Consider the following 199,657-nt stretch of genomic DNA (forward strand, 5'->3'; position numbering starts at 1 on the left):
AATCGAACTTCTTAATTAAGAAGTAGAATACTATGAAATAAATTGCTGCGTAAATTAAACCGATACCTGCTAGTAAGACTGGTTTTGTTGCAATACCGAAGTTTAAAGCATAATCGATTGCACCGGCACTAAATGAGAAACCATCATGAATGCCAAGTGATGTTGTAATGAATAAAGAAAGACCTGTTAGTACAGCATGAATACCATATAATACTGGTGATAAGAACATGAATGAGAATTCAATAGGCTCTGTAATACCAGTTAAGAATGAAGTTAATGCTAGACCAGCTAACATACCAGTAACTGCTTTACGCTTTTCTGGTTTAGCAGCTGCAATCATTGCGAAACATGCTGCTGGTAAACCGAACATCATAACTGGGAAGAAACCAGTCATAAACATACCTGCTGTTTTGTCACCTGCAAGGAAACGAGCAATATCACCATTAACAACATTACCTGCTGCATTTGTAAAGTCCCCAAATACAAACCAGAAGTATGTGTTCATTACGTGGTGTAAACCAATTGGGATTAATAAACGGTTTAATAAACCAAATAATCCTGAACCAATTGCACCTAAATTAACAATTCCATGAGCTAATGCATCAATACCATTTTGAATTGTTGGCCAAATTTGTGCAAATAGAATTCCTAATATCAGCATCACAACTGATGTAACAATTGGAACGAAACGTTTTCCAGCAAAGAAACCTAACCATTCTGGAAGTTTAATCTTATGGAATTTATTATAAAGAAGTCCTGCTATAACACCAACAATAATACCACCTAAAACTTTCATATCTACTTTAGTCGATAATTCAGCAGCCTTAGATACTTGTGTCATTGTATCCGCAAGCTTAGATGGATCTACATTTGCGCTATTACCTATTAAATCTTGGACTTTACCTAATTTACCTTGTAATTCAGCAGTTGAATACCCTTTGCTAAGTGCATCAATACTATTTTTCATAACAAGATAACCAATTGCACCTGCAAGACCTGCTGCACCACTACCATCCACTGAAAGACCGATTGCAATACCAATTGCAAAAATAAGTGCTAAGTTATCAAAAACTGCTGCGCCGGCCTGTGCCATAACAGGAATATCAAATACATCTGGTTGCCCTAAACGAAGCAATAATCCTGCTGCTGGTAGTACTGCGATCGGAAGCATTAAAGCTTTACCAATACGTTGTAAAAACTGCAACATTTTAATTCCCCCTAATTTAATTTATGAAATCGTTATCATTATAAGTGCGCTTTAGAAAACGCTTTCTATTACATAACCATAATAACATATAGTTGTATAGATGTGTAGTTTTTATTTCCGAACTTTTTATGGATAAATCTCCTATTTCCAAACTGTTATATAAAAGGAAAATTCTCCTTTTTAAAATACAGAATACTCGAAACGAAAGACCTATTATAGCACATTGAACTTTCGTTTTATCATTCCACTTTTTCATGTTATTATTTATTTCCGAGCATATCGGGAAAAGTAAACTTAGTTAATTCAAAATAGGAGCGTTGGTACTATGCAGTGCATTGAAACAAACAACTTACAACAGTTGTTAGAACAAGTAAAACCATATACAAAAAAAGGAAAACTTGCTACTTATATCCCCGAACTAGGAAATGCAAATCCAGACGATTTAGGGATTGCCATTTTCCATAAAGAAACAGAATATATCCATGCAGGCAACTCACAAACACTATTTACTCTTCAAAGTATTTCCAAAGTAATTACACTTGCCCTTGCCCTTTTAGACCGTGGTGAAGAATATGTATTTTCTAAAGTTGGAATGGAACCAACGGGTGACCCATTTAATTCTATTATTAAGTTAGAAACGACAAGTCCGTCCAAACCCCTTAATCCAATGATAAATGCAGGAGCATTAGCTATTACAAGCATGTTAGAAGGAAAAGATAACGAGGAAAAAATGGAACGTATTCTTCATTTTGTACGTGAAATAACAGATAATCCTACTATTAATTATTCCTCTAAAGTTGCCGATTCAGAACTAGAGACAGCTTACCTAAACCGTTCACTTTGTTATTATATGAAACAAAACGGAATTATCGATTGTGATATTGAAGAACTTATGGATTTATATACTCGTCAATGCGCAGTTGAAGTAAACTGCATCGATTTAGCACGTATCGGCTTAATTTTTGCAATGGATGGATATGATCCATATAAAAAGAAACAAATCATCCCTAAACATATTACAAAAATTTGCAAAACATTTATGGTCACATGTGGTATGTATAACGAATCTGGTGAATTTGCAATTCGTGTTGGTATTCCTGCAAAAAGCGGTGTAGCCGGTGGTATTTTTGGCTGCGTAAAAGGAGACATGGGAATCGGTATTTTCGGACCAGCTTTAGATGCAAACGGAAATAGTATTGCTGGTTTTAAAATTCTTGAACTTCTTTCTGCTCAAGAAGGTTGGAGCATTTTTTAATCGCGAGTTATCCTGCTATACTAGCAGGATTTTTTATTTCGCCAAAACCTCAATTTTGCGAGTTATCAATCTTCTTATAAAAACAGTGCTGAAAGTTTCTCTATATCATGCATATTTGTTCCCCCCTCCTGAATAATATAGTACAACCTAGCGCTATATGTGGAGGTGTGAAAGATGAAACTAATATTTCAAATGGGAAAACAACCTGTTCTTGAAAAAACAATCCTTCTTTTTATATTGAGTATTGTAGAAAGCTTGAAGTTAAAAGTTGTTTCACTAGACGAAGCTCACCGATACATATTCAATTTAGAAGTACTTGAATTATTAATGGATCGGAACATCGATGATCAAGTACTTGAACTTATTCATTTCGGGATGGGACTTGAAGACATTTATCACGTGCTTCCTGAAGAACTTGAGCATACGATTGAGGAATTAAAATGGCTTTGCATTCAAGTATTAAGTGAGTACAGTATGCATGAAGAATCGGAACAATTAATTGAAGATATACGGTAAAAAAGCACCTATGTAGGTGCTTTTAATGTTTTTTTAAACTATTTTTATACGCCTCAATATTTACTGGTAGCTCTTCCTCTTCCAAAGTATGTTCATTTACATCTTTATGAATGAACGCACCTTTAGGTGGTTGATGATCATGCCCTTTTTTCTTATGATCAAATGCTTTCCCGCGTCCCATACAAATCCCCCTTTCTTAAAAGAAATCCGTATTAGTATGGAGAAAAGTACGTCGATATATGCAATCCCTTGCTGTATTTCCAAGGAAATACTCGAACCTTGTTTTCTACTCTCCTTACAACAACTGATCGATCCCAATAAGAATTAATAATACTCCTGCGATAATTGTCGCCCATTTCCCTAAGTATTCTGCTAAAAATCGTTTTCCTACATACGCAAAACCACTAATACAAATAAAACTAAACACCCCAGAAATAGTCGCTGTAAGCCAAAGATTTAAATTTGTTATCCCAGCATCAAATCCACCTGCAATATTATTAATAGACAACGCAATCCCTAATACAATTGCTTCTGAAAAACTAATTGTTTTAGAACCATCAAAATCTGCTTTTTCTGGATCACGTAAAATTCCCATAAGTACATTACCATCTTTAGAGCCTACGGTATTTCTTTGCCCCAAGAAAGGCTGGCACAAAATAAACACCCCGATTATCCCTAAAACTATCGCTCCAATCAGGTTTGCTGTAAACTCTGAAATAAATAACGCAATCCAGTTCCCAAAAAATCCAGCTAATAAAGTAAATAAAAACCCAAAAAATGCGATGATAAAATTGTTGAACCACGAAATTCTAATTTTACGAATGCCATATGCAATCCCAACACCTGCATTATCTAAATTAGAAGCAATCCCGATTAAAAAAATTGAAAATAGACCTGCCGTACTCATAAATAGCCACCCCTTTTCCTCACTTTTCCATGCATCTTATGAAAATGTTGAGCAACTGTGCCTGTCTGTTTCATATACATGTAATAAATGCTCAACATTTTTTCAACAATAAAAAGGAGTGCCTTCGCTATGCCTAAAGAAAATCCAAATGAGCGGCTTAGTAGATTAATAAAAAAACTTTTAAAAGAACGTGCCTTATCTATGCGCCAACTCGGAATGCTTACAAATATTGATCCCGCAACAATCTCAAGAATTATGAATGGTAAACAACCGCCAAAACAAAAACACCTACAAAAATTCGCAGAATGTCTACAAGTTCCACCCCAATTGTTATTTGATGAAATGTATCCTGATTCTCCTCACATTAATAAAGAAAAGACGGATATGTACACATCTCTTGATACCATTCAGCAAACTCTGCAATCCTCTAACTTATTCGATTTCGATTACACTACAACTCGCGTAAAACAAGAACTCGAAAATTACGAACGCTATGCCCAGACAACAGAAGGCGAAAAACGTATTCATGACAGTTTTGCAAGCAAATTAGAGCAAATTGATAGTGCTGGTCCTTTTATTGAACAATTAACAGATATGTATCAACAATTTTGTAATGAAACCATTTCAAAAGAAGAACGTGCAGTTCTTGGGAGCGCATTACTTTATTTCATATTATCGACAGATATTATTCCCGACTATCTCTTTCCAATTGGCTATTTAGATGATGCGATTGCCGTTGAATTAGCGAAAGAGAAATTAATTGAACTAAAACGAAAGACATAGAAAAATAAAGAACTATTTCAGTTGTTTATATTCAACACTGAAATAGTTCAATAAAAAATCGTACAAGTATACATACTCGTACGATTTTACTGTACAAATCTATTTTTCCGTGTGGCACCATTCATATATAAATGCTGTTATCACTTTTGTAAATTCAATTAACTGTTCAACTTCAACTTTCTCATTTACAGAATGTGCTTCTTCTAATGTACCTGGTCCATATATAATCGCTGGAATATGAAATTCACTAAACCAACCACCATCCGTTACCGTTGCAGACATATCTAAAATTGCATTTTTAGAAAGAATTGATTCATGTACTGAGCTAAGCGTTTTTACAGCTGTATGTTCACTATCTATTTCTAAAGAAGGGAAAATTTCGCCACGATCCACAATCATTGATTCTCCGCCCCACTTAAATTGTGGTGGATTTTCACTTAGCCATGGATCGGCAGCTGCTACTTTACCGATATACTCTTCAATTTCTTTTATTATTTGTTCATGTGTTTCATTCGGATAAAAGTGCACTGTTATCCATAACCGGCACTCATCCGCAATAAAAGCTGCATGTCTTCCACCCTCAATAACAGCTGGATTAATTGTTGTTGTTCCAGACGGATAGCCTTCATATGTTTTCATAACTGCCCAATGACGCTCTAATTCTTGCAAACTTTGCACAATTTTCATCATTTTTTCAATTGCACTCGCTCCAAATAAACGTCCTCCAGCATGAATCATTTGCCTACGCGTTGCATCATGAAACGTTTGAGGGCTTTTCACAGTAATCCAGCCAGTAATTACGCCGCCCTGTCCTTGCATATGTAAATTACTCGTATCCACTACGACTGCAAAATCAGCATCATAACCTCTTTTGCAGCATTGAAGTGTACCAGCTTCTCCAACTTCTTCTCCAATTACGGATTGAAAGATTAAATCTCCAGGTAATTCAATACCAGCTTCTTGTAATAGCTGAATAGCAAATAGCGCTCCAGCTAGTCCCCCTTTCATATCAGCTGCACCACGTCCAACTAACCAACCATCTTTTATAAATGGCTCAAACGGATTTGTTTCCCACGCCTCATCTGCCGATACTTCAGCTACATCCATATGTCCATTAATAATAAGACTTTTATATGAGTCACTTTTTGCCCCTTTTTTCACGCCAACAACGTTCGGATCATTAGGATATACATCCCATTTATCAATACTAAAATTTCGTTTTCTTAAAAAATCTGCAACAAATTCTTGCGCTTCATTTGTATTTCTCGCTGGTGGTGCTAGTGTTTCAAAACGAATTAATGTTTTTGTAAGTTCTAACAATTCCTCTTTCCTTGAATCTATTTGTTTTAACAACTGCGAAACTTCTGGATTCATCGCTAATTCCCCTTTGCATACATAGTATGTTTCCAGCTTTATTTTCACAAAAAAAGAGACTGTTTACAAATCTTACAGTCTCCAAATTAATTCATATTATAAGCTCTCTACTTCCGTCGTATTTGTCTTTTCAATATGTTCTACTTTACGTGCCTTATTTCTTGTCGCACGGTAAAACAGTAAACAAACAATCATAAATGGAATACCACAATACAATGCCATTCTTTGTTCTGGAATAAAGGCCATTCCAACGATTACTGTTAAATTTAATACTAATGCAAGAAGTGGTACAAATGGATACAATGGTGTTTTAAATTTCAATTCTTTCACATCCCCGCCCTGCTTTATGTATGACCTTCTAGCTAATAAGTTAGATAGAGCAATAGATGCCCAAACTAATATCGCCCCGAACCCGGCAATAGAAAGTAGCCATAAATAAACTGTATCTTCCGCATAAATACCTGATAGTAATGAAAGGCAGCCTACAATTGTACTTACAATCAATGCATAAATAGGAACACCGTTTTTAGATAACTTACCAAAAATCGGACTAATCATTCCTTGATTAGACATAGACCATAGCATACGAGAAGTTGCATATAACCCTGAATTCGCAACGGATAGCACTGCTGTAATGATAACAAAATTTATAATATCTGCTGCATAAGGAATACCAATTTTATCAAATACAACTACAAATGGACTTTCAATTACTCCCGCTTGTTGCCAAGGGAATAGTCCAGCAAGAATAAAAATAGATAGTACAAAGAAAACAAGTATACGCCAAACTGTATTGTTAATTGCCTTCGGGATTGTTTTCTCTGGATTTTCACTCTCACCTGCTGCAATACCAACTAATTCTGTTCCTTGGAAAGAAAAATTAACTGCAATCATCGTAATTAAAATGGCTGATAATCCATTGGGGAACAATCCACCATAATCAGTAAAACTAGAGAACATCGGTGCTGGTTCATTTCCTTTCATATCTAGAAAACCAAACATTGCTGCCCCACCTAAAATAATAAATGCAATAATCGTAATTACTTTAATACTTGCAAACCAAAATTCAACTTCCGCAAAACTTCTTGAAGATAACGCATTAATAGCAAAGAGGAGTACCGCAAACACTACGCACCAAATCCATGAAGGTACATCAGGAAACCATCGTTTCATTAAAATACTAACTGCAATTAGTTCAATCCCTATCGTAGCTGACCAGTTTAACCATGACATCCATCCAACTACATAACCCGCTGCAGGGGAAATATGCTTCGTAGCATACGTTTGATAAGATCCTGCGTCAGGCATTGCAACAGCTAACTCTCCAAGACAGAGCATCGTTAAATACATAACAAATCCTCCAACAAGATATGCTACAATCGCTCCTCCAGGCCCAGCTTCATGAATTGTATACCCAGATCCTAAAAAAAGACCGGTACCAATAACGCCTCCAAGTGCAATCATAAATATGTGCCTGCTTTTCAATTCTCTTTTTAATCCTTGATTTTGATTCATCATATAAATCCCCCCTTTTCACTTTGTAAACCCATTTAATGTAAGCGTTTTTAAAATTATTCACCGTAAAAATAATGATTTAAAAGAGCAAAAATACACGTCACTTACATTAATCACTGCCTGTTACTAAAAGGTCATCCCTTACTGTTATTAATAACTTTTGATCAGCAATAGCTTGTCCTTCTACTACTTCTAATGATTCAATATAACCACTGATCCCTATCTTAATTTCTACTTTCTGTTTATCTATTGTTTCAATTAATGCTAATTTCTCCCACTCGTATACGTAAGAACTTTCCGTAACAAATAACTTCTCTACTTTCCCGTAACAAGGACTATACACGCATTCTATAACCGTCTTCACTTTATACACTCCTCCTTCTTATTAGTTGGTACTGAAACGTTGCATATCCCTCCTTTAGATATATCAATTATTATTTATGCAAAATGCGTACCAATCTCCAATTCCTATTTAAAATGAAGGTTTCTCAAAAAAAAAACTTCATAACCGCAAAATTTTTCTATCATTTCAGAGATTTTAAAAGGAAAATAGCAAAAAATTTTTGCGATTTTATAAGAATTTTAATAAAATTATAAAAAGTCAGTCTTCATAGGGTGGAATGAGGAGAAGATAATCTATGCGTACAGAAGAAATTAATTTAAAACAGATCATTGAAATGAATATGCTATATGAAACTTTACTCAATGAACTCGACATCGGAATTCATATTATTAACGAGGAAAGTAAGACGATTATCTATAACCGCAAAATGATGGAAATTGAATCAATGGAGCGCTCAGATGTGCTATATAAAAGTCCTTTAGAAGTATTCGCATTTGAGGAAAATAAAAATAGTACTCTTATAGAGGCATTAAAATTTGGAAAAACAAAGAAAAATATAAAACAAACGTATTTTAACAATAAAGGACAAGAAATTACAACGATTAACGATACTTTCCCTATAATAGAAAATGGAAAAATTAAAGGCGCTATTGAAATATCAAAAGAAATTAGTAACTTAAAGCAAACGATAAAAATAGGTCCTTCTCGAAAACAAAGTACTAAATTTACCTTTGATCACATAATTGGTGATTCTGAAGCCATTCAATCAATCATTACAGAAGGAAAAAGAGTAATTCGTACATCTTCCTCCATACTTCTAGTAGGAGAAACAGGCACTGGTAAAGAACTATTTGCACAAAGCATCCATAATGAAAGTCAGCGTTCAACAAAACCCTTTATTTCACAAAACTGTGCCGCTATACCTGATACCTTAATGGAAAGCCTACTATTTGGCACAAATCGAGGTGCCTTTACAGGAGCAATAGATAAATCAGGCTTATTCGAAGAAGCAAACGGAGGAACTTTGTTATTAGATGAAATCAATTCATTAAGCCCAATACTTCAAGCTAAGTTGCTGCGGGCTATACAAGAAAAAACAATACGAAGAATCGGAGGTACACACGAAAAAGAAATTGATGTTCGCATTATAGCAACTATCAATGAAGATCCCTTTGAAGCCATCGCACATAATCGATTAAGAGAAGACTTATATTACCGATTAAGCGTCGTTACTTTATGTCTTCCGCCTTTACGTGAAAGAAAAGAAGATATTCCAGCTCTTGTTCAGCACTTTATTGAAAAATATAATACTCAATTCGGGCTCAACGTAACCGATGTAGATGTAAATGTAAGAGAATTTTTCTATGCCTACGATTGGCCTGGAAACGTACGGGAGTTGGAACATATAATTGAAGGTTCCATGAACTTGATAGAAGATGAAACCATCATTACAGCGTTTCATCTTCCTACTCGCTTTCGCGAACGAATAAAAACAGAATTCAATATGCAACATGCACTAACTACTCACAATACTGATGCACCTAAAACTTTAAAACACACAATAGAAAAAATGGAAAAGAACTACATTAACCAAATTCTTAAAGAGAATCATGGCAACATCTCACAAGCTGCAAAATTTTTAGGATTAAGTAGGCAAAACTTACAATATCGAATTAAAAAACTGCATTTACACATATGAAATAAACATGTCTCCAAGTGTAAAAATAACTTGGTAAAATATATTATAATAAATATATAACATGCTAGAAAGGGGCTATATATATGAGTAATGATAAAAAATTAAAGTTATTACAATACTTATACTTTTTCCCTGCCATGCTCTGTATGATGTTATTCATTAATGCCGATGTAAGCAGCTCTCCTTATGCAAAGCTATTAGGAACAATTTTTGGCTCCTTTGCAGCTATTATGCTTGCTGCTTTTTGGAATTTGAAGATACGTATAAAAAACGAAAAATCTTCTTAATACTAAAAAAATCGAGCTACTTAGCCCGATTTTTTTATTTGCCATTAAAACTCAACATTCTCTAAATACAACCCACTTGCCTCAGCAAGACAATTAATTTGATTGCGCTGCTTTTCCTCTAAAATGTTTGGAATTGCTTCAGCATCTAATTGTCCTAATCCAACTTCAATTAATGCCCCGACAATTTTTCTTACCATATTATGAAGGAAGCCGTTACCACTTACTCTAATTTGTACAAACCCTGCCTCTTCCATCACATCAAGTGTATATACTTCTCGAACCATAGATTTTTTCTTTGATTTCGCATTTGAAAAAGCAGTAAAGTCATGTGAACCAACTAAATGTTTTGCAGCTGCTTTCATGCTTTTCACATTTAATTTTTTATTCACATGCATGCTGTATTTACGCATAAATGGATTTGTATGCTCTTCATTCCAAATTTTATACAGATATGTTTTTGCTTTAGAATTGTAACGAGCATGGAAACGATCATGTACTTCTTCCACATTCGTAATGCTAATATCGTTAGGTAAATATTGATTTAAATATTTTTTCACTTTATGTTCCACTAACTTCTCATCACTTTGAAAGTTAGCAACTTGATTCAAAGCATGTACACCAGCGTCTGTTCTACTACAACCGATAATTTCAGTTTCTTTTCCGACCATTTCAGAAATGACACTTTCGATTTTTCCTTGAATCGTATTATCGTTATTTCCGAGACGTTGCCATCCTTTAAAACGTGCACCATCGTACTGAATCGTTAATTTATAATTGTTCATTTCATTCTCCTTCATAGAAAATATTCCCTCATACCATGAGGGAATATTAATAAACTTTACTTTCTAACAAGCTTCACTACATTTTCTACATGAGCTGTATGCGGGAACATATCAACTGGTTGTACATATTCCACTTCATAGCTCTTCATTAACGCTTGTACATCACGCGCTAATGAAGAAGGGTTACAAGATACGTAAACAACTTGTTTCGGTTTCACTTTTAAAATTGTTTCCAGTAATTTATCATCGCAACCTGTACGAGGTGGATCGACAACAATTACATCTGGACGCCATCCTTCTTTTACCCATTTCGGTAACCATTGTTCAGCTTTACCTGCTTCATATTTCGTATTTGTAAATCCGTGACGCTTCGCATTTTTTCTTGCGTCTGCAATCGCTTCTGGAATTACATCCATACCACGTACTTCCGCTGCATCATTTGCAAGCCAAAGTCCGATTGTACCAACACCACAATACGCATCTACAATTTTCTCATTTCCTGTTAAAGCAGCCGCTTTTTTCGCTTCATTATATAAAACAACCGTTTGTTCTGGATTCAACTGGAAGAATGCACGTGCTGACAGTTCAAATGATAAATCACCAAGTGTTTCTTGAATGACTTCTTTTCCAGCTAATTTAAATGTTTTATCACCGAAAATAACAGATGTTTTACGCCAGTTTACATTTTGCATAATCGATTTAACAGCTGGCATCTGTTTTTGTACTTCGGCAATAAATTGTTCTTTATTTGGCAACTCTTCTTTTGTTGTAATCAGTGTAACTTGTACTTCCCCTGTTTGAACTGCAGTACGTGTCACAATTGTACGTACTAAACCTTTTTGTTTTTTCTCATTGTAAATAGAAACATTTAATTTTTCTAAAATACGTCTTACAACTTTTGTCGCTTCATTCGTTGCTTTATGTTGAATCATACAATGAGCAATATCAATTAACTGATGTGAGTTTTGTTTATACAGCCCTGTAATAACCTTTTCGTCTTTACGCCCCACTTGTAATTGACTCTTATTACGATAATGCCATGGATTTTCCATGCCAAGCGTTGGGCGAATTTTCTCTTCCATACTATTTTTCATGTACTTCTCAAATGCTTGTACAACGATATCACGCTTTTGATTCAATTGTTCTTTATAATCTAAATGTTGCAGCTGACAACCGCCACACTCCTCATATACTGGACACGGTGCTTTCACACGATGCGGTGAAGCTTTACGAACTTTTTTCACTTTCGCTTCAGCGAAGCCACGCTGAATTTTCGTTGTTTCTGCAACAACTTCTTCTCCTGGTAATGCCCCTGGAATAAAAACAACTTGTCTCTTAAAATAACCAACGCCTTCTCCGTTAATCCCAAGACGTTTAATTGTCACAGGAAACGTTTGACCAACTTCCAACTTACTCTCATGTTGCTTTTGTATCATTATTACACCTGTTATGAAGTGACCTTTGTCAATAGTTTTTCACCCATAATATTTTTCTTGATGGCATACAAAAGCTTCAGAAATAAGATCTATCGACAGTTAACCACTCTGTTATTCGTGGATTGGTTACCTCAGGTTAATGGTTCGTCGTTAGGCTCTTATAATCTCACTGCGTGGATCACACCTTTTCAAATTCTAATAAATAGCTTGTTTATCAGAATTTCAGCCATGCCAGAAGAGGTGAGTCATAGATAGCCAGACCTGTAATTCACTATCTCTGAAGCTCATCTATGCCATCAATTGATACCTTTGGTTTCTAACTATGAATGAATCAATCAACTTCATATCCTTCCCTCTTTATTTTCGGTGAATTTTACCTGTTTCTAATCCCCATATAAAACACCCCAGTTCTCTTGCGATAGCTGTAACGGCAACATTTCTAGGTTTCCCTTGATATATCATGCGATAATATTTTCTTTGTAACCTTTCTACAGCCTGATCCGCATAAGCAATCACTTCGCTTCGTTGCCCTTTTTGTCTTGCTTTCACTCGCTTCGATTTTAATCCGATTGTTCCTTTTACCAACGCATTTGCACATTCTACAAGAGTAGACCTAACGGTCGAATTTCCTTGTTTTGTAATCGAACGTCGACTGATTTTTTCTCCACTTGAGCTTTCGCTTGGTGTCAATCCTACATAAGCCATAAATGCTTTAGCCGTGGGAAAACGAGTGAAGTCTGCAATTTCCACATGAACAGTCATTGCCGATGTTGTATCTATACCTTTTAAGCATCTTAAATTTGCGATTGGTTCTTCGTACCTTTCACGATGAGATAATTCTTCTAATCTCAGACTGAACCGCTCAATTTTATCGACTAGAACATCATACTGTAATAGGTATTCGCCTAACGTTTCTTTGAATAATCCTTGTAGATCAAGATTCTTTAACCATTTCATATAAGCGATTGTCCAGCTTGATTTCCCTTCATACACATAGCCATGCCTTAAAAGGAATGCTTTTATCTGTTGTTTTATTTTTTTCAAAGATGTTTTAAAATCACCTAACATGCGGATATACTCTTTCACGGCAACATCCTCTTCTTCTGGAACATATACTTCTTTATAGGTGCCATTTGCTAAATTAAGAGCAATCATTTTGGCATCGAATTTATCATTTTTAACCATTTTATTTTTTGATGAACTGTACATTGTTGTGGGAGCTAAAATATCACAATCAATTCCATTTTGTTCAAGAAGATTATGAAGTGAATACCCTAAACAACCAGCCTCATATCCAGCTTTAATTTTTATATCTTCACCATATTTTGTTTTCAGTTTCTCAACGAATTTTTTTACGAGAGATACATTTGAAGCACATCGTGCTTCTCTTACAATTTCCCCAGTTGTTCCGTGTAGTGCACATAAGCTAAAACTTTCCTTGTGGACATCCATCCCAATATAGATTATATTTTCCATAGTGGCCTCCTATTATCATAGGGTATAACCCCATTCATAATGTTTTCATTCATTATTATGGGTTAAAATCCCTGACTTGATAATCTAGGAGGTCGCTTCATATTATCTCTACTCTATACTTTTCCATAAATATAACGCTGCATAACTGCAGTATGGTTCACACTCTTGTTTCACTTTTTCTAAAAATGCATCATCAGGTTTATCATCTAATTGAAATATACCTTGCACTGCACGCTGAATCCCAATGTCCGCTTTCGGGAACATATTTTTCCGTCCAAGCCCAAACATTAAAAAGTTTTGCACTGTCCATGCACCAATTCCCCTAATTGGCAACAATTGTGCTGAAATGTCTTCTTCCGTCCCATTTTCTATACTCGCTAAATTTAATGTACCACTGACAATACTTCGACCTAATCCTACTATATATTCAGCCTTTCGCTGACTAAACTTCTGCTCTCTCAATTCTTCTATTGAAATATTTGCTACTATTTCCGGAGTGGGGAAAAAGAATACACCGTTCTTCTCTGTTCCATACCGTTTCACAAATTGTTCTGTTAACACAGTAGCAAATTTCAAATTTATTTGTTGGTGAATGATACAGCGAAGCAGACAAGCAAAATAATCAAATTCTAAAATAATTGGAGTATAAGCATATGTTTCAAATAGTGGACGTAATGATGTGTTTAAAAAATGATTTTGTATATCTTGAAACGGTTCATTCCAATGAAAAATGGCCCTCATTCGTTTCATGACTTTCTCTGGATCTCCTGTCTGACTAGAAATCCAAAACTGTGGATTTTGAACAGTACCAATCCCTTGTAAGCGAACAACAACCTGTTCCTCGTCTATACAAAGCGGGATATAAATAACTTTCTCATCTAATTGAATGACGTTAAGAGGATCAAAAGATAAACGTTTTAATACTTCTTCAAAATGATACGGATACTCTAACGTAACATGTTCGCTCCACATACGTTTCCCCATCCTTTTTACACATCATTATAGCATGAGAAAACCGTAAGCATACCTGCTTACGGTTGATTGCCTTTTACTAAGTCATCTAGACTTTTAAAATGATACCCTTTCTCGCGCAAATCATCAATGATTTTCGCAAGTGCTTCTGCATTATCTTTTGATATTGCATGAAGTAATAAAATAGATCCTGGATGAATCATCGTCATAACATTATTATGCGCATATTGCCATCCTCTTTGCTGATCCACTTTCCAATCCAAAAATGCAAGTGACCAAAATACATTATAATAGCCCATTTCTTTCGTAAGAGCTAACGTTCTTTCACTAAATACACCGCGCGGAGGACGTACATATTTCACTTCTTTTTGCCCAGTTACTTTTTTAATTTCTTCCGTTACACTTGTTAATTCTTCACGAAGTTTCTCATCATTTACCGCTGTAAAATCAGGATGACTCCAAGAATGGTTTCCAATAATATGTCCTTCATCCTTCATTCTTAACAATAAATCTTTTTGTGTTTTAATGTAATGCCCCGTTACAAAGAAAGTTGCTGGTACTTTTTTCTCTTTTAATACATCTAATATTTTCCCTGTGTATCCATTCTCATATCCATTATCAAATGTTAAATAAATATCTTTTTTCTTCGTATCTCCTAAATAAAACCCGCCATTTTTTTGTAGTAAATCTGTATATAACTTTCCTGCATCTGGTACTGTTTCATTTTTAGGACGCGGGATTCCCCAGTTATGTGGAGTATTTGTATAAGCCAGTGCTGAAACTGGAACAAGTGCCATCATAATTGAAAAAATGAGACCGATATATAACCATTTATATTTCATAAATAGTCTCCTTTCCATATATAATCGTACTTGTAGTTTCTGTTGCTACACATTCTTTCATGCTGAACATGTTTTTCTATATATACCAAAAAAATGCATCTCGAATCATTCGAGATGCATTTTTTATTTACTTAAATACTGGCTCTTTAAAGCTAGCTAATTTTTCAAGTGATGTTTTATCAACATCTGCATGTAAGCTATTACCATGAGAGTCCATCGTTACAACTGCTTTAAACCCGTCGATACGTAAATGCCACATTGCTTCCGGAATACCAAATTGTAAGAAATCAACATCTTTCACTTCTTTAATACATTCAGCATAATATTGCGCTGCACCACCGATTGCGTTTAAATATACACCGCCGTGTTCTTCTAAAGCCGCTAATGTTTTCGCACCCATACCGCCTTTTCCAATGACAGCGCGAATACCGAATTTCTTCATAATATCGCCTTGGTACGGTTCTTCACGAATACTTGTCGTTGGACCTGCCGCTTTAATTTGCCAATTGTCATTTTCATCTTTCACAACAACTGGACCACAGTGGTAAATAATTTGTCCATTTAAATCTACTGGACAATCATTATCCATTAAATGCTTATGGATTGCGTCACGACCTGTATACATCATGCCATTAATTGTTACAACATCACCAACGCGAAGTTCACGAATTTGCTCTTCTGTAATTGGTGCTTGTAATACAATCTCACGTTGCTCTGTTTTTTCTTGTACTTCATGCTGAAGTGTATCTTCACCTTCTTGATATAGCCAATCCATAATGTCTCCTGTTTCAGGATGGATTTTCACACCAAGGCGACGATATGCCCAGCAATTATACGCAACAGATACATAGAAACTAGCTGGCAAACGATTATAGACGCCAATTTTACAACCAAGTAAAGTTGTTTCTCCGCCAAATCCCATCGTACCAATGCCAAGCTTATTCGCATTTTCTAATACGTACTCTTCAAGATGTTGTAACTCTGGTACTGGATTGACATCATCTAATGTACGGAATAATTGATTTTTTGCCAATTCATAACCTGATGTGCGGTCTCCCCCGATACCAACACCAATTACACCAGCGCTACATCCTTGCCCTTGTGCTTGATATACTGCATGAAGAAGGCATTTACGAATCCCTTCTAAATCACGGCCAGCTCGTCCAAGTCCTTCTAGTTCACACGGTAAGCTATATTGAATATTTTTATTCTCACAGCCACCACCTTTTAGGATTAAACGTGCATCAATATAATCTTTTTCCCATTGTTCAAACTTAATCACCGGTGTACCTGGTCCTAAATTATTTCCACTATTATCTCCAAAAAGAGAATCAACAGAATTGGGACGAAGTTTACCATCTTTTGTCGCCCGCTCAAGCGCATTATAGATAGCTTCCTTCAACTTTAATTGATTCACACCAACTGGTGTATAAATTTTAAACGTTGGCATCCCTGTATCTTGGCAAATCGGCGAGATGTTATCATCAGCCATTTTAATATTATTTGTAATTGTGCCAAGTGCCATCGCAGAACGAGTCCCTGCATTTTCTCGCTCTTTCGCTTGTTGAATCGCACGACGAACATCTTTCGGTAAGTTCGTTGACGTTTCAACAATTAGTTGATACATGCTTTCTTGAAGCTTTTCCATTGTTACTTCCCCCTCAATTGTGAACGCTACCAAAACGTTATGAGCTGAAAATTCAATTGTTATGCTCTTTAGCTATTTATTTGTTTCACGCTATTAGAGCATAAATGAAATTTTTCACAACTTGATTATACCTCTTTTTCTATCGTCCTTCTATTACCCGAACAGAAAAAGGCTACCAAATTGGAATTGGTAGCCTTTTTAATATATTATTCGTCTTTTTTAAATTGCTCACATTTTAATTCTAATTCATCTAACATTGCAAGAAGACGATCTACATCTTCTAATTCTACTTCTTCAGGTTCAATTGTATCAATTACTTCAATGAACATATTTAAACGTTCTTTTAAATATACTAATTGTGTATCTTTATCTTGAATTGCTTTTCCCATGAAGGCACTCTCCTTTTAATTCGAGTTGCTTTTATTATACCGCAAAAACGATTGCTATGGGCATGAAATTTCATCAATTTTGTCACAGTCATCCACTATAATGTAAGCCCTCTCTCTTTCCATGCTAAAAAGTTTCACTTTATAAAAAGCACATATTCTTCTATTATAGAGAATGGACAAATTGTTATTTCAATAGTCAAAGGAGTATTTCATATGACGATATCACAAAAAATGAAGCCGATTACTCCTTCTTACGATCCATGGGAAGCGTATATGGACCTTGAAGAGTACGGCAAACTACTATTAACAAATGTTGAATTTACAACGACGACGTTATGCAACATGCGCTGTGAGCATTGCGCTGTTGGTTACACGTTACAGCCGAAAGACCCAAATCCGCTTCCGATGGATCTTTTATTAAAACGATTAGATGAGATTCCTCATTTACGTTCTTTAAGTATTACTGGCGGCGAACCTATGCTTTCAAAAAAATCCGTCGACAACTATGTAACACCACTCTTAAAATATGCCCATGAACGAGGCGTTCGCACTCAAATCAACTCTAACTTAACTATAGATTTAGCACGTTACGAACAGATTATTCCTTATTTAGACGTATTGCATATATCTCATAACTGGGGAACAATTGATGACTTCGTTGAAGGCGGATTTGCAATGATGGAGCGTAAGCCTACTTACGAACAACGTGCAAAATTATTTGAAAGAATGATTACAAATAGTAAGGCTCTATCAGATGCAGGTGTACTTGTATCGGCCGAAACAATGCTAAACAAAAGAACTCTACCACATATTGAACATATTCACCGCCAAATCGTCGAAGAGATGGGCTGTAAACGTCATGAAGTTCATCCAATGTATCCAAGTGACTTCGCGAGTAATCTAGAGATTTTAACAAAAGCTGAAATTCGTGATGCGATTGAACATTTACTAGAAATTCGCGATGAAAATGTATGGATGCTATTTGGAACTTTACCTTTCTATGCTTGTAGCGATGACGAAAAAGACATAGCTACATTTAAAAAATTGCAAGAGAGCAAAAATGTAACTGTTCGTAATGATCCAGATGGCCGTTCTCGTTTAAATGTAAATATTTTCGATGGAAATATTATTGTGACGGACTTTGGTGATGTTCCACTTCTAGGAAACATACAAACAAACACATTACAAGAAGCGTATGAAAAATGGAGCACTTCAAAAACAGCAAAATCATTAAGCTGCCACTGTCCTGCAGTAAAATGTCTTGGACCAAATGTTCTTGTAAAAAACAGCTACTATCCGACAGAAGATTTCTTATCAAAAACAGCAAACATTACATTATAAAAAAACGTCAGCTTATAAGCTGACGTTTTTTATGTTATTGCGAGTGAGAAGAAGAAATAAATTTAAAAAACAAATGATCATGAATTGGAATTGCCGCTCCAATTCCTTGAGAAGTAATATTTTTCACAACAAGTCTTTTTTGATTTCCCTTTAATACAAGATACACTTCTCCAAATGTTACTTTTCCCTTTTCATTTACTGCTGGTGTATAAGCGTATAAATATCCAAGTTGACTCGGACTAATATTATACACACGCTCATGTCCAGTACCATAACCAATAGTTGTCTTAAACGAAAGAGGTAATTGTACTTTTTCAAGTGCTTTGAGAAGCATCATTTTTTTCACATCTGCAGCATCTTTCATATCTGCTGTTAAATCGCCTTCAACCGTCTTTTGTGTTTCTTGCTTATAGCGAAGTGGATATAAACGGTCTCCTCCGCGATTATCATACACATTTCGATTCACTTGTTTATATTCCCAATTAATCGATGTATCAATCGATTCATAATGTAAAGCCCATTGACCTAAATAAATCTTCGCTCGGTACCCTACCGCAAGCGGCGCATTCGAAATTGTCGTTTCATTAAACATTCGAATTAAGTCTGGGTTTTCAATTTTAATATTTGCTGTTTTCAATAGTTCTTGAGCAAACTTACTCGGTTGCAAACGCGGTAAATCTTGCGCATCGTTTGGAAACGTATTGTCTTTAGAAATATTTAAAACAGATGAAGGCATTTTTGTTTCTACCGTTGTCTTTGCAAAACTCATGTTAGGAAATAATAGAATAAACGAGACCATAGTTGAAAGACATATGCTGTATACTCGTTTCACCTGTCTGGCTCCTTCCTACGTAAAGGTATATATACTACTTCGTTTATTGTTTTCTCTGGGCACAATTGTTATGCCTATTTTTCATAATAAATAAAAACCAATTCCCATAATGACATACGCTGCTAATAAAGTACCGCCTTCAAACCAGTTTGTATCTCCATCATTTGAAATCGCAATCGTTAAGAAAACAGCTGTAATCATAGAAACAAGTTCTGGTATTGTAAATACTAAAGGCATCCTTTGCGCGAAGAACATAGAAAGCAGTACCAATACAGGAGCAACAAACATGGCAATTTGTAATGTAGAACCAACTGCAATCTCAACTGCAATATTTACTTTATTTTTATATGCCATAATAATTGCAGATGCATGTTCCGCTGCATTCCCAACAATTGCGACGATAATAACCCCTATAAATAGTTCTGACCAACCAAATGATTTTGCAACTGTCTCAAATGTATGCACGAGCGCCTCTGACACATAAGCTACCGCAATTGTTGCTATCGCTAAAATGAGTAATGCTTTCCCTTTCGACCACTCTGGTTCTTCCTCATGAGCGACTTCATCACTTTTATGCTGATATACACCACGGTGCGTAACTAACTTAAATAGCAATGCAGCAAGGTACATAATAATCATAATAATTGAGACACCAATACTTAATTGATACGTCTTTCCAGCATCCATCTTCATTGAAAAAATCTCTGGAATAACAAATGCTACTACTACAGCAAAGATTAATAAAGCTGAATTATGCCTTGCATCATACACATTAAAACTTTGTCTTTTGTATTTAAGCCCTCCTACAAAAAAGGATAGCCCTCCTACTAATAATAAATTTCCAAGTACAGAACCCGTTAAAGAGGCTAACACCACCTCAATTAATCCTGCCTGAAGTGCAAAAATTGAAATGATTAGTTCAACGGCATTACCGAAAGTAGCATTTAATAATCCACCTATTCTAGGACCAGATACAATTGCCAAACTTTCTGTCGCTCTCCCCATAAAACCCGCTAATGCGATAATCGTAATACAATACACAGCAAACATAATTGTTTGAGGCCAATGAAGTGTTTTCCCAAGTACAGACAGTGGTACACCTATAAGAGCCACGATAAGAAATATTTTATTAAACATGCTTTTCATCCTTCCATCGTATGTATTTCTCCTCGATATTATTATTATTCTTCTCCTAACTTGTCCGATTTCATCACAATTGCGTTTAAAAAATTGAATTGAAGAAAACAGTATGAAAGATGTTTAAATCATCTTGTTTAAATAAAGAAAATGTAAATTAAGAAAAGAGGTAAAAAATATGCACTTAAAAGAAAAAATCGCAACTATTATTCAAGGTCAACGTACTGGTGTATTATCTACAGTACGAAACGAGAAACCTCATAGCGCCTTTATGATGTTTTTCCATGAAGATTTTGTACTGTATGTTGCAACAGATCGACAATCAAAAAAGATAACAGATATTGAACAAAATCCTAATGTCCATGTACTACTCGGACGAGAAGGGAAAAAATTAGATGAAGATTATATTGAAGTTGAAGGATTGGCTTCAATTGAGGAAGACTCGACATTAAAAAACAAGTTTTGGAATAATAGCTTAAAACGTTGGTTACTCGGCCCTGAAGACCCTAATTACGTATTGATAAAAATCAACCCCGACACAATTTATTACATCGATGGTGCCGGTACGACGGAGCCTGAGTTTTTACGACTATAAAATAAAACAAGCCCCCCTTAGGTGGGCTTGTTTTGTCGAAAAGTTCTTTTGAAAAAAACAATAAAATAGGTGGAACTTTCTAAAGATCCTGTTATATAATAGTATTAACTTAAATAAACTGTATTAAAACAGATTGAGAGGAGAAATAAAATTGATGAAGAGAGAAGAACGCAAAAACATGATTGAGTTTATTGAAAAGAAAAAAGGGATTGAGCGTGACGAATTACTGTTTATGACAGACGATGAAGTAGAACATATTTATAATGTAACGTACTTTTTATATGAGGAAATTGCAGAGTAGTATAATAATCCCCACCTTATTAAAAATATAAGGTGGGGATTATTTCGCTATTTAGCCCACTATTTACAGGCAGTAAAACTCCCACCTTAAAATTCAGGTGGAGCAAGAAGTTAAGTTGAAGTCGTGCTTCCTATAAGCTCAATTGCTTCAACTTTATACATGAGAATCATTTTCATGTATAATACTGTAAGATTGGAGGAATTTTACTATGAGTTCGTGGCTCTTATTTGCACTATTATCAGCAATTGCTGCTGCCCTTGTATCGATTTTTGGAAAGTTTGGTTTAGACGGCATCGATGCAAACGTTGCAACAACAATTCGATCTATTATTATGGCATTATTTATGATAGGCGTTATTATCATACAAGGTAAATTTCAAAATATCGGCGACGTACTGCTAAATAAAAAAGCACTGCTATTTATCACATTAAGTGGGATTGCAGGTGCTTCTTCATGGCTATTTTATTTTCTTGCCCTCAAAACAGGAAAGGTTTCACAAGTAGCTCCTGTCGATAAATTAAGCGTCGTATTTTCTATCATTCTCGCTATGATTATCCTCGGTGAAAAGTTAAACTTTATGACCGGCGTTGGTGTAGTCTTTATTACAGCTGGTGTATTATTTATTGCTTTCAGCTAAAAAAACCGCTATTAGCGGTTTTTCTTTTTCTTTATGTACAACCATACAAAACATGTAACAACTGCTGAAATTAATAAAATCCATATTCCATAATGATGTAAACTATACTCAACGAAGCGCCACTTCTCGCCTAACTTCCAGCCAAGCCCAATAAAAACACTTATCCAAATGAGCGCACCACCGTAAGCGTACAAACAAAAACGCCAAAGTGTCAAATTTGATACCCCAGCAAAATATGCTGTTAAATGACGTACGCCCGGTATAAAATAACCAATCATTAAAAGAAATGGCCCATATTTTTCAAATAAAATATGTGTTTTTTCAATATGATGTTCTTTAATTCTAATTTTCGGCCCATATTTCTTTAAAACAGGGAGCCCAAGTTTTAAACCTAATATGTAGCTTAACGTGATCCCTAACATCGCACCAGCCAGCCCACTTAAAAAAGCAGCAGTTCCTGACATAACTCCTTTTGAAACATTATAACCAACAAAGGTCAATAAAAACTCGTCTGGTATCGGTAATCCAACAATCCCACCAGCCAAAGCTATAACAATTCCAAAATAGCCATAATGCGCGATTAACTCGCCAATATGTTGTTCCATTCGGAAGACACATCCTATGCACGGTCGTTATTCCACATTGTACCCTTTCTATCTTTAAGGCAAACATGGTATACATATTCACTATACATTGTTTTTATAATGAACTCTACTTCTATTCTTTCCTTTAACAGAGATAAAGAAAAACTTTACTCAGTGGGAGTTTTGTTCATCCTCTACTAATTATTAACCTATGCCAATCTTGCTTTTACAGAAATCCCGACTCCACATAACTCACTTACATTCACCAATTTTGAGATTAGATTCTTATTGCCCGCAAATAACCCGATAAAAAATAAAAATTCATATGCGTGTTTTTTTGTTACAATAAAGGAAAGTTACTTTTCGCAACGGTTTAACTCTCAAGAAAAATGATATATCTAGCAAAAACATAGTTTGGTCTATATAATGCAACTTCTACCTATTAAAAGAACATACACCCTTTTACATACAACATCATTTTTCTAAATTATACAGGGGGGAACGAACATGACCATTGAAAATCAATTTATTCAAAAAGTTTACTATAAAACATTTTTAACAGAAGAAACTTCTACTCCTGCATCGGAAGTACTCGGTGAAGCATATATAAATGAATCTAAAAATGAATTCTCCAACATTTCTAATATTCGATTTGCTCAAGGTGAATTTTATTATCAAAATAAAGATTTTGAAGCAGCTATATTTAAATGGGAAAAAGTAAATAATGCTCTTGCACTTTGGGCGACAAAAAATATTGCAGATGCTTATTTTGAACTAGGATTCTTACCAAAGGCAGAAGAAATTTATCAATCTATCCAAACGGAAGATACGACTCTTACGATGGAGGTTTCCTTACAACTTCTTTCTCTTTATATCGAACAAGATCGTTTAGGACTCGCTTTTAAGACGATTAGTGAAGCTGTTGCATTCCAACCGGATTACCCAAATATTACTGCAATTGCACGTTCTTTCTATGAAAAACAAGAAGATTGGAACAACGCTATCGAACTAGCTGTTCAAGAAGGTATCCGAACACAATCTTTACACTGGTTTGATACGTTAATAACTTACATAAACAAAGGATTTACAAAAAATATTAAGCCTGAATATTTCTATGAGTCTTTAAAAGCTCTATATGCTGTTGATCAAGCTCAATTTAAAGAACTTGTTATTGCTCTTTGGAATAGCTATCAACATGAATCCTTATACCTTCCTTGGATTCAAAGTATTAATCATTTATTCTTGCATATTGAAACAGACAATAATGACGATTGGAATGAAATCTCTACTCGCTACCAAGAAACATACTTTGCATTAATTACCGGAAATCATTTTATGCATGAATTAAACGGACTTGTACCAAATTTATTAACAAATTGGTTCAGTTTAACGAAAGCAAAAGATTCTCTAGTTGTCTCTGCAGCAGTGTTAGCATGGAATGAAGTCTCACCTACAACTTTAGAATCATTACTCGTAAAAAGTGCTGGATCCTTACTTTCTAATACATCAGCTGAAGCAGATGTAAATATGGAAACAGTTTCTCATTTATTCGAAACAATCGCTGTATGGGCTGAGAAAAATGATGTAGATTTAAGTCATCAATTTACGCTACTCGTCCATGAACTATGTGATTTAAATGTCACACCAATACTAATAGCTGGAACTAGTGACCATGATAAAACATCATTTGTTAATTCAATATTGGGAGAGAACATCTTAACTGAAACTTTAACAACTCCTATTCTATTTAAAGACGCTAGTCAAACTGAAATAACAGAATTTACCGAGTTAGATATAAGAAATATCCCTAACCTTGATGAATTCCATCAAATAACGGCTACATCTGCTCAGTCAGAACTTGAGAAAAAATGTATAGAAATTAAGCTACCAAGTAGGTTTTTAAGAAAAAATAAGTTTACATTTCTTATTACACCATCTATTCAAGGACAATTGGATAAAAACAATGCATACTTTGAATACTTACAAGCAGCAGATAGCCTTGTATACGTATTAAATTCTTCTTCACCATTGCATAGTCAAGAAATTGATACGTTAATTTATTTACGTGAACAAGTACCAAACTTACAAATTCACTTCGTATCACACACAAATAATACGACTACTGATGAAAAACTAATTAGTAAACTTAAAGTACATTTTCCAGATGCACAATTCTTCCCATACTCTCCTTCGCAAGAGAGTAGCCAGCAACTTGGAGATGTAACAGAATCTATTCTTTCTAATCTTGCAAAACGTGATATAGAAAAAGAACGTATAGAAAAGCTAATATGGTTTACGCAAAAGACAATTGCTTATCTCATAAATGAACGTGTGGAATTAGAAAATACATTAGTAAAATCCGTACGCTGGAATAAACACATCTCAGTGAAACTTACTGGATTTATTAATAACCTTACTGCTCTTGAAAAAGATAAAATTCGTTCTATTACCGAATCCTATCTTTTAACGAAAGAAGAAATTACACGAGATATACATTCTCAAATTCCTGAATTATTACAGAGCTGCTCTGATCTTGTTCAAGAAGATAGTGATTTCAAATTAGTTCATGAAGAATTAAATGCTGCAATGAATGAACGAGTTCAAAAGCATGTACAACAGGTACTTCTTCCTAAATTTACTGGGTCTATTCAAGAATGGATTGAAACAGCACATAATGAATTTATTCAAGCTCAAGCTTATTTAGATGAAATGAGTGAAACGTTTAATAAATTATATAAAGAAGAACGTATGAAACTTCCTTGCGATTTCAAATTATTAGATGATTGGAATCGAGATGTTGTACGAATGACAAATCGAATTACAGTAACGAACATCAATATTTTATTACGCTTTACACCGACACAGTTTTTCTTAAAAAGTGCCGGAAAATTATTTGGTAATATGCAAAAAAACCAATCTATGCTCGCCAACAAATATAAACAATATATTGAAACAGAAGACTATACAGAAATTGCTCACACAATTTCAAAACAATTCTTCCTTCAATTTGAAGTATTTGAAGGTGCATTAGAACGTGATATCATGATGTTCTTCAAAGATCCACTTAATATATTGAAACAAAATGTAGATGCAGCTCAACTTGAGATAAAGGAAGACGAGCAAACATTAGCAACGCTAAGAAGCAATCCAGAAACATATCATGATCCTTTGGCGTTATTTAAACTACAATTGCTACAACATAAATTCGTTTTAAGTACTACAAAGAAACATGAAGATATTTTTGTATCAAACGAATCTCCTACTGTTTAACAAAAAAAACCAAGCAAACTAAAATTTGCTTGGTTTTTTACTTTATTATTTTCATATGTTCAAACGGATAATAAATGCCTGCTAACTTTCCTAACACATCTTCTCTATCAATAAAACCTAAACCATTTCTACTATCTTTACTTATTAAGCGATTATCTCCCATAACAAAAATCTTATTTTCGGGAACTGTAATTGGTCCAAAGTCCTCTGTTAAATTCATAAGTTTTTTTTCTGCTTGTTTTTTATTACTATCCAAATACTCTTCATCTTTCACTTCAGAATTTACATATAATTGATCATTTCTCATCTCAATTATATCTCCAGGTAATCCAATCACTCTTTTGACATAAAAATTATCTGTTTTCATAACAATAATATCTTCTCTCCCATAGCTTTCAAATTGTTTTGCTAGCTTATTAACAATCACCTTATCTCCATCTTGCAACGTCGGCCTCATGGATGCTCCTTTTACATTCGTCGGAAAAAACACAAAAATTTTCGCCAAAAACACCAATAAACATGCAATTGCAATAGTTCCAAAGAATTCACGCCAACGTTTTTTCTTTTGCATCATTTCACCAACTCATCATCTTTTTACTTTCATTATAAATAATACGACCGATGATTTTCTACAAAATTCTGAATTATAAAATTATAATATTAGAAATTTCAAAATGGTAATACTGATCAAATTAAACAAGCAAAAAAGATACTCTCAAAATAGTCTATTCACTATTTTGAGAGTATCTTTTTATAATCCCACATATACAATACACATTTGAGCAGCTACATATGTAAACCAAATCCAAAGTGGCTCATACTTCAATTTACGTCCTCCGATATCTGTCACGCCAATAATAAAATCAGAAATCACAAACAGTAAACCACCAAACGCTGGTATCCACCATATTCCTGTATTTTCATAATATAAGGCGAATGCAAAGCAAGCCATTCCTCCAACCCACAATCCGTAAATTAGAGCTCCTATCGTAAACAATTTATCCTGTTTATCATTTCGGATAAAGAAGAACCATCCTACAATTAGAAAGAGCCCATATACGAGTAAGCCAATCCAAAAACCATTCCACGAAATTCCTGTTTGCAAAAATGCTTTTACATAAAAACAATGAGCAAGAGCGAAAGTAACCATCCCACCAATTAACCTGTGACCAATTGGAATCAGCCCAGCCATAAACAAATCTCCTACAGTCGATAAAGTCATACCAAGTGCAACCCACGTACTATACTCTACAGATGGATCTTGTAACCATATCCAAATTGCACTACCTGTTAAAGAAAAACTAAGAATAAGACGGATTGCTAAAGGTAACGGCATATTATCTTTCGTTCTTTTTGTCTGCCGCATTGCATAAATTGCACCAATTAAAAAAAGAAGTATTTGCCCAATTAACACCACGTAAAGTAGATTCATAATATGTTCTCCTCAATAAATGCTTTTTGTATCTTTTTTCGTTATACTTAGTCTATTATCCTTTTTCTATAAAAAAAGAAGAACAGTACTGTTCTTCCATTGTAATCGCTTTTCTGCTTTCTATGCTACTTGTTTTTCTTTCTCTATTTTTTGCTTAGCTGGCGTCCGATTTACCACAATAATTCCCGCGGCTACACATGCTAAACCGAGTAACACAAATGAATGAATTGCTTCACCTAAAATCATGCTCGATAATAACACACCAAATACGGGTATAAAGAACATATACATAGATACTTTTCCAACCTTATTGTACTTCATAATTGTATTCCAAATGCAAAAACCAGCTGCAGATAAGAAAGATAAATAAATCAGCATAATTAGTGCATGTAGACTAAATGTAAATGGCATTAATCCAATTTGTAAAGCCCCTATACATAATAATCCTATAGAACCAAACATCATTTGGTATGCTGTCATATAGCCAACATCTAACGTTTTACTACCTTCTTTCGCTAATATGTTTCCATATGAATACAGCATTGCTGCACTAAGAAGTAATAAGCTTCCAATTCCAAAATGAAATGATAAGCTACCATCACTCGGCATATTTACTAAAACGACGCCACAAAAGCCAATCGATACGCCAATTATTTTTCTCATATTGAGGGCATCATCTTTATATAAAAAATGGGCGAGTAAAATTTGAAAGAATGATGATGTCCCTGAAATGATAGCTCCTTCAATTCCCGAACTATAACTCATTCCAATATAAAAACAGATATATTGAAGAAACGTTTGGAATAAACCAATTTGTATTAACTGTTTCCCCGTTCCTTTTTTGAAGCTCATATCTTTTCCTAACACTTTAAAGAATAATAAGAGCATGAATCCAGATAAAAAGAAACGATAACCGGCAAATAATATTTGCTCTCCAACTTCTTGTGGTTGAATTCCAAGTTCAACATAACTTAATTTAATAAAAGGAAATGCGCTTCCCCATAAAAAAGTTGCTACTATTGCAGCAATAAATACGCCAATCGGATGGGTAAAAAATTTCTCTGTCTTCACTTGTTGTCTTCCTTTCCGACCTTTTTATGAACAATATTCATATATACCAAAGGAATTGCGAAAACACAAGTTTTCCGTTTATACTTGAAACAAAACCGTACCATCTCATAAAAACATATGATATACTATAGAATAATTACAACATAAGAACGATTAAAAACAGATTCAACAGAAATGCTGCTATCCATTATGGATGGCAGCTTTCGTCGTTTTATAGGGGTTTCGATTTTGATTATTTTTCTCAATAAGAATTCGGAAGGAGCGAGTAGTAATGAACTCAGAAGTAAAAACGTTACACGCAAAAGAAACAATTTCTCATCCCTCTTTATGGGACACATTAAAAAAACATTATGAACTTGTATTTGCAGTAGCATCTGGTATTTTTATTTTAGTTGGTTGGTTATTTACAAAGAACGATGCAATGAATGTAGGTATTACTTGCTATATCCTTGCTTATATAGTTGGTGGATATGCAAAAGCAAAAGAAGGAATTGAAGATACGATTGAAGAAAAAGAGCTAAATGTTGAAATGCTAATGCTCTTTGCAGCTATCGGTGCTGCAATTATTGGCTACTGGGCAGAAGGGGCTATTTTAATCTTCATCTTTGCGCTCAGCGGTGCTATGGAATCTTATACATTAAGTAAGAGCCAAAAAGAAATTTCCGCTCTTCTTGACTTACAACCCGAAGAAGCATTACGCATTTCCAACGGAACAGAGGAACGTATTCCTGTTGGAGAGTTACAAATTAACGACATTATTTTAATTAAACCAGGTGAACGTGTTCCTGCTGACGGTACGATTCATAACGGTGAAACAAATATCGATGAAGCAGCAATCACGGGAGAACCTATTCCAAATGAGAAAAGATATGGCGATGAAGTATTTGCAGGTACTGTAAATTTACGTGGTGCTATCGAAGTTAAAATTACGAAGCCGAGCGATCAAACATTATTCCAAAAGATTATCCGTCTCGTACAAAGTGCACAAAGTGAAAAATCACCATCACAACTATTCATCGAAAAATTTGAAGGAACATACGTAAAAGGTGTACTACTCGTTGTTGCGCTTATGATGTTCGTTCCTCATTTCTTACTTGACTGGAGCTGGAATGAAACGTTTTATCGCGCTATGATCTTACTTGTAGTCGCATCTCCTTGTGCACTCGTTGCTGCCATTACACCAGCAACGTTATCAGCCATTTCTAACGGAGCAAGAAATGGGATTCTCTTTAAAGGTGGCATACATTTAGAACGTCTCGCTTCAGTAAAAGCAATCGCCTTTGATAAAACAGGAACATTAACAGAAGGAAAACCTACCGTAACAGATATATATGTTCGAGAAAATATGACAGAAAAAGAAGTACTTTCTATTACAGCATCAATTGAAAGTCACTCTACACATCCTTTGGCTGAATCTATTGTTAAATATGCACAACATGCGTACGACATTACATTAAAAAAACCAGAAAAGGTTGAAGATGTAACTGGTTTTGGGCTAAAAGGAATATTCGAAAACAACGCTTATAAAATAGGTAAAGCTGATTTTATCGGTGAAGAAACAAAAACATTTCATAATGGTATTTCTGCCTCACTTGAAAAGGAAGGTAAAACTGTCGTTTATATTAGTGATGAGGGAGGCATTCTTGGACTTATCGCTTTAAAAGATACGCTTCGCCAAGAAACAATAGCTGCTATTCGTGATTTACAAAGCATTGGTGTCGAAGCAATTATGATTACTGGAGATAATGAAGAAACGGCAAAAGCAATTGCCTCTGAAAGTAATATAAAGGAATATTACGCATCATGCTTACCAGAAACAAAAGTTGAAACGATTAAAAAGTTAAAAGAAAAATACGGTACAGTAGCAATGGTCGGAGACGGTATAAATGATGCACCTGCACTAGCTACTGCTAGCATTGGTGTCGCAATGGGAGAAGGAACAGATGTAGCTTTAGAAACTGCGGATGTTGTACTGATGAAGAACGAACTATCTCGTCTTTCTCAAGCGATCCGTCTATCAAAACGAATGAATCGTATTGTGAAGCAAAACGTAATCTTTTCGCTAGCCGTTATTGCCATGCTAATTTGTTCAAACTTCTTGCAATTTTTAGCTCTTCCGTTCGGTGTTATTGGCCATGAAGGAAGTACGATTCTTGTCATTTTGAATGGCTTACGATTATTAAAAGGAAGCAAATAAAACGGGTCCCTCATAGAGGACCCGTTTTTTTTAATGATAGCTATTATGACCGTTCGCACTGCTACTCGTTTTATGCTTTGGATGCGAACTGCTCTTTTGTTTATTATTACTTTTATTATTATGGTTCTTTTTATTATTACTCATGAAATATCCCCCCTGTTCCTTTTTATTATGGAACAAGAGCTCATTATTCATTACGGGAATTATTGTCACCGGTTCTATAATGGTGGAGTAAACCATTAATTTCACCGCCAAGTAAAATTACCCATCCAGTTAAGTAAAACCATAACATTAAAATAATGATACCACCGAGACCACCATATGTATTGGCGTAATTCGCAAACTTATCTACATAATAAGCAAATGAGTACGATACCACAATCCATCCTACAGTAGCAAATAACGCCCCTGAAATAACTTCTCTTCTTTTTAACTTTCGATCTGGTGCAAATGTATATAAGAAACTAAATAAAGCAAATAGCACGAAGAAACTCGCTACTAATCGTGTAATGCTCCATACGAAAGAAAAACTATCTGATAAACCGAGTGCTTTAAACACTGCTGCTCCAATAACTTGTCCGAATACCGGAACAATTAACGCAAAGACAATCATAAAAATAATAGCTAATGTAAACACAATTGATAACGCTCTTGTTGTAATAAAAGAACGTGTTTCCTTCACGTCATAAGCGCGGTTAAAAGCATTCATAACCGCATTAACACCATTTGAGGCAAACCATAACATGGATAATAAACCAAATGATAATAAACCACCATTTTGCTGGTTTACAACTTTATCTACATTTACCTCAATTAAGTTCATTGCATCATCTGGTACATAAACCTCTAATAAACTAAGCACATCCTCTGTTTGAATGGGAATAAATCCAAGAAGCGTAATTAAGAAAACGAGCCCAGGAAAAATTGCAAGCAAGAAGAAATAAGCGAGCTGTGCTGCCAAGCCCGCTACATCATCGCGCATCGTCCGGTCATATAAATCTTTACCAAACGAATAAGTACGATTTCTTCTCACCTTTTCTAAAATTTTTCTCATATATGTTTAAACGCTTTTCTTCTCTTCTTTATCTTGCTTTAACTCAATGTACGCTTCAGTTTTTTTTTCCACTGCATTTGAGTCTTTCATAAATAATTCACGCGCTTCTTTCATACCACCATCTTCAGCAACTATTGGCTCTTCTTCTACTTTCAACTCATCTACCTTTGGAGATACAGCTTGAATTTCAATCGTTTCTGGCTTTTCTTCTGGCTCAACTTTTTTCTTACTAAAAATTTCTTTCGTTTCTTTTAACGTCTCTACAACAGATGGCGTTAATTTTTTAATTTCTGCTACTTTCGCTTTTACCACATTGAAATCTGCAAGTTCGCGTCCTTTATCTGTAACAGTTTGCACTTTTTCTTTGATCTTTGCATTTTCACCAATTTCAATCATCTTTGTTTTTGCTTTTTCTGCTGTATTTTTTACTTTTTCGCGGTTTTCTTTCTTTAACATGGATACAGCTACACCTGCAGCTACACCAATCGCAATGTTTCGAGCAATATTATTTTTCTTTGCCATATTCCTTCACCCTTTCATTTCTTATGTTAGAAAGTATTTCTTTCTAAGCTTCCTCATATTCCTTGTTCATTTCGAATGAAAGCTAATAGCTTTGCACACCCTTCTGTTACAAGGTCATATACTTCTTGGAAATTCCCTGTATAGTAAGGGTCAGGAACGTCTGTCCAGCCACCGTCTGGAACAAAGTCGGACAGCCTACCAATATAGCCTCCAGTTTTACCTAAACTTTTTAAATCTGCTATATTCTTGTTGTCCATGGCAATAATATAATCAAACTTTGTTAAGTCTTCTTTTTCTACTTGCCTTGCTTTAATTCCTTCAAAAGTGACTGCATTTTCTTTTAAAATTTTTTGTGTTCCTTTATGTGGCGGATGGCCAACGTGCCAATCTCCAGTTCCTGCAGAATCAATGACAATTTTCTCTTCAAGTCCCTCTTTTACGACAAGATTTCGAAAAATCGCTTCTGCCATCGGAGAACGGCAAATGTTCCCAAGACAAACAAACAATACTTGAACCATATTTTTGTTTCTTCCCTTCTTGGTGCATTTCTTAATATATACTTATAGTATAAACAACCAATTATTAAATATAAAGGAAATCCCTACTAATTTAATGGGATTGAAAAGATTCATTAACGAAAATGATAAAAAATGTTAAGATAGCCTTATGTTATTTTAAAGGGGGACACTTCGGTGGATTTATCCGTAAAGTCAGAAGAAAACGTTGAATATATGGTCGAAGCTATTAAAGAAAAATTACGTATGGTTAATGCTGGAGCGATGAGAGCTGCTAGTTTTAACGAAGAAATGTACGAAGATTTACGTGACATTTATGATCATGTTATGAAACGTGAAACATTCAGCATTAGTGAAATGCAAGCCATTACAGAAGAATTAGGTACATTAATTAAAAAGTAAAAAAGCCTCTCTTATATGAGGCTCTTTTTTACTTCCAACAAATTCATGACAACTCATCTCTTTCCCTCAACCAACTGTAAAATATTGTACAATAGAAGTAGAACCTCATCTTAGATTTTTTCTCCATACATACTACTCACAAATAATAGCAACACTACCATTGCTAACTGTTTTTACTGGAGGTGCTTACTTATGAGCAATTGGTACAGTAAGACGAAAGATCAAATATTAATTGACCTAGAAACAAACGAACAACACGGTTTAACAGATGAAATTGTAAGTGAACGTTTAAAGCAATACGGTTCTAATGAGTTAGCTACAAAACAAAAACGCACTTTATGGCAGCGTATTTTCGCCCAAATTAATGACGTCCTCGTATATGTCCTTATTATTGCTGCCCTTATTTCTGCCTTTGTAGGTGAATGGGCGGATGCCAGTATTATCGCGCTCGTTGTAGTTTTAAATGCTGTTATTGGTGTTGTCCAAGAATCGAAAGCAGAACAAGCTTTAGAGGCATTAAAAAAGATGGCAACACCTAAAGCTATCGTCAAGAGAAATGGTGAACTAAAAGAAATTCCATCTGAGCACGTCGTTCCAGGGGATATCGTTATGCTCGACGCCGGACGATATATCCCATGCGATTTACGCCTTATCGAAACCGCAAATTTAAAAGTTGAAGAATCTGCTCTAACTGGTGAATCTGTCCCTGTTGATAAAGATGCAATCTATCACCCTTCTATGCAACGTGATGAGCAAGTACCACTCGGCGATCAAAAAAACATGGCTTTTATGTCTACTCTTGTAACATACGGAAGAGGCGTCGGTGTTGCTGTTGAAACTGGAATGAACTCACAAATTGGTAAGATTGCTACCCTTTTACATGAAGCAGACGATGATATGACACCACTTCAAAAAAGCTTAGCACAAGTCGGAAAATATTTAGGCTTTGTCGCTGTAGCTATTTGTATCGTTATGTTCCTCATCGGTTTTTTACAAGGCCGGGATACGTTAGAAATGTTTATGACTGCTATTAGTTTAGCCGTTGCAGCTATTCCAGAAGGCTTGCCAGCTATCGTTTCCATCGTTCTTGCAATTGGTGTGCAACGTATGATTAAACAAAACGTTATCATTCGCAAACTACCAGCTGTTGAAGCCCTCGGTTCTGTCACAATTATTTGTTCAGATAAAACAGGTACGTTAACGCAAAATAAAATGACCGTTACTCACTTTTATAGTGATAACACATACGATCGCTTAGAAAGTTTAAATGTAAATAATGATGCGCAACGTCTATTGTTAGAAAATATGGTGCTATGTAATGATGCGTCTTACAATAACGAATCACAAACGGGAGACCCGACTGAAATTGCACTTCTCGTTGCTGGAACCACTTTTAACATGCAAAAAGATCATTTAGAAAAAATACATGAACGTGTTAACGAAGTACCTTTCGATTCAGATCGTAAAATGATGTCAACTGTACATACATACGATGAAAGCTACTATAGCATGACGAAAGGCGCTATTGATAAGCTCTTACCCCGATGTACCCATATTTTTAAAAACGGCAAAATCGAGATTTTAACTGATTCTGATAAAAATCAAATATTAAAAGCTGCCGGAGCAATGTCTCAAGAAGCTTTAAGAGTACTTTCATTCGCATTTAAACAATACGATTCAAACGATGTGGATATAAATCATCTTGAAAAAAGTCTTATCTTTATTGGTCTTGTCGGTATGATTGATCCACCACGAACTGAAGTGAAAGATTCAATTAAAGAATGTAAAAAAGCCGGTATTCGCACAGTTATGATTACTGGTGACCATAAAGATACCGCCTTTGCAATTGCCAAAGAACTTGGCATTGCTGAAGAAATATCGGAAATTATGATTGGAACTGAATTAGATAACATTTCTGATACAGAACTAGCTAGCAAAATTAATCATTTAAATGTATTCGCTAGAGTCTCTCCAGAGCATAAAGTGAAAATTGTAAAAGCATTACGCGCGAAAGGAAATATCGTTTCTATGACTGGTGATGGTGTCAATGACGCTCCATCTTTAAAGCAAGCTGATGTTGGCGTAGCGATGGGCATTACAGGAACAGACGTTGCAAAAGGGGCAGCAGATGTCGTGTTAACAGATGATAATTTCTCATCTATTGTGAAAGCCGTTGAAGAAGGTAGAAATATTTATCGTAACATAAAAAAATCAATTCTCTTCCTACTCTCTTGTAACTTCGGAGAAATTATCGCTTTATTTTTAGCGATTTTACTCGGCTGGGCAACACCACTACGACCTATTCATATTTTGTGGGTGAATTTAATTACAGATACACTGCCTGCATTATCACTTGGGGTTGATCCTGAAGATCCAGATGTGATGAAGGAAAAACCACGACATGCGAAAGAAAGCTTATTTAGTGGCAGCGTTCCTTTCCTGATTTTCAATGGAGTTATCATTGGACTTTTAACGCTAATAGCTTTTATCGCCGGAGCAAAATTCTATACTGGAGATACAAATTTATTCCCTCTTTTCCCAGAGCGAATTGATGACGATGCTCTATTACATGCTCAAACGATGGCATTTGTCGTTCTTAGTTTTTCTCAGCTCGTTCATTCATTTAACTTGCGTTCAAGAACGAAATCAATTTTTTCAATTGGGATCTTTACAAATAAATATTTAGTTTTCTCCCTTCTTATCGGTGTTCTTATGCAAGTTTGTATCATCTCCATCCCGCCCCTTGCAAATATATTCGGTGTACATGCATTAACGATGCGAGATTGGGGATTTGTTCTCTTATTAAGTATCATTCCACTTATTGTGAATGAGATTATTAAATTAGTGAAGAGAAACTAAAAGGCAATGAGGAATAGTCCTCATTGCCTTTTCATTTATCCTACTATTTTCCGTGCAGTAAAACTCCCACCTCAAAATTCAGTTTGAGCAAAGAAGTTAGGTGGTGGATTAACTGCCCATAAATGTCCAATTGGTGAAGGCTAATAATCGGTGGGGATGAACAAAACCCCACTGATTAAAGTTTCACTTTATCCTTGTAATTCTTTTTTGATGTTCTCTGTTAATGTAGCCATACGTTTGCGGCTTTCTTCACGCTCACGTTTATTTTGCTCTTCAATTTGTTGTGTTTCTTGCATACCTCTTGAAATAATGTTCCAAGTTTCCTCAAGTGTTTCCATCTTAATACTAGAAGAACCTGATAATCTCGCTACTTCTACACTTTGCGTTGCGATATTTTGTGCATTTTTCTTAAGTAATTCATTTGTACGGCGATCCAGTTCAGCCATAGAATCTGCAACAAGCTTTTGGCGCTTGGCATTTACCGCTTGAATGATACCATTTTTAAAGATAGGAATCGTTGTAATAAATGCTGTATTGATTTTACCAATTAATTTATTATTACCACGTTGAATCATACGAATTTGTGGTGCTGTAAGTAACGCAACCATACGTGCTTTTTCTAAATCGTCAATACGCTGTTCTAAAATTTCAACAGAGTTTTTAAGCGACTCTAATTCAATGCCTGCTAATTGATCATTATTACGTACACGCTCTTCATACATCGGAACTAACTCTGTATTTAAACGCTCTAATAACATTTCTCCTGCTACTACGTACTTCTCTAAGTCTAAATAATATTTTAAGTTTTGCTCATACAAGCCATCTAACGTACCAATTGATTTTTTCATCTCATCTTGGTACTTCGTAATTTCCACATAAACTTTATCAATTTCGCGGCCCATCGTTTGATATTTACTAAAGATGTGTTCTATCATTTTATCCGCTTTTTTGAACATACGTGAGAAGAAACCACTTTTTTCTTCCGCAAAGTCTTTACTGTCAAATCGGTCCATAATTTTACCAAGCTGTTTTAATAATTCACCAGAATCTTCTATCTTTGATAATGACATTGTATGTAAAATTTGATCAGCAAAACGTGAAATTTCCATAGAAGGTTCTTTTCCAAGTTCAATTAATTCTAATTGATCTTTAATATCTACCGCATTATAAATACGTTGTACATCCGCATCTTGTCTAAGTTGTAAGCGAACATCTTGTGCTGTTTGTTCATTTAATTCTGTTTTCGGATCTAGTACGACTGGGTTATTCATATGGTATTCTCCCTTTCCTTATAAAAATGGACGAAATAGTCCTTTTATTGTTTGTGATAAATTTTTATAGGCTGATGAACCATGAAACTCAAGATCGAAATTAACCTCTTCAAGCCAATGTGAATCAAATGCCCCCGCTTCAATATACGGTTCAATATCGTTTCTTCCCGTTGGATTGAAATGGAATACATCTACTCCAATTTGATTCAAAAATAGTAATAAAACAGCGTCAGAACGAGTTAATTCTCCGCTCTTCTCATTATTAAATATAACAATTTTCGGTACATCTTGTGAATAATCAAATTTCTCAAGCTGTTCTAAAATATTCGGTGGTATTTGAGAAAGTTGTGCGAAAACATATAGCGCTACATCTTGTTTCGTCTCTTTCGCAATTGGTTTGCACATTTCACTTTCGCACGTATGGATAATCGCCTCTGCAATCCCATGCTGTAAACCTTCCGGTAAACGCTTATGCGGCCACCAATGGCTATTCATAATTAGATCAGGATGCAATTTTCCAGCTCGGTCCAATGCATCTCGATAATGATATTGGAAGTTTGCTTTTTGCTCTTTCGTAAACGGGAATGTATTAATTAATAAACTGTTATCAAATGATGTAACAGCCTTTAATCGTTGAAAATATTCTTTATCATTCTTTGAAACGCCTGATATTTTCGCAAATAAAGAAGGAATATAAATATGTTTATTTTCAACAAAGAATGTTGGGCGTACAAATGCCTTTTCTTTCGTAATTAAAAAGAGTTCATCATATGTCGTTTTTAACGTACGAGCTACAGGCGTATAGGAACGGAATTGCCACGGCTTGTACAGCAGTGAATTATCGTGGTGAAGTACTTGTTCAATTTCTTTCGAAGCTTGATACGCTACTGTTGCAACACGCTCACGGCGACGATCAGGGAATGGTTCAAGCGAAATGCGACTTGAATGAGATACAACAAAAGTTCTTCCCTCTTCATCAATATTTTCAAATCCATCTTTTCCTTCTGGGTGATAATAAAGCACATCACAACCGAGCATAATAAGAAAGTATAAGAAATATATACGGCTTTCCTGTGCATCACCGTACCAAATGATACGCGGCATTTGTTTCTTATAATTAATCGTAGAGAACCACTTCGCTACGTAATTTTCGCTTAGTTTAATTATGTCGATTAAGAAACGACGGAAGCCTTCTGTCTTTAACGACTGATTATGTTGCTTCTCATATAATTTCAATAGTGAAATAAACGTCGTATGTATGTAATGCTGTAAATCAGGATTGTCTACTTTCGGTAAAAGTTGTTTCCCAGATAAGTGTGCAACTAGCCTATTTACTGTCAGACCATTTGGTGCTTCTTGATGTAATCCGAACACTTCTTGAATATGACGAAGCTTTTCCGAATCAATCACTTTGTTTAAATTTTGTTCGTGTAAAACTTCGATTCCTTTCGCTTCACTATAATCAAACAGTTCATTAAAATATTCATCTACATCATTAGGAACGCCAAGGATTCGACATGCTATATAACTAAATTTCATCTCATTCTCTGTCAGCTCATATTGTGGGCGTTTTTCTAAAAGCGTTTCAAATTGCTTTAAATCTGATTCATCTTTTAATGCATATGGTTGAAGTGTAAAACGTGAAAACACAACAGTTCACCTCCAAAAACATTTACGTTTTTTCTAAGTCCTTCTTCTATTATAAACTATTTTTGGTTATAAAAAATGGGCGCTCGCAAAACGAGCAAACCCATTTCAATTATTTATTGTCTTCTTTAGTAGCTGCAACTTCTTCTCTAGCTTGTCCAGAATTCTTCATGTAGTGAAGTATAAATGTTGCTCCAAATGCTACAACTAAAATAATAAAGAATAGTGTATGACTAATCTCAATCTCGATTAAAGACAGTAACATTTTTGCTGCAATAATTAAGATTAAAATGTATGCTGTCGTTTCAAGCTCTGGAATACGCTCTAACAATTTTAAGAATACACCAGCAATACCACGCATCATTAAAATACCTAGCATTCCGCCTAATAGTAAAATCCAAACTTCATTAGATACACCAAATGCAGCAAGTACGCTATCTACAGAGAATGCGATATCCATTAATTCAACCATTGCAACTGTTCCCCAGAAGACACCAAACATTCTAAAGAGAATACTATTTTGATTCATACCGTGAGCTTCGTCTTCTTCACTTGCACCTTTACGCTTATCAATAAAGTATTTTACTGATAACCAAGCAAGGTAAAGTGCACCAAGAAGTTTTACCCACCATAATTTAATTAAGAACATTCCGATTCCAATCGCAATAAAGCGGAACACATAAGCTCCAATAAGTCCATAGAATAATGCTTTTTTACGTTTTTCTTCCGGAAGATGTTTTACCATTACCGCTAACACAAGTGCGTTATCAGCAGATAATAATCCTTCAAGTACAACAAGTGTACCAATTAATCCCCAAGATACTGGATCCTGCAACACTTTAATCCACATGTCCAAGTCGAAAAACTGAGCATACGTATCAAGGATTCCTTGCAAAATACTCATCTTACCTTTATCCCCTATTCTTTGCTAGATTTATAGAAAGGTCAAAAAAAGGAAACGAATATCGTTTCCTTTCTATGCATCCAAGCCATACGCTCTTACAAGCGCACCTAAACCACCTTGGAATCCACTTCCTACTGCATTAAACTTCCACTGTCCATTATGACGGTATAATTCACAAAAGACAACTGCTGTTTCGATGGAGAAATCTTCCCCTAAATCAAAACGAAGAACTTCTTCACTCGTTTCTTCATTCGCTAAACGAACAAACGCATTTCCTACTTGCCCAAAGTTTTGACTACGGCCTTCTGCATCATAAATCGTAACTGTAATAGCAATTCTGTGCACATCTGCTGGAACTTTCTTCAAATCCACAACAAGTTGCTCATCGTCACCTTCACCTTCACCTGTACGGTTATCTCCTGTATGTAAAACAGATCCACAAGGAGACTGTAAATTATTATAGAAGATAAAATCAGTTTCCTTCGTACATTTTCCGTTTGCATCTAATAAAAAGGCAGATGCATCTAAATCGAAATCGGCTCCGCCGTCATAAGATTTAATATCCCATCCAAGACCAATTACTGCTTTTGTTAAACCAGGGCTTGTCTTACCTAAATCGATTTTCTGGCCTTTTTGTAATTGAATAACCATCTATATTCACCTCTATATTTTTATCTTTAAAAATATATCCATCAGTAAACATACATTTCACCGATGGATATATAAATCAAATCTATTACTCTACATCTAAACCAAAGTTATTACATAGAGACGCTAATCCACCTTGGAATCCACTTCCGATTGCATTGAATTTCCAATCACCTGCATGACGATATAATTCACCTACTACTACGGCTGTTTCAATAGAGAAATCTTCTCCTAAATCGTAACGAATTAATTCTGCATTCTTTTCTTCATCAAGAATACGTACGAAAGAATTAGAAACTTGTCCGAAGTTTTGGCTACGGCCTTCTCCATCATAAATTGTAATTGTGAAACAAATACGTTCGATGTGAGCAGGAACATTTTTCAAATCTACTTTAATCGCTTCGTCATCGCCTTCACCTTCACCAGTGCGGTTATCTCCTAAATGCTCTACAGCACCATTCGCACCTTTTGGATTATTATAGAAAACGAAATCTTCAGCTCCTGAAACTTTACCATTCGCGCCTACTAAGAAAATACTAACATCTAAGTCAAAATCGTTTTGTCCGTCATAACGATTCGTGTCCCAACCAAGTCCTACAAGAACTTTCGAAAGACCTGGATTCGTTTTTGTTAAGTCTACCTTTTGTCCCTTTTTCAATGAAATTGATGCCATATACAATTCCTCCTCGGTTATTTTATTGATAACGTGATACAATCTCACTTAAGTTTTTATCTTGCGTGCCTTCTCCAACTGCTGAAAACTTCCATTCACTTCCGTGACGATACATTTCACCTGCAATTAGAGTTGTTTTGCCAGCATAATTATCCGATAAATTATAGCGTGCTAATTCTTCACCAGTTTGCGGGTTTTGAATACGAATATATGCATTACGAATCATCCCGAAATCTTGACGACGATTTACACAGTCATAAATATTTACAACGAATACTAAACGATTAATACGGCTTGGAACTTTATGTAATTCTACGAAAATTGTTTCGTCATCACCAGCGCCTTCACCTGTTAAATTATCTCCTGAATGAATAATACTACCACAAGTAGAAAGTTTATTTCCGAAGTAAACTAAATCATTTTTGTTTAAAAAACGATCTCCTTCTAACATAACAACAGATGCATCACAATCTACATTTGGTTTACTTCCAAATAATGAAGACAGAAATCCACCTGATTGCCCAATTGGATCCCAGCCTAAGCCAACCTGTAGTTTTGCTACTTTTGGTTGTCCTTTCGTTAAATCGATCTTTTGACCTTTTTCTAAAATAATAGGCATGAAGTTTCTCCCTTTCTACAAAGCATTTTCCGAATCGGAAAATATTGTATTCTTCTCTTATATTGTAGCATTATTTACCTAGCGATAAAAAGGATAAATTCTCAGTTATATGAAAACATTCATATAATTTACTTATGATGATGTAAGAAGTGGTAAATAGCACCAATCATTCCTGCACAATTACCGTTTTGCGCAAGTTCAATCTCACAATTATTATAAATCTCTTGATTTAAGTATTTACTGACCTCTTCTTTTACTTCTTTTAAAAACTCATTTCCTCTATCGGTAATTCCTCCACCAATAATAATCGTTTCTGGATTAAAAATATAAGCAAGATTACTAATTCCGATTGCCAAATGTTTAAAGAAAATCCCAACTGCTTGAGCAACTTCCCTATCTCCTTTATCATACAACTCGAAAATTCTTTTCCCATTCCACTTGCCTTTGCCTTTATATTTGCTTACAAGTCGAATTAATCCTGAAATCGAAGCAACCTCTTCAAACGTTTTTTCTTCTATTAACATATTCCCCCATTCACCAGCACTAAATGAATGTCCTCGGTACAATTTTCCATCTATAAAAATTGCTCCCCCAATCCCTGTTCCAAGGGTGAGCATAATAAAGTTATCTTTCTCTCTTCCACTACCATTCCACTTTTCTCCAAACGCTGCACAATTCACATCATTGTCAATCGATACTGGAACTTTTAATATCTCTTGCAATCTATCAATAATAGGAATAGTACTATATCCCGGAATATGATCCGCACCTCCCGTCACAATTCCTTTATTAATATCAACAATTCCCGCAGTGCTAATACCGATTCCGGCAATAGTATGTTCATTCATTATTTTTTTGGATACATATATAAGTTTTTGAATAATTTGTTCTCCGCCTAAATGAATTTCTGTTGCAACTGTTTGACGCTTTAATACTCTCCCTATTTCTGAAACAATACCATACTTAATTTGCGTACCGCCAATATCAAACGCTATATACTCTTTCATCTGCTGCCACTTCCTCTACCGTTATGAATGTAAACTCTCCCCCTCTACTATTTGTAGGAAATCTACATTAACTCTTTTCTGCTTTGACAAATACACCACCTTTTTCTATATATAGTTTTTTTTGCATAAAACTCTTTTTCCTAAGAAATATTACAAAGGGATGTATTTTAGATGGAACATTAATCTCTTAGGAGGAAAACCATGACGAAAATCTTCATTTTAGCATCAACACTCTCTTTATCTTTTTTTAGCGGTTTAAATATCGGTAATGCTGCAACTGAAAACTTCCAACCATTAACAAACGCTATTGTACAAAATAGCGATCATTTTGCAGAAGGAAACTCAAAGGATAATAATATACCTCCAGGAAATAACGGTTCTCAGGACGATACTGGTTCTGGTGACAATGGTTCTGGCGGTAACGGTTCTGGTGGCAGTGGCTCTGGTGGCAATGGTTCCGGCGGTAACGGTTCTGGTGGTAGTGGCTCTGACGGCAGCGGTTCCGGTGGCAATGGTTCTGGTGGCAACGGCTCTGGCGGTAACGGTTCTGGTGACAACGGTTCTGGCGGTAATGGTTCTGGCGGCAATGGCTCTGGTGGCAATGGTTCCGGTGACAACGGTTCTGGCGGCAATGGCTCTAGTGGCAATGGTTCTGGCGGCAATGGCTCTAGTGGCAATGGTTCTGGCGGTAACGGTTCTGGCGGCAGCGGTTCCGGTGGCAATGGTTCTGGTGGCAACGGTTCTGGCGGCAGTGGCTCTGGTGACAACGGTTCTGGCGGTAATGGTTCCGGCGGTAACGGTTCTGGTGGCAATGGTTCTGGCGGTAACGGTTCTGGCGGCAATGGCTCTAGTGGCAATGGTTCTGGCGGTAACGGTTCTGGCGGCAATGGCTCTGGTGGCAATGGTTCTGGCGGTAACGGTTCTGGTGGTAACGGTTCTGGCGGCAATGGCTCTCAAGGCGGCAATCGTGTTAAAGGTGATAGCAGTTCTCAAGGGGGTAATGGCTCTCAAGGTGGCAATCGTGTTAAAGGCGATAGCAATTCTCAGGAGGGCAACGGTTCTCAAGGGGGTAATGTAAAAGATAATACGAAAAAACAAGGTGATAAATTACCTAATACTGCAACGCATTACCCTATATCTATTTTAATGGGGCTTTCAACATTCCTAATTGGTATGTTACTGTTTATTCGTCGTAAAAACGTAAAATAAAAACAACATCCTTCCATCTAAAAAGTACATGAAATACTGTATAAAACTAAAAAGGACTTTGGATTACATTTTATTATGCAGCCCAAAGTCCTTTTATCACCTATCAGAAAAAGTATTAATACGCTTTTCCCCAATACACCATTTGTTTAGCTTCTTTACCACAACAAATACATTCTTCAGCTAAATGCTCTTGCTCAAAAGGCATACAACGTGAAGATACGCCAACTTCTTCTTTTAGTTTTTCTTCACAAGCTAATTCCCCGCACCACATTGCCTTAATAAAGCCTTGCTTTTCATCAGCTATTTTTTTCATCTCTTCGAAATTTGTCGCAACATACGTATTCTCATCGCGAAATGCTTTTGCTTTATTAAATAAAGCAATATGAATTTCTTCAAGTAATGCTGGAATACGTTCTTCTAATTGATCCATTGGTACAAACTCTTTTTCCTTCGTATCTCTTCTTACAAGTACAACTTGATTCTTTTCAATATCTTTAGGGCCAACTTCTAATCGAATTGGAATCCCCTTCATTTCATACTCATTAAATTTCCAGCCTGGTGTTTTATTACTAGCATCTATTTTTACTCGTGCAACCTTTTGAATATGTGCTTGTAACTCTGTTGCTTTTGCTAAAACTCCTTCTTTATGCTGAGCAATTGGTACAATAACAACTTGCACTGGAGCGACTTTTGGTGGCATTACAAGTCCATTATTATCACTATGAACCATTATTAGCCCGCCTATCATTCTTGTTGATACACCCCAAGATGTTTGGTGCACATATTGCCACTTACCGTTACGATCTAAAAACTTAATATCAAATGCTTCTGAGAAATTCGTCCCAAAGTTATGAGAGGTTCCTGTTTGAAGTGCTTTTCCATCATGCATTAAACTTTCAATTGTATAAGTTGCCTTTGCTCCAGCAAACTTCTCTTTTTCTGTTTTTTGTCCTTTAATAACTGGTATTGCTAAATAATCCTCACAGAAAGAAGCATATAAGTTTAAAATATTTAATGTTTCAGCCTGCGATTCTTCTGCCGTTTCATGGATTGTATGACCCTCTTGCCATAAAAATTCAGTCGTACGAAGGAACGGCCTAGTTGTCTTCTCCCAACGAACTACTGAACCCCACTGATTATATAACTTTGGCAAATCATTATAGGATTGCACAATTTTTGAAAAGTGCTCACAGAATAAAGTTTCAGATGTAGGACGTACACAAAGTCTTTCCGCTAACTTTTCATCTCCACCATGCGTAACCCATGCTACTTCAGGAGCAAATCCTTCAACATGATCCTTCTCTTTTTGCAATAAACTCTCTGGGATAAACATTGGCATATATACATTTTCATGGCCAGTTTCTTTTAACTTCTCATCCATCACCTTCTGCATATTCTCCCATAAGGCATAACCATACGGACGTAAAATCATGCATCCTTTTACACTTGAATAATCAACAAGTTCGGCTTTTTTTACAATATCGGTATACCACTGCGCAAAGTCCTCTTCCATCTTCGTAATGGCTTGCACTTGTTCTTTTGCCATAGTCAGTCTTCCTCCTTCTAGAAAATACAAAAAAGCCCGCGTCCCTAAATAGGGACCGAGCTTTGTCGGCGTTACCACCCTGATTCATGCACAAAAATTGCGCATGCTCTCTTTTTGATAACGGGAAATTCCCGCTGCATATGCAGAACTCAAAGGCAGGTTCCATATTGCCTTTTTAAGAATCTTTCAGCCTGACGGATTCTCTCTCTGCTAAAAAGGTTGAACATGTACTAGTCCTTTTTCATCGTTATAACGAAATAAATTTGTTGATTATCATAATACAAATTCTTTTTTAAAACAATAGCTAATTTTCTTATTTTTATATATTCTTTTCATTTTTTGCAGTTTTATACGTAGCTTTTCCGCGTAATTTTCACAAGTTGATGTGCAATCATACCGATAAGTGTACCAAGTAGAACGAAGAAACCAATAAATCCATATCCCATTCCTTCCCACCCACCAATAACAATCATTGTAACGGGAAAGGACGCTAAGCAAAGAAGTATTAAACTAAGTGCAAATATAATATCGAACTGTTTGTCTGGAAACCGTTTCTTTAGTAAATATGAAATAGCAAATACAAGGATAATCGTGATTCCGCCAATGATGTAAAAGATACCAAATCCATCTAACCAATCCATAGTGTTTCCTCCTTCCATAGATTCCCTTATACTTAATTATATGTTTAATTTTTCTGAAAATAAATAATAAATTTTCACATAAAAATATATTGTAACTACTCAGCTTCTTCAAATAAAAAAACAGGCCAAATACATGTTTCCGATTCGAAAACATGAAAAGAAAATACTCCAATCAGAGAAAGAATCTATGCCAAATAGAGAAATTCTCTTATGAAGTCGTGTTATTCCAAGGAACCGTTCTAGTTTCTATGACTTGGTTTATCGCTTGTAAGACCGATTGTTTTTGTTTTTTCATGGTACTCATAAAGCTTCGTATCTGACAAAAAGATTCTGCGCCTTTCTTACTTCGGAAAGTCCCAGACACTTTCTGTTTTACTTTCGTCATCCGAATATCCCGTTCTGCTTGATTGTTATCAAATGGAATGGCTGGATGTTCTAAAAACGCTAGAATTCTGTCAGAATACTTGACGAAGCGATTCCATAAATTTTGAGAAGGCGTCTGCTTTCCTTTCTTCTTTTGTTTCGTGGAAAGAATCTGTTGTTCTTTCAATATGGATTGATACATAATAAACAGATTCTTTTGCGTCGCTTTTGGCATGGTACCTTCGGATTGCTTTTTCATCGTCAACGCTTGCGTTAGAAATTTCTGCATCTGTTGTGCCCATTGTTCTCCAGTACTATCTATAATTCCTTGTAAATCTCGTAAGAGATGGGCATTACATAAAACGTGACGACAATCTGTATACGCATCATACGATTTCCAACCATCATGCATCGCAATTCCAGAAAAAGATGGCAAGATTTCTCCAGCATCCATTGCTTCTTTTCCACGTTTTTGATGAATATGTTGCAATGTCACCTCCGGTGTACTGGCAGTATGTAACCATTGTGTTTTGTTTTCTACACGCATACCAGTTTCATCAAAATGGACAACAGGAGACTGCAGAATCTTTTCCTTTACTTCTTTTATGAATGGCTGCAATTGAGAAGCGAAAGCCTGTGTATGATTTACCAGGGTTCCTTCGCTTATAGAATGTCCAAAACAATCCTGAAAGAATTCTTTTGTTCGCTTCAAAGAAATGCATTGATAATGCGTTAAATAGGGAATCAGTCTTTTTATATTTGGACCATATTGAACAGGACGAGATACTGTCGAAGGAAATTGGGCTTCTTGGATAGAATGGCAATGTGGGCATTCTTTCTGTTCTACTTTATGTTCTGTCACTTCGATCTGAATAGGTGGTAAGTCATACACTTGGCGAATGCGATACCCTTTTACAGGCTCGTGGTTCAAGGAAGTATGACAACAAGTACAATATGTAGGAGAATGTGTAATCGTATGATCTGGAGTCGCTGTCAAACCAAGAGTATGTCCCTTGTGGCCCAACTGGCCACCCGTTTGACGATGAGACGGTTTGCGCAAACTTTTTGTAACGGGCTTACCCAAACCATCTGTAGAAGGTGGCTTATGACTATTTTTGGAGTTTTTTTTTGAAGCATTTTCTAGTTCTTGTATACGTTTTTCTAACTTAGAAAATGTTTCTTCAAATAAAGAAATAACAGCTTCAGGTCCTTTTTTATATGTATCTAAAATAATTTTTCGATCGACCATAAGATTCACCTCCCCTGTTTGATATACTCAGTATTTACAAATGGGAGGCATATGAAACTAGTAAAATTTAAAAAAGACACCGAAAGGTGGCTGAGTAGTTACAATATATTTTTATTACTAGGTATTAATAGTAATATATAAGAATAGGTTTTATATAATCAGGAGGGAACTTTATGGATAAAGCATTAACAAACCATGTCATTATTTTATCATTCGACTGTTTATCAGCTTTAGATTTTCCTATACTACAAAAACTACCTCATTTCGAATCTCTAATAAAAAAGGGCACGGTTGTCGAAAAAGTAGAACCAATTTATCCTTCTGTAACATATCCAAGCCACTCAACAATCGTAACCGGTAATTACCCAAACAAGCACGGTGTTGTTAGCAATACGTTACTTCAACCAGGGCGTGAATCACCTGATTGGCATTGGTACCGAAAATCAATAAAAGGAACAACATTGTATGATGAAGCGCGCAAAGCAAATTTAACGACAGCTGCCCTTCTATGGCCTGTTACTGGAAGAGCGAACATCGATTACAATTTACCAGAAATTTTTCCAAATAGACCTTGGCAAAATCAAGTGTTAGTTTCCTTATTTAGCGGTAGCCCACTATACCAATTAGATTTAAATCGTCGTTTCGGCCATATAAGAAATGGTTTATCACAACCAGAGCTGGATGATTTCGTCCTCGCCTCTGCTGTGCATACAATCCAGACGAAAAAGCCTAATATCATGTTCGTACATTTCACCGATCTAGACACACAAAGACACTATCACGGCTTTGAATCTAACGAAACAATAGCTGCTATCCAGAGACACGACGAACGTCTAGGGAAAATTATTCAAGCACTAAAAGAAAGTGACTTATACGAAGAAAGTACAATTATTGCCCTTGGTGATCATAGCGCTTTAAGTGAAAACAAATCCATACAATTAAATGTGCTATTCCATCAAAGAGGACTTATATCTTTTAATAAAAAAAGAAAATTAGTAGACTGGAAAGCCTATTGCCAAAGTTGCGACGGCTCTGCCTATGTATATGTAAAGGACAAAAATGATACGGATACAATTCGGGAGGTACAACTACTCCTTGAAGAGCTACTTCAAAATAAACAAAACGGAATTGAATTTATACTTCATGACGAAGCTGCGAAAGACTGCGGTGCAGACGGTAATTGTTTATTCATGTTAGAAGCACGAGAAGGGTATTATTTCACTGAAAACTATACAGGAGATTTTATAAAAGAAATTACCGAAAAAGATGTTACGCCTAGTAAAAAATATACATTTGGTACGCATGGATACTCTCCAACAAAACCTAACTATGAAACAATTTTTATCGCTGCTGGGAAAGGAATAAAAAGTGGCGTTACCGTCCCGTATATGAGACTTATTGATGAAGGTCCAACTATCGCTAGACTACTCGGTTTACACTTAGGTGAAACAGACGGAGCAATTGTAGAGGATTTACTCCAATTGTAAAGAACAGTGTATATATGTAAAAGTTATGTAAAATTCATCACTGTTTCTCTTTTTATAATTTTTATTTTTGTACACTGTTAGTAAAACAAATTTAAGGGGGAACATTATATGAAAAAAATGTCCAGACAAGAAAAAAGCTGGATATTATACGATTGGGCGAACTCTGTATACTCGCTCGTCATTACAACTGCATTATTTCCAATTTACTTTAAAGCAGCTGCAAAAGAAGCTGGACTATCTGGGGCAACTTCAACAGCATATTGGGGATATGCAAACTCATTCGCAACACTTTTAATTTCTATACTTGCTCCTATTCTTGGCACAGTTGCTGATTATAAAGGATTTAAAAAACGTTTTTTCACATTCTTCTTTGGACTCGGTATCGTATTTACAAGTATGTTAGCAGTCGTTCCAACCTCTCAGTGGTACTTATTGCTAGGGTGCTATATGCTCGCCTTAATCGGCTTTGCTGGAGCAAACATTTTCTATGATGCATTTTTAGTAGACGTCACTTCTGAAGATAGAATGGACCGAATTTCTACAAGAGGATTTGCATTAGGTTATATCGGGAGTACAATTCCTTTTATCGGTTGTATCGCTCTTATTATTCTTTCCCAAAAAGGAACTATTCCCTTATCGGTCGGCATTGCTAGTCAAATTTCCTTTGCAATAACAGCTCTTTGGTGGGGATTATTTACAATTCCAATGCTAAAAAACGTAGAGCAAACACACTATATTGAGCGTCATCCAAGACCTATTAGAATGAGCTTCAAACGTCTTGCTGATACTTTTAAAAATATTAAAGAATATAAAACTGTATTTATGTTTCTAATCGCTTACTTTTTCTATATTGACGGAGTCGACACAATTATTACTATGTCTACCGCTTACGGAACCGATCTCGGTATTAGTGCAACGAATCTATTAATCATATTATTTGTAACACAAATTGTCGCTTGTCCATTTGCTTTACTATACGGAAAATTATCTGAAACATTTACTGGTAAAAAAATGTTATATGTCGGTATCATTATTTATATCATTATTTGCACATATGCTTATTTTTTAAAAACGACACTTGATTTTTGGATTTTAGCAATGTTAGTTGCTACATCTCAAGGTGGTATTCAAGCACTAAGTCGTTCATACTTTGCAAAACTAGTACCTAAAGAATCTGCTAATGAATTCTTCGGATTTTATAATATATTTGGCAAGTTTGCCGCAATTATGGGTCCGGTATTAGTCGGTGTTACAACCCAATTAACAGGAAAAACAAACGCTGGTGTTCTTAGTATTATTGTTCTGTTTATTATCGGAGGATTTTTACTAACTAGAGTTCCAGAAAATAATACATCCGTTACACCACCTAGTCCAAAGACTAAAACGCTATAAGAAAAGATCCTCTTCTCATAAGAAGAGGATCTTTTTTATTTTTAAAGGTCCGACTTATAATGAACGACTCTACTGCTTGTACAAAAATAATTTATCAACAGTTGTTCCTAATACTTCAGCTAAACGGAATGCTAACGCTAAACTTGGATCATATTTATTATTCTCAATTGCATTTATCGTTTGTCTAGAAACCTTACATTTATCAGCTAATGCGCCTTGTGAAATATTATTTTCAGTGCGTAATTCATAGATTTGATTTTTCACACCATTGCTCCTAACCTGTAAAATCGTTTTTACAACATCAGTATATAATTGGCTCATATAGTTGTCAAAAGTTCCTCAAAGAAAAAGGGAGCAATATTGCTCCCTTACAATAGTTATTTCGAAGCTAACGAATTTGTTAGTGCCTCTTTATTAGCAACATCTTCTTTTTTTATTTGCATACGTAGAACTGGCCCTATCGCTAATAAAATAAGTGCCATTGCTATACAAAACACAGTAACTAGTGAAGTTAGTTCCTTTAATCCTCCAGCTAGTGAAGTTCCAATTAGCATTGCCCCCATAAACAGTGGTAAAATCGTCCCATTTACTCTTCCAACCATATTTTCTGGTACAAGTTGAATCATAAGCGTACCGACAACAATATTAACACAAGCTAAACAAATACCTGTTCCAAACCTCATGAAACTAGTAATCCAAAATGATGTAGATAGCCCTTCTACTAAAAATGACATTGCTAATATGCCCATACCGAATACAAACATTTTTTTCGGATTCACTTTTGAAGCGAAAATTGCAGCAACAATACCACCAATTAACATACCTATTCCATCAGCTGCAGCTAAATATTGAACTGCTTCCTTTTCCATTCCAAGGCGTTCTATTACAAGAAACACCTCTAATGGAGTTGTTAATCCAACAGCTAAGCCTATAATGGTGAAAGTGATCGTAATCATACGTAAATTTTTCGTATGAAGAACATACTTCCAACCTTCTATTATATCATTTTTTAATGAATCTCTCGCCACTTGCTCTTTTTCAACCCATTTTGGTAAAAATGAAAGGGCGATAGCAGATAACAAAAATAAAATGATTAAGCTATATAGTGACGTAAATAAACCAAGTTGTGTATACACAAGCGATCCTACCACTGGTCCAAAAATCAGAAATAATGACTGTAATGTTTGGTTAAATGCAATCGCATTTGCTATCTCTTCTTCTTTTACATAGCGCTTAAATATACGCGAAGATGAGGGCTGAGAAAACTGACCTACAATCGCGGAAATGAGTGTCGCAAAAAATATAGCCTGCCAATAATCCAGCTTTAACAACAGGACAATTCCTATAATAGACAGTACACTCAACACATCTCCAGCGACCATTGTTCTTTTCGGATTCCAGCGATCAGCTAGCGCACCACCGATAAACGAGAAAATAAAAATAGGTGCATACTCCATGACAGATAATAGAGACACTGAAACTGGATCATTATTTGTCCGCTCCATTATGAAATATAAAAGAGCCATATTTCTGATCCAAATTGCAAATTGTTGTAAAATATCAGATGCCATAACGAGCATAAATGCTCGGTTTTTAAATAAAGCGTTCATTTTCATTCCCCTTTCACAAACCGACCGTTCAGTCTAATTTATTTTGTAAGAAAAGCAACTGACCTATTATTCAGCTGCCATTCCTTTTAACAATACATCTATTGCCTTTTTATAAATACGCTTCAACTCTTTATAATCTAGCTCGTAGTAAAGTACTCCAAGCCCTGATAATAATCCATTCACAATATACATAAGATCACGAGTATTATCTTCACGGAACTCTCCAGACTGTATACCTGCTTCAATTAATTTCTCAAACATAACATATGATTCTCTAGTTAAAGCTAATAGTTCCTCCAAAATCTCTTTACTTACAACTTGACTCATAGAGAATTCCTCTATGGCATTTGAAATTGGTTGCTGTATGTCCTCTACATGATATTCCGCGAGACCATATAGTTTTTCAGTACTAGTGCTATACAACTTCTCTTTTTCATTCCATTTTTCAAGCCAATCATACGTATGCTGTTTCACTACAAATAAAAATAATTCTTCTTTACTTTTAAAGTGATAATAAATACTTCCTTTACTTCGCTCTGTAATTTCACAAATCTCTTCCATAGATGTAGCTGCATAGCCCTTCTGTGAAAATAGACTTTCTGCTTTGTATGCAATTTCTTTCTTTATCTCTTCTGCGCTTCTTCTCATATTCACACCTCTTTAAACCGACCGTTCAGTCTAATAATAACAAATCAAAAACCTCTATCGCAAGAGGCTATATTCCTTGTTTAAGAAAACGTACTTTCAAACCAAGTTCGAATCATATGTATTGTTCCAAATTTAAATGCTAATTTAACAAGAAATACGCCTCCCGCAGCTAATAAAAATAACACTACTTTCCCCTTATTTTTCACTTTCGGTTCCCTTTTCATTTCCATTCCCCTTAGTATGTTAAAAATATTAATCAAACGTTTGTTTAACTGTGTTTATGTATATGTAAGCCGACTAATCAAACGTTTGTTTAAAAAGAAATACGCCTATATAAGGCGCATTTTCATCGTAACTACTCAGCCACCTTTCGGTGTCTTTTTTAAATTTTACTAGTTTCATATGCCTCCCATTTGTAAATACTGAGTATATCAAACAGGGGAGGTGAATCTTATGGTCGATCGAAAAATTATTTTAGATACATATAAAAAAGGACCTGAAGCTGTTATTTCTTTATTTGAAGAAACATTTTCTAAGTTAGAAAAACGTATACAAGAACTAGAAAATGCTTCAAAAAAAAACTCCAAAAATAGTCATAAGCCACCTTCTACAGATGGTTTGGGTAAGCCCGTTACAAAAAGTTTGCGCAAACCGTCTCATCGTCAAACGGGTGGCCAGTTGGGCCACAAGGGACATACTCTTGGTTTGACAGCGACTCCAGATCATACGATTACACATTCTCCTACATATTGTACTTGTTGTCATACTTCCTTGAACCACGAGCCTGTAAAAGGGTATCGCATTCGCCAAGTGTATGACTTACCACCTATTCAGATCGAAGTGACAGAACATAAAGTAGAACAGAAAGAATGCCCACATTGCCATTCTATCCAAGAAGCCCAATTTCCTTCGACAGTATCTCGTCCTGTTCAATATGGTCCAAATATAAAAAGACTGATTCCCTATTTAACGCATTATCAATGCATTTCTTTGAAGCGAACAAAAGAATTCTTTCAGGATTGTTTTGGACATTCTATAAGCGAAGGAACCCTGGTAAATCATACACAGGCTTTCGCTTCTCAATTGCAGCCATTCATAAAAGAAGTAAAGGAAAAGATTCTGCAGTCTCCTGTTGTCCATTTTGATGAAACTGGTATGCGTGTAGAAAACAAAACACAATGGTTACATACTGCCAGTACACCGGAGGTGACATTGCAACATATTCATCAAAAACGTGGAAAAGAAGCAATGGATGCTGGAGAAATCTTGCCATCTTTTTCTGGAATTGCGATGCATGATGGTTGGAAATCGTATGATGCGTATACAGATTGTCGTCACGTTTTATGTAATGCCCATCTCTTACGAGATTTACAAGGAATTATAGATAGTACTGGAGAACAATGGGCACAACAGATGCAGAAATTTCTAACGCAAGCGTTGACGATGAAAAAGCAATCCGAAGGTACCATGCCAAAAGCGACGCAAAAGAATCTGTTTATTATGTATCAATCCATATTGAAAGAACAACAGATTCTTTCCACGAAACAAAAGAAGAAAGGAAAGCAGACGCCTTCTCAAAATTTATGGAATCGCTTCGTCAAGTATTCTGACAGAATTCTAGCGTTTTTAGAACATCCAGCCATTCCATTTGATAACAATCAAGCAGAACGGGATATTCGGATGACGAAAGTAAAACAGAAAGTGTCTGGGACTTTCCGAAGTAAGAAAGGCGCAGAATCTTTTTGTCAGATACGAAGCTTTATGAGTACCATGAAAAAACAAAAACAATCGGTCTTACAAGCGATAAACCAAGTCATAGAAACTAGAACGGTTCCTTGGAATAACACGACTTCATAAGAGAATTTCTCTATTTGGCATAGATTCTTTCTCTGATTGGAGTATTTTCTTTTCATGTTTTCGAATCGGAAACATGTATTTGGCCTGTTTTTTTATTTGAAGAAGCTGAGTAGTTACCAATCGTACAAGAACTTGAAGTTCTCGTTTCTCATTTCAAAACAAACGCTTAAAGTGAAAATGACACGAACTCAAAGGTATAGGAAAGCAAGTTTTACAGTCTCTCTTTTTTCACTTTAAAATATCTCTTTCTATCTCTCATTCCGTCTGCTATAATTCCTAAAGGAAATAAGAAAGCTTTATTCCAACTGGAGTAAAGCTTTCTTTCAATTTTTTACATTTATTAATTCTAATACTAAGATTTCACAAAGGAGGCTTTTTATCATATGAATTTTGTAAGTATCAGAAAAAAACTTATGTTCATGATGGGAACGATTTGCGCTTTATTTGGTATCGCCTTAGCATTTATTTTATTTTTTGCTATCGACCAATCTCGTAAAGCTGAAACATTACAAAAAGAAATTTCTCCACTGGCAACAGAATTGAAAGAGCGTGGAGACGCTTATCAAGTACAGCTCTCTGCTTTAAGAGGTTATTTACTACAACATGATCAAGTCGAATTAGACAAGTTTAATGAGATGAGTAAACGTCTTGAGGATTCAAAAGATAAACTTCTTTCTAATCCAAATGTTTCTTCGTCCGTGAAAAGCACAATGGAATTAGGGTCTACTTGGAGAAAGTTCGTTGAAGAAAAAGTATTTACTCTTGCAAAAGAACAAAAATGGGAAGAAGCTTTACAAGTAGCTTCTTCAGAAAATGGCACTGTCTATAAAGTAATTGGTGATTTCACAAATTACAGTAATGAACAAGCTAAATTACGTGAACAATCTATTGAAAAAATTGATCAATCTTCACTAGGAATTGAATATGCAGTATTTCTATCACTTGTTATTTGTATTGTCGTTGCAATTATTCTTGCATGGTGGTTCTCTGGTAAACTTGTGAAACCAATTCAACAAATTGACACGAAACTAAAAGAATTAGCCTCTCAAGAAGGTGACTTAACAGCACGTCTACAAGTAAATAGCAACGATGAAATCGGTGCCATCGCAGCATCATTTAATAAAATGTTAGAAAACCTACAACATATTATTAATCGTGTTCAAAAAACATCAGTGGAAGTACAAACCGCTTCTGAAAATATGCTAGAAAAAACGAATACATCACGTGAGGCGACATTAAGAGTCCAAAGCTCGATGTCCAACTTAAATGCAAGTATTCAATCACAAACTTCTAGTATGGAAGAAAGTTCAACTGCAATGGATGATATGGCAGTAAGTGTTCAGCGCATTGCTGAATCTGCTTCATCTGTAGCGGAACTTGCTGTTGCCACATCTGAACATGCTAGCGATGGAAGTACCGTTATCCAAAAATCTGTTTCACAAATGACAACGATACACGAAGCTGTAAATGCTACGTCAGAAGTGGTTGAACGTCTAATCACTCATACGAAATATATTGATACTGCTGTACAATCTATTTCTAATATTGCTGAGCAAACAAACTTACTTGCTTTAAATGCTTCTATTGAGGCAGCTCGTGCTGGCGAGCAAGGAAAAGGATTTGCTGTCGTAGCTGACGAAGTTCGAAAACTTGCTGAACAATCTAAAACAGCTGCAACAGACATTAATCAATTACTACATCAAATTCAAAATGATACAGAAACTGCTAGCTCTATGATGTCTCAAGGCCGTTCTGAAGCATTTGAAGGCATTAATGTTATTCGTGAAGCTGGTACTTCTTTCTCAACAATTGTAGAACAAGTAAATAAAGTATCTACTCAAATGCAAGATATATCAGCAACTGCTGAAGAAATGGCTGCAAGTGCTGAAGAAATGAACGCTTCACTTAATAACATCGCTTCTATCTCTACTGAAGTATCGAGCGAAACTGCCGCAACGGCACAATCTGCTGAAAAAAAAGTTATCGTTATGAATGAAATGGCAGTAACTGCTGGAAAAATGAAACAAACAGTTGAAGAGTTAGATCAACTCGTATCTCATTTTAAAACAGAATAGATGTTCAAAAAATATCCCTTCTTTGAAAGAGGGATATTTTTTTGAGCTCATTTCCTGCACATTATGCTCATTTCCGTTATAATGAGAATCGATATCATTAAAGTGTAGGAGGGGCTGCTTATGTCACAAGAAGCATTTGAAAATAAATTACTTGCCAATTTAGAGGCTGTTATTGACCCTGAACTAGGTGTTGATATCGTTAATCTTGGATTAGTTTATGATGTTACAGCAGATGAAAATAATAATGCTGTCATTACGATGACTATGACTTCTATCGGTTGTCCAATGGCTGGGCAAATCGTATCAGACGTTAAAAAAGTATTATCAACAAACGTACCTGAAGTTAATGAAATAGAAGTAAATGTCGTTTGGAATCCACCGTGGTCGAAAGAACGTATGTCACGTATGGCGAAAATCGCATTAGGCATTCGCGACTAAATAAAGTGGAAATTTCATCATTTGCGGATAGCGGGATAAAGAAAAGACCTGACTAGGATGTCAGGTCTTTTCTCTTATTATTTTACACCTACTGCATCATAAGCTTTCGTTACAGCTTGTACAGCTTTAGAGTTTTTACCATATAAATCTTCAGCTGACTGAAGAGCAGCTTGACGCATCATTTTGAAGTCAGAGTTTGCAGTTAAATATTTCGTAAGAGCACGGTAGTAAATTTTTTCTGTCGCTTCACGGCCCACTCCAGTTACTTTCACGCCGTAATGATCTCCGCCTTCAGATACTAAATATGCAGCTTTATTGTTAATACTGCTGTTAATATGAACACCGCCATTATCAGCTGTTCCAGTATAACGTTTACTATAGTGATCTGGGTAACCTTCACTTGGTTTTAATGGATTTGGAATAGACGCTGGGTCTTTAAGAGAGCGAAGTGCATCACCAGGTTTATCAGGTGTATAAATATCAGCACCTAAATCCCAGCTCTTCTTCTCAACCATAACACCCATAATATCAGATAACGATTCATTTAACGCCCCTGACTCATTTTTGTAAACAAGGTTTGCTGTATGTTCAGTTACAGCATGCGTTAATTCGTGACCGATAACATCAAGTCCAGCAGATAATGGAATGAATGTTTTTCCATCGCCATCACCATACATCATTTGCACACCATTCCAAGCTGCGTTATTCCAGCTCTCCCCTACGTGAACAGTTGAAATAAGCTTCGCACCTTTATCATCGAAAGAGTTACGATTAAATGTCTTTTTGTAGTAATCATATACTTTTCCTGCATTTACATGCGCATCAACTGCAGCTTTATCTTCGAAGAACTTAGATTTACTTTCAACTTCTTCTCCTGTATATCCAAGCCATTGTGAGAATAAATTAAACCAGTTCTCGTCCATATTTTCTGCATCAAATGTATGAACACCTTGTCCTCGTTTACCATCAAACAAGTTGAATTGTCCTGTTTTCGTATCTTGAGCAATTTCAAATGATTGTCTAGCACCTAATACTCCGTAACCAAATCCAGTAATGTTATCTACAGCGTTATATTTCTCAATAACATTTCCATTCGTTGCATCAACAAAATAATGCCAATACCCTGGAGCTGGTTTTGAAATCGATGCCTTAACTAAGTATGCAAGGTAGTAATTACCGTTTTTTTCATATACAAATAAATCTTTTTTCACACCATCATAACTCTTTACTTTACCAATTTCTTTCTCAATATCTGCCTTTGCAATTGTTTCTGCTTGTTCCGCAGTAATGCTTGCAGCTGCAGGAATATTTTTATCATCTAAATTCGGAATAACTTGTCCGAAGAATGCTTTTACATTATTCTCTTTATCAAGTGTAACAGTTTGATCAGAACCGTACACAGGAATGTTATTATGTTTCTCAACTAGCTTCACATGTGTCGTATCAGATTCAGCGTCTTTTTCTTCCCCAACGATATTAAAATGCTTTTCAATATTTCCTGCTAATTTAAACATATCTTTCTTACTCTCTAAGTATTGAAAGACTGTCTCTTTTTTATCTAGTCCTTCCGGTGCTTTCCATTCTTCACCTATGTATGCAGGTGTTTTAAATTCTTGATGATATTGAATTTTTTGTTCTTCCGCTTTCGTTGTCGTTGCCCCAAACGCTCCAAATCCCCCGGCGATAACAGTTAACGCTAATGCTGATGAAATGACTTGCTTTTTCACTATAACATTCCCCATTCCCATAAAGATTTTTGACACTTTTATACAATTCTTATTTTCCCAGCCGATACCTCTACCAAAAATTTGAGAAACATTTTTCAGACAATTCCAATCAAAAAAAGAGGACATCTATCGGATGTCCTCTTTTCTATAAACCTTTTATTGTTTTTTCAATTCAATTGCTAAATAGTGTGATTGCTCTTTCGCTTGAATGTGAATATCTTCTTCTACAGATTCTGCTGCATCCCGCATAACAAACGTTTCACCATTTATTACACTGCTTCCTTCAATTTGTACAAGGTACAATTGACGGCCTTCTTTCACTGGAAAATGAATTTCTTTTCCAGCCTCTAATGATAAAGAATATAAATTCGCATCTTGGTGAATTTGAATTGGTGCATTTCCTTCTACTGAAGATACCATATGGAACCATTCATCTTCACGCTTGCTCCAATCAAATTTAAACTCACCATAGTTTGGTTTATGATCTGCGCGGTCTGGTAAAATCCAAATTTGTAATAAACGCAGCGTTTCATCGCCTAAATTATGCTCGCTATGAAATACACCCGTGCCAGCACTCATATATTGAACATGTCCACGCTCAATTGTTCCGCGATTTCCCATGCTGTCTTCATGTGTTAAAGCACCATCTACAACGTAAGAAATAATCTCCATATCACGGTGCGGATGCATATCAAAACCAGTTTGCGCCGCTACTAGATCATCATTAATAACACGTAACGCTCCGAAGTTCATGTTATTTGGATTGTAGTAATTGGCAAAAGAAAAATGAAAATGTGTATTTAACCAACCATGATTTGCTCTGCCCATATTTTTATGATCAACTTTTCTAAACATATCCTTCACCTCATACTATCTCGAATTCGAGATTTATTTTAAAATTTTTTCTTACTGTAACTTTTTTAATAGTGTTAATAACTGCTTTTGTTCCTCTATATTTAAATTATGAAACTTCTCTGCTTGGAACGTTTCTTGAGGTGGGACGATTTCCTCATATAAAGCTCTTCCCTTTTCTGTTAAAGAAATATATTTCGTAGTACCCTCTTGTTCACGCAAAATCCACTCAAGCTGCTCCATTTTATGTAACTACTCAGCTTCTTCAAATAAAAAAACAGGCCAAATACATGTTTCCGATTCGAAAACATGAAAAGAAAATACTCCAATCAGAGAAAGAATCTATGCCAAATAGAGAAATTCTCTTATGAAGTCGTGTTATTCCAAGGAACCGTTCTAGTTTCTATGACTTGGTTTATCGCTTGTAAGACCGATTGTTTTTGTTTTTTCATGGTACTCATAAAGCTTCGTATCTGACAAAAAGATTCTGCGCCTTTCTTACTTCGGAAAGTCCCAGACACTTTCTGTTTTACTTTCGTCATCCGAATATCCCGTTCTGCTTGATTGTTATCAAATGGAATGGCTGGATGTTCTAAAAACGCTAGAATTCTGTCAGAATACTTGACGAAGCGATTCCATAAATTTTGAGAAGGCGTCTGCTTTCCTTTCTTCTTTTGTTTCGTGGAAAGAATCTGTTGTTCTTTCAATATGGATTGATACATAATAAACAGATTCTTTTGCGTCGCTTTTGGCATGGTACCTTCGGATTGCTTTTTCATCGTCAACGCTTGCGTTAGAAATTTCTGCATCTGTTGTGCCCATTGTTCTCCAGTACTATCTATAATTCCTTGTAAATCTCGTAAGAGATGGGCATTACATAAAACGTGACGACAATCTGTATACGCATCATACGATTTCCAACCATCATGCATCGCAATTCCAGAAAAAGATGGCAAGATTTCTCCAGCATCCATTGCTTCTTTTCCACGTTTTTGATGAATATGTTGCAATGTCACCTCCGGTGTACTGGCAGTATGTAACCATTGTGTTTTGTTTTCTACACGCATACCAGTTTCATCAAAATGGACAACAGGAGACTGCAGAATCTTTTCCTTTACTTCTTTTATGAATGGCTGCAATTGAGAAGCGAAAGCCTGTGTATGATTTACCAGGGTTCCTTCGCTTATAGAATGTCCAAAACAATCCTGAAAGAATTCTTTTGTTCGCTTCAAAGAAATGCATTGATAATGCGTTAAATAGGGAATCAGTCTTTTTATATTTGGACCATATTGAACAGGACGAGATACTGTCGAAGGAAATTGGGCTTCTTGGATAGAATGGCAATGTGGGCATTCTTTCTGTTCTACTTTATGTTCTGTCACTTCGATCTGAATAGGTGGTAAGTCATACACTTGGCGAATGCGATACCCTTTTACAGGCTCGTGGTTCAAGGAAGTATGACAACAAGTACAATATGTAGGAGAATGTGTAATCGTATGATCTGGAGTCGCTGTCAAACCAAGAGTATGTCCCTTGTGGCCCAACTGGCCACCCGTTTGACGATGAGACGGTTTGCGCAAACTTTTTGTAACGGGCTTACCCAAACCATCTGTAGAAGGTGGCTTATGACTATTTTTGGAGTTTTTTTTTGAAGCATTTTCTAGTTCTTGTATACGTTTTTCTAACTTAGAAAATGTTTCTTCAAATAAAGAAATAACAGCTTCAGGTCCTTTTTTATATGTATCTAAAATAATTTTTCGATCGACCATAAGATTCACCTCCCCTGTTTGATATACTCAGTATTTACAAATGGGAGGCATATGAAACTAGTAAAATTTAAAAAAGACACCGAAAGGTGGCTGAGTAGTTACCATTTTATTTAAAAGCTGCGTTACATTTCCTTTCGTAACAAATAGCTTATTTCCAAGTTCTTGCTGCGTTAAACGATTATGTCCTCCAACTTGAGCTAACACATCAAACTGGGCGGCAGATATATTCCATTTTTTCAAATGCTGATTCGTCTCACGAATACTCTTATTATAAAAGCGTGACAAACGAAACCATAATAGTAGCCCTAGTCTATCTTCTGTTTTCATTTCATCACCTGTTATGAAGTGACCTTTGTCAATAGTTTTTCACCCATAATATTTTTCTTGATGGCATACAAAAGCTTCAGAAATAAGATCTATCGACAGTTAACCACTCTGTTATTCGTGGATTGGTTACCTCAGGTTAATGGTTCGTCGTTAGGCTCTTATAATCTCACTGCGTGGATCACACCTTTTCAAATTCTAATAAATAGCTTGTTTATCAGAATTTCAGCCATGCCAGAAGAGGTGAGTCATAGATAGCCAGACCTGTAATTCACTATCTCTGAAGCTCATCTATGCCATCAATTGATACCTTTGGTTTCTAACTATGAATGAATCAATCAACTTCATATCCTTCCCTCTTTATTTTCGGTGAATTTTACCTGTTTCTAATCCCCATATAAAACACCCCAGTTCTCTTGCGATAGCTGTAACGGCAACATTTCTAGGTTTCCCTTGATATATCATGCGATAATATTTTCTTTGTAACCTTTCTACAGCCTGATCCGCATAAGCAATCACTTCGCTTCGTTGCCCTTTTTGTCTTGCTTTCACTCGCTTCGATTTTAATCCGATTGTTCCTTTTACCAACGCATTTGCACATTCTACAAGAGTAGACCTAACGGTCGAATTTCCTTGTTTTGTAATCGAACGTCGACTGATTTTTTCTCCACTTGAGCTTTCGCTTGGTGTCAATCCTACATAAGCCATAAATGCTTTAGCCGTGGGAAAACGAGTGAAGTCTGCAATTTCCACATGAACAGTCATTGCCGATGTTGTATCTATACCTTTTAAGCATCTTAAATTTGCGATTGGTTCTTCGTACCTTTCACGATGAGATAATTCTTCTAATCTCAGACTGAACCGCTCAATTTTATCGACTAGAACATCATACTGTAATAGGTATTCGCCTAACGTTTCTTTGAATAATCCTTGTAGATCAAGATTCTTTAACCATTTCATATAAGCGATTGTCCAGCTTGATTTCCCTTCATACACATAGCCATGCCTTAAAAGGAATGCTTTTATCTGTTGTTTTATTTTTTTCAAAGATGTTTTAAAATCACCTAACATGCGGATATACTCTTTCACGGCAACATCCTCTTCTTCTGGAACATATACTTCTTTATAGGTGCCATTTGCTAAATTAAGAGCAATCATTTTGGCATCGAATTTATCATTTTTAACCATTTTATTTTTTGATGAACTGTACATTGTTGTGGGAGCTAAAATATCACAATCAATTCCATTTTGTTCAAGAAGATTATGAAGTGAATACCCTAAACAACCAGCCTCATATCCAGCTTTAATTTTTATATCTTCACCATATTTTGTTTTCAGTTTCTCAACGAATTTTTTTACGAGAGATACATTTGAAGCACATCGTGCTTCTCTTACAATTTCCCCAGTTGTTCCGTGTAGTGCACATAAGCTAAAACTTTCCTTGTGGACATCCATCCCAATATAGATTATATTTTCCATAGTGGCCTCCTATTATCATAGGGTATAACCCCATTCATAATGTTTTCATTCATTATTATGGGTTAAAATCCCTGACTTGATAATCTAGGAGGTCGCTTCATATTATCTCGCTTGTTTCATATCATTAGTTTAGAACTAAACTTAATAAAAGTCAAATACTTATTTTTAATAAGTACAAAAAGCACAGCGCTATTTCTCCACTATGCTTTACATTAACTTTCTACTCTTATATTCATCCAATTTCCTCTCCGCGAACTTCCTCGCATCTTTTTCAATCCACCGCTCTTCGTACCGTTCACTTCCCACATATAATATATCTCTCTTATGCTGCATCGCATGGCGGAATTCATGCAGTAGCGTTTTGAGAACTTGATCATACTCTTCCCACATACAAACGAAAATTAATTGCTTTTCTTTATGATAAAAACCACCTACTGGGAATAGGAACTCTTCTTCCTCTTCCCCTAATGATAGAAGCACATCATTTGCATCACACGTATCACAAAAAATAACGGGCGTTTTACATACTCCAATAAGAGAAAACAAATCCTCTCTCAACTTTTTGACATCCCAAGGAAGCTCCCAATCCAACACATACCAATTCTCTACCTGTTGATATACATTTTGAAACTGGAGTTCCATTTCTCTTTATTCCCCTTTCCAAGCACCCTTTTTCTATATGTATGCCACAATATGGTAAATATTAAACGTATTCTTTCATCCTTGAAAAAATGCCAATAAAAAAGGAATCTACGTCGACATAAATTCCTTTTCTGTAATCACTTTTTTTTCATCATTTTTTTTAATACAAAATAACCAATTGCACAAACAATAGCAGCAAGTGCAAAGTATTTCACATATGGCCCCGCAACTTTATTAATACTTTCCCACTCTGTTCCTAATTTAAAACCTAAATATACAAACACAATTGACCACGGAATAACAGCTAATGTAGTTAGCGTAATAAACTTAGCATGTGACATTTTCGCAATACCCGCTGGTATCGAAATAGCATGACGCACAACCGGAATAAAACGTGCGGTAAAGATAACGCCAGTTCCATAACGATTAAACCAATCTTCAGCATAATCAATATGTTTCTTCTGAATTAAAATATATTTTCCATATCGCTCAAGAACAGGTCTTCCTCCATATCGACCAATCCAATAAATGAATAGTTGTGCAATTACACCACCAATTGTACCGAACGCGACAGCGCCCCAAAATGTAATGCTTCCTGTTGATACTAAATAACCTGCATAAGACAATACGATTTCACTTGGAATAACCTCTAGCATTAATCCAAGCATAATTCCCCAATAACCAAGTCCTTCTAAAAAAACTAAAACCGAATGGATCAACTCTCCTAACATCATGTACCTCTCTTTACTGTTTTCATTACAAAAATGAAAGTACAAGCAGGAAATATCTTGTACTTTTATTTTTTAAAATTTAGTTTAGTTAGTCTTCGTATCCCACTTAAAGATTTTATTTAAGAATTTATATACATTCTTCGACTCTTTTGTCAAAAGTGGGCCTAAAATGGATAGTATAAGCACGTATAGTGCTGAGAATGGTTTCAGTACTGACATTAAACCACCAGCGATACCGATATTAGCCATAATGATGGAGAACTCTCCTCTTGAAACGATTGTTAATCCGATATTTGTTGATGCTTTATGAGATAATCCAGCTTGTCTTCCTGCAATCATTCCTGCTACAAAGTTACCGATTATCGTAAGAAGGACAGCACCTAACGTTAACCATATCGCTCCGCCTAATGAGAACGGATCAATACTTAACCCGAAGCTGAAGAAGAAAATAGCTCCGAAAAAGTCTCTAAATGGAACAACAAGATGTTCAATTCGGTCACTATGCTCTGTCTCAGAGAAAACTAATCCTAGAAGAAGTGCTCCAATTGCTTCTGCAACGTGAATTGTTTCTGAAAAACCAGCAATGAAGAATAATGAAGCAAATACTACAATAATAAAGATTTCATCTGAGCTAATATTGAGCAATTTATTTAATAACGGCGTAGCCTTTCTAGCTACTATAAAGAATAGAAGCATATATCCTAAAGCAATTCCAATTGAAGTAAGAGCACCTAAGAAGGAAGCGTGATCTCCAAGTACTAAACCAGAAACAACTGATAAATATACAGCAAGGAATATATCTTCAAACATAATAATTCCTAAAATTAATTCGGTTTCATTATTACCAGTTCTTCTTAAGTCCACTAACACTTTAGCAACGATAGCGCTAGAAGAAATCGTAATAATACCCGCAATAATTAAGATTTCTAGTAATGGGAATCCCATTATAAATCCGTATAACAAACCAAGTGAAAAGTTAATTAAAATATAAATCGTTCCGCCAATCGCAATAGAGCGTCCAGATTTAATTAGTTTTTTCATTGAAAATTCTAATCCTAGATAGAATAGAAGGAATAGAACCCCAATCCGTCCAAGGAAGGAAATTACACTTGCACTTTCAATAAATTTGAGATCGATAACACCTATTGTCGGTGCATGCGGTCCTACTAACATTCCAAGAACGATTAGAAAAGGAATTACTGAGAATTTAAATTTTCCAGCAATTACTGCTGCAATTGCCACTAAAACTAAAGCTGTACCAACTTCAAAAATTAACGTATCCATCTAATCAGTCCCCCCTATTTGAAAGTAATTCATTAATGATTTTTTTAATTTCTTCTCTCTCACCTGAAACTACAAGCATATCTCCTTCTTCAATTACTGTTTCTGGTCCTGGATTAAATAGCTTCTTCATGTTCTTCTTCATAACCGCGATTATTGTTACGCTATATGTTTTTCTTATTTCAAGATCGCCAATTGTTTTTCCGATTGCTGGAGCTGTATTCTCCACTTTGAACCACTCAATCGCTAAACCTTCAAAAACCATCTCAACATTTTCTAACGCCCTAGGCTTATATACCATTCCACCTAATATTGCAGCGATTTGTCTCGCCTCTGAGTCACGTAGTGAAATACTTGAGATGCTTTCTTCATGATCTGAATCAAAATGATACATTTCTCTACGACCATCATCATGAATGACAATTACCATCTTTTCGTTACCTTTCGTAACGATTTGAAACTTATAACCAATACCTGGAAGTTCACTTTCTCTAATATTCATTTTTAGCTCCTCCATAACTTGTTTATTTTAATTTTCTGTTTTTCTGTCTTTTATTCATCCAATCAACTTTAGAAATTCTAACCACTCAGGATATTTGTGATTTGGAAATCTTTTATTGTAATAATAAGTGGACCCTAAAAAGATACTTAAAGATGTAATGATAAAAAATATATTACTTCTCATTTTCAAACTCTCAAGACTTACTTTCCATAAAGAATCTTCTTTCAAATTATCCCCACCTTCTCGCTTTAAATTTAGTTTTTTAAAATGTAAATAATTCTAAAAATATTACGATGTAACATAATCATAACACAAAAATGATTTAAGTAACATAATTTTTTAGAAAAATTGATTCTCGTATATTTTTTGCATATAATTTTCTTATTACGAAAAAAAGGAAGTGTATTATATGGTTGATATCTTTAGCAGATTCCTTGAGGTAACGAATAATATTTTATGGTCATATATTCTTATTGCAATGCTAATCGGCTTCGGTCTTTACTTCTCTTTTAAATTAAAATTTGTCCAAATTACTCATTTCAGTGAGATGGTCAGCTTAATTAGTAAAGGGTTTAATCGAAAAGAAAAAAAGAAAGATAGCATCTCACCATTCCAAGCATTTTGCTTAAGTGCAGCAGCACGTATCGGTATCGGAAACTTAGCTGGTGTAGCATTAGCAATTTCAATGGGTGGACCTGGCGCAATATTTTGGATGTGGTTTATCGCAATTATCGGAGCAGCTACTAGTTTTGTAGAATGTACACTTGCGCAAATTTATAAAGTAAAAGATGGAAGTAGGTTCCGTGGTGGACCAGCATATTACATGGAAAAAGGGTTAAACAAACGCTGGATGGGCGTCTGGTTTTCACTTCTTATTACAGTTGCGTACGGATTAATTTTCAATTCAGTGCAAGCAAATACAGTAACAATAGCGTTTGAAAATGCTTTTGGACTAGAGCGAACAATCGTAGGAGCTCTATTAGCCTTATTAGTTGCAGTTATTATTTTTGGTGGCATTAAGAGCATTTCACGTATTACAGAAATGATTGTTCCGCCAATGGCAATCGTTTATATCGGCGTGGCTATTTTTGTCGTTATTAACAACTTCAGTATGTTACCAAGCATTTTCATGGAAATCTTTAACGGTGCATTCGGTTTAGACCAAGCCATCGCTGGTGGTATTGGAGCAGCAATCAAGTTCGGAATTCAGCGCGGTTTATTCGCTACGGAAGCAGGAATGGGTAGCTCTCCTAATGCAGCCGCAACATCTGATGTATCTCACCCTGTAAAACAAGGGCTTGTTCAAGCATTAGGCGTTTTCGTAGATACATTCTTAGTATGTACATCAACAGCATTTATCGTATTATGTTCTGGACTTTACAAAGGATCAAATTTAGAAGGTATCGAATTAACACAAAACGCATTAAGTTCACAAATTGGACCGTGGGCAAGCACTTTCTTAGCGATTATTATTTTCCTATTCGCTTTCAGTTCACTTCTAGGAAACTACTATTATGGTGAAACAAATATCGCATTCATTAAAGAAAGTAAAACATGGTTAATGATTTATCGTGTTGCAGTTGTCGGAATGGTATTCTTCGGATCAATCGCTGCTCTTAAAACAGTTTGGAGTTTAGCTGATTTATTCATGGGACTAATGGTATTCACAAACTTAATTGCCATCTCATTCCTTAGCAAATTTGCTTACGCTGCATTAGTAGACTATTTGAAGCAAAAGAAACAAGGAAAAGATCCTGTCTTCGTTTCCCTGGCTTAAAAAATACAGAGTGCTGGGATGGGCAGGATGTAGAAGAAAAACAAAAGGCCGTTTAACAAATAAAAGCGGAAGTGGCTCGTTCAGAACAGGAGGGTGTTGGAACTCCTGATTACGAGGCGCTTTTTGCCTCGAATGAAGGAGTGAAACAACCGACTGTTCTAGCCGCTGGAGCTGGATATCATTTAAAGCGGAAGTGGCTCATTCAGAATCGCAGGACACTTCAAGCTCTCGACCTTGAAGCGCTTTTTGCTTCGAGCGAGAGAGCGAAATGACCGGAGATTCTAGCCGCTGGAGCTGGATATCACTAAAAGCACAAGCGGCTCGTTTAGAACAAGAGCCATATCTCAAACAAAGGCCCTATTACTTCACCGTAATAGGGCCTTTTATTTACAACAGTTCATAATTTGTTCAAATTAATTCCAGCAAAAGGGTTGATTTATAGAGATTACTAGATTATAATGATTATAAATTAGTAATTGATATCACATAACAACTCAAAAGGAGATTGATCATAATGAACAAACAAGTAATCGAAGTATTAAACAAACAAGTAGCAGACTGGAGCGTTTTATTCACAAAACTTCACAACTTCCATTGGTACGTAAAAGGACCTCAATTCTTCACATTACACGAGAAATTCGAAGAACTTTACACAGAATCAGCTACTCACATCGATGAAATTGCAGAACGTATTTTAGCAATTGGCGGCAAACCAGTAGCAACAATGAAAGAATACTTAGAACTATCTTCTATTCAAGAAGCAGCATACGGAGAAACTGCAGAAGGGATGGTCGAAGCAATCATGAAAGACTACGAAATGATGCTAGTCGAACTGAAAAAAGGCATGGAAATCGCTCAAGACTCTGACGATGAAATGACATCTGACCTACTACTAGGCATCTACACAGAATTAGAAAAACACGCTTGGATGCTACGTGCGTTCTTGAATCAATAATAATTAAAAGCGGAAGCGGCTCGCTCAGAACAGGAGGGTGTTGGAACTCCTGATTACGAGGCGCTTTTTGCCTCGAATGAAGGAGTGAAACAACCGACTGTTCTAGCCGCTGGAGCTGGATATTACTTTAAAGCGGAAGCGGCTCGCTCAGAATCGCAGGGCATTGGAGCTCTCGACCTTGAAGCGCTTTTTGCTTCGAGCGAGAGAGCGAAATGACCGGAGATTCTAGCCGCTGAAGCTGGATATCATTTAAAAGCGGAAGCGGCTCGTTTAGAGTCGCTTTTTTATGTAATGGTCGCACTTAACGGTACACGAAATTATATCAACGATTTTTCAAATATATCGATCATAACTCGCAATATATCAACGATTTTTTCATTATATCGATCATTACCCGCAATATATCAACGATTTGACAAAGGATATCAATTTGCCGACAAATCACGACAATATCAGCGCCCCTCTCCCCTACTTTTATCAATATATTACAATCTCATCTATGTTAAAATATAGGAAACACCCTTTAGCTTTTCCAAATTCATCATTTACTACTTAAATGACGGGAGTGGTTCAGTTGAAAGACTACTTAATTAGAGCATTTTTTGCGTTAATAACAGTTGGTATTCTCTTACTTATGGCTAATATTTTCAATATACGTGTCGAGGTTAAGGACTATGCTTTCCTCGTTGTCGTAGCAATTGGTGGCGGCTGGGGTGGCTGGTACCTGTATAAAAAACAAAGCAATCAAAATGATAAAGGCATTCCAAAGTAATATGGAATGCCTCTTTTATTGCCTTCTGTAATAAATAATGAAATTCAGACCACTAATACAACCAATCGCAATAAACATACAAAACGATTGTGGATCTCCACCTAGATTATACTCATCAACGATAAATCCGGACATAAACAACGTTATCGCTGAAACACCGATACACAATACCGAGATAAACCAAAGCGAAAATTCATTAATCAACTCTTTCTTCTGTCTCAAAACAATTAGCATAACAAGAATAGACGCTGCTAAAATACTTTTAAAAACCGGACGTAAATATACGAACTCCTCCATCTATTTCTCCTTTCCCCAAAACATTACATCTAAACATTAACATATTTAACTAAATTAAAAACACATGCCATCTTAAATTAAAACGACATGTGTTTCCGTGTTTCCGTATTTGCTATGATAGTTGCTTCCACTTCGTTCCCAAAACAGGACGCTCATAATTTTGGATTGCATGAATTAGTTTATCTGCTGTCTCAGCTGAAACGATCAATTCTTTATTTGATGGATTCATAAATCCTTCTTCTGCTGCACGTTCAACCATTTGCAAAATTGGTCCGTAAAAACCTTTTATGTTTAATAAACCAATCGGCTTATTATGTATACCAATTTGTGACCAACATACAACTTCAAATAGTTCTTCAAACGTTCCGTATCCGCCTGGAAGCGCGATAAAAGCATCCGCAAGCTCTGCCATTTTCGCTTTACGTTCATGCATCGTCTCTACTTCAATTAATTCTGTTAATCCTGTATGCACAATTTCTCCTCGAAATAGACCGCGCGGCATAACACCTGTTACACGTCCACCTAAACGAAGAACTTCGTTTGCTACTTCTCCCATTAATCCAACGCATGAACCACCGTATACAAGCTCATACTCGTTCTCAACAAACATTTTACCTAACTGAATTGCCTGCTCTTTGAATTCTGGTCTCTCCCCTAAATTAGAACCTGCAAACACACAAATCTTTCTCATTCCTACACCCCGAAACTATATATTGTTATGATACAATTGACATTGTACAACATATTGAGGAGATGAGGAAGAAATGGATATCGTTGCATTTCAAAGATGGGTTGAGGAATTTTACGAAAAACGAAGCTGGTCACAGTATAATGCCTTTATTCGCTTAAATTTCTTAACCGAGGAAGTTGGGGAAGTTTCACGAGTCGTTCGTGCTATTGAAATTGGCCGCGATCGCCCTGATGAAGATGCGAAAACAGAAGAAGAGCTAAAACAAGAACTAAAAGAAGAACTTGGCGATGTACTATCTAACCTTATTATTCTTTCGCAAAAATATGATTTAGACTTACAAGACATTATGGACGCACACGTCGCAAAGCTTTCAAAAAGGTTCGAAGTATCTAAATGAGAATATTATCAATTATGGTATAATATTCTTGTCACAATACTAAGGGGGATTTTATGTTATCAAAAAAATTGCACGACGCATTAAATGAACAAATGAACTTTGAATTTTACTCTGCCCATGCTTATATGGCAATGGCTGCTTACTGTACAGCTGAGAGCTATGATGGATTCGCTAACTTTTTCCTTGTACAAGCTGAAGAAGAACGTTTCCACGCAATGAAGCTTTACAACTATATTAATGACCGCGGAGAGCGCGCTATTATTACTGGATTTGATAATCCGAATAACGAATACGAATCTGTATTAAATGCTTTTGAAGTCGCACTTGAGCACGAGCGTGAAGTAACGAAACGTATTTACAACTTATCTGATATCGCTTGGGACGAGCGTGAACATGCAACAATTACATTCTTAAAATGGTTCGTTGACGAACAAGTTGAAGAAGAAGCTTCATTCGATAGCATCATTCAAAAATTAAAACGTATTACAAGCGATTCAAACGCACTGTTTATGCTAGATGCTGAATTAGAGAAACGTACATTTACGCCTCCAGCTGAGTAATATTTCAATCACCTTAATACATGTATTAAGGTGATTTTTTTGTTTGCTCTCTATCTTAAAATCACCTTAAATTTCCTCATATTTGACATAGTGCCAGATATAAAATGGTATTATTTTCAATATAAAAACGAATATACGAGGAGAGGAAAAATGAATCAACGTGTAGAAGCTGTTGATGCAATTCGTGGTTTCGCTTTGTTTGGCATTTTACTAGTCAATATGACATTAATTCAATTTGGGTTCTTCACCAGTGAAAAACCAACTTATCTATTTGGCGATCTTGATAAAGGTGCTAATTGGTTTATTCAATTTTTCGGCACACATAACTTTATATCCCTATTTTCTTTTCTATTTGGGCTTAGCATTATTTTGTTACAAAAAAGTATTATCGCAAAAGGAAAAAAATTCTTCCCCACATACATAAGACGTATTATCATTCTTTTACTACTCGGCTACATTCACGGCACTTTTGTTTGGGAGGGAGATATTTTATTTGCATACGGAATAATCGGGATTTTTTTAATGATATTCATCAATCGAAAACCGAAAACTTTGCTTATTTGGGCGATTATTCTACTCGCACTTATTACACTTATGTCTTATCAAACTGATCCATCTACAAATATAAATGATTTCGCACCTTATACTGAAAAAGAACATAAAGTCCATCAAACTGGAAGCTATATGGATCACGTCAACTTTAGATTGACTGAAAATCCTTTTGATTACATGGGAATTGACGGTGCGTTCGGATTATTTTTCATATCAGTTTTCGCAATAATTTTTATGTCTCCACTGTTCCTACTCGGAATGTATGTAGGGAAAAAAGGCTGGCTATTTGAGGTCAGTAAACATATACCTGCTGTCAAAAAAATATGGTTTGCCACCGGTCTCTTCTCTTTTACAATTAAAATCTTAGCTATGTTCATAAAACACCCGGTTTTAATTATGTTACAAGATGGTCTTACACCAGTAACTATGACCTTCTTTTACGGAAGCACAATCATTTTATTATTCCATTACAAAAAAGCAACCCGTCTACTAACATACATGGCGAGCATGGGGAAAATGTCCGTTAGTAATTACTTAGCGCAATCTATTATCGCAACAACCATTTTTTACGCATATGGATTTGGCTTATACGGGAAAATCGGCTATTTCTTCGGTATTCTTTTAACCATCGGAATTTATACAATTCAATTATTCGTTAGCACCTATTGGCTCCAGAAATACCGAATGGGGCCAGTGGAATATGTGTGGAGACTGGGAACTTATTTAGAGAAACCACGTTTTAAAAGAGACTTGGATAAAGCAAGTTAAACAAAAAAAGCAATGAGCCTACGCTCATTGCTTTTCTTAATTTATTAAAGCATAACCCCAACGATAATCGCTGATAATATACTTACTAATGTTGCACCGTATACAAGTTTTAAACCGAATGATGATACAACGTTTGCTTGTTTGCCATCGATACTCTTCGTTGCACCTGCGATAATTCCGATAGATGAGAAGTTCGCAAATGATACAAGGAAGATAGATAAAATACCTACTGTACGAGCTGATAAATCACCAGCTACTTTACCAAGATCAAGCATTGCAACGAATTCGTTCGTTACTAATTTTGTTGCCATAATTTGTCCTGCTTGTAACATCTCTGATGTTGGAATGCCCATTACGAATGCTAATGGTGAGAAGATGTATCCTAAAATGCTTTGGAATGTGATTCCGAAAATTGAATCGAATACACCATTAATTGCTGTAATTAATGCCACGAAACCGATTAACATCGCCGCTACTGTTACAGCGATTGAGAAACCAAGCATAATATATTCGCCTAACATTTCAAAGAATGTTTGTTTCTTGTCTTCTTGTAATTCTAAAATATCGTCTTCTTCTTTTACTTCATATGGATTAATGATATGAACGATAATGAATCCACTGAATAAGTTTAATACAAGTGCTGTTACTACATATTTTGGATCAATCATTTTCATATAAGAACCGACAATTGACATCGATACTGTAGACATTGAAGATGCACAAAGTGTGTATAAACGATTTTTCGGTAATTTGCTTAGTTGATCTTTTACTGTAATGAATACTTCCCCTTGACCAACGATTGCAGCTGCTACCGCATTATATGATTCTAGTTTTCCTAAACCGTTAACTTTACTTAATAGGAAACCGACTGCACGAATGATAATCGGTAAAACTTTAATATGTTGCAGAATCCCGATTAATACTGCTAAGAAAATAATCGGTAATAATACTGTTAAGAAGAATGGTGCTTGTCCATCGTTTGCTAGACCACCAAATACGAAATTAACCCCAGCTTCCGCAAATTTTAAAATAGCGCCAAATCCATCTGCGATCCCTTTTACTAATACAAATCCGACCTTTGTATTTAGTAAGAAATACGCAAGTACCAATTGAATGACAAGCATAAGTGCAATTGGTTTATATTTAATTTTCTTACGATCTGAACTAATAAGGAAACCTAGTACAAACACTACAAGTAAACCGACTAGAAACATTACGAACTTCATATGTGAATCCTCCACTTCTCCCACAAGTTATTGGTCGTATAACGTATAACGAATGACGTCTGACCATTGTTGTTAAAAAAATTTAAAACCCCTAAAACTATTCAACTGTCATCTAAAATCAGTAAGCGTTTACATAAATTGCAATTTATAAAAGGTAGCTTCTTCTCTCCTACCATACTTGAAAGTCTGAAATTGATACCACCTACAAATCAAATTGTAAGCGTTATCTAGATGAAATGCAATATAAATTTTAAAAGATTTTTATATGTTAATATATTCCTAATTAATTGGTTTTTTCATGCAAATTTACCATAAAAATAGCCCTAGCTATGAGCTAGGACCATCCTTTTTTACCCCGATTGGTGAGGGCTAATAATGAGGGGGAATAAAGCCCCCACTGATTAAAATTTCACTTTATAACATAACACCAACGATAATCGCTGATAGAATACTTACTAATGTCGCACCGTACACAAGGCGTAGACCGAATGATGATACAACATTTGATTGATTTTCATCGATACCTTTTGTTGCACCTGCAATAATTCCGATAGATGAGAAGTTCGCAAATGATACAAGGAATACAGAAAGAATACCAACTGTACGAGCCGATAAATCACCAGCTACTTTTCCAAGATCAAGCATCGCAACAAACTCGTTTGATACTAATTTTGTTGCCATAATTTGTCCCGCTGTTACCATTTCTGCTTGCGGGATGCCCATTACGAATGCTAATGGTGAGAAAATATATCCTAAAATAGCTTGGAATGTAATACCGAACATTGTATCAAACAAGCTATTGATTGCTGTAATTAATGCTACGAAACCGAGTAACATAGCTGCTACTGTAATCGCAATCGTGAAACCAAGCATAATGTACTCGCTTAGCATTTCAAAGAATGATTGTTTTTTCTTATTTTCTAATTTCAGTGTATCTTCTTCTTCTGTAATATCGTACGGGTTAATAATATGAATGATAATGAAACCACTAAATAAATTTAATACAAGTGCTGTTACTACATATTTCGGTTCGATCATTTTCATATAAGAACCAACGATTGACATCGACACTGTCGACATAGAAGATGCACATAATGTATATAAACGATGTTTTGGGATTTTACTTAATTGATCTTTTACTGTAATAAATACTTCTGCTTGTCCAACAATGGCAGCTGCTACTGCGTTATATGATTCTAGTTTTCCTAGACCATTTACTTTACTTAACAACGTACCAATAGCACGAATAAATATCGGTAAAATTTTAAAGTGTTGCAGAATTCCGATTAAAACCGCAAAGAATACGATTGGTAATAACGCTGTTAAGAAGAATGAAACCTCTCCTTTATTAACAAGACCACCAAATACGAAAACGATTCCAGCTTCCGCATATCCAAGAAGTGCGCCAAATCCATCTGAAATTCCTTTTACTAAAATATAACCAACTTGCGTATTTAATAAGAAATAAGATAATGCTAGCTGAATAATAAGCATAATTGCGATTGGTTTATACTTAATCTTCTTTCGATCGGCACTTATAAGAAAACCGAGTACAAATACAACGAGTAATCCTACAAGGAACATAACAAACTTCATTAATAAAATCCTCCATTTAACTCTTCATTAACGTTGAACGTCTGACCATTCAAAACAAGAAATAATCCGAACTTTCCATTTCTCCTCCAAAATCTTCAATTGGATAGGAAAGATCATAAAACCTCTTATTTCAAAGGCATTTTCCATTCTAACATAAATCACAACTCATATCCGCACTTTTCTTTAAAAAATTACATTTTATTATAAAACGTCTATGAATGTTCGTCTTTTACTATCTGCAAATAGTTGAATAAAACAAAAAAGAGCATCAAGTTTCACTTGATGCCCTTTTCATTATACCGCTTTTTCTTTATCAGCTACCGCTGACTCATCCCAACACTCTGTATTGTTCAAACCTGGAATAGACTCCGCATAAAAGACTGGATCTTTCCCTTGTTTCTTTTGCTTAATATAATCTGATAACGCTGCGAAAGCATACTTAGAAAGGAATACAATTGCTACTAAGTTAATAACAGCCATAATTCCCATAAATAAATCTGCTAAATCCCAAACGATTTGAATTGTCGCTACAGATCCTAGCATAACCATACCAAGTACAGCAATGCGGTACGCTGTTAATAACACTTTACTTCCATTTAAGAATTCAATATTTGTTTCACCATAGTAGTAGTTACCTACTAATGAACTGAACGCAAACAAGAAGATTGCCACTGCTACAAATATAGAAGCCCATGGACCGATATGTTGACTTAACGCCTGCTGCGTTAATTGAATTCCGTTTAAATCAGCTGCATTATGCACATCTGATAAAAGAATAATAAATGCTGTACAACTACAAATTAATAATGTATCAGTAAATACCCCTAAAGTTTGAATGAAACCTTGTTTAACTGGGTGCGTTACGTTTGCAGTCGCTGCTGCGTTCGGCGCACTACCCATACCTGCTTCATTTGAGAATAACCCACGTTTTACCCCTAATAAAATCGCAGCTCCTAATCCTCCGCCTACTACTTCTTTAATTCCGAAAGCATGTAAGAAAATTTCTTTAAATACATATGGAATTGCCGTAATGTTTGTTACAACAACGAATAATGCCACTGCTACATAAATAATTGCCATTACTGGAACAATCATTTCAACCGCGCGAGCAATTCGTTTTACTCCACCGAAAATAATAACTGCAAGTAAACCAGCCATAACAAGACCTACTAATCTACTATCTGTTTTGAACGCCCCATCAAAGGCAGCCGCTACAGTATTAGACTGTACAGCGTTAAAAATCAATCCGAAACTTACTGTTATTAGAACAGAGAACACAACACCTAACCAGCGTTTCTTTAAACCCTTTTCCATATAATACGCTGGGCCCCCACGGAATGCATTCCCATCTTTTACTTTATAAATTTGCGCTAATGTGCTCTCTACAAATGCAGAAGCACCCCCAATTACCGCGATTAACCACATCCAAAATACTGCTCCTGGACCACCTGCTGAGATCGCAATAGCTACACCAGCTAAGTTACCAGTACCTACACGAGAAGCTGTACTCATACAAAACGCTTGGAATGATGATACGCCGCTCTTCTCTTTTTGCGCTTTCCTCGTTTTCGAGCTTGCTCCATCCCCAAGCAAACGAATCATTTCACCGAAGTAACGAACTTGGACAAATTTCACACGAAATGAAAAATAGAGCCCTAACCCAATTAACATCGCAATAATGATATATGACCAAAGGATATTATTTATATCCCCAATTACCTTAGCTAAAAAATCCATAATTGCATTGCCCCCTCTTCCTAACAATAAGAAAATTATATTCTAAAAACTTTTAGTAATCAAGAACTTTATGTTAGGTTTTATAACATGAGTACGTTAACTCTTTTAACATACGTGTTTTTTTACATGAAAATATAGCCATTACATGCATTTATCCAATACTTAATAACTTATCCTATTCGACCAGCCATACTTTTAAAACAGTACGTTCCCCACAAATAACGAGAGAAACAAACAAAAAAGTTATATTAATAATTACCCCTCACCCTTTTCATCATTTACTACAACAAAAAAGGCGAGCATCGAATTTACCTCGATGCTCGCCTTTTCAATTACACTGCTTTTTCTTTATCTGTTACCACTGGCTTATCCCAGCACTCTGTATTCGTTAAACCAGGAATAGAATCTGCACTGAAGACTGGATCTTTCCCTTGTTTCTTTTGCCTTACATAGTCTGTTAATGCCGCGTACGCAAATCGGCCAAGAAGTGTAATCGCAATTAAGTTCGTGATTACCATTAGACCCATAAATAAGTCTGCCATATTCCATACAACTTGAAGCGTCGCAACAGAACCGAATAATACCATTCCAACTACCGCAATACGGTAAATTGTTAACCACGTTTTGCTTTGCTTAATAAATTCAATATTTGTTTCACCATAATAGTAGTTTCCTAAAAGAGAACTAAATGCAAATAAGAAAATAATAATCGCTAAGAAGCTACTTGCCCATGGGCCGATTTGTGAGCTTAATGCATTTTGCGTTAATTCAATACCTTCTAAATTCGTTGCTTTATATGCACCAGAACATAGTACGATAAATGCTGTTGATGTACATACTAAGAATGTATCTACTAAAACGCCGATCGTTTGAATAAAACCTTGTTTTGCTGGATGCGTTACATCAGCTGTTGCTGCCGCGTTCGGCGCACTACCCATACCTGCTTCGTTCGCAAATAATCCGCGCTGAATACCATATTTCATCGCAGCGCCGATACCGCCACCTACAGCTGAATCTAAACCGAATGCACCTTTAAAGATTTCCGTAAACACATCTGGTATTAAATAGAAGTTTTTAATGACAACAAAAATAGCTACCGCAATATAAACAAGCGCCATTGGCGGAACAATCATTTCCGACATACGTGCAATACTTTTTACACCACCAAAAATAATAACCGCAACTAATGCAGCTAATACAATACCAACAATATAACGCTCTAAACCAAATGCATTTTCAAACGCTAATGTTACTGTATTCGCTTGTACTGAGTTAAAAATTAAACCGTAACTAACTGTAATAAGGATAGAAAACCAAATTCCCATCCAACGTTTATTTAAACCTTTTTCCATATAATAAGCAGGACCACCACGGAAGCCACTGCCATCTTTTACTTTATAAATTTGGGCAAGCGTACTTTCTACGAAACTTGAAGAAGCCCCGATAATCGCAATAACCCACATCCAAAATACAGCTCCAGGTCCTCCCATAGATATAGCTAATGCTACACCAGCTAAGTTACCGATACCAATACGAGCTGCTGAACTCATACAAAACGCTTGGAAAGAAGATACACTACCTTTTTTACGCGTCTTTCCAGTTAATCCATCACTCATTAGTCGAACCATTTCCCCTAAATGAGTAATTTGTACGAATTTCAATTTAATAGAAAAATAAAGACCTAAACCAATTAACATCGCAATAAGAATATATGACCAAAGAATTGTATTTGTTGATGAAATAAATTGCTCTAAAATATTCATACAATTAACCCCTCCTTTTCTCCATAAAACGAATTATATTTAAAAAACATTCAAAAATCAACATTTTTCGACAATTTGCAATTTCCAAATATTAGCCAGGTTCACAGTAACAATGTCCTTATGACTGACTACCCTCCCTCTAACTGTGCATACTAAAACAAAAAATAAAGTAACTACTCAGCCACCTTTCGGTGTCTTTTTTAAATTTTACTAGTTTCATATGCCTCCCATTTGTAAATACTGAGTATATCAAACAGGGGAGGTGAATCTTATGGTCGATCGAAAAATTATTTTAGATACATATAAAAAAGGACCTGAAGCTGTTATTTCTTTATTTGAAGAAACATTTTCTAAGTTAGAAAAACGTATACAAGAACTAGAAAATGCTTCAAAAAAAAACTCCAAAAATAGTCATAAGCCACCTTCTACAGATGGTTTGGGTAAGCCCGTTACAAAAAGTTTGCGCAAACCGTCTCATCGTCAAACGGGTGGCCAGTTGGGCCACAAGGGACATACTCTTGGTTTGACAGCGACTCCAGATCATACGATTACACATTCTCCTACATATTGTACTTGTTGTCATACTTCCTTGAACCACGAGCCTGTAAAAGGGTATCGCATTCGCCAAGTGTATGACTTACCACCTATTCAGATCGAAGTGACAGAACATAAAGTAGAACAGAAAGAATGCCCACATTGCCATTCTATCCAAGAAGCCCAATTTCCTTCGACAGTATCTCGTCCTGTTCAATATGGTCCAAATATAAAAAGACTGATTCCCTATTTAACGCATTATCAATGCATTTCTTTGAAGCGAACAAAAGAATTCTTTCAGGATTGTTTTGGACATTCTATAAGCGAAGGAACCCTGGTAAATCATACACAGGCTTTCGCTTCTCAATTGCAGCCATTCATAAAAGAAGTAAAGGAAAAGATTCTGCAGTCTCCTGTTGTCCATTTTGATGAAACTGGTATGCGTGTAGAAAACAAAACACAATGGTTACATACTGCCAGTACACCGGAGGTGACATTGCAACATATTCATCAAAAACGTGGAAAAGAAGCAATGGATGCTGGAGAAATCTTGCCATCTTTTTCTGGAATTGCGATGCATGATGGTTGGAAATCGTATGATGCGTATACAGATTGTCGTCACGTTTTATGTAATGCCCATCTCTTACGAGATTTACAAGGAATTATAGATAGTACTGGAGAACAATGGGCACAACAGATGCAGAAATTTCTAACGCAAGCGTTGACGATGAAAAAGCAATCCGAAGGTACCATGCCAAAAGCGACGCAAAAGAATCTGTTTATTATGTATCAATCCATATTGAAAGAACAACAGATTCTTTCCACGAAACAAAAGAAGAAAGGAAAGCAGACGCCTTCTCAAAATTTATGGAATCGCTTCGTCAAGTATTCTGACAGAATTCTAGCGTTTTTAGAACATCCAGCCATTCCATTTGATAACAATCAAGCAGAACGGGATATTCGGATGACGAAAGTAAAACAGAAAGTGTCTGGGACTTTCCGAAGTAAGAAAGGCGCAGAATCTTTTTGTCAGATACGAAGCTTTATGAGTACCATGAAAAAACAAAAACAATCGGTCTTACAAGCGATAAACCAAGTCATAGAAACTAGAACGGTTCCTTGGAATAACACGACTTCATAAGAGAATTTCTCTATTTGGCATAGATTCTTTCTCTGATTGGAGTATTTTCTTTTCATGTTTTCGAATCGGAAACATGTATTTGGCCTGTTTTTTTATTTGAAGAAGCTGAGTAGTTACAGCGGAAAGTTTCCAAGTAACTCTTAAACGATTATTTTCTTCTTCTACGCTACCTTTCCCCGGCAACTGAAATACTCTCTGCTCAAACTTATTCTCTTTTACCTCTTCTAATTTCCCACCTTTATTCTCTTCCAAAGGCGCCGCATATCCTTTCGATGCTTCGAAAGCTACTGGCGATAATAATGTAGATATGCATATACCAGCAACTAATACCCTACTCTTTTTTTGCTTTGACATAATCTGTGTCCCCTGTCCTTTTTTTAGACAAACCATCCTATATATTCGTTTAATGAAAAATCCTATTATCTTTATAAAAACATTTAATGAATAGACTAACACCTCGCGCACCTGTATCTATTACTACCGCATTTCCCTCCATGTATTCGCTTTCTTACATTATAAAATTTTTATGTAATATCCCCTCCTCACTTCTCTCTATTTGTGATGAGTTCTCTTGCTACATAAAAAAGAGAATAGTAAAAGATATTTTTCAGTATTGTCATCTATACATCTAAAAATGTGAACAACAATAGATTTTTACATTTTCTTCATATATGACCATCTATAGGTAGTTTTTCCAACTGAATTGTACACGCTTTACACTTTGTTTGATAGCCTCTCTAATTAGAATAATGTTACAATTTCGTGAATAAAATCCATTTATTGTAACGTTTAGATTTCTCCATATTTTATTATTTTTAAATACTTCTTCAAACGTTAAAATAGTGTTTCACTCGATTAATTATTATCTTGATATACCTTTAAAGAATTCATATGAAAAAGCATTGGCATATACCAATGCTTTTTCATTATCTCTTTTGATTCGGTTTATGCGGTTCATTTGGAGTATATGGCTTATTTGGTTTATTTGGAGCCTCAGCCTTTTTCCAACTTACCGCTAACTCTGGACTTGTTTTTTCTTCACTACGCTCAAGTAATACTACTGCATTTTGAATAGTCGGTGTACCTTTATGCGCAATCCCTTGTAATTTCGTTAAATTTCCTGATACTTTAAAGCTAAATCCACCAGCTGGTGTTTGTTTCGGAATTAAAATGCGGAACTTTTCTCCTACATTAAATTCTGTTTTTGTTTCGCCTTTTTCATTTGCAAATTTCACGCCCGCTGGTGCACCTGTTGCTTGCACTTTATACGTTCCGCTTTTTGCATTTGTTTCTACTGTATATAAGCCTGTTTCAAAGAAATCATTTTTTAAGACTGCTTCTTGTTCTTCTGTAGGAGTTACACTCATCGTAATTTCTTGTAGCTCTTCGCTAGCGTTTGCTTTTGCAACGATATCTTTTGTTACTTTCTCTACATTTTTATTTCGGAAATCTAAATCATTAACATCAATTTGTTTTAACGCATTCCATACTGCAAGCTGCGTTGCGTAATGCGCCTCTCTCCAATCAGATACTCCTAATTCTTGTGGGCTCTTTTGTGGATATCCATTCAACAGTACACGGTACACATTAATATCCACTTTACCCATTTCTGGTAAATCTTGACCACTCGGAGATTTTAAATCTACATTTAAGCAAAATGCAATTTTTCCATCTGCCGTTTTAATAAGTTCTGTTCGAATTGGTTTCTTCTTTGACTTACTATAACTCCAATTCATTTCATACTTTGTATGATCCATAACTTCTGCGAATGCTTTTTGAAGTGGGAATAATACAAATAAGACACTTAAAAACATAGCTAAAAGTTTGAACGATTGCTTTATATTCATGTTTACAGCCCCTTAATAACAAACTTAATACTAAGTAGTATTTATTTAGAAACTATTTTTATGCAAAAAAAAAGAGTGCTTTTAAGCACTCTTTTTTCTTACCTTAATCTTAGAAATCGAAGTTATCAGGATCTGGACCAACGCGATGATTTTGATTTAACGCATCGATTTTTTCCATATCTTCTTTCGTTAATTCAAAGTTAAATACATCTGCGTTTGCAATAATGCGGTGTTCTTTCGTTGATTTTGGAATTGTGATTACTCCATTTTGAAGATCCCAACGTAAAATAACTTGCGCTGTTGTTTTACCGTGTTTCTCAGCAATCTCTTGTAATGTTTCGTTATCTAATAATTGACCTTGCATTAGTGGTGACCATGCTTCCATTTGAATACCTTGTTCTTTACAGAAAGCTTGTAGTTCTTTTTGTGTTAAACGAGGGTGGTATTCTACTTGGTTAATCATTGGTTTAATTTCTGCATCTTTCATTACATCTTGTAAGTGATGGATTTGGAAGTTACTTACACCAATTGCACGTACGCGCTTTTCTTTATAAAGTGTTTCTAGCGCTCTCCATGTATCTTTATATTTTCCTTCTGAAGGCCAGTGAACAAGATATAAATCTAAATAATCTAGTCCTAATTTTTTTAGACTCTCTTCGTATGCAGCAATTGTTGTTTCATACCCTTGATCTGCGTTCCATACTTTTGAAGTAATAAATAATTCTTCTCTTGCAATACCAGTCGCTTCAATACCTGCACGAATTCCTTCACCTACAGCTTTTTCATTTCCGTAAATTGCAGCTGTATCGATGCTGCGGTATCCTGCTTTAATTGCTGATTTTACAGCTTCTACAAGTTCTGGTCCTTCTTCTACTTTAAATACACCTAAACCGAACCAAGGCATTTCTACACCGTTATTTAATACTGCTTTACTTTGTAAGTTTTTCATTTTATTTTCTCTCCTTTTATTTTACTTGATCTCTTTTTTCTAATGTCATGCTCCACGCTGTTAAAATAACAGCGGCTACTACCATAAGGCCACCTACCCAAGCAGTATGGATTAATCCTAATGAATTCGTTACAAGGCCACCTATATAAGAACCTAAAGCGATCCCTCCGTTAAATGCGGCAATATTAATTGCTGAAGCAACATCAACCGCACTCGGAACAAAGCGCTCTGCCAATATAACTACATATACTTGTAGCCCCGGAACATTCATAAATGCGAATAGTCCCATGAAAATAATTGTGATTAATCCAGCTACTTTAAATGGCGCTGTAAATGTTAAAACAAATAATATAATCGCTTGAATCAAAAACATGTAAAATAGCGCTCGAATCGGATTATGATTCGATAATTTTCCGCCGACCATATTCCCTATCGCAATTGCGATTCCATACACTAATAAAATGATAGTAACAGTACTTGCTTCAAATCCTGTTACTTCTTGTAATAACGGAGATAAATACGTAAATGTTACGAATGTACCGCCGTATCCAAGTGCAGTAATAATGAAAACAAGTAATAGTCTTCCATTTTTAATTAATTTAAATTGATCACGAAACGATACAGGTACACCATTTTTTAAATTAGATGGGACGAGTATACTGTTTGCGATGAAAGCAATAATTCCAATTACAACAATCGCCATAAATGACGCTCTCCAGCCAAATTGTTGACCGATAAATGTTCCAATTGGCACACCAGTAATAGTCGCAACTGTTAATCCAGTAAACATAATCGCAATTGCGCTAGCACGTTTATTCTCTGGTACGATTGCAGCTGCAATTGTAGATCCAATTGACATAAACACACCATGTGCAAACGCAGATACAATTCTTGCAATAATTAATACAGTGAAGCTTGTTGCTACCGCCGCAATGCCATTACCAATAATGAAAATAACCATAATCCACATTAATAATGTCTTTCGCGACATACTAGCCGTTAACGCTGTTAAAACAGGAGCTCCTACCGCTGCTCCTAACGCATATAAGGAAACCGTTAAACCGGCTGTTGTAACCGAAACATTTAAATCTTTTGAAATAGATGGTAGTAAACCGACACTAATAAACTCGGTCGTACCAATCCCAAACGCACTAATTGCTAGCGCTAATAAAGCAAACATACTTCTTCGGCTCGTCTGAGCTTCCGAAGATGGTACTGTATATGAACTCAATTGAATTCCTCCTTATTACAAGAAATCCAATCATAATAGTATGATAAAAAGGCCCTTTTATCTTCTAAAAAATATATTTCATACTTACAAATGCTATTATGAATGGTTTCATTCCTTTTTTGAAGAACGCACTTTAAAGTACGATAGGCACTAAAAAGTAACATAGTCACTTTTTGGTACCGTACTACTCATTTGCCTCTTACATGTGCTATTATGAAACATATTTAACATGATAAAAAGTACGTACTTTAAAGTGCTATAGGTACTAAAAAGTAACATTTGTATGATTTAACTTATTTTACTCACAAAGGGAGGATTTCATATGAAGAAATACAATATTCCTGTAGAGGCGACTTTAGAAGTTATCGGCGGCAAATGGAAAGTTGTTATTCTTTGTCACTTAACGAAAGGTACAAAGAGAACGAGTGAATTAAAACGCTCAATGCCTGGTATTACACAAAAAATGTTAACGCAGCAATTACGTGAATTAGAAGACGACGGCGTTATTCAAAGAAAAGTATACAATCAAGTCCCGCCAAAAGTAGAATATTCTCTTACCGATTACGGTTGGTCTTTAGAATCCATTCTTGATTCTCTTTGTTCTTGGGGCGAATGCCATCTTGAAAAAGAAGGTAACACATCGATGCTAATTGCGGAAGGTGAATAATAGGAAAAAGGAAAAAACGAACATGAATTTGTTCATTTTTTCCTTTTTTTCTTTATATATATGTACATTTCTAACTGGAACAAAATATTTTATACGCTTTCATACCTTGTCAGCACTACGTTATACACTCAATATCAAATAATTAGGAATCATTTTTATGTTAACATAGGTGTATATAGTATATAATATAGGATATATATTATATACACTTTCCGGTAACGGAGCTTTTCCATTATGCGGACAAGCCATGTATCGGACAGTTCATAAATAATAAGTAAGACGTTATGGTTTTAGATTTATGTTTGCAGCTTACTTGCTGTCATAAATTTAAAGGCATTTTATTGTGTTTTGTGAAACTTTGTATAAAGTTTCGTAACCGTTTACTATCTTACTTATCAAAAATAAGAGTATTGCTATCGTAAAGGAGAATTGGAGATGCCAGAAACTATGACTCAAACAAAGCCAGAACAAGAAACTGTACAAATTTCTGCTAGCCAAGGACAACTTGATGTACTTGATCAGTTGTTAAAACCTGAGGTACAAGAATCATTAACAACACTAGTAGAACAGCTTCCAAAATTAACTGAGCTTGTTAACATTTTAACTAAGTCTTATGACTTCGCTCAAACTGTTGCTACTGATGAAGTATTAAAAAGCGACACTGTTGGTGCAATTACAGAGCTTGTAGAACCTGTAAAAGATACAGTGAAAAGCATGGCTGCAACTGCAATCGAAGCGAAAGATCGTGCTGACGAAAGCAACGAAGTTATCGGCCTATTCGGTCTGTTAAAATTACTAAAAGATCCACAAGCACAAAAAATGTTCCGCTTTGTGAACGCATATCTTCAAATTAGTGCAGAACGTAACAATAAATAATTTAACTTATAACAACAATTAGTAAAGACGGGGGATATCATACTATGTCAAAACAAATTGTCATCTTAGGCGCTGGTTATGGCGGTCTTCTTGCCGCTTTAAACGTACGTAAATATTACAGCAAATCAGAAGCACAAGTTACAGTGATTAACCAATACCCAACACACCAAATCATCACTGAATTACACCGCCTTGCAGCTGGTAACGTGTCTGAGCAAGCAATTGCAATGCCACTTACAAAGCTTTTCAAAGGTAAAGATATCGATCTTAAAATCGCAACAGTTGAGTCATTCTCAGTTGATAGCAAAGAAATCAAACTAGCTGGCGGCACTACTTTATCTTACGATGCACTTGTAGTTGCTTTAGGAAGTAAAACTGCTTACTTCGGTATTCCAGGACTAGAAGAAAACAGCATGGTATTAAAATCTGCTGCTGATGCAAACAAAATCTACAAACACGTTGAAGACCGTATTCGTGAATACGCGAAAACGAAAAACGAAGCTGATGCTACAATCGTAATCGGTGGTGGCGGATTAACTGGCGTTGAGCTAGTTGGTGAGCTTGCTGACATTATGCCTAAACTTGCAAAAAGCCACGGCGTAAATCCAAAAGAAGTGAAACTTCTTCTTGTTGAAGCAGGTCCAAAAATCCTTCCAGTATTACCAGACCACTTAATCGAACGTGCAACTACTAGCCTAGAAGCGCGCGGCGTTACATTCTTAACTGGTCTTCCTGTAACAAACGTTGCTGGCAACGAAATCGACTTAAAAGACGGTCAAAAACTTGTTGCTAACACATTCGTTTGGACGGGCGGCGTACAAGGTAACCCATTAATCGGTGAATCAGGTCTTGAAGTTAACCGTGGACGTGCAACAGTTGATGCATACCTACAATCTACTTCTCACAAAGACGTATTCGTTGCTGGAGACAGCGCTGTTGTCTTCGCTCCAGACGGACGTCCATACCCACCAACTGCACAAATCGCTTGGCAAATGGGTGAGTTAATTGGATACAACTTATACGCAGCACTAGAAGGCAAAGCATTCGAAGAGTTCGCACCTGTAAACTCTGGAACACTTGCTAGTCTAGGACGTAAAGATGCGGTTGCTACAATTGGAGCAAGCAATACTCCACTTAAAGGCTTACCAGCATCATTAATGAAAGAAGCAAGTAACGTTCGTTACTTATCACACATTAAAGGTCTATTCAGCTTAGCTTACTAATCTGAATATAAGCCCGAATCATGCCCTGCATGGTTCGGGCTATTTTTATCCGTAATTTTCTCTAACTTATTTATTCGGCAGAAGAATCGTATAACCCTTTTAATTATCTAAATTTACTGATTATTTTATGTCCAAATTGTGTATACGAAAAGATGGAAGTATTCTTCCTACTCCCATCCTTTCACACAAACTATTTGCCTAACTTCACAAGGCTGTAATTCTTCTTCCCTTTACGGATAATAATAAATCGTCCATCAAATGAATTTTCTACAGTAACATCTGTACCCACATCTGTTACTTTCTCACCATTCATAGAAATCGCTCCGTTATTAATATCTTCACGCGCTTGTCGTCTAGATGGTTCAATTCCTAAATCAACTAGCCATTCTACGATGTTTTTCGTCTCTTTTGAAGACTGAAATGTTGGCATTTCTTTAAAGCCTTGTTCAATTTCATCAGCTGTTAACGATTTAATATCTCCGCTAAATAACGCTGCTGTAATTTTCTCAGCTTGCAGGAACGCCTCTTCTCCATGAACAAATTTCGTCATTTCTTCCGCTAATACTTTTTGCGCTTCACGTTTATGAGGTTCCGCTTCTACCTTCGTTGCTAATTCATCAATACGCTCTTTCGTTAAGAACGTAAAGTATTTCAAGTATTTAATTACGTCACGGTCATCTGTATTTACCCAGAACTGGTAAAATTCAAACGGTGTCGTTTTTTCAGGATCAAGCCAAACCGCACCACCCGCTGATTTACCAAACTTCGTACCGTCCGATTTTAATAATAACGGAATCGTTAATCCGAATACTTTCGCCTCATGACCTTCTAACTTACGAATTAAATCTAAACCACTCGTAATATTTCCCCATTGGTCACTACCACCAATTTGCAGTTGAACATCCTCTTTCGTGTATAAATGATGGAAGTCCATCGCTTGCAAAATTTGGTACGTGAATTCCGTGAAAGAAATACCTGTATCCAAACGGCTTGCTACAATATCCTTCGCTAACATGCTATTGATGCTAAAGTTTTTCCCGTAATCACGTAAAAACTCAATAATATTTATTTCATGTGTCCAATCATAGTTATTTACCATCTTCACTTCGCTATTTCCACCAAAATCAAATAGCTTTTTCATTTGTGCTGTTAACGCATCTACATTATGCTGAACCACTTCTAACGTTTGAAGTTGACGCTCTGATTGTCGTCCACTCGGATCACCAATTGTTCCTGTTGCCCCGCCAATTAAAATAACAGGATGATGACCAGCTAATTGGAATCTCTTCATCATCATAAACGGAATCAAATGTCCGATATGCATACTATCACCAGTCGGATCAACTCCGCAGTATAGTGAAATCTTTTTCTCTTCTACTAGCTTACGTAAGCCTTCTTCGTCAGTCTGTTGATTAACGGCGCCGCGCCATTCTAATTCATCAATAATATTCATCTTTTGTCATCCCCTTTATTTTTTAAAAACAAAAAAGCCCCTATGTCTACGATAGACATAGGGACGATTATTCACCGTGTTACCACCCAGTTTGTATAAATAGCATAGCTACTCATACCACTCTTAGCAATAATATCGATTGCCAGTCCGCTTAGCATTACCTAAGATACTCCAGAGTGTAATTCACAAGTTTGTTTGTGCTAGGTTCCAGCAACCCCTAGCTCTCTCGTTAACAGTGACAAACTGCTACTGGGCTCTTTCAACGTATGTTATTTGTTAAATTATTAGCCATTATATTGAATTGAAAACAAATTGTCAACAATACCCAAATATTATTTTAAAATAATTCATATCTTCATACGTATTTCTTTATTCCTTATCTTCTCCAATAATCCTTACTTCTCGCTCCAACTTCACGCCAAATTTCTCTTCAACTGTCTTTTGTACGAAGTGAATTAAATCGATGTAATCTTGTGCTGTTCCGTTATCAACATTCACCATAAACCCAGCGTGTTTTAAAGAAACTTCTACTCCACCAATTCGCTTACCTTGTAGTCCTGAGTCTTGAATTAACTTACCAGCAAAGTTATTTGGTGGGCGCTTAAATACGCTACCACATGAAGGATATTCTAGAGGCTGTTTTGACTCACGTTTAAACGTTAAATCATCCATTTTTGCTTTAATTTCTTCATGTACACCTTCTTCAAGTTCAAATCTCGCTTCAAGAATAATGTAATGGTTGTTCGCAAATACACTCTTACGATATCCAAATTCAAATGCTTCTTTCGTCAAAGTACGTAGCTCTCCATCACCTGTCATTACGACAGCTTCTGTTAATACAAACGAAATTTCACCGCCGTATGCACCAGCATTCATATATAATGCTCCGCCAACTGAACCTGGAATACCACAAGCAAACTCAAGACCCGTTAAGTTATGGTCTAAGGCAATACGTGATACGTCAATAATTGCTGCACCACACTGTGCTACAATCGTCGTTCCTGTTACAGTAACACCTGTAATATGAATTAAACTTACTGTAATCCCGCGAATTCCACCATCTTTAATAATGACATTCGATCCATTTCCTAAAAACGTAACTGGAATATTATATTCGTTCGCATATTTGATAACTTCTTGAATTTCATCATAATTTGTAGGCGCAACAAAAACATCTGCTTTTCCGCCAACTTTAATATGCGTATGATTCTTTAACATTTCATCTTGTTTAACATGTCCTTCAGGCAATACCGTACTTAAATATTTATAAACCTCTTGCATATTCATTTTACGATTCCTCTATTTCTATATTCATTTTATCCCGTTATACGGGCCCATAATATCCCCACGTACATGAAAGAACCTAAAGTGGTGGATACAGTGTACCCAAAATCAATTCGAGACACCTATAAACCTCTTAATTTATAAGAGGTGCCACTCATATTAAAATATATATTGCATAATAAAGCAACCCAAATGGACTACTAAACTTGACATGTCATCAGAAAGACAACAATTTGTAAAATATGTGACTTTTTCAAAACACTATCCCTCAGTATCTTACTATACCACACAAAAAGAAAGTGGTATTTTTTTGTACTTTTTACTTTATTTACATCAATAAAAAAAAGAGCACATCCGACAGAATGTGCTCTTTCTATACTCTCTATATTACTTTTCGTTCTCTTCTTTTTCTTTATCAAACCATAACAGCTCATCGTTATCAACTTCACCATTATAATTGATTAAAATTTCTTCTCCTGCTTTTATATCCTTATAAGCATAGAAGTTAAACGTATGGTTCTCGAAGACAATATCATACGTTGCATTCGGTGTATATGAATGATTAAATAACATACCGTATCCTAAAAGGATTGCCGTATGATTGATTCCATACTCAAATGCGTAGTCAGCAAGTAATGTTTTCTCAATATGTTCATGCTGTTCATTCGGATAAGAGATAACTGGTGCTGCGTGTATCAACTCACCTTTTTTAATATCACGAGTTGCAAATACACCTCTATTAAATTCTCCATCACTAAGTTCAGAAGTCTTAACTTCGATCATATGCGTCACCTATTTAATTCTTTCTTTGAAGTATTTTAATTCCGCTATTAGCTGAATTTTATCTCCTTAAGCTTGGCAGAAAACGCGCAGAAAAGCAATTAAATTCCTATCAAGTATTCGTTTCAATGAAAAAAGAGCACATCATTTGTGCTCTTTCCAAGCAATATTACTTTTCTAAAATATCTTCTAACAACTTCACTTGCTCGCTAACAGTTTGTAACGTCTTCACTGACGTATCATTTCGATGTTTTTCTTCTTCCACACTCGCTAGCACTTCTTCTGTAGCTGTAGAAGTTTGCTGAATTACGTTAGAAGCATGCGTAACATCCTTTACGATATTCGTCGTTTTAACTTGGAAACTTTCTTGATGAACAACAACCTCTCGCATTACTTCATTAATCGCATCAATAAACTTCCCTAAATCAGTTACATTTGTTAAAACGCTTGCTAACATCTCGTTACATTCTTCTTGTACTCTTTCTGACTTTTCTACTTGTACTTCTACCTTACTTGCTTGATTACTAAACTCCTTCAAAATCCCTTGAATTCTTCCCGCAGAACGATTTGATTCTTCAGCAAGCTTTAACACTTCACTCGCTACAATAGCAAAACCTTTTCCATGCTCGCCTGCCCTCGCAGCTTCAATATTTGCATTTAAAGCTAGCAAACTCGTCTGACTTGAAATATTCGTTATTACATCTACAATTTCATTAATTTGTTTCGATTGCATCATTAAATCTCTAAATATAATTCCAGACTGTGAAACAACATCATTTAAACTTCTCATGTTAGTTTCAAAATTTCTTAGAGTATGTACACTACCTTTTGAAATTTCTAAGCTTTCATCCACACGAGCCGATGCAGTTCTTACTTGAGAGATGATTTGTTCAATATTTCTCTCCATATCATTCAATACTTCTACCGAACGATACATCATCTCTGATTGTGATTGCGTACCAACTGCCACCTCTTCAAAGGCAAAATTAATTTCACTCATCGATTCCATCGACGTGTTCATATTTTGTCTTAAATGATTGAAATTACTATCTAGTTTCACAACTGTTTCTTCAATAAGTCTTTGCGTCTCTTCTAACTCCTGAGCTTTTCTCATTACTTCTTGCTTCTCATCACTTAAACGAAGGAGCAAATTAGAACCGATTTTCGTGACGCCCCACATAGCGATTGTTACAATCGCTAACAAACTTGCGAAATTAGCAGCTTCAGACGAGGCTGTATAAGCAAAAAATTGCTCCGGCCAATAGCTACAAAGGATAAATGTGATCACAACAGCTACCCCGCCAAGAATTAAAATGAGACGCTCACTTAAGTAAATAAGTGAAACAGCTAATGTAAAATAGACCATTTGAAATACAGCCGGGCTTTCATTAAAAGCTTGTACCATAATGTAAGACATTGTAAGCAACATAAATGTCATGATATATTTATACGCTGATTCCATACTTTTTATAAAAGTAAACAGCGTTCCAAATGCAACGACAGAAATACCACAAATCCAAAACGCTATTGCTCTCTCTGTAAAAATATATCCATAATACCCAATTGCGATTATCCCAAGAAAGAAACTACAAATCGTTATAAACAGTAATAAATGATTTTTCTGTGATTCTTTCTCAAGGTTAGAAAAACAAGTCCTCTTTAACCACTCCATATGAAGCCCCACCTTCTACTTATACATATCAATTACTTCAGTTTAAATACCGCACTTACTGGGTTATGATCGCTATTTTCAAACTTTAAATCTTTCCCTTGTACATTTACAATCTCTACATTCGGTGAAACGATAAAGCCATCAATAATAGTGACGAAATTTTCACCTTCTACATATTTCTTTACATCATCTCTCACAGTCATAACAGACGGATCTACAGCCCACTTAAAGCCACCGTCCGTAAAGTCCTTCGGTAACTCTACTAACCACTCAGGGCGCTCTTTCACGAACTTCGGATCACTTAATTGAGCGTTTGAAACTAATTGATTCCAATCTCCGCCCATTATTACGTAATCACCATTTTCATAATGCTTGTTCATATATTCTTTTAAGTACTCTACTTGCTGTTTTCTAATTTTCCCGCCTTCATCATAAGCAGACAAATGTAAATTTACGAGTCTAACATGTTTCCCATTATTAACAGGAATTTTATATTCCACAATTGCTCGATCTAAATCAAACAAACGCTTTGGCCAAGGCTCCATTCCAGGAAGCTGGAACCTCTTCGCTTCTTGAACAGTGTATTTAGAAAACGTACTTAATCCAGCCTCCGCATATCCCATTGGATTTGTTATTGGCACTGGAACCCATTTCGTATCGTAGTTCTTGCCAAATGACGAAACATAATCAGGTAATCCTTTTTTCAAAAATTCATGTTCATTTACATCAAATGAACGAAGTGACTTTATATCAACTTCTTGTAATAGTGCAAAATCACTATTCTCATTTTGTAAAAACGAAAGCATATTCTTTAAATTAGTTTCCGTTTGCTCTTTACTACTTGAACCAGATCCCTTTCCACCATCCATAAAGAAATCTTGATCCTTATCTAACCCAGCATATCCAATATTAAATGTTGTAACTTTAAACTCATTTCCAGTCGCTAATACGCGCTCCTTATTATTCTCCACCTTCAAGCTTATAACATCAGCAGGCTGTTCTTTAGTAAGTGTCATATACGCTAGAAATCCTCCTACAATGCCCGCTACTACTAAAACACATGTAAATACGATTTTTAAAAATTTCTTCAAATAAATGACTCTTTTTCACGCGAATTTATTTTTCTTTATTTTCAGTCAAATAAAACAAAACGACACACATAAGAAACATTTTATCATAATTAAAACCGTATATCACTATATTTAGTTGATAAGTAATCGATCCCATTTTAATTACTTGAAAAACCTTCAGACATCAAAAAAAGAAACGTTACACCCACCTCCTCACTGGAATTTAAACGGTATATTTAGTACACTATATGTAATAATCCTAGGCGATGGAGTTCGCCATAAACGCTGCTTAGCTAATGACTCCTACCAGTATACATACTGGTAGGAGTCTATTTTTTTGAGCAATCTATTTAAAGAGGTGAGAAAATTGATTTATATTATCGTCGGCATTGCCGGTATATTAGGAGCTCTTTCTCGTTATTATTTAGGTCTTAATATCACCACATTTTGGCATCATTCATTTCCATTAGCAACATTACTCATTAACTTAATCGGTTGCTTCTTCTTAGCGTGGCTAACTACTTATATCGCCCGGCTAAACATCTTACCTTCAGAGGTCATCACAGGCATCGGAACTGGATTCATCGGTTCCTTTACGACTTTTTCAACATTTAGTGTAGAAACTGTGCAATTGATCAATCATTCTGAGTGGAGCATAGCCTTCTTATATGTATCATGTAGCATACTTGGTGGCCTCATTATGTCTGGCCTTGGCTATACACTTGGGGATTTCTTAATTAAGAAATCTCTTACGGAAGGTGATTACTCATGATAGAAGCCTTATTAGTCGCAACAGGAGGATTTTTCGGTGCGATTACACGATTTGCAATTAGCAATTGGTTTAAGAAAAGAAATAAAACACAATTTCCACTTGCTACATTCCTTATTAATATAACAGGGGCGTTTTTACTTGGATATATAATCGGCAACGGAGTTACTACAGGCTGGCAGCTATTATTAGGTACTGGATTTATGGGCGCATTCACTACATTTTCTACGTTTAAATTAGAAGCCGTTCAACTTCTCAATCGAAAAAATATTAGCACTTTCCTTTTATACTTAAGCGCTACGTACATAATTGGTATCCTCTTCGCATTCCTTGGAATGAAGCTAGGCGGAATATGAAAAAAAGCGACTCTATTGAGTCGCTTTCTTTCATAAGAAATATGTCCCGCCATATGGAATAGAAAATAAACCAGCTGGATGTACATCGTAATGTACAATTTGCATCGGAAGCTGTGAATACGGCATATACTGACTTTGCATCATTTGTGCAAAATATGCTTGTTGTTGCATTTGAATAGCTTGATTCATAGCATGAATTGTTCCCTGTGCCCCAGCCAGCGTAATAGCTGCTCCTACTTGTCTTCCATTATAAAAATGATGGTTCATCATGATTCATCTCACTTATTCTTTTTCTTCCATATGGTATGTTTCTATTTCATAGTGAGTATTTTGTCCCTATTGGTAACCCCTATTTATTGCCCTTTTTCAGCTTTGAAGTAATAAATCCAAATAATAATACGCCAATACCACTAAGGAACAATACATAACTTATCGGTACTAGGACAAAGAAAGGTTCTTCAAGGAATCCATCCGCTCCTACTTTACTGTTTGAAGCATGTATAGTTAAAGAAATAATCGCTAAAATCATGAAAGAAATAGCTACTACGTATTTATTTTTCATTTCACATTCTCCTCTACTCATGTAATTCTCCTTAGATTCTTAACATCATATTATCCAAAAAACCATTAACAGTCAATAATTATTTATCGTTTAACAATAAATAATTATTGACTAGAATAATAACAAAAAGGTTTACGAAGCATATTAAATCACTTCGCAAACCCTCTGTATTATAAATATTTACACTTCAAACCTCTTGCTTAATACAATATACATTGCGCAAAATAGCACGAATATCCCAGCATAAATTAACAAAATCTCTACACTAAACATATCCGACAATGGCCCAAATATTATCATTCCTAGAGGAAGCGCGCATGAATTCGCAATTTGTACAAGACTGAACATCCGTCCGTGCATTGATGGTTCTACTTTTTCCTGCAATAACACAGTAACTGGTGTATTGAAGCACGGCATCGTTATACCAATTAAAAAATTAAATACTAAATACATAATAAATATCGGTGCTATTCCGAGTCCAATCATAAGCAGTCCATATAATGCACAAGCTAGCGCTGTTGTATACATACGATTACGAAAACCACCCCACGCCGCAATTAATACGCCACCAGCTGCCGCACCCGCACTAAAGGTCATCTCACTAGCAGTAAGTCTCCACATTTCGGCCCCGAAAGAACGAGTTACCATTAAAGGTGTTAAAAAAGCAGCTGGACTTATTAAAATCATGATGATAATTAATAAAACGATTAGCCTTTTAATAAATACATTTTCTTTTAAATAAGAGAATCCTTCTTTAATTCCTTGTAGATTAGATTTTTGCTTACTCTCTACATTCACATGTCCTTCCACCTGAATGATAAACATAATACTAATTCCAATCATAGCCGTAATAACATCAATAAAAAATGTTGTTTCAATGCTGGCAATAGAAAGAATCATCGCACTTGCTGCTGGAGAAAGAAACATAATTAAAGATGTAATACTGCTATTTATTCCATTTACTTTCATAAGATACTCTTTCGGAACGATTTGCGGAATTAATGCATTCACAGCTGGCGTTTGTACTCCTGTTCCAGCTGAACGAATGAGTAACACAATAAAAAGTAACCAAATACTTTTATATCCTGTTAAAAATAAAATTGCTAAAACTAACGTCGCAATCGCTATAATTCCATCCGATAACATAATCATCTTTTTACGGTCATAACGATCAATCCAAACACCTGCAAACAAAGATATCGCAATTTGTGGTAGAAAACCGCAAACAGTTGAAATAGTCAACATCACTCCTGATGATGTTGTAAGGGTGATATACCATATAATCGCGTATTGCACGAGAGAGGAACCGAACAACGAAATAGTTTGAGCGGTCAAAAATAATATAATTTTCGTTTTCCAATTGTTTTCACTCATATGTTTCACACCCCCTTAACTAATCCCGTCTCTATATGAAAGATACTATCTGCCCAATCAAGATAAAAACTCGCTTCGTGAGATACGAGTATAATGCTGCCCTTAAACTTAATTAACGCCTTTTGCAAAGCTTCCTTCGCTTCTGCATCTAAATGATTTGTCGGCTCATCTAAAATTAATAAGTTACAAGGTGATAATAATAATCCGCACAGTTTCACCTTCGATTGTTCACCACCACTTAACGTACGAATTTCTTGCGAAACGTGCGTATCCTTCACTCCACACGCAGCTAAATGATGGCGTATTTCCTTCATATTCAGTTTAGGAAACTGTTCTGAAATAATTTGAAGCGGCGTTAAAGAATCATTGCTCCAATTTAAATCTTGCTCATAATATCCAATCTTTATTTGCTCTGAAAAGTGAAACTCTCCAGAAATACTATCAATATTTCCAACGATTGTTTTTAATAAAGTAGATTTTCCTACTCCATTGAAACCTGTAATAACAAGTTTTTGCCTACCCATTACTGAAAAATTCAACTTTGGTAAGAGAGCGAAGTCGTAACCAACTTCAAGAACTGTCTGAACTGAAATGGGAAGTTCCTGAAAATGAATAGACGGTTTATGAGTAAAACTTGGTGGCGCAATTCTTTCCATACGCTGTAATTGTTTTCGACGACCTTGCGCTATTTTTGAATTCACCCCAGCAATATTTCTACGAATATACTCTTCCGTTTTTTCAATTTTCTTTTGCTGTGCATAATATTGGCGAATATAATCTTTTCGCAAATGCTCCTTCTGCCTTACAAAATCTGAGTATTTTCCGTAATACTTCTTAACTGTCCCGAACTCTACATCACATATGCAAGAAGTTACCTTTTCCAGAAAATCAAAATCATGTGATATGACAATAAACGCTCCTTCAAAATTCATTAAATAATTAGCAAGCCACTCCACATGCTCCTTATCAAGAAAATTCGTCGGTTCATCTAGTAATAAAATATTAGGCTCTTCTAATAAGAGCTTCGCTAAAATTACCTTTGCACGCTGCCCTCCGCTTAATTCACCAATAACACGATCCATCCCAATCACATCAATACCTAAGCCGGATGCCACCTTATTCGTAATACTATCTACTGAATAAAAATCATGAGCCTCGAGCAGTCCTTGAATTTCTGCCGCTTTCAATAGTTGATTTTCATCTCCAGTCATCGCACTTTCTTCATATAACTTGTTCATTCTCTTTTCCATTTCATACAAATCATAAAAGGCTCTCTTTAAATATTGAGAAATGGTATAACCCTCATCAATTTCTGCGTATTGATCAAGATGTCCAATTTGAATATTTGGTTGCCACTTTATGTCTCCCTTATCAGAAATAATTTCCCCCACCAATATTTTCATTAATGTGCTTTTTCCTGCACCATTCTGCCCAACAATTCCCATATGCTCCCCTTTATGCAAATCAAAAGAAGCATTTTCGTATAATACTTTATCTATAAAACTATGTGATAAACTTTCAACTTTAAGTAAACTCATTTTTATTCCTCTTTTCCTGAAATTAAAAAAAGCAGAGAGATAGCGTCATTCGACACTAGCCCTCTGCTTCATGGTTTTTCCTATACTACTCCAATTTATAGTAAAGACTCATCGGAATAATATACACAAAGGGCCATAGACAAAGCATTGTCTATGGCCCCTTAATCTATTTTATACACCAGCTGAAAAACCATAACGAAATAAGCATAGATAAACTATACTTTTTTAGAAAAGTTATTCAGCCGATGAATATAGGGGATTTATACCCCTTGATTAAGCTCCGTACAACGCTTCACCGTATACATTTGTGCGGAGCAAAGTTTTCTAATGAGTTTTACAAATTTTATATAAAGCATATTCTGCACCTTCCTTAATACTTAAAAGGGATTTTAGCATACGTTTTTACGAAGCGTCAACATTACTTCCGAATCTTTCAACTACTTGTTTTCAAAATATTGCTTCTGAAACATACACATTCTTATCGCATTATGATAGTTACCATCAACGAAAAACTCATCGATAAGCTCACCTTCTACCATAAACCCAACCTTTTTATAAACATGTACTGCTTTTTCATTTTCCTTATCCACAACTAAATATATCTTATGCATATTTAATACAGCGAAAGCATAATCCATTGCTAAACGCGTCGCATCCACTGCATAACCATATCCTTGATAATTCGGATCAATAATAATTTGGAATTCTGTTCTACGGTGAATATAATCGATTTCTACTAACTCAACTAATCCAACCATTTCATTGTCTTTCTCAACGATAAATCGGCGTTCGCTTTGATCATGTATATGTTTATCGTATAAGTCTTGCAGCTCCACAAATGCCTCATACGGCTCTTCAAACCAATACGACATAATATGCGCATTATTATTCAGTTCGTGTACAAACTTTAAATCTTCTCGTTCTAATGGACGTAACTTCAATTCCTGATTCATTCCTATAACCTCCAAGTAAAAGAAACCTCTTCACTTAATTTCTCAATTTTTTTCGATTTCAAACGCCCTAATTTCATTGTAAACTTTCAAGCAACTTGAAGGTCAAGATGTAAAAAAGTAGTGCAAACTTATGTCTGCACTACTACTCTTTTCTCAAATCTCTCATATTCGATATGTATAAAGCAATAACTAAAACAAGAATTGCTCCTGCGTATAATAACGTCTCCATCGGTTCCTCATGAGACACAATAATCAATCGAATTAAGGCCGTAATTCCGATATAAATAAAATAACGTAACGGGAAATGATAGTTCGATTTAAAATACTTAATAATTAATGCAATGAACTCGAAGTATAAGAAATAAACGATGATACTTTCAACCAATTTATAAGACGTATACTCTTTTGCCGAAAAAATATACTGCACAAACGTAATTGTCTCATTCACTAAGAAAATCGATAACACAATGGATAATATAATTAAAGCTATATTTAATATCCATTGCAAAACACTAGCTATAACATGATCGATATTAAATGACTTCATTTTCTCTTTAGACTCCCCTTCGTATAAGTACTTATTTATTATAGCAAAATTACGATTGGAAAGAAGTTAAATCATATATTCGTCCTTTGTTGTTGCCAGTGTAGGGGAGATTTAGTGTGTGGAGAATTCTGTTTACAACCATACCCGACGAAACATGGAGAAACTCTTTCAAATTACCGTTCGTACATGTCGTACTAATGAGCAATGCATAATCTCGTATAGCATCCTCATGTGCCACTTTTGAAAAATCTTTACAACTTGTACAACGCCAGCCCTTCTTCACTTTAACCATTGGAATAACTAAGCATTTCTCACATTGTACTCCATTTAACAACTCCTCTTTTTCTATTTTATATTGCTCAAGTATATTTTGTTGAAGTGGAGAATGCTCCGTTATTATTTGATGAATGAGCCTATCTACATTATCTATAACTTTTCTCTTATATTTACTTTCAAACCACTTTATTTTATGAAGTAAATTTGCACTATGAATAATTGTATGAAGAAGATTGTCATCTGAAGATTTTATAATGGTACGAGGCGAGCTAATAACAACGAGGGACTCGATTGGAAGACTAGAGGAAAATCCATGTAAGCTTAACCACTTCTTTAATTGTATTTCTTGCCTTTTTATTTGTAAAACCGGATCTGGAAATCCCTCTGAATTTCCTTCTGTTATTCGGATAAGTTGATTAAACTTTGCATCAAACATTAATGTACCTGCTATATTTTTTATCTCAAGAAAAAGAAGAAACTTTGTGGAAATGATAATAGTATCAATTTGAAAGTATTGATCATGATTAGATAAGCGAACATCATGTAAAACACTATACTCTTTCTCAGAAATAAAACTAAGTGGATAATCAATTGCTTGCTCCCCTTTATACCCCGCCATGTGTTTTGCCAAGTTTTCTCCAATTAAATTTCGTTTTGGATGATGTACAGGTAACCTTCTAAGCAGTGCTTCTAACTGTCTTATATAAATCGGCATTTTTCTTTCTTTCACAATCACCTCAAACACCCCTTTACAAATATATCAACGATTTTTTCAATATATCTATCATAACTCACAATATATCAACGATTTTTCCAATATATCTATCACAACTCACAATATATCAACGATTTTTCCAATATATCGATTGGTCGACAATATCTGACACTACCTCACTCCAATCACTCACAGCATATCCTAGAAAAACACCTTCAGCAAAAACTTAAAATCGTATTTTCTCATAAAAAAACCATAACCCGCTCCTCCAGCAAAGTTATGGTTTTTAACCCTGCAATGCCACTCTATCTATAACTTTGCCGTGAAGTCCACAAAATCCATTTGTACTTATAGCAACTTTCACTTTTTTCACACTGAAACTATATACCCCCAAATCGTTTCACAACGTTATTACTTCCGCATAGCTACAATTTATATAATAACGGTACAGTACAAATAACGTGCTGAATCACTAAGTATGGGGGCATAACGATGAACGAAGCGTTGCTATTAGTAGACATACAAAATGATTACTTTGAAGGTGGCAATATGGAATTACATCAACCTGAAAAAGCCGCACAAAAAGCGAAAGAAGTTTTGAAAGCATTTCGTGAAAAACATAAAACAGTTATTCATGTACAACATATTGCGAACAATGAAGGGGCTACTTTCTTCTTACCTGATACATTAGGTGTTCAAATTTATGATGATGTACAACCGATTGCTAACGAAAGAGTCTTACAAAAACACCACCCCTACAGTTTTTCTCAAAAGTTTTGCACTACAATCGATTAGCTCTATTAGCAATTACATTATTATTAGCGGCTTTCCTTCTTCTTTACAATGTATTTTTTGGATTACTCGTAGGCACTACAGCAAGCTAGCGACTTTTTATAAATATGAACATTTTTTAGGAATTAGTTTATCTTTTTTTAATGTTTTATTTAGAGGCAGTTTATAGTCGGGGATTAACATAAGAAACGTAGCAACTAAGTTCATATATGACGCACTGCTACTATAATCGCTAACCGTACTACTTGAAATCATAAAATAAGGAGACGATAAAACATGAACAAAAAAGCAAAAGCACTATCATCCGTACTGCTCGGATTCACATTAGCATTAACAGGGTGTGCTGGTACTAAAGCTGAAGAAAATCATGGGAAACAAAAACAAGAACAAGTTGCTAAAGAAACAAAAAAGGAAAATAAATTAACTAAAGGGCAAAAAATGGCTAATATTCTTAGCGAGACAAATTGGCAAGGTACACGAGTGTATGACAAAGATAAGAATGACTTAACAAAAGAGAATGCAAACTTCATTGGTCTTGCAAAATATGATGCGAAGTCCGGCAGATATGAATTTTTTGATGCTAAAACAGGTGCAAGTCGTGGTGATAAAGGCACTTTCTTTGTCACAAATGATGGGAAGAAGAGAATATTAATTTCAGAATCAATGAAGTATCAAGCTGTCGTTGACATGACAAAACTAAATAAAAATGTATTTACTTATAAACGAATGGGGAAAGACGCTAACGGTAAAGATGTAGAAGTTTTCGTTGAACATGTCCCATATAAAGAAAAAGAACTTTCTTTCACTGATCCGGACAAGCAGCTGAACACGACTACAGGAGATATTGTTAAAAACGTTGATGGAGATAAAATTTTAGGCAGTACCCTTTGGCATGGAACAAAGGTATTAGATGAAGCTGGTAACGATGTAACACAGTTTAATTCGAATTTTATAAGTTTAGCAAAATTTGATGACAAATCTAATAAATATGAGTTTTTCAATAGCGAAACAGGTCAAAGCCGCGGTGATTATGGCTACTTCGATGTTGTACACGAAAATAAAATAAGAGCCCATGTTTCAATTGGAAATAACAAATACGGTGCTGCTCTTGAACTTACTGAACTAAATAAGAATAAATTTACGTATAAAAGAACTGGTAAAGACCAAGCTGGTAAGGATATAACTATATTCGTTGAACATGAACCTTATAAAGGTGATATGAAGCCACAATTTAGTTTTTAAATACGTTTGATTAAAGATCCTGTACTGAGTTGCAGGATCTTTCTTATTAAGCAAGAGAACGAAAAGACGAAAAACATGTAGCTTTTCGTCTTCACAATATTTCCACCTTATAGTTGATGATTTACAAAACCTAAAAACATACCGATACAAAATAAAATAAATCCAATTAGAATTAAGGGAAGAGTGAAGCCACCCCAAGCTGGTTTATTAGCAAACGCCCTTATTTTAAAATTAATCCTCGCTAAAGACATGATAACGATACCCGCTATTGATAAAATTGTAGTTACATAAGTCATCTAGAATAATACTCCTCTTCTATATTGATTTTATATCTCTGCAAACCATCTACATAAGTGTTACAGTCCACTATTCATACATGTCATCCCAATTGTAGCAATCCAGCTTTGTGCACATCATTTGTAAAATTCATTCTTCATTCCTAAAAAAAGACAGAACCAGACGGTTCGGTCTTTTTTGTTTTATAATAATCTCTTTTATTTTTGCTACAATACCTTTTTCTTATAAATCTTACGCCAACACAGCTTTTGATTAACTTATCCTGAAATATTATGAATTTGCGTTCAACTTATCTAAAATACCTTTATCTATTTTTGCTTGATTCACTTTAGCTATTTTAGAAACAATCCCACGGCGATCTTCCCAATCAATCAAATAATATTGATTTTTTTCCAATTCATTTTGCAAGGAAATTTTCAGTTCTCTTTCTTCCCCTTTTTTATCGTACACCTTCTCATCGTAAACATGATACGTAAGAACTTCTCCATTACTCAATTTTTCGTTTTCTACTTTAGAATCAGTCGTTACTTTTACATAATATTGTTTAGTCAAATAGTATCCATTCCCTGACTTCATATAGTAGAAAGCACCTCCTACTATAGCTAATAACACAAAAATTCTCATGATCCATTTCATATGATAATACCTAACCTTTCTATTCTACTTGTAAGATTTATACCCGTTAAAATATAAATCTTCCTTACCTTAAGTATGCTTTAACCATACAGATGGTACAATCCAGTTTCCTTACACCCACATTACATTTTTGTAATCCTATCATTTTACAAAAGTTTCTTAAGTTGGCCCAAAACAAAGGAACATAAAGTTTTATTCCTCCAATTGCCACACTTTTAGCAACACTTGTCCAAGTAATAGGAATTTCATTTCAATCCATTTTACGTGAAGAAGTAAATCAACGCCGATTAACTATATTAGGAATTACATTATTAATCAGCCCTCATCAATCGGGCTGCCCGGCAAATAGAGGAATAAAATTTGTGACTAAGTAAAAAAGCGCCCTACTTATAGGGCGCTTTTTTTATACTTAATGACTAATACTAGCTGTTGGATATAATGTTGTTCCTCCAATTGAAACTTTTATTTCATTTGTTAATGGAACGTTTTGTTCATTAATAATTGTTCTCCACCATTCCCATGCAAGACCTGTACATTCTCTTGCTACAATTTTTATATTTTTTGAGTTCGGTGGAAGAGGGATAACTGTAGAGTAATGAGCCGTTTTGTCTTTTCCACTACCATCCCATGTTTTATGTGTTAGTACTTCGTTACCCTTTTGATCAAATGTGAATTCATCCCAAGATACATCAAATTGAGCAACGTAAGCACCGTAATGATCAAGTGTCATTTTAGCACTTGAATATTCTGTAGTTGTCGTCTCAATATAATCTGTATTGTTATGAACAGCAGCAGTTGCATTATCTTTTAAGAAAGTACTTGTATATGAAATTGGGTATGCTGGATTTTTAAGACTTAATTCAGCATTATCTTTAATAATATTTCGGATTTCATTGAAATCTTTAGTAACAACCTTGTTATGCTCTTTCGCATCTCCGCCTAATACTACAGCAGTAAAGGTACTTTCTTCAAAAATATCTTTATACTGTCCACTTGTTTCAACACTGTTATCCTTAAGTAAAGCTTTAAAAGCAGCTTGTACATCTTTGCTCTTAGATGTTGTTTCTAATTTTACATAAATCGTTCTACCATAAGCTACATTTGAAACCATAACAGGTGGAGCCGAATTACTTACGCCTTTTCGAGTTAACTCATCAAAAGTAACGCTATTATCAAAAAGGTCGGATGGATTGTTAGGTAGTTCAGCACTTACCGTATAAAATATTTGCTTATACGCCGCTACCATCACTTTTTTCTCTCCATTTGCAACCGCATTAAAATCAATGTTTAGACTGTTATCAAGATATTTAGCGTTAACATTAAGAGCGCTTGCGATTTGCGATTTACTATAAACCATGGATTCCGTATACTGCATTCTTGCAGGCAACGTATGTGTTGTAGAATACTTTTCATTCCAAGTAGATACTAAATCGTCTACTGCTCCAGCTACATTACCATATGTCGGATTTTGGACAGTGATTGTATTTTCTTTTCTCATGCCCGGTAAGTCTATACTAATATTCAAAGGCTTTCTCTTAGCCACTAATAAACTCGGTTGATTGTCTGCAAAAGCTTTATTTGCAAGTTGTACAGCTCCTGGATACGTGCGATTCACTACAGAATCAATAATTGAAATATCGACTGGTGACGTTGTAAGTGATTTTTTTTCGCGTTCTACTACTACAAATTTACCATTTGAATTGATACTTTCTTTCGGAACAAAACTCTCTACTTTATCACCATTTACAGCTAAAACCTCTTGATTATTATATTTAAGATTTGCTATACCAGTATCAATGCCACTAGCATTTTTGGTTACATCAGTTGCATTACTTGCTTGTGTTTCTGCGAAGGAAATAGATGAATAATTAATAGTGCATAGACTAACTAATAAACATGCAAGGAACTTTCTTCTTTTAGTGTTTTTCTTAATATTCAGAAAAATCACCCCGTTCTTTTTTTAGTAAAATATGATAATGATTGATAAATGATTGCTAACTAATAAATTTACATAAATGCTTTTAAAAGTTCTTGAATTAACGGGATTACGCCACCTACAAATTTTAAAACTGCCATTGCGATTTCCATATTATTTCCTCCTTTTTATTGCTACGAAAATATGATTTATCTTTATGCCCTCATTATAGTGACCCCTTACACTTTTATCAATACACTCTGATATGCAATATTACATATAAAAAAACAAGCTGAATTCTTTTAAAAAATTATACAGAGATATTTTTTCCACTTGGTACATACTTGAAAAGGTGAAGCATTCTTTTGCATTTTATGAGTAATCACATAAAAAAGCTACTGCCTATAAAATACAGACAGCAACTTCAACTAGAGTGTCTTGCATAATCTACGCAAGACATTTTATAACTAATAAACTGCTATTGGCCCATAAGGACCATTAATAATTTCTATTTTTGTTTCAAAAATATCTGTCAAAAGTGTTGAGTCCATAACCTCTTCTACTGTTCCAAAAGCAGCAATTTGTCCATCTTTCATAGCACAAATTTTATCCGAGTATTTAGCTGCAAAATTTATGTCATGCATAACCGTCAAAATTGTTCTTCCAAATTCATTAGCTGCACGTCTTAAATGCTCCATCATTTGAACAGAACGAGCAACATCAAGGTTGTTCAAAGGTTCGTCCAAAAGTACATATTCCGTCTCTTGGCACAGTACCATCGCTACATATGCCCTTTGTCTTTGACCACCAGAAAGCTCATCTAAATATCTATTCTCTAAACTAGTTAAATCTAAGAAATCGATATATTTAGAAATGATAACCTCATCTTCTTTAGTCAACCTTCCCTTTGAATAAGGAAAGCGCCCAAATCCAACTAATTGTCTAACTGTAAGCCTAGTTACAAAATGATTTTCTTGTCGCAATATAGTCAAAACTTTTGCTAAGTCTTTTGATTTGGATTCAGAAACATCCATATTTGCTACCTGAATTTGGCCTTCATCCATATCTAAAAGTCTGCCAATCATCAAAAGTGTCGTTGACTTTCCAGCACCATTTGGTCCAATTAAAGAAGTAAAGCCTGCTTTTGGTATTTCAATATCCAAAGGTCCTATTTTTACCTTATCAGTATAGAACTTTTTAACATTATCAATTTTTATCATAAAGCCCTCTTCCTTAAAACTATAGTTAAGAATATGATTCCACCAAATAATTCAATAATAACTGAAACTACACCTTGAGCATGGAATACATGATACATTAAAAAGTATGCGCTCGTCATTATTAAAAATCCTATAGCAAAAGCCATCGGAAAAATATATCTATGATCATAAGTTGACGCTGCCTGATAACTCAAAGTTGCCACTAAAAAGCCGTAGAAAGTAAGTGGCCCAATTAGAGCTGTTGAAATGGACATTAAAATAGCTACTAATACAAGCGTATAAATTACACTAGGTTGGTATTTAACTCCAAAAGAAGTAGCAACATCTTTTCCTAGTGATAAAACATTCAAATTCTTAGAATGAGCAAAAATTAATACCGCTACAATTATGATCATAGGAATTACAATAGGAAAATATGCAGGATCTGCATGATTAACAGAACCAAATAATCTTGCTTGTAAAATATCAAATTCTGAAGGCGCAAGTAGTTTTCTCATGAAAGTTGACACTGAATTTAGCCCGGTACCAATAATAATTCCAACTAAAAGCATAAGTTGTAAATTCCCGTATTTACCGGAAAGTAACCATCCATAAAGTATCAAACTCATGAAGACCATAACAACAACTTGGAATAAAAATGATCCAATTCCATTAAAATTTATTAACGCACTAGCACCAAAGAAGAATACTGTACTCGTTTGAATTGCTGAATAAAGTGATTCGAAACCTAAAAGCGATGGAGTAATAATTTTATTATTCGTAATAGATTGGAAAGCAACTGTCGACAAGCTATGGCAAACCGCAGCAATAATCATTGCAACAATAGCTACTATCCTTCTCTTAACGACTGGGATAAAAGAAGGTGAATCTATCGGAACTGGATTGTTATAAACTAAAAGTCCATATGAAGAAAGAAGACCTAAAGCAATCAATGTTATCAGTAAAATCCAATAACGTCTTGCTTCCTTCTTAGACCGAAAAGCGCTAGCTGATCTACTTTCATTATGAAGGCTAGAATCGATTTCGACATTTTCTTTTTTTCTATATTCTAATGTGATCATCGTAGCCTCCTTGGTTTTCTTTGTCTCAATAAAATAGTAATAAACACGACTGCTCCCACTGTTGCAAGTATTAAAGAAACAGGTAATTCAAAAGGCTGTATAATTGTTCGAGAAATGATGTCACAGGCAGTTATTGATCCCATTCCGATCACACAAACCCAAGGTAAATTACTCCTAAGATCATCACCTCTAAACATTGAAACGATATTTGGCACAATTAATCCTAAGAAAGGTAAGTGTCCGATAACAGCTGCAACAATTCCAACTGCAACAGAGATAAGAGCAGTCCCAAAAAGAACAATTCTATTGTAATTAACTCCAAGACTTGTTGCGACATCTTCTCCTAGTCCAGCTAAAGTCAATCTATTAGCATACATAAAAATAAGAAAAGTAATGATAACAATCAGCCATAAATATTCATATCTTCCCACCTGAATGTTAGCAAATGAACCTACAAACCAAGTTTCAATACTTTGCGTCTTTTGAAAAAGGAGTCCTAAAAAAGTAGACACTGCAGAAATTACTGCTCCAAGCATCAATCCAATAATCGGAACAATTAAAGACGAACGAAGCTTAACTCTTCTTAAAAATAGAAAGAAAATCATAGTTCCTATAAAAGAAAAAATGATTGCACCAGTCATTCTTTGAACTAAAGTCGGGGCAGGAAATAATAAATACACAAAAAGCAGGCCTAAGCCTGACCATTCAATAGTCCCCGTTGTAGTAGGTTCAACAAAGCGATTCTGTGTAATGAGTTGCATTACGAGCCCTGCCATCGCCATCGCAGCTCCAGTAAGCATTAATGCAGCTGTTCTCGGAACACGAGTTATGAAAAACATCTCTGTCCCGTCCTCTTGTCCACGTATATCATAAACTCCAGTAAACAGTGATATAATCCCTAAAATTATAACAACTATAACTGCTATTATAAAAGGTTTTGTCCATATTTTATTTTGATTATAAAACTGGGGTTGAGAAATATTCTCAACCCTAGAAATCATATTTTTTGACACTGTTTCGTACCCCTTTACACTACTTAGCTAAAGTTTTTGCCATATTTCCAAATAACTCTATATAAGTTTGAATTGATTCATTTGTGTAAGTATCTTCTGGTGCATAAATAACTTGTTTTTTAGAAACAGCAGTTGTGTTTTGAAGAGCAGGTGATTTAGAAATAACATCCTTAGCAGGTGTTGACTTAGCTGCATCAGATGTTGCAGCATCACGATCTAATACGAAAATCCAATCAGGATTTGTTTGTGCAATAGCTTCAACAGAAACGTCATCACCTTTATGACCTGCAGTAGAATTTGAAACTTCTAACGCTGGAGTCCAACCGAAAATTTCATACATTGGTCCCCAAACACGACCAGAATGTGGAGCAGCAAAACCAATATTACCACCAGTAACGATAACACTCATAACTTTATCTTTTCCGTTATAAGCAGATTTTGCTTTTTCAATAGATTTATCAAAATCAGCTACTAATTGTTTAGCTTCTTTATCTTTATTAAAGATTTTTCCTAAAGTAATTGTAGAATCTTTAAGTCCTTTTACTAAGTTTTCGCCAGGCTTAGTAGCTTTCTCAGAAACATCAAAATTAAGATCAATAACTGCTGCATTTGGTACTAATTTTTTGATTTCTTCGTAATGGTCAGCAAATCTTTGACCAACAATTACAAGTTCAGGATTTGCCGCTGCAATAATTTCTAGATTTGGTTCACGGTGATTCCCAATATTTTGAACTTTTTCATCCTTTTTATATGCTGAATCAGCAGGCATGATATCCTTTGGAGCAGCCGCTAATTTAATTCCCCAATCAGATAAAGTTTCAAACGTTCTGTTATCCAAAGCAACTACATTCTTTGGGTTTACAGGGACTTTAACAGTTCCATGAGCATCAGTGATTTCAACCGTTTTTGGCTTATCACTACCATTATCTTTATTATTAGCCTTCGAAGTTTCTTTACTTGAATCTGAGCAAGCTACTAACATTAAAGTGAAAACTGCTAGAATACTCACTAATTTTAAAAGCATAGATTTTTTCATATGTATACTCCTTATAGTGTGATTTATTTCGAAAATGATGACATCCATAGATTGAATTAGAAAGTAACTTTTATTCAATTGAATCGCTATTGATAATCATTTTCATTTGAATATCCTGTTAATTAGTATAGTCATTAATTCTGTGAAAATCTTGTGAATGGTGTGAATTCATAAAATCAGGCAAACAAAGTAATATATGAAGTCGGGCGTGTTGATTAACCTTTATTCTTCAGAGCATGTCGATTTTTTTCGAGTAGACACTTTCAGTAGATCTGGTCTCAACTCGTCCCCTCCACACTACCTAAAAGATGCTCATTAATAGCTAATGTTTTCATAATCCATTGCCTGATAGAAATATTCTTTTTACAGTTTTCATCTATTAATATTTCTCAGAAACTATTTGATTATCACATTTAACAAAAAAAAGAGTAAAACTGAATGAAATAGTTTTACTCTTTTTCTATTACCTTATTTTATCATTCAATCATTGAATAGCCTCTACCATGTATCGTTTGAATATATCTGTCTTTCTTCTCGCACTTTAACTTTTTTCTTACATACCCAATATATAAGTCTACTACATTTGGATTTACTACTACATTATATCCCCATACTTGATTCAAAAGCATTTCACGGCTCAATATTGTGTTTTTATTCTTGATTAAAAATACAAGTAAATCGTACTCCCGCTTAGTAAGCGAGAGTTTTTCGCCACCTTTTTTCACAATATTGCTAGATGCATCAACAAAGAGATCTTTAAACTGAAAAAAGTTTATCTCCTTTTGCTGGTTACAATCACTTCTCCTTAAAATCGCTTGAACCCTTGCTACTAATTCTTCTTTCGCAAATGGTTTTCTTATATAATCATCTGCTCCTGCTTGTAACCCTGCTACGCAATCCTTACTAGAAATATTGTCGGTCACAATAATAATCGGTGTCGTTTTAACAAGTCGTATTTGTCTACAAATTTCTGGTCCCGGTATACTTAATGAATCCCAATCCAATATGATAATATCCCAATCTTGTTCATATATTATATTTAAACCTTCGTTTTCATTGTGAAGTTTTAAAATGAAATCGCCTTCTTGCGTTAGACCGCTTACGATTTTCTTTGCTGAAGACCGTTCATTTTTAATCACCAACACCTGCTTCACCGATGGTTCACCTCTACTTCAATATAACTTATTTAGATAAAAAATTATCCCGAAAAAACAATTTAAGATTTATAAATTTAAAACCCCTAAATAATCCATTAAAACAGCTTATTAGGAGAACTCTATATAATCTTACAATAGGTATGGATAAAAAGACAAAATATATAAACATTTGAATAAAGTATAATAAAAATAAATAATCACCAATCGCTCGTTTACGAGTATCTATAGTATCTACTTGCTTATCATCAATACCCATTTCTTCATTTTCTATTTCAGGGGTAACGCTCCATCAACTTAAACATTTTATAAAATTACAAAACAAAAAGAACCATAACCTCACCAAACCGGAAAATTATGTTTCATATCATACAATGTCACTTTACCTATAAGTTGACCAGAAAACACTTATTTTTGTAGATGGTTATCTAATTATTCAACAGAATTGGAAGCATAAATTGGCCGTAAATTAATTATTAACCCATAAGCTGACAGCAAAATTCACAAAACAGCAAATTAAAGTTTCAGCTTGATGGGCATGGAAGGACAACAAATCAAGCTTTAAAAATAAGTTTATAATACTAAAGCTGCTTTATGAAATTAAGCTCATACAAACTTATATTGATGGCTAGGTGTTATTGCCCCATATCTAATAAGTTGATAACTTCTGTGACGATATACGACCATTCTTCCACATTGGGATCGATCACTTTAGAGTGCTCTGCGGATGGTATTTCCACCATTTTCACTTGATCCCCAGAAGCATCTGCTACACGCTTGTAGTTATAACTAATTCCGATTGGCACATTAATATCGAGTGATCCGTGAATAAGAACTTGTGGAACCTGAAGGGGCAATAATTGAATTGGAGAAGCCTCCTCATAACGCTCTGGAACCTCTTTCGGTGTCCCGCCTAACAAATCAGTTACAGGATGGTTATTTTCTTTACCGAATTCTGATAGACGTAAATGATGGACATCATCCATTAGTGCAAGATCGTTAACTCCTGCTAAACTTATTGCTCCCTTAAGAGAAAGCGGTTGATCAGTAATTCTTAAAACACTATTTTCCGGTAGTTTCTTACGACCCGCTAACCATAAAGCCAAATGACCTCCTGCAGAATGCCCAATAGCAATAACCCGGCCTAAATCAAGATGATTCTCTTCCGCTATTTGTTGTAAATAGTCGGTCGCATTTGCAGCATCAATTAAAGTGCCTGGCCATCCTCCACCTTCATCGCCAACACGACGAAATTCAATGTTCCAAGTCGCTATACCCCTTGACGCCAAATCTTTTGCTACAGGTTCCATCATATCTAAGCCCCAAATATTTTTCCAAAATCCACCGTGCAGAACAATTGCAACGGGATAAGGCCCCTTTCCTTCTGGGAGACGCAGATCCCCAAACTGCAACTGATTTTTTCCATAAGCGAATCGTTTATTTCGTATACTCATAAGAGCACCTCCGTGTTTTTCTTTATAATTTTTCATCTAGAACCTAAACGTAGTTAGGTTATTCTACAAAGTTAGCTTAATTTTCTGCTTCAACTTGTCTACTGTGCAAAAAAATGTTTTTCTTTTTTACCAGATAACATTCCTGTTGCAATGAGTAATGCAATAATAACAGGGTTTTTCTTTGTTTCATGATTTATTTTCATTCGCTCCAAAGTTATACAAATTAATAAACAGTAAAAGCCCAATTCAAACAGTGATGTTCAAATTGGGCTTTTTAAAATGCCTGCGACATTCGTCGGGGTGTCTATTCATTATGACTAGCGTTTATTTTTATCTGTACCTTTTGTCTTTATTTAAACCCGTATTTAAACCATTATTTAAAGCGTGGGAAGAGTTTAAGAGCATTATTTCTTGAAATGTCTTCGATAGTTTTATCATCGAAGTTTGGATAATTAGAAATTCTTTCAATCATTTCTTTTGTCCAGTCTTCAGGAGCATAGTGTGCATCACTACCAAATAAAATATGTGATGAATCAGTTGTATCTTTTAAAGCTTCAAAAGTTGCTGGTTGAGTAGAAATTGCTGTTTCAAAATAGAAATTGCTGATATATTCTTCAGGGTCTTTTGTTAGTGTTGTCCATCTTTCAGATACTAATGGATCATTCATCCAAACTTTAGCTGAACGGTAAGATTGTCCGATTCTCCATTTTAAATATGGAAGTGTACCACCTGCATGAGCAAGGATAAATTTAATATTTGGACAACGTTCGATTGTACCACTTAACACAAGGTTAGCAGCCGCACGAGTTGTATTGAATGTAAACTCTGCCATGAAGTCCGCTGTTAAGAATCTTGCGCGTGGGCTTGCTTCAACTGGTGCACTAGGGTGAATAAATACTACTGCATTACGTTTGTTTAATTCATCCATTAATTCGTCAAAGATTGGGTCACCTAGAAAATGACCATTATAGTTAGATAATAAACCAACGCCGTCTAGTTTAAGTTCATCTAAGGCATATTTTAACTCTTCAATTGATTCTTCAACGTGTGGAAGTGGTAAAAATGCGAAGCCTCCAAAACGTTTTGGATATTTAGCAATCATTTCTGCTTGGAATTCATTAATACTGCGAGCAAGTTTTTTTGCTAAATCAGGATTTGCAACAGGAATTAGACCAGGTTCGGAAATAGAACCGATACCAACTTCAATTCCTAAACGGTCCATCATTGCAATGCTATCTTCAGGAGTCCATTTTTTGATAGGCATGCCTCCTGATTTTGCAACTCCAAAATATTCAAGAGTTGAACTGTATTCCTCTGGAATAATGTGATGGTGAACATCAATAAGACGTGATGCTTTCATAATAAATCGTTCCCTTCATGTTGTATTTTATACAATATGTTCATTAGTTTACTTATTGTCAATTAATGAACGCTTTGTATATAATAATTTTATCAAGTTATGGATTTTGGTCAATGTGCAAAAAACTCTATAATGTCTTATAAAAGACAATTCGATACATATCGTCCAAAAGATTTGAAATTATAGACAAGGAGAAGGAACTATGTCTAAAAATAAAAAAATTGATCCTCGTGTAAAGAGAACTACTAGGTATTTAAGGGATGCTCTTATTGAGCTTCTGGAAGAAAGAGATTTGAATACGATTTCTGTTCAAAATATTACAGATAAAGCGGAGCTTACTCGTGGCACGTTTTATTTACATTACCAAGATAAGCAGGATTTTCTTTTGAAAAGTATGGATGAGACGTTAGAAGAATTAATAGAACGAGTAAAACCTAAAGAAATAAATGGAACAATCCAAGAAGTTAATGAACATAATCCACCACTTTCTTTTTTAAGGCTTTTTGAATATATAGCCGAAAATCATGATTTTTTTAAAGTGATGTTAGGGGATGGAGGGTTACCAGAATTCCGACGTCGTATGTTACAAATTGTTCAAGAAAAAGTATATGGTGATTTATTATCTTCTATTGTAGAATCTGATGAAGAATTAGGTATTCCAAAGGAGATTTTTACTAGCTATATTACTTCAGCACATATAGGTGTCATTAGTACTTGGCTAGAAAATGGTATGAAATATAGTCCTGCTTTTATGGCCGCTTTGTTAACTAAACTAACCTTACAAGGACCAATGCGGGTTATAGGATTAGAGAATAAAATCAGGCTTCCAAAATAAATTTTTCATACTTAGGGGTAGCACCACATCGCTATCAAGTTAACAAAATAAAATACCCCAAAAAATGAAAAAATACGCTATTCTTTCTGTAGAATCACAGGAAAGGATGGCGTTTTTTGTATGTCATTTGGTTGGCGGGACCCTTATATGAACTAAAGAGCTGACTTATTAACCCATTTTTTTATATTGGAAGCATAAGTTGGCCGTAAACTAAAAGAAGCATAAGTTGGCCAAAACGGCCGCCTTATGCTTCTTGTTATATATAAAATAAAAAAACCACCAAATATGTATTGGTGGAGACGGTGGGAGTCGAACACCTACTAAATTATAAGTTGTAAAAACCGCTTAAAACACTTATATATTAACGGTTTGTATATTTTAAAATTTGATGAATAAATGCAAAATTTTATTCATTTGATACCAAATTGTGACCACTAAAAACAAAAGAGCACAGCGTGTATATAAGGTGTTAGCGCACCTTATATACCGTCCGCCTACACCAACTAGGCAAACACTTGCTGAAACTCTTTATGTACCCCATTTTATCGTACATAAGGGTCTCCTCGCAACAGTTTGCTTACATTTTGCGGCATTCTGTTGCTTTTTTGTTTCGACAAAGGAGCCTAATAGTATGAGAAAAAAGTGTATTGATGTCATAGCTCAAGAAGAGTCCTATCACAATTTATCCACATTTACTGATGTCGAAGAACTAAACAAAGTAGTTAGAACATATAGAGACGTCATTCGAACGTCTGTTACACGTTCCGATGTACAAGCTACACTCCTTACATTACTTGAAATTTTAAAGCGCCATAGTTGCAAATATGTAGGCGTTAGTTTCCTTTGCAAAAATTCAATTGCTGACATGATAGGAGTTTCCTATAAAACCGTGCAACGTTTAATGAAAAAACTTGTGGATTTAGGTATAGTGAAACAAGTTTCTATGAAACGTAAAAAAGATATGTTGCAAACCTCGAATGCGATTATCATTCAACCCATTGTGGAAGAAGTGTCCGGCAAGGAGTATACAAAATGTTCTGCAAAGTGTCCTATCAATAAAACAACTACTACAACCTTAAAACAAAAGAGTAAACATATACATAAACGTAAAGAGGACGTTTCACAACCTATTCAACATGATGTAGATTTCATCGATTACCGTGTACCACCATCTATGCGTGGGAAATTAGGACATGCTTTTGATTCAAAAGTGATTAATGAGTCTTTCAAAAATGCGAAAAACATCGCACAGAAAGCTACCAAAAAGTGTAGCTTACTAGCGGATACGGATATCTTCCACAACCTTCTTGCGAATGCTTCTTCTGTCTTGTTCTCGAAAATGCATACATACGAGCATAACGGTACATTGATGAAAAATCCAGTTGGTTACTTTACACGCACGTTTAAAAACATGGTCTATCACTATATCGACAGTTTTAGGGATATTCATACCCTTTCACAACGTAAGGCGCGTGTTCATGCGAGTAATCTAGCTATTTTCCAGCGATTCCTGGAAGGATAACTGTGCCCATTATTGCCATGCTGTAGGATTCACGTGAAACAGTCATGATTATTTTGGTTGAACGGTGGTCGATGCTGAAGTTGTAGCTGTTACCCATCTAGAAAGCACCATTCTGAGAAAAAAGAATCACAACTTATCGTCATCATTTGAACAAAAATGAGGTAGATGTACATGAAATATGGCTATGCACGCGTAAGTACATGACAGCAGGACCTGGGGTCCCAAATTCAAACATTGCAAAAGGAAGGCTGTGAAGAAATGTATGCTGAAAAGTTTACGGGAACAAAAACAGATCGTCCAAAGTTTCAGGAATTAGTATCTATCTTACAAACAGGGGATACGCTTGTTGTGACAAAACTAGATCGTTTTGCCCGTTCCACAGTTGACGCGATACAAATCATTCAAACCCTATTTGAAAAAGGGATAAAGGTCCCTATACTCAATATGGGATTAATTGCAGATACACCAACAGGTAGGCTTGTATTTCATGTAATGAGCGCATTTGCTGCATTCGAAAGAGATATGATTGTAGAACGTACACAAGAAGGCAAAGCAATTGCAAAGCTACATCCTAATTTTAGAGAAGGGCGACCTAAAAAATGTAACCAAAAGCAAATAGAACATGCTTTATTCCTTTTCCATCCTCATTCTTACAAAGAAGTGGAAGAAAAAACAGGTATTTCGAAACGTACACTTGTGAGAGCAAAAAGGAAACAAATGAAAACGAGGAATCCACAACCATGACCCCAAAACAGTCAAACCCTTGTGACCGTTTTGGGTCACAAACATACGAAAAATCGTGACCATTTTCAAGCTATACAGCGCATCTTACAGTCACATGCGTAAGGCCTTACGCATCACTGTAAGGCCGGGAGCCCTTGGGAGAGTAAGCGTGAGGGATATCCTTACGACCCTTACAGTGAAACGTAGTTTCTTATTTAAAATAATACATAGTATATTTTTACTCTATATAAAGAAATATAGGGGAAAATGCGTAAGGATTATACCTACCAGGGTATACAAACCCATTCATAACAAGGGTTCATGGCCCTTACGCAATTTTAAACATGCGTAAGGATTTTTTGGTGATAAAAAAAGAAGGAGGCATACACCTCCCTTTGATTCCCTTATAAGCTTGGCGGGTTAATTGCCACACCGTAAGGATTCGTGCCCACCGCGATGGTCGTTACCTTCGCGTACGACGATGCGTCTATCACCGATACGCTGTTACTATTATAGTTCGTCACCCACACCTGGTTATTCGCTGCGTCCACTGCCACATCCCAAGGACTCGAACCTACCGCGATGGTCGTTACCTTCGCGTACGACGATGCGTCTATCACCGATACGCTGTTACTAACCTGATTCGTCACCCACACCTGGTTATTCGCCGCGTCCACCGCCACATCTTCAGGATTCGAACCCACCGCGATGGTCGTTACCTTCGCGTACGTGGATCCCTCTATCACCGATACATTGTTACTACTGTAGTTCGTCACCCACACTTGGTTATTCGCCGCGTCCACCGCCGCATAGCGAGGACTCGAACCTACCGCGATGGTCGTTACCTTCGCGTACGACGATGCGTCTATCACTGATACATTATTACTGCTGCGGTTCGTCACCCACACCTGGTTATTCGCCGCGTCCACCGCCACATAGCGAGGACTCGATCCCACGACAATTGTCGTTACCTTCGCGTACGACGATGCGTCTATCACCGATACGCTGTTACTAACCTGATTCGTCACCCACACCTGGTTATTCGCCGCGTCCACCGCCACACCTTCAGGATTCGAACCCACCGCGATGGTCGTTACCTTCGCGTACGACGATCCCTCTATCACCGATACATTGTTACTACTGTTGTTCGCCACCCACACTTGGTTATTCGCCGCGTCCACCGCCGCATAGCGAGGACTCGCGCCCACGGCAATCGTCGTTACCTTCTCAAACGAAGTCCCATCTATCACCGATACATCGCTACTTCCGCTGTTCGTCACAAACACATTCCCCACCGGCAAAGGAGGCGTAGGCCCAGTATGTCCCGTTGCCCCTGTCGGCCCAGTTGGCCCCTGTGGTCCAGTATCCCCATTGTCTCCTTCTGGCCCAGGAATACCTGTTGGTCCAGCTGGCCCTTGTGCCCCTTGTGGCCCCTGCGTTCCTGGGTCACCTTTGATCCCCGGTGATCCCGCTGCTCCTTGCACGCCTTGCGGTCCTGTGTGTCCGGCTGCTCCTTGGGCACCCACTGGCCCCTGTGATCCTGGTGGTCCTTGCGCCCCCGCAGGACCTGTTGGTCCAGTAGAGCCAGACGGCACATGAGAGGTAATGGTAACCGTAAACGTGAGCGTGTTAAACAATTGATTTTTCACCGCTACACTCGATGTCAACAGTTCCGCTACAAAAATGGAAAGTGCGTTATATAAAGATTGCATCATATTGGAAATTTTCCCGATTTGCGCGACACCATTTAATTGATTACTCGTACCCAGTAAGAGAAACAAACTAAATCGCGTGGCATTTCGGCCATCTGCTGTGGGGAATTCATCCAGTAAGAAGTTGTAGAGGAGGTCCAGTTCTGTTTTCAGTTGCGCTTGCGTAGCTGGCGTAGGATTGTTCACATAATTCGTAACCGCCGCTTGTAAATTCGCAAATAAGTTCAGCAGCGCGGCTTCTTGCGCAGGGGTAATCGGAACAGTCGGGGTAATCATGGGCACGATGTTGGATGCATCCAGCTTTTCATTTTTTTCATGATTCTGCTCATTTGTCATCGCTGTTTCCTCCTTGCTTGTTGTGCGGATTCCTAGGTTGCACCAAAAAGGAAGTGCCTCCATGTTCCTTCCCGAACAATGTATCTGCTGCGCCAAGTGGTCCCGTCGGTCCGGTAGGTCCTGGAGGCCCAGTTGGTCCCGTAGGCCCTGTCGGCCCGGTCACGCCATTGTCGCCCTCTGCCCCTTGTATCCCTTGCGGCCCAGTTGGTCCTGGTGGTCCTGACGGTCCCTCTGGTCCTTGGTCCCCTTCTTGCCCCTGTAGTCCAGTGACGCCTGGTGGTCCCTGTAATCCTGGCGCTCCTGGTACCCCTGCTGGTCCAGCTGGCCCTAATGCCCCTGGTGCGCCTGGTGGTCCCGGTGGTCCCGTTTCCCCTTGTACGCTGTTCAGTTCTGTCGATGTCACCGCCATTACATTCGTCAAAATCGTAAACAATTGATTCGTAATGGCAGGCGAAGATGTCACTAAAGACGCCACAAATACAGACAATGCGTTATAGAGTGCCTGTAACAGCTCCGCAATTTGTCCAACCGGTGCGGTCAAACTGGCTAACGCACCCTTCGTGCCAAGCAGCAGAAACATACTATACCGCGTCGCATTGCGCCCATCGGCCGTGGGAAACGTGTTTAGTAAAAACGTGTATAACTGATCACAGGCTTGCTGCAGGGCTTGATTCGGCAATATCGTCGGATTATTAAAATAATTGACAACCGCTGTTTGTAACTGTTGAAACAGCGCGATTAGCTGCGCCTCTTCCGCCGGTGTAATCGGAATAATCGGTACCAATAGGGGTCCCACATTCCCATTCTCTTGTTTCATGCCAACATTCCTCCTTTTTTGAGCGTTTGCACACACTGTATCCACGGCTTATGCCCGCCCATTGCTTCTTCCATCCAAAGCAAACGTTGCCGATCACTTGTAAAATAGTACACCTGCGGTACAGGCTTCCCCCTTTTTTCTGCATGTTTCACAAGCCCCTCATACCGGCGCATATTGCAAAGTGTGTAATGCAAATTTTCTCCAGTATCGATCTCCACAATATACAGTTTCTTCCGGTCATACCAATACGCTGCCGGCACCAGCGGGTCCCGTTTCGAAGAAGATAACAACTCTTCTTGCCACTGCCACGCCGGATACCCACACCAAGCCCAGATTTCATTTCGGTATAAGACATCGTAGATGTCTTGCAACCCACTAAGCATCGTGACATGAGATGTCCCCAGTAACGCACCGCCCTTGCGATTGAGTCCAAAAATATGACGAGATGGCTCTTGAATGTTGTGCAAATACGGACGCAAATGCTCGAGTTTACGCAGGATACTCCGCCGACTATACGCGCCCATATAGGCAGCTAATTGCCCCGTCGTGGTCCACTCTAGCTGCTGAATGATCGCCAGCATTTCTAAATCGGTCACGATGGATTCGGCCATTCCCTTTTTTGTCATCCTACACCCTCCTTTTGTACAAAATAGAGACAACGTAACAAGAAAAGAAACCCCCTATCTAGAAGGATCACACCACAAAAAACTTCCCAATAGGGTGTACCCAAAGGAGAAGAATTCAAAATGCTCCTAATCCCCAGTTATCAGAAATATCTAACAGATATAGGAATCTCTTTTGTTCGTTGCTCCCGCAACAGAGAAAAGAAAGAAAAGCCGAATATTCTCCACAACTATCCAAACATACATCTCTCTTTCTCTTTTGTTGCTTATTGTATTCTATACAACAACGTAGCACTTCGTGCATACTTTTTTGTTATTTACACCAAAAAAAAGGAGGTAACAAAAGGAAAAGAAAGAGTAACACCCAAAAGAAATGGTGAAACTCACCAATATATGGAATCCACTATTCCTGTAAAAAAAACAACTTTTACATTTGATTATAAAGATATAATTTTACAAAAAGAACCTTTTTCCCCTCTTTTTCAGGTAACAAGAGGCATACGACATGACCCATACGTACCATTTTTCATCCTTCCTATTAGGGTACACCCTATTGGGAAGTTTTACCCAATAACGCATGATAGATTCCTATTTTCCTAGCTTTCAAATCCACACAAACTCGCACTCTTCTAATCCCTCATTCCCATATCCCACCCACCAAAACAGACACAACCTGCTCCTTACACCCGTACATAGCCACTCCCCTCTCACCCATTCTTCTTACATCGTCCAACGCTTGCCCCGCCTACATTTTTCGTCCGGCCTATTTCTTGTACTACGATAAAAATAACGACAAATTTTCTCCACTACGCCATGATTTTTACTCCATTTCCTGCAAAGAGAAATTCTTCTTTTTCAAGCTATCTATTCCTAGTTTCCTATCTTACAAGATTTCCGAACAGTGATAGCGGCCACTGTGGAAATTTTTTATGTGATAGCATATGTTACTTTTATCTGACATAAAGTACTCCTGCTTTATGATAGTTCTACCACAAAACAGCGTACTCTAGTCCAGAATACGCTGTTTTTTTATTTTTATCGTTCCTATTCCTTTCTACTGTTACATATAATACTATTGGTAAACCAACAATGAAAGATCATATATCACTCGCCAGAGGAATGCTCTTTTTTTGCTTACCCCACATACATATAGGCTTTGTTACCTTTCAAATTTCACATATCCACCTGAAACCCACTGATTTCCCCCAACGTTATACCATCCATCTTGATATCCCCACGACTGATACCGTTCTCCTTGGTACACATTTTTTACGACACCATAGTTCGTTCCTGGACCAGTACGAACGCGTAATACATCAGCTGTAATTGTCACGACACCTACACCATTGGTAGATGATTGTGTAGATGTACCCGCACCATTATGATTAGAACCGCCCGTAACAATTTGTCCAGTCAAAGCGTATACGATTGAATTCGCAACCTTATCCACATTCCATTTCTCCATATCCGCATCGTTATCGATAAATCCTAATTCAATTAAGATAGCTGGCGCTTTTGTTCCTCGAAGTACAGCCAGGTCTTTACGCTCTTTCGCACCACGATTAGACCAACCGATATCTTTCGATAATTGAGCTGAAACCTTAGCAGCTAGCGCTTGTTGGTCGTAGTATAAGACCTCGACGCCATTCGCAACACGATTGAATGCGTTCAAGTGGAACGAAATGACCAAGCTAACATCATGCGAGTTACATTTCGCTACAATATGATTCAAATTCTGCGCTTGCGTAGAGCCAGTTTCATCCGTATCGTCATACACTGTATGACCTAGTGCCCGTAACCTGTCTGCAACCGCATCTTTCACCTGTCGATCCATGATGTGTTCTTTTCTATTCCCCCAGTTTGCACCTTGTACAATACGATTGTGACCACCATGTAAACTATATGTAGCCATTACTCCACATCCCCTTTCTCATTTCCTTCATGATCTGACCAAATTCCTAATGCAATTCCTACCGTTAACAAATACGGCGCCAATTCATCTAAAAAAGTCTTCGCCTCTGGTAAACCAAATTTCGCACATAAAAAACCAAGTAATGAAAAAACCGCAACCCATGTTTTCCAGTTGCGGAATCGTTTTTTCATATTTTCTTTTGACAAATTCATGTTTAGTCATTCTCCTTTTCGATGGTATCCAAGCGTTTATGCGCTTGTTTGGTACTTTCTTCTACTCTTGTCACACGTTCCCCAAGTGCTACCATTTGTTTTTCACTTGCCTTTAAATCAATCCGGATATCATCCACTCCTTTTCGAATATAACCCAGTTCTGCTTTTACTTCCGCACTTTGTTGTCCATCCGCTTTCAGGGATTTTGACCTGTTGAGTGCATAACCAAAATAGCTGATGGCGAGTGATAAGATTGCAATCAGTGCACCAATTTCCATGCTCATACGTTTCAACTCCTATCTATATAAAATAAAGAGTTACAGCGATCCCTGGTATCGAGGCTATATGTGGTTCAAACGGAAAAACTCACCGCAATATGCACGGTATTGCCGCTTTGCACGCCATTTACAAATATGCCACCATCACTTTTTACGGTTACTTCGCAAATGGCTGGCAGATTCCCATAAGCCAGTGCTGGAAAAGCAATAACTTGTACAGGTCTACATCCTGCTGGAAGTGTGGTAAATACCTGCACGTTAGATACCTTTGTAACGGAACCGATAATGGAAACCTGATCCCCACTCCGTTTATATTTCAAAATCCTATCCGGCACACCCTCCGCACCAGTTATTGGAAGAGGAATCCACCTTGTATCCGCTGCTTGTTTTACTGTTCCTTCTATCCATAATTCCTTTGTCTTTACTTGGACTTTCTCCATCACCGAACCATTCATACCAGTAAGTAATAGATTTTTCGCTTTGGAATCAACCGTACCACTTTGAATGTAGTTATATTCCCCTTCGTATGGCAGTATACGCATCACACCAGCAGTGTTCTTTAGATACAGAGGGGAAGTTTTACTATCTTGTGTTTCAATGACCAGTGCCCCCGTCATCGTATCCCCGGCTTTTTTCACCACACTATTTGCCACAATACTTGCACCTAATTCTTCAATCTTTTTATTTGTCTTTAAGTATTGCTCGTCTATATATGGCGCTATTTCCTTGATTTTTTGATTCGCCTCATCTATTTCTTTTCGATAACCCTTTACACGTTCCATTGCCCCATCAAACTCAGAAATATAGTTTTCTATTTTAATATTTCCTTCTTTTACATCCCGTCTTAATGTAATCCGAATGTCTGGTGTACTCATTCGTTCTGTACTTTTTTCCATCACAAAATAAGCTATCCAATCATCCGATGTAGAAACAGCTTGCGTTGTCAACGTATAGGAAAACACTCCATTTTTGGCATCCACGATTTGCGCATCATCTCGAACAAACTTCCCAATTTGATTCATCGCTTCATATTTCACTGCATAGCCTGTTAAATCGATAGGTTGCCCCTTTTCTCTTACATACACCGTAAGCTTCAACCCGTTTGTATCATTTTGTCTCGAACGAATTGTTTTTGTAAACACAGGATCTGCTAAATCTATAATAATTTCCTCATTTCGCATGACTACACCTCTCTCTAACTATTTCTTTTCACGCGTCTAGGCGGTCTTCTTTGACGTTTTTGCTTATTCCGGTGTTTGATATTTCCTTTTCGTGGTATCGGCTCTACTTCTTCCAGTCTCGCATTCGTTTTTGTCACATATTCTTGAAACGCTTTTGTTACTTGTGACAACATACTGTACAGTCCCACACCCGTTTCTTCCGATTCTTTCGGGATAACCAAACCATAATGAGTTGGGATGGCCTCTGTTGTAATTGTGGGCTCTCCGCTTTTTCTATTCAACCGTTTTTCATAGAGGGCAGAGATATCTGTTTTCAGATTGTACCGTTTAATCTCCCAGTCCATTACCTTGTTCAGTACGCTACCTGCAATCGGTCTAATGTTTGTTTTAAACGTTGCTTTCGAAGCTACTTTGAAATCTGAAGCGATGACACCCTGATAATACGTCCCAAGTGCTGTCTTAATTTGAAGATAGCCATTGTCCCAGTTGGAATTTCGTATCATGGCAGCCGGAAGCATAATGTCTGTATCCCCACCAGATGACACGCCGACACTCGCAATCCAATTCTCATTCCGATAAAAACGAACCTGATCTTTTGTTTTCAATCTCATATCGCCCTGTGCGTTCAATACAATCGATTTATCAGCATCCAGCATGGCATTCCCTGTTTGGGAAAAGTATAAAGAAGCGGCATTCATGTACCCATTTCCATCGAGTCCTTTTGTTAAACCAATTCCACCAGACTTCACATTTGTATCTGAGAATTGGTACAACATGATGGCACCGTTTGCACCTGTTTGATCTGAGTCACCACCTAAAATAAAAGTAGGCTGTATTTCATTTCTGCTATTTTTATAGTACCCAATAAATGCCCTTACTTTCGAAGACTCATAAAGACGAATAAATTGTTTAGAGATATTTACAAAGTTAGCTGAATTAGATGTCTTTAAAGTCGATCCTGTTATTTCTCCACCTTGCACCAGATTCCCACTTAACGTACCAGCAGTAATAAAATCAGCAACAATTCTGCCGTCACTTGTAATAGCGGTTCCATACGGTCCATTCACCCCTGTGGAAGAATACCCGAGTCCATTCAAGTTCCACTGCCAAACTTTTTTCGCACTCTTTTCATCTTTCGTATCCATAATTAAAATACAATCTGGATACATACGGACATGTCCTCCAAATCCTGAGTTAATAAGACTTGTAGCATTTGCTTTTGCTGCATCTAAAATCGAACTTGGCATAGCGGATAATTCTTTTTGCATCAAGTCAACGCTACCGGAAACGTCCGTAAAAGATTCTTTGGAATTCCCAATCGTTATGTCCAGATATTCTTTTTTGACCGGATCATACTTATACGCAATTACCTTCGCTTTAATCGAAATCCCATCTTCTTCATGGATCACTGTAACGGTATCTGCCATATACACACGTTGCAAATGCTTATAATCCTTATACTCTTCTGTTTGAGCTAAATCTTGAAACGTAACGGTATACGTTGCTTTGGGCTGATCAACCTTTTGAATAGCAAACATATCCTTAGCTGCCTGGCGTAATAACCCATATGCTTCTTCTAACGGAACTGCATCTTCATCGTCAGCATTTTCACCAATAGCGGCTTTAATATGTTTACATTCAACCACTTTAATTTTAGGATGAGGATACTTATTTATAAGTGGACTATCCACATATTTTTCAGGAAGAAATAGCCCATCAAAACCTTGTGGCATGATTCTAGTTATAGGACTTTTCCAATCCACATTACCTTCATATCCTAGTAAATCTTTCTTATGACGAATCACTACCCCACGATCCATACCACGATTTTGTAGCATCTTCACATCAAAATTATCTCGTTTTAATTCGCCGCCCCAACGATTCACAAATGAATTGTCTTGACTAGAATCCAGTAATGCTTCTACTGGATTTTTACGAACAATGCGCGCACTTGCAATAGTAGGGACATCAGAATAAAAAGTAAAAGGATGCTTGTATTGGCACCCTGCGGACATACGATTCATTGCTCCATTACCATTTGTTGCTTCAGCAAAAATATCTTCAATCAGATTTTCTGTTAAGTCATAAAAAATGTGATAACATTGCGCTGTAATCTCACCCATACTAACTTTAGGAGCTGCCACTCGAAATAGTTGTTCGCCATCAGGAGTTTGGACTTTAATGATGCTCATTCCCTCTATTTCCAGACCATGTGGTGCAAACAAGGGGTAACTAAATGAAAATAAAAATAAACCATTGAGTTCTTCCTCAACAGTTGCGTTATACATATTTTTATCTAAAGCTCCTATACCATTGTGTGTAAAATCAGTCTCATTTGGTTTATATAAAGTAATCATTTGTATCTCCACCTTGGCCTGATTTCCATAAATTGAATGGCTCCTGACCACTCTATTGTATTTTCTCCCACTCCCAATATAGGGAACTGCCCAACCATTTTATGATTCATTGATATGGTATCGGTATATGCTTCCAATACTTCTGAATCTATGACAACAGAACCATTCACATCTTTTATTTGAAAAGAGACGTCATTGATTGTTATACGGAAAGTACCATTTCCCACAATCCAAAACTTAGGATCAGATTCAATTGTACCTGGATTATAAATTACACCAGGTTCGGTGAGCTTTAGGTTTACATCTTCTGTATATTCAAAGGGATCTAGCGTAAAATCTACCTCGAATTCACCATGCTCCTCAATCTCAGTTATGATGTCTCCCATTTCAACATGCTTAATCTTTCGATACACATCGTCATCTGTGAAAAAGAGTGTTTTCCCTTGTAATAACCAAGTTTTTGCACGTCTTATGAAAGGTTTAATATTTTCTCTTTCCAACATATTAAATTTCACCTTAAAAGAAACATTTTCATATGTCCCTTTCTTTGTAAGTGAACCATGTCGTCCTGGTATTTCTATATGTTCTACCTTTTGTTTTGCGGTTGGAATCACCGGACGACCTACTAAACCTAATCCGTAACTGCTTGCTAATTCATTATCGATTCCTATATCCAACAATTAAGTCGTCCTCCCTATTCCTATTTTTGAATTACGTCCTTTTTGAGCAAGTGCATCATCTATTTTTCCGACCATGTAGTCGATATCACGATTATCCCTCACTGAAGGATTATAAATATGAATTACAGTTGGTTCAGTAGACATCGTTGCTGCAATCCCTTCACCAATCGCACCTAGTGTCTTTTTATTCAATGGTAAAACTGCTTCTCGCCCCGCTTCTCCTGCACCTTGCAACTGACCATTACTCATACCGAAAATTGTAGGTCTAGTAAAAATACCGCCTTTTGCACGCCATTGTACACCAATGCCAGATGGATACGTAATGTCTTTCCCTAAAATGTTTTTCGTGCTAGTTTCTAAACTAAAATGCGGCATTTTAGGCATTTCCGGTTTCGGAATCTTTAATTTCAAATCACTGAAAAATCCTTTGATTTTATCAATGAATCCCTTCACTCTATCCACCGCATCTTTTATCGGGTCAACGATAAACCTCTTTGCTGCATCAAACTTTTCTTGCGCTGCATTTTTTACTGAATCAAATTTTTCCCGTGCTGTGTTGTACATATCATTGAATTTCTCTTTTGCAGAATGATAAGCTGAAATAACAGGATCAATGATATATTTATAAACTAAATTCCATGCCGTAAGTGTGTAAGATTGAATTTTAGCCCAATTACCTAGTATCCAATTCGCTAAATCATTCAATTTCTCTTTCGCCAGATTCCACAATTCTTGAACAGGCTGAATGACATATTGTTTTATTAGATTCCACGCTGAAAGTGTATAAGATTTCACTGTTTCCCATTGCTGACCTAACCAAGAAACTAACTCACCAATTTGGGATTTACACCAGTTATATGCTTCAACCATCGGATCAATCATATATCTACTAATGGCAGCCCAAGCAATTTGCGCACCTGCTTGTATCAGCAACCATCCCGCTTCTAGTATCGTAGAAACTGCCGAAATAATAGGATCTAAGACGGTCAGTATCGTATTCCAAGTATCTTGCCAGGCTTGTGTCAATGCTCCCCACAAGCTTGATGCAGTTGTGACAAGATTCGACCACCAAGACGATGCTGTTTCGACAATTCCAGACCATAAATCACTAAAAAACTGACCTATGGGGTCAAAGAAACTATGCATCATTTCCACAAAAGAAGACCAGGCTTCTGAGAAATACTCAACTGTAGAAGACCAACCATCACTACAGACTTGAACTATACTAGACCACAATCCACCAAACCAGGATGAAAATTGTAACCACTTTTCAGAAAGCCAGTCAGTTATGGCACCCCAGTTTTTTATTAACATGATAATACCAGTTATCACCAAGGAAACTGCTGCAATGGTAGCTATCACAGGTAAAAACGCCAGATTCAACGCACCAAATGAAACAGCGAGAGCTGCTACAATTGGAGTTAGAATAATAAACACTGTACTTAATGCACCCATCACGATTAAAAGTGTTTGATCAGCTTCAGACAACTTACTGAACCAGTCCATTACAGATTTAACTCCATCAACAATTGGAGGTAAAATATCTTTCGCTAATTCTGCAAATTTCTTTCCAAGTGGCTCTAACGCAGCCTGTGTTTCTCTTACTGCTTTTTGAAATTGCTGCCCCAAAGATTCTTCCTGAAGTTTCTTCATTTCATCCATACGTCCAGTTACATCCCCAAGACCACCATGTACATCATTTAAACTTAGTACGGCTTCTGCACCCATGTCTTCCCATTTCACGCCAAATAAAGCAACACCAATCTGGTTTGCCTTTACTTTATCATCCATTTTACGTAAATCACCTAATACAGAATTGAATACATCAGCTGCAGTTCCCTTACCTTCATTGAATGATTTCCATACTTTTTGTGTCTCTTCAGATAAATCACCGAATCCTTCTGATACACCTTTCGAACCATCTTGTACACGGATACCAAATTCCTTCACCAGGTCATTGATATAGTCTAAGTTATACGAACCGCTTTTTGTTCCATTTGCTAAGATTGTAAACATCTCTTGCGCACTAAAACCACCTTGCTTGAATAAAGGCGCATATTCAGAGAGGTTATCAAATAACTCATCTGAATAATTTAGACCTTCTTGAGCACCTGCAGCAAGTAAATCAAAGGTTTCCTGTGTAGATAAACCAAACTGACTCATCAACTGTCCTGCACCTTTAGTCGCTTCATTTAAATCCACATCGTAAACTTTAGCGAGCGTTAAAACGTTTTCCGATGCACCTTGTAATTCTTCATGTGGTACATCACGCATATTTTGATAGACTTTTATCAGTGCATTGTCTACCTCTTCCAGATTTTCACCAAAACCTTTTTTCCAAGTATCAACAGCAATCTTTTGAAGGTTTTCGGCACCCTTTCCAGTCAACCCTAATGAAGCTTGCATTTTCCTCTGTGATCCATCAAACTCTATTGCTGTATTTACAATTGATTTTCCCATTTCAATTAACTTTTCAGATATTCCTTGTAGAACTTCAGCGGCTTCCATTACATTGTGCATATCTAATTTCTTTTGTATTTCCGCCATACCCTCTGCAGCTTGTGAACCACTTCGTCCAACACTCTGTAAGGAGTTTTCAAATTGCTTTACTGTCGTTTTCGCTTGGTTTAATTTCGCCTCAAGTTGCTGCACTTCAGTAGCGTTCTCACCATACACACGCTTTGCGGCACTTAATTGTTGTTCTAAGTTGTGGACGACCCTATCCGTCATTTCCATTTGCTGACGTAGTTGTTTCTGCGCTAATTCTAACTTATCCGCTTCACTAGCATTTTGACCTAATTCAGCATTTTGAAGTTTGAATGAACTTGTCAAACGCTTCTGTTCAGCTTCAAGCTTCTTAGAATTCTCTTGTAAATCCAATAAAGTTCCGCGTGCTTCCCTGGCTTCAATTGCTTGCTCGGAAAGACCTTCATTCACTCTTTTCATTGCATGATCAAGAGAAGTTTCAGCACGTTCTGCATCAAGCAACTTCCCATACATTTTATTGAGTTGTTCGGCGGTTGTACTTGTGTCCTTGGACATCGCTTGATATTCAGCACGTAACATAGCTGTACGTTTCTTGGCTGCTTCCATTTGAATTTCAAGCTTCTTCTTTTCAGCAAGAAGTTTATCAGTCATCGTCGCATCTTGGCCCATTGCTGCAATATGATTTTTATATTCTTTTGCTGCATTATTCATCACCATATTGATTTGTTTCAATGTATTTGCATACTGAACCTGACCATCCATTTTAAAATGAAGGACGACGTTCCTTTCTTTACTATTCCCTGGCATGTTTCCACCTCGTTCCTTAATAAAATGGAGTCTGATCTAGCGTGTAGATTTGTTTTGGCTTCTGTTCCTTCAGTGCTTCTGGATTGGTATATCTAAGATGCATGATGAACTGCTTTAAAAAATGATTCGGTGTAATGTTCCAGAAGTCATCCATACTTAAACCTAATAAGGTATTACCAACGTAAAAATAAAAATCCCAGTCTAATTCAGACTGAGATTCCTCGTTTTTAGTTAGTATGTTTTTTACTTTTTTTCTTGCTTCAACTTCTCCATATCCGCGTGTTGGAAATTTTGATGGTTAAAAATATCCCATACTACTTGGAAGATACCCGGTGCATCGTAAAGCGGAATGGCATGCTTAATTTCAGTAGGTGTGCACTCCGTTCCTCCACTTCGTACCATTGCGTAAATTAAAGACCGCATCAATTTCGCTTCTTTTTCCCCTAAAGAAAAGCTCCCTTGACTCACCATACCATTCATTTCTTTTTCAAATTCATGATACGGTTTCCCATAAGATTCTTCCACATAAGGGAATGATTCAAACGTAAAAATAACAGGGATATCAACGCCCTGTATTTTGATTTTATTCAAATTTATATTAATGTTAACTAAATCGCTTAAACGTGCCATAAGATCACTCCTCGTCTATTATTTTTCAGGTGGTTTCGGTGTTACTGTTCCACCAAGCTGCGCTACTTGCGATTCATCACAAATCACTTGTTTTAAGAAATCCTCCACTTTGATTCCTTTTGCTTCTGGATGACCTGTATCCAATTCAGCCTGCGTAACATCATTGTACAGTAGCGGATCAGCTGTAATTGTGTAAGCAATGTCATCCACAGTCATTTCATCACCTTGTGTTTTCCAAGATTCTTCTACTGGTGCAACTGTACATTTTGGATACCAACGGACAAGCTTTGTTCCATCATTCAGAGGAAACACAACACCTACTGCAAATTTCGGATATGCTTTCGGCTTTGCGGTTTCAAAAGAGACACCTTTTTTACGAACTTTGGCGAAGAGTTTATCCTTTACTTCACGGTTTAAACCAGCAAGATTAAAAGCTAATCCAAACGCTGTATTTTTGACAATGTTAATAATTTTTTTGTTAGATGCCCACTTTGTAAAATTAGTAGATGTCGTCGAAATTGTTAAATCTGTAATGTTGGTTTGCTGATAAATGGTATCCTCGTACGTTGGCATCGTCTGAGACGTTTCCGTCCCTTTCATCATACATAGATATAAATCTTCAATCCCTACTGTATATTGAATCTCTTTATTTTCAATTGGCATGTCCATCACCCTCACATTCTATCTATTATTTTTTGTGCCATCCTATCGGCAATTTTGTCACCTTCTGCATCAAACGTATTCCGAGAAAAATGCAGACCTTTTACTCGCCCTTTTCCATTCGCTTTTTTATGCCCGTGTTCGGCTAAGTACCAATACCATGCCGCATCTTCAAATTCCACAGATACATGATCATTCTTTACAACGACTTTCAAGCTATTTTTTAAATGGACTCGCTTGTTCTTATCCGATATTTTCATGCGCTTTTTTAATTCTGCAGCAAAATACTGTGCTGCTTCCTCTAATACATCCAAACTTACTGTTTTATTCACCCGTAATAGCGTATTGATATCTTCTAAGGCTTCAGCAAAACCATTATGATTACTGGCCATTACTGCATACACCTCACATTTGTTATGAATTGTGTGATTGTATCGTCATTTTCATCGTATGGATAACTCTCAAATTGCGAATGAGAAACGCTTGCTTCATGAAAAACAACCTTTAACGGCTCGTAATCTTTTTCAGTTCCATTTGTGATAACTGCAATTTGATAAAGGGGCATGGATTGTAAAACTTTATTAGATGCCCATATGTGTTGCTCATTCACAAATTCATACACAATATAAGGATAATCTACCCCTGTAGGAGCACGATCACGAGAAACTGGAATTCCAGATTTCCTCATGATATCTCGTAACTCTTGAAAACTAATTTGCATAGGACAATGACACCTCCATTAATCGATCTTCTTCACGTACATAAATACGCTCAATATCATAGATACGCCCATCCACTTTTACACGATAATTCTTTTGATCGGTTTCAATATCTCGATCCATACGAACTTCAATTTTCTTTACAATTTCATTCGTATCTTTCGTTGTAAATTTATCAGTGGCCGTAACTCCAATGTTGTTATAACGAATGTTACGTTCTAACGGATATCCCATCACAACACGGTCTGTTTCCGAATCAATTGTTTCTCCTAATTGAAGTAGCTCACCCATCCATTTGAGTTTATTCGTCTTCCTCTTCGGCATCATAAACCTCCTGGACAAAGAATGGTGTTAAAGCATCAAGTGCCTGTTCTAATTCTTTTTCAGAGACTCTGTAATCATAGATAATACCGGCGACCATAATAATTAAATACTCGGTCTGTTTGCCTGTCGCATTCTTTACATAAGTCTTTGCTTGTTCAATATAAAAAGAGAGCAAAGACTCATCCATGCCCTCTTCCCAGTGAATATGTGCTTTTAATTTATCAATTAGATCATTCATAGTTCGTACCCCTACTAACTATTGATGGTAATGCTATTTGATGTATCATCTGTGCCAATCCACGTTCCACCTGTGATTTTCCCAGCACCATCCACAGTCAAAGAAATAGATTTCACTCCGGTGCCATTTGTACCATTCTTCCCATCGGTTCCTTTTACACCGACCTCCCCTTTCTCTCCCCTATCACCCTTGTCTCCTTTCAGACCTGGACTTCCCATTTCACCTTTCGGTCCTTGGGCTCCTGCTACATCAATGAAATCAGCAAAATCTTGTTGTGTTGGCTTATATCCCGTTACAAATAACTCTTTTAACGCTTCTTTTGTTTTTCCCATCTTGTCATCCCCCTATGAAAGTATCAAACTCTTCCCAATTACCGCTTCTCCAATTGGAAGCGGGTCATCAGGGTTTCGTCTGCGTCCCATCTTGCAAGATATATTTATATACGGGCACTTCAAATGGAGAATGAATGAGTTGTGCATCTAGTAAGTTCCAAATGCGGAAACCGACACGGTTTGTACGTGAGAATAACTCCACTAACTTTTGTACCTCTAATGATCCAATAACATCTTGAATATAGAACTTAGAGAAGTCACCGAAATAGAATACTGGTGTATCTGGTGAATCAGGAATGTCAATTGCATCCTCTTCCTCCACTGGATACCCTAATAATGTATAGCCAATACCGCCTTCCGCTTGGTTAAATGGGCGAAGTAATGGAAAACCATCATCTGTTTTCATTGTTTCAATTTTTGTTAATGCTGCTGTATTTAACACCCATCTTGCTTTTTTACGAATTTCTTTAACCGGTGTATTTTTCATTTTTACTAATGCATCATAGAGATTTTTTTCATCCGTTTTAAAGGCAACGGCTTTCTTTGCTAATGCACCATCATTGATGTTATTCGCTTCATCGCCATTCACCATATATTGCGTTTCTTTACGAACATAAGCTTTTTTCAGCTCATCCATAACGATTTGTTCAATCGGTAAACCTGTACGTGCTAATAGCTTTTTCGTTACTGTAGCAAGTGCATCAAATTCTGTTGGTGATAGTTCGATTTCATCAAATTCAATATCTGTTTCTGGCATTTCATTATTACTTCGCTCATTTTTATGTCCTTGTGCTTCTGCCTTTTTCACTAAAACAGGATACTTAATATTTTCTTTTGTTTTTACTCCTGTTCCTAGGCGACGTAAGAAGTTTTCTTCTTGAGCATACGTAATAATTTCCTTACTTAAGAAATCTGGAATCGTAACAGAACCGTTACCAGTCACTAAACCTAATGCACGTGCTTCCGTTTCATCAATGTTACCTACAATGTAGTTCGCAAAAGCTGAACGAGTTTCCGTTTCTTTGTTTGCACGATGACCTTTAGTAGAAAGAGCTGCTGCAATAGATGCTGAAATAGCGGAACGTTGTTCTTCTGACAGTTCAGTTTGTGCATCGGGCTTTTCTTTTGCTGCTGGATCTTCTTTTTTCTCTGGATCATCATCTTTCTTTTTGTCTGGATCTTCTTCTTTTTCGTTCTCTTCTAACTTCGCTAACTCATCAGTGATCGTTTGCACTTCCTTTGTTAACGCTTCTACTTCAGCTTTAACTACTGCTAATTCTTCCGAACGAACTTCATTTTTTTCTACTTTCCCTTGTAATTCTGCTAATCGAGATTTCGTTCTTGTTAAAGATGCGTTTAAGATTTCTTTTACATTCATGTTAATTTTCCTCCAAAACTTTTTTTATTTGTTTAATAAGATTGTTTCTTTCTTCTGTATCATCTTCCACAACTGTTTTTACAGCTGCTTCTTCACTTCTCATTTCAATCATGGCTGTATTTTTGCCCCTGGTTTCAATGGAAGTAGCAACATATGCCGGTGTCATATCCAAAATAGAAACTTCTAAAAGCTCTAGTTCTTCAATAGAGCGTTTTTGAACACCAGATTCACCTTCTTCCCATGAATCTTTTTCAGAAACAAAACCAAATGACCAACCACGTAATTCTTTATTCTTGGCCTTTTGAATCACTTGTTCATCTGTAACTGTAGCGATGGCTCTTAAACCAATAGTGTCTTCATACAACTCCAGATTTCCGTTTTCAATAGAGCCAAGCTTTCTATTTTTGTTGTGATTAAAAAGCAAGTCCACATTCTTTGCTTTCTTTAACGCTTTTTCAAATGTCTTAGGGACAATTCTCTCTTTGAAATATCCCCTTGGAGAAGGCAACATTCGACTTTCTCTGTCCACAACATTTACATATCCATCAAGTATGACTTGATTCCCTCGGACCTCAATTTTCATCGTTTTCACATCCTTTCATTCCTAAAAATTGAAGCCACATATTCGGAGAACCAATGGCTAATTTCTCTTTTGAATAAACCCGTAGATTAACTACTTTGTAAAATGAATACGGTGGTTTTTTTTGTTCTATGGAACACATCAAAATGCCATTGCCAGTCCTACAATTTCCAACTACCACATCGAACATGGTAGAACTTTTCTTATGAATTCTAATATCCATGTCTCCACAACTAACATGAATTGTATCTCCCTTCACGTTTCGTCACATCCCCCCAATGAACTATCCGTTTCTTTTTTCTTACCGATTTCGGTTATATCATTTGAAATATAAATAGCTTGTGATTCCTTTGTACCTTGCATAGGGAATCCAAGCATATCGGCAACATGATCAGGTGAAGTAATAGCTGTACGCACAAGGTTGTAACCAATATTCGTTTTGTTGCTATACGTAACAAAATCAAGAATATTTATCTTAAACTTAATTCGTTTCCCCGAATTTTGACCATAAAAAAGAAGACTCAAATGGTCTTCAAAATTTTTCATTATCGGTCTAACTGCCTTGTTGTGGATATACATCATTGCTTTCTCTATATCTTCTTTGATTAGCTCTGTGTATGTATCCACATTTATGCCTAAATACTTACCTAAATCTTTTTTATATACATTTAGGTATGCTAGGGTCTTTTCGTCGTCTAACGGGCTTTTAAGTGTGTCTATTGAATACCCTTTTCCAAGAGGAATCATTTTTACAGACCTTGCTTCATCGATTGATTCTAGTTGATCTAAAATTGCATTGATTAATTTTGACTGCGCACCATTCTGTGGATTGATATGGGCATCTAAATGTAACAAGAATGCTAATAGTCCACCCTTTTTATATTTGTCAGTTAAAGTTTTCTCAGCTGACATAACACCCTCAAGTGTATCTCTTCCCAAATCAAGAAGGCCTTTTCCTCTTAAATGATCTGCGCCAATATTTTTCACATGACGAATCATAAACGGAGGAATTTCGTGACCACCAATATTAAAATGCTCTACTAAATTATCATCTAACTCTGTAAATACATTTGAAGCTACATGTATTTGAGCACCATTTAATACAGGGAACGTTTCTCCCTCGAGTAAATAAGTATTCGTCATTAATTTAATGAATTCAGATTGTGTAAGATAATCATTCGGATTCTTTAAAATACGAAGTGCAATATCATCTTTAGTTTCATTCCCGAATTCATCTTCCACAACGATATCAGCCAATACCATTTGATTACTGATATCTTGTAACAACTCGTAAACATCGCTAGATTGTAAGATGTTTGAATCTGTAACATACACACCACCATAACGAATACTCTTTCCTAAAACATCATCAAGATAACCACGCTTTTCAGCCTTTTTAAATAAGTAATTTGAAAATCTATCCCTTAAACCCAATTTTTCACCGCCTCTCTATCGATAAATATCACCAATCAATTCATCCATACCTTCCTCTGTTATGCTATCCATAACCATCATCGTTTCTTTATGAGCAACTAAAAAAGCAACAAATCCATCAATCTTCTTTTTGGACTGTCGCTTACTTGGTGCTTTCATTCCGTTAATATTTGTTACTACTACAACATTAAGGGCGCAATAAACAAATAAAGGATTGTCTGTAATTAAACGCTTTTCATAAATTAGTATTTCTGAATCATCAAGCATTGCATTCATAACATTTGGATACTGATTTACTGCAATGCATTCTAAACCGAGGTTTTCAAGCTTCTCTATTAACTTTTGGGACATTGCTGGATCATAGTTTATTTGTTGTACATCGTACAAGTCCATACATTCAACGATATATTCCATAACTTGATCCTGGTCAATCATTTTCCCATCACAAAACGTAGCAAAACCACGTTCAACCATATAAGTATAGGGAACATTATCCTCTTTTTCTTTAAAATCAATATTGTCATTCGGAAGAAAATACATCTGTTTCACTTTTATAATCGACCTTCCTTCCTCATTATGTGAAGGGAAGTTTAAACTCACGCATGTTAAGTCTGTGGTTTTCGATAAGTCCAATCCTACATAACAAATTTCTCCTGTAAGATCACCCAGATCTTCCACAAGTACATGTTGAACTTGTTCATGTTCAAAATAATTGTCTGCACTATTTACAAAGACATTTAGATGCTTGGAAAGAAATTCTGCTTTTGAATGTGCGGATTGTTGCGCTTTTTTATACTCATTCTCGAGTTGCTCCATCGTAACAGAAACACCAATATTCGGATTCACCATCTTCCATACTGTTCTATCCGTCCAGTCATACCCTTTGTTTGGCTCCCAAATTGCAACAAATAAAGGATCATCATTATCTTTTTCCAACGCTTCTTTTGCAAGTTTATATACACGCATTCCGACGCTCGATGAACCTTTACCTGCCGTTGAAATATTCAGCATCATGGGCTGTTCACGAGATACCTGGGCAGATTTTAAATTATCGTACATGTCCATGTTTTCTTGTGCATGTAATTCATCGTTCAATACAAAATAAGGGTTCTTTCCCTCAAGACCCTTCGTGTTTTTCGTTAATACCTTAAATTTATTCTGATAAGCAATACCATTTTTATGATATCGGTACATGGCACCACTCACTGTACCATTGATTCCTTTATACACCTGTGTATGTCGTGCCAACGGTTCCGAGTTTTCTATTGCTTGCGCAATAGGTTCCGCTGCATTTTGTGCTTGTTCATAATCAGATGCTGCACAATAACAATCCGCTCCCAGTTCCAGTTCTCCGTACATCGCATAGAGCAATGCCCCAGCTGCAATAATTGTTTTCCCGTTCTTCTTTGGAACTTGCACATATGCCTCTCGAACAACACGGACAATTTTCCCTTTTTCATTTTTACGATACCAACCATACATATTCGCAAAAACAAACATTTCCCAAAGTTCTAATTCCATCAATTGACCTGCGAGTGGCCCCTTAACATGACGGATGAACGACTGGACAAAATCTAACATTTCATTTGCTCGATCTACTTCAAACCAAATATCTTTCCGTTTTTTCCACTTCTTATATCGCTCTACCGCAAGAATAATCGATTTCGGGTATTTCTTTTTATGCCGCATGACGTGACTTGCATACTGATCCGCATAGTTCACACCTGGTGTAATCATCATGTAGATTTCCGCCATTTGGCTCGATGCGCCGCTAATTCATCTTGTGGTTCATTCTGACCCTTGTTTTGATCGTTTTTTGGTGCTTTTTGTACACTTTTCCCCTTATTCGTCATGCCGAGCGCTTCTAGCATTTTATTCTTCTTATCATTCCACGTTTCGACTTGCTGGGCGAGTGGATGTTTCATTTCATTTACGGCTCCAGCCTTGTTTTGATGCGTTTTTGTAGGAGCAAAGCCATCGGCTTTCCATTCTTCAAACATCGATTTATAAATGATAAAAGCGTCTAGATAATTATCAAGTAAAGGTTCTAAGGAAGGTGTGAATATCCCCTCATCCGTCAACAATTTTGCAATCCTTTTTCGTTCTCCATCCCTTGCCACGTCTAACATTTCCAACTTTTTCTTCTTTGACATACGAGCCATTTTCACACCCCCCTTCCTTTTTCAACATCGTGCAACCATTGACGTGCCCCCTACGCTACCTATCCTCCCCAAAGAGGAAATTTTAATTTTTGATAGGGGGGCTTCCAAAATAACTTGGAAACACTTTTTTCGGTTTATCTTCATTTTCTTCGATTGTATGACAAACTGGACAAAGTAATCTTAGGTTATTCTCTTCTAATTTAAGAGTTGGATCTTCCTTGATTGGTATTACGTGATGAACATGAGCACGCCTACCAAAGACGAACCTTCCACATCGTTGACAGCAACCATTCTCTCTTTCGTAAACTTGAGACCTGACAAACTTCCATGCATCCGTACGATAGAATGGCTTGTTCTCATGATGGTAGATGTTCTTCTTATCCTTCTTCTTCCTCGGCTTGTTGCGCTTATGTTCTTCACAGTAACGTCCTTTGCTTATCTTGTTATGGCAGCCATTGAAATCACAGTATTTCATGATAGTAAGTCAATGATGTCTTTTTTCTTTTTAACATCATCTGGAATCTCAATACCTAGCTCATCAGCATACTCACATAACTCCTTTATTGCCTTGTTATGTAAGATAAGCTCTGTACCTGCTTCACCAATTACCAACTTATCTTTAGTCAAATAGCCTCCTGTTGTAAATCCTTTATCAGCGATTATACTCTCATGATTAACTGTTACTTCAAATCCTGGTTCTTCACCAGTTGGCACAAATAAGCTTCGCTTTTCAGCTGTATCCCAGTATTCTGTACCCACTATTGTCTTTCTTGTCTCTACTACCATTCAGATTCATCCTTTCATTTTATCGTTATCAAAGGACATATTTAAAATTATCGTATGCAATTCATTATGTTATAGTATTCCTACTCTTTATCAATTCACTTTTAAAAATAAAAAGACAAACTTGATATATATCAAGTTTGTCTTTCTTAATTAAATAATTAATCCATTTAAAATACCTAAAATTATAAGGATTAAATATTTAAAATAACTCATGCTTAGTAGATTAGCATACTTATTTCGAAAGAGATATTTTATCCCTTCTATTCCACCTACAATAATAAAACTAGGTATTATTACATCTACTAAAAAATCAACTTTTGAATTAGTAATCCATGTTGGCATAACTATAAAAATACAAATAAAAATAATATCTACTACAATATTAAAATTAAAATCTTTACTACTATTTTTAATTTCAATATCATCTTTATAAGTTGTAATTGTATTTTTAAAGTATACTAATCCAGATATCAAAATACATATCCCAAATAAAACATTAATTCCAATAAGTATCAATTCCATTATAAAGCCCTACTTACATGCAGCCCAAACACCTGTAGCACCAGTTAATTCTCCAGCTAATCCTACAAGAGCTTGTCCACCTACACGCATTCTTTCTTCCCAAGTAGATGCTTGCACAAGAAGTTTTGCAGCTTCTCCAAAACCACCTAATGCATTAATATATTTTTTAATTTTAAGCAATTTAGAAACAGCAATTAAATTCCCACCTACAAAAGCGGCTAAAGCACCAGAACATTTACCTATTTTAATCCAATCAGGATCAGCAATCACTGGGAATGCAGTGTTCTCATCAAAATCAACCACTTGAATCAATTTATTTCCATCGACTTTATACTGTGTAGAAACTGATTTTCCATTTGCATCTTTCGCCCAAGCAGGCATAAAAACACTTTGAATTATATTTTCTCCATCAACTATAAATACTTCACCTGTATCATATTCTTCGCCTAAATATTCCGCAGCTGTAACTAGTTTACCACCATTTGGGATATCAATAACAAACTCGTATTCTTTTGGTGCAGTTTGATTTTTAATTTTAATTAATGATCGAACACCATCTTTAGTCGTTTGTACAGCTAAATCAGCTGGTTGCTTTTCATCTTGATAAACAAGAGTCCCATTATTTGTTTGAATAACTTCACTCGAATTTAAGTCTGGAAGAGAAATATGTAAAGATTCCGCTCTATCCTTAATAGTAATAGGGTTTGAGTTTAATGTAGTCGGAATTTCCACTGTACTTAATTCATTCTTAATAACTTTTTTCTCTTTAGAATCTATTTTAAAATCATTTAAAATATCATCAACCCCTGTGTTTTTTTCAATCATTAAAGCTGTCGAGTTCGCTTCTTTTTGTGCATTTTTACTTTCAGCATTAATTGAAGGTGTCATTATAGATATACTCATAGCACCTACAATTAACCCACTTAAAAATTTTCTAGATAAAATGTTCATAAAATCCTCCTAATAAGATACAAATTTTTATACCTTAATAAACTTATATCTTATTAAATAATTAAACAAGTCTGGTAATACAAAAAAATTCCTAATATAATAAAGATGAAACATGTGTTTCATTAACAAAATTAAACAAATATTTAATAAAATTAATAATTATTTTTTCAAAATTACTCCCGCCTTTTTGAATGAAAGGCAAAAAGGCTAGCCTCCAAAATTAAAGTAGCCCTTCGGCTAATACTTCCTAAATCATACGAAGAATGCGAAGTATAAGAAGATGAATGGCTATCACTGTCATAGCTTCCATACGTTACATTTGATGTCATTGTATGATGAAACCACATATTATTTGTTGTACAATCTTTATTTCTTTTTACAGGCTCTTGCTTCACTTCCTTATTCTGTTCTTTCTTTTGAAAAATAAAATGTTCCTCCGCCTCCTCCACATTTTAAGAATTCTTTTAATATAAGGTATTTGTCCTATCACTAACATTATTAAATTTTCATATAATGCTTTAGAATAATATCATTTCATTAGGAGGACAAGAATTTGAATTTTAAACGAATGTTTACAGCTTTAGCATGTAGCACACTCTTATTACTACCTTTCACTTCTATTCCTACACATGCACAAGAAGTGGATACACATCAACACTCCATATCTAGCAAACTACCAGTTATAGGTGAGCCTTTGCCAAAGGTTAATCCCGCTAAAATCACAACTCCTCTAAATCCCTTCTCATCCTCAGACATCGAGATTTCTAATTCTCTGCTTCATGCTTTAGCTCCAACTCGTACGGTTACAATTTTAATTGCAGCTGATGAAGAATACCGTGCAGCTCATCCTGACTGGAAAACAATTACTGCACAAATGGTAGAAAAAGCAGATAATAGCTTTTGGGCAGAGCATAACATTAACTTTATTGTAAAAGGCTACGCGAACTGGAAATCTGACGGTGCAAATAGTAGTGCCATTTTAGCTGATTTAAATGCTGAATGGAAAAATAATACACAATATGACTTTGTCATTGGATTTACTAAGGATAGTAAATTTACAGCTGGTGGCATTGCTTATGTCTATTCTTCAGCGCCTCAAAGCGGTGTTAGCGTTGTGCTTGATCAAGGGACAACCTCTACTCCATATGCGATTCAGCATGAATGGTCTCACAATTACGGATTATCACATGATGCTTCTGGTAGCGGTATTAAATGTATGATGAACTATGACTACGCTTACTCTGTGAATTATTGGGATGCTTCACACGATGCTTTAATTGAAAGCCACCGTAATTGGTACGGTTCTTAACTAAAGAACACTTGCAAAGGGTATGAAACATACTCTTTGCTACATAAAAGCAAAAAAGCATCTCAAAGGATGCTCTTTCTTTTCAACGGCTACATTCAATCTTGTACCATCGAAAGCTGGTTTCGGATTTTACGTACCATCACTATGGATCGTCTAGACCAAATAATAAAAATTTGTATGAGGTGTGTTTTCCGCCACTTCCCACCATACAAATATAACACGTTTCTTCCAAAACAACCGACACTTTTCCTGCCAAAAAGTGGTCACGACTCTGCCACTATTTATCCACTTATTTCAAACGTTTTAATTTAATTTGTTAATTCTACTGAAGCTCCTAAAAATGTTTGTTCCAAATTCATGATTTTCTTTTGAATTAGCCATTCTGGATATGCCAGTTGCTCAAGTATCATTCTATAATAATCTGGGTTTAATCTTAATGTGTTAGGGTTTCCTCTCTGTTGCATTTGAAATTGAACCAATGCTTGTAACAGTTCTTCACACGCCATTCGCTTCACCTCTCTTTTATTATATATAACTTGTATACGCAAGAGGACAAGTTTATGTGTTTCAATTACCCATATCTTATATTGTGTGTCATTCATTGAAACACCAGAACCCTTGTTATCTATGATGTTATCAAACTTTCATTTTCCAATGCGACAGTCCGAAAGTTATGGTTCATTCCTAAAAAACACAAAAGAAAAAACAATGATTAGATTTTAAATCTGCTCATTGCTTTATCCATTGCGTCTTGATTGACTCCTATATACCGTAGCGTGACTTTCTCTGATGAATGATTGAATATCTCCATCAATAAAGCAATATTCTTCGTTTGCAAGTACATATGATATCCATAGGTTTTGCGTAATGTATGGGTACCGATTTCATCCAATCCAAACTCTCCAGCCGTACGCTTTAATATCTTATATGCCATACTACGACCAATTGGTCGATTCTTTCCTTTTCTACTCTTTAGTACATATTCCTCCTCTCCTCTTCCTTCGTTAAACCATTTCAATTCTCTTTTTAAAGATGATGTGATTTGAATCCGTTTTTGCTTCCCCGTCTTCATTTCACGCATGGAAATATGACTCCCTTGTACATCTCCCACTGTCAATTTTAGAATATCGCTTATGCGTAGCCCTGTATTAATCCCTAGAACAAACAACATATAGTTTCGTTCATTCTTTTCTTTTAAATATTCTTTGATTTGTTGGATTTGCTCTGGATCACGTATGGGCTGGACAAAATTCATGATTCATTCCCTCCAGTTTTTTCAGTTTCATAAACTTCTAATCTAAGAGCAAAAGACAGTTTATAAAACGCTCTCGCTTTCACACGTCGATACGTACGTTCACTCATGCCAATTTCGTTATACACCATATAATCGCATACATCTTCGTCTTCTAAATATCGTTTCACTATAATGTCCCGCTGATTTTTTCCAGCTGTACTGTTTCCGAATCGACTCAATGCTTGTTCCACTCGAAATGCTATTTTCTCTAACCATTCTTCACGTTTGCTTTGTTGGATATTAGCGATTGCTACATCCTCTAACGGTTTGCCAACTGTATGTGTAGGACCATGCTCTCTCACTTTATAAGAAGGCGTGACTTTCATTTCCTTACGTATCATTCCAAATTGCTTATATATACGTACACTTTCCAAAATTCCCTCTACATTCTCTTGTGTTGCTGCTCGATCTATTTTTGGTAAAAAAGATAATTGCTCCGTCATTCCAGACCACTCCTTTTTCTTCTTTATTACTTTTGTCTTAACGCTCCACGTCTACGCTCATAACGTGGTCCATGCACCCCCATTAAATCCTCAATTTCACGAGTGCTAAAATTCTCTTTTGATTTTTTCTTTTTTATTTGTTTTTCCCATTCACGTAATAGATCCCTTCGCGCTTTCATTCTTTCCATCCCCCTTACAAAATAAGAAAAAGGGCACCCTTTCCTAAAACAGTTTGATTGCTGTTCTAAAAATCGGTGTCCTCCAGTTTTCTAGCCGGACTATATGTATTTCATCATGCTCAGCTATATAAAAAGATTTCTCCAAGCTTTCTCTAGTCTGTCTTTTTCTTCTTTTTGCATAGCCTTTGTACGACGAGCGATTGCCTTTTTTAATTTCTTTTTCTTCATCTTAGCCAAACCCTTCACTCCTTCTCTTTCAACACCCTTACTCTCCATTTTCGGACGTTTTAATTCATTTAATACCCATTACATTTAAAAATAATCGAATTGCGCATGGCACCCATCCGTTCCTACTTACAAACGAATTATTTTATAAAAATTATTTAATCAGAACCTCTAGACTCATTCCTCATATACAAAACTAACTTATTCTTCAAAAGCAGGTGAACAACATGCCCTCTATCTTTGGAAATGTAGTCTTTCAAACAAGCAATGGTTCATTTCATTCGGGTAATTTTTATAACGTTTCTCCCAAAGAAAATAGAAAAGGCTATCATGATTCTGGTGCATCTCATGCAGCCTTCATTGTCAATACCTTTAATGGTGTTTGCTGTAAACCAAGACCAGGTTGGAACCACTTTATTGCCTCACTCTGAATACAAATCAATATTCTGTTCATACTATAGATAACCCATTTTTGAACCACATTCCATGATTAGAGTAGTTAGCTTTTTGCTAGCTGCTCTTTTCTTTCGTTCCCCTTCCCAATCTGTGAACACCCTATATCATGTAAACCGCTTTCTTATCTTATCCATTTCCGGAATAATTCCTCGTTTCGTTAGCATATCATGAATAAACAATCTACCCTTTTGTGTCCAGCGCGTATTCATTTTTATAGACCGACTACCGTCAGCATGCGTTACGTCAACCGTTTGTGATTTTGTATAGCCTTTATTTTGATGTTTCACATATAGTAGCCATTGCTGGTTTACTTTATACTGTACTTTTTCATCCTTTAAGATTTTATTTAATCGAACGGCAGACAATCCATAATCAGCTGCAATTTGCGAAACGGTTACCGTATCTTTTGATTGAAGAATTTGATCGAGGTAGGTAATCTTGGATGCATTTTCTGCAACCTGCTGTGTTAACATGAGATTCTTTTGTTCTGCCATTTGCCTAGCAAGTTGTTCGTCTTTCAATTGTGAAGCAAGGCTAATCAACAAGTCTGGATCTTGTAATAACGCGTTAATAGTAGGTGGTGTCATGTAAGCCCCGTGTTTTCGAATACTTGGCAGCACTTCATCAAATACCCATTTTTCAAATTGTTCTGCTTGTGGGAGTTTGGATTTTACGAGTAATCTATATAAATTCCCCTCGTTTATGAATTTCTTCTCTTGTGTTCTTCCGAGTGAATCGATGACCTCGCAAAACGCGACCCCATCTTTTTTACAATGTTTACTTAAAGCATCATGAGGATTGGAGTACCCTAAAACTTTCGCAACATCGATTGCTGGAAAGTACTCTTTTCCATCCTTGATAAAAATCTCTACATTCCCGAACATGTTATGTGAAAATGTTTGCATTTGCGGCATTTCTCAATTCTCCTTTTCTACAAAATTCAAACTTTATGACTGAAATTTAACAGTTGCTGTTGTTTGTGTATGTGTCACCTTTCCATTTACCCAATATACAACTTGTTGCCCATACCCACTTTCTGGCGGTTTCACCCATGTGGCCTCTCCATCCTTCACAATATATACGCCATTTATCATTACATTGATTTCTCTCTTCATATTCAGCACCTCTCCCCTACATTTTCTGAAAGGAACTCTTAATCTAGCTCCATAATTTCTTGTAACGTCAGCTTGGATACATACGCTTTGATGACTTGAATCTTTCCGAACATATCCCTTGCTTGTTCTTCCGCTCCCGCCCCAGATTTTGCTTCAAACCAGAACAACCTTTGTTTTTCATCTTGATCAAAAAACTCTACTGCATATGTTCGTTTCGCTATACACTGCGATACAAACCGTTCTGCTGTACACTCCGCTGTATAATCCAAACTACCTACCACATCTTCAAATGTGAGTTGTCTCATGCGCCTAACCCTATGACTCTTTTTTCAATCCTTCCTTTTTTTGCTAAATCCATAAGAAGTAAAGCCACTTCATCTGGGTCTCGTTCTATCCTCTGACCAATTGCAAATACACTCTCATTGTTGTTCCATGCCTCTTGTACTCGCCATACATCATCTTCATCCCAAAACATGTCCAGTTCTTCTAATGCAATATAGAGTTTGCGGCGTTCACTCTTCCTATATTTTCGATTCTGCGCGGCCATCGTATAATTTTCTAACTGTAACTCTGTCATACGCTTTCCCATTGATTATCTCCTCCTATATCGTTTTTTTGAAATTTCGCAATCTATAATTTTCACCCTGCATGTGTAGCACCTCTGCATTTTCCATCATCCTGCTAAAATCTCGTTCTCCATACATTGCCCCTAGTTCTTTTACCGTAAAATTCGTAGTAAATAATGTACTTTTTCCGACACGGCTGTCCACGATTTCATTTGTCTTCGTTTGTTTCCACGTTACGCCCTCTCTGTCTTTCTCTGTAAATTCCGCTCCAAAGTCATCCAAAATCAATACATCAACCTTTGCAAGGAGTGACATCAGCTTTCCTTCTGTCATGTCGCTATTTTTATTCCATGTTTCTTTAATCTTTGTAAACAGCATGTTCATCTGAATAAACAGTGCGCTGTGCCCTCTCTTCATGAGTTCTTTTGCAGCCGCTACACAAAGGTGACTTTTGCCGATTCCATACCCACCTGTCAGAATACGACTTGTTGGTTCTGTTTGCGCAAACGAGTCTACAAAATATTTCAAGTCTTGTTTGGCACCTGATAACGATTTGTTCGGTGGTATGTAATTTTCGAACGTTGCTTTTTTCAATTTTTCATTAATTAAACTATGATCCGCAAACGAATCATACAAACTTACAATTTCCTGTTTTTGTTTGATGTGTACCGTTTCTTGCGCTAACCGTTGGTCTTCCTGCTCCACACCTCTACAATGTGGGCAAAATTCTTCTTTCGTTGCAATATCCTTCAACATCCGTTTGTTACAAACATCTTTGATCTGATGTTGTCCAACCACAAATATATTTTGACATCGATTCGCTGACACCATATACTGTTGGACCCCTTCTTTAAAAGTCGTATGCTTCGATGAAGCGATTGTCTTTCCGAGCGATTGCATGATTCGTTCCTCCCCCATTTGATCCGTCTGAATGATTCACTGGTTCTTCGTTTAGATAACTTTCAAATTTCGTTCCAAATAACGTTTCTGGTCGTATATACTGTTTCATACGTGCATCTGTTAACCACTGCACTGTTTTTTGATCAATAACTTTCTGAAAATCCGATAGGATAAATCCTTCTTGCCATCTCGCTTTAATTAACGTTCTGTTTTTAGGGGTTTGATGTTTAAATGATTTATTGGCTTTTTCATTCAAATACAAAATAATCTCTTCGTAGGGGATAGTGTCTTTTCCTGTAGTAATCTCTGTAGTAGTCTTTGTAGTAATCTTTGTTAAAGAATTTCCCCTTTCGGTAAGTTCCATTTCATCCAAAGAGGCATTTGGAATTTTCCCAAAGGTCAAAATGGATTTTACCCTTTGGTTTATTTCAGGAATGTTGAGTTGAATATGATGTGTAGGTGCCCCATTAAACTTAAATGTTTGCACATTTACAAACCCTTTTTCTATTAAAATTTTAATCGCTCGATCATATTGTTTCGGTGTAATGCGAATCTCACTCCCCCAATCTTCACGGCTTTTCGCCAGCCAAAATGCACCATTCTTTTTCACTTTCAATTTACTCTTCCCCTGCTCATTCGGCAGATACCAATACACAATTTGTCCCAACAAAATCCCCGCTATTAAATCCCCTGTGAGATCTACATACGCGTGACGTACTGTAAAACCATTCCTCGCAAAAGCTTCCACCTCAAATATCTGTCCACTCATCTCCTGTTCTCACCCCTTCCACAACATACACTCTCGTAACTTATCTACTTGTCTTTTATGTACATGATTTGTTATACTATAAGAGCTTTCGAGTAGCTTGTGTTTTCAGTTTGGTATCTTGCTCTATACTAGTATTGCGGATAGAAAGACCTGATTTCAGGTCTTTTTGTCTGGTTATAAATTTTACATACTGACGAATCCGTTTACATATGATATACTAATCAAGATGAATGTTCATTTACATCAAATATGATGGCTAGGTACAGAAAAGGTCCTATTTTATAGGGCTTTTTCATATTTAAACGCCTTCCTCAAAAAACTCAATACCATGCACCCTTTCCACAACATCCACTTTCACACCTACACTTCTCAAACGCCTTACAATCCCTTGAATACGTGCACGTTCCTCATCATACTTCTCTTTCGCACGATACAGCTCTGCCAATTCCCTTCGGGCTAATCGAGCTTCTTTAATCCAGATGCAAAACTGATAGGGATCATTCTTTTGCAGAGCTTCAACTTGTTTCTTTTCACAATACTGTAAAAATTCATCGAGTATTTGTTTCTTTTCTAAGTCTTTTGTTAGGACTGATTTGGTCACACCAATTCCCTCTCTTCTTTACATACGATAACCTCTCACCATTTGGACACATTTCCCAGTGCTTTCTAGAAAAGGATTATGCTATATTAGATTTGTCGAAAGATTTTGACGTTCATAAATTCGTCTCGATACCACCTTCTCATTTACTACCCATTACATGGTATCAGAAAGCCCTTCATAGGGCTTTTTTCTTTTTCACAAATTATGCACAATTGCATATTGGTTATCTATATTGGTTTAAAAAAATTATGTTATAATAAATTCGTATACAAAACTCACATTCCATGTTGACGGCTCTAGCATTCCGCTAGAGTCCTTTTTCTTTTTCACACACTCTACGCACTTGGAATGACTCGTGTTGAGTTCGTATGACGATGAATCAAATGTAGTCGTCCATCCGCTTTCTTATAGATCAACCAATTTTCTGGATTTAACTTATACGAGTTAATATGTATCTTCTCTCGCTTCGTTGGTCGTTTACCGTTCTTCACTTGCTTCCTCTCCCTCTATTTCTCAAACAGCTCGTCCACTGTTGTTTTGAAGTATTTTGCTAGTTTTTGAGCTTCTTTTAGGGTGAAGTCACTTTTACCATGTTCCTTAGCAAAATATGTTCTTGGTGCAATATGAATCAAATTTGCTGCTTTCTCTTGTGTCATGCGTTGCTCTTTTCTGGCGATGTATAGGTTTTTATGCATGGGTATCGCTCCTTGTTTAAATTTTATTCACATTAACGCTTAATTGAAGTGTTTCCTTCAATTAGCTTTGGATAAAACCGCTCAAATACGAACGTTTCGTTCGTATGGCAATTAAAAAAAATCTCTTCGATTGGTTCATCTAAAAAGTCAGAAATTTTTTTAGCAACTTCCATTGATGGAATCCGTTCTTTCTTATCCAACATTCTTATATATCTTTCAGTAACACCACAATGTTTAGCGATTTTATGATAAATAATTGACTGTTTCATGTCTGCCTCCTCAATAGAACGTTTCGTTCGATTTTAATCATATCGAATAATTTATACATTGTCAATGACTTTCCGAACATAATGTGCTATGATTGTCTCTAAAGAGAACAGGTTGTTCAAGTGAACAACCTTATGAGGTGATGAAAATGACAGGTATAGGTGCTAGAATAAAAAAACTAAGAAAACAACGTAACTGGACACAAGAAACGCTAGGAAAAAAGGTAGGCGCTTCGTCTCGTGTAATTGGTTATTATGAGTCCGAAGAACGTTTTCCTTCACCAGATACTATTGCAAAATTATCTGAAATACTAGAAGTAACAACGGATTTTATACTAGGACGTAGTACCGAATTAGATATAAAAAAACACAACAAGTTTAAGGAAATTATGGAACGATTAGATACATTACCTGAAGATAAACAGGACATTGTCCTACAACAAATGCTCGCAATCACCAAAACACTAGAAGAATACCATAATAACGAAAAAAAATAGCCCCTCATCCCTCATATTAGAGACGGGCTATTTTTTAAATTTTAAAACTTTGTTCTATGTACTCCTCGACTAATTCAGGCTGCGTTTCATCTATTGTTTTCAAAAATAATTCTACAATCTCTTCTTTCGTCATTTCCATTCCTCCTCATAATTTTACCCTATCTACAAAAAATATTATCATTTTTTTAGGCTTATATTAGAGAAGTAAACAAATTCTTTTTTTATGGTTTTAGTTTACCGAAAAAATACATCTTCAATAAAAAGGAATTATAGTTCAAATAAAAAAACACAGCATACACTGTGTCTTTAACCACCTGGTTTAATTTCTACTGATCGATATGAATCCTGTTTTATTATATTATACGAAACAATGCTCACCGCTAACATTGAAAAGGTGCAAAGTACTAAAGCTAATTTTTTCATTTTCATCCACTCCTCTATCCATATTATAATCAATCATTTGTTGCACTAGCAAGGAATTATCTCCTCTTTTTTTAATTTCTTTAGCCACTAAACTTACAAAAAAATAATTTGATTGGGCAAGAAATTCCTTAAAGCACACACATAACCCGCCTGGCTGAGCATCTGTAACAGCTAAAAAATATTTCAAAAAGTCCTTTTCTCCATTTTCCCTTAAAATTTCTTCTAATCCTGCCCTTGAATCTTCACTTATAGGATTCATTTGGTATCTAATCAAACGTGAATCTGAATCCTCTGGCAAATTAATATGCAAGTATATTTTAACAACATCTAAATTAAATCTTGCTGCTACTTCAATTGCTTTGTCATTTACCTGTTTTGCTAAATCATAACTTTCCTGTAGATAGCGTAAACAACGTTCCTCGTCATCAACTAAAAATGACATCCCAAGTAAATATAATCCGTCCGAAACAGTTTTAGTGCATAAACTTGCTTCAATTAGAACATTAGCATAATATCGAGCCGACTCTAAGTTTTTTCTTTGTAAATTTAGTGGGGAAAATACTTCTGCAAGTCGATACATGTAACATTCCTTGAGAAATATTTTACGATCACTCTCTTCAATCAAGTCTAATTCTTTTTCAACTTCATCCACTAAATCAAACATGGTATTGAATTTTTTTTGGTGATAATAATCATAACATTTCATAATGTCAATCAAAATATTCAGCATATTATCAGTGGGTCTATTATACTTCTTTAAATATTTAATAATCTCAGTACCTGAAATTTCATCATTCATATATTTATATAGCACTCCATAAATGTTTACATATTCTCCTACTGTACCTGATTCTTTCTTGTGCTTTTCTAGTAATTTATTCAACAAAACTTTATCACGAATCAATGCAGCATATTCAAAACTATGTTTTATTGCCTCTGTACTGTCCAATTCTAAACACCATTCCTGCAAAAACATTGCAGCAGTTTTATTTGATGTACTTACAATTGAAGCCAATTTCAATAAATTAGGAAAGCTAATGATACCTTGATTTTTAAATTTTTGTAAATATTGTTTCGAAACACCCATTTTACTAGCTACTTCTGTAAAGTTTAGGTCATCCCGATCTTCAATTAAATTACAAATTTTCTCATAGAAATTCAAATTAGTCCCCTCCCTTAAAACATAAAAATCCACCATCCTATTTTCTCAACCTCTAAACTGCACTACGAATGATGAATGTATGTTAAACTGAGAAGGAACTCGTATGATGCAAATGTTTGTCCTAAGGTAGTAGGATGAACGGTGTGAGCGGTTTTGTCACGATCACCTCTTACACACGCTCTGCGAGTTTTTATGTTTTAAATTATTATTTTTGTGATTATTCTGTCTATTAGTTTGATAGAAACCCATATACTGTATACAAGATTAATGTTATCACGAACCTACATTCTCTTCCATCCCTTACAACTTGATAAATATATGTGCCAAAAAATTCGTTGTATTTCCATAAAAATGTCTTAGAACATTTTCCATTTTTAATGAATATCGGTTCATTTTTATTATATCCTACTAAAATTAAATGCAGAAACCAGCCAATTTTTGATGAATATACCCAACCAATTTCAAATCGTATTACAATATTACAAGAAATAAATGTCGAACTTTCTCAATATGTGTCAACCCCTTTTTATGGTAGTATGATTTTATCCTTACTTGCATCATCCTGATTGGTGTCCCTAACCAATCTCCCCACTAATCCTAGTGGGGAATTTTATTTTTGGAGTATTTTCGGATTTAAATATAGTATACTATTTTAAACAGCAATTTTATTTTCATGTAGGTAATATGTTATTAAAATTAAAGTGGTTCAAGTCGAAGAAAGGCTCTCAATTTATGTTGAGAGTCTTTTCTTTTGGTAACAAACAAGTTATAATCTATTCAATAAATTGAATTATCAATCTTTATGTATACAGGAGGGATTCCCTATGGTGGTGTACAAGGATAAAGAACGTGGAACGTATTTTTTCGTTGTCAGAGTCCGTCAGTTTGATGGCACGCAAAAACAAGTCAAACGTCGGGGGTTTAAAACGAAAAAGGAAGCACGTGAAGCGGAAGCGAAAATGTTAGTTGAAAAAGAAACGAACTCTAGCTTGACGTTTGCTCAAGTAGCTGATAGCTATTTTGATTGGTATTGTCAAAGGAGGAAGGAATCTTCAATAGTCACTATTCGAAATGTTATTTACAACCACTTAGTACCAGAGTTTGGAAAGATAAAGATAGATCATATCGTACCGAAACATATCATGAATTATCAAAACAAAGTTATAAATACATACTCAGCTAAACATCTAAAGAAGATTCATGCCGTACTATCTGCAATATTTAATTTTTCAATTAAATTTCATGGTCTTATGAATAACCCAGCAAGAATTACAGGTAATTTTGAAAAAGAATCCAATAAACGAATGAACTTTTGGGAGTTTGATGAGTTCAAACAATTTATCGAAGTTGTAGACGATTCATTATACAAAGTATTCTTTTCCATCTTATATTACAGTGGTGCTAGAAAAGGTGAATTATTGGCATTAACTTGGGAAGATATAAATTTTGAAGACAATACGATTAACATTAATAAAACAACTTATAGAGGAAAAGTCACCAAACCAAAAACAAAATCATCAAACAGAATTATCTTGTTACCAATACACATCCTCAATTTATTGAAAGAGCTAAAAAATCTTGCTACAGTAGAAGCACCATTAAAAAATGATTATGTTGTATTTGGAAAGTTTTATACTTGTATATCCACAACTACTCTGGACAGAAAATACGCTAATTATTTAAAAATTGCTGGCAGCAAAAAAATTTTACTTCATGAATTCAGACATTCTCATGCATCTTATCTCATAAATAAAGGTGTCAGCCCACTCGTAGTAGCACAGCGGCTAGGTCATTCAAGTGTTTCAACTACATTAGATACGTATAGTCATTTATACCCATCAAAACAAGAGGAAGTAGTTGCATATATGGAAAAAGATTTCACACAAACATGACCAAATAGTTACCATTGAAACCAAAATTATTGATATAATAACTTTAAAGGAGAATATACTCTTCCACGCTATTCGCTTTACTCACTTCACTTTGACAACCAACTATAAATAGCGATATAAAAAAGATATATATTATTTTTTTATATTTCATTTCTATTCTCCACTCCATACATTATTCTTACTTAGTTTTATAGCGGTTTTCATTATAGTATAAAATCTTTATATTTTAATAAAATACATATACTTATGCAAAATTGCATAAGTATATGTATTCTTCTTACTTTAAAATTAGCTTAAATCATTTTCCAAATTATACAAATAACAAGTTAAAAATGTTATAATTTTCAAAAAAACCATTGGAGGATATTATGAAAGCCCACGCAATTTTCGATTTCTTACATTTACTAGTCTTAACGCTGAAAAGCTATTATGTATGGGGAATGCCTATCTATGTCTTCATTATTCCTCTTATCTTTGTAGTCGGTTATATTATTATTAATTCTAATAAGAAACAAAAAAATACATCTATTCAAAGTCACTAATCTATTACCTTAATAGCCTCCTAAAAATCATATTCCCCTCATTTTCTTCAAATGATATGATGAACAAGGGTAAATCCCCACCACTCTTATAGCGGTGGGGATTTTAATGTCAATATGCAACATACTACACAATAGAAGGTGATTTTTATGAGAAAATACGCAGCAATTGCTTTATGTACGTCTGCCATTCTAGCAGGCTGCAATACTAGCAATGTAAGCCAAGAACCTAAAAAAGAGAAAAAGGTTCAAGAAGTAGCTATACAAAAAGAGGCTCTACAAGAACAAGGTAAAATTTCTTATACTCCCATCACACACGAATCTACAAACACAAGTATTCATATTACAGACTTAAAAGATTCTTTAAATGAAGTACAATATAAAATTTGGCGCACAGCTGATGGAAAGGAACGTGCTAAATCTTTTTCTTCTAAAGAAAAGGAGAAACAATTTACAATTCCTTTTGACATAAAAGAATTTGAAGGAAAACGCGGTGAGTTCCAAATTGAAGCAACAGGAATGAAAGAAGATGGGAAAACAATCCCGCTTACGAAATCTACTATTACTTTCGAACAAAAGGTTCCTGTTCTTATGTATCACGCAATCGATGATTATCATGGTCACGGTATTAAAGACTTATTCGTATCACCAGCTAACTTTGAAGCACAAATGAAACATTTAAAAGACAATGGTTATACGCTTTTAACGTTTGAACGCTGGGGCGATATAAATAAAGTAAATAAGCCGATTTTCGTTACATTTGATGACGGTATGAAAAATAATATGAATGCATTTCGCGTTTTACAAAAGCTAAAAGATGATACTTTTAAACCGGCAGCAACAGAATATATGATTGTTGATAACGTTGATGTAGAAGGAGCATTGTCTACTTCTGAAATAAAAGAAATGGTTGATTCCGGCATTTTCTCGGTGCAATCTCATACTGCAACACATGCAGACTTACCGAAAATTACAAACTATGAGGAAGAGTTAAAAGGTTCAAAAGAAAAACTAGAAAAAATAACAGGTAAGCCTGTTATCGCGATTGCTTATCCATTCGGTCATGTAGATGATAAGGTTGTTACAGAAACGAAGAAGTATTATCAATTTGCGACGACGACAAAGCCTGGGCAATTCATTACGAAGGGTGAACCTGATGAATTGTTAAAGATGAAGCGCGTTCGTATACACCATACAACGACTGTAGAGCAGTTTGCTTCTTCAATTAAGTAAATATAAGGGCTCAATACATTTTGAGCTCTCTTTTTACTTTATATTTATATATATTTTTAGAATTTTCTTGTATTATATATAGTAAGAAATCTTTCAAATTAAAGGAGATTATACATATGTCATTTGAACAAACGTTAGAGAAATATGCTGCTCTTGCAGTTAATGTTGGTGTTAATATTCAACCTGGACAAACTTTATCAATTAGTGCACCTCTTGAAGCTGTACAATTTGTACGCCTCGTTACAGAAAAAGCATATAAATCTGGTGCAAAACACGTATATGTAGATTGGAATGATGAGACGTTAACACGCTTAAAGTTCGATCTAGCTCCTGAAGAAGCTTTCGCTGAATTTCCATCTTGGAAAGCACATGCTCGTGAAGAATTAGCAAAAGAAGGCGCTGCATTTATGTCTATCTATGCAGAAAACCCTGATTTATTAAAAGGTGTAGAAGCATCGCGTATTGCAACAGCTCATAAAGTAGCTGGAGAAGCAATGAAAGTATACCGTGATTACGTACAAGCAGATAAAGTAAGTTGGTGTGTCATTTCTGTTCCTACGAAAGAATGGGCTGCGAAAGTATTCCCTGACGTAGCGCCAGAAGAACAAGAAGCAAAGTTATGGGATGCTATTTTCAAAGCTACTCGTGCTGATTTAGAAAATCCTGTAGAAGCATGGAAAGAACATGATGAAACATTACATACAAAAGTGGATTACTTAAACGAAAAGCATTATAAAGCTCTTCACTATACAGGTCCTGGAACAGATTTAACAATCGAACTTCCAGAAAAACATGTATGGGCTGGTGCTGGTAGCTTAAATGAAAAGAACGTACCATTTATGGCTAATATTCCAACTGAAGAAGTATTTACAATGCCACTTAAAACAGGTGTAAACGGCCAAGTTTCTAGTACAAAACCGTTAGTATTTGCAGGTAATATTATCGATAATTTCACGTTAACATTTGAAAACGGGCGTATCGTAGACTATAAAGCTGAAGCTGGTGAAGAAGCTTTAAAACATTTAGTAGAAACAGATGAAGGTTCTCACTTCTTAGGAGAAGTAGCTTTAGTACCTCATGACTCACCAATTTCAAACACAAATGTTTTATTCTACAATACACTATTTGACGAAAATGCATCTTGCCACCTTGCAATCGGAAATGCTTATGCATTTAACTTAGTTGGCGGAAAAACAATGTCTAAAGAAGAACTTGCTGAAAACGGCGCAAACGCTAGTATCACACACAACGACTTCATGATTGGATCAGCTGAGCTTGATATTGACGGTATTACTGCTGATGGCAGACATGAGCCTATCTTCCGTAAAGGTAACTGGGCGTTTTAAATTTATTACCATAAAGAAACACATTGGATAATCCAATGTGTTTCTTTATTTATTTGGTCTCAATTCAAATTTTATCGTTCTATTTTCATGCGTAAACTCCGGTCTATACGTAGCGATATACGTATTTTCTTTCGCTACGTCAAATAGCATGATATCTTGAATTTTTTCATCTGGTGCTAACTTTTTACTAATAAAGCTATCAGGGTTATTATATTCTTTAAATCTTGTACCTTTCTTATCGGTAATCTCAAATTCATAAAATGCAAAAGGTATTTCCTTTTTACTATTATTTTCTACTTTGAAAATAATCCCCAAAATCTCCTCTTTCTTTTTATTCTCATCATAATCCGGATATCCTAATTTAACTGAATCGATAGTTACTTGCAAACCATCTACGTCTACTGTCTCCCCTATTTTATACACTTTATCTTGAACATCTTCTTGTTTACTTTCATTACTATCTTTAGTCTCAGTGCAAGCACTTAAACTAAAAGCTATGCCAAAAATTAAAACAATTTGACTTACCTTTTTTAACATACTCTTTCCTCCACATAAGACAATATTTCATATGTATCATAACAAAACGCTTTACTCTTTTTTGTCATATTTTGTCGTATTAATTGCTAACTGCACAAATAGAAAAAAGCTATCTTCTACAAAAGATAGCTTTCATGATGCCGATGAAACCTTAAGTCCAATGACACCCAAAACAATAAAAAGAATACAAAATGCTTGAAATAAACTAATATGCTCTTTAAAAAAGTACACACTGATGATTGTAATAAGTAATGTTCCAACGCCAGACCAAATAGCATAAGCAATACTTAAATGAATCTTTTTCACAACGATGGCAAACACGCTGAAACAAATCCCATAAAACACGAAAATCAGTACACTTGGAACGAGCTTTGTTAAACCATTTGATAGTTTCATCGCAATTGTTCCAGCTACTTCAAAAATAATTGTAACAAGTAATAATAGCCAATATACCATACTAGAATCTCCTTCTCTGTTACCTTATAGAGATTCTAGTATACTACTTATAATCCCAATGAAATATATTTAATTTCTAAATATTCCTCGATGCCGAAATGGCCTCCTTCACGACCGATACCACTTTCTTTAAATCCACCAAATGGTGCTTGTGCAACTGATGGAAGACCATCGTTTAGACCGATAATACCGTACTCTAACGCTTCACTAATTTGGAATGCTTGGCTAATGTCTTTCGTGAAAATATACGCAGCTAAACCGTATGGTGTATTGTTTGCACGTTCGATTACTTCATCAACTGTTTTAAATTTCGCAACTGGTGCCACTGGCCCAAATGTTTCTTCATTCATACAAAGCATCGTATCATTTGCCAACCCAATTACAGTCGGTTGAATGAAATGTCCCTCTAACTCTGCGACCTTTTGACCACCATATAAAACTGTTCCACCTTTTTGAATAGCATCTTCAATATGTTCTTGTACTTTTGAAACTGCATTCTCATCAATAAGTGGCCCGACAGTCGTTCCGTCACCGAAACCGTCTCCTACTTTCAACTGCCCTACTGCCTTTTGGAACTTCTCTACAAATACTTCGTATACTTCTTCTTGAACGAATACTCGGTTTGTACATATACACGTTTGTCCTGCATTACGGAATTTCGAACCAATCACCGCTTCTACTGCTTTATCTAAATCTGCATCATTCATTACGATAAACGGAGCGTGTCCCCCTAACTCAAGCGAAACTTTTTTCATCGTTTGCGCCGCACTAGCCATTAACTCTTTCCCGATTTCCGTTGACCCTGTAAAGGACACTTTTCGAACGCGACCATCTTCCATCCATGTATCAGCAATTGCTTTTGCACTACCTGTTATGATATTGATTACGCCCTTTGGAATATCTGCTTCATGGGCTAATTCAGCTAATTTCAATGCAGTTAATGGCGTTTGACTTGCCGGTTTCACAACGGCTGTACAGCCTGCTGCAAGCGCTGGGGCTACCTTTCTCGTAATCATAGCAGCTGGGAAGTTCCAAGGTGTAATAGCTGCCATAACGCCAACTGGTTGCTTCATAACTAAAATGCGCTTATTCGGATGAGCAGCAGGAATCATTTCACCATATACGCGTTTCCCCTCTTCTGCATACCATTCAACAAAACTGTTTGCATAATTTACTTCACCAAGCGCTTCTGCAAACGGCTTCCCTTGTTCCTTCGTCATAATCGCTGCGATCTCTTCTTTATTTTCATCAATAAGCGTAAACCACTTTTTTAACTTCGTTGCACGATCTGCTGCCGTTAACTTAGACCACGTTTTAAAAGCTTCATGTGCAGCATCAACAGCTTGCTTTGCCTCTGTTACTCCGCCTTTTGGTACAGTTGCAAATATTTCCTTCGTCGCAGGATTATTTACTTCAATTTGTTCTTGTAGTGTAATCCACTCACCATTTATATACATCGCCTTTTTATCTATACTTACGAAAGTCGCCTTTTTATCCAATGTTTTCTTCCTCCTCTATGAACTTCTTAATTTTTCTAGTAGCAGCAGATTGACTAATTTGCAAAAACTCAGCCACTTTATAACTTGATCCATACGTTTTATACGCTTTAAGAATTATATTTCTCTCTACCTCTTCCAGCATTTTATAAAGGCTTTGCCCCGATTGTTCAACTGCAGCCTCTTGCATAGCGAGTGGCAAATCCTCTACCGTTACAACATCATCAACAGTAATAACAATTCTCTCAATTACATTCTCTATTTCTCTATTGTTCCCTTCCCACGGATATCCAACAAACATTTGTAACGTACTCGGCGCTAGTTTCACATCACGTCCGTACTTTTTATTAAAGTGCTGCAAGTAATGATAAATAAGCGGCAAAATATCTTCTGTTCTTTCCCTAAGCGGGGGAATTGCAATTGGAATGACATTCAAACGATAGTATAAATCTTTCCGAAATGTTCCTTGTTTCACCATCTCGCTTAAATCTCTATTTGTTGCCGCCACAATTCGAACATCTACTTTTTTTAATTCTCTTCCGCCTATAGGACGAAATGTTTTTTCTTGCAATACTTGCAAAAGCTTCGCTTGAATTTCAAGCGGCATTTCACCGATTTCATCTAAAAAAAGAGTTCCTTTATGCGCGGATTCTAATAGTCCCTTTTTCCCTTCACGATTCGCACCTGTAAAAGATCCACCTGAATATCCAAAAAGCTCCGATTCAATTAAATTAGTTGGTAATGCCGCACAATTAATTTCATAGAAACTTTCATGCTTACGGTGACTCACTTCATGTAAATGGCGTACTAATCGACTTTTTCCTACTCCAGTCTCGCCTAAAACGAGAACAGTACTATCCACTACAGATACTTTTTTGATTGTATCGACTATTTTTTGCATAGCTAGACTTTTAAAAATAAGTCCTTCATGCTCATATGTTTCTCTTAATTCTTTTTTATATGTTTTTAGCTGATTATCCATTTCCTCTACCTTTTGACGTAATTGATAGAGTTCAGTAAGGTCGCGAGAATAACTAATCACTCTTCTTAAATTTCCCTCATCATCAAAAACAGGCCTTGTACGAACGTGTAAATACTCTCCTGATTTTGTCGTTTGAACGAGTTCAATTGGCCTCTTTTTTTCAATCACTTCTAATGTCGCTGATGGATAAAAGATTCCATCCTTTTGTAGTTCTTTTACATGCTTACCAACTAACTCTTCTGCAGCTAGTTGGTAGTGCCTTTCACATGTACTATTTACACGCACAACGATTCCTTGCTCATCTGTAACAAAAATTTCGTCAAACGCATATTCAAATACATCTTTTAAATCCATTAACACTCGTTCCTTTTCTGCAACCATCCTAGCCACCCCTAACTTCAAATCCATCGATCCACTTCACTACCTTTATTATAAAGTGAATTTTCTGCATTTAATATAGAGTCAGCTAGAATGTTTGCTATTTATACTTCAGTTTTTAAACGCGAGCGATGTTTGTTTGCTCATAACAAGCTTGCAATGATTCTTCAATTATTGTTAAACCTTCTTCAAGTTGCTCATCTGTAATAACTAAAGGCATTAACACACGGATAACATTTCCATACGTCCCTGCTGATAATAACAGTAACCCACGCTTATTTGCTTCTGCACATAGATTAGCCGTTAACGTTTTGTCAGGTGCTTTCGTCTTACGATCTTGAACGACCTCAAATGCACACATTGCGCCTAACCCACGCACATCACCGATGCAATGATATTTATTTTTCATCTCTTCGAATCGGTTCATTACGACTTTTCCTAATTCTATCGCTCTATCATTTAATTTCTCATTTTCTATTACATCGAGAACAGCTAATGCAGCCGCACATCCTAATGGACTTCCTGCATACGTTCCACCAAGTTCACCTGGTGCAGACTCATTCATAATTTCTTTACGTCCAATGACACCACTTATCGGTACACCAGCACCTAATGATTTAGACACTGTAATTAAATCTGGAACGACATCATAGTGATCAATTGCAAAATATTTTCCTGTACGACTAAAGCCTGTTTGTATTTCATCCGCTACAAATAAGATGCCGTTCTCTGAACAAATGCGGCGTACTTCTTGGACAAATTTCTTACTTGGGACGATAAATCCACCTTCCCCTTGAACAGGTTCCATTACAACAGCTGCAATTGTTTCTGGTGCTACTTCCGATATGAAGAAGTTCTTAAACTCTTCAATAATAAAATCATCATACTGCTCTTCCGTTAATCCCTCTGGGCGACGGTATTCGTATGGAAATGGCGCTTTATATACTTCTGGAGCAAAGGGACCAAACCCAAATTTATATGGCTTCACTTTACTTGTCATCGTCATTGTCATTAATGTACGCCCGTGGAAACCTTTAGAAAATGCGATAATACCAGGTCTCTTCGTATATTTACGAGCGATTTTCACCGCGTTCTCAACTGCTTCTGCACCACTATTTAAAAACAGGACTTGCTTATCGAAACTTCCTGGTGCCAATGCCGCAAGCTTTTCTGCTAATTCAATATATGGCTCATACATCATGACGTTAAATCCAGTATGAATGTATTGATCGACTTGTTTATGGAGCGCTTCTTTAACCGTTGGATGACAATGCCCTACGTTAATTGTCCCGATTGCTCCTGCAAAATCAATGTACTGATTGCCATCAACATCTGTTACAAGAGCACCATTGGCAGATTGTACAAACGTTGGGATGCCGTTACTTACTCCTTTTGGTACTATATTTTGACGGCGTTCTAATAAAGATGCCGCTTTCGGTCCTGGAATTTGTTCATTTACTTTAGCAAATTTTTTTGTGTTCATTGCGTACCCCATCCTTTTCTTTACATTGTTTTCTCTTTTTATTGCAAAATATATGCCAACTTTCTTTTCTAGCATTTATCCTATATTCTTTGTATCCAGGCATAAAAAATAAGTCTATAAAGACTCATTAAGAGTCTTTATAGACTTATTTTCCTTACACATTAGACTTTTCTTTCTCCCAGAAAAACTCACCCGATTGAGAAATAAACTCTCCAACAGAATCTAACACTAAATCAGCAAGTGGTTCTAATGTTGGACGGTCTCCTGTACCAGATAGCACCCCAATTGCATAGCAATCGCCATTTTTAGCTAAATGTAAATCAGTTGGCGTATCTCCAACAACCGCAACCTCACATGATTCTAAATTAAATTTCTCACAAAACACTTCTATAATCTTTTTATCTGGTTTTTGCGCAGGGAATGTATCCGAGGCTATAATATAATCAAAAAAGTTCTCCAACTTATATTGTTTTAAAAATAATTCTGTTGGTGCGAAATCATCCGCCGTGACAACCCCTAATATAAATCCTTTATCTTTTAATGCCTGTAACACTTTCGGTAAGTCTGCTGTCATTTTCATATGCGAACGATGCTCATACATAAGGGAAAATAACTTCTCACTTACCCACTGATGCATCTCTTCTTCTCTAGCAGACTCAATATAATTACAAAGCCCCTTCGCTACATCAAGGCTTGTTCCAGCAGCTATTGCACTCCTTGGATTAACAAATGCTCCCTCTACACCAATCTCTTCTAATAAGGTCTGCCGCATTGTACTTGGTAAATGATATAAACTTATACATTCAGCTACAAGTTCTTCAGCTACTTTTATCCATATTGAATGAAAATCCATTAATGTCCCATCTTTATCAAATAATATCGCCTTTACCTTCTCCATAGCACCCTACCTCTCATTTCTTATCTCTTCCAGTGTATCAATAAAGTATGGATGTAAAATAAAAGAATTGTAAAAATACCATAAAAATCAAACTAACTCCCAATTTACAATTCATTTTAACAAAGTAAAAAAGGATGCCTTTACAGGGCATCCTCTTGATGTTCAGGAACAAATAGTTCTAAACAATGATATATATTTTCGAATTCCATCGGTGCATCTCCACCATACTCACCATCTAAATTAATCATTAGTTTATCTGGTGAATGTACTTTAATTCGGTTCGCTTGTGTATATAACACTTTTGGATTATTAATATGTTCACCACGTTGTGCTTGTGTTGCTGCTTTAATTAAATCAGCGATAGAACCTTTTTTCAATACTAATAGGTCAAATAACCCATCGTTAATAGATGCATACGGTGCTACCTTTTCAAATCCACCTACTGAACGAGTATTCGTAATTAAAAACATCGTAATTTCTTCTTGTAGTAACTTTCCATCATACTCAATTTCAACATATGTCGGATGCAATGATGGTAACATCTCGATACCTTTTAGGTAATAAGCAAGCTGCCCTAATACTGTCTTTAACTTACTCGGTACTTCGTATGTTAATTCTGTAATACGACCGCCACCAGCGATGTTAATAAAATATGTATCGTTCGCTCTACCAAGGTCTAATGGCACTGTTTTTCCTTCGCAAATAATATCTGCTGCCTCTTCAATAGAACGAGGTACACCAATTGCACGTGCAAAGTCATTTGTCGTTCCAACTGGAATAATTCCAAATTTCGGACGGAATTCATGCCCAACTAAACCGTTTACTACTTCATTTAATGTACCGTCGCCACCAGCCGCAATAACAACATCAAACTTACGATCCGCAGCTTGCCTCGCCGCCACAGTAGCGTCTCCAGGACCCGTTGTCGCATGACAAGATGTCTCATAGCCAGCTTGTTCTAATTTTTGTAATACTTCTGGTAAGCTCTTCTTAAATAGCTCACGCCCAGAAGTAGGATTATAAATAATTCTTGCTCGCTTCATCATTTATTAGCACAGGAAATTTCTTTATGTATCGAAAAAGAACATACTGAACTTCTATTCAGTATTCCCATGCCTACCTCCTCTCATCTTGCTATCCTTCTTTTATCCCGCTCAAACAGGCAGTAAGAACCCGATTCGTGTAGTCCATCAAAAGTAAATATTCATTTCAATGGTTTTTTATTTGACTCCAAAATTTATCCCGCTATTTGCGGGCAGTAAATGCCCGATTGGTGAGGGCTAATAATCAGTGTTGGATGAACCTCCCACTGATTAAAGTTTCACTTTATTTCTATCCATTCTTCCATAAAAATTTACATATAACGAATAATAACTATCTATTATTTCATGAGATGAAAAAAACCTCTATGTTTAGATTTATCATTATTCCCACCTTTTTGCAACTATCATACCATAGTTGCTATACAAACATTTTTCCACTTTTGACAGTTAATCAAACGTTTGTTTAAACGATTTTGTCTCATTTAAACAAACGTTTGATTAACCTAGAAAAACACCCATGTACGGGTGTTTTTCTGCTTAATCTTTAAAAGTTACTACTATTATCGCTTATTAATCTCTTCAAGTAAGATTTTGTTAACAAGCGGTGGATTTGCTTGTCCTTTTGTAGCTTTCATAATTTGACCAACTAAGAAGCCAATTGCACGGTCTTTACCGTTTTTAAAGTCTTCGATAGATTGCTCATTATTATCAAGAATTTCTGTTACAACTTTACGAAGTGTACCCTCGTCAGAAATTTGAACAAGACCTTTCGCTTTAACGATTTCTTCTGGGTCTCCACCTTTTTCAATTAATTCATTAAATACTTTCTTCGCGATTTTAGAAGAAATTGTACCTTTTTCAATTAATTGAACCATTTTAGATAAACCAGCAGGCGTTAATGCAACGTCTTTTAATTCTTTTTGTTGTTTGTTTAAGTATGCAAGTACTTCACCCATTAACCAGTTCGATGTTAATTTCGCATCAGCACCGTCTGCAACAGTTGCTTCAAAGAAATCAGACATCTCTTTCGTTAATGTTAACACGTGTGCATCATAAGCTGGTAAGCCTAGTTCTGCAACGTAGCGAGCTTTACGTGCATCTGGAAGTTCTGGAATAGAAGCTCGAACTGCTTCTTTCCACTCATCATCGATGTAAAGTTCAACTAAGTCTGGCTCCGGGAAGTAACGGTAATCGTCAGATCCTTCTTTCACACGCATTAAGATTGTTTTCTTCGTTGCTTCATCATAACGACGTGTTTCTTGTTGGATGATACCACCAGATAACAGTTCTTTTTCTTGGCGCACTTGCTCGTGCTCAAGACCTTTTTGTACGTAAGCGAATGAGTTTAAGTTTTTCAGTTCCGCTTTTGTACCGAACTTCTCTTGTCCAACTGGACGAAGAGAAATGTTCGCATCACAACGTAAGGAACCTTCTTCCATCTTACAATCAGATACACCAGTGTATTGAATGATTGATTTTAACTTCTCTAAGTATGCATATGCTTCTTCTGGCGTACGCATATCTGGCTCAGATACGATCTCGATTAAAGGCATACCTTGACGGTTGTAGTCTACTAATGAACCATCAGCTGTATGCGTTGATTTACCAGCATCTTCTTCTAAATGAAGACGTGTAATACCGATACGTTTCTTTTTACCGTCTACTTCGATTTCAATCCAACCATTTTCACCAATTGGCTTATCAAATTGAGAGATTTGGTAAGCCTTCGGGTTATCTGGATAGAAATAGTTTTTACGGTCAAACTTCGTTTCCGTTGCGATTTCACAGTTTAATGCCATTGCAGCTTTCATCGCAAAGTTAACTGCTTCTTTATTTAAAGTAGGAAGTACCCCTGGGTATCCTAAGTCAATTACACTTGTTTGTGTATTTGGCTCCGCTCCGAATTCTGTTGGACTCGCAGAGAAAATTTTCGAATTTGTTTTTAACTCAACGTGAACCTCTAAACCAATAATTGTTTCTAAATTCATCTATGCTCGCCTCCTTACAGACTTGCTTTTTTTGTATGATAGTCTGTTGCTTGCTCAAACGCATGTGCAACGCGGTAAATTGTCGCTTCATCGAAGTGTTTACCAATGATTTGTAGACCAAGTGGCATGTTGTTAGCACCGAATCCACATGGAACTGAAATCGCTGGAACACCCGCTAAGTTTACTGGGATTGTTAAAATGTCATTTGCATACATTGTCATTGGATCGTCAACTTTTTCTCCCACTTTAAATGCCGGAGTTGGTGTTGTTGGTCCAATAATAACATCATAGTTAGCAAATACATTTTCAAAGTCGTTCTTAATTAATGTACGTACTTGTTGTGCTTTTTTGTAATATGCATCATAGTAACCAGAGCTAAGAGCAAATGTACCAAGCATAATACGACGTTTAACTTCATCACCGAAACCTTCACTACGTGTGTTTTTGTAAAGATCTAATAAGTTATTTACATTATCAGAACGAACACCGTAACGCACGCCATCAAAGCGTGAAAGGTTAGCAGATGCTTCAGAAGAAGATAGTAAGTAATACGTTGCTAGAGCGTATTTAGAGTGTGGAAGAGATACTTCCTCCCAAGTTGCGCCCATACCTTCTAATACTTTTAAAGCAGCTAGTACTGACTCACGAGCTTCTTCGCCAACACCTTCGCCTAAGTATTCTTTCGGTACAGCAATGCGTAAACCTTTAACATCGCCTGTTAAACCAGCTAAATAGTTTCCAACTTCAACGTTTGCAGAAGTTGCATCCATGCGGTCAATACCTGAAATAGCTTGTAATAAGTATGCATTGTCTTCTACTGTACGTGTAATCGGTCCGATTTGGTCAAGTGAAGATGCGAATGCTACTAATCCGTAACGAGATACGCGTCCGTAAGTTGGTTTTAAACCTACAACACCGCAATATGCAGCTGGCTGACGGATAGAACCACCCGTATCAGAACCTAGAGAGAATAGTACTTCTCCTGCTGCTACAGCTGCTGCAGAACCACCACTAGATCCGCCTGGAACGTAATCTAAGTTCCATGGGTTTTTCGTAGCGTAGAATCCTGAGTTTTCATTTGAAGAACCCATTGCGAACTCGTCCATGTTTAATTTACCGATTGTAATTGTGTCAGCAGCTTTTAGCTTTTGCACAACTGTCGCATCATAAATTGGATCGAAGTTTGCTAATATTTTGCTTGCACAAGTTGTACGAAGACCGTTAGTTACAATGTTATCTTTTACACCAATTGGCATACCGAATAATAAACCATTATCTTCAGCGCCGATTTTTGCATCTAATTCTTTCGCTTTTGCGCGTGCATTTTCTTCATCTAATGTAAGAAAAGCTTTTACGTTATCTTCAACATCCGCAATACGTTTGTAAGATTCTTCTACTAAATCCGTAACGGAAATTTCTTTGTTGTTTAACTTCTTATGTAACTCTGATACTGAATGATCAAATAATGACATCGAAATTCCCCTCCTCTATTCTAATACTGCTGGAACACGGATTTGATTATCTTTGTGATCCGGTGCATTTTTTAATACTTCTTCAACTGGTAAACCTTTTTCTGGTACATCTTCACGCATAACATTTTTCATAGTTAATACATGAGTTGTTGGTTTTACATCTGTTGTATCTAATTCATTTAACTGTTCTGCAAATGTAACAATTGCATCTAGTTGTTTTTGAAATTTTTCTGCTTCTTGATCAGTAATTGCAAGACGTGCTAAATGTGCTACGTGCTTTACATTCTCAACGGAAATTCTTGACACGGCTAGGCCACCTCCATAATATATCGTTCAATCTACAATACTATTGATGATACCAAATTTTCAGTACTTCAAGCAAGTCAACACAGAGTACTTACGCCATTTTTACATAAAAAAAGAAAGGCAAATGCCTTTCTTTACAATTTACTCTTTATCTAACGGTTTATTTTTTGGAAATCTCTCGTTATCTTCTTCATTATCACGAATTGTTTTTTGTAATACAAAACAAGACATCGTTAAAAATAATGTTCCAATTAAATAGTATCCTTTTACACTAAGCGTTTCATCTAACGTATAAATCCCAATTAGCATACCTGAAAGCGCACAAACAAATGAAGTCCATGCTAAAAATGTGAACGCTTGCGTATTACGTCTTCTCATCGTTCTCCCCCTCGTTAGCTGTATACCCATTATAGATAAGTATATTTACCATGATGGATTTTTATGTAAATTCTAGTTTTATATTTATAAATCTATCATAAAAGAATACTATTTTAAAGAAAGTTTTCTGTCTAATCTGAAAAAACAATTAAAACAATTGGTTTTTCAGATTACCTTACTGTTCGCTAGCTATTTTCATTCATAAAAAAAGACCAGGAAAACTCCTGGTCCATTACTCTACTTAACAAACATTGGATTCTACGTTATACAAAATTGGAAGGTACAGAATTAGGGTTTGTTTGTTAAGTTTATATGTTGAACGAACTAACAGCGGAGGGGTTCCTTCTGTTAGTCCATTAAACCCAATCATTATTTTACGATTTTTTCAAGCTCCTCAAGTGAAAGATCTACTGAAATTGAACCATCATTTGTTTCTTTCTTAATTGCATCTGTTACTTCTTTTGAATGGTATAATTCAATTACTTTTTTCAGTGTTGGATCATCTTTATCTTTCGTACGAGCTGCGAAAATATTAATATAAGGCTTCGCATTTTCATTCTTTGGATCTTCTAAGAAAATAGGATCCTTCGCTGGATCTAATCCAGCTTGACCAGCAACACCGTTATTAATAACTGATGCCGCTACATCTTTTAACACACGAGGTGTTTGCTGTGCGATAACCGGTGTAATTTTTAATTTCTTCGGATTTTCAGCAATACCACTTGGATCTCCAAATAGACCAAAATCCTTTTTCAGCTTTAATAATCCAGCTGCATCAAGAAGTTTTAATGCACGTGCTTGGTTCGTTGGATCGTTTGGAATTGCAATTTCTGAACCATCTGGGATTTCATTTGATTTCTTATATTTTTCAGAGTATAAACCCATTGGTGCAATTTGTGTTGTACCAACAGCTGTAATATCTAACTTATGTTCCTTTTTAAATTGCTCTAAGAACGCAATATGCTGGAATGAGTTTAGTTCAATATCTCCATCAGCTAACGCTTTATTTGGCGTTGTGTAATCGGAGAACTCCACCAGTTTAATCTTAATCCCTTCTTTTTCAGCTTTTTTCTTCAAAATTTCCCAAGCGTCTCCATCCGTTCCAGTTACACCGACGCGAACTACTTTTTCTTTCGCTCCTGCACCCGTGTCTCCACTTGAGCAGCCGCTTAATGCTGAGACTCCTACAATCGCTGATAATGCAAATGCTAAAATTTTCTTCATTCTCTTTTCCTCTCTTCCTTTTTATGATCTGCGTAACAAGACTTTCGCAAAGTAATTCCCTAAATTTTGAGCTATCTGTACGAGAATAATAAGTAACACGACCGTTACGAACATAACTGATGTATCAAAACGTTGATAACCATATGTCATTGCTAAATCACCAAGACCGCCACCACCGACAAGCCCAGCAACTGCAGAAAATTCAATTAAACCAACTGTCATAAATGTGACACCTAAGATTAATGGCGCTAACGCTTCTGGTACAAGGATTTCAAAAACAATTCTAATTGGCGAGGCGCCCATTGCTTGTGCTGCCTCAATTACTCCTTTCGGAACGGAAACAAGGTTTGTTTCAACCATTCTAGCAATACCAATTGATGCGACTAACGTCATCGGGAAAATTGCCGCTGCTGTTCCAATCGTCGTTCCGATAACACTTCTTGTTAGTGGACTTAAGGCTACTAAAAAGATAATGAATGGTACCGGACGAATTGTATTAATTATGATGTTAAGAATAGAAAAGACCCATTTATTTTCTAAAAAGTTTCCTTTTCTCGTTACATATAAAAGTAAACCTAGAGGTATACCAAGAATTGTAGCGAATATAAGGGTTACAATTACCATTAAGAGGGTATCCCCCGTCGCATCTAGTATGCGCGGCCAAAATATACTCCAATCAACTCGCATGAGCTTCTACCTCCTTCAGCTGCACTTGCAGTCTTAGATGTTGTAATGCTTTTTGAATTTCCCTCTGCTCCCCTTGCAACTCTACAAGAAGATTTCCAAATAGCACATTTTGAAGTTCAATAATATTTCCGTACAGTACATTTACATCGACGTTATAGTTTTTTGCGATATATGATAGTACCGGCTGTCCTGTCTCCTCACCAGTAAATGTTAGACGATAAATTTGACCACCATTTTGAATTTTCGCTAGAACACTTTCCGGTAAATGATCATTAATGACAGAACGTACAAAGTTTTGAGTCGTCTTTGTTTTTGGTTGCGTGAAAACATCAAACAGTTTTCCTTCTTCAATAACTTTTCCCTTCTCCATTACAGCTACACGGTGACAAATTTCTTTCACAACATGCATTTCATGTGTAATAAGAAGAATTGTTAAATTGTATTCTCTATTTACTTTCTTTAATAAGTTTAGAATTTCTGTCGTTGTTTCTGGATCTAAGGCTGATGTTGCCTCATCACATATAAGAATATCTGGCGATGTCGCAAGTGCTCTAGCAATGCCCACACGCTGCTTTTGTCCACCTGATAGCTGCTCTGGGTAATAGTTTGCTTTATCTTCTAACCCTACAAACTTCAGCAGTTCATTTACTCTTTCTTTTATCTCATTCTTTGGCACTTTCGCTAACTTTAATGGATAAGCAATATTTCCAAATACTGTTCTTGAATTAAATAAATTAAAACTTTGAAAAATCATTCCAATTCTTTGTCTCAGTTTACGTAATTCTTTCGTCGATAATGATGTAATATCTTTATCATCTATTGAAATCGTTCCTGCCGTCGGTCTCTCTAACATATTTACTAAGCGTAATAACGTACTCTTTCCAGCGCCACTAAAACCAATAATGCCAAAAATTTCGCCTTTCTCAACTGATAATGTTACATCCTCCACCGCATGAACAGATTGCCCAGCTGATTCACACACTTTACTTACATTGTTAAAAGAAATCATTTTTTCCCCTCCTATATGCTGTAAAAACTTGAAGTAGAGCTTTCGAGGTAAAATAAAAAGTGCTCTCCTTCTTATCAACCATAAAGATAAGAAGGAGAGCACTTATATGTACTCGTTCACATCTTCTCATCTTCCAAGCCTTTATATGGCTTGCTGGAGTTAGCACGGTATTAAAAAAACCCGTTGCTGAGGTATCGTAGGGCCAGTCCCTCCACCTCTCTGGATAAGAATGTATCGATTTAATTGTCGTTTAATTAATTCTCATTATAGAACTCAGAATAATAAGAGTCAATACATTTTTTAGAAAAATATTAATTATTCCTTTATTAAAATTTTCAGATGAAAATTCATGAGAAAATAGTAACTTTCAAGGTTATTTAAAATTCTTCTTCCTCATATTTTTAAACAGGAGAATCCTCTCTACGAATTGAATAAATTTATTTGAATATGAAACTCGGAGGAAGATAAATATATGAAAACAGCTCTTTTACTCGTCGATATTCAAAACGATTATTTCCCAAATGGAAAGATGGAATTGCGTAATCCAGTAGAAGCAAGCAAATATGCTAATCAGTTATTACAACACTTTAGAACAAACAGCGAACCTATTCTTCATATCCAACACGTAGCTATAAAAGATGACGCTACTTTTTTCCTACCTAATACAGAAGGTGTACATATTCACGAAAGCGTACGTCCACTTAGAGAAGAAACAGTTATAGTCAAACATTATCCAAATAGCTTCCGAGAAACTAATCTTCTAGAGCAATTAAAACGTTTAAATATTGAACATGTCGTTGTATGTGGGATGATGACTCATATGTGTATCGATGCTACAGTAAGGGCTGCATTCGATTTTGGCTTTCAATGTACCGTTATACATGATGCTTGTGCTACAAAAGACCTGTCTTTTAAGAACGCTACTATACCAGCTGTTTACATTCACAATACAATTTTAGCTAGTTTAAATGGCGTATATGCAAATGTAATAAGCACGCAAGAATTTTTAGCTACATAAAAAAACACTCCTTTCAGTGAGCAAAACCGAAAGGAGTGTTCCTTGTCGAACCATAGATTTTCTTTCAAATTGTATTATACAGGAAATTCTCAAAATGAATACTAAAAAATATGACTAATAAGTCAACTTTTCTCATCATTTTATTTCTGTTCACATGTTTATCCCGCTATTAATAGGTTTTAGCTCATTCCCTTCGAACGATGGTAATATATAGGATTTCAATTTTAAAAGGAGCTCTTCACATTCTGTGAAGAGCTCCTCTACTATTTCTTATAAAGTTTCAGAAGTAGTTTTTGCTTGCATGTGAAGTGCTAAGTAATCAGGTCCACCAGCTTTAGAGTCTGTACCAGACATGTTAAAGCCACCGAATGGTTGGTAACCTACGATTGCACCAGTACATCCACGGTTGAAGTATAAGTTACCAACGTGGAAGTCTTCGCGTGCTTTTTCAATATGGTCACGGTTGTTAGTAATAACAGCACCTGTTAAACCGTATTCCGTATTATTTGCAATTGCAAGTGCATGATCGAAGTCTTTCGCTTTACAGAATGCTACTACTGGTCCGAAGATTTCTTCTTTCATTAAGCGAGCATCTTCTGCAACGTCAGCAACGATTGTTGGTTGGATGAACCAGCCTTTAGAATCGTCTCCTTCGCCACCTGCTAAGATTCTACCTTCTTCTTTACCAATTGCAACATAGCTCATTACTTTATCGAATGCAGCTTGGTCATTAACAGGACCCATGTTTGTACCTAATACTGCTGGGTTAGCAACTGTTAATTCTTTTGTTAATTCAACAGCACGATTTAATACATGATCATATACATCTTCATGGATTACTGCACGAGAACATGCAGAACATTTTTGTCCTGAGAATCCGAATGCTGATGCAACGATAGACTTAGCTGCTAATTCAAGATCTGCTTCTTTATCAACAACGATTGTATCTTTACCGCCCATTTCAGCGATAACGCGTTTTAACCAAATTTGTCCTGGGTTTACTTTCGCTGCACGCTCATAGATGCGGATACCTACATCACGAGATCCCGTGAAGCTTACGAAACGTGTACGAGGATGATCTACTAAGTAGTCACCAACTTCAGAACCGTTACCTGGAACGAAGTTTACTACGCCAGCTGGTAAGCCAGCTTCTTCTAATACTTCCATAAATTTCGCTGCTACTACAGGAGTTGTACTAGCTGGTTTTAGTAATACTGTGTTACCAGAAACTAAAGCAGCTGTTGTCATACCTGCCATAATTGCGAATGGGAAGTTCCAAGGAGAAATGATAACACCTACTCCTAATGGAATGTAAGAGAAACGATTATATTCAATTGGACGGCTTTCTACTGGAATACCGTCTTTTAATTTTAACATTTGACGACCATAATATTCCATAAAGTCGATTGCTTCTGCTGTATCAGCATCTGCCTCATTCCATGGCTTACCTGCTTCTTTTACAAGAATAGCAGAGAATTCATGTTTTCTGCGACGAACGATTGCTGCAGCACGGAATAAAATGTCTGCACGCATTTCTGGCTTTGATTTTCTCCAAGTTTGGAATGTTTCATCCGCTACTTGCATTGCTTTTTCAGCTAACTCACGGCTTGCTTTTGAAACACGACCAACAAGTTCCTCTTTATTTGCAGGGTTTACAGAAACAATTTTGTCTTCTGTAGTGATTTTTTCTCCCCCAATAATTAATGGATAGTCTTGTCCAAGATAAGATTCTACTTTCTTTAAACCTTCTTCAAACGCTAATTTGTTAGCCTCCACTGAAAAATCTGTAAATGGCTCATGTTTGTATGCTACTACCATTTTTTTTAGCCTCCCCTTAGAAAAACGTTTACATTTTACAACATTATTCTACACGATAATTTAGATTTATTCAAATATTCCTAGACTTATATTTTAAAAATTAATAAATTTTTAAAATATAATAAAAAAAAGAGATTCATACATGCGTATGAATCTACAAAATATGAGTATATTCCAAAACATTTTTCCCGATCAATAATATAGTAACTAATAAAAATAAAGCCCTTACATATCCAACACCTTTTTGAACCGCAAACTTCGATCCAAAATAAGCACCTAAGATCATTGATAATCCCATGATAATACCGTATTCAAAATGAATTATATCTAAAAATAAAAAAGTAATTAAAGATACAATATTACTAACAAAGTTCAAAAGTTTTCCAGATGCTGCCGCTTGAATAAAATCCAAGCCAATTAATAAAAATGCAAAAATTAAAAACGACCCTGTCCCTGGTCCAAAAAATCCATCATAAAATCCTATCATTAAAATAGCAAAGAAAAATATTAATGTTTTTCTTTGCGTCATCTTCTTATAGGTAGACACACTTCCCCAATTCTTTTTTGCAATAATATAAATAGCAATAAATACCAACATTACAAGTACTAATGGGCGTAAAATATCCGGTGGAATAAATTTTACTACTAAAGCACCTGCAACAGCTCCAACAATAGTTAACGGGATTAACTTTCCTACAATTTTAAAATCAACTTTTCCTGATCGAATAAAATACATCGCACTCGTAAACGTCCCCATTGTTGCCGCTAATTTATTCGTTGCAATTGCCGAAGCTGGCGATAAGCCAACAAACATAAGCGCAGGAAGCGAAATTAACCCTCCTCCTCCAACAACGGAATCAATAAAAGCTGCTAAAAAACCGAATGCAATTAATAAAATAATGACTTGAAAACTTAATTCTTCCATGAGATTTACCCCTTACCCCTATTTTTTACAACATTTTAAATTATAACAAAATTACATAAGAAAAAAAGCTGTTCCATAGAGGAACAGCCTTCATATTTAATCTAAAATCTTCACAAGTGGTTCATCTTGTTTTGCTTCACGTATAATAATAGCTTCTGGGCGTTCTACAGATTTAATCGTTACTTGTACTTTCATATAATTCGGGAAGTATTCCATAACAAGCCCTGCCACATATTGTGTAAAACCAACTATTTCAGCTTTTCCATTAAACTGGACAGGAATATCAAGCTTCATTTCTCTTAATTCATCATCTCTATACATACCAGTACCAATAACAGCTGTATAGTCGCCTTGGAAATAATCGCTTAGTTTTGCCTTAAAGTTGGATACTCTTGCAAGGTCTTCACGTTTATTATCTGTTTTCGCTTGCTCTGATGGGAACAAATAATATTTTTCATTAATTTGTTGCCAATCTTCAACCGTTTCACTACCTTTTTCGGCATTTGCATAAGAAACAAAGTTACCTGGCACGAGCGAAGACTTTGGAGCTTGGCGATAAATCGCAAATGTTATTGGAATATTTTTGGTTTCAGGTTCTTTTTGATGTATGACTTTCAAAATTTCTTGCGCCATTTTTTTCCCTTCAGCTAACATCTTTTCATCCGGGATTGCAGCTTCACGTGGATAACCATGCTCTTCGTTAAAATATTGAACAGAATTCATTGCTAATCCAACTACCATACCAACGCGTTCCTCGCCGTTATCGCCTTTTTTCACATAATAATCATGCTCTAAAATATTTGAAATATATATTGGATTTTTTTTATTTTTCACTTCTAGTGATTCGGATCCTGTTCCTAATGCAGGGTTTAATCCTATATTAGGAAATTTAACTGCATCTTTTTTTAATTTGTCCTCTAGTTCCTTTTGTTCAGCATCTGTACGTTTTCTTTTAACAAGCATCTGTATAGTTTGAGTATCTAGAGCTTTTCCGCCTTTTAAAAAATTATCTTTCGTACTAAATGATTCTTTTGCAATTCGCATTAACCCTGTTTCAAATTCATCTATATCAAGACGACTATTTAACCCTTGCACCACTAAACCACGTGCATTTCCACCATCAAATGGAATAGTCGTCTTATAATATTCATCCGAAATAGCGTATTTTGGAACAACTGATTGTTCTTTTGCTTTCCCCGATTTCTCAGCCACTTTTTCATCTTTGTCGGCACCTGCACTACACCCACTTACAAGTAGGCCAAGGCTTAATACCGCTAATGCTATTTTTTTCATGGTAAGTTTGCACCTCTTACTTATTTAGCTCTTGTAAGAACCTCTCTTCATTCCAAACCTCAACATTATGTTTCTCCGCTTGTGCTAATTTCGAACCAGCCGCTTCACCTGCAACAACTAAATCCGTACTCTTACTAACACTTCCCGTTACTTTTCCACCTAATGCCTCAATCTTCTTCTTCGCTTCACTTCGCCCCATAACTTCTAGCTTACCTGTTAAAACAACCGTTTTTCCTGCGAAGTAACATTCAACATTTTGTAAATCTGCAATTTTTATACCTTTGTATGTCATATTCACGCCATACTCTTTAAACTGCTGTAATAACTCTAATACATCTTCATTATCAAAATATGTCACAACAGATTGAGCCATTTTTTCGCCAATTTCATTAATTGCTTTTAGTTCTTCTTCCGTTGCTTTTACAAGCTCATCCATCGTTTCAAAGTGCTCTGCAAATGTACGTGCTGCTTTCGCTCCAACGTGGCGAATTCCAAGACCAAATAATAATCGCTCTAACGAGTTTTCTTTAGAATTTTCAATTGCTTGTATTAAGTTTGTTGCTGATTTTTCACCAAAACGTTCTAACTGTAATAATTGCTCTTTCGTCAATGCATATAAATCAGCAAATGTACGAATGTAATCAGCATCAAAGAGTTGTGTAATGACACGTTCTCCAAGTCCATCAATATTCATTGCATTTCTTGAAACGAAATGGATTAACCCTTCTCGAATTTGAGCAGGACAAGTTGGATTTATACAACGAAGTGCTACTTCTTCTTCTAAACGAACAAGTTCACTCTCACATGCTGGACAATGAGTTGGCATGCGGTATTCTTCTTCCTCACCAGTACGCTTATCAAAAATAACGTTCACAACTTCAGGAATAATATCTCCAGCCTTCTTCACAACAACGTAGTCACCAATTCGAATGTCTTTTTCACGAATTAAATCCTCGTTATGTAAAGAAGCACGACGAACAATCGTACCAGCAACTCTCACTGGCTCTAGTTCTGCAGTCGGTGTTACAACTCCTGTTCGGCCAACACTTAATTCAATGCCTGTTAATCTCGTTACAACTTCTTCAGCCGGGAATTTATAAGCAATCGCCCATCTTGGACTCTTCGCTGTAGTTCCTAGACTTTCTTGAAGGGCAACATCATCTACTTTTATAACGATTCCATCAATCTCATAATCAAGATGCGGACGTTTTTCTTGCCATTCTTCTACATAAGCTATAACTTCTTCAATTGTTTCACATGTACGGCGATTTGGATTTGTCTTAAATCCAAGTTCACCTAAGAAATCAAGCGATTCACTATGTGATGGAATTGTTTTTTCTTCTACATTCGCAAGACCATACACAAACATAGATAAGTTACGCTTCGCTGCAATTTTCGGATCAAGTTGACGTATTGAACCTGCTGCTGCATTACGCGGATTCGCAAATACATCTTCTCCATTTTGCTCTTTTTCTTCATTTAGTTTAACGAATGAACGCTTCGGCATATAAGCTTCGCCTCGTGCTTCTAACGTTACTTCTTCATTTAAACGAAGTGGGATAGCTTTAATCGTTTTTAAATTTTGAGTAATATCTTCACCCGTTACACCATCACCACGTGTCGCCCCTTGAATGAAGCGTCCTTTTTCATAATGAAGCGACACGGCAAGCCCGTCAATTTTTAATTCACATATATATCTTACATTCGCACTATCAATTCCTTGACGTACTCTTCTGTCGAAATCACGTAAATCTCCTTCGTTAAATGCATTTCCTAAACTTAACATTGGTGACTTATGTGTTACTTTTTCAAATATATCAAGAACAGTCCCCCCAACGCGAACGGAGGGAGAATCTTCACTCATAAACTCTGGGTTCTCTGCTTCTAATTTTATAAGCTCCTGCATATTACGGTCATATTCCGCATCAGAAACAGAAGGATTGTCTAATACGTGATATTGATAGTTAAATGTATTTAATAAATCACGCAGTTCTTCTATACGTTTTTTTGCTATCTCTTTTGACATATCCTCATTCCTTTCTATTGTTTCGTCACAGGTGCAAATTTTGCTAACAAACGTTTAACACCAATTGGGCTTGGGAATGCAATATCTAATTCTTTTGCATCACCTTCACCTTTTACACTTACAACTGTACCGACTCCCCATTTTTGGTGGGAAGCTTTATCTCCTACTGCCCAGCCAATTTGTTCGCCGCCTGTCGTCTTAGTCTTAGCTGCAGGGCGCGCGAAAGCTGAACGAGAGCGTGTTGTCGTTGTGATTGTCGTTTTGCCGCTACTTGCCGTTCTGCCTTTTGCACCAAACGATGTTTCACGCTTTGGCGCTGTTTCATTTAATGATTCCACTAGTTCTGTCGGGATTTCTGTAATGAATCGAGACGCAGCGTTCATACTTGTTCTACCAAATAAAGTACGCATTTGCGCGTTAGATAAATATAGCTCTTCTTCTGCACGGGTAATACCTACATAAGCAAGACGACGTTCTTCTTGCATTTCATCCTCTTCCATAAGAGAACGAGTATGAGGGAATATCCCTTCCTCTAAGCCAACAATAAACACAACCGGGAACTCTAATCCTTTCGCTGAGTGCATCGTCATTAAAATAACTTCTTCACCAGCAGTTGGGTCTTCATCTACACGATCAATATCAGCAACAAGTGCTAAATCTGTTAAGAATGCAACAAGGCTCTTATCTTCGCTTTGAGATTCAAATGTTTGCGTAACAGATAAGAACTCGTCTAAGTTTTCTAAACGACCTTCCGCTTCTAAAGAACGTTCATTTTTCAACATATCGCGATAGCCTGTTTTTTCAATAACTTCTTCTACTAATTCTGTAACAGATAAATACTCTTGCATATTTACCCAGTTATTTAATAAATTCGCAAATTCTTTTACTGCCTTTGTAATTTTTGCACTTACTCCAACATGCTCAATTTCATCAAATACAGCAGTTAATGAAATTCCGTTTTGCACACCGTAATTAATAATTTTATCGATAGAAGTCGCACCAATACCACGCTTTGGCATGTTAATAATACGTGCAAAACTAATTTCATCATCTGGATTACCGATTAAACGTAAGTACGCCAAAATATCTTTAATCTCTTTACGGTCGTAGAACTTCGTACCCCCGACAATTTTGTACGGAATGTTAGATTTAAGGAAAATCTCCTCGACCATACGAGACTGAGCATTCGTACGATATAACACTGCAAAATCAGTATATTTTCGTTTCCCCATTTGAATATCGTCACGAATTTTTTTCGCAACAAAATACGCTTCGTCCTTTTCAGTTGCAGCACGATAATACGAGATTTTACTTCCAACTTGATTGTCTGTCCATAATTTCTTCGGCTTACGATTCGTATTTTTTTCAATAACAGCATTCGCTGCATTTAAAATATTTTGTGACGAACGATAGTTTTGTTCTAACAAAATTACTTGTGCATTCTCATAGTCTTTTTCGAACGACAAAATGTTAGAAATATCTGCACCACGCCAGCGATAAATAGACTGGTCAGAGTCACCTACAACGCAAAGATTTTTAAAACGCGCTGCCAAATGTTTAACAAGAAGATATTGCGCTTTGTTCGTATCTTGATACTCATCAACGTGAATATATTGGAACTTACGCTGATAAAACTCTAATACTTCTGGAACACGTTCAAATAACTGAATCGTGGTCATAATTAAATCATCAAAGTCTAATGAATTATTTTTCAAAAGACGTTTTTGATACTCTGTGTATACATCGCTCGTTAATTTTTCATATGGATCAGCCATTGTAATTTTTTTTGCATATTTATCCGCAGATAACAGTTCATTTTTCGCATTACTAATACCCGCTAAAATAGAGCGCGGCTCAAATTTCTTCGGATCAATATTGCGCTCTTTCATAATTTTTTTGACTACAGTTAGCTGATCGCCTGAATCTAAGATTGTAAAGTTACGATTAATACCAATACGATCGATATCCCGTCGTAAAATACGTACACACATAGAGTGGAACGTCGAAATCCAAATATCTTCTGCTTCTGGTCCCACAAGTGTATCAATACGCTCACGCATTTCACGAGCTGCTTTATTTGTGAAGGTAATAGCTAGTACATTCCATGGTGCTACACCTTTTTCACCAAGTAAATACGCAATACGATGTGTTAACACACGTGTCTTACCACTACCTGCACCTGCCATTAATAGAAGTGGTCCATTCGTTGTTTGGACTGCTTTTTGTTGCTGTGGATTTAAACCGTTTAATAATCTATCTGTCATACTCATATACGCCTGCACCTACTCTCCTTTTACTGCTTTAACTGTTTTTAACGCCAATTTTATATCATCATAAATAATATTTCCAACAACTACTGTATCAGCATATTGTGCCATTTCTTTCGCCTGTTCTGCATTAGAAATACCACCGCCATAGTATAACTTAGCTTGTTTCAATTCTGCTTTTACATTTTTAACAAGTTCAACATCTCCATACGTACCGCTATATTCTAAATAAAATATCGGTAAATGTAATAACTTGTCTGCTAAACGAGCATATGCAATAACGTCATCTTCTGTTAAATCACATTTCGCTTCTGTAAGCTGGGCTACTTTCGCTTCTGGATTTAAAACACAATACCCTTCCATAAAAATTTCGTCCCAGTCCATAATATCCCCAAATTCTTTCAATGCCTCATGATGAACACCTGTTACCCATTCTACTTTTCGGCTATTTAAAACACTTGGGATGTAATAAAAATCAAATCCTGGTGTAATTGCTTCTACATCAGAAACCTCTAATACACAAGGAACTGCATATCTACGAATGCTAACTAGCATGTGTAATACGTTATCAATTGTAACTCCATCACTTCCGCCTACAATAACCGCATCAGTTCCAGACTCACAAATCATTTCTAAATGTTCATCGCTTAACTCCTTATTTGGATCAAGCTTAAATACATGTTTCCATCCGGAAATATCGTACATGAAAACACCCTTCCTTTTCTCTAGTTATATATATTTCTGTTCAAAATAACAGTTTATTTTCATCATTATTGTTTTAACTTCATCTTAAATATTTGTTTAAAACGGAGAATTAAGTTTGGAATTACCTCTTCCATATTTTTTAAACTAGAGGATTTAATTTTGAAGTTCCTTTTATGCATTCTTTCATTATAACAAAAAAAGTTACTTACACACACGCACATTCCAACATCTTTTTCCACGTCAAATGTTGGATTACATATCCCAAAAATCAAACGGGATACTAATAAAAGAAATAGTATTATCTATTTCAACTTTCATAAAAAGGAGTGTTTTTCTAATGAAGCAAAATATCGGGACAATAAACGCTCTAATTCGAATTACACTTGGGCTTGTCCTCTTCGGATGTAGTGCAACTAAACTTGTACGCAAGCCGTGGTGCACTTGGTCTAACATTTTTCTATGGATTGGTGCAATGAAAGTTGCAGAAGGAATTGTTCGTTTCTGCCCTGTTGTTGAAATGTGGAAATTCGGAAAATACATGAATATGGGGGCATTTAAAATGCCTAGCATGAATTTTGCTGAAAAAGGACATGCTAAAGAAGAAGTGAATCAAACTTCCACTCATGACAAGCCAAAGTCAAAAGGAAGTTATGACGCTTCTGACAAAGAGATTGAGTCAGCGATTGAAAATATAATCCTGGCAAAACCGCTTTGAATCATTTGTCACGATGCAAGATGCTCTCAAAGGGACTTAGCTGCTGCAGTGGGCGGTTAAGTCTTCTTTATTTTACCATAAAACAGAACGTACATTCTCTTTTTCGGCCTTAAAATGTATATAAAAGATATCAATCAATAAAATTCAGAAAATTAGGTGTATACCTCTTGCTTAAAATGATATAAAAGTGATATCATTTTTATATCAGGAGGCGATCATATGAAAGAAAAACAAGTATTTTATGTAAATGGTTTTCTCGGTATTATTGGAATTTTGATTTTAGCTGCTATCGGTGTATTTTTCCTTGCACAAGAAATTTTCATAGGAGCGGCACTAACTATTATATTAGCCGCAGTTCTCGCTACAGGTATCGGTATTGTTCAACCGAATCAAGCGAAGGTTATTACGTTCTTCGGTAATTATTTAGGAACAATTCGTCAAAACGGTTTATTTTTAACGATTCCGTTCGCATTCCGTCAAACTGTATCTTTACGTGTTGAAAACTTTAACAGTAAAAAATTAAAAGTAAATGACGTTGATGGAAATCCAATTGAAATTGCAGCTGTTATCGTATATAAAGTTGTTGATTCTGCAAAAGCAATGTTTGGTGTTGAACATTATGATCGATTTGTAGAAATTCAAAGCGAAACGGCAATCCGCCATGTTGCAACAAAATATCCTTATGACAATTTCCAAGATGAAACCTGCGTTACGTTACGCGGAAATACTGAAGAAATCTCTGAAGAATTAAAACGTGAATTAGAGGCGCGTCTTGAAATTGCTGGTGTAGAAGTATTAGAAACTCGTTTAACGCACTTAGCTTACGCAACAGAAATTGCCCATGCAATGCTACAACGCCAGCAAGCAAAAGCAGTATTAGCTGCTAGAAAAGAAATTGTTGAAGGTGCTGTGAAGATGGCGAAAGATTCCATCCATATGTTAGATGAAGAAGGCGTACTAGAACTCGATGACGAGCGTAAAGCAAATATGGTAAACAACTTATTAGTTGCCATCGTTTCAGATAAAGGTGCGCAACCAGTTATTAATACAGGAAGCCTATACTAAGGGCTATAAGTAATTATGGCTAAAAAGAAAAGCTTTCCATTACGTATTGATCCTGAATTACACGCAGTCATCGAAAAATGGGCAAATGATGAATTTCGTAGCGTCAATGCACACATCGAGTATTTACTTCGAGAAATGGCAAAGCAAAAAGGGAAATTAAAAAAAGATAAAGATGCATAAAAAATCCCGCTGATTCCTCAGCGGGATTTTTACATATTAACTTTTCGTCATCTCATGCCCAATTGCACGATATCCTATATCACTTCGATAAAATAGACCATCACTCTCAATTTTACCGATTTCTTTATATACTTTATCTTTTGCTTCTTGTAAACTATTTGCCTTACAAGCAACAAATAATACACGGCCACCGTTCGTTACAAAGTCCCCATGTTTCATTGCTGTACCTGCATGGAAAACAATCACATCTTGCAGTGCATCTAGTCCACTAATAATATCACCTTTTTTATATGCTTCTGGATATCCTTTAGAAGCAAGTACAACACCGATTACAGCTTCTTCTGACCATTGTAACGTTAGTTCACTTTCATCTAATACAGCGTTACATACGTCAACTAAATCATTTTCTAAGCGAGGTAATACAACTTCTGTTTCAGGATCACCGAAGCGTGCATTAAATTCAATTACCTTCGGACCATCATTTGTTAAAATAAGACCTGCGTATAAAATACCTGTAAACGAACGGTTTTCTGCAATCATCGCCTTAGCAGTTGGATGTAATACGGTTTGAATCGCTTCTTGAACTGCTGATTCTGGAATTTGTGGTACTGGAGAATATGCACCCATTCCGCCCGTATTTGGACCTTTATCACCATCAAAAGCTCTTTTATGATCTTGGGCGATTACCATTGGATGTACAGTTGTTCCATTCACGAATGCCATTAATGAAAATTCTTGTCCATCTAAAAACTCTTCAATAACGATCTTCTTACTTGCCGCGCCGAATTTCACATCTTGTAGCATTTCTTTCACAGCTTGTAATGCCTCTTCAAGCGTCATTGCTACCGTTACCCCTTTACCAGCAGCTAATCCGTCAGCTTTAATAACGATTGGTGCACCAACTTTTTGAATGTACTGTACTGCTTCTTCATAATCGGTAAAAGTTTCGTACGCCCCAGTTGGAATATCATACTTTTTCATAAGCTCTTTTGTAAAAGCTTTACTACCTTCAATAACAGCAGCCGCTTTATTCGGACCAAATACGCGAAGTCCCTCTTCTTTAAAACGATCAACAATTCCATTCATAAGTGGAATTTCTGGTCCAACGAAAGTTAATTCCACATTATTCTCTTTGGCAAATAAAACTAATGCATCAAAATCATTTTCATCAATATCAACTGGTATTGCAACATCTCGCATACCTTCATTACCTGGTGCTACATATACCTTTTTCACTTTTGCAGATTGTGCAAACTTCCAAGCTAAAGCATGCTCACGCCCACCGCGGCCAATTACTAAAACATTCATATTTCATCCCCCAATAATTAAATAAGTACAAACTAGAAGCTATGCTCCTAGTTTGCTTTTTCATATCAATAAAAGGTTATCTTGACCGGACTTTTTAAACATCCATCTCAATAAAGGTTTAAAAGGAGGATCAAGAGCACCGAGCAGGTCTAGGCGCATTTGCCAGGAGGACACGGAGTGTAGCTTTCCTACATAAGTACCGCACTGGCGATGCAACGACGACATGCGAAGGTTATCTTGACCGGACTTTTTAAACATCCTCTATTAGTGTTTGAAATGACGTACGCCAGTGAACACCATAGCAATCCCATACGTATCTGCCACTTTAATAGAATCTTCATCACGGATCGATCCGCCTGGTTGAATGATTGCTGTAATTCCCGCTTTTGCTGCTTCTTCTAATGTATCTGGCATTGGGAAGAAAGCATCAGATGCAAGCGCGCTACCTTGTGCTTTTTCACCAGCTTGTGTAATCGCGATTTTTGCAGAACCTACACGGTTCATCTGTCCCGCACCGACACCAATTGTCATGTCATCTTTCGCTAAAACAATTGCATTTGATTTCACATGTTTTACAACTTTCCAAGCTAGTTTTAAATCTTTCCATTCTTGCTCTGAAGGTTCACGTTTCGTTGGAATTGAAATTGTACTTTCATCTAATGATAACGTATCTTCCTCTTGAACGAGAAGTCCACCTTGTACAGAAGTTAGTTTTTTGCTTGCACTTGTCGCTTTTTCAATATTTATAGTTAATAAACGTAAGTTCTTCTTACTTTGCAACACTTCTAAAGCTTCTTGCGAGAACGAAGGTGCGATAACAATTTCTAAGAAAATTTCATGTAACTTTTCTGCTGTAGCTTTATCAATTTCACGATTTGCTGCAATAATACCGCCGAAGATTGATACTGGATCTGCTTCATAAGCACGAGTATATGCTTCGTGAATATTAGTTCCTACTCCAACACCACATGGATTCATATGTTTTACTGCTACTACTGCTGGTTCTGTAAATTCTTTTACGATGCTAAGCGCTGCGTCTGCATCATTAATATTGTTATACGATAATTCTTTACCGTGTAATTGTTCTGCGTATGCAACAGAAGAAGTTGCTGCGAATGGCGCTTTATAGAAAGTTGCTTTTTGATGTGGGTTCTCGCCATAACGTAAGTCTTGCTTTTTCTCAAATGTCACAGTTAATGTTTCTGGACTTTCTTCACCCATTTGCTCTGTTAAGTAGTTAGAAATTAACGCATCATACGCTGCTGTATGACGGAATACTTTCGCTGCTAGTTTACGTTTCGTTTCCTCTGCTACTTCACCGTTCTCTTTCAGTTCTGCTAACACAATATCATAATCTACTGGATCTACAATTACAGATACGAATTTATGATTTTTCGCAGCAGAGCGAATCATTGTCGGGCCACCGATATCAATATTTTCAATTGCATCAGCAAATGTTACATCAAGCTTAGCGATTGTTTCTTTAAATGGATATAAGTTAACAACAACAAAGTCAATTGGCTCCATACCTAATTCATTCATTTGTGTTACATGTGTTTCATTATCACGAACTGCTAATAGACCACCATGAATATTTGGATGTAACGTTTTCACACGGCCATCCATAATTTCAGGGAAACCAGTTACTTCAGAAATACCAATTACTTGTAAACCGTTTTCTTCTAATAACTTTTTCGTACCACCTGTTGAAATAACTTCAATCCCTTGTTCTAGTAACCCTTTAACAAATTCTACTACTCCTGTTTTATCTGAAACACTTACTAATGCACGCTTTTTCATTTATCCTTCACCCCTGGTTGTATGTTAGTTAACAGTTGATTCTTTCACAGACTGAACAATTTGATTCACTGTATTTACGTATAATTTATGTTCAACTTGTTGAATTTTCTTTTGTAAACTTTCTCTCGTATCCCCTTCAGAAACAACCACTGCTTCTTGCGCAATAATTGGCCCTGTATCCATACCTGCATCTACATAATGAATTGTTACTCCAGTTACTTTCACACCTGCTTCTAACGCTTGACCGACAGCATCTTTACCCGGAAAGCTCGGTAGTAATGATGGATGAATATTAATAATCTTCCCGCCGTATGCTTCTAGTAACGTCGGCCCGATTAACCGCATATATCCAGCTAAAATAACATAATCAATTTCATATTCTTCTAGCTTCTTTAATATCTCTTTTTCAAATGCTTCTTTTGACTCATATGCTTTCGCTGAAAAAGCAAAACACGGAATATGATGATAATTTGCCCGTCCAACAGCGCGTGCTTCTGGTTTATCACATACTAATAAACTAATTTCTGCATCCAATCTTTTTTCTTCTACCGCATTAACGAGAGATTGAAAGTTAGATCCGCTTCCAGAAGCAAAAACTGCTAATCTACTCATAGTGCTGTGCCCCCATTAAAAGTAACGCCAGCTCCTTGTATAGTACGTCCAATAATACGAGCCATTTCTCCTTGCTCTTCAAGAAGACGAACAACATCTTTTGCATCTTCTTCCTTCACTGCTACTACCATACCAATACCCATGTTAAAAATATTGAACATTTCTTTTTCTTCCAGTTTTCCAACTTCTTGAAGCAAACTAAAGATCGGCTGAATTTCCCAAGATCCTAGTTCAATCTCGGCACCGATTCCTTCTGGCAACATGCGTGGAATATTTTCAATAAATCCACCACCTGTAATATGCGCCATACCGTATACTTCATGTTTCTTCAATAGTTCTAAAATAGGTTTGACATAAATTTTCGTTGGTTTTAATAATTCTTCACCAAGAGGTAGTTCTAAGCGGCCATAAATACGCTCTAAAGATAGTTCCCCATCTTCTAGTAACACTTTTCGTACTAAAGAGTAACCATTGCTATGAATACCGCTAGATGCTAAGCCAATTAGCACGTGACCAGCTTCAATCTTTTCACCTGTTACAATTTTCTTTTTATCAACAATCCCAACTGTAAAACCAGCTAAATCATATTCTTCCGTAGAATACATTCCTGGCATTTCAGCTGTTTCTCCACCGATTAATGCACAACCAGCTTGGCGACAGCCCTCTGATATACCTTTGACGATGTTTTCAATTTTACTAGGTTCAGCTTTACCGCAAGCAATATAATCAAGGAAGAAAAGCGGCTCTGCTCCTTGGACAACAATATCATTTACACACATTGCTACTGCATCAATACCAATTGTGTCATGTTTATCTGCCATAAAAGCGAGCATCAATTTCGTTCCCACGCCATCTGTTCCAGATACTAATACAGGTTCTTCTAATGCAAATTTTGATAGATCAAACATACCTCCAAAACCGCCTAAACCGCCTAGTACTTCTTTTCTCATAGTTGTTTGTACGTGTTTTTTCATGCGAGATACCGCTTCATATCCAGCTTCAATATCTACTCCTGCTTGCTTATATGCATTCGCCATCGTTATTTACACCTCGTCTTTTAATTTCTCCCCATCCAGGGCGGGCTATTTTAAGAAAAGAGCTAGCTTCTACATCAAAAGAAGTAGAAGCTTTTCTCACTTTTCTTATTTCATACTTTCTAAAAGCTCTTGCTCATAATCATAAAGAGCTGTTGGATAGTCCCCATTAAAGTAAGCCATGCATAGGCCGCCATATTTTCCTTCATATGGACGTCCAATTGCATCTACTAATCCATCTTCACTTAAAAATGTTAAAGAATCTGCTCCGATCATTTCACGGATTTCTTCTACTGTATGATTTGCTGCAATTAATTCTTTTCTCGTTTGAATATCAATGCCATAGAAACATGGATATTTCAGAGGTGGTGAAGCAATTCTTACGTGAACTTCTGTCGCTCCAGCCTCCCGAAGCATACGAACAATTCGTTTACTTGTCGTTCCTCTTACGATAGAGTCATCAATCATAACAACTCGTTTCCCTTCAACTACACCTCTTACTGCGGAAAGCTTCATCTTAACCCCTTGCTCGCGCAGTTCTTGAGAAGGTTGGATAAACGTACGTCCAACGTAACGATTTTTAATTAATCCTAACTCATATGGAATACCTGTCGCCTCCGCATAGCCAATCGCAGCTGAAATACTAGAGTCTGGTACACCAGTAACAACATCTGCTTCAATAGGAGCTTCTGCCGCTAAACGTTTCCCCATATTCTTACGTGCTGCATGAACGTTAACGCCTGCAATATTAGAATCTGGTCGTGCAAAGTAAATGTATTCCATACTACAAATTGCATGTTCTACATCGTTTGTGAAACGATGTACGTGAATTCCTTCATCATTAATGATAAGTAATTCACCCGGTTCTACATCACGAATGTATGTTGCACCTACTACATCAAAAGCACATGTTTCAGATGCTACAACGTAAGCATCCCCCATCTTTCCAATTGAAAGCGGACGGAACCCATTCGGATCTAATGCAACGATCATTTCATTTCCAGTTAGTAAAAGATACGCAAACGCACCTTTCACTTTATTTAAAGCCTCTTTTACACTTTCAATTAAAGAATCTTTCGTACTACGTTTAATAAGATGTAAAAGTACTTCTGTATCTGAACTAGTTTGAAAAATACTGCCCTCTGCTTCTAATTCACGACGAAGCATTTTTGCGTTAATTAAATTTCCGTTATGAGCTAACGCCATACTATGATCGGAAAAACGGAACAACAATGGTTGAACGTTAGCAACTTCACTTCCACCAGCTGTTGCATATCGTACATGTCCGATTGCTGATTTTCCATTTAATCCTTCTAGCTCACCTCTTGAAAACACTTCTGATATTAAACCTAACCCCTTGTGACCGACGATTTTTTCCCCATTATTTACGACAATGCCTGCGCCTTCTTGCCCACGGTGCTGTAAACTGTGCAATCCGTAGTATGAAACTTGTGCTGCATTTTCATGCCCCCAAATTCCGAAAACGCCACATTCTTCGTTTAACCCCTTTATTTCAGCAAGCATGGGATTGCCCCTTTCCAAGCCTTTCTCATTTCATCTACATTTGCTGTAAGTAATACTTCATTTTCTTCATTATGAATTGTTACTTCATTTGTACTTGTTACTTCTCCAACTTGGATTGCTTCTACCACTTTCTCAAACGCCTCTTTATTTTCACGTTTTACAGTTATCACGAAGCGAGACTGTGATTCAGCGAATAATGCAGCTGTTGCTTCTCCATCTAATTTCACAGTAGCACCTAAGCCTTTAGCACCAATTGCACTTTCTGAAATCGCAACTGCTAAACCACCTTCAGCAACATCATGTGCAGATTGAACAAGACCAGCTTGAATTGCTTCTAATACTTGTTTTTGGCGTTTTAATTCTACATCTAAATCGATACTTGGTGATTGACCGAAAATTTTGCCGTGAATCATTTTCTGTAATTCACTTCCGCCAAACTCAGCTTTCGTCTCACCAATTACATACACTAAATCACCAGCTTGCTTAAACTCTTGTGTTGTTACATGTTTTAAGTCATGCACAAGTCCGACCATCCCAACAGTTGGTGTTGGATATACAGCTTCACCACTACGCTCGTTATACATCGATACGTTTCCGCCGATAACTGGTGTTTGTAATGTGCGACAAGCTTCACTCATACCGTCTACTGATTTCTCAATTTGCCAGAAGATTTCTGGTTTTTCTGGGTTACCGAAGTTTAAGCAATCTGTAATTGCAAGTGGCTCTCCGCCAGAACATACGATATTACGCGCTGCCTCTGCTACTGCAATTTTACCGCCCATCTCTGGGTCTAGATAAATGTAGCGAGAGTTACAATCTGTCGTCATTGCTAATCCTTTTTCTGTACCGCGTACACGTACAACTGCAGCATCTGAACCTGGCGTAACAACTGTGCTTGTGCGAACTTGGTAATCGTATTGATCGTATACCCACTCTTTACTTGCAATTGTTGGTTGCTGTAATAAAGCGAATAACGTTTCTTTATAATTTTCTACTTTTGGCGTTTCCATTTTCATTGCTTGGAATTCAGCAAAGTATGCTGCTTCTTTTGAGGGCTTATGATAAATTGGTGCTTCTTCTGCTAAAGCATCTGCTGGAACTTCAGCTACCTTTTCACCTTTATGGAATAAACGAAGCATTTTATCTTCTGTTACTTTCCCCATCGTAACCGCTGCAAGACCATACTTCTCAAATAAATCTACTATTTCTTGTTCTCTACCTTTTTTCACGACAATTAACATACGCTCTTGTGATTCAGATAGCATCATTTCATATGGTGTCATTCCTGTTTCACGCTGTGGTACATCATCTAAGTACATTTCAATACCCATTCCTGCTTTACTTGCCATTTCTGCAGATGATGATGTTAAACCAGCCGCACCCATATCTTGAATTCCAACAAGTGCATCAGATTGAATTAATTCTAAACACGCTTCAATAAGAAGTTTTTCCATAAATGGATCCCCTACTTGAACCGCTGGACGTTTCGCTTCTGAGCTTTCAGATAGTTCTTCCGACGCGAATGTTGCACCGTGAATACCGTCACGACCAGTTGATGCTCCTACGTACATTACTGTGTTACCAGCACCATGTGCTTGTCCTTTTTTAATGTCTTCGTGGTTAATCAAACCTACGCACATTGCATTTACAAGTGGATTTCCTTCGTAACATGGATCAAATTGTACTTCGCCGCCAACAGTCGGAATACCGATGCAGTTACCGTATCCTGCAATTCCTGCTACTACTTCTTCGAATAAATATTTCACACGTGGTGACTGTAATTCACCGAAACGAAGTGAGTTTAATAGAGCTACCGGACGTGCTCCCATAGAGAATACGTCACGAATAATACCACCAACACCTGTTGCAGCTCCTTGATATGGTTCAATAGCTGAAGGATGGTTATGACTTTCCATTTTAAATACAACTGCTTGATTATCACCGATATCTACAATTCCAGCACCTTCCCCAGGCCCTTGTAGAACACGCTCACCTGTTGTTGGGAATTTTCGAAGCACTGGTTTTGAATTTTTATAACTACAATGTTCAGACCACATTACAGAGAATAACCCTGTTTCTGTATAATTTGGCAGACGACCTAAAATCTTTTCAACCATGGCAAACTCTTCGTCTGTTAGCCCCATTTCCGCATATATACGCTCTTCTTTAATTTGTGTTGGATTTGGTTCAAGCATTAACGACATATGTTTCCCTCCACTGTTTTAAGATAGATTGAAAGACTTTTAACCCTTCAGCACCGCCAAGTAATTCATCTACAGCACGCTCTGGGTGTGGCATCATACCAAGTACATTTCCTTTTTCATTTACAATACCAGCAATATCTGAAACGCTACCGTTAGGGTTTTCTACGTAACGGAATGCGATTTGATTGTTCTCTTCTAATTGTTTAAGAGTCGCTTCATCACAATAGTAATTCCCCTCACCATGCGCGATTGGAATATTAATTATTTCATCTTTTCCATATTGTGATGTAAACATCGTTTCATTATTTTCAACACGTAACTGAACAGTGCGACACATAAATTTTAAGTTTTCGTTTCTCATTAACGCTCCTGGTAGTAATCCTGATTCAACAAGAATCTGGAATCCATTACATACACCTAAAATCGGCTTTCCTTGCTCAGCAGCTTTTTGCACTGCTTTCATTGCATTAGCAAAGCGAGAGATAGCACCGCAGCGTAAGTAGTCACCATAAGAAAATCCACCTGGTAGTAGAATTGCATCATATTCATCTAAATTCTCTGTATCGTGCCAAACGTAATCTACTTCTTCGCCAAGCTCATCTTTAATTGCATGGAACATATCGACATCACAGTTCGAACCCGGAAATACTATTACGGCAAATTTCACTGTGCGACAACCTCCTCAACTTCATAACGGAAGTCTTCCATTACAACGTTCGCTAATAGTTTTTCACACATTTCTTTTACCTTGCTATCTAAATCAGATACAGATTTATCAATTGTTAGTTCCATGTACTTTCCGATTCGAACGTCTTGTACTTCTGTGAATGAAAGACTATGAAGTGCTCCTTTTACTGCTGTTCCTTGTGGATCTAATACGCTTTCTCTTAATGTTACATATACCTTAACTTTATACATGTGAAATTCCCCCTAAACGTTTTAAAATCTCTTCATAAGCATCTGTTAAATTTCCAAGATCACGACGGAATACGTCTTTATCAAACTTTTCATTGCTCGTTTCATCCCATAAACGGCAAGTATCTGGTGAAATTTCATCCGCTAAAATGATTTCTCCTTCTTCCGTTACACCAAACTCTAATTTGAAATCTACTAATCTTACACGACAGCTTGCGAAATGATCAATCAACACTTGATTGATTTGTAGAGCCATATCTCGTAATACACTTACTTGCTCTGGCGATGCAACGTTTAATACACGAATATGATCTTCCGTTACAAGCGGATCTCCTAAATCATCATCTTTGAAGTAAAATTCTACGATTGGTTCTGCAAGTACAGTTCCCTCTTCCATTCCTAATCGTTTTGAAAGACTTCCTGCAATTACATTTCTTGTGACAACTTCTAAAGGAATAATACTCACTTTTTTAACAAGTTGTTCTGTCTCAGATAACTTCTCAACAAAATGTGTTTTAATTCCCACTTCTTGTAACTTTCTGAACAATAAAGTTGTAATTTCATTGTTCAAACGACCTTTTCCTGTAATCGTCTCTTTTTTCTCCCCATTGAAAGCAGTCGCACTATCTTTGTACTCTACCCAAACCATATCTGCTGATTCTGTACGATAAATTCTTTTTGCCTTACCTTCATACAGCAATTCTAGCTTTTGCATTTCGCAAGCCCCCTGTAGTTTGAAAAATGTGAATAATATTTTTATAAAGAATGGCACAGAATGACTCTATTCTGTGCCATATGAAATTTTACGCTTCGTTTAATCCAAGGCGTTCAAAGATTGTATCAACGTGTTGCATATGATGCTCATAGTTGAAGCATTCATTAATTTCTTCTTGTGTTAACTTGCTTGTAATACGCTCATCAGCTTCTACAAGCTCTTTAAATTGTACTTGTGTTTCCCAAGCTTCCATCGCTTTAGGCTGTACGATATCATAAGCTTCTTCACGTACCATACCTTTGTCGATTAGTGTAAGCATTACGCGCTGAGAATAAATTAAGCCGTATGTTCTTGTCATATTACGTTTCATATTCTCTGGGTATACAGTTAAGTTTTTAACAATATTACCAAAGCGATTTAACATGTAATTTAATGCGATTGTAGCATCTGGTAAAATTACGCGTTCTGCCGAAGAGTGAGAAATGTCACGCTCATGCCATAATGGAACATTTTCGTAAGCTGTCATCATATAACCGCGGATAACACGAGCTAAACCAGTCATATTTTCAGAACCAATTGGATTACGTTTATGTGGCATTGCAGAAGAACCCTTTTGACCTTTTGCGAAAGCTTCTTCAACTTCACGTGTTTCACTCTTTTGTAAACCACGAATCTCAACTGCCATCTTTTCGATAGATGTTGCAATTAGTGCAAGTGTTGACATGTAGTGTGCGTGACGATCACGTTGCAATGTTTGTGTTGAAATTGGTGCTGCTTCTAATCCTAAATTTTCACAAACATATTTTTCTACGAATGGATCGATATTTGCATATGTACCAACCGCACCAGATAGTTTACCAACACGAACTGTATCAGCAGCTTGTTTGAAACGCTCTACGTTACGTTTCATCTCTTCATACCAAAGACCAAGTTTTAAACCAAATGTCGTTGGTTCTGCATGAACACCGTGTGTTCTTCCCATCATGATTGTGTATTTATGCTCTTTCGCTTTGTTAGCTAAAATGCTTACAAAGTTCTCTAAGTCTTTTAATATAATTTCATTCGCTTGTTTTAAGATGTAAGATAATGCTGTATCTACTACATCTGTAGATGTTAAACCGTAATGAACCCATTTACGTTCTTCGCCTAATGCTGGCGTTTCTGATACAGCACGAGTGAATGCAACTACGTCATGACGTGTTTCTTTTTCAATTTCATAAATACGATCAATATCAAATGATGCATGTTCACGAATTTTTTTAACATCTTCTTTTGGAATATCGCCAAGCTCAGCCCATGCTTCACAAGCTAAAATCTCAACTTCTAACCACGCTTTAAATTTGTTCTCTTCCGTCCAAATCGCACCCATTTCAGGGCGTGTATAACGACTAATCATCTTTTTCCCTCCAACAGTTGTTCTTGATGGTCCCAAATATGCAAACTCTTCGCTTTTTCTAGAGCGACTTCAATATTATCATTTAAAATATTAACATGCCCCATTTTTCGCTGTGCTTTTGCTTCTTCTTTTCCATACAAGTGTAAATAGCACCCGGTTAATCTATTCACTTGTCTTAGGACCCCTTCTATATGTTCGCCTAAAATGTTTACCATGACAACTGGTTTTAACAAATTTGTTTCTCCTAGAGGTAAATTACAGATTGCTCGAATATGTTGACCAAATTGACTCGTTTCACATGCATCCTGTGTATAGTGTCCTGAATTGTGAGGTCTTGGCGCTAATTCATTAATATAAATCTCACCATTATCTGTAGCAAACATCTCTACAGCTAGTGTTCCCACAAGTTCTAATTCATCCGCAAGTACCTTTGCATACGCAATTGCTTTTTGAGAAAGCTCTTCTGTAATGCGAGCTGGAACGATAGATTCATGTAAAATGTTATTTACATGAATATTTTCTGCTACTGGAAACACTTTTGTTTCACCACTTACACTACGAATCACAATAACTGATACTTCTTTTTCAAAAGGCACCCATTTCTCTAAAATACATTCTGCTTTATCCACAAGATTTCTTGCCGCCTCAACATCAGCTTCACTTCTTAAAACAACTTGCCCTTTCCCATCATATCCACCTGTCGTCGTTTTTAAGACGGAAGGGAATGATAACCCAGCAATTGCTTCTGTAAGCTGATCTTGATTTTGAACTAATCTATACGTTGCTACTGGTAACCCAGCCTTCTCAATCGCATTCTTTTCTGTAAAACGATTTTGCGTTGTATTTAACAACTGACTACCTTGTGGTAAGTACGCATGTTTTTCAAGCCATTGTAAACATCTATAATCAATATTCTCAAATTCATATGTGACAACATCACTTATCTCTGCTAAATGCTGAATTGCTTTTAAATCATCATATGGTGCAACAATTTCAATATCAGCAACTTGTGCACATGGCGAATGCTTTGTAGGATCTAAAACAGCAATTTTATATCCCATCTCCTTAGCTGCCAATGCCATCATTCTTCCTAGCTGGCCGCCTCCAATAATACCGATTGTTTTTCCAGGTAAAATGATTCTCGTCATACTAGCTCACTACCTTCACGCACATCTTTTTCAATCGCTTCTCGTCTCAATTCTAATCCATCATGTATATCATCATGGAATGATCCAAGTATTTGTGCGGCAAGTAATCCAGCATTCGTTGAACCGGCTTTACCAATTGCAACAGTTGCAACTGGAACACCTCCTGGCATTTGGGCGATGGATAATAATGAATCTAAGCCGTTTAATGCTTTTGATTGAACTGGAACTCCAATTACAGGAAGATTTGTCTTCGCTGCAACCATTCCTGGTAAATGTGCTGCTCCACCAGCTCCAGCAATAATAACTTTCAATCCACGTTCACGAGCCGTCTCTGCATATTCAAACATATAATCCGGAGTCCGATGAGCGGATACAACTTTTTTCTCATACGGTATATTTAATTCATCTAAAATGTCACAAGCATATTTCATTGTTTCCCAGTCTGACGTACTTCCCATTATGACTCCAACTAGTGATTTCATATTAGAATCCCCCCGATTCAAATAAAAAAAGCCTGAAATAGAACAGTTTCTCTTTTACTATGAGAGAAAGCGCTCTACTCAGGCATACGTATCCCTTGTGAATAGAAAAATACCGAGTGACTTTCCCTCATAGTCTAACGAATAACGGTCGTTAGGTAGAGACTTGCAGGCCATATCCCCGCGATTATATGAGGTCTTATATTATTGTTTCTATGGCTATATTAACAATATTTCATAAACAATGTCAATAAATAATCGAATGTTTTTTTATTAGCAGTCAATAACGTTCGTGTTTTAGTTATATTCAAAAGAAGAATTGCAACTATATACAAGAAGAAAAGGGAATTAGAATATATATTTCTAGAGATCTATTTTATGTATTTATCGTTTAAATAGCACTTCAGTATGTTTTTAATCAAAATATATACACTCTTGTATTATTATAACGATTTAATTTCTAAGGAGGATAACTGTTAAAGAAAGAACTTTGCTATTATCCTATTTATTTTTCTCTATTGCAGTAATTTCTGTAATTATTAAATATTTATTTATAGCATCTCATTATTTAAAATATATACTTATGATAGAAATAATGTGTCCTATTTTAAGTATTACTTTAGCGACATTAGGAAAATCAGGAACACAAAAAATCATTACTATTATTTTAAAGAGTCTCTACTTCATTCTTTTTTCGTCTGTAGCTTTATTAAATTTACGGATTATAGCATTCGGTAAATAAAAATAAACACAAAAAAACCTAAGTCAAAATAACTTAGGTTCTTGCTTGGCGACGTCCTACTCTCACAGGGACAAGGTCCCAACTACCATCGGCGCTAGAGAGCTTAACTTCCGTGTTCGGTATGGGAACGGGTGTGACCTCTCTGCCATCATCACCAAACTATGAAGGCATATTCCTTCAAAACTAGATAACATTGCTACATATTATATGGTTAAGTCCTCGATCTATTAGTATTCGTCAGCTCCACATGTCACCATGCTTCCACCTCGAACCTATCAACCTGATCATCTTTCAGGGATCTTACTAGCTTACGCTATGGGAAATCTCATCTTGAGGGGGGCTTCATGCTTAGATGCTTTCAGCACTTATCCCTTCCGCACATAGCTACCCAGCTATGCCCTTGGCAGAACAACTGGTACACCAGCGGTGCGTCCATCCCGGTCCTCTCGTACTAAGGACAGCTCCTCTCAAATTTCCTACGCCCACGACGGATAGGGACCGAACTGTCTCACGACGTTCTGAACCCAGCTCGCGTACCGCTTTAATGGGCGAACAGCCCAACCCTTGGGACCGACTACAGCCCCAGGATGCGATGAGCCGACATCGAGGTGCCAAACCTCCCCGTCGATGTGGACTCTTGGGGGAGATAAGCCTGTTATCCCCGGGGTAGCTTTTATCCGTTGAGCGATGGCCCTTCCATGCGGAACCACCGGATCACTAAGCCCGACTTTCGTCCCTGCTCGACTTGTAGGTCTCGCAGTCAAGCTCCCTTATGCCTTTGCACTCTACGAATGATTTCCAACCATTCTGAGGGAACCTTTGGGCGCCTCCGTTACACTTTAGGAGGCGACCGCCCCAGTCAAACTGCCCACCTGACACTGTCTCCCGGGTCGATAAGACCCGTAGGTTAGAATTTCAATACAGTCAGGGCGGTATCCCACCAGCGCCTCCACCGAAGCTAGCGCTCCGGTTTCAATGGCTCCCGCCTATCCTGTACAAACTGTACCAAAATTCAATATCAGGCTACAGTAAAGCTCCACGGGGTCTTTCCGTCCTGTCGCGGGTAACCTGCATCTTCACAGGTACTATAATTTCACCGAGTCTCTGGTTGAGACAGTGCCCAAATCGTTACACCTTTCGTGCGGGTCGGAACTTACCCGACAAGGAATTTCGCTACCTTAGGACCGTTATAGTTACGGCCGCCGTTTACTGGGGCTTCAGTTCAGAGCTTCGCTTACGCTAACCCCTCTCCTTAACCTTCCAGCACCGGGCAGGTGTCACCCCCTATACTTCGCCTTACGGCTTCGCAGAGAGCTGTGTTTTTGCTAAACAGTCGCTTGGGCCTATTCACTGCGGCTTTCCGTTAAGAAAGCACCCCTTCTCCCGAAGTTACGGGGTCATTTTGCCGAGTTCCTTAACCAGAGTTCTCTCGCACACCTTAGGATTCTCTCCTCGCCTACCTGT

Annotated in this window: 194 protein-coding genes, 2 rRNA genes, 8 pseudogenes, 3 riboswitches and 2 other annotated features (2 of these 209 only partly in view); of the genes and pseudogenes, 48 read left to right on the top strand and 156 right to left on the bottom strand. The window is 36.3% G+C overall.

Annotated elements, in window-relative coordinates:
• Together nagE and MHH55_RS19470 are read right to left on the bottom strand one after the other, a co-directional pair.
• On the bottom strand, positions 1-1,207 hold the 5' portion of the coding sequence (gene nagE, locus MHH55_RS19465) for an N-acetylglucosamine-specific PTS transporter subunit IIBC (RefSeq protein WP_000938900.1). Its footprint begins 296 nt before the window's first position; 1,207 of the gene's 1,503 nt are visible here — the first part of the coding sequence; the start codon lies at positions 1,205-1,207; the stop codon falls past the left edge of the window.
• 141 nt (positions 1,208-1,348) lie between these two features.
• Positions 1,349-1,463 (bottom strand): annotated as a pseudogene (locus MHH55_RS19470) (transcriptional regulator).
• A 69-nt stretch (positions 1,464-1,532) separates the two neighbouring features.
• Between MHH55_RS19470 and glsA the strand changes: the two are divergent.
• A complete protein-coding gene (gene glsA, locus MHH55_RS19475) occupies positions 1,533-2,462 on the top strand; it encodes a glutaminase A (protein WP_001149861.1) in 930 nt (309 codons plus the stop codon).
• Between the two features lie 174 nt (positions 2,463-2,636).
• A complete protein-coding gene (locus tag MHH55_RS19480) occupies positions 2,637-2,978 on the top strand; it encodes a DUF3969 family protein (protein ID WP_000766604.1) in 342 nt (113 codons plus the stop codon).
• Between the two features lie 22 nt (positions 2,979-3,000).
• On the opposite strand, the gene MHH55_RS19485 is transcribed toward MHH55_RS19480, so the two are convergent.
• Both MHH55_RS19485 and ytaF read right to left on the bottom strand, forming a co-directional pair.
• Entirely contained in the window at positions 3,001-3,159 is a 159-nt protein-coding gene (locus MHH55_RS19485) for a hypothetical protein (protein WP_000532409.1), read from the bottom strand.
• A 114-nt stretch (positions 3,160-3,273) separates the two neighbouring features.
• Positions 3,274-3,885 (bottom strand): sporulation membrane protein YtaF, encoded by a 612-nt coding sequence (gene ytaF, locus MHH55_RS19490; RefSeq protein ID WP_000100723.1) that lies wholly within the window; start codon positions 3,883-3,885, stop codon positions 3,274-3,276.
• 129 nt (positions 3,886-4,014) lie between these two features.
• Here ytaF and MHH55_RS19495 point away from each other — a divergent pair, with 129 nt between their 5' ends.
• Entirely contained in the window at positions 4,015-4,668 is a 654-nt protein-coding gene (locus MHH55_RS19495; RefSeq protein WP_001123715.1) for a helix-turn-helix domain-containing protein, read from the top strand.
• Between the two features lie 99 nt (positions 4,669-4,767).
• Here MHH55_RS19495 and MHH55_RS19500 read toward each other — a convergent pair whose 3' ends face one another.
• The 3 genes from MHH55_RS19500 to MHH55_RS19510 all read right to left on the bottom strand — a co-directional run bounded on the left by MHH55_RS19500 (position 4,768) and on the right by MHH55_RS19510 (position 7,921).
• Positions 4,768-6,042 (bottom strand): acetylornithine deacetylase, encoded by a 1,275-nt coding sequence (locus MHH55_RS19500; RefSeq protein ID WP_078186909.1) that lies wholly within the window; start codon positions 6,040-6,042, stop codon positions 4,768-4,770.
• Between the two features lie 96 nt (positions 6,043-6,138).
• Entirely contained in the window at positions 6,139-7,560 is a 1,422-nt protein-coding gene (locus MHH55_RS19505; RefSeq protein ID WP_000981865.1) for an amino acid permease, read from the bottom strand.
• 106 nt (positions 7,561-7,666) lie between these two features.
• A complete protein-coding gene (locus tag MHH55_RS19510) occupies positions 7,667-7,921 on the bottom strand; it encodes a biotin/lipoyl-containing protein (protein WP_000859480.1) in 255 nt (84 codons plus the stop codon).
• 274 nt (positions 7,922-8,195) lie between these two features.
• On the opposite strand from MHH55_RS19510, the gene MHH55_RS19515 reads away from it, so the two are divergent.
• Both MHH55_RS19515 and MHH55_RS19520 read left to right on the top strand, forming a co-directional pair.
• On the top strand, positions 8,196-9,599 hold the full coding sequence (locus tag MHH55_RS19515; protein WP_001258445.1) for a sigma-54 interaction domain-containing protein: 1,404 nt from the start codon (positions 8,196-8,198) through the stop codon (positions 9,597-9,599).
• A gap of 83 nt (positions 9,600-9,682) precedes the next feature.
• Positions 9,683-9,886: a hypothetical protein gene (locus MHH55_RS19520; RefSeq protein WP_000063860.1), complete on the top strand. Its 204-nt coding sequence runs from the start codon at positions 9,683-9,685 to the stop codon at positions 9,884-9,886.
• A 44-nt stretch (positions 9,887-9,930) separates the two neighbouring features.
• Here MHH55_RS19520 and truA read toward each other — a convergent pair whose 3' ends face one another.
• The 7 genes from truA to MHH55_RS19555 all read right to left on the bottom strand — a co-directional run bounded on the left by truA (position 9,931) and on the right by MHH55_RS19555 (position 17,431).
• Positions 9,931-10,668, bottom strand: a complete 738-nt coding sequence (gene truA / locus MHH55_RS19525) for a tRNA pseudouridine(38-40) synthase TruA (protein WP_033687392.1) — start codon at positions 10,666-10,668, stop codon at positions 9,931-9,933.
• A 56-nt stretch (positions 10,669-10,724) separates the two neighbouring features.
• Entirely contained in the window at positions 10,725-12,104 is a 1,380-nt protein-coding gene (gene rlmD / locus MHH55_RS19530) for a 23S rRNA (uracil(1939)-C(5))-methyltransferase RlmD (RefSeq protein ID WP_000615206.1), read from the bottom strand.
• 357 nt (positions 12,105-12,461) lie between these two features.
• Positions 12,462-13,580, bottom strand: coding sequence for an IS110 family transposase (locus tag MHH55_RS19535; protein WP_340880263.1), 1,119 nt, complete (start codon positions 13,578-13,580; stop codon positions 12,462-12,464).
• Positions 13,581-13,688: 108 nt separating this feature from the next.
• Positions 13,689-14,552, bottom strand: coding sequence for a DNA-3-methyladenine glycosylase family protein (locus MHH55_RS19540; protein ID WP_000269422.1), 864 nt, complete (start codon positions 14,550-14,552; stop codon positions 13,689-13,691).
• A 59-nt stretch (positions 14,553-14,611) separates the two neighbouring features.
• Positions 14,612-15,394: a delta-lactam-biosynthetic de-N-acetylase gene (gene pdaA / locus MHH55_RS19545; RefSeq protein WP_000875956.1), complete on the bottom strand. Its 783-nt coding sequence runs from the start codon at positions 15,392-15,394 to the stop codon at positions 14,612-14,614.
• Positions 15,395-15,521: 127 nt separating this feature from the next.
• On the bottom strand, positions 15,522-17,042 hold the full coding sequence (gene fumA, locus MHH55_RS19550; protein WP_000413523.1) for a class I fumarate hydratase: 1,521 nt from the start codon (positions 17,040-17,042) through the stop codon (positions 15,522-15,524).
• 206 nt (positions 17,043-17,248) lie between these two features.
• Positions 17,249-17,431, bottom strand: coding sequence for an SE1561 family protein (locus MHH55_RS19555; RefSeq protein ID WP_000513558.1), 183 nt, complete (start codon positions 17,429-17,431; stop codon positions 17,249-17,251).
• A 213-nt stretch (positions 17,432-17,644) separates the two neighbouring features.
• On the opposite strand from MHH55_RS19555, the gene yfkAB reads away from it, so the two are divergent.
• A complete protein-coding gene (yfkAB, locus tag MHH55_RS19560) occupies positions 17,645-18,772 on the top strand; it encodes a radical SAM/CxCxxxxC motif protein YfkAB (protein WP_000156016.1) in 1,128 nt (375 codons plus the stop codon).
• Positions 18,773-18,806: 34 nt separating this feature from the next.
• Here yfkAB and MHH55_RS19565 read toward each other — a convergent pair whose 3' ends face one another.
• Both MHH55_RS19565 and cax read right to left on the bottom strand, forming a co-directional pair.
• Positions 18,807-19,604: a YfkD famly protein gene (locus tag MHH55_RS19565; protein WP_001990596.1), complete on the bottom strand. Its 798-nt coding sequence runs from the start codon at positions 19,602-19,604 to the stop codon at positions 18,807-18,809.
• Positions 19,605-19,685: 81 nt separating this feature from the next.
• Entirely contained in the window at positions 19,686-20,741 is a 1,056-nt protein-coding gene (gene cax, locus MHH55_RS19570) for a calcium/proton exchanger (RefSeq protein WP_000482146.1), read from the bottom strand.
• A gap of 178 nt (positions 20,742-20,919) precedes the next feature.
• Here cax and MHH55_RS19575 point away from each other — a divergent pair, with 178 nt between their 5' ends.
• The 3 genes from MHH55_RS19575 to MHH55_RS19585 all read left to right on the top strand — a co-directional run bounded on the left by MHH55_RS19575 (position 20,920) and on the right by MHH55_RS19585 (position 22,274).
• Complete coding sequence (locus MHH55_RS19575; protein WP_000550220.1) at positions 20,920-21,336, top strand: pyridoxamine 5'-phosphate oxidase family protein; 417 nt, start codon at positions 20,920-20,922, stop codon at positions 21,334-21,336.
• 154 nt (positions 21,337-21,490) lie between these two features.
• Positions 21,491-21,637: a BH0509 family protein gene (locus MHH55_RS19580; RefSeq protein ID WP_000817786.1), complete on the top strand. Its 147-nt coding sequence runs from the start codon at positions 21,491-21,493 to the stop codon at positions 21,635-21,637.
• Between the two features lie 208 nt (positions 21,638-21,845).
• Complete coding sequence (locus tag MHH55_RS19585; protein WP_000100295.1) at positions 21,846-22,274, top strand: EamA family transporter; 429 nt, start codon at positions 21,846-21,848, stop codon at positions 22,272-22,274.
• 11 nt (positions 22,275-22,285) lie between these two features.
• Here MHH55_RS19585 and MHH55_RS19590 read toward each other — a convergent pair whose 3' ends face one another.
• Positions 22,286-22,879 (bottom strand): DedA family protein, encoded by a 594-nt coding sequence (locus tag MHH55_RS19590; RefSeq protein WP_000434872.1) that lies wholly within the window; start codon positions 22,877-22,879, stop codon positions 22,286-22,288.
• Between the two features lie 486 nt (positions 22,880-23,365).
• On the opposite strand from MHH55_RS19590, the gene MHH55_RS19595 reads away from it, so the two are divergent.
• Positions 23,366-26,128, top strand: coding sequence for a tetratricopeptide repeat protein (locus MHH55_RS19595; protein ID WP_000151418.1), 2,763 nt, complete (start codon positions 23,366-23,368; stop codon positions 26,126-26,128).
• A 37-nt stretch (positions 26,129-26,165) separates the two neighbouring features.
• Here MHH55_RS19595 and lepB read toward each other — a convergent pair whose 3' ends face one another.
• From lepB to MHH55_RS19610, 3 genes are all read right to left on the bottom strand, one after another.
• On the bottom strand, positions 26,166-26,702 hold the full coding sequence (gene lepB, locus MHH55_RS19600; protein WP_000983303.1) for a signal peptidase I: 537 nt from the start codon (positions 26,700-26,702) through the stop codon (positions 26,166-26,168).
• 177 nt (positions 26,703-26,879) lie between these two features.
• A complete protein-coding gene (locus MHH55_RS19605) occupies positions 26,880-27,560 on the bottom strand; it encodes a lysoplasmalogenase (protein WP_001051080.1) in 681 nt (226 codons plus the stop codon).
• 120 nt (positions 27,561-27,680) lie between these two features.
• The gene (locus MHH55_RS19610; RefSeq protein WP_074555622.1) at positions 27,681-28,631 is read right to left on the bottom strand and encodes a DMT family transporter; all 951 of its coding nucleotides are present in this window, start codon (positions 28,629-28,631) and stop codon (positions 27,681-27,683) included.
• A gap of 271 nt (positions 28,632-28,902) precedes the next feature.
• Here MHH55_RS19610 and MHH55_RS19615 point away from each other — a divergent pair, with 271 nt between their 5' ends.
• Positions 28,903-30,828, top strand: a complete 1,926-nt coding sequence (locus MHH55_RS19615) for a heavy metal translocating P-type ATPase (RefSeq protein ID WP_001083753.1) — start codon at positions 28,903-28,905, stop codon at positions 30,826-30,828.
• Between the two features lie 187 nt (positions 30,829-31,015).
• Here MHH55_RS19615 and MHH55_RS19620 read toward each other — a convergent pair whose 3' ends face one another.
• The 3 genes from MHH55_RS19620 to MHH55_RS19630 are packed head-to-tail and all read right to left on the bottom strand — an operon-like array spanning position 31,016 to position 32,922.
• Positions 31,016-31,882 carry a YihY/virulence factor BrkB family protein gene (locus tag MHH55_RS19620; RefSeq protein WP_001226536.1) on the bottom strand — a complete coding sequence of 289 codons (867 nt, stop codon included), beginning with the start codon at positions 31,880-31,882 and terminating at the stop codon, positions 31,016-31,018.
• A 6-nt stretch (positions 31,883-31,888) separates the two neighbouring features.
• Positions 31,889-32,404: a DUF4075 domain-containing protein gene (locus MHH55_RS19625; RefSeq protein WP_001085389.1), complete on the bottom strand. Its 516-nt coding sequence runs from the start codon at positions 32,402-32,404 to the stop codon at positions 31,889-31,891.
• A gap of 53 nt (positions 32,405-32,457) precedes the next feature.
• Positions 32,458-32,922 carry a low molecular weight protein-tyrosine-phosphatase gene (locus MHH55_RS19630; protein WP_000250916.1) on the bottom strand — a complete coding sequence of 155 codons (465 nt, stop codon included), beginning with the start codon at positions 32,920-32,922 and terminating at the stop codon, positions 32,458-32,460.
• 174 nt (positions 32,923-33,096) lie between these two features.
• On the opposite strand from MHH55_RS19630, the gene MHH55_RS19635 reads away from it, so the two are divergent.
• Complete coding sequence (locus MHH55_RS19635; protein WP_000366196.1) at positions 33,097-33,321, top strand: DUF1128 domain-containing protein; 225 nt, start codon at positions 33,097-33,099, stop codon at positions 33,319-33,321.
• Positions 33,322-33,513: 192 nt separating this feature from the next.
• Positions 33,514-36,180: a cation-translocating P-type ATPase gene (locus MHH55_RS19640; protein ID WP_059304171.1), complete on the top strand. Its 2,667-nt coding sequence runs from the start codon at positions 33,514-33,516 to the stop codon at positions 36,178-36,180.
• Positions 36,181-36,368: 188 nt separating this feature from the next.
• Here the strand turns inward: MHH55_RS19640 and MHH55_RS19645 are convergent, their stop codons facing one another.
• The 7 genes from MHH55_RS19645 to MHH55_RS19675 form a co-directional block, all read right to left on the bottom strand.
• Complete coding sequence (locus MHH55_RS19645) at positions 36,369-37,451, bottom strand: toxic anion resistance protein (RefSeq protein ID WP_078186846.1); 1,083 nt, start codon at positions 37,449-37,451, stop codon at positions 36,369-36,371.
• 18 nt (positions 37,452-37,469) lie between these two features.
• Positions 37,470-39,101 carry a YceG family protein gene (locus MHH55_RS19650; RefSeq protein ID WP_000492859.1) on the bottom strand — a complete coding sequence of 544 codons (1,632 nt, stop codon included), beginning with the start codon at positions 39,099-39,101 and terminating at the stop codon, positions 37,470-37,472.
• Between the two features lie 109 nt (positions 39,102-39,210).
• Complete coding sequence (locus tag MHH55_RS19655) at positions 39,211-40,002, bottom strand: TerC family protein (RefSeq protein WP_000025704.1); 792 nt, start codon at positions 40,000-40,002, stop codon at positions 39,211-39,213.
• Positions 40,003-40,074: 72 nt separating this feature from the next.
• Positions 40,075-40,653 (bottom strand): TerD family protein, encoded by a 579-nt coding sequence (locus MHH55_RS19660; RefSeq protein ID WP_000236643.1) that lies wholly within the window; start codon positions 40,651-40,653, stop codon positions 40,075-40,077.
• A gap of 85 nt (positions 40,654-40,738) precedes the next feature.
• Positions 40,739-41,323, bottom strand: coding sequence for a TerD family protein (locus MHH55_RS19665; protein ID WP_000146726.1), 585 nt, complete (start codon positions 41,321-41,323; stop codon positions 40,739-40,741).
• Between the two features lie 22 nt (positions 41,324-41,345).
• Complete coding sequence (locus MHH55_RS19670) at positions 41,346-41,942, bottom strand: TerD family protein (protein ID WP_001121586.1); 597 nt, start codon at positions 41,940-41,942, stop codon at positions 41,346-41,348.
• Between the two features lie 128 nt (positions 41,943-42,070).
• A complete protein-coding gene (locus MHH55_RS19675; RefSeq protein ID WP_000666116.1) occupies positions 42,071-42,949 on the bottom strand; it encodes an ROK family protein in 879 nt (292 codons plus the stop codon).
• A gap of 201 nt (positions 42,950-43,150) precedes the next feature.
• Between MHH55_RS19675 and MHH55_RS19680 the strand changes: the two genes are divergently transcribed.
• A complete protein-coding gene (locus tag MHH55_RS19680) occupies positions 43,151-44,158 on the top strand; it encodes an LPXTG cell wall anchor domain-containing protein (RefSeq protein ID WP_340881069.1) in 1,008 nt (335 codons plus the stop codon).
• 115 nt (positions 44,159-44,273) lie between these two features.
• On the opposite strand, the gene proS is transcribed toward MHH55_RS19680, so the two are convergent.
• From proS to tnpC (MHH55_RS19695), 3 genes are all read right to left on the bottom strand, one after another.
• Complete coding sequence (gene proS, locus MHH55_RS19685; RefSeq protein WP_078186848.1) at positions 44,274-45,704, bottom strand: proline--tRNA ligase; 1,431 nt, start codon at positions 45,702-45,704, stop codon at positions 44,274-44,276.
• A gap of 47 nt (positions 45,705-45,751) precedes the next feature.
• Positions 45,752-45,958: a binding site (T-box leader), on the bottom strand.
• Between the two features lie 93 nt (positions 45,959-46,051).
• A complete protein-coding gene (locus MHH55_RS19690; protein WP_000383850.1) occupies positions 46,052-46,345 on the bottom strand; it encodes a YesK-like family protein in 294 nt (97 codons plus the stop codon).
• 208 nt (positions 46,346-46,553) lie between these two features.
• Complete coding sequence (tnpC, locus tag MHH55_RS19695; RefSeq protein ID WP_100910632.1) at positions 46,554-47,957, bottom strand: IS66 family transposase; 1,404 nt, start codon at positions 47,955-47,957, stop codon at positions 46,554-46,556.
• Positions 47,958-48,130: 173 nt separating this feature from the next.
• Here tnpC (MHH55_RS19695) and MHH55_RS19700 point away from each other — a divergent pair, with 173 nt between their 5' ends.
• Positions 48,131-49,444 carry an alkaline phosphatase family protein gene (locus MHH55_RS19700; protein ID WP_078187959.1) on the top strand — a complete coding sequence of 438 codons (1,314 nt, stop codon included), beginning with the start codon at positions 48,131-48,133 and terminating at the stop codon, positions 49,442-49,444.
• Between the two features lie 108 nt (positions 49,445-49,552).
• Complete coding sequence (locus MHH55_RS19705) at positions 49,553-50,836, top strand: MFS transporter (RefSeq protein WP_000738812.1); 1,284 nt, start codon at positions 49,553-49,555, stop codon at positions 50,834-50,836.
• A 69-nt stretch (positions 50,837-50,905) separates the two neighbouring features.
• Here MHH55_RS19705 and MHH55_RS19710 read toward each other — a convergent pair whose 3' ends face one another.
• The 4 genes from MHH55_RS19710 to MHH55_RS19725 form a co-directional block, all read right to left on the bottom strand.
• On the bottom strand, positions 50,906-51,157 hold the full coding sequence (locus MHH55_RS19710) for a helix-turn-helix transcriptional regulator (RefSeq protein ID WP_002023181.1): 252 nt from the start codon (positions 51,155-51,157) through the stop codon (positions 50,906-50,908).
• Between the two features lie 56 nt (positions 51,158-51,213).
• Entirely contained in the window at positions 51,214-52,446 is a 1,233-nt protein-coding gene (locus MHH55_RS19715; protein ID WP_075676623.1) for an MFS transporter, read from the bottom strand.
• Positions 52,447-52,512: 66 nt separating this feature from the next.
• Positions 52,513-53,094, bottom strand: a complete 582-nt coding sequence (locus MHH55_RS19720) for a TetR/AcrR family transcriptional regulator (protein WP_001254439.1) — start codon at positions 53,092-53,094, stop codon at positions 52,513-52,515.
• An 80-nt stretch (positions 53,095-53,174) separates the two neighbouring features.
• Complete coding sequence (locus tag MHH55_RS19725) at positions 53,175-53,318, bottom strand: hypothetical protein (RefSeq protein WP_000817981.1); 144 nt, start codon at positions 53,316-53,318, stop codon at positions 53,175-53,177.
• A 229-nt stretch (positions 53,319-53,547) separates the two neighbouring features.
• On the opposite strand from MHH55_RS19725, the gene tnpC (MHH55_RS19730) reads away from it, so the two are divergent.
• From tnpC (MHH55_RS19730) to MHH55_RS19740, 3 genes are all read left to right on the top strand, one after another.
• On the top strand, positions 53,548-54,951 hold the full coding sequence (gene tnpC / locus MHH55_RS19730) for an IS66 family transposase (protein ID WP_100910632.1): 1,404 nt from the start codon (positions 53,548-53,550) through the stop codon (positions 54,949-54,951).
• A gap of 383 nt (positions 54,952-55,334) precedes the next feature.
• A complete protein-coding gene (locus tag MHH55_RS19735; protein WP_001012202.1) occupies positions 55,335-57,026 on the top strand; it encodes a methyl-accepting chemotaxis protein in 1,692 nt (563 codons plus the stop codon).
• A gap of 120 nt (positions 57,027-57,146) precedes the next feature.
• Positions 57,147-57,464 (top strand): metal-sulfur cluster assembly factor, encoded by a 318-nt coding sequence (locus MHH55_RS19740; protein ID WP_000076422.1) that lies wholly within the window; start codon positions 57,147-57,149, stop codon positions 57,462-57,464.
• Between the two features lie 77 nt (positions 57,465-57,541).
• Here MHH55_RS19740 and MHH55_RS19745 read toward each other — a convergent pair whose 3' ends face one another.
• The 10 genes and pseudogenes from MHH55_RS19745 to MHH55_RS19790 form a co-directional block, all read right to left on the bottom strand.
• A complete protein-coding gene (locus MHH55_RS19745) occupies positions 57,542-59,191 on the bottom strand; it encodes a M4 family metallopeptidase (RefSeq protein ID WP_033666654.1) in 1,650 nt (549 codons plus the stop codon).
• A 156-nt stretch (positions 59,192-59,347) separates the two neighbouring features.
• The gene (locus tag MHH55_RS19750; protein ID WP_000488927.1) at positions 59,348-60,046 is read right to left on the bottom strand and encodes a pirin family protein; all 699 of its coding nucleotides are present in this window, start codon (positions 60,044-60,046) and stop codon (positions 59,348-59,350) included.
• A gap of 51 nt (positions 60,047-60,097) precedes the next feature.
• Positions 60,098-60,295 (bottom strand): annotated as a pseudogene (locus tag MHH55_RS19755) (MarR family transcriptional regulator); the annotation flags it as partial.
• 113 nt (positions 60,296-60,408) lie between these two features.
• The gene (gene tnpC / locus MHH55_RS19760) at positions 60,409-61,812 is read right to left on the bottom strand and encodes an IS66 family transposase (RefSeq protein ID WP_100910632.1); all 1,404 of its coding nucleotides are present in this window, start codon (positions 61,810-61,812) and stop codon (positions 60,409-60,411) included.
• Positions 61,813-61,914: 102 nt separating this feature from the next.
• Positions 61,915-62,139 (bottom strand): annotated as a pseudogene (locus MHH55_RS19765) (MarR family winged helix-turn-helix transcriptional regulator); the annotation flags it as partial.
• Positions 62,140-62,496: 357 nt separating this feature from the next.
• Positions 62,497-63,615 (bottom strand): IS110 family transposase, encoded by a 1,119-nt coding sequence (locus MHH55_RS19770; RefSeq protein ID WP_340880263.1) that lies wholly within the window; start codon positions 63,613-63,615, stop codon positions 62,497-62,499.
• Positions 63,616-63,822: 207 nt separating this feature from the next.
• Complete coding sequence (locus tag MHH55_RS19775) at positions 63,823-64,257, bottom strand: DUF3920 family protein (protein ID WP_078187294.1); 435 nt, start codon at positions 64,255-64,257, stop codon at positions 63,823-63,825.
• A gap of 137 nt (positions 64,258-64,394) precedes the next feature.
• A complete protein-coding gene (locus MHH55_RS19780; protein ID WP_000900214.1) occupies positions 64,395-64,988 on the bottom strand; it encodes a DedA family protein in 594 nt (197 codons plus the stop codon).
• 84 nt (positions 64,989-65,072) lie between these two features.
• On the bottom strand, positions 65,073-66,272 hold the full coding sequence (locus tag MHH55_RS19785) for a cation:proton antiporter (protein WP_000380223.1): 1,200 nt from the start codon (positions 66,270-66,272) through the stop codon (positions 65,073-65,075).
• Positions 66,273-66,276: 4 nt separating this feature from the next.
• Positions 66,277-66,771: a cation:proton antiporter regulatory subunit gene (locus MHH55_RS19790; RefSeq protein ID WP_001026075.1), complete on the bottom strand. Its 495-nt coding sequence runs from the start codon at positions 66,769-66,771 to the stop codon at positions 66,277-66,279.
• 409 nt (positions 66,772-67,180) lie between these two features.
• Here MHH55_RS19790 and MHH55_RS19795 point away from each other — a divergent pair.
• The 3 genes and pseudogenes from MHH55_RS19795 (at position 67,181) to MHH55_RS19805 (ending at position 70,275) form a co-directional block, all read left to right on the top strand.
• Positions 67,181-68,604: pseudogene (locus tag MHH55_RS19795) on the top strand (alanine/glycine:cation symporter family protein).
• Between the two features lie 458 nt (positions 68,605-69,062).
• Positions 69,063-69,503, top strand: a complete 441-nt coding sequence (locus MHH55_RS19800) for a Dps family protein (protein WP_001041895.1) — start codon at positions 69,063-69,065, stop codon at positions 69,501-69,503.
• Positions 69,504-70,077: 574 nt separating this feature from the next.
• Entirely contained in the window at positions 70,078-70,275 is a 198-nt protein-coding gene (locus tag MHH55_RS19805) for a hypothetical protein (RefSeq protein WP_000656316.1), read from the top strand.
• A gap of 15 nt (positions 70,276-70,290) precedes the next feature.
• Here MHH55_RS19805 and MHH55_RS19810 read toward each other — a convergent pair whose 3' ends face one another.
• The gene (locus tag MHH55_RS19810) at positions 70,291-70,572 is read right to left on the bottom strand and encodes a hypothetical protein (RefSeq protein ID WP_000390910.1); all 282 of its coding nucleotides are present in this window, start codon (positions 70,570-70,572) and stop codon (positions 70,291-70,293) included.
• 112 nt (positions 70,573-70,684) lie between these two features.
• Entirely contained in the window at positions 70,685-71,263 is a 579-nt protein-coding gene (locus MHH55_RS19815; RefSeq protein ID WP_078187295.1) for an LOG family protein, read from the bottom strand.
• Between the two features lie 73 nt (positions 71,264-71,336).
• Between MHH55_RS19815 and MHH55_RS19820 the strand changes: the two genes are divergently transcribed.
• The 3 genes from MHH55_RS19820 to MHH55_RS19830 all read left to right on the top strand — a co-directional run bounded on the left by MHH55_RS19820 (position 71,337) and on the right by MHH55_RS19830 (position 73,540).
• Entirely contained in the window at positions 71,337-71,660 is a 324-nt protein-coding gene (locus MHH55_RS19820) for a MazG nucleotide pyrophosphohydrolase domain-containing protein (protein WP_000355744.1), read from the top strand.
• A 53-nt stretch (positions 71,661-71,713) separates the two neighbouring features.
• Positions 71,714-72,220 carry a ferritin gene (locus tag MHH55_RS19825; RefSeq protein ID WP_000949403.1) on the top strand — a complete coding sequence of 169 codons (507 nt, stop codon included), beginning with the start codon at positions 71,714-71,716 and terminating at the stop codon, positions 72,218-72,220.
• A gap of 150 nt (positions 72,221-72,370) precedes the next feature.
• Positions 72,371-73,540 (top strand): DUF418 domain-containing protein, encoded by a 1,170-nt coding sequence (locus MHH55_RS19830; RefSeq protein ID WP_001076348.1) that lies wholly within the window; start codon positions 72,371-72,373, stop codon positions 73,538-73,540.
• 44 nt (positions 73,541-73,584) lie between these two features.
• Here MHH55_RS19830 and MHH55_RS19835 read toward each other — a convergent pair whose 3' ends face one another.
• From MHH55_RS19835 to MHH55_RS19850, 4 genes are all read right to left on the bottom strand, one after another.
• Positions 73,585-74,766, bottom strand: coding sequence for a NupC/NupG family nucleoside CNT transporter (locus MHH55_RS19835; protein WP_000673874.1), 1,182 nt, complete (start codon positions 74,764-74,766; stop codon positions 73,585-73,587).
• 414 nt (positions 74,767-75,180) lie between these two features.
• Positions 75,181-76,362 (bottom strand): NupC/NupG family nucleoside CNT transporter, encoded by a 1,182-nt coding sequence (locus MHH55_RS19840; RefSeq protein WP_000673841.1) that lies wholly within the window; start codon positions 76,360-76,362, stop codon positions 75,181-75,183.
• Positions 76,363-76,656: 294 nt separating this feature from the next.
• On the bottom strand, positions 76,657-78,099 hold the full coding sequence (locus MHH55_RS19845; protein ID WP_078187296.1) for an alanine/glycine:cation symporter family protein: 1,443 nt from the start codon (positions 78,097-78,099) through the stop codon (positions 76,657-76,659).
• 332 nt (positions 78,100-78,431) lie between these two features.
• Entirely contained in the window at positions 78,432-79,862 is a 1,431-nt protein-coding gene (locus MHH55_RS19850) for an alanine/glycine:cation symporter family protein (protein ID WP_001022930.1), read from the bottom strand.
• Between the two features lie 271 nt (positions 79,863-80,133).
• Here MHH55_RS19850 and tnpC (MHH55_RS19855) point away from each other — a divergent pair, with 271 nt between their 5' ends.
• The gene (tnpC, locus tag MHH55_RS19855) at positions 80,134-81,537 is read left to right on the top strand and encodes an IS66 family transposase (RefSeq protein WP_100910632.1); all 1,404 of its coding nucleotides are present in this window, start codon (positions 80,134-80,136) and stop codon (positions 81,535-81,537) included.
• A 117-nt stretch (positions 81,538-81,654) separates the two neighbouring features.
• Here the strand turns inward: tnpC (MHH55_RS19855) and MHH55_RS19860 are convergent.
• The 4 genes and pseudogenes from MHH55_RS19860 to MHH55_RS19875 form a co-directional block, all read right to left on the bottom strand.
• A pseudogene (locus tag MHH55_RS19860) lies at positions 81,655-81,891 on the bottom strand (hypothetical protein); the annotation flags it as partial.
• 572 nt (positions 81,892-82,463) lie between these two features.
• Positions 82,464-83,384, bottom strand: a complete 921-nt coding sequence (locus tag MHH55_RS19865; RefSeq protein WP_001022532.1) for a thioester domain-containing protein — start codon at positions 83,382-83,384, stop codon at positions 82,464-82,466.
• Between the two features lie 109 nt (positions 83,385-83,493).
• Positions 83,494-84,333 (bottom strand): aldo/keto reductase, encoded by an 840-nt coding sequence (locus MHH55_RS19870; RefSeq protein WP_000793532.1) that lies wholly within the window; start codon positions 84,331-84,333, stop codon positions 83,494-83,496.
• Positions 84,334-84,349: 16 nt separating this feature from the next.
• A complete protein-coding gene (locus MHH55_RS19875; protein ID WP_002026553.1) occupies positions 84,350-85,513 on the bottom strand; it encodes an MFS transporter in 1,164 nt (387 codons plus the stop codon).
• Between the two features lie 373 nt (positions 85,514-85,886).
• Between MHH55_RS19875 and MHH55_RS19880 the strand changes: the two genes are divergently transcribed.
• From MHH55_RS19880 to MHH55_RS19890, 3 genes are all read left to right on the top strand, one after another.
• Complete coding sequence (locus MHH55_RS19880) at positions 85,887-86,231, top strand: winged helix-turn-helix transcriptional regulator (protein WP_000760481.1); 345 nt, start codon at positions 85,887-85,889, stop codon at positions 86,229-86,231.
• Between the two features lie 435 nt (positions 86,232-86,666).
• Entirely contained in the window at positions 86,667-87,107 is a 441-nt protein-coding gene (locus tag MHH55_RS19885) for a DUF1641 domain-containing protein (RefSeq protein WP_001115309.1), read from the top strand.
• A gap of 44 nt (positions 87,108-87,151) precedes the next feature.
• Positions 87,152-88,330: an NAD(P)/FAD-dependent oxidoreductase gene (locus MHH55_RS19890; protein ID WP_000043198.1), complete on the top strand. Its 1,179-nt coding sequence runs from the start codon at positions 87,152-87,154 to the stop codon at positions 88,328-88,330.
• 190 nt (positions 88,331-88,520) lie between these two features.
• On the opposite strand, the gene tyrS is transcribed toward MHH55_RS19890, so the two are convergent.
• From tyrS to MHH55_RS19915, 5 genes are all read right to left on the bottom strand, one after another.
• On the bottom strand, positions 88,521-89,783 hold the full coding sequence (gene tyrS / locus MHH55_RS19895) for a tyrosine--tRNA ligase (RefSeq protein WP_001021097.1): 1,263 nt from the start codon (positions 89,781-89,783) through the stop codon (positions 88,521-88,523).
• A gap of 56 nt (positions 89,784-89,839) precedes the next feature.
• Positions 89,840-90,055, bottom strand: a binding site (T-box leader).
• A gap of 97 nt (positions 90,056-90,152) precedes the next feature.
• Complete coding sequence (gene murB / locus MHH55_RS19900) at positions 90,153-91,070, bottom strand: UDP-N-acetylmuramate dehydrogenase (protein WP_001057102.1); 918 nt, start codon at positions 91,068-91,070, stop codon at positions 90,153-90,155.
• Positions 91,071-91,454: 384 nt separating this feature from the next.
• The gene (locus tag MHH55_RS19905) at positions 91,455-91,850 is read right to left on the bottom strand and encodes an SET domain-containing protein (protein WP_000573649.1); all 396 of its coding nucleotides are present in this window, start codon (positions 91,848-91,850) and stop codon (positions 91,455-91,457) included.
• Between the two features lie 166 nt (positions 91,851-92,016).
• On the bottom strand, positions 92,017-93,519 hold the full coding sequence (locus tag MHH55_RS19910) for a DUF4077 domain-containing protein (protein WP_017657022.1): 1,503 nt from the start codon (positions 93,517-93,519) through the stop codon (positions 92,017-92,019).
• A gap of 32 nt (positions 93,520-93,551) precedes the next feature.
• Positions 93,552-94,610, bottom strand: a complete 1,059-nt coding sequence (locus MHH55_RS19915; protein ID WP_000714051.1) for an endonuclease/exonuclease/phosphatase family protein — start codon at positions 94,608-94,610, stop codon at positions 93,552-93,554.
• Between the two features lie 232 nt (positions 94,611-94,842).
• Positions 94,843-94,902: riboswitch (Fluoride riboswitch) on the top strand.
• Between the two features lie 54 nt (positions 94,903-94,956).
• Between MHH55_RS19915 and crcB (MHH55_RS19920) the strand changes: the two genes are divergently transcribed.
• Together crcB (MHH55_RS19920) and crcB (MHH55_RS19925) are read left to right on the top strand one after the other, a co-directional pair.
• Positions 94,957-95,361: a fluoride efflux transporter CrcB gene (gene crcB, locus MHH55_RS19920; protein ID WP_000639315.1), complete on the top strand. Its 405-nt coding sequence runs from the start codon at positions 94,957-94,959 to the stop codon at positions 95,359-95,361.
• A complete protein-coding gene (gene crcB / locus MHH55_RS19925) occupies positions 95,358-95,714 on the top strand; it encodes a fluoride efflux transporter CrcB (protein ID WP_000568587.1) in 357 nt (118 codons plus the stop codon). Before crcB (MHH55_RS19920) ends, crcB (MHH55_RS19925) begins: the two co-directional genes overlap by 4 nt.
• Before the next feature lie 30 nt (positions 95,715-95,744).
• Here crcB (MHH55_RS19925) and MHH55_RS19930 read toward each other — a convergent pair whose 3' ends face one another.
• From MHH55_RS19930 to MHH55_RS19960, 7 genes are all read right to left on the bottom strand, one after another.
• A complete protein-coding gene (locus MHH55_RS19930) occupies positions 95,745-95,984 on the bottom strand; it encodes a DUF3947 family protein (RefSeq protein ID WP_000980930.1) in 240 nt (79 codons plus the stop codon).
• Positions 95,985-96,063: 79 nt separating this feature from the next.
• Complete coding sequence (locus MHH55_RS19935; protein ID WP_031312823.1) at positions 96,064-96,276, bottom strand: DUF3955 domain-containing protein; 213 nt, start codon at positions 96,274-96,276, stop codon at positions 96,064-96,066.
• Positions 96,277-96,456: 180 nt separating this feature from the next.
• The gene (locus MHH55_RS19940) at positions 96,457-97,650 is read right to left on the bottom strand and encodes an MFS transporter (RefSeq protein WP_048538385.1); all 1,194 of its coding nucleotides are present in this window, start codon (positions 97,648-97,650) and stop codon (positions 96,457-96,459) included.
• A 5-nt stretch (positions 97,651-97,655) separates the two neighbouring features.
• On the bottom strand, positions 97,656-99,188 hold the full coding sequence (locus MHH55_RS19945; RefSeq protein WP_078186714.1) for an ABC-F family ATP-binding cassette domain-containing protein: 1,533 nt from the start codon (positions 99,186-99,188) through the stop codon (positions 97,656-97,658).
• 437 nt (positions 99,189-99,625) lie between these two features.
• Positions 99,626-100,141, bottom strand: coding sequence for a spermidine N1-acetyltransferase (gene speG, locus MHH55_RS19950; protein ID WP_001071089.1), 516 nt, complete (start codon positions 100,139-100,141; stop codon positions 99,626-99,628).
• Between the two features lie 142 nt (positions 100,142-100,283).
• Positions 100,284-100,688: a phosphate-starvation-inducible protein PsiE gene (gene psiE, locus MHH55_RS19955; RefSeq protein WP_000834708.1), complete on the bottom strand. Its 405-nt coding sequence runs from the start codon at positions 100,686-100,688 to the stop codon at positions 100,284-100,286.
• 49 nt (positions 100,689-100,737) lie between these two features.
• The gene (locus MHH55_RS19960) at positions 100,738-101,694 is read right to left on the bottom strand and encodes a nuclease-related domain-containing protein (protein WP_078186717.1); all 957 of its coding nucleotides are present in this window, start codon (positions 101,692-101,694) and stop codon (positions 100,738-100,740) included.
• Positions 101,695-102,171: 477 nt separating this feature from the next.
• Here MHH55_RS19960 and MHH55_RS19965 point away from each other — a divergent pair.
• A pseudogene (locus MHH55_RS19965) lies at positions 102,172-102,444 on the top strand (isochorismatase family protein); the annotation flags it as partial.
• A gap of 303 nt (positions 102,445-102,747) precedes the next feature.
• Positions 102,748-103,713 carry a DUF4822 domain-containing protein gene (locus MHH55_RS19970; protein ID WP_001034145.1) on the top strand — a complete coding sequence of 322 codons (966 nt, stop codon included), beginning with the start codon at positions 102,748-102,750 and terminating at the stop codon, positions 103,711-103,713.
• 107 nt (positions 103,714-103,820) lie between these two features.
• On the opposite strand, the gene MHH55_RS19975 is transcribed toward MHH55_RS19970, so the two are convergent.
• The 10 genes from MHH55_RS19975 to MHH55_RS20025 all read right to left on the bottom strand — a co-directional run bounded on the left by MHH55_RS19975 (position 103,821) and on the right by MHH55_RS20025 (position 114,862).
• Positions 103,821-104,009: a hypothetical protein gene (locus MHH55_RS19975; protein WP_000222858.1), complete on the bottom strand. Its 189-nt coding sequence runs from the start codon at positions 104,007-104,009 to the stop codon at positions 103,821-103,823.
• A 271-nt stretch (positions 104,010-104,280) separates the two neighbouring features.
• Positions 104,281-104,646 (bottom strand): YxeA family protein, encoded by a 366-nt coding sequence (locus MHH55_RS19980; RefSeq protein WP_002164645.1) that lies wholly within the window; start codon positions 104,644-104,646, stop codon positions 104,281-104,283.
• 409 nt (positions 104,647-105,055) lie between these two features.
• The gene (gene alo / locus MHH55_RS19990) at positions 105,056-106,594 is read right to left on the bottom strand and encodes an anthrolysin O/cereolysin O family cholesterol-dependent cytolysin Alo (protein ID WP_000576727.1); all 1,539 of its coding nucleotides are present in this window, start codon (positions 106,592-106,594) and stop codon (positions 105,056-105,058) included.
• Positions 106,595-107,028: 434 nt separating this feature from the next.
• Entirely contained in the window at positions 107,029-107,781 is a 753-nt protein-coding gene (locus MHH55_RS19995) for an iron ABC transporter ATP-binding protein (RefSeq protein ID WP_000590071.1), read from the bottom strand.
• Complete coding sequence (locus MHH55_RS20000) at positions 107,778-108,842, bottom strand: iron chelate uptake ABC transporter family permease subunit (protein WP_000631245.1); 1,065 nt, start codon at positions 108,840-108,842, stop codon at positions 107,778-107,780. The genes MHH55_RS19995 and MHH55_RS20000 overlap by 4 nt, the downstream gene beginning before the upstream one ends.
• Positions 108,839-109,855 carry an ABC transporter permease gene (locus MHH55_RS20005; RefSeq protein ID WP_000042077.1) on the bottom strand — a complete coding sequence of 339 codons (1,017 nt, stop codon included), beginning with the start codon at positions 109,853-109,855 and terminating at the stop codon, positions 108,839-108,841. The genes MHH55_RS20000 and MHH55_RS20005 overlap by 4 nt, the downstream gene beginning before the upstream one ends.
• A 19-nt stretch (positions 109,856-109,874) precedes the next feature.
• A complete protein-coding gene (locus MHH55_RS20010) occupies positions 109,875-110,891 on the bottom strand; it encodes a siderophore ABC transporter substrate-binding protein (protein ID WP_000749448.1) in 1,017 nt (338 codons plus the stop codon).
• A gap of 476 nt (positions 110,892-111,367) precedes the next feature.
• The gene (locus MHH55_RS20015) at positions 111,368-112,045 is read right to left on the bottom strand and encodes a response regulator transcription factor (RefSeq protein WP_048538383.1); all 678 of its coding nucleotides are present in this window, start codon (positions 112,043-112,045) and stop codon (positions 111,368-111,370) included.
• Between the two features lie 635 nt (positions 112,046-112,680).
• Positions 112,681-113,499, bottom strand: coding sequence for an alpha/beta hydrolase family protein (locus MHH55_RS20020; protein WP_000027824.1), 819 nt, complete (start codon positions 113,497-113,499; stop codon positions 112,681-112,683).
• Positions 113,500-113,872: 373 nt separating this feature from the next.
• A complete protein-coding gene (locus tag MHH55_RS20025; protein WP_033689835.1) occupies positions 113,873-114,862 on the bottom strand; it encodes an amidohydrolase family protein in 990 nt (329 codons plus the stop codon).
• A gap of 199 nt (positions 114,863-115,061) precedes the next feature.
• Here MHH55_RS20025 and MHH55_RS20030 point away from each other — a divergent pair, with 199 nt between their 5' ends.
• The 3 genes from MHH55_RS20030 (at position 115,062) to MHH55_RS20040 (ending at position 117,960) form a co-directional block, all read left to right on the top strand.
• Entirely contained in the window at positions 115,062-115,694 is a 633-nt protein-coding gene (locus MHH55_RS20030) for a TetR/AcrR family transcriptional regulator (protein ID WP_078186713.1), read from the top strand.
• Positions 115,695-116,325: 631 nt separating this feature from the next.
• Positions 116,326-117,216 (top strand): helix-turn-helix domain-containing protein, encoded by an 891-nt coding sequence (locus tag MHH55_RS20035; protein WP_078186712.1) that lies wholly within the window; start codon positions 116,326-116,328, stop codon positions 117,214-117,216.
• Between the two features lie 213 nt (positions 117,217-117,429).
• Positions 117,430-117,960 carry a recombinase family protein gene (locus MHH55_RS20040; RefSeq protein ID WP_254849744.1) on the top strand — a complete coding sequence of 177 codons (531 nt, stop codon included), beginning with the start codon at positions 117,430-117,432 and terminating at the stop codon, positions 117,958-117,960.
• Between the two features lie 383 nt (positions 117,961-118,343).
• On the opposite strand, the gene MHH55_RS20045 is transcribed toward MHH55_RS20040, so the two are convergent.
• The 27 genes and pseudogenes from MHH55_RS20045 to MHH55_RS20175 form a co-directional block, all read right to left on the bottom strand.
• On the bottom strand, positions 118,344-119,987 hold the full coding sequence (locus tag MHH55_RS20045; RefSeq protein ID WP_176116576.1) for a virginiamycin B lyase family protein: 1,644 nt from the start codon (positions 119,985-119,987) through the stop codon (positions 118,344-118,346).
• Complete coding sequence (locus MHH55_RS20050) at positions 119,977-120,804, bottom strand: collagen-like repeat preface domain-containing protein (protein ID WP_078186710.1); 828 nt, start codon at positions 120,802-120,804, stop codon at positions 119,977-119,979. Before MHH55_RS20050 ends, MHH55_RS20045 begins: the two co-directional genes overlap by 11 nt.
• Positions 120,801-121,430, bottom strand: coding sequence for a hypothetical protein (locus tag MHH55_RS20055; RefSeq protein WP_078186709.1), 630 nt, complete (start codon positions 121,428-121,430; stop codon positions 120,801-120,803). Before MHH55_RS20055 ends, MHH55_RS20050 begins: the two co-directional genes overlap by 4 nt.
• Positions 121,431-122,817: 1,387 nt before the next feature.
• Positions 122,818-123,339 (bottom strand): annotated as a pseudogene (locus MHH55_RS20060) (N-acetylmuramoyl-L-alanine amidase); the annotation flags it as partial.
• Positions 123,339-123,551, bottom strand: a complete 213-nt coding sequence (locus tag MHH55_RS20065) for a hypothetical protein (protein WP_445661831.1) — start codon at positions 123,549-123,551, stop codon at positions 123,339-123,341. The pseudogene MHH55_RS20060 and the gene MHH55_RS20065, both read right to left, overlap by 1 nt.
• Positions 123,552-123,553: 2 nt before the next feature.
• On the bottom strand, positions 123,554-123,835 hold the full coding sequence (locus tag MHH55_RS20070; protein ID WP_078188161.1) for a hypothetical protein: 282 nt from the start codon (positions 123,833-123,835) through the stop codon (positions 123,554-123,556).
• A 68-nt stretch (positions 123,836-123,903) separates the two neighbouring features.
• Complete coding sequence (locus tag MHH55_RS20075; RefSeq protein WP_340881083.1) at positions 123,904-125,010, bottom strand: BppU family phage baseplate upper protein; 1,107 nt, start codon at positions 125,008-125,010, stop codon at positions 123,904-123,906.
• A gap of 14 nt (positions 125,011-125,024) precedes the next feature.
• Positions 125,025-127,367 carry a phage tail spike protein gene (locus MHH55_RS20080; protein ID WP_078187523.1) on the bottom strand — a complete coding sequence of 781 codons (2,343 nt, stop codon included), beginning with the start codon at positions 127,365-127,367 and terminating at the stop codon, positions 125,025-125,027.
• Complete coding sequence (locus MHH55_RS20085) at positions 127,364-128,047, bottom strand: phage tail domain-containing protein (protein WP_078187524.1); 684 nt, start codon at positions 128,045-128,047, stop codon at positions 127,364-127,366. The genes MHH55_RS20080 and MHH55_RS20085 overlap by 4 nt, the downstream gene beginning before the upstream one ends.
• Positions 128,048-131,341 carry a phage tail tape measure protein gene (locus MHH55_RS20090; protein ID WP_078187525.1) on the bottom strand — a complete coding sequence of 1,098 codons (3,294 nt, stop codon included), beginning with the start codon at positions 131,339-131,341 and terminating at the stop codon, positions 128,048-128,050.
• A 243-nt stretch (positions 131,342-131,584) separates the two neighbouring features.
• Positions 131,585-131,971, bottom strand: coding sequence for a hypothetical protein (locus tag MHH55_RS20095; RefSeq protein WP_078187526.1), 387 nt, complete (start codon positions 131,969-131,971; stop codon positions 131,585-131,587).
• Positions 131,972-131,989: 18 nt separating this feature from the next.
• A complete protein-coding gene (locus tag MHH55_RS20100) occupies positions 131,990-132,634 on the bottom strand; it encodes a phage tail protein (protein WP_078187527.1) in 645 nt (214 codons plus the stop codon).
• A gap of 11 nt (positions 132,635-132,645) precedes the next feature.
• Entirely contained in the window at positions 132,646-133,023 is a 378-nt protein-coding gene (locus tag MHH55_RS20105; RefSeq protein WP_078187528.1) for an HK97 gp10 family phage protein, read from the bottom strand.
• Positions 133,023-133,352 (bottom strand): hypothetical protein, encoded by a 330-nt coding sequence (locus MHH55_RS20110; protein WP_078187529.1) that lies wholly within the window; start codon positions 133,350-133,352, stop codon positions 133,023-133,025. The genes MHH55_RS20105 and MHH55_RS20110 overlap by 1 nt, the downstream gene beginning before the upstream one ends.
• Positions 133,342-133,674, bottom strand: coding sequence for a hypothetical protein (locus MHH55_RS20115; protein ID WP_340881087.1), 333 nt, complete (start codon positions 133,672-133,674; stop codon positions 133,342-133,344). The genes MHH55_RS20110 and MHH55_RS20115 overlap by 11 nt, the downstream gene beginning before the upstream one ends.
• Positions 133,652-133,912 (bottom strand): head-tail connector protein, encoded by a 261-nt coding sequence (locus MHH55_RS20120; protein WP_340881089.1) that lies wholly within the window; start codon positions 133,910-133,912, stop codon positions 133,652-133,654. Before MHH55_RS20120 ends, MHH55_RS20115 begins: the two co-directional genes overlap by 23 nt.
• A 14-nt stretch (positions 133,913-133,926) precedes the next feature.
• Complete coding sequence (locus MHH55_RS20125) at positions 133,927-134,244, bottom strand: collagen-like triple helix repeat-containing protein (RefSeq protein WP_078187532.1); 318 nt, start codon at positions 134,242-134,244, stop codon at positions 133,927-133,929.
• A 67-nt stretch (positions 134,245-134,311) separates the two neighbouring features.
• Complete coding sequence (locus MHH55_RS20130) at positions 134,312-135,622, bottom strand: phage major capsid protein (protein ID WP_078187533.1); 1,311 nt, start codon at positions 135,620-135,622, stop codon at positions 134,312-134,314.
• A gap of 1 nt (position 135,623) precedes the next feature.
• Positions 135,624-136,205 carry an HK97 family phage prohead protease gene (locus MHH55_RS20135; protein WP_078187534.1) on the bottom strand — a complete coding sequence of 194 codons (582 nt, stop codon included), beginning with the start codon at positions 136,203-136,205 and terminating at the stop codon, positions 135,624-135,626.
• Complete coding sequence (locus MHH55_RS20140) at positions 136,195-136,461, bottom strand: hypothetical protein (RefSeq protein WP_078187535.1); 267 nt, start codon at positions 136,459-136,461, stop codon at positions 136,195-136,197. The genes MHH55_RS20135 and MHH55_RS20140 overlap by 11 nt, the downstream gene beginning before the upstream one ends.
• A complete protein-coding gene (locus MHH55_RS20145; RefSeq protein ID WP_340881092.1) occupies positions 136,458-137,636 on the bottom strand; it encodes a phage portal protein in 1,179 nt (392 codons plus the stop codon). Before MHH55_RS20145 ends, MHH55_RS20140 begins: the two co-directional genes overlap by 4 nt.
• Positions 137,637-137,651: 15 nt before the next feature.
• Complete coding sequence (locus MHH55_RS20150; protein WP_340881093.1) at positions 137,652-139,376, bottom strand: terminase large subunit; 1,725 nt, start codon at positions 139,374-139,376, stop codon at positions 137,652-137,654.
• Entirely contained in the window at positions 139,373-139,798 is a 426-nt protein-coding gene (locus MHH55_RS20155; RefSeq protein ID WP_069354812.1) for a P27 family phage terminase small subunit, read from the bottom strand. Before MHH55_RS20155 ends, MHH55_RS20150 begins: the two co-directional genes overlap by 4 nt.
• An 82-nt stretch (positions 139,799-139,880) precedes the next feature.
• Entirely contained in the window at positions 139,881-140,273 is a 393-nt protein-coding gene (locus tag MHH55_RS20160) for an HNH endonuclease (protein ID WP_069354811.1), read from the bottom strand.
• Positions 140,270-140,584 (bottom strand): hypothetical protein, encoded by a 315-nt coding sequence (locus MHH55_RS20165; protein WP_069354810.1) that lies wholly within the window; start codon positions 140,582-140,584, stop codon positions 140,270-140,272. The genes MHH55_RS20160 and MHH55_RS20165 overlap by 4 nt, the downstream gene beginning before the upstream one ends.
• 150 nt (positions 140,585-140,734) lie before the next feature.
• Positions 140,735-141,106 carry a hypothetical protein gene (locus MHH55_RS20170; RefSeq protein ID WP_069354809.1) on the bottom strand — a complete coding sequence of 124 codons (372 nt, stop codon included), beginning with the start codon at positions 141,104-141,106 and terminating at the stop codon, positions 140,735-140,737.
• A 9-nt stretch (positions 141,107-141,115) separates the two neighbouring features.
• On the bottom strand, positions 141,116-142,057 hold the full coding sequence (locus MHH55_RS20175; protein ID WP_069354808.1) for a hypothetical protein: 942 nt from the start codon (positions 142,055-142,057) through the stop codon (positions 141,116-141,118).
• Between the two features lie 553 nt (positions 142,058-142,610).
• On the opposite strand from MHH55_RS20175, the gene MHH55_RS20180 reads away from it, so the two are divergent.
• The gene (locus MHH55_RS20180) at positions 142,611-143,366 is read left to right on the top strand and encodes a zinc-dependent metalloprotease (protein WP_069354807.1); all 756 of its coding nucleotides are present in this window, start codon (positions 142,611-142,613) and stop codon (positions 143,364-143,366) included.
• A gap of 308 nt (positions 143,367-143,674) precedes the next feature.
• Here the strand turns inward: MHH55_RS20180 and MHH55_RS20185 are convergent, their stop codons facing one another.
• The 5 genes from MHH55_RS20185 to MHH55_RS20205 all read right to left on the bottom strand — a co-directional run bounded on the left by MHH55_RS20185 (position 143,675) and on the right by MHH55_RS20205 (position 145,519).
• A complete protein-coding gene (locus MHH55_RS20185) occupies positions 143,675-143,872 on the bottom strand; it encodes a hypothetical protein (RefSeq protein WP_078188061.1) in 198 nt (65 codons plus the stop codon).
• Positions 143,873-144,078: 206 nt separating this feature from the next.
• Positions 144,079-144,621: a site-specific integrase gene (locus MHH55_RS20190; RefSeq protein ID WP_065485748.1), complete on the bottom strand. Its 543-nt coding sequence runs from the start codon at positions 144,619-144,621 to the stop codon at positions 144,079-144,081.
• On the bottom strand, positions 144,618-145,103 hold the full coding sequence (locus MHH55_RS20195; RefSeq protein WP_069354805.1) for an ArpU family phage packaging/lysis transcriptional regulator: 486 nt from the start codon (positions 145,101-145,103) through the stop codon (positions 144,618-144,620). The genes MHH55_RS20190 and MHH55_RS20195 overlap by 4 nt, the downstream gene beginning before the upstream one ends.
• Positions 145,104-145,129: 26 nt before the next feature.
• Positions 145,130-145,282, bottom strand: coding sequence for a hypothetical protein (locus MHH55_RS20200; protein WP_078188177.1), 153 nt, complete (start codon positions 145,280-145,282; stop codon positions 145,130-145,132).
• Between the two features lie 123 nt (positions 145,283-145,405).
• Positions 145,406-145,519, bottom strand: a complete 114-nt coding sequence (locus MHH55_RS20205) for a DUF3983 domain-containing protein (protein ID WP_127064183.1) — start codon at positions 145,517-145,519, stop codon at positions 145,406-145,408.
• Between the two features lie 215 nt (positions 145,520-145,734).
• Here MHH55_RS20205 and MHH55_RS20210 point away from each other — a divergent pair, with 215 nt between their 5' ends.
• Positions 145,735-145,938, top strand: a complete 204-nt coding sequence (locus MHH55_RS20210) for a spore germination protein (protein ID WP_078188239.1) — start codon at positions 145,735-145,737, stop codon at positions 145,936-145,938.
• 129 nt (positions 145,939-146,067) lie between these two features.
• Here MHH55_RS20210 and MHH55_RS20215 read toward each other — a convergent pair whose 3' ends face one another.
• From MHH55_RS20215 to MHH55_RS20260, 10 genes are all read right to left on the bottom strand, one after another.
• Positions 146,068-146,877: a phage antirepressor KilAC domain-containing protein gene (locus tag MHH55_RS20215; protein ID WP_069354803.1), complete on the bottom strand. Its 810-nt coding sequence runs from the start codon at positions 146,875-146,877 to the stop codon at positions 146,068-146,070.
• Between the two features lie 33 nt (positions 146,878-146,910).
• Entirely contained in the window at positions 146,911-147,078 is a 168-nt protein-coding gene (locus MHH55_RS20220; protein WP_069354802.1) for a DUF3954 domain-containing protein, read from the bottom strand.
• Positions 147,079-147,116: 38 nt separating this feature from the next.
• The gene (locus tag MHH55_RS20225) at positions 147,117-147,383 is read right to left on the bottom strand and encodes a hypothetical protein (RefSeq protein WP_069354801.1); all 267 of its coding nucleotides are present in this window, start codon (positions 147,381-147,383) and stop codon (positions 147,117-147,119) included.
• Positions 147,380-147,667, bottom strand: coding sequence for a hypothetical protein (locus tag MHH55_RS20230; protein ID WP_069354800.1), 288 nt, complete (start codon positions 147,665-147,667; stop codon positions 147,380-147,382). The genes MHH55_RS20225 and MHH55_RS20230 overlap by 4 nt, the downstream gene beginning before the upstream one ends.
• Positions 147,668-147,680: 13 nt before the next feature.
• On the bottom strand, positions 147,681-148,544 hold the full coding sequence (locus tag MHH55_RS20235) for an ATP-binding protein (protein ID WP_069354799.1): 864 nt from the start codon (positions 148,542-148,544) through the stop codon (positions 147,681-147,683).
• On the bottom strand, positions 148,495-149,313 hold the full coding sequence (locus tag MHH55_RS20240; protein WP_069354798.1) for a conserved phage C-terminal domain-containing protein: 819 nt from the start codon (positions 149,311-149,313) through the stop codon (positions 148,495-148,497). The genes MHH55_RS20235 and MHH55_RS20240 overlap by 50 nt, the downstream gene beginning before the upstream one ends.
• 298 nt (positions 149,314-149,611) lie before the next feature.
• Positions 149,612-149,914, bottom strand: coding sequence for a hypothetical protein (locus MHH55_RS20245; RefSeq protein ID WP_069354797.1), 303 nt, complete (start codon positions 149,912-149,914; stop codon positions 149,612-149,614).
• A 335-nt stretch (positions 149,915-150,249) separates the two neighbouring features.
• On the bottom strand, positions 150,250-150,405 hold the full coding sequence (locus tag MHH55_RS20250; RefSeq protein WP_176116570.1) for a DUF6906 family protein: 156 nt from the start codon (positions 150,403-150,405) through the stop codon (positions 150,250-150,252).
• A gap of 15 nt (positions 150,406-150,420) precedes the next feature.
• Complete coding sequence (locus MHH55_RS20255) at positions 150,421-150,609, bottom strand: helix-turn-helix transcriptional regulator (protein WP_023523419.1); 189 nt, start codon at positions 150,607-150,609, stop codon at positions 150,421-150,423.
• A gap of 32 nt (positions 150,610-150,641) precedes the next feature.
• Positions 150,642-150,878 carry a helix-turn-helix transcriptional regulator gene (locus MHH55_RS20260; protein WP_065484921.1) on the bottom strand — a complete coding sequence of 79 codons (237 nt, stop codon included), beginning with the start codon at positions 150,876-150,878 and terminating at the stop codon, positions 150,642-150,644.
• 146 nt (positions 150,879-151,024) lie between these two features.
• Here MHH55_RS20260 and MHH55_RS20265 point away from each other — a divergent pair, with 146 nt between their 5' ends.
• A complete protein-coding gene (locus MHH55_RS20265) occupies positions 151,025-151,372 on the top strand; it encodes a helix-turn-helix domain-containing protein (RefSeq protein WP_030022621.1) in 348 nt (115 codons plus the stop codon).
• 358 nt (positions 151,373-151,730) lie between these two features.
• Here the strand turns inward: MHH55_RS20265 and MHH55_RS20270 are convergent, their stop codons facing one another.
• Positions 151,731-152,957: an AimR family lysis-lysogeny pheromone receptor gene (locus MHH55_RS20270; RefSeq protein WP_232339725.1), complete on the bottom strand. Its 1,227-nt coding sequence runs from the start codon at positions 152,955-152,957 to the stop codon at positions 151,731-151,733.
• An 824-nt stretch (positions 152,958-153,781) separates the two neighbouring features.
• Here MHH55_RS20270 and MHH55_RS20275 point away from each other — a divergent pair.
• The 4 genes from MHH55_RS20275 (at position 153,782) to MHH55_RS20290 (ending at position 157,967) form a co-directional block, all read left to right on the top strand.
• On the top strand, positions 153,782-154,849 hold the full coding sequence (locus MHH55_RS20275; protein ID WP_069354795.1) for a tyrosine-type recombinase/integrase: 1,068 nt from the start codon (positions 153,782-153,784) through the stop codon (positions 154,847-154,849).
• Between the two features lie 368 nt (positions 154,850-155,217).
• Positions 155,218-155,391 carry a hypothetical protein gene (locus tag MHH55_RS20280; RefSeq protein WP_000643592.1) on the top strand — a complete coding sequence of 58 codons (174 nt, stop codon included), beginning with the start codon at positions 155,218-155,220 and terminating at the stop codon, positions 155,389-155,391.
• Positions 155,392-155,538: 147 nt separating this feature from the next.
• Positions 155,539-156,621 carry a polysaccharide deacetylase family protein gene (locus MHH55_RS20285; protein WP_078186626.1) on the top strand — a complete coding sequence of 361 codons (1,083 nt, stop codon included), beginning with the start codon at positions 155,539-155,541 and terminating at the stop codon, positions 156,619-156,621.
• A 116-nt stretch (positions 156,622-156,737) separates the two neighbouring features.
• Entirely contained in the window at positions 156,738-157,967 is a 1,230-nt protein-coding gene (locus MHH55_RS20290; RefSeq protein WP_000007349.1) for an aminopeptidase, read from the top strand.
• Between the two features lie 45 nt (positions 157,968-158,012).
• Here MHH55_RS20290 and MHH55_RS20295 read toward each other — a convergent pair whose 3' ends face one another.
• From MHH55_RS20295 to MHH55_RS20360, 14 genes are all read right to left on the bottom strand, one after another.
• On the bottom strand, positions 158,013-158,504 hold the full coding sequence (locus MHH55_RS20295; RefSeq protein WP_000915110.1) for a DUF4352 domain-containing protein: 492 nt from the start codon (positions 158,502-158,504) through the stop codon (positions 158,013-158,015).
• Positions 158,505-158,636: 132 nt separating this feature from the next.
• Positions 158,637-158,960 carry a DMT family transporter gene (locus MHH55_RS20300; protein WP_000263262.1) on the bottom strand — a complete coding sequence of 108 codons (324 nt, stop codon included), beginning with the start codon at positions 158,958-158,960 and terminating at the stop codon, positions 158,637-158,639.
• A gap of 47 nt (positions 158,961-159,007) precedes the next feature.
• Positions 159,008-160,459 (bottom strand): NADP-dependent succinate-semialdehyde dehydrogenase, encoded by a 1,452-nt coding sequence (gene gabD / locus MHH55_RS20305; RefSeq protein ID WP_000358132.1) that lies wholly within the window; start codon positions 160,457-160,459, stop codon positions 159,008-159,010.
• Positions 160,452-161,819, bottom strand: coding sequence for a sigma-54 interaction domain-containing protein (locus tag MHH55_RS20310; RefSeq protein ID WP_078186625.1), 1,368 nt, complete (start codon positions 161,817-161,819; stop codon positions 160,452-160,454). The genes gabD and MHH55_RS20310 overlap by 8 nt, the downstream gene beginning before the upstream one ends.
• 115 nt (positions 161,820-161,934) lie before the next feature.
• Positions 161,935-163,299: a 4-aminobutyrate--2-oxoglutarate transaminase gene (gene gabT / locus MHH55_RS20315; protein WP_001093019.1), complete on the bottom strand. Its 1,365-nt coding sequence runs from the start codon at positions 163,297-163,299 to the stop codon at positions 161,935-161,937.
• A 154-nt stretch (positions 163,300-163,453) separates the two neighbouring features.
• Positions 163,454-164,197, bottom strand: a complete 744-nt coding sequence (locus MHH55_RS20320; protein ID WP_000416672.1) for an HAD family hydrolase — start codon at positions 164,195-164,197, stop codon at positions 163,454-163,456.
• Between the two features lie 140 nt (positions 164,198-164,337).
• Complete coding sequence (locus MHH55_RS20325) at positions 164,338-165,243, bottom strand: diacylglycerol kinase (RefSeq protein WP_000977679.1); 906 nt, start codon at positions 165,241-165,243, stop codon at positions 164,338-164,340.
• 557 nt (positions 165,244-165,800) lie between these two features.
• Positions 165,801-167,228, bottom strand: coding sequence for an Asp-tRNA(Asn)/Glu-tRNA(Gln) amidotransferase subunit GatB (gene gatB, locus MHH55_RS20330; RefSeq protein WP_078186624.1), 1,428 nt, complete (start codon positions 167,226-167,228; stop codon positions 165,801-165,803).
• A 14-nt stretch (positions 167,229-167,242) separates the two neighbouring features.
• The gene (gatA, locus tag MHH55_RS20335) at positions 167,243-168,700 is read right to left on the bottom strand and encodes an Asp-tRNA(Asn)/Glu-tRNA(Gln) amidotransferase subunit GatA (RefSeq protein ID WP_000051433.1); all 1,458 of its coding nucleotides are present in this window, start codon (positions 168,698-168,700) and stop codon (positions 167,243-167,245) included.
• 15 nt (positions 168,701-168,715) lie between these two features.
• Entirely contained in the window at positions 168,716-169,006 is a 291-nt protein-coding gene (gene gatC, locus MHH55_RS20340; protein ID WP_000086999.1) for an Asp-tRNA(Asn)/Glu-tRNA(Gln) amidotransferase subunit GatC, read from the bottom strand.
• A gap of 141 nt (positions 169,007-169,147) precedes the next feature.
• Positions 169,148-169,384, bottom strand: a complete 237-nt coding sequence (locus tag MHH55_RS20345; protein WP_001254393.1) for a YiaA/YiaB family inner membrane protein — start codon at positions 169,382-169,384, stop codon at positions 169,148-169,150.
• A gap of 369 nt (positions 169,385-169,753) precedes the next feature.
• Complete coding sequence (locus tag MHH55_RS20350) at positions 169,754-170,608, bottom strand: MetQ/NlpA family ABC transporter substrate-binding protein (RefSeq protein WP_000721599.1); 855 nt, start codon at positions 170,606-170,608, stop codon at positions 169,754-169,756.
• Between the two features lie 21 nt (positions 170,609-170,629).
• Positions 170,630-171,295: a methionine ABC transporter permease gene (locus tag MHH55_RS20355; RefSeq protein ID WP_001261865.1), complete on the bottom strand. Its 666-nt coding sequence runs from the start codon at positions 171,293-171,295 to the stop codon at positions 170,630-170,632.
• Positions 171,285-172,304, bottom strand: coding sequence for a methionine ABC transporter ATP-binding protein (locus MHH55_RS20360; RefSeq protein ID WP_078186623.1), 1,020 nt, complete (start codon positions 172,302-172,304; stop codon positions 171,285-171,287). The genes MHH55_RS20355 and MHH55_RS20360 overlap by 11 nt, the downstream gene beginning before the upstream one ends.
• A 123-nt stretch (positions 172,305-172,427) precedes the next feature.
• Positions 172,428-172,534, bottom strand: a riboswitch (SAM riboswitch).
• A 242-nt stretch (positions 172,535-172,776) separates the two neighbouring features.
• Between MHH55_RS20360 and MHH55_RS20365 the strand changes: the two are divergent.
• Positions 172,777-173,342: pseudogene (locus MHH55_RS20365) on the top strand (cysteine hydrolase family protein).
• 250 nt (positions 173,343-173,592) lie between these two features.
• On the opposite strand, the gene pruA reads toward MHH55_RS20365, so the two are convergent.
• The 6 genes from pruA to MHH55_RS20395 all read right to left on the bottom strand — a co-directional run bounded on the left by pruA (position 173,593) and on the right by MHH55_RS20395 (position 182,356).
• On the bottom strand, positions 173,593-175,140 hold the full coding sequence (pruA, locus tag MHH55_RS20370) for an L-glutamate gamma-semialdehyde dehydrogenase (protein WP_000259555.1): 1,548 nt from the start codon (positions 175,138-175,140) through the stop codon (positions 173,593-173,595).
• 154 nt (positions 175,141-175,294) lie between these two features.
• The gene (locus MHH55_RS20375; RefSeq protein ID WP_078186622.1) at positions 175,295-176,065 is read right to left on the bottom strand and encodes a TSUP family transporter; all 771 of its coding nucleotides are present in this window, start codon (positions 176,063-176,065) and stop codon (positions 175,295-175,297) included.
• Between the two features lie 96 nt (positions 176,066-176,161).
• Positions 176,162-177,358 (bottom strand): CamS family sex pheromone protein, encoded by a 1,197-nt coding sequence (locus MHH55_RS20380; RefSeq protein WP_000717030.1) that lies wholly within the window; start codon positions 177,356-177,358, stop codon positions 176,162-176,164.
• Positions 177,359-177,374: 16 nt separating this feature from the next.
• Positions 177,375-179,384, bottom strand: coding sequence for an NAD-dependent DNA ligase LigA (gene ligA / locus MHH55_RS20385; protein ID WP_078186621.1), 2,010 nt, complete (start codon positions 179,382-179,384; stop codon positions 177,375-177,377).
• Between the two features lie 14 nt (positions 179,385-179,398).
• Entirely contained in the window at positions 179,399-181,654 is a 2,256-nt protein-coding gene (gene pcrA, locus MHH55_RS20390; protein ID WP_139362438.1) for a DNA helicase PcrA, read from the bottom strand.
• A gap of 12 nt (positions 181,655-181,666) precedes the next feature.
• Positions 181,667-182,356 (bottom strand): heptaprenylglyceryl phosphate synthase, encoded by a 690-nt coding sequence (locus MHH55_RS20395; protein ID WP_000272098.1) that lies wholly within the window; start codon positions 182,354-182,356, stop codon positions 181,667-181,669.
• Positions 182,357-182,693: 337 nt separating this feature from the next.
• On the opposite strand from MHH55_RS20395, the gene MHH55_RS20400 reads away from it, so the two are divergent.
• The 3 genes from MHH55_RS20400 (at position 182,694) to MHH55_RS20410 (ending at position 184,316) form a co-directional block, all read left to right on the top strand.
• A complete protein-coding gene (locus MHH55_RS20400) occupies positions 182,694-183,071 on the top strand; it encodes a YgaP family membrane protein (protein WP_000812346.1) in 378 nt (125 codons plus the stop codon).
• A gap of 219 nt (positions 183,072-183,290) precedes the next feature.
• Complete coding sequence (locus MHH55_RS20405; protein WP_000660669.1) at positions 183,291-184,136, top strand: SPFH domain-containing protein; 846 nt, start codon at positions 183,291-183,293, stop codon at positions 184,134-184,136.
• A 15-nt stretch (positions 184,137-184,151) separates the two neighbouring features.
• The gene (locus tag MHH55_RS20410; protein ID WP_001085171.1) at positions 184,152-184,316 is read left to right on the top strand and encodes a toxin-antitoxin system HicB family antitoxin; all 165 of its coding nucleotides are present in this window, start codon (positions 184,152-184,154) and stop codon (positions 184,314-184,316) included.
• A gap of 36 nt (positions 184,317-184,352) precedes the next feature.
• On the opposite strand, the gene purD is transcribed toward MHH55_RS20410, so the two are convergent.
• From purD to purE, 12 genes are all read right to left on the bottom strand, one after another.
• A complete protein-coding gene (gene purD, locus MHH55_RS20415; protein WP_074553595.1) occupies positions 184,353-185,624 on the bottom strand; it encodes a phosphoribosylamine--glycine ligase in 1,272 nt (423 codons plus the stop codon).
• Positions 185,625-185,888: 264 nt separating this feature from the next.
• Entirely contained in the window at positions 185,889-187,424 is a 1,536-nt protein-coding gene (gene purH, locus MHH55_RS20420; protein WP_078186619.1) for a bifunctional phosphoribosylaminoimidazolecarboxamide formyltransferase/IMP cyclohydrolase, read from the bottom strand.
• 24 nt (positions 187,425-187,448) lie between these two features.
• Positions 187,449-188,036, bottom strand: a complete 588-nt coding sequence (gene purN / locus MHH55_RS20425; RefSeq protein WP_000088589.1) for a phosphoribosylglycinamide formyltransferase — start codon at positions 188,034-188,036, stop codon at positions 187,449-187,451.
• Complete coding sequence (purM, locus tag MHH55_RS20430) at positions 188,033-189,073, bottom strand: phosphoribosylformylglycinamidine cyclo-ligase (protein ID WP_001262439.1); 1,041 nt, start codon at positions 189,071-189,073, stop codon at positions 188,033-188,035. Before purM ends, purN begins: the two co-directional genes overlap by 4 nt.
• A gap of 105 nt (positions 189,074-189,178) precedes the next feature.
• A complete protein-coding gene (purF, locus tag MHH55_RS20435; RefSeq protein ID WP_078186618.1) occupies positions 189,179-190,594 on the bottom strand; it encodes an amidophosphoribosyltransferase in 1,416 nt (471 codons plus the stop codon).
• Positions 190,579-192,798 carry a phosphoribosylformylglycinamidine synthase II gene (purL, locus tag MHH55_RS20440; RefSeq protein WP_000055564.1) on the bottom strand — a complete coding sequence of 740 codons (2,220 nt, stop codon included), beginning with the start codon at positions 192,796-192,798 and terminating at the stop codon, positions 190,579-190,581. The genes purF and purL overlap by 16 nt, the downstream gene beginning before the upstream one ends.
• Positions 192,782-193,465 carry a phosphoribosylformylglycinamidine synthase subunit PurQ gene (gene purQ, locus MHH55_RS20445; protein WP_000666786.1) on the bottom strand — a complete coding sequence of 228 codons (684 nt, stop codon included), beginning with the start codon at positions 193,463-193,465 and terminating at the stop codon, positions 192,782-192,784. Before purQ ends, purL begins: the two co-directional genes overlap by 17 nt.
• Positions 193,462-193,716 carry a phosphoribosylformylglycinamidine synthase subunit PurS gene (purS, locus tag MHH55_RS20450; protein WP_000278823.1) on the bottom strand — a complete coding sequence of 85 codons (255 nt, stop codon included), beginning with the start codon at positions 193,714-193,716 and terminating at the stop codon, positions 193,462-193,464. Before purS ends, purQ begins: the two co-directional genes overlap by 4 nt.
• Entirely contained in the window at positions 193,709-194,428 is a 720-nt protein-coding gene (gene purC / locus MHH55_RS20455) for a phosphoribosylaminoimidazolesuccinocarboxamide synthase (protein ID WP_001170544.1), read from the bottom strand. Before purC ends, purS begins: the two co-directional genes overlap by 8 nt.
• Positions 194,429-194,516: 88 nt before the next feature.
• The gene (gene purB, locus MHH55_RS20460; protein WP_000625682.1) at positions 194,517-195,824 is read right to left on the bottom strand and encodes an adenylosuccinate lyase; all 1,308 of its coding nucleotides are present in this window, start codon (positions 195,822-195,824) and stop codon (positions 194,517-194,519) included.
• Positions 195,821-196,972 (bottom strand): 5-(carboxyamino)imidazole ribonucleotide synthase, encoded by a 1,152-nt coding sequence (gene purK, locus MHH55_RS20465; protein ID WP_000196774.1) that lies wholly within the window; start codon positions 196,970-196,972, stop codon positions 195,821-195,823. The genes purB and purK overlap by 4 nt, the downstream gene beginning before the upstream one ends.
• Complete coding sequence (gene purE, locus MHH55_RS20470) at positions 196,969-197,454, bottom strand: 5-(carboxyamino)imidazole ribonucleotide mutase (RefSeq protein ID WP_048538232.1); 486 nt, start codon at positions 197,452-197,454, stop codon at positions 196,969-196,971. The genes purK and purE overlap by 4 nt, the downstream gene beginning before the upstream one ends.
• A 110-nt stretch (positions 197,455-197,564) precedes the next feature.
• Positions 197,565-197,666: riboswitch (purine riboswitch) on the bottom strand.
• A 275-nt stretch (positions 197,667-197,941) separates the two neighbouring features.
• Between purE and MHH55_RS20475 the strand changes: the two genes are divergently transcribed.
• Positions 197,942-198,193, top strand: coding sequence for a hypothetical protein (locus tag MHH55_RS20475; protein ID WP_000927500.1), 252 nt, complete (start codon positions 197,942-197,944; stop codon positions 198,191-198,193).
• Positions 198,194-198,236: 43 nt separating this feature from the next.
• On the opposite strand, the gene rrf is transcribed toward MHH55_RS20475, so the two are convergent.
• Together rrf and MHH55_RS20485 are read right to left on the bottom strand one after the other, a co-directional pair.
• A 5S ribosomal RNA gene (gene rrf, locus MHH55_RS20480) occupies positions 198,237-198,352 on the bottom strand.
• Positions 198,353-198,400: 48 nt separating this feature from the next.
• A 23S ribosomal RNA gene (locus MHH55_RS20485) occupies positions 198,401-199,657 on the bottom strand; it runs 1,665 nt beyond the window's last position.

This window comes from Bacillus sp. FSL K6-2944, assembly GCF_038005385.1.
GTDB lineage: Bacteria > Bacillota > Bacilli > Bacillales > Bacillaceae_G > Bacillus_A > Bacillus_A cereus.

Coding starts and splice junctions, on each gene's coding strand:
- purS (WP_000278823.1), bottom strand. CDS start 193,716: ATGTATAAAGTTAAGGTATATGTAACATTAAGAGAAAGCGTATTAGAT.
- MHH55_RS20255 (WP_023523419.1), bottom strand. CDS start 150,609: ATGCATAAAAACCTATACATCGCCAGAAAAGAGCAACGCATGACACAA.
- MHH55_RS19540 (WP_000269422.1), bottom strand. CDS start 14,552: ATGTGGAGCGAACATGTTACGTTAGAGTATCCGTATCATTTTGAAGAA.
- MHH55_RS20225 (WP_069354801.1), bottom strand. CDS start 147,383: ATGAGACAACTCACATTTGAAGATGTGGTAGGTAGTTTGGATTATACA.
- murB (WP_001057102.1), bottom strand. CDS start 91,070: ATGAATATGCAAGAGGTTTATAAATATTTAAGTACGGTATTGCCTGAA.
- MHH55_RS19775 (WP_078187294.1), bottom strand. CDS start 64,257: ATGGAACTCCAGTTTCAAAATGTATATCAACAGGTAGAGAATTGGTAT.
- MHH55_RS19890 (WP_000043198.1), top strand. CDS start 87,152: ATGTCAAAACAAATTGTCATCTTAGGCGCTGGTTATGGCGGTCTTCTT.
- MHH55_RS20055 (WP_078186709.1), bottom strand. CDS start 121,430: ATGACAAAAAAGGGAATGGCCGAATCCATCGTGACCGATTTAGAAATG.
- MHH55_RS20160 (WP_069354811.1), bottom strand. CDS start 140,273: ATGAAATACTGTGATTTCAATGGCTGCCATAACAAGATAAGCAAAGGA.
- MHH55_RS20080 (WP_078187523.1), bottom strand. CDS start 127,367: ATGATTACTTTATATAAACCAAATGAGACTGATTTTACACACAATGGT.
- MHH55_RS19710 (WP_002023181.1), bottom strand. CDS start 51,157: ATGAGCCAATTATATACTGATGTTGTAAAAACGATTTTACAGGTTAGG.
- MHH55_RS19750 (WP_000488927.1), bottom strand. CDS start 60,046: ATGTTTAGAAAAGTTGATCATAAAAATATGGGCAGAGCAAATCATGGT.
- MHH55_RS20240 (WP_069354798.1), bottom strand. CDS start 149,313: ATGAGTGGACAGATATTTGAGGTGGAAGCTTTTGCGAGGAATGGTTTT.
- MHH55_RS19625 (WP_001085389.1), bottom strand. CDS start 32,404: ATGGCAAAGAAAAATAATATTGCTCGAAACATTGCGATTGGTGTAGCT.
- MHH55_RS19620 (WP_001226536.1), bottom strand. CDS start 31,882: ATGAGAAAAATTTTAGAAAAGGTGAGAAGAAATCGTACTTATTCGTTT.
- MHH55_RS20410 (WP_001085171.1), top strand. CDS start 184,152: ATGGCTAAAAAGAAAAGCTTTCCATTACGTATTGATCCTGAATTACAC.
- MHH55_RS19930 (WP_000980930.1), bottom strand. CDS start 95,984: ATGATGAACCATCATTTTTATAATGGAAGACAAGTAGGAGCAGCTATT.
- MHH55_RS20220 (WP_069354802.1), bottom strand. CDS start 147,078: ATGAAGAGAGAAATCAATGTAATGATAAATGGCGTATATATTGTGAAG.
- MHH55_RS20030 (WP_078186713.1), top strand. CDS start 115,062: ATGTCTAAAAATAAAAAAATTGATCCTCGTGTAAAGAGAACTACTAGG.
- speG (WP_001071089.1), bottom strand. CDS start 100,141: ATGAATCAGGAATTGAAGTTACGTCCATTAGAACGAGAAGATTTAAAG.
- tnpC (WP_100910632.1), top strand. CDS start 53,548: ATGGTCGATCGAAAAATTATTTTAGATACATATAAAAAAGGACCTGAA.
- MHH55_RS20265 (WP_030022621.1), top strand. CDS start 151,025: ATGACAGGTATAGGTGCTAGAATAAAAAAACTAAGAAAACAACGTAAC.
- MHH55_RS19705 (WP_000738812.1), top strand. CDS start 49,553: ATGAAAAAAATGTCCAGACAAGAAAAAAGCTGGATATTATACGATTGG.
- MHH55_RS19870 (WP_000793532.1), bottom strand. CDS start 84,333: ATGAAAAACTTACAAAGTAAAGCAGTATTAAATAACGGTGTAGAAATG.
- MHH55_RS19585 (WP_000100295.1), top strand. CDS start 21,846: ATGAGTTCGTGGCTCTTATTTGCACTATTATCAGCAATTGCTGCTGCC.
- MHH55_RS19830 (WP_001076348.1), top strand. CDS start 72,371: ATGAATCAACGTGTAGAAGCTGTTGATGCAATTCGTGGTTTCGCTTTG.
- ytaF (WP_000100723.1), bottom strand. CDS start 3,885: ATGAGTACGGCAGGTCTATTTTCAATTTTTTTAATCGGGATTGCTTCT.
- MHH55_RS20230 (WP_069354800.1), bottom strand. CDS start 147,667: ATGGGAAAGCGTATGACAGAGTTACAGTTAGAAAATTATACGATGGCC.
- MHH55_RS20115 (WP_340881087.1), bottom strand. CDS start 133,674: ATGCCGAAGAGGAAGACGAATAAACTCAAATGGATGGGTGAGCTACTT.
- purC (WP_001170544.1), bottom strand. CDS start 194,428: ATGCAAAAGCTAGAATTGCTGTATGAAGGTAAGGCAAAAAGAATTTAT.
- MHH55_RS20400 (WP_000812346.1), top strand. CDS start 182,694: ATGAAGCAAAATATCGGGACAATAAACGCTCTAATTCGAATTACACTT.
- proS (WP_078186848.1), bottom strand. CDS start 45,704: ATGGCAAAAGAACAAGTGCAAGCCATTACGAAGATGGAAGAGGACTTT.
- MHH55_RS19640 (WP_059304171.1), top strand. CDS start 33,514: ATGAGCAATTGGTACAGTAAGACGAAAGATCAAATATTAATTGACCTA.
- MHH55_RS20360 (WP_078186623.1), bottom strand. CDS start 172,304: ATGATTTCTTTTAACAATGTAAGTAAAGTGTGTGAATCAGCTGGGCAA.
- MHH55_RS20090 (WP_078187525.1), bottom strand. CDS start 131,341: ATGCCAGGGAATAGTAAAGAAAGGAACGTCGTCCTTCATTTTAAAATG.
- MHH55_RS19590 (WP_000434872.1), bottom strand. CDS start 22,879: ATGGAACAACATATTGGCGAGTTAATCGCGCATTATGGCTATTTTGGA.
- MHH55_RS19630 (WP_000250916.1), bottom strand. CDS start 32,922: ATGGTTCAAGTATTGTTTGTTTGTCTTGGGAACATTTGCCGTTCTCCG.
- MHH55_RS19970 (WP_001034145.1), top strand. CDS start 102,748: ATGAACAAAAAAGCAAAAGCACTATCATCCGTACTGCTCGGATTCACA.
- purD (WP_074553595.1), bottom strand. CDS start 185,624: ATGAATGTTTTAGTAATTGGCCGCGGTGGGCGTGAGCATGCTTTAGCT.
- MHH55_RS20070 (WP_078188161.1), bottom strand. CDS start 123,835: ATGAGCATGGAAATTGGTGCACTGATTGCAATCTTATCACTCGCCATC.
- MHH55_RS19645 (WP_078186846.1), bottom strand. CDS start 37,451: ATGAATAACCCAGTCGTACTAGATCCGAAAACAGAATTAAATGAACAA.
- MHH55_RS19485 (WP_000532409.1), bottom strand. CDS start 3,159: ATGGGACGCGGGAAAGCATTTGATCATAAGAAAAAAGGGCATGATCAT.
- MHH55_RS19575 (WP_000550220.1), top strand. CDS start 20,920: ATGCACTTAAAAGAAAAAATCGCAACTATTATTCAAGGTCAACGTACT.
- MHH55_RS19790 (WP_001026075.1), bottom strand. CDS start 66,771: ATGAATATTAGAGAAAGTGAACTTCCAGGTATTGGTTATAAGTTTCAA.
- MHH55_RS19535 (WP_340880263.1), bottom strand. CDS start 13,580: ATGGAAAATATAATCTATATTGGGATGGATGTCCACAAGGAAAGTTTT.
- MHH55_RS20130 (WP_078187533.1), bottom strand. CDS start 135,622: ATGAATGTAAAAGAAATCTTAAACGCATCTTTAACAAGAACGAAATCT.
- MHH55_RS20165 (WP_069354810.1), bottom strand. CDS start 140,584: ATGGTAGTAGAGACAAGAAAGACAATAGTGGGTACAGAATACTGGGAT.
- MHH55_RS19725 (WP_000817981.1), bottom strand. CDS start 53,318: ATGAAAAGGGAACCGAAAGTGAAAAATAAGGGGAAAGTAGTGTTATTT.
- MHH55_RS19940 (WP_048538385.1), bottom strand. CDS start 97,650: ATGAGTGAAAACAATTGGAAAACGAAAATTATATTATTTTTGACCGCT.
- MHH55_RS20355 (WP_001261865.1), bottom strand. CDS start 171,295: ATGCGAGTTGATTGGAGTATATTTTGGCCGCGCATACTAGATGCGACG.
- MHH55_RS20260 (WP_065484921.1), bottom strand. CDS start 150,878: ATGAAACAGTCAATTATTTATCATAAAATCGCTAAACATTGTGGTGTT.
- MHH55_RS19665 (WP_000146726.1), bottom strand. CDS start 41,323: ATGGCATCAATTTCATTGAAAAAGGGACAAAAGGTAGACTTAACAAAA.
- MHH55_RS20210 (WP_078188239.1), top strand. CDS start 145,735: ATGCCCTCTATCTTTGGAAATGTAGTCTTTCAAACAAGCAATGGTTCA.
- MHH55_RS19700 (WP_078187959.1), top strand. CDS start 48,131: ATGGATAAAGCATTAACAAACCATGTCATTATTTTATCATTCGACTGT.
- MHH55_RS20320 (WP_000416672.1), bottom strand. CDS start 164,197: ATGGAGAAGGTAAAGGCGATATTATTTGATAAAGATGGGACATTAATG.
- MHH55_RS19655 (WP_000025704.1), bottom strand. CDS start 40,002: ATGAGTATTTTGCAAGGAATCCTTGATACGTATGCTCAGTTTTTCGAC.
- MHH55_RS19690 (WP_000383850.1), bottom strand. CDS start 46,345: ATGGATTGGTTAGATGGATTTGGTATCTTTTACATCATTGGCGGAATC.
- MHH55_RS20275 (WP_069354795.1), top strand. CDS start 153,782: ATGGTGGTGTACAAGGATAAAGAACGTGGAACGTATTTTTTCGTTGTC.
- MHH55_RS19820 (WP_000355744.1), top strand. CDS start 71,337: ATGGATATCGTTGCATTTCAAAGATGGGTTGAGGAATTTTACGAAAAA.
- MHH55_RS19865 (WP_001022532.1), bottom strand. CDS start 83,384: ATGAATATAAAGCAATCGTTCAAACTTTTAGCTATGTTTTTAAGTGTC.
- MHH55_RS19735 (WP_001012202.1), top strand. CDS start 55,335: ATGAATTTTGTAAGTATCAGAAAAAAACTTATGTTCATGATGGGAACG.
- tyrS (WP_001021097.1), bottom strand. CDS start 89,783: ATGAATATTATTGATGAATTAGAATGGCGCGGCGCCGTTAATCAACAG.
- MHH55_RS19875 (WP_002026553.1), bottom strand. CDS start 85,513: ATGTTTGCTTTATTAGCGCTAGCAATTAGTGCGTTTGGGATTGGTACG.
- MHH55_RS20310 (WP_078186625.1), bottom strand. CDS start 161,819: ATGGTTGCAGAAAAGGAACGAGTGTTAATGGATTTAAAAGATGTATTT.
- MHH55_RS19740 (WP_000076422.1), top strand. CDS start 57,147: ATGTCACAAGAAGCATTTGAAAATAAATTACTTGCCAATTTAGAGGCT.
- MHH55_RS20290 (WP_000007349.1), top strand. CDS start 156,738: ATGTCATTTGAACAAACGTTAGAGAAATATGCTGCTCTTGCAGTTAAT.
- MHH55_RS20045 (WP_176116576.1), bottom strand. CDS start 119,987: ATGACAAATGAGCAGAATCATGAAAAAAATGAAAAGCTGGATGCATCC.
- MHH55_RS19840 (WP_000673841.1), bottom strand. CDS start 76,362: ATGAAGTTTGTTATGTTCCTTGTAGGATTACTCGTTGTATTTGTACTC.
- gatA (WP_000051433.1), bottom strand. CDS start 168,700: ATGTCATTATTTGATCATTCAGTATCAGAGTTACATAAGAAGTTAAAC.
- glsA (WP_001149861.1), top strand. CDS start 1,533: ATGCAGTGCATTGAAACAAACAACTTACAACAGTTGTTAGAACAAGTA.
- MHH55_RS19785 (WP_000380223.1), bottom strand. CDS start 66,272: ATGGATACGTTAATTTTTGAAGTTGGTACAGCTTTAGTTTTAGTGGCA.
- MHH55_RS19595 (WP_000151418.1), top strand. CDS start 23,366: ATGACCATTGAAAATCAATTTATTCAAAAAGTTTACTATAAAACATTT.
- MHH55_RS19580 (WP_000817786.1), top strand. CDS start 21,491: ATGAAGAGAGAAGAACGCAAAAACATGATTGAGTTTATTGAAAAGAAA.
- MHH55_RS20155 (WP_069354812.1), bottom strand. CDS start 139,798: ATGGCTCGTATGTCAAAGAAGAAAAAGTTGGAAATGTTAGACGTGGCA.
- MHH55_RS20215 (WP_069354803.1), bottom strand. CDS start 146,877: ATGCCGCAAATGCAAACATTTTCACATAACATGTTCGGGAATGTAGAG.
- MHH55_RS20300 (WP_000263262.1), bottom strand. CDS start 158,960: ATGGTATATTGGCTATTATTACTTGTTACAATTATTTTTGAAGTAGCT.
- MHH55_RS20280 (WP_000643592.1), top strand. CDS start 155,218: ATGAAAGCCCACGCAATTTTCGATTTCTTACATTTACTAGTCTTAACG.
- MHH55_RS19905 (WP_000573649.1), bottom strand. CDS start 91,850: ATGATCGAAGTTAAGACTTCTGAACTTAGTGATGGAGAATTTAATAGA.
- MHH55_RS20395 (WP_000272098.1), bottom strand. CDS start 182,356: ATGTACGATATTTCCGGATGGAAACATGTATTTAAGCTTGATCCAAAT.
- MHH55_RS20380 (WP_000717030.1), bottom strand. CDS start 177,358: ATGAAAAAAATAGCATTAGCGGTATTAAGCCTTGGCCTACTTGTAAGT.
- tnpC (WP_100910632.1), bottom strand. CDS start 61,812: ATGGTCGATCGAAAAATTATTTTAGATACATATAAAAAAGGACCTGAA.
- MHH55_RS19880 (WP_000760481.1), top strand. CDS start 85,887: ATGAAGAAATACAATATTCCTGTAGAGGCGACTTTAGAAGTTATCGGC.
- MHH55_RS19845 (WP_078187296.1), bottom strand. CDS start 78,099: ATGGATTTTTTAGCTAAGGTAATTGGGGATATAAATAATATCCTTTGG.
- tnpC (WP_100910632.1), bottom strand. CDS start 47,957: ATGGTCGATCGAAAAATTATTTTAGATACATATAAAAAAGGACCTGAA.
- MHH55_RS20100 (WP_078187527.1), bottom strand. CDS start 132,634: ATGCCAATTGAAAATAAAGAGATTCAATATACAGTAGGGATTGAAGAT.
- pdaA (WP_000875956.1), bottom strand. CDS start 15,394: ATGAAATATAAATGGTTATATATCGGTCTCATTTTTTCAATTATGATG.
- MHH55_RS19555 (WP_000513558.1), bottom strand. CDS start 17,431: ATGGGAAAAGCAATTCAAGATAAAGATACACAATTAGTATATTTAAAA.
- MHH55_RS19675 (WP_000666116.1), bottom strand. CDS start 42,949: ATGAAAGAGTATATAGCGTTTGATATTGGCGGTACGCAAATTAAGTAT.
- MHH55_RS20110 (WP_078187529.1), bottom strand. CDS start 133,352: ATGCAAATTAGTTTTCAAGAGTTACGAGATATCATGAGGAAATCTGGA.
- MHH55_RS19720 (WP_001254439.1), bottom strand. CDS start 53,094: ATGAGAAGAAGCGCAGAAGAGATAAAGAAAGAAATTGCATACAAAGCA.
- MHH55_RS19825 (WP_000949403.1), top strand. CDS start 71,714: ATGTTATCAAAAAAATTGCACGACGCATTAAATGAACAAATGAACTTT.
- cax (WP_000482146.1), bottom strand. CDS start 20,741: ATGTTTAATAAAATATTTCTTATCGTGGCTCTTATAGGTGTACCACTG.
- MHH55_RS20010 (WP_000749448.1), bottom strand. CDS start 110,891: ATGAAAAAATCTATGCTTTTAAAATTAGTGAGTATTCTAGCAGTTTTC.
- MHH55_RS20150 (WP_340881093.1), bottom strand. CDS start 139,376: ATGATGATTACACCAGGTGTGAACTATGCGGATCAGTATGCAAGTCAC.
- MHH55_RS19680 (WP_340881069.1), top strand. CDS start 43,151: ATGACGAAAATCTTCATTTTAGCATCAACACTCTCTTTATCTTTTTTT.
- MHH55_RS19850 (WP_001022930.1), bottom strand. CDS start 79,862: ATGAATATTTTAGAGCAATTTATTTCATCAACAAATACAATTCTTTGG.
- purN (WP_000088589.1), bottom strand. CDS start 188,036: ATGAGTAGATTAGCAGTTTTTGCTTCTGGAAGCGGATCTAACTTTCAA.
- fumA (WP_000413523.1), bottom strand. CDS start 17,042: ATGGAAAAGCTTCAAGAAAGCATGTATCAACTAATTGTTGAAACGTCA.
- MHH55_RS19885 (WP_001115309.1), top strand. CDS start 86,667: ATGCCAGAAACTATGACTCAAACAAAGCCAGAACAAGAAACTGTACAA.
- tnpC (WP_100910632.1), top strand. CDS start 80,134: ATGGTCGATCGAAAAATTATTTTAGATACATATAAAAAAGGACCTGAA.
- purE (WP_048538232.1), bottom strand. CDS start 197,454: ATGAAATCACTAGTTGGAGTCATAATGGGAAGTACGTCAGACTGGGAA.
- MHH55_RS20325 (WP_000977679.1), bottom strand. CDS start 165,243: ATGATGAAGCGAGCAAGAATTATTTATAATCCTACTTCTGGGCGTGAG.
- MHH55_RS20050 (WP_078186710.1), bottom strand. CDS start 120,804: ATGAAACAAGAGAATGGGAATGTGGGACCCCTATTGGTACCGATTATT.
- purF (WP_078186618.1), bottom strand. CDS start 190,594: ATGCTTGCTGAAATAAAGGGGTTAAACGAAGAATGTGGCGTTTTCGGA.
- gabT (WP_001093019.1), bottom strand. CDS start 163,299: ATGAACACAAAAAAATTTGCTAAAGTAAATGAACAAATTCCAGGACCG.
- MHH55_RS20200 (WP_078188177.1), bottom strand. CDS start 145,282: ATGAAAGCGCGAAGGGATCTATTACGTGAATGGGAAAAACAAATAAAA.
- MHH55_RS20000 (WP_000631245.1), bottom strand. CDS start 108,842: ATGATCACATTAGAATATAGAAAAAAAGAAAATGTCGAAATCGATTCT.
- purB (WP_000625682.1), bottom strand. CDS start 195,824: ATGATTAGTCGTTATACACGCCCTGAAATGGGTGCGATTTGGACGGAA.
- MHH55_RS19945 (WP_078186714.1), bottom strand. CDS start 99,188: ATGAGTTTACTTAAAGTTGAAAGTTTATCACATAGTTTTATAGATAAA.
- MHH55_RS20105 (WP_078187528.1), bottom strand. CDS start 133,023: ATGGCCAGTAATCATAATGGTTTTGCTGAAGCCTTAGAAGATATCAAT.
- MHH55_RS20135 (WP_078187534.1), bottom strand. CDS start 136,205: ATGAAAATTGAGGTCCGAGGGAATCAAGTCATACTTGATGGATATGTA.
- MHH55_RS20125 (WP_078187532.1), bottom strand. CDS start 134,244: ATGGGAAAAACAAAAGAAGCGTTAAAAGAGTTATTTGTAACGGGATAT.
- pruA (WP_000259555.1), bottom strand. CDS start 175,140: ATGGTAGTAGCATACAAACATGAGCCATTTACAGATTTTTCAGTGGAG.
- MHH55_RS19780 (WP_000900214.1), bottom strand. CDS start 64,988: ATGTTAGGAGAGTTGATCCATTCGGTTTTAGTTTTTTTAGAAGGACTT.
- purL (WP_000055564.1), bottom strand. CDS start 192,798: ATGTCGTTAATGCTTGAACCAAATCCAACACAAATTAAAGAAGAGCGT.
- MHH55_RS19935 (WP_031312823.1), bottom strand. CDS start 96,276: ATGAAAAATAAATACGTAGTAGCTATTTCTTTCATGATTTTAGCGATT.
- MHH55_RS19975 (WP_000222858.1), bottom strand. CDS start 104,009: ATGACTTATGTAACTACAATTTTATCAATAGCGGGTATCGTTATCATG.
- MHH55_RS19770 (WP_340880263.1), bottom strand. CDS start 63,615: ATGGAAAATATAATCTATATTGGGATGGATGTCCACAAGGAAAGTTTT.
- MHH55_RS19605 (WP_001051080.1), bottom strand. CDS start 27,560: ATGAATCTACTTTACGTGGTGTTAATTGGGCAAATACTTCTTTTTTTA.
- MHH55_RS19980 (WP_002164645.1), bottom strand. CDS start 104,646: ATGAAATGGATCATGAGAATTTTTGTGTTATTAGCTATAGTAGGAGGT.
- MHH55_RS20285 (WP_078186626.1), top strand. CDS start 155,539: ATGAGAAAATACGCAGCAATTGCTTTATGTACGTCTGCCATTCTAGCA.
- MHH55_RS20190 (WP_065485748.1), bottom strand. CDS start 144,621: ATGAATTTTGTCCAGCCCATACGTGATCCAGAGCAAATCCAACAAATC.
- MHH55_RS20175 (WP_069354808.1), bottom strand. CDS start 142,057: ATGAACATTTTATCTAGAAAATTTTTAAGTGGGTTAATTGTAGGTGCT.
- MHH55_RS19810 (WP_000390910.1), bottom strand. CDS start 70,572: ATGGAGGAGTTCGTATATTTACGTCCGGTTTTTAAAAGTATTTTAGCA.
- crcB (WP_000568587.1), top strand. CDS start 95,358: ATGATAGAAGCCTTATTAGTCGCAACAGGAGGATTTTTCGGTGCGATT.
- purH (WP_078186619.1), bottom strand. CDS start 187,424: ATGAAAAAGCGTGCATTAGTAAGTGTTTCAGATAAAACAGGAGTAGTA.
- MHH55_RS20195 (WP_069354805.1), bottom strand. CDS start 145,103: ATGACGGAGCAATTATCTTTTTTACCAAAAATAGATCGAGCAGCAACA.
- psiE (WP_000834708.1), bottom strand. CDS start 100,688: ATGAAGTCATTTAATATCGATCATGTTATAGCTAGTGTTTTGCAATGG.
- MHH55_RS19910 (WP_017657022.1), bottom strand. CDS start 93,519: ATGGAGTGGTTAAAGAGGACTTGTTTTTCTAACCTTGAGAAAGAATCA.
- MHH55_RS19515 (WP_001258445.1), top strand. CDS start 8,196: ATGCGTACAGAAGAAATTAATTTAAAACAGATCATTGAAATGAATATG.
- truA (WP_033687392.1), bottom strand. CDS start 10,668: ATGAACAATTATAAATTAACGATTCAGTACGATGGTGCACGTTTTAAA.
- MHH55_RS20020 (WP_000027824.1), bottom strand. CDS start 113,499: ATGAGTATACGAAATAAACGATTCGCTTATGGAAAAAATCAGTTGCAG.
- MHH55_RS20185 (WP_078188061.1), bottom strand. CDS start 143,872: ATGGCGTGTGAAGAACTGTTACAAGCATTGGTTCAATTTCAAATGCAA.
- MHH55_RS20375 (WP_078186622.1), bottom strand. CDS start 176,065: ATGGAAGAATTAAGTTTTCAAGTCATTATTTTATTAATTGCATTCGGT.
- MHH55_RS20345 (WP_001254393.1), bottom strand. CDS start 169,384: ATGAGAAGACGTAATACGCAAGCGTTCACATTTTTAGCATGGACTTCA.
- MHH55_RS20235 (WP_069354799.1), bottom strand. CDS start 148,544: ATGCAATCGCTCGGAAAGACAATCGCTTCATCGAAGCATACGACTTTT.
- purM (WP_001262439.1), bottom strand. CDS start 189,073: ATGGCGAATGCATATAAGCAAGCAGGAGTAGATATTGAAGCTGGATAT.
- MHH55_RS20295 (WP_000915110.1), bottom strand. CDS start 158,504: ATGTTAAAAAAGGTAAGTCAAATTGTTTTAATTTTTGGCATAGCTTTT.
- MHH55_RS19670 (WP_001121586.1), bottom strand. CDS start 41,942: ATGCCTATTATTTTAGAAAAAGGTCAAAAGATCGATTTAACGAAAGGA.
- gatB (WP_078186624.1), bottom strand. CDS start 167,228: ATGAATTTAGAAACAATTATTGGTTTAGAGGTTCACGTTGAGTTAAAA.
- rlmD (WP_000615206.1), bottom strand. CDS start 12,104: ATGATACAAAAGCAACATGAGAGTAAGTTGGAAGTTGGTCAAACGTTT.
- MHH55_RS19660 (WP_000236643.1), bottom strand. CDS start 40,653: ATGGTTATTCAATTACAAAAAGGCCAGAAAATCGATTTAGGTAAGACA.
- MHH55_RS20095 (WP_078187526.1), bottom strand. CDS start 131,971: ATGGCACGTTTAAGCGATTTAGTTAACATTAATATAAATTTGAATAAA.
- MHH55_RS19520 (WP_000063860.1), top strand. CDS start 9,683: ATGAGTAATGATAAAAAATTAAAGTTATTACAATACTTATACTTTTTC.
- MHH55_RS19480 (WP_000766604.1), top strand. CDS start 2,637: ATGAAACTAATATTTCAAATGGGAAAACAACCTGTTCTTGAAAAAACA.
- MHH55_RS20035 (WP_078186712.1), top strand. CDS start 116,326: ATGAGAAAAAAGTGTATTGATGTCATAGCTCAAGAAGAGTCCTATCAC.
- MHH55_RS20170 (WP_069354809.1), bottom strand. CDS start 141,106: ATGGAATTGATACTTATTGGAATTAATGTTTTATTTGGGATATGTATT.
- MHH55_RS19835 (WP_000673874.1), bottom strand. CDS start 74,766: ATGAAGTTCGTAATGTTTCTAGTCGGTTTACTTGTAGTGTTTGTACTA.
- MHH55_RS20120 (WP_340881089.1), bottom strand. CDS start 133,912: ATGAATGATCTAATTGATAAATTAAAAGCACATATTCACTGGGAAGAG.
- MHH55_RS20075 (WP_340881083.1), bottom strand. CDS start 125,010: ATGCGAAATGAGGAAATTATTATAGATTTAGCAGATCCTGTGTTTACA.
- MHH55_RS19800 (WP_001041895.1), top strand. CDS start 69,063: ATGAACAAACAAGTAATCGAAGTATTAAACAAACAAGTAGCAGACTGG.
- MHH55_RS19500 (WP_078186909.1), bottom strand. CDS start 6,042: ATGAATCCAGAAGTTTCGCAGTTGTTAAAACAAATAGATTCAAGGAAA.
- MHH55_RS20350 (WP_000721599.1), bottom strand. CDS start 170,608: ATGAAGAAAATTTTAGCATTTGCATTATCAGCGATTGTAGGAGTCTCA.
- MHH55_RS19495 (WP_001123715.1), top strand. CDS start 4,015: ATGCCTAAAGAAAATCCAAATGAGCGGCTTAGTAGATTAATAAAAAAA.
- pcrA (WP_139362438.1), bottom strand. CDS start 181,654: ATGAGTATGACAGATAGATTATTAAACGGTTTAAATCCACAGCAACAA.
- lepB (WP_000983303.1), bottom strand. CDS start 26,702: ATGATGCAAAAGAAAAAACGTTGGCGTGAATTCTTTGGAACTATTGCA.
- MHH55_RS20065 (WP_445661831.1), bottom strand. CDS start 123,551: ATGAATTTGTCAAAAGAAAATATGAAAAAACGATTCCGCAACTGGAAA.
- MHH55_RS19615 (WP_001083753.1), top strand. CDS start 28,903: ATGAACTCAGAAGTAAAAACGTTACACGCAAAAGAAACAATTTCTCAT.
- purK (WP_000196774.1), bottom strand. CDS start 196,972: ATGACGAGAATCATTTTACCTGGAAAAACAATCGGTATTATTGGAGGC.
- MHH55_RS19715 (WP_075676623.1), bottom strand. CDS start 52,446: ATGAACGCTTTATTTAAAAACCGAGCATTTATGCTCGTTATGGCATCT.
- MHH55_RS19505 (WP_000981865.1), bottom strand. CDS start 7,560: ATGATGAATCAAAATCAAGGATTAAAAAGAGAATTGAAAAGCAGGCAC.
- MHH55_RS20405 (WP_000660669.1), top strand. CDS start 183,291: ATGAAAGAAAAACAAGTATTTTATGTAAATGGTTTTCTCGGTATTATT.
- MHH55_RS19995 (WP_000590071.1), bottom strand. CDS start 107,781: ATGATAAAAATTGATAATGTTAAAAAGTTCTATACTGATAAGGTAAAA.
- MHH55_RS19815 (WP_078187295.1), bottom strand. CDS start 71,263: ATGAGAAAGATTTGTGTGTTTGCAGGTTCTAATTTAGGGGAGAGACCA.
- ligA (WP_078186621.1), bottom strand. CDS start 179,384: ATGTCAAAAGAGATAGCAAAAAAACGTATAGAAGAACTGCGTGATTTA.
- yfkAB (WP_000156016.1), top strand. CDS start 17,645: ATGACGATATCACAAAAAATGAAGCCGATTACTCCTTCTTACGATCCA.